We start from the raw sequence: 230,686 nt of genomic DNA on the forward strand, positions 1-230,686 counted from the left end.
TCACGTAAATGAACCGGGCGTTGAATGACCATGGCTTAGAAGTGGAAATTGACACCCATCAGCGCGGTACGACCGGCCGCAACGTGCGCGTAGTGGGTCTGGAACACCTGATCGAAATAACGCTTGTCGGTCAGGTTCTGCACGTTGAGCTGCAAGTCGACGTTCTTGGTCAGGCGATAGGTCGCCATCGCGTCATAGCGCCAGTAGGACGGGACTTCCACCGAGTTGGCTTCGTTGCCGAAACGTGAATCGACGAAGGTGGCTCCAGCGCCGAGGGTCAGTTTCGGCATCACGTCATAGGTCGACCACAGATTGAAACTGTTACGCGGGGTGCTTGGCATGTGATTGCCCTGGTCCGCCGCAAGGGTGGTTTTGACCAGTTCGCTTTCCATGTAGGTGTAGCCGCCGTAGACCTTCCACTTGCGGGTGATGTTGCCGGCGTAAGTGAACTCCAAACCATCGACGCGCTGTTCGCCATCCAGGACCTGGACGGTCGCGTTATCCGGGTCGTTGATGCGGGCGTTGGTTTTTTCGGTGCGGAACAGCGCAGCGGTTAACGACAGGTCATCGTTAAAGAAGTCCCACTTGGTGCCCACCTCATAGCTGCGGTTCTTTTCTGGCTCGAGATCGGCGTTGTTGGCGGCGATTTCCAGACCACCGTTACCGCTGGTTTCACCCGCCGGGTTGCTGGAGGTGGACCATGCCGCGTAAACGCTGCCGTTAGGCAGTGGCTTGAAAACCAGGCCAACCTGGTAGTTCAGCAGCCCGCTGGTTTTCTGCCGGGAAAAGGTGCCGGCAGACGTGGTGCGCCCGGCAGTCGCATACCCGCTGGACTCAACGTCGTAGTGGTCATAGCGCAGGCCTAGGTTGAGCGACCATTGTTCGTCGAACTTCAGGGTATCGAACACATACGCAGCGCTGGTTTTGGTGTCGGTATCGGTGAACGCCTGACTGTCCGTGATGGTCCCGTTCCACGCGTCACCGGGCGTCGGGTTGTACAGGCTGGTGCAATCGCCGGACGCCAGCAACGCCGATGAGCATGTCGATGCCATGGCGCCGCCGCTGGCGTTGAGCACGTTGTAGTTGCGGTTGTGGGTGTCCTGATAGCTGAACTCCAGCCCGGTCACCAGGCTGTGCTCAATGAAGCCACTGTTGAACCTGGCGCTCAGGTCCGTCTGGTTGACGAAGCCGCTGGAGGTCGAGTTACGGCTTTTGGCCGAGCGCGAAACGGTTCCGTTTGCCACGTTGCCACGGCTGTCGTCCGGATTAGTGACGATGTAGTCCAGGGTCGAGCGCGACATGCGGAAGCTGTTGGACACCGTCAGGCTGTCGTTCAGGTCGTGCTCGATCCTGATCGTACCGCTGTCGTTGGTGCTTTTGCGGTAATCGCGATCAGTCAGGCCATAGAAATTGTCCTTGCTGACGCTTGCGGGTTTGTCGACATTGTATTTGCTGCGGGCGGTACCGCTATTGGTCAACGGGATGCCGTAGTCCGGCATGTCATTGGTGTCCAGATGGTAGTAGTCGACCCTCACCCGGGTATCGGTGCCCAAGCCAAACGCGAAGGATGGCGCCACGCCCCAGCGGCTGACGTCCACAGCATCACGGCCAGCCACGTTGGCCTCGTGCTTCATCAGGTTCAGGCGGAACGCTGAGGTGTCGGTCATCTGCTGGTTGATGTCCAGCGTATAACGTTGGGTCTGGTCGGAGCCGAAGGTGTAGCCGCCGTTATAGGCGTCTCCCAAGTGGGCGCCCTTGGTGATCAGGTTCAAGCTGCCACCGGTAGAACCCGCTCCGGTGAACGCCGAGCCTGGACCCTTGCTCACTTCCACCGATTCGATGTTGAAGATTTCGCGGCTTTGCGCGGCGATGTCGCGCATACCGTCGATAAATACGTCGCTCTCGGCGTTGAAGCCGCGAATGATCGGCCGGTCGGCGGCGGGATTACCGCCCTCGCCTGCTCCAAAGGTGATGCCGGGCGTGGTGCGCAATGCATCGGCCAGACTGGTGGCCCCGGTGTCGCGGATGACTTGTTGCGGGATCACGGTGACGCTCTTCGGCGTCTCGCGCAATGGAGCGGTGTATTTCTTCGACGCGGAGTCGTCGGCCTTGTAAGCCGTGTCTGTCTGCTCGCCAGTGATAGTGGTGGCACCCAGAGCAACGGCCTTGTCCTCAGTACTCTCAGCCGCCTGAGCCATGTGGCCCACGGACATCGTAGCGATGGCCACGCCGACCGCTGAAGCCAGTGAACGCGACGAGTTGGCAGAAGATTTTAGTTGTTGGCACGACATGGTGAGTTCCTTCCCCAAGGAGTTAAGGCGAAGGAATATAGTGCAAACAGGTATTACTATCAATTGAGATAGATTATTATTCGCAATCTTTCTTCCTACAGGTTCTGCGGCATGCTCCTACATATTCCCGGCTTATTTTCTCGCGAAGAGGTGCTGCGCATCCGCAAGGCTCTGGAGCAGGCGGACTGGGCAGACGGTAAGGTCACTGCGGGCTACCAATCGGCCAAGGCCAAGCACAACTTGCAACTGCCCGAAGGCCACCCGTTGGCGATCGAGATCGGCTCCGCCCTGCTGGATCGACTGTGGGCCAATCCGCTGTTCATGTCGGCAGCCCTTCCGCGCAAGGTGTTTCCCCCGCTGCTTAACTGCTACACCGCCGGTGGCAGCTTTGATTTCCATATCGATAACGCTGTGCGTCAGGCCAAGGGCAGCCCGGAGCGGGTGCGTACCGACTTGTCGTCCACCCTATTTTTCAGCGACCCTGATGAGTACGACGGCGGCGAGCTGGAAATTCAGGACACCTACGGCACCCGCCAGATCAAACTGCCTGCTGGCGATCTGCTGCTCTACCCCAGTACCAGCCTGCACAAAGTCAATGCGGTGACTCGCGGCGCGCGTTACGCCTCGTTCTTCTGGACGCAAAGCCTGGTTCGTGAAGACAGCCAGCGTGCGCTGCTGTTTGAAATGGACAATGCAATCCAGCAACTGACCCAGGACGTGCCCGATCATCCTTCACTGATCCAGTTGACCGGCACTTACCACAACCTGCTGCGCCGTTGGGTCGAGGTGTGAAGCATGACCTTCTCCCTGCTACGTGAAGAAACTGTGGACGGCGACCAGCTCAGCGCGATGCTGGTGCAAAACCCCGTACGCGCCGCACAAGCGATCCTCAGCGCGGCGAAAGCCAACTTCGTCGACGCTCAGGCGTTGCTGGGACAGATTCTGCTCGACGGCAATGGTATCGAGCGCGACCCGGAGCTGGCGGTGACCTGGTTTCAGATTGCGGCCAGAAACGGCCATGTCATGGCGCAGAACATGTTGGGGCGCTGCCATGAACATGGCTGGGGCTGCTGCGCCAGCCCGCTTAAAGCAGCCGCGTACTATCAAGCGGCCGCTGACGCCGGGCTGGACTGGGGGCTATATAACCTGGGCAACCTATTGGCCACCGGGCGTGGCGTTACCCAGGATCAGCAACGCGCGCTGGCCTGTTACCGCCAGGCAGCCGAATGGGGTCACGCCAAATCCATGAACCTGGTAGGCCGCTATCTCGAAGAAGGCTGCGTCTGTCCCGTTGACCTGCCAGCCGCCCATGAGTGGTATCGGTGTTCGGCCGAAGGCGGCGACTTTCGCGGCCAGTTCAGCCATGCCGCGATCCTTGCGGACAATGGGAAAGTCGACGAAGCCTTGCATTGGCTAGGCATCGCCCTGGAGAACGGCAATCTGAATTTTCTGCGTGTGAGCAGCACGACGCTATCAGGCGCGGCACATTCGGAAATAAGAGCGTTGGCGGTCAAGTACCGCGAACGGATAACGGCACGTGAAAACTCGCTGAAAGTACATAATTAAATAACACACTTCGCTCCCTATAATTACACTTACTCGATAACTACTTACTTCCTACATTCCACGCCCCTTTTTCCATTTTGACACCCCTGCGTGCACGCTCTACTCTCTTCATCAGCAACTAATCAACCCACGAAAGTATTCACAGTGCTCTGTCGAGACTCTCTCTACGAGCCTCATGGATAAACATCAAAAGGAATTAACAGTATGAGCAATGAAGCCCTGTCTTTAAACGGTATAACCGACGATGAACTGGATAAGCTAGCCGATAATGCCGCGACGATACCCGCCGAATTTGTTGGTGCCTCGACCGGCGCCATGAAGGGCGTCAATCGTCCTCCTGGCATCGTCGTGACCAAAGAGCAGATTATCAGTCTACGGCATTACGAATTGCAGGCACTGGCGCTGCCAACGACACTGCAGGACGTAAAAAACTATTTGAAATATGACACCGGTGACGGTGCCGACAACGGACTAGAGCCAGAAGACTTCCAGAAGAGTTTCCTGCTTATCCACAAGCATGCGCAACGCTGGGACCCGCTACGGACGCAACTTAAACTCGTGGGCGGTGAGCTCCGGCTATTTGCCAAAGATATGCAAGTGTACGGCGATTCCATGGAGAAGGTTAACGACGACATCGAGCAGATGAAGGTACTGAAGGAGTACTCCATCGAAACCCTTGAAGATGTGAAAAAGCTCGAACTCGATCTGGGGGACAAATTTCCTGGCATCCTGCTCAATGAAGCGGACAAAAAAACCGCTTCGGACTTTTCCTTTTATCTGGGGCAAATCCTTGAAACGGTTGAGGCGCGCAAGAACGACGCCGAAGCGATTAAGAAACAACTGGACGATTTTAGCCGTGACTTGAGCATCTATGTGCTCCCCGAGATACAAAAAAAAGTACGTCTGATCGACACCAGCTCGCTCCCTGAATTGACCATGCAACTGACGGCCACCATTGAATTACGCGCCCAAGAAATTGACGAGCTCAATAAAGCCTATGGCGAAGGGGTCAAAAAGGCTATTACTACGGCGCTCGCCGGCGGTGGTTTGATCTTGGGTATCTATTTCGGAATCGAGGCGGACAATATACGTAAGCAGCGAAATGAGCTGATGAAAAAACAGGCACTCGATATTCAGGAGCTTCAGAAGAAGAACAACGTTCTCGGTTCATTAAGCCGTGTCAAATTCGACATGCAAGACTTACAAACCGTTGTATTGGACGCTGATGTCGCCACGCAAAATTTACGACACTCCTGGAACTCGGTTTATCAGTTTATCGAGCGTTCTCATTTACACACGCAAAAAATCGATAATGCGTTGAGTGTTCGCCGTTTCATGACCCGTTTCCAACAAGTTATTGAACCGTGGTCTGATATCGAAAAAGAAGCTTCATTTCTGTTGGAAATATTTAACGAAGCGGATGAAGAATACAAACGAATTTATGGAGAGCAATAAGATGACCACCACCAATAACGTCGTCACCCTCGGTGCCCATGCTAATTTTGCAGCGCCCGATATGCAGCAACTGACCGGCGCCGTGCGTGCAATCAGGGACTTGAGTGCCAACACCGACGTGCAGTTCATGAAGGTCAGCTACTTGCCAAACCTGCACGACAAGTTCAAGAGCCTGACCGGAGACATCTACGACAGTAATAGCCAGGTCCGCGAGTCTTCCCAGAAATTGATGCACCAGCTGATGGCCGCACTCAAGACCGTAAGACTCAATGAAACAGCGCCGGCCCCGTTAACCGACGAGCGTACGGCCGAAAGCATCGAGATGATCAGCGATACCCTTGATGTCGTGAAGTTAGAAGGTGGAAAACTGGAAGCCCGTCTAAGCGCAGTCAGTTGGCCGCTGGATCGTCAAAGTACTGACTCGTTTATCGCTGGCCTGACGGATGACATCACACGCATCACCCAGGACATTGATCAAGCCACCACCACGGTCGATAGGTTGAATGAGCAGCGTAAGGTGCTGACCGCGGGGATTGACGCGCTGGAAACCAAAGACATAACTGCATTCGGAAAAGATAGCATTCTGACTGCCGAGAAGGTGCTGGCTCTGGGGGTGACGCCGCCGGAAGTCGAACTCATCAAGCTAGCCTTGGAGCAGATGAAGAAACTGGTAGAAGAGATTGGAAAAGGTATCACTTTCTTCACTCTTGTCAAAGAACGCGATGCACTGGTAAGTAAAATCAACAGAACTCGCGACACCGACGCTCTAAAAAATAATGAAAAGCGACTCATGGAACAGCGCATCGAGTTTATCAACACGCTATACAGCATTGATGATCAACGAGTGCTATACGTTAATGAGGCCCGCAAGATCAATCTGTCGACCCAGCGATTCATTGACACCCAGAGTGCCCACTCCGCATCCACTGAAGAACGTGTGGCCGTGTTTATCGAAGGCGCTGTTGCTTTCAGTGACGATTTAAACGTGATCGATAAATCGCCAACGCAATAAGTACGGCACGCCAGCGTGTATGGCTGGGCCGGGCACTGCGGTGAACGGGCCCGGCCTTGTTGTCAAGAGTATTGAACTGAGGAGGGGAAGGGCATGACCGTTTTCTTGATCAACGAGAGAGATATTGCTGGCCTGAATAATTATATGTATTTCTTGAGCGAGCTCCCCGAATACATTGAGTCGTTTAAAATAAACTTCGACCTGGTGAGTCCGAAAGACTATGGCACGTACATCGAACCTGCGCTCGACCATATCGTTCCACAAGCCACAAAGCTATCGAACCTCTGGACCATCAACCGTAAACCTCTGCAACAGCTTCATGGGGAACTGGACGACTCACTCAAAGCACTGATTGCATTTTCCGAACGGGTGTCCGCGCATGTGGGGCGACTCAGCAGCACGGGCAAGAGAAGTTCTATCGGACAAGACGGAGATGAAAATCTGCTGATCGACTTATTCGGTCCGTTGAAAAAAGAGCCGACCAACAGCGTGAACGATATCCTCCGGCAGTGCGCAGAGGAAATAAATCACTATCAGCATATCTTTGTCGAGAAAGGTTCTATCGCTTCCGAACTGGAGCGTTCGGCCTACAGCATTATCCCTCGCATCATTGATTTCATGAACAATCATATCAACGCGCATGGACACTCTGCGTCCTACCCTCCCGATCGGTTGGAAACGGCGAAGAGCCGAGTACTGTTGACAAAAAAACAGTACGAGCAGTATACGTCCTCCGCGTGTAATATGAAGGTTTACTGTTTTCGCATCAACTACCTGATCGCGAGAGCGCAGAACAAATTACCCCTGTTAAACAAGCATTCCACTTGGTCAAACTTTGATCTTTCCATGAGACTGATGTCGGCATCGCTCATGGAGATATTGACATTATCCAAGAGCATGGGGCGTTTGTTAATCATAAATATCTAACATGCAATAGCACACTTAAACGCATAAAAAAACCCATGACACGTCATGGGTTTTTTATTCCAGGAACGTTTACACGTAATAAGATTTCAATGGTGGGAAGCCATTGAACTCAACTGCGCTGTAGCTGGTGGTGTACGCGCCGGTGGACAACCAGTACAAGCGGTCGCCGATGGCCAGGTTCAGTGGCAGGCCATACTTGTAGTTCTCGTACATGATGTCGGCGCTGTCGCAGGTTGGGCCCGCGATGACCACTTCTTCCATCTCGCCATTCTTCTCGGTCCAGATCGGAAACTTGATGGCTTCGTCCATGGTTTCGATCAAGCCAGAGAACTTGCCCACGTCCGTGTAAACCCATCGCTCTACGGCGGTACGCGATTTACGTGCAACCAATACTACTTCGCTGACCAGAATACCGGCGTTGGCAATCAACGAACGGCCTGGCTCCAGAATGATTTCCGGCAAATCGTCGCCGAAGTCTTCCTTGAGGAAGCGGATGATTTCTTCCGCGTAGGTTTCCAGGCTGTTGGTACGGGTAATGTAGTTGGCCGGGAAGCCGCCCCCCATATTGATCAGCTTGAGAATGATGCCGTCTTCTTCTTTCAATCGCTCGAAGATTACTTTGACCTTGGCGATGGCTGCGTCCCACACACTGATGTCACGCTGCTGCGAACCTACGTGGAACGAGATGCCGTAAGGCACCAGGCCCAGTTCACGTGCGAGGATCAGAAGGTCCATGGCCATATCGGTCTGGCAACCGAACTTGCGGGACAATGGCCAGTCAGCCGTGGTCGAGCCTTCAGTGAGAATACGCACATAGACTTTCGAACCCGGCGCGGCCTTGGCAATGTTGCGCAGGTCGGCTTCAGAGTCGGTGGCATACAGACGCACGCCCTTCTCGTAGAAGTAGCGAATGTCTTTGGATTTCTTGATGGTGTTGCCGTAGCTGATCAGGTCTGGACCAACGCCCTGATTCATGACCTTGTCCAGCTCGTAGATCGAAGCGATATCGAAGTTCGAACCCTTGCTTTTGAGCAGGTCGATGATTTCCACCGCAGGGTTGGCTTTGACAGCGTAATAGATCTTGGCGAAATCAAAGCCTGCGCGCAGGTCGTCGTAGGCCTTGCTGATCATTTGGGTATCAATGACCACGAACGGGGTTTCATGCTTGTCGGCGAACGCTTTCATTTTGTTGAAGGTTTCGCGCTCAAAATAGTCTTCGACCTGGATCGTCATGCTGGGAACTCCTACTGGCAAACTAAATTAATCAATGGGTGCAAATGAACGTCCTCCGTGTGTATCCCCACTTTGGTTCGCCTACTTCCCAAGGCATGTCCGCCGAAAGCAAAAAAGGTCAACCGGGCCCTGAGGGCGTCTGGGTGACCTTGCTGTCTCGTCGTCAGTACTTGAGCCGGATGGATCGTTTCCAGCATGGACGTTCGGCGCGAACTTTAGGACTTGAGGCGCTTGAGATCAACAAAAAATGTCGCGTTTTTGCACACGTCCGTCGCCAGACGAGGATCACTGACTTATGTAACGGACCGATGTGACAGCCTGATGTTCCCCGAGCCGGGATTTTGAGGGGAACCGAATCGCCCAAAGTCGCGGACCTGCGCGATCCGTTGTAGGAGCGCGCGTGCCCGCGATGGCATCAGATCAGACTGGCGCTGCCTGCTCAGCCAACTCTGCAGGCGAGGTGATGCTGGTTTTGCCGCCCTTCGAACGGCCCGAGCTCAGGTACTCGGCAATTGATTCCTGGGTGACTTCCCCGAGGAATACGCGCTCGGCGTCCATCACCGGCAACCATGACCGATTGAACTCGTACATGCGCGACAGCAGTATCCGCAGGTGTTCGTCGAACGCGGCGGTAGCATTGAATTCGCGCAGGTACTGTGCGCAAGTGCCTTGCTGACGGTGCAGGTCGCGTCGGCGGACATAGCCCAGGCCTTTGTTATCGGCATCGGTGACCACCACGTAGCGGCGGTCGAGTTCGTCCATCAACTCCAGCGCTTCGGCGACCGGGGTTTCCGGGCTGACGGACGGTGCGTTGTCGGCAGCATCTTCGGCGCGGACCAACAGCAGGCGTTTGAGCGTGCTGTCCTGCCCCACGAAGTTGCTGACGAAATCGTCTGCCGGGTGTGCCAGCAAGGTGTCTGGATGATCGAACTGAATCAGCTTGCCGCCACGGAAGATCGCGATCTTGTCGCCCAGCTTGATCGCTTCGTCGATGTCGTGGCTGACCATGATCACGGTCTTGTTCAGCGCCCGTTGCATCTCGAAGAACTCGTTCTGAATCATCTCGCGGTTGATCGGGTCGACCGCGCCGAAGGGTTCGTCCATCAGCAACAACGGGGCATCGGCCGCCAACGCACGAATCACGCCAATTCGCTGTTGCTGACCACCGGACAACTCACGCGGGTAGCGGCTCAGGTACTGCTTGGGCTCAAGCTTGATCATGCTCATCAACTCGCGGGCACGGTCGTGGCATTTCTGTTTGTCCCAGCCCAGCAAACGCGGAACGATGGTGATGTTTTCTTCGATGGTCATGTTCGGGAACAGACCAATCTGCTGAATCACGTAGCCGATATTGCGACGCAGGGTCACTGCATCCAAATCAGCGGTGTCTTCGCCGTTGATCAACACCTTGCCGGAAGTCGGCATGATCAGCCGGTTGATCATTTTCAGCGTGGTGCTCTTGCCGCACCCAGAAGGCCCGAGGAATACACAGATCTCGCCTTCGTTGACGGTCAGGCTCACGGAATCCACGGCGATGACGTCTTTACCGTTGGTGTGAAACGTCTTGGTCAGGTTCTGAAGTTCGATCATTTGCTTTGGATTCATCATTTCAATAGACCTTTTGGAGTCAGCGTGCGTTGCAACCATTGCAGAAGCAGGTCGGCGAAGATGGCCAGAAGACTGACCAGTACGGCGCCGACGATCAGCATCGACATATCGCTGCGGCTGATTGAAGCGAGAATAAGTACACCCAGGCCACCGGCACCGATGGTCGCGGCAATGGTCATGACGCCAATGTTCATCACCACGGCAGTACGCACTCCGGCGAGAATCACTGGCACGGCGATGGGCAACTCGACCATCCGCAGGCGCTGACCGAAGGTCATACCGATGCCTTTGGCCGCTTCACGAATGCCAGGGTCGACCCCTGTCAATGCCAGGTAGGTGTTACGCATGATCGGCAGCAGCGAGTACAGAAATACCGCGGTGATCGCCGGCATCGGCCCGAGGCCCTGGCCGAACTTCGAATAGAACGGCAGTAACAGACCGAACAAAGCAATCGAGGGCACGGTGAGCAGAACCGTGGCGCTGGCTTGCAGCGGACCGGCCAATGCCGGGAAGCGCGTCATTAATACGCCCAACGGGACGCCAACCACGATGGCCAGGGTCACGGCGATCCCGACCAGGGTGATGTGCTGCCAGGTCAGGTGCAGGACCAGCGGCCAGTCCAGATGGGAGAAGGTGCTGAAGATATTCATTGCTTCTCCTTATTGTCTTGAGGGACAGGGTGCAGTGGGTGCTCGCGCAGAAAGTCCGCAGCAACGATAGAGGGGCTGTCGTGATCGACATCGACCCGCGCATTGAGCGCGCGCATGGTGGTGTCATCCAGCAGTTCGGCCAGCGGCTTTAGCTGCGCAGCGAGGTCCGGATGAGCGTCCAGGTATTCCTGGCGAATCACCGGTGCGGCGGTGTAGTCCGGAAAGTAATGTTTGTCGTCTTCGAGTAGCTTGAGCTGGAACGCGTTCAGGCGCCCGTCCGTGGTGTAGACCAACCCGGCGAAAACCTGGCCGTTACGCAGCGCGGTGTAGACCAGCCCGGCATCCATCTGGCGGATGCTCTCGCGGTTCAGGTTCATGTCGTATTGCTTGACCATCCCAATCAAACCGTCGGAACGGTTGGCGAACTCGGTATCCAGCGCAACGATGTGTTTGTCTTTCACCTGGTCTTTCAGGACGCGGCTCAGGTCGCTGATGGTGTTGATCTGCGGGTACTGGTCAGCGACTTTTTTCGGCAACGCCAACGCGTAGGTGTTACTGAATTTCGACGGCGAGAGCCAGACCAGCCCCTTCTTCGCATCCAGCGTTTTGACCCGTTCAAAGGTCTGCGCGCTATCGAGTTTTTCGTCGACATGGTTGTAACTCACCAGGGATACCCCGGTGTACTCCCAGATCAAATCCAGTTGCCCGCTTTCTTGCGCACTACGTGCCAGAGTACTACCCAGGCCACCGGTCACGTTGACGTCGTAGCCCTTAGTGCGCAAATACTGAGCGGTGAGTTCCGCGAGGATCGTTTGCTCGGTAAACACTCGGGCACCGACGCGGATTACCGGCTTTTCAGCCGCTTGGGCAAATCCCGAGAGCAGCAAGGCAAAGCCTATAAATAAGCATGATCTTTTCATTGGAATTCCTTTCAATCAGCGGGTCAGACCGCGTTCCAGCCAGAGTCGGCTCGCCAGTGTCACCACGCCATCAAGCAGCAGTGCGAGCAAGGCGGTACACGCCGCGCCGAGCAATAGCTGCGGCTGATTGTTCAAGGCGATGCCGGGAAAAATCAGACTGCCCAGGCTGTTGGCGCCAATCAGAAAGGCCAGCGGGGCCGTCCCGACATTGATCGCCAAGGCCACCCGCACACCGCCGACAATAATCGGCACGGCATTCGGCAATTCGACACGCAGCAGCACCTGGGTGGGTGTCATACCGATGCCGACTGCGGCTTCCTTGAGTGAACCCTGAACATTTTTCAGGCCTTCATAGGTGTTGCGCACGATGGGCAACAATGAGGCGAGGAACAGGGCGAAGATGGCCGGTCCGCTGCCAATCCCGAGAATACCAAGGGCAATGGCCAGCACGGCGAGAGGTGGGACGGTGTTACCAATATTGAAAATCTGCATGAAGCGTTCGGCGCGGCCAACCATGTTCGGTCGGCTGAGGGCAATGCCAGCCGGGATTCCGACCAACAGGGCTGCCAACATTGAAAGCATCACCAGAATCAAATGGGCTTGCAGATAAAACAATAGATCGTCTTGGTACTGTAAGAGGGTACTGATGCCGATCCAGTGGATCAGCAGGGCCAGAAATGCGATGACAACCGCACCTCCCAATAGCCCCTTGCCATAGCGATTAGCCACAGGCGGACTCCTTATTTCAGTCGGCAAACGCGTTGCAAGGCCAGCCAATACTGGCAGCACACAAACGTTCGCGAAGAGCAGCGGGTGGGTCGCCGTTAAGGGGTTAACCTCGGCGAAAACACAAGCCATAAGCGCAGCTTCGTCAAGCTAACTTGCTGATTTTTCAACCCCTGACGTTGGCTGTAACAGGGGAGTGGACGTCTCCACGACCTGAAAGGTTCCCACGAAAGACACTATTTCGCCACCTTTGATCGACTGAGCGGTTCGGTTATTGCATCAATTTGGGCTATAATCGGCGCCCTTTTTTGAATCACCTGCCAGGCGATTTCCCATGAGCAACCAGGCCGCCGAAGTCGCGAAACGCCGCACTTTCGCCATTATTTCCCACCCGGATGCGGGTAAGACCACCATCACCGAAAAATTGCTGTTGATGGGTAAGGCCATTGCTATCGCCGGCACGGTGAAGTCACGTAAATCCGACCGCCATGCGACGTCCGACTGGATGGAGATGGAGAAACAGCGCGGGATTTCCATCACCACATCGGTCATGCAGTTCCCGTATCGCGATCACATGATCAACCTGCTCGACACCCCGGGCCACGAAGACTTCTCCGAAGACACCTACCGCACCCTGACAGCAGTGGACTCGGCATTGATGGTGCTCGATGGTGGTAAAGGCGTCGAACCACGGACCATCGCGTTGATGGATGTCTGCCGTTTGCGCGACACACCGATCATCAGCTTTATCAACAAGCTCGACCGCGACATCCGCGACCCTATCGAACTGCTCGACGAAATCGAAGCCGTCCTTAAGATCAAGGCTGCGCCGATCACCTGGCCCATAGGCTGCTACCGCGATTTCAAGGGCGTGTACCACCTGGCCGACGACTACATCATTGTCTACACCGCCGGTCACGGCCATGAGCGTACCGACGTCAAGATCATCGAAAAGCTCGATTCGGATGAAGCCCGCGCCCACTTGGGTGATGAGTACAAACGCTTCGTCGATCAGCTCGAGTTGGTGCAAGGCGCCTGCCACGAGTTCAACCAGCAAGAGTTCCTCGACGGCCAGTTGACCCCGGTGTTCTTCGGCACGGCACTGGGTAACTTCGGTGTCGATCACGTACTGGACGCTGTTGTGAACTGGGCACCTCAACCGTTGGCCCGGGTTGCCAATGAGCGCACGGTAGAACCGAACGAAGAAAAGTTCAGCGGTTTCGTGTTCAAGATTCAAGCGAACATGGACCCTAAACACCGTGACCGTATCGCCTTCATGCGTATCTGTTCGGGTCGCTATGACAAAGGTATGAAGATGCGCCACGTGCGTCTGGGTAAAGAAGTGCGGATCGGCGACGCGCTGACGTTCTTCTCCTCCGAGCGTGAGCAGTTGGAAGAAGCCTACGCTGGCGACATCATCGGCCTGCATAACCACGGCACGATCCAGATTGGTGACACCTTCACCGAAGGCGAGAACCTGGGCTTTACCGGTATCCCGCACTTCGCACCGGAACTGTTCCGCCGCGTGCGTCTGAAGGATCCACTCAAGTCCAAGCAGTTGCGTCAGGGCTTGCAGCAATTGGCCGAAGAAGGCGCCACGCAGGTGTTCTTCCCGACGCGCAGCAACGACATCATCCTCGGCGCCGTGGGCGTTCTGCAGTTCGATGTGGTTGCCAGCCGCCTGAAGGAAGAATACAAAGTCGAGTGCGCCTACGAGCCGATCACCGTGTGGTCAGCCCGCTGGATTGAATGCAGCGACAAGAAAAAGCTCGAGGAATTCCAGATCAAGGCCGTGGAAAACCTTGCAGTCGATGGCGGCGGTCACCTGACCTACCTGGCACCGACCCGGGTCAACCTGGCCCTGATGGAAGAGCGCTGGCCCGATGTGAAATTCCGCGCAACGCGTGAGCATCACTGACAGTCTTGTCGGCAGTCAGCTCAGGCACGAAGATGGCTCCAGCGGTCGCTATTGCAGCTGTCCCGCGCGCCCCAGCCAGCCCGGCGCAGCTTTTTGCAGCCACTCGCTGGCGACCGGATTGTGCCTGACGCGGCTGTCGAAAAAGGCCTGGCTGATCACCTGAATGGCGGCGACTTGTTTAGGGTCCGGAACAGGCTCGGCACCGACCGGGCTGTGACTGGAGCTTGCAGATCGGGCGCTTTTGCCCTTGGCATGACTTTTCCCGCCAGGGGTGTGCTCGTCGCCTGGCGGCTTGCTTATACCTTTTCTGTCAGGCGGAATAGGTACCAAATCAGAGCCGGACAAGGTTTTGTAAGTAGAGCGCGCCAGCTTCAGGCGATAGCTGCCAGCAACCGTCACCGACTCGCCGAGTAATTCCCTCTGTTGGTAAGAGCTGACCCAATTAAAGGGGTCTTCGTCGTCCGGGCTGGTTATCGTCAGTACCGGCGAAGTTATGCGAGCGAACACCTCAGGCCTGGCCCCGACGTCAACATAAGGACTGAGCAGCAGCAAGGCTTTGGGCTGAATATCAACGCCCGATGCGACTCCCGCTTCTCCCCCGCCAGCCACCGCAGCGGCGGTCTGCGCACCCAAGTCAAAACCGGCCACGACCACTTGGTTCCAGTCGATGGAAGCAAGTTGCGCATCACCTTTCGCTGCCCGTGCCCGTACTTCAGTCAGCACCTTTTGCAGGGTTGCCAGACGGTCGCGCAGGGCTGGACCGGAGTAGCGATCAGCCGCCAGCTCACGAAATACACCCGCTTGGGCCTGACTCGTGGAATAGAGTGCAGGGCCGTAGTATTGCCCCTGAATCGCCAACACCGCGTACCCGGCCTGCGCCCAGGCATTACGCCACTCTTCACCTGCCGTGGCGGACTCGCCGAGGCCCGGCAAGTAGATAATCAGCGGTAAACGCTCGTGGGTGTCGGGCGCCAACCAAGCAACATCGACCGATTGCCGCCCGAGCTGCCAGGTCTCATTCCAGTTGGAAATGTCGTTGCGGGCAGGTTGATAGGCCGTGGCCAGATCCTGATTAACCAATTCGGCGAATTTGATGTGCGGGTCAGCTGGGTCGCTGGCGCAGCCAGCTATCAGACCCAGGGTGCCTATCAGCACACTTACAGCAAGCCAGTGTCGCGGTTGAAGAATCATATGCCCCACAAAGTTCATCCCTATCAGTTGGCTCGGCCATAACGAGCAAGCCTAACCGTACCGGCCTCATGCAACGAGTGGGACACGGTAAATAATAGGTAAATCATCCCTACGCGGCGTAGTTCGCCAACTTCTTTTGGATGAAATCCAGAAAGCATTGAATGCGCAGCGCCAACTGCGAGTTCCGGTAGTACACCGCATGAATCGGTTGCCGATAACCGCTGTTGGCTTCCGGCAGAATCACCTGCAGGCGCTTAAGGCGGATGTCTTCGTGAGTCATGAAGTGCGACAGGCAGACAATGCCCTCCCCGGCCAACGCCAATTGACGCAAGGTCTCGCCACTGGAGGCGGACACCGCAGGCTGGATCTGCAATCGATCACCCTCAGCGTGACGCAACGGCCAATGGTTCAAGCTTTCTGTCTGGGTAAAGCCGAGCAAAGCATGGCTTGCCAGTGCCTCAACGGTGGTCGGCGTGCCATGTTTTTTGAGGTAAGCCGGGCTGGCGAGAATACTCAACGGACTACTGCCCAACGAGCGCGCATGCAGCGTCGAATCGGCGAGGACACCAATGCGAATCGCCACATCCGTGCTTTGCTCAAGCAAGTCGATGACCAGGTCGTTGCTGTTCAGTTCAAGCTGAATGTCCGGGTACAGCGTGCGGAACTCGGCGACGTAAGGCACCACCGCGTGCAGCATGAACGGCGACGCGGCGTTGATCCGTAAACGGCCGGAGGGCACGTGTTGGCGCAGGGACAAGCGTTCTTCAAGTTCATCCATTTGCGCCAGAATCTGCTTGGCTTTTTCGAGGAAAAACTTGCCCTCTTCCGTCAAGTCCATGCGTCGCGTGGTGCGATTGATAAGGGTGGTTTCCAGCTTCGCCTCAAGCCGCGACAATGTCCTGCTGATCGCCGAAGGGGTTTGCCCCATGTGTTCGGCAGCAGCGGAAATCGAGCCGCTTTCAATCACCGAAACGAATACCTGCAACTCATCTGATCTGGCTTTCACTTTTGTCTCCTGCTCAAAACCGGCTAAATATTAGCCTTGTTTTTCGCAAAAGACAGGCTGTTCATTCGCGACGCATGTCCCTGGTTGCGCCTACAGAATCAGATGCTGAATACGTCAGCCAGATGCCGCTCATAGCGCTTCACATCAGCCTCTATGGCCGGGACTTTCATCACGTCGACAGAGAGGAACGTCGGCAACGCTGTCAGGCCCAAAAACTCGTTGGCTTTATGGAACGGGAAGTACACCGCATCCACGCCTTCCCCTTCGAAGAAATCGCTCGGGTCATCGAATGCTTGCTGTGGCGCGTTCCAGGTGGCGGAAATCATGTACTGCTTACCCTGCAATAAACCACCGCTACCGTATTTCTGCGATGCATCGGAGCGGGTACGACCGTCGTTGGCGTACAGGCTGCCATGACCTTCGGTAAACACTTCATCGACGTACTTCTTCACAGTCCACGGCGCGCCCATCCACCAGCCTGGCATCTGGTAAATGATCACGTCGGCCCAGATAAATTTGGCCACTTCTTCAGCCACGTCATAACCGGCGTCGATTTGGGTTTCTTTGATATCAAAACCGGAGTGATCAAGGAACGCCACTGCCGCATTATGCAAGGTGGCGTTATACAAACCTTCGGAGTGCGCGAATTTTTTGCCGCCGTTCAATAACAGAATTTTTTTCATGAAAGGTCTCATCAGTATTCAATTGCAAGCCGCACTGCAGACGCGGCTGATTGAGGAGGTTAAAAAATTGACTGACGGCAGAGTACCGATAAGACCGCGAATGAATAAGCCGCAGCCGGGCAAAATACTTTTGACTCAAGCGCACGAATAGCACTTAGATTATTGCTGCTGGGTTTTGAGGCATCGCGTGCGGGCCCCGCGCTTCTGGATAGCTCAGTGTCGAGCACAGACAATTGCCCCTGACGTAACCGACCTATGGTGTCCGAGCGCGGACTGCACCGTCTGACAACCGCGCCCCCACCCTTGGAGTTGTCATGTCTACGCCGATTACCGTCCTTCGCAATACTCACCCACTGCCCCTGCTCGACGCCTGCAAATGGGAAAAACTCGAAGGTGACCCGCACACCGTCAACCTCAACGCCTACACCTCCGAGGATGGCAGCAAGATCATGGGCACCTGGATCTGCACCCCTGGCAAGTGGCGGGTGGATTATGTGAAGTGGGAATACTGCCATTTCCAGGAAGGCTACTGCATCATCACCCCTGACGGCATGGCGCCGATCCACCTGCGGGCGGGCGATATTTTTATTGTTGAGCCTGGAATGAAGGGGACGTGGGAAGTCGTTGAGACTGTGCGCAAGTATTTTGTTTTTGCTTGAGCTGTTGTTTATCGATCAGCGCCAGTCATGGTGAAAACATCAGCCGTGACCAAGTAGACCGGAGAGGTCCAGCGACGGCTGTACGTGGAACGCTGGCCGCGCCAGGCGCTCGGAAATGAGTGCCTGGCGCGATCCGCGAGTGCCCTCGGACGCTGCAGGCCCGGACTACTACCGACCACATCGGCTTTCAAGATGGACTTCGAGCTACACACCACTAGCTGCGCATTCGAATGCAGCCTCATAGTGCTTCGGTTTGATGCCCTGCCGCCCATCTCGAGTGATGCCTTTATGATCGGAGCGCCCCCTGTGAGCCTGCAATTACATCACTTTGAAAGTGCCCATGCCGTATAGCGTCTTGATGCTGGTGCATGTCACGGCGGAGGCGTTTTCCCAGGCATTGGATTGGTAGTCCATTGGCTGGGCCCGCGCCCGCGTTGCAATCGTTATGACCAGCCATCACCACGCAATAACATTACTTCATAGCACCTGACTTCATGGCGCCAGGAGCCATAGAGTCAGCAGCTTTAGTGCCTGGAGCCATGGCGCCTGGAGCCATGGTATCAGCCGCCATGGCGCCAGCAGCTTTGGTGCCTGCGGCCATAGAGCCATGAGCCATGGTATCAGCCGCCATAGAGCCATGAGCCATAGTGTCAGCAGCCATGGTGCCAGCAGCTTTAGTGCCAGCCGCCATAGAGCCAGGAGCCATAGTGTCAGCCGCAATGGCGCCAGTGGCCATCGAAGAGAACGCGAGTGCCACGGCAACGAGTTTAAGAATGTTCATGATGACTTCTCCAGAGCAATGAGGGGTAGTCCGCATGCCAGTGCGCTCGAGCACTGTACTTACGATCCGTAAGGTAGTTCGCCGTCGCTCGCCATCTGGTTACAGCGATCTGGAAATATTTTTTCGAACGTTTTTTCTGGCCTGCTCCGTCAACCCCGGCAAGAATGTTTGCGGTTTTGGCGTAATCAACGCTCACAGCAGTTTCGATCCCCGCTCGCTGCGAGATGGCCAGCGGAAGGCCGTGCTAAAAAATAATTCACCTATTGTGTAACCAGAGCGAGCGATGGACCGAACTACACATAACGAGTCGTTGCGCAGCCGCGAAATATATCTTCAAGCGCTGTTCCTCGCAGGACTGAGGGGTGATGAAACGGCCTACCGGACGTTTCTTTCTGAATTGAGCACGCATCTACGCGGCTTTCTCAGGGCCAGGCTTCAGCGCCAGCCGGGCGAAATCGAAGATTTGCTGCAAGAGGTATTGCTGGCCGTGCATAACGGACGCCAGACATACCGGGGCGAGCAGCCTTTGACCGCCTGGGTTTTCGCCATTGCGCGTTATAAACTCACGGATCTTTTCCGGGCACGTTCGCGTCACGACGTATTCAATGACTCCATCGACGATGCGATGGAGCTGCTTGCCGAGTCACATCTAGAGCCTGCGCAGGCTAGCCGCGACCTGGACAAACTGCTTGAGCAGTTACCCGACCGTCAGCGCCTACCCATCATGCACGTGAAACTCGAAGGTTGGTCGGTCGCAGAAACAGCTCAGATGACGGGATTGTCCGAGTCAGCGGTAAAGATTGGCGTACACCGCGGGCTCAAAGCCCTGGCGGCAAAGATCCGAGGCACACGATGAAAACTGATGATCTTGTTTCACTGCTCGCCGCTGGCGTCACACCAATAGACCGGTGGGCGCTTGCCAAGCGCTTCGGCATCGCAGTCCTGATTGGAGTGCTCGGTGCGGGCCTGCTACTGGTTTCGACCCTGGGTGTGCGCGCAGACCTCGCCCAAGTATCAGTAACCGCAACTTTCTGGGCAAAAACCGCCTTCCCGCTGAGTCTGGCGATCGGGGCGCTGTTGATGGTAACCCGCTTGGGCAGACCGGGCATGAGCAGCGGATACGGCGGGTTACTGGTCAGCGCTGCAGTCGCCGCGGTCTGGTTGAGCGGGGTTTATGTGCTGGCCGTCGCGACGCCCGGCACACGGGTCTCCATGCTGCTCGGCAAAACCTGGCGAGTGTGTGTGCTGAATATCATGCTGCTCTCGATCCCCGGATTCATCGCGGTGTTCTGGGCGCTGAGAGGCCTTGCACCGACCCGTTTGGCATTGACCGGTGCCTGTGGTGGCTTGCTCGCGGGATCGATGGCGACCCTCGTCTATTGCCTTCATTGTCCCGAGACGGGAGTGCCGTTCTGGGGTGTCTGGTACACGCTTGGCATGTTACTGCCAACAGTCATCGGCGCAGCATTGGGGCCACGCTGTCTGCGCTGGTAACCAACGCATTCACCGTGCGGGCTTATCCAGCACGTTAGATACATTCAGACGTTGACGAGTGCGGGAACGACCTCCGGACGCGTTCGAAAACGGTTGAACCAGAGGTAAACCACCGGTGTGGTGTACAACGTCAACAGTTGTGAGACCGCCAGACCGCCGACGATGGCGATACCCAGTGGCTGCCGTAATTCAGAACCGGCGCCATGACCGAACGCCAACGGCACTGCACCCAGCAATGCGGCCAGCGAGGTCATCAGGATCGGTCTTAGGCGTAGCAGACAACCCTCACGTACGGCCTCGCGAGGCGACAAGCCCTGCGCTTCTGCCGCCAGCGTAAAGTCGACGATCATGATCGCGTTCTTCTTGACGATGCCAATCAGCAGAATGATGCCAATCATCCCGAGCACCGACAGGTCTTGTCCGCACATAATCAACGCCAACAGCGCCCCGAAACCCGCCGATGGCAACGTGGAGATAATCGTCAGCGGATGGATCGCGCTTTCGTACAGGACGCCCAGCACGATATAAACGGTCAGGATCGCCGCAAGAATCAGCCATGGCTGGGACTTTAGTGAGTCTTGAAATGCCTGAGCGGTCCCCTGAAAACTACCCACAACACTGTCAGGCAACGCCACCGCCAGCGATGCTTGCCGAATCGCGGTAACGGCCTCGCTCAAGGCGTGTCCCGGTGCCAGGTCGAACGACAGCGTGATCGCCGGGAACACACCTTGATGGTTGATGATAATCGGCATCAGTTCGTTCTTGATGTCGGACAGCAGGTTCAACGGCACCAACGTGCCAGAACTCGAACGGACGTACAGATGACCCAGTGTCGCAATGGACAACTGCCAGCGCGGATCGATCTCCAGGATGACCTGATTCTGGTCCAGTTGCGTGAACATCGTCGCCACCTGACGCTGGCCGAAGGCGTCATACAACACGTCGTCGATGGCCTGTACCGAGACCCCCATCCGAGCCGCCGTTGCCCGATCGATCACTAGGGTTGCCTGTGTCGCCGCGTGCTGTTGATCGGAGGTGACATGTTGTAGCTGCGGCAAACCCTTGAGCGTTTCCAAAAGCACCCCGCTCCAATGATCCAGTTCAACACTGTCCGGGTCCTGAAGGGTGTATTGATACTGCGTCTTGCTGGCCCGCCCGCCGACTTGTATGTCCTGGTTGGCTTGCATGAACAGTTTGATCCCGGGGACTTTGTCGAGCTGCGGCTGTAACCGGGCGATCACCTGCTGGGCAGACGTGGTGCGATCGCTGAAGGGTTTGAGGTTGATCATCACCTTGCCCTGGCTGATCGTAGGGTTCGGTCCGATCCAGAAATAGACCTTGGCCACGGCAGGGTCCTGGCCGACGATATTCGCGAGAAGAGCAACCTGATCACGCATCGCCTTGGGCGAAATATCCGGTGCAGCTTCAGCCACGCCCTGAATCAAGCCATTGTCCTGTTGCGGGAAAAAGCCCTTGGGTATGTAGACATACAATGCCGCCGTCGCCACGAACGTCGCCATCGCGACCGCCAGGGTCAAGCGTTGATGGTCGAGCACCCAGTCAAGGCTGCGGCGATACCCATTCAGGATGCCGGTAAATGCGTTTTCACAGCCCTGCGAGAAGCGCCCTGGACGGGATTCCTCCTCGTGCTTGAGTAACCAGGCGCAGAGCATCGGGGTGATTGTCAGCGACACAATGCACGACATTAAAATGGCCACACTGACGGTCACCGCAAACTCACGCATGAGCCGCCCGACGATGCCGCCCATCAGCAGAATTGGCAAGAACACGGCAATCAGCGACACCGTCATCGAGACAATGGTGAACGCCACTTCACGCAGCCCATCCACCGCTGCCTGCATTCGGGACTTTCCCATCTCCAGATGGCGGACAATGTTTTCCATGACCACGATGGCATCGTCGACCACAAACCCCACGGCAATCGCCAGTCCCATGATCGACAGGTTATCGAGGCTGTAGCCGAGCAGGTACATCACCGCGAAAGTCGCCACCAACGACAACGGAATCGTCAGACTCGGAATCAGCGTTGCGGTCGCTTTGCGCAGAAAAACGAAAATGACCACGACAACCAGTGCAATAGAGAGCATCAGGGTGAACTGAACGTCGTTAACCGACGCTTCGATGGTCTGCGTACGGTCGCCCACCACTTGAACCTGAACATCGCGAGGCAATGAAGCGGTCAGCTCCGGCAGCCGTGATTTAATCGTCTTAATCGTCGACAGAACGTTGAAACCAGGCTGTTTATGGATGTCGACAATGATAGTCGGCTGTCCACCGATGGCCGCTGCTTGCCGGGTGTCTTCGGCACCATCGATGACCTTACCCAGGTCGCCCAGCTTGATGGGCACACCGCTTTTGTAGGCCACGACCTGATCACGATAGCCCTTGGGATCAAGCAATTGGTCAGTGGCGCCAAGGGTGATCGAACGGTACTGGCCATCAAGGCTGCCTTTGGGCTGGTCGAGGGTACTCAGGCCGATCACACTGCGCACATCTTCCAGTGTCAGACCGCGAGCGGCCAACGCGTCCGGGTCGATCTGGATACGCACGGCAGGTTTTTGTTCGCCATGAAAATCCACCATGCCGACCCCAGGCAGCTGCGACAGCTGCTGGGCCAGGTAGTTATCGGCATAGCGGTCCAGCTCGGGCAAGGTGCGGGTCGGTGAGGTAAGGGCCAACGACAACACCGTGAACTCCGCAGGGTTGACCTTGTTGAACGTCGGCGTGCTGGTCATGGTTTTTGGAAGCGTGGCACTGGCAGTATTGATCGCCGACTGCACGTCCTGGGCAGCACCATCAATATCGCGGGACAGGTCGAATTGCAGCACGACCTGGGTTTTGCCCGCCGCGCTGGTGGAGGTCATCGAAGTGACCTGTGGTATCGCCGAAAACGCTCTCTCCAGCGGGGTCGCCACCGACGTCGCCATGGTTTCGGCACTGGCCCCGGACAATTTCGCAGTGACTTGAATGGTCGGAAAATCCACGGTCGGCAGTGGGGCCACGGGCAACTGGAAGTACGCGAAGCTCCCCAGCAGCATCACCCCCACCGCCAACAGGCTCAGACCTACGCGACGCGGGATCAAGCTCGACAGTGCGTTCATCGAGGAACCTCTATAACGGCGGTCGATTGCGATTCAGCCAGTGTTTGTGCGGCGCTTGCTTCGGACTTGATCGCCGCGACCCGAATACCCGGTGCGATACGCGACTGCCCCTGCACGACGACGGTTTCACCGAGAGCCAGACCTTGGCGAATCCATTGTTGATCGGCCACTACCGACGAGGCATCCACCTGACGTGGCTCCACCCGTTGATCAGCATTGACGACGTACACGAACGAACCTTTCTGACCTTGCTGAACAGCGGTAGCTGGCACCACCGTGGCACCGCGCTGGGTGTGCAAGAGCAACCGCGCGCTGACCAATTGACCAGGCCACAATTGGCTTTGAGCATTGTCGAACTCGGCCTTGAGCTGGATCTGCCCACTGGCCGCCGACACCTGACTGTCGATGAAACTGAGATGACCGGTCGCGATCTGCTTTTTACCGTCCCGCGTTACAGCCACCACTTGCAATGCCTGTCGACCGTTCTCCTCGAGTATTTCGGGCAGGTCGTCCTGGGAGACAGAAAAGGCCACAGAAATCGGATTCATCTGGGTAATGGTGACCAGCCCGCTGGCCTCCGCGCCATGCGCAATTGAGCCAACGTCCAGCAAGCGTTGGCCGGTGCGCCCAGTCAGCGGCGCCATGACGTGGGTAAAGCTCAACTGCAGCCGGGCGTTATCGAGCACCGCCTGATCCGCTTGAACGGTGGCCTGCTGGGCCGCCAGTTGAGCGCGGAAGGTGTCCACATCCTGCGTAGGTCCCGCCTTGGCCTGCGCCAGCTTGATGGCCCGATCAAGATTGACACGCAGGTTCGCCAGTTGCGCCTGATCCTTGGCCACCAAGGCCACTGCCTGCGCTACCTGGGCCTGATAGACCCGGGGGTCGATCTGCGCCAGTTGACTGCCCTCGGTGACCATCTGGCCCTCGGCGAACAGCACCTTCTGCAACTCACCATCGACCCGAACCCGCACGTTTACGCTGTTGAGCGGTTGCACGTTACCGATTGCTTCGAGCCATATAGGCAGGTCCTGTTGCTGGACTTGCTGCATGAGTACAGGGACTGCGGAATCCTGTTGGCCAATCGGCGCGGCCTGGGTTCGCCCCGCCCACGCGAAACGAGCCAGTAAAATCACGACGATCATCACGATGATCAGCCCAGGAAAACGCCAACGTGTAGGCAAAGCGGATGGCATGAAGTTCATGGATGGTCGGCCTTAACGGTGGGTGAAGAAAACACTGAGGTTTTCGAATAGGCGGTAATGGTTGCGGGCGTGAAGTCCCCCCCCAACGCCCGAAACAGGCCGACTGCAGACTGCAAATGCTGCAAGCGGACCTGCAACAGACTGTCTTCGGCCTGGTATTGGGTGCGCTCGACAATGAGCAGTGTCTGGAAGTCGGTGGAGCCCAGCCGATAACGGACCTGAGCCAGCCTGGCGGCTTCACGCGCGGAAGTGACTGCGGCCTGATTAAGCCTGTAGGTCTGATCAAGCTGATGCGCGGCGCTGAGCTGCGTCTCCACATCTTGCAGAGCCTCAATCACTGACTCCCGGTAACTGGCGGTCAACTCCTGAGCATGGGCCTGATCGACATTCAATTGACCTGTGAGCCGGCCGCCCGCGAACACCGGCTGGGCCAGCGTGCCGATGGCACTCCAGATGCCGCCGCCCGCGAGAGTGTCGACACCCCCCATCAGATCCAGCGAAATATTGGGAAGAAACGCCGCCCGTGCGACACCTACATCGAAGTTGGCCGATTTCAACCGAGCCTCCGCTGCTTGCACGTCCGGGCGTTGCCGCAACAGGCCGATGGGCAATCCCATAGCCGGGTGCGGAATCGCAAGGTCTTGCAAGCCGGTTTGATTAACCTGGAAACCTTGCGGTGGGACACCCACCAATACCGCAAGCTGATACAACGCCTGATCGCGCTGCTGACGCAATGGCGGCATCGCAGCCTGAAACGTCTGCAAGGCATTGCGTTGCTGTTCTACCTCAAGGTTGGAAACCACGCCTTGGCTGGCCTGGACCTCAACCAGTTCAAGCACCTGCTGCGCATCGTCGGCGATCGATTGAGCAAGGCGCAGTCGATCATCCAGCGACAGCACCTGAAAATACGTGGTAGCTATGGTCGCGCCCAAGGTCATTCGAAGCGTCTGGGCGTCGAACACACTCGCATTCGCCAGCGCGGTGGAAGAATCAGCCGCCGCCCGCGATTTGCCCCAGAAATCAACCTCGTAGGTGGCATCGGCAAACACGCTGCGTTTTGCGGTGGTCCCGTAATTATCCTGGCGCTGAACATTACCGCCGAGGGACAGCAGCGGGTACTGCGCAGCCCCCGCTACCTGTGCAAGGCCCCGCGCTTCATCGATCCGGCTCATGGCGGCCTTGAGCGTATAGTTTTCGCTCAGCCCCTTGGCGATCAGCCCGTCGAGTTCCTGACTGTGAAACTCTTTCCACCACAGCCCACCTGACGCTGGCGCCTCAGCGCCCCCCTGCGCCCCCGTCCACGCAAGGGCGAGCGGCACGTCGGGCTGGCTGTAGGAAGGCACCAGAGAACATCCCCCGAGCATCAGCCATCCAGTGAACACCAGGGACCGGACTGCCCGTCCTGATCTGATCGTTCGCCCTGGAGATAAACGCTGCGTGAGCGCCGACGGTAGTGTTGCGGCTGGCATGTGCTGATTGTCTCCGTTAACCCTTGTGGCATAACCCACGAATGGCACGAAGATAGCGAACGACGACTGTCAGAGCGGTCCTCTGTACTTAAACAATTGTTTAAGTAGCCCATCCGCACAACATGACTTTGAGCGCGCAGGATGCTGAACCGGGTTGTCAGATCGATTTGATGGGGTGATTTGATGGGGTGACGTCATTCGACACGAAGGTGAATGGATCTTGCGCCATCAATACCCTCAGCCCGCTCGTTGAGACGTTCAACGAGCGGGCCGGTGGCTATCAGGCTTGCCGCTTTACTCAGCCTTGCGATACGACTCGATAATCGCCGAGAAATCCTTGCCACCTTCGCCACGCAGGCTCATCGCCTGATACAGCTGTTGAGCCACCGCGCCGAGAATCACCGGCTGATGGGCGACCCGCGCGGCTTCGGTCGCCAAGCCCAGGTCCTTGAGCATCAGCTCCGCCCCGAAGCCACCGGTATAACCGCGTGACGCTGGCGCGGTTTCGACGATACCCGGCCATGGGTTATAGACCTCGGAACTCCAGCAACGCCCAGTGGAACTGTTGATGATACCGGCCAGAACGCCAGTATCGATCCCCAGCGAATTGCCCAGAGCCATGGCTTCGGCCACGCCGATCATGGAAATCCCCAGCAGCATGTTGTTGCAGATCTTGGCGATCTGCCCGGTGCCGACGTCACCGCAGTGGACGATGTTCTTGCCCATCTGCGCCAATACCGGTTTCAGTACTTCGAAGTGCTCTGCGCTGGCGCCAACCATGAAGGTCAGGGTCCCGGCTTGCGCACCGCCGGTGCCACCTGAAACAGGGGCATCACCCAGCACCACGCCTTGTTTGGCCGCAGTCGCCGCGACATCACGGATCGTCTGTGGATCGATGGTGCTGCAATCCACTGCGGGCACCCCTCGGGCGATGCCGGCCAATACGCCATCTTCATTCAGGTACACGCTGCGCACATGCGCTGCAGCCGGCAGCATGGTGATGACCAGCTCACTGCCCTTCGCCGCGTCCTTGGGCGAGGCGCTGATGTGACCACCCAGTGCGGCGAGCTCGGCCAGCACTGTCTGGTTGAGGTCAAACAGGTTCAGCTGATGACCGGCCTTGATCAAATTGCGGGCCATGGGCGCGCCCATGTTGCCGAGGCCGATGAATGCAATTTTCATAATCGTTCTCCTGTCAGGCGACTTAGCGCAGGTTGATCGTGGTGTTCACGCCATCGTTCACGCTGTCGTCGTCGAACCAGCGGCTGGTGACGGTTTTAGTCTGCGTGTAGAACTGCACCACTTGCTTGCCGTACGGACCCAGATCACCGAGTTTCGAACCACGCGAGCCGGTGAAGCTGAAGGATGGGACAGGCACAGGGATCGGAATGTTGATACCCACTTGGCCAACATCAATCTCACTCTGGAATTTGCGCGCCGCTGCACCACTTTGGGTAAACAGGCCTGTGCCGTTGCCGTACGGGTTGGCGTTGACCAGGGCAATCGCCTGATCGAGGGTGTCGACTTCCAGCACGACCAGTACCGGGCCGAAGATTTCCTGGGTGTAGATCTGCATCTCAGTGGTCACACCCGAGAACAAGGTTGGGCCAATGAAGTTACCGTCTTCAAACCCGGGTACCGAGACATCACGGCCATCCAGTTCCAGCTTGGCGCCTTCGCGAACACCGCTTTCGATCAGGCCCAACACACGTTCCTTGGCCCGCTTGGAAATCACCGGACCGACATCAGTACCGGCTTCGCTACCGGCATTGACCTTGAGTTTCTGCGCCAGAACCTTGAGGTCTGGCAGCCATTGTTTTGCCGCGCCCACCAACACCACCACAGACGTCGCCATGCAGCGCTGACCGGCGGCACCGAAGCCGGCACCGACCAACGCATTCAGGGTCTGCTCGCGATTAGCATCGGGCAGCACCACGGCGTGGTTTTTCGCGCCCATCATTGATTGCACGCGTTTGCCGTGTTGACCAGCAAGGTTGTAAACGTGAGTACCCACTGCGGTCGAACCGACGAAGGACACGGCCTTGATGGCTTTGTGGGTGCAGATCCCGTCCACCACTTGCTTGCCGCCGTGGACCACGTTAAGCACACCGGCTGGTACGCCCGCCTCGACGGCCAGTTCCACCAACAGCATAGTCGACAGCGGGTCTTGTTCCGACGGTTTGAGGACGAAGGTGTTACCGCAGGCGATGGCCATCGGGAACATCCACAGTGGAATCATTGCCGGAAAGTTGAAAGGCGTGATCCCGGCGCAAACGCCGATCGGTTGACGCAGGGTGTAGGTATCAACACCGCCCGCGACGTTTTCAGCGAACTCGCCCATCTGCAAAGTACCGATGGAGCACGCGTGTTCGACCACTTCCAGACCACGGAAGATGTCGCCTTCCGCATCGGCGATGGTCTTGCCCTGTTCTGCACTCAACACCACAGCGATGCGTTTCGAATGTTCGCGGATCAACGCCTGGAGCTTGAGCATGATGCGCATCCGCGCACCAATGGGGGTCAAGCGCCAGGTCTTGAAGGCTTGCTCGGCGGCCGCAACCGCAGCATTCAATTCAGACTCGGTGGCGAAGGGAACTTGCGCCAGCACTTCCTGAGTTGCCGGGTTAACGATGTCGTGCCATTCGTTGGTCTGCGAATCGACCCATTCACCGCCAATCAGCAGTTTGACGCGAGCCACGGCGGTGTCGTTTTTATTGATGGAAGGATTGAGCGAAGCGTTCATTGGAGTTCTCCTGGATTCGAGCGGCCCGATGCGGGCGGCAAAAAAAGTCAAAGCAAACGGCGGCTATAAGGTTCTGCGCCGTGCCGGGTCAGGTTTCATCAGGGCGGTGCAGAACAATGCCACCACGCCCATGCCAATCAGATAAACGATAACGTAATGAGGGCTACCATCAGCGTAGGCCAACAATTTGGTGGCGATCATTGGCGCGAAACCGCCCCCCAGTACGCCAGCCAGTTGCACCGACACCGAGATGCCGCTGTAACGAATTTCTGCCGGGAATTGCCGGGCGAACAACAGCGATTCAGGCGCATACAGAATCGGAAACACCACCCCGACCGCCAGTACCATCGCCCACCAGACCAACAGTGGCTCGCGTGTTTCGAGCATGGCGAAGAACGGGTAGACGAATGCGCAAAGCAGTAATAGCCCGGCGAAGTACAAGCGACGTTGCCCGACCTTGTCGGACAGGTGCCCGCAGAGTGGCATGGTGATCAGTGATAGGGCCGCGCCAGCAGTGATGGCGTTGAGCACATCGCCACGCGGAATCTGCAACTGGTTGGCCGCGTAGGCCAGGGCGAACGTCACCGACATATAGAACCAGGCATTTTCTGCCGTTCGGGCGCCGATGATGGTCAGGGTTTCGCGCGGATGATTGCGCAGCACCTGAAACAGCGGGATCTTGACCGCGATATTCTGCTTTTTCATTTTTTCGAAGTCGGGTGATTCCGGAACTTTCAGACGAATCACCCAGCCGACGCCGAGCAGCACGATGCTGGCGATGAACGGCAGGCGCCAACCCCAGCTGAGCATGTCCGCTTCAGGCAATTTGGCAACCAGGCCCATGGCCAGCGATGCCAGCACCAGACCGGCACCCACACCGGTTTGCGGCAAGCTGCCGTAAAAGCCTTTCTTGCCTTCGGGCGCATGCTCAACGGCCATCAACACCGCCCCGCCCCACTCGCCGCCCACCGCCATGCCCTGGAGAAAGCGCATGAGCACCAGAATCAATGCGGCCCAGTAGCCGATCTGATCATAGGTGGGGATCAGGCCGATGATGATGGTCGGTATCCCCATCATCAGCAGCGTCAGTAACAGCATCGACTTACGCCCGATACGGTCGCCGAAGTGGCCGAAAATCACGCCGCCCAATGGCCGGCCGAGAAAGCCCACGGCATAGGTAGCGAAAGCTGCCAACACACCGCTGATAGGGTCCAGGGCGGGAAAGAAAATCTTGTTGAAGATGAGCGCGGCAGCCGTGCCATAGAGGAAAAAGTCGTACCACTCGATGGTCGTACCGGCCATGCTCGCCATACCGGCAAGCCGATAAGGTTTGGCCTTTTTCGCAGGGTTGGCACCGATTGCGCCAGCGTCCGCCGTTGTAGCGTTCTTCATAAACTCCTCCGCTTATTATTTTTGTGCAGGGTGTTATGGCAGGTGGGTGTTGCCTGGGATGTGGCTCGCGGCCTTGCGGGTCTTGCTCCTGAGCCGCTGATCAAGAAGTTGGTCATGGGCGTGTTTTGGAGTATAGATGTGCAAACTTCTAATAAGAACGCTCATAAAAGCCGGATCAATATGCAAAAAAACATCACGTCCTTGAACCTCCTCAATTGGGACGACCTGAAGTTTTTCCTTGAGGTCGCCCGCACCCGCAAAGCCAGCACTGCGGCCAAGCGCCTGGCGGTGGACTACACGACGGTGTCCCGACGGATCAATTCGCTGGAGGGATCGCTGGGGACATTACTGTTCGAGAAATCGCGCACTACCGGTTTTATCCTGACGCCCGAAGGCCAGCGCCTGCTCGGTTATGCCGAGTCGATCGAAAGCACGCTGCACCTGGCCTGCGAGCAGGTGTCAGGCTCGGGAGTGGCCCTGTCCGGCCATGTACGCATGGGTTGCACCGAAGGGTTTGGCAGCTTTTTCATCACGCCACAGCTGACGCACTTTCTCGACGCGTACCCGGCTATTTCGGTGGATATCCTGCCGCTGCCACACTTCATCAGCCTGTCCAAGCGCGAAGCCGACATCGTCATCGCCCTGGAGCGCCCCGAACATGGACCGTATGTCTGCTGCAAGCTGTGCGACTACAGCCTGCGCCTATATGCCACCCAGGAATACCTCGACCGCCATCCACCGATCCGGCGCAGCGCAGACCTGGCTGACCATCAGTTCATCAGTTACGTCGACGACCTGGCCTTCAGCTCGGAGCTGCTTTATCTAAGCAATTTACTCCCCGGCGCCAACGCGCATCTGCGCAGCACCAGCGTCATTGCCCAGTACGTAGCGGCGCTGCAAGGTCGGTCACTGGCGATCCTGCCGTGCTTCCTGGCAGCACAAGACCCGCGCCTGCTGCCCGTTCTGGAAAGCGAAGTGAAGATCACACGACAATTCTGGATGTACTGCCGCGAAGACCTGCGCAAGCTCAAGCGGATTACCCTGTTGTGGGATTACATCCGGGCGGTGACCGAGAAAAACAGCCAGCTTTTACTGGGTGAAACGAAGAAAATGCTGTTTGCAGACCAGCCGGGTGAACACTAACCCTGTGTAGGAGCGGGCTTGCCCGCGATAAGCCGGGCTCACGGCGGATCGCCGGCAAGCCCACTCCTACAGTTGATCTGTGTCTAGATAGTTTAGAAATCTCTGAACTATGGATTTGAGCTTTCCTATTCTTCCCACTCCCGCGCCACCCCTAAGATCCATTCCACCAAGGGACCGGATACCCAGAGATTCGGCCTAAAGATTACCCCTTCGCTACTGCCCATCGTTGCCGACCCGGCTTATGCCGTCGTCGCGCTGTGCCGTAGCCCGAGGAATCTTTGAGGTCATCAATGAAACTGGATATTTTCCGCACACTCTGGGGCTATACCGCGAGCAAAACCCAGGCGCTGGAAGAGCTGCTGGATGCTGGCTTCGACGGTATGGAAGCGCGTCTGCCGCTGGAAGCCAGCGAGCGTGCAGAGTTCTCGGCGTTTCTAAGAGCCAACCAACTCGGCTATATCAGCACCGTTTTCACCGCCTACAACGTCTTGCCCGAGCAGGCGGCACCAGTCACTGAACACTTGGTCGACCTGGACAAAAAACTCGCCTGGGCCGCCGAACTGTCGCCGCGCTTCGTCAATGTGCTCGCCGGCAATGACCGCTGGCAGTTGCCACAGCAGGTCGACTTTTTCGGTCGGGCGCTGGAACTGGCACGCAAACACGGTCAAGTGTGCAGCTTCGAAACCCATCGCTCGCGCTCGCTGTTCAATCCGTGGATTACCCTCGAACTGATCCGCCAACTGCCTGATCTGTTGTTCACCAGCGACATCAGCCATTGGATCGTCACCTGCGAGCGCCTGCTCAACGACCCCGAGGACGACCTCAGCGCGTTCGTTGATCGCGTGCATCACATTCAAGCCCGGGTCGGCTATGACCAGGGCCCACAGGTCCCGCACCCGGCCGCGCCGGAATACGCCAAGGAGCTGGCCTTCCATCAGCAGCATTGGGAAGCGATCTGGCACTCGCAAAAAAGACGCGGCTATCAGGTTAGCACTCTGACCCCGGAATTCGGCGCCGACGGTTACTTGCATCACCTGCCCTTCACCAACGTGCCCGTGGCCGATCTGTGGTCGCTGAACGTGTGGATGGGCCAGACCGAGCGCGAGCACTTCCAGCGTTTCACTCAATCGACTTGTCTTTGAAGGAGCGTTTTCGTTATGCCTGATCTCTCCCAAACCTCGGCACCCTCGGTCGCGGCCAACTTCAGCAGCATCCCCGTGGTGGACATTGCCGGGTTGTTCAGCACCGACGTCGCTCAGCGTCAGGCCGTCGCCGCAGCGCTAGGTGCTGCCGCCCGCGAGGTCGGTTTTCTGTACATCAAAAACCACGGCATCGACGCGCAGCTGATCACTGGCCTGTATCAAGCGGCCAAGGATTTTTTCGACCAGCCCTTCGACACCAAGATGCAGCACTACATTGGCACCTCAAAGACCCATAAAGGCTTCGTGCCCGAAGGTGAAGAGGTTTACGCCAAGGGCAAGCCCGACCATAAAGAAGCCTTCGACATCGGCTTCGAAGTACCCGCCGATGACCCGTTGGTGCTGGCCAATACGCCGCTGCTGGGGCCCAACGAGTGGCCGCTGCTGCCCGGTTTCAAAACGTCGGTGCAAGCCTATTACGCCGCAATTTTCGCCCTTGGCCGCAGGCTGTTCGGTGGCTTCGCCCTGGCATTGGGCCTGGAAGAAGACTACTTCGACGCGATGGTCACGCGTCCACCGTCCAAGCTGCGGCTGATCCATTACCCGTTCGACGACGCTGCGCAGGACGCGCCCGGTATTGGTGCACACACCGATTACGAGTGCTTCACAATATTGCTTGCCGACAAGCCGGGTCTGGAAGTCATGAACGATCTGGGCCTGTGGATCGATGCGCCGCCCATTGAGGGCGCCTTTGTGGTCAACATCGGCGACATGCTCGAGGTCATGACCGCTGGTACGTTCGTTGCTACGGCTCATCGGGTCAGAACGGTGAGTGAGGAGCGTTACTCCTTCCCGCTGTTCTACGCCTGCGACTTCCACACCCAGATCAAGCCGCTGCCCAGCTTCGCTCAGGCCGGCAAAGACTACGAGGAAATCGCCATCGGTGAACACATGTTCGGCCAGGCCCTGCAGACCTACCAATACCTGCGCAAACGGGTAGAAAACGGCGAGATAGCACTGCCGGAAAAAGCCCGCAAACCGTCGAGCTTCGGGCACCTGAAAAACCAGACCCCGGACGCTCCCTAAATGCAGTCCTGTCACGATCCCGTTAACCCATGTCGCCTTTTTTCTACTGTGGAGTCACCGACGATGCGCAACAAAAACAACACCGCTGTTCGCTTGACCGTACTTGCCGCCGCCGTGTTTGGCGCCACCCTGGCCCACGCCGCTACAACGGTGACGCCGGGGCAGTTCAAGGTGGGTATGGAGATTACTTACCCGCCGTTCGAGTCCTATGACAAAGACAAGAACGTGGTTGGCTCCGACCCCGAGCTGGCCAAACTGCTGGCCAGGCACATGGACCTCAAGACCGAATTCGTCGACACCAAGTTTCCGAGCCTGATCCTTGGCCTCAACTCCGGCCACTACGATGCGATCATCTCCGGGATGTACATCACCCCTGAGCGCCAAACCCAGGCCCAAACCATCCCCTACGCCAAAACCGGCGCTGCGATCATGGTGCTCAAGGACAGCCCGCTGAAACCGAAAACCCCGGAAGACCTGTGCGGCCTGAAAGTCGGCCTGGAAAAAGGCACGACCTGGGTGGCGCAGTTCAACAAGCTGTCCACTGACTACTGCGTGCCGAACAACAAAGGCGTCATCGCGGTCAGCGAATTTCCGTCAGCACCGGAAGTGACCCAGGCGCTGCTGTCCGGCAACGTCCAGACTCAGGTTGAAATCGATGGCGCGGCCGGCATGATCGCCGAGCGCACCAAAGGCCGTGTGGTGGTCAGCACCGAGCATTCCATCTATCAACAGACCCTGGGCATCTTCGTCAAAAAGGGTAACGAAGCGCTGTATCAGGCGTTGCTTAAAGCCTTCGACGACAGCAAGAAAAGCGGCGAATACGCGGCCCTGTTGAAGAAATACAACCTAGAAGAACCCACCCACTGATTTTTCCCTGTGTGACCTGCCGGCCCCCTGTGAGGCCGGCAGCTTGAGGTGTACATGCAATTTGAATGGTCGTACTTTTTTTCTCTGTTCTCCGTGTCGGATTTCTGGGAAGCCTGCATCACGGTGATCGAGCTCAGTGCCTTGGCCTGGTTCATCGGCATGCTGCTCGGTTTTCTGCTGGCCTCGGCCAAACTCTCGACCTCACGCTGGTTGAGTGTGCCCGCGTCGATTTATATCTGGTTCTTTCGCAGCATCCCGCTGCTGGTGTTGGTGGTGTTCGTCTACAACCTGCCCCAACTGTTTCCGTTCACCCGCGAAGTGCTGTCCAACCCCTTCTATTCCGGCTTGTTCGCCTTGGTGGTGACCGAGGCGGCGTACATGGCGGAGATTCATCGTGGCGGCCTGATTTCAGTCGCCAAAGGGCAGAAGGAAGCCGGTCGGGCACTGGGTATTGGTCTGATTGGCATGCAACGGCTGATCGTGATCCCACAAGCTTTTCGGATTTCCCTGCCAACCCTGATCAACGAATACATCACCGTGGTGAAACTGACGTCACTGGTCTCGGTCATCTCGCTGACCGAGCTGCTGACTGTCGGCCAGCGTCTCTACGCGCAGAACTTTCTGGTGATGGAAACCCTGTCAGCCGTGGCGGTGTACTACGTGTTGATCGTCAGCCTGTTCGGCTGGTTGCTGCAGCGGCTTGAGCAACACCTGGAATTGAACAACCGCACGCCACAAACCCTCGACGCGGCCGGCGTCGCTCAATTGCGCGCCAGCCTGATACCGACATCCAGCGTCGTCCGTCCGCAAAACGGCATCGGTGCCGCACCCGCGCTACAGCTGCATAACATCCACAAAAGTTATGGTCAGCATGACGTGCTCAAAGGCATCGATCTGGACGTGAACGCCGGCCAGGTGATTTCCATCATCGGCCCGTCCGGCTCGGGCAAGACCTCACTGATCCGCACCATCAACAGCCTGGAGAGCATTGATCAGGGCGAGATCATCCTGTTCGGCGAAAGCTTCATCCATGCCGGCGACAACCTTAACAGCGCCCAGATCCGTTACGGCGTGCAGCGCATCGGTATGGTTTTTCAGAGTTTCAACCTGTTCCCGCACCGCACCATCGTCGACAACATCACCCTCGCACCGTTCTACCACGGCCGCGAACAGCCACCGAGCGAACAGCGCGCCTATGCACTGCTGGACAAAGTCGGCCTGCTGGCCCACGCCCACAAATACCCGCATCAGCTGTCTGGCGGTCAACAACAGCGCGTCGCCATTGCTCGTGCCTTGGCGATGGACCCGCAGATCATGCTGTTCGACGAACCCACCTCCGCCCTTGATCCAGAGTTGGTGGGCGACGTGCTCAACGTCATCCGCGACCTGGCCAAAGAGGGCATGACCATGCTCATCGTCACCCACGAAATGGACTTTGCCCTGTCGATCTCCGACCGGATAATTTTTATGGAGGACGGGCTCATCCAGGTCGACGCCACGCCGCAAGTGATCAGGGCGCATGACGCGGGTGAGCGGGTCAGGCGGTTTATGGGGTTACATCCGCTATAACCCCAGCATCAAACCGCTCAGGCGCTTGACCTTGCGCCTGAGCGCCTCGTCGAAAATGCCCTGGCGCGGCTCGATCAGGCTGAACCAGTGCTTGGCCCGCGTGATGCCGGTGTAGATTAGCTCTTTGGTCAGTACCGGATTCAAGGACTCAGGCAGGATCAGCGCGGTGTGGGCGAACTCCGAGCCTTGAGATTTGTGTACGGTCATCGCGTACACGGTTTCAACATCGTTGAGCCGGCTGGGCAGCACGAAACGCACGCCGCCACTGCCGTCATTGCGCGGAAACGCGACGCGCAGCACCTGGCGTCCCGCCTCCTCGGTGCTGCGTTCAGGCAAGCGCAGGGCGATGCCGATGTCGCCGTTCATCAAGCCCAACCCGTAATCATTGCGCGTCATCAGTACCGGACGCCCCTCATACCAGTGCTGATCGCTTTCGATCAGGCCCGCGTTGAACAGCGCCTGAGTGATGCGTTGATTCAGCCCTTCAACACCCCACGGGCCTTTCCGCACCGCGCACAGCAACTGGAACGAATCGAACGCTTCCAGCACCGAACGCGCCCAGAGTGTCCAGCATGGATCTTCAAGCGCGGCCCCTGCGGCTGGCCGCTGATCGGCCAGCACACCCAGATAATGCCGATAACCTTGCGGGCCTTCGGTGCCCTGTCCCAACCCCTCCAGCAGCAAGCGCTCCAGCGAGCGGTCCTGCTCACCCTTGAGCGCCAGTGCGAACAAGTCATTGTGGCTGCGCGCGGCTAGCAATGCCCGTGCGTCTTCGGCCTGTTGTTGATTGACCAGCCGGGCCAACTGGCCGATACCGCTGCCCTGCACAAAACGCCGGGAATGGCGCAGCATCACCACTTGTTGGGCCAACGGGAATTGCGTGGCGTCACCTTGCTGCAGTCCGCTTTTGCCCAGGTCTTCGCCGCTGACCGCTTGCAGCCAGGCTTGGGTTTGCGGGCTGTAGAGGCCCGCCTCCGCATCGCGGCACAAATCACCCAACACGGCACCGGCTTCCACCGAGGCCAACTGGTCTTTGTCACCAAGCAAAATCAGGCGCGCATGGGCCGGCAACGCAGCCAGTAGATTGGCCATCATTTCCAGGTCGATCATGGAAGCCTCATCGACCACCAACACGTCCAGCGGTAGCGGATTACCCGCGTGATGGCGGAAATGACGAGTGCCCGGACGGCTGCCCAGCAGACGGTGCACGGTGGTCACGTCGCTGGGGATTTTTTGCCGCACGTTTTCAGCCACTTCAAGGGACTGGACTTGATGACTGATGGACTCGGTCAACCGCGCAGCCGCTTTACCGGTGGGTGCCGCCAGACGAATGCGCAACGGCTGGCCGCTCTCCACGGCAGGCGCCTGCAACAACGCCAACAGCCGCACCACAGTCGTGGTTTTACCGGTACCAGGGCCACCTGTGATGATGCTGAAGGCGCTGCGTGTCGCCAGCGCGCACGCCAGCTTTTGCCAGTCGATCAGCGCATCAGGAGCCGGATTGGCCTTGCCGAACAACGCATCGAGTCGTTGCGCCAGATCTGTGGGCGCGGCTTCCTGTTGCGCCAGACGCTGACGCAATGCAGCGGCGATACGTCTTTCGTAGCTCCAGTAACGACGCAAATACAGACGCCGACCCGACAGCACCAATGGCCTGTGCGCAGCGGCCTCGCTGTGATCATCGGCCTGCGCCACCAAGGCACTGCCAGCCAACGCCTGACACCAGGCGCCACCGTCCAGCGCCACCAGCAATTGCGAGGGCAACAGCATCGGACCTGACTGCAGATCGCCCTCAGGTGGCAACGACAGGGCGAAGTCCGGCTCCTTCAGTGTTTCATGCAGGTCCAGGCAGACGTGCCCATGACCCAGTTGATGGCTGGTCAAGGCCGCTGCCAGCAGCACCAGCGAATCCGCCTGCGGGTCCAGTTCACTGAGGAACGCGACAAAGGCCCGATCCAGCGCCCGCAGCCAGCCACGTTCGACCCAGCGTTCAAGCAACAGCAGCAGATCGTCGACACGACTCAGCGGCGTCAGCTCGGCCAGGCTTTGTGCATCCAGCGGTGTGGGCAACAGTTCAGCGAATGAACGACTCATGCGGGCTCTCCTGACAGCACATCTTCCTGGGGCAACGACTTGCCTTGAAACAGTCGATCCAGACGCTCGATCAGCTCACGCGGCGGACGGGTGAAGTAGGCGCCCTGACTCGGCGCACGGGTGCCGCGCAGGAACAGGTACAGCGCGCCGCCCATATGCCGGTCGTAATCGTAGTCAGGCAGACGCGCCTTGAGCTGGCGGTGCAGGGCCAACAGGTACAGCACGTATTGCAGGTCGTAACGGTTGTCCAGAATCGAGGCGGTCATCGCTTGCTCGGTGTAGGCCTCTTCATCAACGCCCAGCCAGTTGGACTTGTAGTCAGCCACGTAATAACGACCCTGGTGCTCGAACGTCAGGTCGATAAACCCTTTGAACATGCCGTTGAGCGATGCCGCTTCCGCCGGTGCTCGCGGCGCGCCGTCATGGGTGTAGCGCCGAACCAGCGCATCCATCCGTGCCACGTCGACCTTGTGACAGGCGAACCAGAACTCTATTTCGACCTGATACTGACCCAACTGCCCCAGCGACATAGGCTGGTCATTAGCCTCCAGACGCAACGGCACATTGAGCAAGTGCGTCATCCAGTCGGTGAGCGTCGGAATCCAGCCCTGCCAGCCACGCCGATTGCAGCGGCTGCCGATGGCTTTTTCCAGCTTGACCGGGTCGGCTGCCGCTGCGGCAAAACCTTCACGCCCGGCCCACTCCAGCAAGCCGTGCAGAAAGGTCCCGGGATTAGGTCCGCGCGGGAACCGATGGATGTCGCCACCACTGACCAGCACCTCGCGAGGTGCATCGGGATCGAGTCGTTCGTCGTCGAACAGTTTTTGCGCCTGCGGGCTGTCCGGGGATTCGTCGCTGCCTGCGGTGAGGGTGTCGCCAATACGCAAGGCGCTGTAAGACGCAATCCACCAGTTTTCGGCCGCGCGGCGTTTTGGCAGGCGTGGTTTAAGCAATACGGCTTCGTTGCGCGGCGGACTGAACGTGATGTTCGTCGGCGCAGGCATGGCTTCGACGCTGAGGGCCGTGCAGTGTTCTTTCAGTTGGTGCAGCCATTGGCTCAGCCCTGCGGATTCGGTCAACGGCGTCCCGCCACCCAGCAAATAACCCAGCGCAGAGCGGTGCAGCGTCGAGCTGTTAGCGTTGCCACGCTTGAGGTCCGCCACACCCAACCAGCAGACGAATTCTGCTCGTGTGAGGGCGACGTAGAGCAGGCGTAAATCTTCTGCGAGACGCTCGTTATCTGCTTGTTCGATCAAGGCCGCCGTGGGCTTCAGACTGATCTGTGCCCTTCCGTCCGCATCATGAAAGTGCAACGGCAAACGGCTGCCATCCACCGGTTTTGAGGAGCAGATGAACGGCAGGAACACCAACGGGTATTGCAGGCCTTTGGACTTGTGGATGGTCACCACTTTGACCAATTGCTCGTCGCTTTCCAGGCGCAGGATCTGTTCTTCACCGGCCTGACCGGACAACGCCAGATGCTCGCCTAGATGGCGAATCAGTGCTTGTTCGCCATCCAGTTCGGCAGCGGCTTGTTGCAGCAGTTCAGACAAGTGCAGCAAGTTGGTCAGCACGCGCTCGCCGTCGTTGCGGCTGATCAACGCCTGCGGCAATTGAAAGTCGTGCAACAAGCGTCTCAGCATCGGCAGCACACCTTGGCTGCGCCAGATCGCACGATAACCACGGAACTGCATGACGCGTGCTTCCCACGCCAATTCGTCCTGATTCAGACGCTCAAGCTCGGCCAGTGACAGGTTCAGAGTGATGCAGGCCAAGGCGGCGCGCAGGGTGCGTTCGGAGTCCGGTTCGGCGCAGGCTTTGAGCCAGCTCAGGACGTCGTGGGCTTCCTGGGCGGCGAACACCGAATCCTTGTCCGACAGATAAACACTGCGCACACCACGGGCCGACAGCTCTCCGCGCACGGCCTGCGCCTCTTTACCGTCGCGCACCAGGATCGCGATATCGGCGGGCAGTAAACCGCGCAGCGCTTTACCCGGCAGGCCGAACCCGGTGAGACCTTGCTGGCCTTCATTGAGCAGGCGCACGATTTCGCTGGCACAACTGGCGGCCAGCTGTTGTCGATAGGTCGCACCGGAGACCGGCTGATCACTTTCCAGCTGCCAGACATTCAGCGCGGCGGGGGCATGACCATTGACCTGAAACAGTTCTTTGCGCCCTTGGGATTTGGCAGGTCCGAACGGCACCTGATTGTCAGCGCCGTCACGGAACAGAAAGGCGCCACGCCCCTGCTCACGTTGCTCGGCGCGTTCGAATACATGATTGACGGCCTCGACCATGGCGTGGCTGGAGCGAAAGTTTTTATCCAGCGTGTGCCAGCGCCCAGTGGTGGCAGAGCGCGCGCGCAGGTAGGTGTAGATGTCAGCGCCACGGAACGCATAAATCGCCTGCTTGGGGTCGCCGATCAGGAACAGCCCGGTCTCGCGGCTGTTCTCTTCGAGTCGGTAGATGCGCTCGAAAATCCGGTACTGCACGGGGTCGGTGTCCTGGAACTCATCGATCAGCGCGACGGGGAACTGTTCACGAATCAAGGTCGCCAGACGCTCGCCCCCGGCGCTGCCCAATGCCGCATCGAGCCTGAGCAGCATGTCGTCGAAACCCATTTCCGCCCGCCGACGCTTCTCTTCTTCGAAGCGCGTGCCTACCCATTGCGCGGCGTGTTCAAGCACTGCAGCATCGGGCGTGGGTAGGGTGTCGAGACTGGCCTTGAGTTCAAGCATCGCTTCGAGCGCCGGGTGCGATGGTGCGTCGCCCTTCCACGCTTCGGCAAAACCATCTGGCGTAAGGCGAGTGAAGCCAGTGCCCAGATCGAGTTCTTCCTGATCCTCGTCAGCCGCCCATGCGGTGAGCTTTTCGAACCACGGTTTGAAATAGCGCTCCTGCATCTTGCGACCATCGACGGCCTTGCGTGTGACAGCGTCAATGCAGATCACCTGTAGCTCGGCGGCCCAATCGACCCAAGGGGCTTTCAGGGCCTGCAACGCTTCGCGACGTTGCTGCAATGTCGCCGCGATCAGCTCGGCAGGCTCTTGGGTTGTATTGCCTCTTTCGCCGTCGCCAGCGTTGCCGAACAGGGCTCGAACCCTCGGCAGCAATGCCGCAGGACTGCCCCAATGAGCGCGCACCCACTTCAGCGCATCACCGTTCATGGGATAGCAAAACCGGCGCCAGTAATCGCGCAGCACTTCACTGAGCAATTCGCTGTGATCGGTTTCCAGGGTCTGGGTGAACAGGCTACCACTGTCGAAGGCGTGCTCGCGCAACATGCGCTGACACCAACTATGGATAGTCGACACCGCAGCCTCATCCATCCACTGCGCTGCAATATCCAGGCGATTGGCGCACCCGGGCCATTGCTCAGCGCTGTACTGATCGCGTAACTCAGCGATCAGATCATCGGGTGCAGCCATCTCATCACGAAAGAACCGTGCAGCTTCCGCCAAGCGCGTGCGAATACGGTCGCGCAGTTCTTTGGTGGCGGCATCGGTGAAGGTCACCACCAGAATTTGCGGCGGCAGTAACTCGCGGCCGAAACCCGATTCGCCGCCATGGCCGAGGACCAGGCGCAGGTACAACGCAGAAATGGTGAAGGTCTTGCCGGTGCCGGCGCTGGCCTCGATCAACTGGCTTCCGTGAAGAGGGAAGCGCAGGGCCAGGGATGCCGTCTGTTGTTGGGTCGGCTGTTCTGTTTGATTGAGGTTCATGCGCTGGCCTCCGCAGTGGACAGGGATTGCCAGGAGGCTTCGAATAACGGTCGATACAGCGCGTCACACCAACCCACAAATTCTTCGCTGCCGATCAGTGCTGCAAAGTCCGGGAACTGACGGGCCAGCGCCGTGCTTTCGCGACGCTCACCATTGGTGGTCTGACCATCGCCTTCGTAAGCCTTACAGGCTGCTGCCTCTGCCTTCGCTTCGTCACTCTGACCGAGCCAGGCAAACGCGGTTTTTACGGCCACGGGCAGTGGTCGCTGCATACCGGTTTGCCAGGCCATCAACAGATGATTAAGCGCAGTCGCCGCAGCGTCTTTTTCCAGCGGGTCCAGCAACAGGGTTTCATCGCTGGCGACCAACGCCGTGCTCAGCGATAGACCACACGCGCAGGCCACCAGGTGAATAACCCAAGGCCGCGTCAATCGATGCCACTTGCGGGTTCTCTTCGAGCCAATGGCGTTCGGAATTGCGGTCACGGCCAACAACCCACCGCTGCTGTTTTTATGCAGCCCGCTGAGCCAGCCGTCCAGACTCACCTGCTGGTGAGCAAAGCTGACAGGCAATGCACTGTTCAGCGGTTCGGGCCACTGGCTCAGCAGGTCGTGATAACGCTGGAGCAGGTCAGGTAACGGCTCGATCAGCTCCTCTTGCAGACTCGCACCAAAACCGGCCATGGGCAGCAACCCACTGCCTTGCAGTCGTCGGGCTTGAGACAGCAAGGCGTCGTCGATCTGCTCGGGTCGAGCCAATGCTGCTTCAAGCAGGCTTTCACTCAGGCTGTATCGCTCAAGGGCATCGAGCACGAAGGGTTCTTCATCCGCGAGGGGCGCTTCGGCCACTTCGAAGAAAATCTTCAATCGCTGGCTGAAGAAGTGCCGGACGGGATTGCGCAAAAAATCTTGTAATTGCGCGAGGCTCAGCGGCTCCTCCTGCTGATGCTCCGACAGTGCTGGCGCTTCGACAGCCGGGATGTTCGACTCATGCAGCATCTGCCATTCGCGAGCAAAGCTAAAGAAACCGCTGCCGTCATGGAAATACTGCGCACTGAACGGCTGCAAGGGGTGTTCGAGGGTCAGCTTGTGGAGCAACTGTTCGCCGGGATTACGTTTCTCCGTGTCTTCTGGCTCTGCCGCGCCGACCGGCTTCCAACCGCTGGCGAGATGATCGCGAAGTTGACCAATCAGCACCGACGCCGGACGTTCGCTGTTGTCGCGGATGCTGCGCCCGACCCAACTGATGTATAGCTGATCGCGGGCAGAGAGCAGCGCTTCAAGCAGCAAGTAACGATCATCTTCACGCCGGGAGCGATCACCGGGACGGTAGTCGCTGCCCATCAAATCGAAGTCCAGCGGCGGTTGTGCCCGTGGGTAATCGCCATCGTTCATGCCCAACAGGCAGACCAGTTTGAAGGGGATTGCCCGCATGGGCATCAGGGTGCAAAAGTTAACCGAGCCTGCCAGAAATCGCTGAGACAGACGTCCTTGGTCAAGGCCGGCCAACCAGGCTTCGCGGACGACGGTCAGGGGAAGTTCGTCGAGCAAGCCAACCGCTTCACACGTTTCCAGCCAGGTTTCACGCAGTTGCTCAAGTTGGCCAAGCAGGTAGTCGTCATGCTCACTGTCGGCCGCGAAGAACACGTGCATCAGGGCTTGCAGGCGCGCGCCCCAAACGTGAGGCGGCGCCGGGAGCGAGAGCTCACTATGAGCGACCTGTAGGGCATCGATCAGTGAGACCAGTGGGCCAATCAGCGCGGCATCAAGCCCGCCAATCTCATCGTACGGTTCAATGCCGTAATAGGAGGCACCCGCCCCAACGGCGTAACCCAGCAGCATGCGACGCAGGCCGAAATGCCAGCTGTTCTGCTCCAGTTCATCAGGCAAACCCAGGCCCGCGCGCTGCTTGGCGTTCAAGCCCCAACGAACACCTGCACCTTCAATCCAGCGATGCAGCGTCGCAAGGTCCCGCTCTTCGACGCCAAACCTTGCACGCAGCGCCGGGACGTCCAGCAGGTCAAGGATTTCACTGACCGGGAATCGACTGTCCGGGATCTTCAGTAGATGTTCGACTGCAATCAACAACGGCTCACGGCCGCGCTGACCCTGGTCCGCCAGAGTGAACGGAATGAAACGTCGATCATCACGCTCGAGCTGGCCGAACACAGCACGGATGTGCGGGGCATAGCTATCGATGTCGGGGACCATGACGATCACATCGCGCGGGCGCAGATCAGGGTCAGCGCTGAAACGGGCGAGTAATTGATCATGAAGGATTTCCACTTCCCGCTGCGCGCTGTGCGCTACATGGAAACGGATCGAACGGTCTTTGCCAGGATCGACCGCTGTCCACAGATCGCGGGTCTCGCTGAGTGGGCGCAGTTCGAGAATGTCGTCCTGTAGCTGGTTCAATATCGTGTGAGGTTCGCTCTCACTGAACAGATCGATACGTCCGTCTCTGAACGCTGCCCGGTAGCTGTTGGGCTCGTCATAACTGTCCAGCAAATTGATGTAGTCACGACCTTGTTTGCCCCACGCGGCGAGCAGCGGATGTGCATGCTGGTGCAGCGCTTCGGGATCCAGCACAACGGGCATTCCGGCTTTACGCGCCTGACGCTTATATTGATGCCGTAACAGGTCTTTATCGGCGACGATGTCTGCCCAATGGTGCCGACACGGGTTGTGCACACAGAGCAGCACCTGACTGAATTTTGCCAGACCGGCCAAGGCTTCGAGCGCTTGTGCCGGTAGCGAAGAGATGCCAAACACAATGACCCGCGAAGGGAGGCCCGCAGGTGCCTCGGTCAGGCTATTGATACGCTCGATAAAACGCTGGTGAACGCCCGCGCGACTTTGCGCCATGTCTTCGACACCGACGTCCAGCAGTAGCGCACGCCATAACTCTGCCTGCCAGCAATTGGCCGGTGTCAGAGCTTTGCTCTCACCTCGGCCATTGCGCAATTGATGATGGCCGGCAGCCCAGTCTTCAAGCCAGTCAGCCCGGTATACCTGGTACTGGTCAAACAGGTCCGCGAGTCGCTCAGACAGCTGATAGCGCTTGCGTAGATCGGTGTCGTTAGTGAGGAAGCGTTGCAGAGGCTCGAAATGCGGCTGGTCAATCAACGCAGGAAGCAGGCGCATCAAACGCCAAGTAAGAGGGGCCTTGTCCAACAGCGAAGTCGCTGGAATTTCATCACGTCCCAACACCACTCGGTACAGCTGCCACATGAAACTACCGGGGAGTTGCACATCCACTGCGGCTGCAATTCCGCATCCACCCTGATCGTCGTCCTGAGAGTCCTCAGCCAACGCCAGTTTCAACCATTGAGCGATGCCGTTGCTTTGCACCAACGCAATCTCATTCTCCAGGGGCGCCAGCGGATAACGCCGCATCCAGGAAACGACAAGGCTGCGCAACTCATCCAGTCGGTTGCCATGAACCACCATGAATCCAGCAGTGAGCGTTGGTGTAACCGGCATAGCTGCTTCCTTGACTGATACCGTCATTGAGTTTCGCGCAGACGGCCCATGAATTGGATGAAAAGCTGATGGCAGAACCTTAAGGGCAAGCGAGCAGGATTGCCACCTGATCCAACTTTTTCTCGCACACAAACAAAACCCCTGTCTGCGTAAGCAGACAGGGGTTTCGGAATTTAATCTTGACGATGACCTACTCTCACATGGGGAAACCCCACACTACCATCGGCGATGCATCGTTTCACTGCTGAGTTCGGGATGGGATCAGGTGGTTCCAATGCTCTATGGTCGTCAAGAAATTCGGCTGCCGGATCGTCGTGCTTGCGCGCAACGGGCCAACTAATGGGGATGTGATAGATCTGTGGGTTGTTGCCAATTTTCGGTTTGTGTCGTCTTCACACACCGCAATCTGCTCTTTCGACGCAAATTGCTTGGGTGTTATATGGTCAAGCCTCACGGGCAATTAGTATTGGTTAGCTCAACGCCTCACAGCGCTTACACACCCAACCTATCAACGTCGTAGTCTTCGACGGCCCTTCAGGGGACTCAAGGTCCCAGTGAGATCTCATCTTGAGGCTAGTTTCCCGCTTAGATGCTTTCAGCGGTTATCTATTCCGAACGTAGCTACCCGGCAATGCCACTGGCGTGACAACCGGAACACCAGAGGTTCGTCCACTCCGGTCCTCTCGTACTAGGAGCAGCCCCTCTCAAATCTCAAACGTCCACGGCAGATAGGGACCGAACTGTCTCACGACGTTCTAAACCCAGCTCGCGTACCACTTTAAATGGCGAACAGCCATACCCTTGGGACCGGCTTCAGCCCCAGGATGTGATGAGCCGACATCGAGGTGCCAAACACCGCCGTCGATATGAACTCTTGGGCGGTATCAGCCTGTTATCCCCGGAGTACCTTTTATCCGTTGAGCGATGGCCCTTCCATACAGAACCACCGGATCACTAAGACCTACTTTCGTACCTGCTCGACGTGTCTGTCTCGCAGTCAAGCGCGCTTTTGCCTTTATACTCTACGACCGATTTCCGACCGGTCTGAGCGCACCTTCGTACTCCTCCGTTACTCTTTAGGAGGAGACCGCCCCAGTCAAACTACCCACCATACACTGTCCTCGATCCGGATAACGGACCTGAGTTAGAACCTCAAAGTTGCCAGGGTGGTATTTCAAGGTTGGCTCCACGCAGACTGGCGTCCACGCTTCAAAGCCTCCCACCTATCCTACACAAGCAAATTCAAAGTCCAGTGCAAAGCTATAGTAAAGGTTCACGGGGTCTTTCCGTCTAGCCGCGGATACACTGCATCTTCACAGCGATTTCAATTTCACTGAGTCTCGGGTGGAGACAGCGCCGCCATCGTTACGCCATTCGTGCAGGTCGGAACTTACCCGACAAGGAATTTCGCTACCTTAGGACCGTTATAGTTACGGCCGCCGTTTACCGGGGCTTCGATCAAGAGCTTCGCGTTAGCTAACCCCATCAATTAACCTTCCGGCACCGGGCAGGCGTCACACCCTATACGTCCACTTTCGTGTTTGCAGAGTGCTGTGTTTTTAATAAACAGTCGCAGCGGCCTGGTATCTTCGACCGGCATGGGCTTACGCAGTAAATGCTTCACCCTCACCGGCGCACCTTCTCCCGAAGTTACGGTGCCATTTTGCCTAGTTCCTTCACCCGAGTTCTCTCAAGCGCCTTGGTATTCTCTACCCAACCACCTGTGTCGGTTTGGGGTACGGTTCCTGGTTACCTGAAGCTTAGAAGCTTTTCTTGGAAGCATGGCATCAACCACTTCGTGTGCCTAAGCACACTCGTCATCAGCTCTCGGCCTTAAAATCCCGGATTTACCTAAGATCTCAGCCTACCACCTTAAACTTGGACAACCAACGCCAAGCTGGCCTAGCCTTCTCCGTCCCTCCATCGCAATAACCAGAAGTACAGGAATATTAACCTGTTTTCCATCGACTACGCTTTTCAGCCTCGCCTTAGGGACCGACTAACCCTGCGTCGATTAACGTTGCGCAGGAAACCTTGGTCTTTCGGCGTGGGTGTTTTTCACACCCATTATCGTTACTCATGTCAGCATTCGCACTTCTGATACCTCCAGCAAGCTTCTCAACTCACCTTCACAGGCTTACAGAACGCTCCTCTACCGCATCACCTAAGTGATACCCGTAGCTTCGGTGTATGGTTTGAGCCCCGTTACATCTTCCGCGCAGGCCGACTCGACTAGTGAGCTATTACGCTTTCTTTAAAGGGTGGCTGCTTCTAAGCCAACCTCCTAGCTGTCTAAGCCTTCCCACATCGTTTCCCACTTAACCATAACTTTGGGACCTTAGCTGACGGTCTGGGTTGTTTCCCTTTTCACGACGGACGTTAGCACCCGCCGTGTGTCTCCCATGCTCGGCACTTGTAGGTATTCGGAGTTTGCATCGGGTTGGTAAATCGGGATGATCCCCTAGCCGAAACAGTGCTCTACCCCCTACAGTGATACATGAGGCGCTACCTAAATAGCTTTCGAGGAGAACCAGCTATCTCCGAGCTTGATTAGCCTTTCACTCCGATCCACAGGTCATCCGCTAACTTTTCAACGGTAGTCGGTTCGGTCCTCCAGTTAGTGTTACCCAACCTTCAACCTGCCCATGGATAGATCGCCCGGTTTCGGGTCTATTCCCAGCGACTAGACGCCCTATTAAGACTCGCTTTCGCTACGCCTCCCCTATTCGGTTAAGCTCGCCACTGAAAATAAGTCGCTGACCCATTATACAAAAGGTACGCAGTCACCCAACAAAGTGGGCTCCCACTGCTTGTACGCATACGGTTTCAGGATCTATTTCACTCCCCTCTCCGGGGTTCTTTTCGCCTTTCCCTCACGGTACTAGTTCACTATCGGTCAGTCAGTAGTATTTAGCCTTGGAGGATGGTCCCCCCATATTCAGACAAAGTTTCTCGTGCTCCGTCCTACTCGATTTCACTGCAAAGAGATTTTCGCGTACAGGGCTATCACCCACTATGGCCGTCCTTTCCAGAACGTTCCGCTAATCTCAATACAGCTTAAGGGCTGGTCCCCGTTCGCTCGCCACTACTAAGGGAATCTCGGTTGATTTCTTTTCCTCAGGGTACTTAGATGTTTCAGTTCCCCTGGTTCGCTCCATACACCTATGTATTCAGTGTAAGGTAACGGTCTTATGACCGCTGGGTTCCCCCATTCAGACATCTCCGGATCAAAGTCTGTTTGCCGACTCCCCGAAGCTTTTCGCAGGCTACCACGTCTTTCATCGCCTCTGACTGCCAAGGCATCCACCGTATGCGCTTCTTCACTTGACCATATAACCCCAAGCAATCTGGTTATACTATGAAGACGACATTCGCCGAAAATTCGCAATTTAACTCACAAATTTTACCTTAGCCCGTAACACCACCAGTGAAAGTGCTGTCCGGTCTAACTTTCTATCACATACCCAAATTTTTAAAGAACGATCTAATCAAAGACTAGAAATCAACATTCACCATCGAACCGATGGAATGCTCATTTCTAAACTCTACAATACAGAAGCAGTAAGTGGTGGAGCCAAACGGGATCGAACCGTTGACCTCCTGCGTGCAAGGCAGGCGCTCTCCCAGCTGAGCTATGGCCCCGTATCTCTACAGGCGTTTCCCACACAAAATTGGTGGGTCTGGGCAGATTCGAACTGCCGACCTCACCCTTATCAGGGGTGCGCTCTAACCAACTGAGCTACAGACCCAATTTCGGGCTGCTTCTAAATCGTCTTTTTCAATGAATCAAGCAATTCGTGTGGGAACTTATGAAGAAGCTGATGTCTTCGATTAAGGAGGTGATCCAGCCGCAGGTTCCCCTACGGCTACCTTGTTACGACTTCACCCCAGTCATGAATCACACCGTGGTAACCGTCCTCCCGAAGGTTAGACTAGCTACTTCTGGTGCAACCCACTCCCATGGTGTGACGGGCGGTGTGTACAAGGCCCGGGAACGTATTCACCGCGACATTCTGATTCGCGATTACTAGCGATTCCGACTTCACGCAGTCGAGTTGCAGACTGCGATCCGGACTACGATCGGTTTTCTGGGATTAGCTCCACCTCGCGGCTTGGCGACCCTCTGTACCGACCATTGTAGCACGTGTGTAGCCCAGGCCGTAAGGGCCATGATGACTTGACGTCATCCCCACCTTCCTCCGGTTTGTCACCGGCAGTCTCCTTAGAGTGCCCGCCATTACGCGCTGGTAACTAAGGACAAGGGTTGCGCTCGTTACGGGACTTAACCCAACATCTCACGACACGAGCTGACGACAGCCATGCAGCACCTGTCTCAATGCTCCCGAAGGCACTCCGCTATCTCTAGCAGATTCATTGGATGTCAAGGCCTGGTAAGGTTCTTCGCGTTGCTTCGAATTAAACCACATGCTCCACCGCTTGTGCGGGCCCCCGTCAATTCATTTGAGTTTTAACCTTGCGGCCGTACTCCCCAGGCGGTCAACTTAATGCGTTAGCTGCGCCACTAAGAGCTCAAGGCTCCCAACGGCTAGTTGACATCGTTTACGGCGTGGACTACCAGGGTATCTAATCCTGTTTGCTCCCCACGCTTTCGCACCTCAGTGTCAGTATCAGTCCAGGTGGTCGCCTTCGCCACTGGTGTTCCTTCCTATATCTACGCATTTCACCGCTACACAGGAAATTCCACCACCCTCTACCATACTCTAGCTCGACAGTTTTGAATGCAGTTCCCAGGTTGAGCCCGGGGATTTCACATCCAACTTAACGAACCACCTACGCGCGCTTTACGCCCAGTAATTCCGATTAACGCTTGCACCCTCTGTATTACCGCGGCTGCTGGCACAGAGTTAGCCGGTGCTTATTCTGTCGGTAACGTCAAAACACTAACGTATTAGGTTAATGCCCTTCCTCCCAACTTAAAGTGCTTTACAATCCGAAGACCTTCTTCACACACGCGGCATGGCTGGATCAGGCTTTCGCCCATTGTCCAATATTCCCCACTGCTGCCTCCCGTAGGAGTCTGGACCGTGTCTCAGTTCCAGTGTGACTGATCATCCTCTCAGACCAGTTACGGATCGTAGCCTTGGTGAGCCATTACCTCACCAACTAGCTAATCCGACCTAGGCTCATCTGATAGCGCAAGGCCCGAAGGTCCCCTGCTTTCTCCCGTAGGACGTATGCGGTATTAGCGTCCGTTTCCGAACGTTATCCCCCACTACCAGGCAGATTCCTAGGTATTACTCACCCGTCCGCCGCTCGCCACCAGGTACAAGTACCCGTGCTGCCGCTCGACTTGCATGTGTTAGGCCTGCCGCCAGCGTTCAATCTGAGCCATGATCAAACTCTTCAGTTCAAACATCTTTGGGTTTTGACAAAACCCTAAACTTAGCTCAGCAATCGTTGATTACATCTTTGATTTCTCGCGGAGTAACTTGTGATGCTGATAATCAGTTGACTTCAGTCTTACAACACAAGCACCCACACGAATTGCTTGATTCAGTTGTTAAAGAGCGGGTGGTTGAGATCTTTCGTCTCAGCCGAGGCGCGCATTCTACAGCAGCCCTTGTTGCTGTCAAGCGGTTATTTTAACAAGTTTCAAAGTTTCCTTTGCAACTTCAACCACTTGCGCTTCGATCAACTTCACGTCTCTCGTTAGCGGGAGGCGAATTCTACAGCGTTACACGCTGCTGTCAACACCTCTTTTTTACCGCTTTCGATCCAGAAGATCAAAACCCCTTCCTCGCCGCTTACTCTGGATAACTCTTTGATTTACAGAGAGTTTTCCGCTTCATCTGCTCCGGAAGAGGTGCGAATTATAGACAGATTTGACGGGGCGTCAACACCTAATTTCACAAACCTGTCACATCGTTAAAACAGGGCTCTAAACGCAAGAGGCGGGCCTCACGGCCCGCCTCTTTCATCCCTTACAAACTAGGAAAGGCAAACTGCGAAGCCTCATGGCTGGCACGTTGCGGCCAACGCTGGGTGATGGCTTTGCGGCGGGTATAGAAGCGCACCCCATCCGGGCCATAAGCATGCAGGTCGCCAAACAGCGAACGCTTCCAGCCGCCGAAGCTGTGATAGGCCACCGGTACCGGCAGTGGCACGTTGACCCCGACCATACCGACTTCAATCTCGTCGCAGAACAAACGCGCGACTTCACCATCACGGGTAAAGATGCAGGTGCCATTGCCATACTCGTGATCGTTGATCAGTTGCATGGCCTGCTCCAGGCTATCGACCCGGACGATGCACAGCACCGGGCCAAAGATCTCTTCTTTATAGATACGCATCTCCGGCGTGACCCGATCAAACAGGCAGCCACCCAGGAAGAAGCCCTCTTCATTGCCTGCAACGCTCAGACCACGACCATCGATCACAAGCTCGGCACCCGAGTTCACGCCGTCTTCTATATAGCTACAGACCTTGTCGCGATGTTGTCCGGTCACCAACGGCCCCATATCCAGGCCACAGGTAGTCCCGGCACCGATTTTCAACGCCTTGATCTGCGGGACCAGTTTGGCCACCAACGCATCGGCGACCTGATCACCTACACAGACAGCAACCGATATCGCCATGCAACGCTCGCCACATGAACCGTACGCAGCGCCCATCAACGCGCTGACCGCATTGTCCAGATCTGCGTCGGGCATCAGCACCGCGTGATTCTTCGCGCCGCCCAATGCCTGGACTCGCTTCCCGCGAGAAGTAGCTTCTCTATAGATGTATTCAGCGATAGGCGTTGAACCGACAAAACTCAACGCTTTGACTTCAGGCGCTTCGATCAACGCATCAACCGCTGTTTTGTCACCGTGCACGACGTTAAGCACACCGTTTGGCAGACCCGCCTCATTCAGCAGTTGAGCAATCAACAACGTCGAACTTGGATCACGCTCAGAAGGCTTCAGGATGAAGCAGTTACCGCACACAATCGCCAGTGGGTACATCCACAGCGGGACCATGGCCGGGAAGTTAAACGGCGTAATACCTGCAACCACACCCAGCGGCTGAAAGTCGGACCATGCGTCAATGTTTGGCCCTACGTTGCGGCTGTACTCCCCCTTGAGGATCTCTGGCGCGGCACACGCGTATTCGACGTTCTCGATCCCGCGCTTCAACTCACCGGCGGCGTCTTCCAGGGTCTTGCCGTGCTCTTCACTGATCAACTGCGCGATACGCGATTCATTCTGTTCCAGTAATTGCTTGAAGCGGAACATCACTTGCGCGCGTTTGGCGGCGGGCGTATTGCGCCAGGCTGGAAATGCAGCCTTCGCAGCATCGATTGCTTGCTGAACAGTTTCGCGGCTGGCCAAGGGGACTTTATGAACGGCCTGACCGGTCGATGGATTGAACACATCGGCAGTACGGCCGGTATCGGTAACGAACTCGCCATTGATCAGGTGTTGGATGTTGCTCATGACAGGACTCCAAAAAATACGGTCAGGCGCGATCTCGGCCGCGCCTGTGGTTTAAACCCACAGCGAATCAGTCGATCTGATTCAGCACGTCGCCGACAGCATCGAACAAGCGATCCAAATCCTGCGGTTTGCTATTGAAGGTTGGCCCGAACTGCAGCGTGTCGCCGCCGAAACGCACGTAGAAGCCCGCTTTCCACAGTTTCATCCCCGCCTCGAAAGGACGCACGATGGCATCGCCATCACGGGGCGCGATCTGGATCGCACCGGCCAGACCGTAGTTACGGATGTCCACAACGTTTTTCGAGCCTTTGAGGCCGTGCAACGCGCTTTCGAAATGAGGTGAAATCTCGGCGACTTGCTGAACCAGATTCTCCCGCTGCAACAATTCCAGCGAGGCAAGACCCGCCGCACAGGCGACCGGGTGCGCGGAGTAGGTGTAGCCGTGTGGGAACTCGACCGCATACTCGGGCGTCGGCTGGTTCATGAACGTGTGATAAATCTCGCTACTGGCAATCACTGCGCCCATCGGGATCGCGCCGTTGGTGATTTGCTTGGCGATACACATCAGGTCAGGCGTCACACCGAAGCTGTCGGCGCCGAACATCGACCCGGTGCGACCGAAACCAGTGATGACTTCGTCGAAGATCAATAGGATGTTGTGCTGATCGCAGATTTCGCGCAGGCGCTTCAGATAACCTTTTGGTGGAACGATCACACCGGCAGAGCCCGCCATCGGCTCGACAATCACTGCCGCAATATTGGATGCATCGTGCAACTCGATCAGTTTGAGCATCTCATCGGCCAGCGCAATGCCGCCCAACTCAGGCTCGCCACGTGAATAGGCATTGCTGGCCAGCAAGGTATGAGGCAAATGATCGACGTCCATCAATTGGCCGAACATTTTACGGTTGCCGTTCACTCCGCCCAAGCTGGTGCCACCAATGTTGACCCCGTGATAACCACGGGCACGACCGATCATTTTGGTTTTGGTGGCCTGACCTTTCAGGCGCCAGTAGGCGCGCACCATTTTCACTGCGGTATCCGCGCACTCAGAACCCGAATCAGTGAAAAAGACGTGGTTCAGATTGCCAGGTGCCAGGTCGGTGATTTTCTCAGCCAGCTGGAAGGACAAGGGGTGGCCGTATTGGAACGCTGGCGAATAATCCAGAGTGCCCAACTGACGCGAGACCGCCTCCTGAATTTCCTTGCGCGAATGCCCGGCGCCGCACGTCCATAGCCCGGACAACGCGTCATAAATCTTGCGACCCTTATCGTCCGTCAGGTAGCTGCCTTGCGCCGCCACGATCAGCCGGGGATCGCGCTGAAAATTACGGTTTGCGGTGTATGGCATCCAATGAGCGTCGAGCTTCAATTGGCTGGCCAGAGAATTCTCGGCGGATTCAGGAAGAGTCATGGATGCAAATACCTCACGGGGCGATGGGGCAGCTTATTGAGCTGTGTGGTTGCAGCTAAGTTGCCACGGGGATAAAGTCTTAAAAACCCAACATTTATAATCTTCAGTTAGACAATCACTAAACTATGAGCATCCGTCGACCCGATCCACTGGCCCAAGTCAGCGACTTTGATATTCGTTTGCTGCGCATCTTTCGAAGCGTAGTCGAGTCAGGTGGCTTCTCGGCGGCCGAAAGCGCGCTGGGCATAGGCCGTTCGGCGATCAGCCAACAGATGAGCGATCTTGAACAACGACTCGGCTTGCGCCTGTGCCAGCGTGGACGCGCGGGGTTTTCCCTGACCGAAGAAGGTCGGGAGGTCTATCAATCGTCTTTGCAGCTATTAAGTGCCGTAGAAAGCTTTCGCACCGAGGTCAATGGCCTGCACCAGCATTTGCGCGGCGAACTGAACATCGGTCTGACCGACAACCTGGTCACCCTGCCGCACATGCGCATCACCCATGCCCTGGCCCAATTGAAGGAACGCGGCCCAGACGTACATATCCAGATCCGCATGATCGCGCCCCATGAAGTGGAACAGGGCGTGCTCGATGGGCGTTTGCACGTAGGAGTTGTTCCGCAGGCCAGTGCCCTGTCCGGGCTGGAATATCAGCCGCTGTACAGCGAACGCTCTCTGCTCTATTGCGCTGTCGGCCATCCGCTCTTCTATATGGATGACGCCGCGCTGAATGACGAACGATTGAATGCTCAGGACGCTATCGCTCCGACCTTTCGCTTGCCTGCGGACATTCAGGCGCATTACCAGGCACTCAATTGCACCGCCAGCGCCTCGGATCGTGAGGGCATGGCCTTTTTGATTCTCACCGGGCGCTATATCGGCTACCTGCCAGATCACTACGCCAGCCTGTGGGTTCAGCAAGGCCGACTGCGAGCGCTGAAACCGACGGCACGTTTTTATGACCTGAGTCTGGCTTCGGTCACTCGCAAGGGACGTCGCCCTCATCTGGTACTGGAAAGCTTCCTTGAAAGTCTGGCCGCCACCCGATGAGGCTTTTCAGGACTTTGCGCTGTGGATGCGCAACCAACTAAATAGTTAAAGAGACCACTCACGCAGGCCAATCTGAAGCCGAAATCGAAAGCTTGGAGCATTAATTTGCACGACTGGCTCTTGTCTGATCTTCGCGGGTGCGTTATCTGTTCTCAGCTTGCAGCCCATGACCCGTTCGGAACCGCCCATGACCTTTGAAGTCCCAGCCCATAGCGCCCAAGCCGTCGCTAAACCTGCCAGCCGCATTCGTCAGAAGAACGAAGAAGCAATCATCAAAGCCGCAGAGGACGAGTTCGCTCGTCACGGCTTCAAAGGCACCAGTATGAACACCATCGCGCAGAATGCAGGCTTGCCCAAAGCTAACCTGCACTACTACTTCACCAACAAGCTGGGGTTGTACATTGCGGTGTTGAGCAACATCCTCGACCTGTGGGACAGCACGTTCAACGCGTTGAGCGTCGACGACGATCCCGCTCAGGCACTGAGCCATTACATTCGAGCCAAGATGGAGTTTTCCCGACGCCAGCCACAAGCGTCACGGATCTTCGCCATGGAAATCATCAGCGGAGGCGAATGCCTGAATGAGCATTTCAGTCAGGACTACCGTGCCTGGTTTCAGGGCCGGGCAGCCGTGTTTCAAGCCTGGATCGATGCCGGAAAAATGGACCCCGTCGACCCTGTGCATCTGATCTTCCTGCTCTGGGGCAGCACGCAGCACTACGCTGACTTCGCCACGCAAATATGTCGGGTTACCGGTCGCACCCGTTTGACCAAGCAGGACATGGAAACCGCCAGCGACAATTTGATCCGCATCATCCTCAAAGGCTGTGGGCTGACGCCTCCGGCTGCTTGAGCGGTCCGTTACCGGAAACAGTGGTTCACGTCGTCGATAGCTGGAACATACGCATGCCTTTTACCCTTGCTGGCCCTTGCGAATACCGGGAAGAGATTCGCAAAAGCCGCTTTATTACCCTCGCCGCCCCCATCACCAGCGCTGCTCAGGCCCAAGCGTTCATTGAGCAGCACAGCGATCTGAATGCCACGCACAATTGCTGGGCCTGGAAACTGGCCGATCAATATCGTAGCAGCGACGATGGAGAACCCGGCGGGACCGCTGGCCGACCCATTCTGGCAGCGATCGAAGCGCAGGATTGCGATCAAGTCGTGGTGTTGGTCATCCGCTGGTACGGCGGCATCCAATTGGGCACTGGCGGCCTCGCTCGCGCGTACGGTGGTGGCGCCAATAAATGCCTGCACCAGGCCGAGCGCCTGCCCTTGATCCATCGGGTGCAATTGAGCTGTACGTGCAGCTTCAGCGAACTGGCGCTGGTCAAGGTGCGGCTGGCCGAACTGCATGGACTGCTGGAGCACGAAACATTCACCGCCAACGGCGTCGAATTGCAGATTGCCCTGGGCCCGGAGCACATCGACATTTTGCAGCGACAACTGGCAGATCTGAGTCGCGGACGAATTCTCTTGCAGCCGCTTGAGGAAGACTGAATCCGCGCGTGCGCACTCCCTGGTTAATTGCCCACATCTACTGTGCACCCGGCTGTGGATAAGCTGAGTACACACCCCTGCGGGCCTTGCTGCGTATGGCGTTGCGACGACTGGTTGTTTTTTGCTCAATCCACCCATTACTGGAATAAAACCTCCTTAAAACAGGGTGTTATCGTCACTTATCGCAGTTGGGCACTTCACGGTCACTCTTTATTCCCGCACTTTTCGCTTGCACACAATAACTGTGGAGCAACCTGTGGATAAGCCGTGCAAGCCTGTCTCTGGCGCAGACAGATCATGGCGCGCGCTCAGCTGGTCATTTTTTGTTCAACGACAGGAAGACAAACTCAACGCTATCGACGCTCGAATCGCCGAACTAAACGAGTTACGCCTTGAGTTGCAACAACGCTTGGGTCAACGTTGTCCATTAAGTCCTTGAGGCGACAATGTCCCTCTGGGCTATTTCTCCCCTGAACCACTATTTGTGAACAAGGAGCTCGATCCATGCCGAATACCAAAACTGCGTTAATCATTGGCGCCTCCCGTGGCTTAGGCCTGGGCCTGGTGCATCGCCTGTCGGAACAGGGCTGGCAAGTGACCGCCACAGTGCGTGACCTGCACAAAGCAGGTGGACCCCAGACGATCCCCGAGGTGCAGGTCGAGGTGCTGGATATCAATGAGCTGTCATCGTTGAATGTTTTCACCGAGAAGCTGAAAGGACAGGTTTTTGATCTGCTGTTCATCAATGCCGGCGTCAGCGGACCAAAACATCAGAGCGCTGCGCAAGCGACCGTCGACGAACTCGGCCAGTTGTTCATGACCAACGCCATTGCCCCCATTCGTCTGGCCGAACGAATGATCCAGCAGATTCGTCCCGACACCGGGGTCCTGGCGTTTATGAGTTCGGTGCTAGGCAGTGTGATGTGCCCTGAAGGCAACGACATGGCATTGTACAAAGCCAGCAAGGCCGCGCTGAACTCCATGACCAATTCCTTCGTTACACAATTGGCCGACCCGAAGCCGACAGTCCTGTCCCTGCATCCGGGCTGGGTGAAAACAGACATGGGCGGCGAAGGTGCTCATATCGATGTAGAAACCAGCACCCGTGGTTTGGTCGAACAGATTGATGCCTATACCGGCAAGGGTGGTCATTACTTCATCAACTACAAGGGTGAAACAATTCCCTGGTAATTAACTGGCCAGATGAACTTCAGCCTCGCCGCTGCTTCTATCTGAAGCGCGGCGACCCTGGATCTGTAGCGAGCGTGTAGTGCTGCTAGTGCTGTCGGGTTCAAAGCCCCAACAACGACAGCATGATAAAGGTTGCGAACAGCACGAAATGCGTCATGCCTTCGATGGCATTGGTTTCACCATCATTCAGGTTGATCGCGCTGACCAAAAGCGTGATGAAGATCATCACGCTCTGCACCGGGGTCATCGCCATCTGGAACGGCTGGCCGCTGTACAGCGCCATGGCCTCCATGACGGGTACGGTCAGGATCACCGTTGACAACGAGGCGCCCAACGCAATGTTTACGACGGACTGCATGCGGTTGGCCAACGCCGCGCGCAAGGCCGTGAGGATCTCGGGGGCAGCGGAAATAGCCGCCACCAGAATCGCCGTCATGACCGGCGGTGCACCTGTCCCTTCCAGACCGAGGTCGACGGTTTTCGACATCACTTCAGCCAGCGCACCGATTACCACTACGCCAAAAATCAGGGTGCCGATCGAGCGCACCAGATTGATCGATGGATCCTCTTCGGCAGGCGAATTCTTGCGCATTTTTTCGGGATAGCTGTAGCTGAAAAAATAACTGTGCGGCCCCACCTGCATGCGCAGAAACAGGGCGTACAGCAGCACCATCGCGCCAATCGTAAACGCCGAATAAATCTTCCAGTCACCTTCGGGAATGAACTCAGGCACCACCATGGAAACGCCCATCGCAGTGAGGATCATCACACTGTAAGTGCGCGCCGAATCATCGTTGTAGGACTGTTCGCCATGCTTGAGCCCGCCCATCAACGCCGCCAGCCCCAGAATGCCATTGATATCGAGCATCACCGCTGAATAGATCGTGTCGCGCACCAGTGTCGGTGAGGGCTCGTTGCTCATCATGATCGCCAGAATCACGACCTCGACCAAGACGGCCGACAGCGTCAGGATCATAGTGCCATAGGGATCGCCGAATTTATGCGCCAACAGTTCGGCATGGTGGGCCACGCGCATCGACGCGCAGACAATCGCCACCACCAGTGCAATCCCGCCCGCCAGCGCAACACCCTGACCGTGATTCAGCAACGCATGTTCGAAGGGGAACGCGATCAGCGCACCGAGAACAGCCAGCAGTAGAAACTTTTCATCTCTCAAATAAGTCAGCATTGGAATGCCTTGGGTCAAAAGTGTCTGGCCTGGGACTGACCGGTCTCATACAGGCGGGTCATTATCAGTAAATGTTTCACGGCTAACGGTAACAGCAAAGACGTTGCGCTGTGGCTTCAACCGGCCGATCAGCCACGCCACGTAAAGGAAGCGATCTCAAAGCGGACATCCGTCTGTAGAATGGCGACTATCTGCACCTGATGAGAAAAGCACATGTACGAATGGCTCAACGCATTGCCCAAGGCAGAACTGCACCTGCACCTGGAAGGCTCGCTGGAACCCGAATTGCTCTTTGCACTGGCTGATCGCAACAAGATCGCCTTGCCTTGGGCCGATGTCGAAACATTGCGCCGGGCCTATGCCTTCAACAATTTGCAGGAGTTTCTCGACCTGTATTACCGGGGTGCGGATGTACTGCGCACCGAGCAGGATTTTTACGACCTGACTTGGGCTTACCTGCAACGCTGCAAGGCGCAAAACGTCATTCACACCGAACCCTTCTTTGATCCGCAAACCCATACCGATCGGGGCATCCCCTTTGAAGTGGTGATCAACGGTATCGCCAGTGCATTGAAGGATGGCCAGGAAAAACTCGGTATCTCCAGCGGGTTGATTCTCAGCTTCCTGCGCCATTTGAGCGAAGAAGAAGCTGAAAAAACCCTCGATCAAGCGCTGCCATTTCGCGATGCATTTATTGCAGTGGGTCTCGACAGCTCAGAGATGGGCCATCCTCCGAGCAAGTTCCAGCGCGTGTTCGACCGCGCCCGTAACGAAGGCTTTTTGACAGTAGCCCATGCAGGCGAAGAAGGCCCACCCGAATACATTTGGCAAGCGCTGGACCTGTTGAAGATTCAGCGTATCGATCATGGTGTGCGCGCTATCGAAGATGAGCGGCTGATGCAGCGCATCATTGATGAACAGATCCCGCTGACGGTGTGTCCGCTGTCCAACACCAAGCTCTGCGTCTTCGACGACATGGCCCACCACAACATTCTCGACATGCTTGAGCGCGGTGTGAAAGTCACGGTCAATTCAGACGACCCTGCGTATTTCGGTGGTTATGTGACCGAGAATTTTTACGCGCTGCACAAGCATCTGGGGATGACTCAGGATCAGGCCCGACGCCTGGCGCAAAACAGCCTGGATGCACGGTTGGTCAAGCCTTGATGCAGCGGTAATCGTTCCCGCGCAATGAACGCGCGAGAACGATGGGGCCATCAGGCAGCCGAAGCTATTTTGCTGATCTCACGCTGACCGTTAGTCGAGACCTGCAAAGCGGTGGACTCATCGCTAGTGCGCAACCAGCCCAACTGTATGAACAATTGCAGTAACCCGGCACCCAATGCTCCGCCTAAATGCGGCTTGCGCTCGCTCCAGTCGGGGCAAGCGCAAACGGTCTTAAGCTTTCGATGGGCCAGCGCCGGAACATAGATGCCGCGCTCGGCAAATTGAGCGACACCTTTGCTGGTGACTTCGACGCGCTGCTCATGTTGTTCGATCCAGCCCGCACCCAACAGACGCTGATACAGTTCCGCAGCCAACTCGCCCCCAAGATGGTCGGAACAAATCCGGGCACGACGTAGCGGCGAAAGCGGTGTGGGTGGAACGGGTTGTGACACACTTCTGCTGATGTGATCGGTGCTGACCATCGATGCATTGGCCAGCGCCTCGACTGCAGTGCCAACTTCCGGTGCAGCCAGTCGGAAAAAACGCTTTCTGCCGCGAGCCTCCTGCTTCAATAGCCCGCCGGTAGTCAGTCGCGCCAGATGCGCACCTGCCGAAGAAGTGGATAGACCAGCCATCAAAGCCAGCTCGTCCGCGGGGCGGGCGGTACCATCCATCAACGCCCAAATCATTGCACTGCGCTTGGGGTCAGCCAGCAGCGCGGCAATCTGGCTAATGCAAGGTGCATATTCCATGTATTCACTCCCTGTTGAAACATTCGTCTATTGCACTGACATAGTGAACAGCAAATCGGGTCCAGCCAAGACGCTAAGCCGCCAAAACAAGGGCTGTATTTGACCTCGTACGCCCAGAACGTCATCTCGCAGCGCTTACATACCGCAACCGTTTCTGCCTCAGACGCCCCACTCACATCTGCATTGATAACGCCTCGCCTGGTAGCGTCCTGCACCTCGGACCTGGCTTGGCGACCTATGCGGACCTGGCCGCTGGCGCCAAGTATAAGCCCAGCGCCCTGTTACGAAATGGGATTAAAACCACGACAGAGGATTAGCTGACACCCTATAGGCAAAGTCAGACATCACCCAGGCCAACGAAAACCCGTCTCGATTTACCTGGCTGCCGTGAAAGCAGCGCTGGCCGGACACTCTCAGCCGACCTCAGAAAAATCTGGCGTGCATCACGAGGGAAATGCCTACGGAAAAAACACAAAAAACAGGCAAGAAAATACGACCTCAAAACAGCGATGTTTACGCTGAAAACACTTGATAATCTTTTTTTCTCCAGAGCGCCTGTGTGTCGACTGTCAGACGATTCCATTGCCGCTGTAAGCCACCGCAACATGAACCTGACGTCACTTGCTGTCAGGATGCCGTTGCGCCAACTCCGCACAGCGTGACCTGAGCATTTCGCACAATAAATTGACCGGCTTACTCAGTTGCGCCCGGTGCGCACAGAGCACATTGAGCGGGGCCAGTTCCCCCTGCAGTTCCGGGATCAATAGCTTCAGGCGTCCGGCATGCACATCGGCCGCAACATCCAGCCAGGATTTATAGGCAACGCCAACACCGGCCAATGCCCACCGGCGTACGACGTCAGCATCGTCGCTAAAACGATCCCCGTGCACGGTCAAACCCATTTCACGTTTGCCGTCATGGAAACGCCAATGGTCATGCACCCGATTGCCTAGCATGAACAGCAGGCAGTTGTGCTGTGCCAACTGTTCCACATGCTGGGGTTCACCATGACGGGCCAGATACGACGGGGCGGCGCATAACACGCGACGGTTACCCGGGACGATGGGTAACGCGATAAGGCTCGAATCTTCCGGCTCTCCATAACGCAGAGCAATGTCTACCGGCTGGCGAAATAGATCGGCAATCCTGTCGCCCAGCAGCAGGCGGACCGTGAGCAGCGGATGTTGACGCTGGAATTCGTCGAGCCAGGGCAATAACACGTTACGGCCAAAATCCGAGGGCGCCGACAGCAGCAGGACGCCACTGACTTGATCCTGGCTGCTGGCCAGAAAGCGCTGCCCCTCTTCCAGGCTACTCAGGGCCGCGCGGGCGTATTCGAGGAACCCCTCACCCTCGGCCGTCAGACGCAGGCTACGGGTCGAGCGTGCCAAAAGACGCGCGCCCAGTTGCTGCTCGATACGTTTGAGCGCAGCGCTGGCGACCGCCGCCGACATGTCCATGACCCGCGCAGCAGCGGACAGGCTGCCCAGATCGGTGGCCCGGACAAACAGTTGCAGATCATCAAAACGCAGCATCACTTGCTCGCATTATCAAAAATAAATTGAAAGAGCCTGCAGTTTTAGCGGGTTTTATCTTTAAGAGAAATAGCCAATCATCCCTCCATGCCATTTATTCAGGCTTACTTCTCAGGAGCGCCCCATGAAAGCCATCGCGTATTACCAGTCCCTGCCGATCAGCGACCCCCGGTCATTGCAGGACATCGAGCTGGCCGAGCCGGTTGCCGGTCCTCGGGACTTGCTGGTGGAGGTCAAAGCCATCTCCGTCAATCCGGTCGATACCAAGGTTCGTCAGAACGTTCAACCCGAAGGCGGCGACGCCAAGGTCCTGGGTTGGGACGTGGCCGGTATCGTCAAAGCGGTCGGCAGCGAAGTGACGCTATTTCAACCGGGCGACAAGGTGTTCTATGCAGGCTCCATCGCCCGCGCTGGTGCCAACAGCGAACGGCACGTGGTCGATGAGCGAATCGTCGGGCACATGCCAAAATCCTTGAGCTTCGCCCATGCCGCAGCCTTGCCGCTGACGGCAATCACTGCGTGGGAGCTGCTCTTCGAGCGCCTGCAAATTACTGAAGGCGCCACTGACACCGGACAGCGTCTGATGATCGTCGGTGCTGCCGGTGGCGTGGGTTCGATGCTCACCCAGTTGGCCCGGCAGCTCACAGGGTTGAACGTTATCGGCACCGCCTCACGACCTGAAACCGAGGCATGGGTTCGCCAGCTGGGCGCGCATCATGTGCTTGATCACAGCAAGCCGCTGAACGAAGAACTCACCCGCGCGGGTCTGCCACAGGTGACTCACGTGGCCAGCCTGACACAGACCGACCAGCATCTGGATCAACTGGTCGAAGCCCTGGCGCCGCAAGGTCGGCTGGCCTTGATCGACGACCCCAAGTCCCTCGACGTCAGCAAGCTGAAACGCAAGAGTCTGTCACTGCATTGGGAGTTCATGTACACCCGGTCGCTGTTCGAAACCGCCGACATGATCGAGCAGCACAAGCTGCTCAACCGCGTCGCGGAGCTGATTGATGCTGGCACCTTGAAAACCACTTTTGGTGAACACTTCGGCACCATCAACGCCGCCAACCTGCGTCGCGCTCATGCGTTTCTGGAAAGCGGCAAGGCCAAAGGCAAGATCGTTCTCGAAGGTTTTTGATCACTTAAGACCGTCAGTCTGAGGTTTGACTTGGATCATTATTTTCGCCTGATCCAGGTCTACAATTGCAGCCTTACCAACAGGAGGGAGTCAGCAATGAAAGTCCTGGTACGTGAATCAGCAAAATCCCAAGGCGGCCCGTGGCAGGTCCGGATGGATCAGCATGTCGTGAGTTTTCGTTCTGAAGCCGAAGCCCGCGCCTTCGTCAACACGCTTGAATCCCGGCTGCGGGCTCCGCACAAGTTACCTGAAAGTCGCCAGCAAGCCACCGGCTGAGCCAAGGCTGGCCTGCAACTCGGGCAGCCTCAGACCTGAGCCGTTTGAGCCACACTCGCATCACGCGTGCGCTGCAAACGGCGGGTCAATACTGCGGCACTCACCGCAAAAATCCCGCACAAACTAATCACCATTGCCATGGGAACTGCGCTGCCATCGTGCAACACGCCCACCAATGCGGATGCCCCTGCGGCGACACTGAATTGCAGGCACCCGAGTAACGCCGACGCACTCCCTGCCCTCGCCCACTGGCCGTTCATGGCACAGGCCGAAGCATTGGGGATGATGCAGCCCAGGCTGGCAATGCAGATAAACAACGGGATCAATAGCGGCCAAAGCGCCTGAGTGTGCAGTTCGGCAATGCCGAGCAAGACCAGCGCCGCTGCCAGATAAACCCAGACCGTGCGAGACAACAGAAGCGCGGGTCCGAGTTTGCCCAGCATGCGCGCATTGACCTGCGCCACCAGAATGAAACCCGCCGCGTTCGCACCGAACAGCCAGCCATAGTGCTCGGGCGGCACGCCATACAACTTGATGAATACGAATGGTGAGCCCGCGATGTAGGCGAACATACCGGCTATCGCGATGCCGCCGGTCAAGGCATGACCGAGAAATATCCGATCAGCCAACAACCGCCGATATTGCCCCAATGCACCGGCCAACGGATGGCGTGGATGGGTCGCTGGCATGCTTTCCGGCAAGCCCAGCGCAACCGCCAGCGAGCACACAGCACTGAATACCGTCAGCACCAGAAAGATCGACTGCCAGCCATACAGGTTGACCAACAGACCACCCAGCATGGGTGCGAGAATCGGCGCCAGGCCCATGATCAACATCAATTGCGAGAAGACTTTCGCCGACTGCACGGCGTCGCACTTATCACTCACAATGGCTCGCGACAACACCATCCCGGCGCATCCGCCCAACGCCTGAACGAAGCGCGCAGCAATCAGCCACTCAAGAGTGGGCGCAAAAGCGCACGCTAGCGATGCCAGGGTAAAGAGCCCGACCCCCACCAGCAACGGCACGCGCCGACCAAAGCGATCCGCGACCGGACCATAGGCCAACTGGCCGATGGACAAGCCCAGAAAATAAGACGCCAAGGTCAGTTGCACATGTTTTTCGTCGGTGCCAAAAGCCAAGGCAATCGCCGGAAAACCAGGCAGATAAAAATCAATGGCCAGCGGCCCAAAAGCGCTCAAAGCGCCAAGAATCAAGATTATTCTCAGGTTCATCGGGCATCCAAAACTGTGTCCAGCGCAATTAGCTAGTCTAACCGTCCTGAATCCTTAGAGCGCCTTGATGGGGAAATTACTTCAAAATTGTTCAGCGGGTCGTACCGTCGCAAAGCAGGAACACAATCACTCGGCGCATCGTTTAAATCTTCTGCACCGCATACCCTTCAGCACTGATCAGACTGATAATGACCTCGGCCGTGAGTGTGCTTTCAACCCGCACTTCGCCACTGGTCAAGTCGACCTGGACATCTGCTGCCGGGTCGCTGCTCTGCAGCGCTTGGGTGATTGCCCGAACACAGTGGCCACAGGTCATACCCTGAACATTGAATCGTTGCATATTGTTGCTCCTCGGTAAGGTTGCAGGCATGTTCAACCTTTCCATCATGGCAAGGTCAAGCCCCTGTTTTTTTCTGCCGGGCTGGTATTCGTCTCACGGCTCGGCCAAGCTGCGTCATAACCGTATTAAAAGCAGGAGTATCAGCAATGCGCTGGTCAGCATTGAGTCTAATGAGCATCCTCGGCCTATGGGCGACAGTACCCTTCGCCAACGCCGACTCGCAAGACTACGGCGTCCTGATTATTTCCCGGGAGCGGCTGGAGGTGAACACCTCATGCGAGATCGGTCTGTATCTCCAAGACCAATTGGTCGGGCGTTTATTTCAGGAGGAGTCGACGTCCTTCAACCTGGCGCCGGGTAAAACCACTGCACGTCTTCGCCTGTTACCTGGCAAGGCATCGGGATGCCTGCCAGGGATGGATGTCCCCCCGAGCATGGTCATTGACATAAAGGCCGGCGAAGTCAGCAAATACCGGATCGCCATGGGCCCCAATGGCATGTACCTGAAGCGGGCGGCTCTGGAATATTGATTGGGGCTTGACCTTACCCGTATGGCAAGGTTAATCCTTGAGGCATAGCTCTCAGGGAACTGACCCATGCCTATGTCCAATACGCTCGAATTACCCATAACCGGAATGACCTGCGCCAGTTGTGCCGGACGGGTCGAGCGCGCATTAAGCAAAGTTGCCGGCGTCAAAACTGTCAGCGTCAATCTCGCCAGCGAACGCGCGCACGTCGAATCGTCGGGGCCTATCGACCCGGCGGTACTGATTGCGGCCGTTACCCAGGCCGGTTACGGCGCAAGCCTGCTGGAAGACACTCGCGCCAACGCCGACAACCAACAACAACGACTGACCCGGGAGCGCTGGGCATTACTGTTGGCGATTGCCCTCGCGCTGCCGCTGGTTCTACCCATGCTGGTGGCGCCATTGGGTGTGCACTGGATGCTACCGGCCTGGGTGCAATTTGCCTTGGCAACGCCCGTGCAATTCATTCTCGGCGCGCGGTTTTACATCGCCGCCTGGAAAGCCATCAGGGCCGGTGCTGGCAACATGGATTTGCTGGTCGCGCTGGGCACCAGTGCCGGTTATGGACTGAGCCTTTATCAATGGGCGCACACCCCTCCGGGCAGCATGCCGCATCTGTATTTCGAAGCCTCGGCAGTGGTGATCGCACTGGTACTGCTGGGCAAATACCTGGAAAGCCGCGCCAAACGCCAGACCGCCAGCGCCATTCGCGCGCTGGAGGCACTGCGCCCCGAACGTGCTATCCAACTGATCGACGGACAAGAACGGGACGTGGCCATCAGCGCTTTGCGCCTCAACGATCTGGTGGTGGTCAAGCCCGGCGAACGCTTCCCGGTGGATGGCGAAGTCATTGATGGCCAGAGCCACGCCGACGAAGCCTTGATCAGTGGTGAGAGCCTGCCCGTGCCGAAGCAGCCAGGCGACAAGGTGACCGGTGGCGCGATTAATGGCGAAGGCCGCTTGCTGGTCAAGACCCGGGCGCTGGGCGCGGAAACCGTGTTAGCGCGGATCATTCGTCTGGTCGAGGATGCTCAGGCGAGCAAAGCCCCTATTCAGAAACTTGTGGATAAAGTCAGTCAGGTATTCGTCCCGACGGTGCTGGTGATCGCCGTCATCACCCTGATGGGATGGCTGTTGGCCGGAGCACCACTGGAAACAGCTCTGATCAATGCCGTGGCGGTGTTAGTGATTGCCTGCCCATGCGCGCTGGGGCTGGCAACGCCAACGGCGATCATGGCCGGCACCGGCGTGGCGGCGCGTTACGGCATTTTGATCAAGGACGCGGAAGCACTCGAGCGCGCCCACGAAGTCACGGCCATGGTCTTCGACAAGACCGGCACGCTGACCTCCGGTACACCACGCATCGCCCACTTGAGCGCTGTCGGTGGCAACGAAGACGCCCTGCTGCAATGGGCCGGCTCGCTGCAACAGGGCAGCGAGCACCCACTGGCCAAAGCCGTGCTGGATGCCTGCACGGCCCGCCATTTGAACATCGAGACAGTCACCGCCAGCCAGGCGCTGCCAGGGCGAGGCATTGCCGGGACCGTGCAAGGTCGGGATCTGGCGCTGGGTAATCGCCGCCTGCTGGAAGAAAGCGGCCTGACCATGGGAGCCCTGGCGCCATCCGCGCAATCATGGGAGGCAGAAGGTCGTACGTTGTCCTGGTTGATCGAGCGTGGTGCGCAGCCATCGGTACTGGGGTTGTTGGCCTTTGGAGACACGCTCAAGCCCGGCGCTCTGGAAGCGGTTCAACAACTCACTGCACGCCATATCAGCAGCCACTTGCTCACCGGCGACAACCGCGGCAGCGCCCGCGCGGTGGCCGAAGCATTGGGTATCAGCGATGTGCACGCAGAAGTCCTGCCCGCCGATAAAGCGGCGACCATTGTCGAGCTGAAAAAAACCGGGGTGGTGGCAATGGTTGGTGACGGCATCAACGACGCACCGGCATTGGCGGCGGCAGACATCGGCATCGCCATGGGCGGCGGAACCGATGTGGCCATGCATGCGGCCGGGATTACCCTGATGCGCGGCGACCCGCGCTTGATCCCGGCGGCGCTGGAGATCAGCCGCAAAACCTATGCGAAGATTCGCCAGAACCTGTTCTGGGCCTTCGTCTACAACCTGATCGGCATTCCACTGGCCGCATTCGGCTTCCTCAACCCCGTGTTGGCGGGCGCTGCGATGGCGCTGTCGAGCGTCAGTGTGGTGAGTAATGCGCTGCTGCTGAAAACCTGGAAACCGAAGGATATCGATTGAGGAGCCATGATGAACATCGGTCAAGCCGCCAAAAACAGTGGTCTGAGTGCCAAGATGATTCGTTATTACGAGTCCATTGGACTGCTCAAGGCCGCGCACCGCAGTGACAGCGGTTATCGACTGTATGGGTCGGAAGATCTGCATACGCTGGCCTTCATCAAGCGTTCGCGGGACCTGGGTTTCTCACTGGAAGAAGTGGCCAAACTGCTGACCCTGTGGCAAGACCGCCAGCGTGCCAGCAGCGACGTGAAAGCCCTGGCACGTCAACACATCACTGCGCTGGACCAGAAGATCAGCGAGCTGGCCAGCCTGCGCGATACCTTGCAAGAACTGGTCGAGCACTGCCAGGGCGACCATCGTCCGGACTGTCCGATTCTCAAGGACCTGGCATCGGGAGGGTGCTGCGACTGATCCTGGCCGCAGGGGTTTCGACTGCCCAATAAAAAATCCGGCCTGAGCCGGATTTTTTATTTAGCGGATCACTGCATCCAGGGTGGAGGCGGCTCTTCGGTTTTGCTCGGTGGCGCGTCATCTGCGGCGCGGACAGCCTGACGGTGATCCTCGTCCAGACGGGCCGCCTCGATTTCCCGCAGAACCCCACCGACATCGGCCAGGTCTTCAGGCTCATCGAACTCGCCGGTCAGCGGACTGCCCGGGTGCAAGATGCCAGCTTCATAAAGCGCCCACATCTCTTTCGCGTACCGGGTTGCCTTCAATTCCGGGGCAAAGCGTCCGAAATAAGAAGCCATGTTGCCGACATCGCGCTCCAACATGCTAAATGCATGGTTGTTGCCTGCGGCGTCGACAGCCTGCGGCAGATCGATAATTACCGGCCCGCCCGGGGTCAACAGCACGTTGAACTCGGACAAGTCACCGTGCACCAGACCGGTACACAGCATCAACACGATCTGCCTGATCAGGAACTCGTGATACTCCCGCGCCTGATCCGGTTCCATCACCACATCGTTCAAGCGAGGTGCCGCGTCGCCAAACTCGTCGGCGATCAGTTCCATCAACAGCACGCCTTCAAGGAAGTCGTACGGCTTGGGCACTCGCACACCCGCGCTGGCCAAACGAAACAGCGCGGCTACTTCAGCATTCTGCCAGGCATCTTCGGTCTCTTTACGACCGAACTTCGAGCCCTTGGCCATCGCTCGGGCCTGCCGGCTGTTGCGAACCTTACGACCCTCCTGATACTCCGCGGCCTGCCGGAAACTTCGTTTATTCGCCTCCTTGTAAACCTTGGCGCACCGCAGCTCGTTGCCACAGCGCACCACATAAACAGCTGCCTCTTTACCACTCATAAGTGGGCGCAGCACCTCGTCGACCAGACCGTCCTCGATCAGGGGTTCAATGCGTTTTGGAGTCTTCATCAGCTTTTATTGTGGGTCCTTCGTTGCCAAACACGCGATTGTTGCTCGTTATACGGCAATCCTCTCACAGCGAGTAGTAGATGCCGACCTTTGACCTTCAGAGATTTACGAAAGGCTTCAACTATTTAGCAGGTTCTTAGCAGCTTCCATGCCGGGCAGAGCATAACCGAGCCCAGTCAGATGGGACCACGCAAGCTGTAAGCAGTTTTATCCATTGGCGTTACAGATAACATAAATTCTCTAAGACGGGCCTGCAAAAAACACCAGACCGCAGGCATCAAGGCTTGAACAACTCACCCGGGGTGAAGCCAAACAAGCTTTTAAACGCGGCGATGAACGCCGAGGTCGAGTCATACCCACAGGACAGGGCCGTGTTTGTCACGCTTTCGCCCTCTTCCAGTGCGCTGAGCGAGGATAACAATCGCGCGCGCTGACGCCATCCACGAAAACTCAAGCCAGTTTCGCGCTGAAACAAACGCATCACCGTTTTTTCCGACATGCCCAGACGCTCGGCCCAGCCCTGCAGGGTGATCGACTGACTGGGGTTTTCGATCAATTCGTCGCACAGCCCAAGCAAACGCGGATGACGCGGTAGCGGCAGAGAGAACCCGACTTCCGGCAGATGGGCCAGTTGATCGAGCAGCACCTGCACCAGCCGCGCCTCACTGCTGTCACCCTGTGGATAACTTGGCGGCAGCAAACAAAACGTCTTGATCAGCTCGCGGGCCAACGGCGTGACTTCCAGAACGCGACAACGCTCCGGCGCCCAACGGCAATCGTCCTTGCGCACATACAGGCTACGCATCTCCGCACGCATCGACGTGGCCACGTCATGCTCGACCCCGGCCGGAATCCACACGCCCCACTGCGGCGGCGCGAAAAAACTGCCCTCGGCGGTATGCACACCCAATACACCGCTGATTGCATAAGAAAACTGCACCCAGTCATGACGATGAGGCGGCGTCCAGGAACCCGCACCCAGGCTTTCCGCCCGCGCATAGACCGGCCTCGGCAAAGCGCTGAGTAGAGGTATCTGACGCTCGTTACCCTGACGAAAGCCCATAGATTGTCCGTTAGTCGCTATCGATTGACCTTATGTCGCAAGACGGCATCATCGCGCGCAGGTTAACCTTCGGTCATCTTTTTTTACAAAACTCTTTTATAGCGCGTTCCCCTCTCAAGAACGTCTCCACAACATCAGGCCGATCTCTTTATGCATGCCTTCAAGCACCTCAAACGCGTTGTCACGGACTGGTTCCTTTGCGGCATGCTGATCGCGACGTTACTTGCGTATTTCTTCCCAGGCTTCGGCAGTGCCGGCGGCGGGATGCATGCCGAATATGTGATCAACATCGGGGTATTTCTGGTGTTCTTCCTGCACGGGGTGAACCTGTCCAGCGAACAAATCAGCCACGGCCTGAAAAACTGGAAACTGCACATTATGGTGCAGGGCTTCACGTTCGTGGTCTTCCCCCTGATCTGGCTGATCTGCAACCAACTGTTTGGCTCCCACATGCCAGCCCTGTTGATGCTCGGCTTCTTCTATCTGTGCGCCCTGCCCTCAACCATTTCCTCTTCAGTTGCCCTGACCGGCAGTGCCGGAGGCAACGTTCCCGCAGCCATTCTCAATGCCAGCATGTCCAGTGTGTTCGGGATTTTCATGACCCCTTGGCTGGTGAGCCTGGTGGTTGGCACGGGTGCTGGCGGGATTGATCTGGGTTCGACCCTGCTCGACTTGAGCGCAATGCTTCTGTTGCCACTGGTGCTGGGACAACTGGTGCGTCCGTTCCTCGGCACCTTTTTCGCCCGGCACAAGCGCTACACCAACATCGTCGACAAGGTCGTGATCCTGTTGCTGGTCTACGCCGCGTTTTGCAATTCGATGGTGTCCGGCATGTGGCAACAGCAAGGCGATACGGTGATTCTCAGCGCCTTTATTGGCAGTGGCGTCTTGCTGGCAGTCATTCTGTTCATGACCACGCGCACGACTCGCGCCCTGAACTTCAATCACGCCGATGAAGTGGCAGCGGTGTTTTGCGCGAGCAAAAAGTCCCTGGCCGCCGGCGCACCGATGGCGGCACTGATATTCGGCGCCAACCCTGGGCTGGGCCTGATCCTGTTGCCGATCATGATCTATCACCCGATGCAGCTGATAGTCTGTTCGGTGATCGCGGAAAACTACGCGAGTCGCAACCATAAACAGTTATCACAAGCCGCACGAGAAGAAGCCCGAGCGGCTTAAAACCTTTGTGCCACTCAGGTAAGCCACACACCGTGTCTCCAGCCGTTCGAAGCACTTGCTTCCGGCCGTCATCCCCTTGAAGCTACACGCCTTCAGGAGAGACCCATGAACCTCGACGAACTCACCCAACGCCTGCACCAGATCCGCGACCAGAATGACTGGCGCCCATTCCACAGCCCGAAAAACCTGGCCATGGCTGCCAGCGTGGAAATGGCCGAACTGGTCGAGATTTTCCAATGGCTCAGCGAAGACCAATCGCGGCAGTTGCCTGCTGAACAACTGGCGCATGCCGGGCAGGAAGTGGGCGATATCGTCTTGTATCTGCTGCTGATGTGCAGCGAGTTGGGGCTGGATATGGATCAAGTGGTGCGCAACAAACTGGCCGACAGCGAACGGCGTTTCAGCAAATGAGCGACCGTCATTTCGATCTGCTCGCGACCCGTTTCGCCGAAAAAATCTATGGCGGCGCCAAAGGTGCCATCCGCCTGGCCGTTTTGCAGGCTGACCTCATCGAGGTCCTGCCTGACCGGCCTCTGCGCGTCCTGGATATCGGTGCCGGGTTGGGCCATATGTCGTTGTGGCTGGCCGAACACGGGCATCAGGTAACGTTGGCCGAACCGGCCGAACCCATGCTCGACAGCGCACGCCAACGCTTTGCCGATGCAGGGCAAAGCGCGACCTTCATTCAGGCCTCCTGGCAACAATTGCTCGGCCAACTGACCGAACCTTATGATCTGGTGATCTGTCACGCCGTGCTGGAATGGCTCGCAGAACCCCACGCGATCCTGCCAGTCCTACACCAGTTGACCCGGAAAGACGGCTGGCTGTCGCTGGCGTTTTATAACCGCGACGCCTTGATTTATCGCAATCTGCTCAAAGGTCATTTCCGCAAAATGCGCAAAAATGACATGGCGGGAGAAAAGCAAAGCCTGACCCCGCAACAACCCCTTGATCCGCGCGAATTAGCAGCGCAACTTGAACCTCTGTGGCAGGTCGAAACCCAAAGTGGTGTACGGGTTTTCCACGACTATATGCCGCCTGAATTTCAGGCCAGGGTCCAACTCGCGGATTTGCTGGAAATGGAACTGGCCCACCGTCGCCACCCTGCCTTTGCCGGCTTGGGGCGCTATCTGCACTGGATGTGCAAGCCACGGTGAGTAGTTCATCGCCAAGAGGCTCATTGCGGAGACCATCATGAAGTGCAGCCTCGCTTTAATCCTCCTCTGCCTGGGGCTTAGCGCCTGTCAGAGCAGCAATCCCTATGTCGCCAGCGCCAACCCTATACCGCCGGCACCGGCGCAAGCGGCCCATACGCTGGACCTGAGCGCCTACCCGGCGGCACCCCGGGATTATGGGCGTTATCGCAATTGGGCCTGGGTCAACGACCAGCTCCCGACGGGCTCAGCATGGGCGGATTCGGCGCAGCTGGCTGAAGCTATCGGCAATGGCCTGGATCAGCGCGGCTTACGCCCGGCGATGAACAATCAACCGGCAGACGTGCGCGTAAGCGCCGATGTGCGCCTGGAAACACGTCTGCGGCAATACCGTGAAGACGCCTACAATCCTTACTACGGCGGTGGGATGGGTTATAGCCATTACGACGGCTATCACGGCGGCGGTTATGGCGCGTATGCAACAGTCCCAATCGTGCGTACGTATCAAGAGCAAGTGATCGTGGTGCGCATCAGCCTGTTCGACGGAAAAAGCGGTCAGCCTGTATGGAGTGCGAGCGCCGAAACGGCCAGTGGCGGCGACCAGTCTGCCCGTGGCAAGGCCTTGCGTCAGGCGGTGCAACAAGCCCTGAAGGCGTACCCTCCCTCATAATCTTTACCGGAGAACCATCATATTCCGCCGCCTGGCTGTACTGTCTCTCGCGTTGGTGCTCGGTGCCTGTGCAACCCCGGTCAACCGCGACTTCGATGCATCAAGGGACTTTGGCGCCTATCGAACCTGGGGCTGGAAAGAGCCAGGGGTTCAATACCGCCCCGATGATCCTCGGATAAAAAGCGACCTGACCGAACAACGCATTCGTCAGGCGGTGGCTGAGCAACTCGATCAACGCGGGCTGCGTATGGCGCAGGCGGGGGGCAAAGTTGATGTCCAAGTGCAAACCTACCTGATCGTCGAGAATCGTCAGCAGATGATCAACACCAACTATGGCGGTGGTCCATGGGGCAACGGCTGGGGCGGATGGGGAGGCATGAGCGAAACCCGTAGCGTCGACTACAAAGTCAGCACCCTGCAAATCGATTTTCTCGACGGCAAAGACGGCAAATTGGTGTGGCGCGGCAGCACCGAACAGGTCGTGGACACCGACACGAACAACCCGGCGGCTCGCGATACAGCAATCCGGCAGACCGTGGCCAAGGTGCTGGCGCAGTATCCACCGCGCTGAGCAGATTCTTCAGATCGACCCTGTGAGGTCGCCACGACGATGCGGATCAAGGACAGGGGATCGACTCAATCCACGACACTGAATTCAACCCGTGCCGTGTGCCCGCCTTCATCGAGGACGCTGAGTTGATAGCGTCCCAACCGGCTCAGGGTCGGGTTGAAGCTGCCTTGGTCAGCCGTGTCGGCCGTGGGCACACCATCAATAAACCACCAGCGCCGACCACTGCCACCCAACGCCGACAGGGTGAGACGCAGCGAGTTTTTACTGCCCGTCGGCAGGCGCAACTGATCCCCCTCTCGCACACCGACCACCGACAACGGTGCAGCCAGGCTTGAGGCTTGGGGTGGGCACTCGGGATCGCTCGGCGGCATCCGGGCGTCACGGCGCTCCAGGCGCGGCAGCCACGGTTCCAGCGGCGCAGGCCACAATGCTATGTCCCGAGGCTGTGCGTCGGGGCAATTGGCGGCGACCCGCAGGCCTTTGCCATTGACCCATATTTTCTCCAACAACCCCAGGCCGAGCGGTTGATCGGCGGCCTGCAAAGTCGGCGGCGTGGTGTTGTCCAGCGTCCAGGCGAAACGCTGACGTCGGCAGTTCGGATCGCTTTTACTCATGGGCTGGCCCAATGGCCAGCAGATCGCCGCGACACCCACGTTCATCGGCACCGGTTGCACGGGGGCGGTAATGCCGCGTTGACTGTCGCGGTTGATCAGCATGTCATGCACCTGGAGCATCAACGGTGCCGCCGACGCCAGGCCGAATTGCCCCGGTACCGGCGTGCCGTCCGGGCGACCGATCCAGATGCCGATCAGGAATCGGGGCCCCACTCCAATTGCCCACGCATCGCGAAAGCCATAACTGGTGCCGGTCTTCCAGGCCAGTACCGGGCGTTGGACCAAGTCGGCGTGGGGGTCGATGTCCGGCCGAGCCTGACCGCTGAGAATACGCCGCACGATCCACGCGGAACCGGGCGACAGCATCCTTCGTTCGCGCAATGTATCTTGCGGTTGCAGGCGCAGGTTGGCGCTTTTCCCGCCGCGAGCAAAGGCGCTGTAACCACTGACCAGGTCTTCCAAACGACTGCCCGCGCCCCCCAGAATCAAGGCCAGATTCGGCTCGGCCAACGGCGGCAGGGTCAGCGGCACACCGCCGTTGCGCAACTCGGCGGCAAAGCGTTTCGGGCCGTACGCTTCGAGCAATTGCACCGCTGGCAGGTTCAGCGACATCGCCAACGCGCTGCTGGCTGAAACCGCGCCACTGAAACCCGAGGAAAAATTGCCCGGACGATAATCGCCATAACGGCGCGGCACATCTTGCAGCAATGATTCGGAATGAATCAGCCCGGCGTCCAGTGTCATGCCATACAGAAAGGGCTTGAGGGTCGAGCCCGGGGAGCGCAGCGCGCTGATCATGTCGACGTGGCCGAAGCGCCGGGCATCATTGATGTCAGCCGAACCGAGGTAAGCGCGCACCGCCATGGTCTCTTCCTCGACCACCAGAATCGCCGCCGACGTGTGCTCCGGTAAGCGCGCACGCCAACCCAGCAGCAAGTCTTCGAGGCGACGCTGCAAGGTAGCGTCGATAGTGGTGCGAATCAGCGGCGGGCTGTCGGCGCGGTTCAAGCGCCGGGCGAGCAACGGCGCAAGGCTCGGTTCCTGACGCGGCGCCAGGAGCAGCGGTTCTTCCAGTGCCTCATCGACCGCTGATTGTGGCCAGACCTGAAACTCGGCCAGCCGCCTGAGCACTTTGTCACGCGCCGCCTGCGCTCGCCTGGGGTGGCGGTCAGGGCGCAAACGACTCGGCGCCTGAGGCAAGACCGCAAGCAACGCCGCATCGGCGCGGGTCAACTGCAAGGGTGACTTGCCCAAGTATGCCCAGCTGGCGGCCGCCACGCCCTGCAACGTCCCACCGAAAGGCGCCCGGTTAAGGTACAAGCCGAGAATCTGATCCTTGGACAAATGCCATTCCAGCTGTGCCGTGCGCCACAACTGGCGCAACTTGCCGGGCAGGGTTCGCGAATGCGGATCGAGCAGACGCGCCACTTGCATCGACAGCGTGCTGCCGCCCGACACCACCCGTGCGCCGCTGAGGTTCTGCCAGGTCGCCCGAAGCAACGCCAGCGGGTTCACCCCCGGATGTTGATAGAACCAGCGGTCCTCATACGTCAGTAAGGCATCGAGGTAATACGGCGACACCTGATCAGTCGTCACCGGGTAGCGCCACACGCCATTGGCATCGGCAAACCGCCACAGCGGCGTACCGTCCTCGGCCAGGACCACACGCGCCAGATCATCCTTGGGCAGCGGCAACGGCCAGAGATGGTCGGCCAGCCACAGCAAGGCGATCAGCAGCAACAGGCTGCCCATCGTCCAGCGCGCAAGTTTTCGGGGGTTCAAGCGCAAGAGCCTCTATTATCTCGGGAACTCGCAGAGCCGACCGATAGCCCAAGCGAACACAGGTGTTCTTTTATTAGCCTCATCAGGAATCAGACATGCAGGTAGAAAGCTTTTTCGAATGGCTCGGCCAGGCGCTGGGCGCCGTGATTCGATTTATCGTGAACGGATTGGATGGGCTATTCAATCTGCTGGCTCATGCCGGTGGCAATTTTGTCGAAGGCCTGTCCCGAACGCTGGGCATGGACACGTCGCTGATCAGCATCCTGGCGCTGATCATCGGCCTGATGCTGTTGTACTCCGCCATCCGCGCCTTCATGCGCGCCTCGATCGTGTTCGGCATCATTTATCTGATTCTGGGCCTGTGGTTGTTGAGCTGGATAATTCACTAGCAAACCCTGCCCTGCCGGATCGACGGTTACAGGCTCATTTCCCCTTCACCACCATCTGCGCCGGCGCGTCACCCAAGGCGTGCCAGTTAGGCCGGTACATGGATTCAACCTGCGGCGGCGGCACACGGTAGGTGCCCGGGGTCACCGCTCGCGCCAGGTACAGCAGGTGCGTGGTGTTGAAGGCATCCAGATTCAGCGCAGCCACATAACGGTCATCGCGGAACTCCTGATGCTTGAGCCCGGCGTTCTGCATCGACTCGCGCCACTCTTTGACCTCACTGCTGGCGTCTGCCAGGCTGGCCGCGCTTTGCGCCAGGTTCTGGTTCTCCAACTCCAGACCGGCCGGCAGCAAATCCACCACCAGTGCATCAGGCACCCGCTGCCTGGCCTTGACCTCGATATGGACCAGCACCAGCTCACCGCTTTTCAGCGCATCAAGGTTCAGCGCCTGACCCTTCATACCCAAGTACTCGCGGCGAATACTCAGGTTCTCACCCCCCGGTAACGGCGGCTGCTGTGGATAGCCGGAAATAGTCAGCTGTTGATACAGGGTCGTGCTGCCTGTGTTTTGCAACGACAACGGCGACGCCAGGGTTGCGCCTTCAAGCTTGAGGCCCGGCTGATGGTTGCTCAGTTCACGCGTTTGATTGCCGCTGCTCAGTTGCGCGGCCCAGTTGGCTTCCGGCTTGCCGAGCACACCACGCCCGGCGAGGAACAGCGAGTTGCGTTCCTGAGTCGACAACCATTGCGTGGCCGCCAGTTGATCCGAGAGCTCAAACAGCCGCTCTTCGCGTTTGTCTGCCGCCAGGTTGTTCTCTTCGAGCAGCGCAAAAATCAGCGCCTGATCGCGTAGCGGACTGCCATAGTCGGCGAGCCAGTCATTGGGTTTGCGGGTGGCCGCAAGACCGCCGATCAGCGCCTGTTCGGCACGCGGTTTATCACCCATTTTTTCCAGCGCTATCGACAGCTGCACCAGCGGCAAACCAGAGCGCGCATCGGTGCGCCTGTCGAACAGGCTGCGCAACGCGCCCAACGGCGCCTGTTGGCTGCGCGCCAGCACCAAGCCTGCATAGGCCTGCACGGCAAAGCGGGTGTGTTCGGCATTTTCGCTGTAGTTGACGTCGACCAGGTTGCGTTCTTGCAGGTAACGCAACAGCCGTTCATTGGCCTTTTTCAAGGCCTCAGGTGGTACGGCAAATCCTTGTTCGCGGGCCCGCAGGAGGAAATCGGTGACATACGCGGTCAGCCAGTATTCCTCTTCGCCATCGGCGCCCCACAAACCGAAGCTGCCGTTGTAGCGTTGCATGCCCAGCAGCCGCTCGATCCCCAGCTCGATCTTGCGCTTGCGATCAGCATCCGGCTCGCCTTCCAGCCCCAGGCGTTTTAGGCTCGCGGCATCCGCATACAGTGACGGGTACAGGCCGCTGGCGGTCTGCTCCAGACAACCATAAGGGTAGGCTTTCAGTGCGCGAATCTGCTCGCCAAGGTTCAACGGCGGACGACTCGACACCGATAGCAATGCTTCGCGACCCGCCGGCTCAAAGGCTTCAAGCGCACCCTCGGGCAGACTCCAGGCTTGATCCTTGAGCACCGCACGGTAGTGTTTGAGCAGCGCCGGATAGGCCGGGCGTACACCCAAGGTCCACTCGCGACTAAACGCCAGCAGGTTTTCTCCCGGCAAGTCCAGCCCTTGCACGACCACCTTGATTTTCCCTTGGCCAAAACCACCTTCGGCGCGTACCGGAATCTGTAGCGTGATGCGCTGGCCTTGAGCCAATTCAACGCTCTGACCGGCGCTGGCGTTGATCACGCTCAGTTGCCCTTCAGCACTGAGCTGGACAGTAAGTCTTTGTGCTTTGCCGGACAGGTTAGACAGGTCCAGTGCCAGTTGAGTCTGATCGCCTCCCGCAAGAAACCGTGGGGCTGAGAGTTCGGCAATCAGCGGTGCGGCGACCACGGTTTTAGCTTCAGCCATGCCGTAACGCTCGCCCGTCCAGGCCTGCGCCATGACCCGTAGCTCACCGTTGAAGTCGGGGATATCGACACTGATTTCGCCTTCGCCCTGCGCATTCAGGGTCACCGGCGCGCTTTGCAGCGCCACGATGGTCACGCTGGTTTCCGGACGCTTACCGCCCTTGGCCAACGCTGCATCGCCACCGAACGCCAGACTCGCCAAACGGCCCCGCCCGGCTTCGATCAGTTGCCCATAGATGTCCAGTTGATCAGCACCATACGCCTTGCGCCCGAACAGCTTGGCGAACGGGTCTGGCGTCGGGTATTCGGTGATATTAAGGATGCCCACGTCCACGGCCGACACCAGCACATGCACCTCTTTGGGCACGCTGCCGTCAGCGTTTTTTGCTTGCAGCTTGACGGTCAACGGTTGTTTGGGGCGCATTTTCTCGGGTGTCGAGACCGTCAGCGCCAGCTTGCGTTGTGATCGATCCAGCGGCAGATGAAGCACGCCCACCGCACGTTTCGGTGTGATATTGGCTTTGCGTTCGCCCGGTCGAACCACCAGCGCGCTGATGTACAGATCATGCCGCGTCCATTGTTTATCCAGCGCAATATCGAAGCGCTTGCCTTCAGCCGGCACGTCGATTTCCTGCCACCACAACGGCCCGTCGCTGGACTCGACCAACAAGTAACCCTTGCCTGCCGCCGGAGGTGTGACGGTGACGTTGACCGTATCGCCATCGGCGTAAGCCGGTTTGTCCAGCGCCAATTTGACCTGATCCGGACGCACCGCGCCGCCTTCGGCATTGTCCTGCCAGCGGTAGCCGGCCCAGAAGCGCAGGCTGCTGATCATCCCGGTTGCCGGGTCTTCGACCTCGACGCGGTATGGGCCCCACTCCACCGGGAAGCTGATTTTGGCAGTGTCGCCTTGTTTGATGCTCAGGGTTTCTTCGTCAAGGTTCAGGAACTTCTCGTTGTAACGAGAGCTCCAGCCATCGCTCTCCGAGTAGTTCCAGTAGTAGTCGCGGCGCTCACGCACCAGCCGCACCTTGAGGTTATCGGCTGCCAGTTTGTGGCCTTCGCTGTCAGCCACCAACAACTCGAATTCTGCCGGACCGTTGCCATCGGTCTGATCACCGTCGAACAAGGCGCGCAGCCCCGGCAGCCGATCCGCTGGCCATACCGGTTGCACCAAACGCCGGGTAATCGGGCGTCCGCCAGACTCTTGCAGGCTGGCTTGCAGTATCAGTTGCAGAGGCGATTTGGCCTGCGCCCATTTGCTCTCCACCTCAAGGCTCAGCTCGCCATTGGCGTCGAGGGTGCTTTCTTCCAGGTCGAGGTCCTGGCTCAGCTCCTCTTCGGTGATCGAGCCAAACTGGTAACCGGGCAAGGCTTTTACTGCATCACGCAACGGTCGGACATACAGCTGGCCCGTCAGGCGATTACCCGATGCTGGGGCGCCGTACAGGTAGCGGCCATTGATGTTGAAATCAGCGTTGTCGGCCGGGTTGAGCGCCGTGTCGCTGCCCTTGATTTCCAGCGCCAGACGCTCTGGCAGGAAATCCTCTACCTGGAATTCATACGCCTGCGGTTTGCCGTCGCCGAGGTCGAAGACCAGTTGCCAGCGCCCGGTCGGCGCTTCACCCGCGAGTTGCAACTGATATTGATAGAGCGATGTCGCATCAGCTTCCCAGACGAACTTGCGGCTGACCTGTTCATCCGGTCGACGCACTTCGACGCTAATCGGTTGCGGCTTCACGTCCTTGCCGTCACTGTCACGCAGCAGGCCGTTGAGCAACACGGTTTCGCCGGGGCGATACAGATCGCGCGGGCCGAAGACGAAGAATTGCAGAGGGTGGGCTTTAGGTCCCGTGATATCGAATTCGGCCAGGTCCAGCGCCGCGCTGTTCAGGCGCAGCAGGCTGGTCTGTTCACCTTGATGCGCCAGCAGCACTTCGGCCTTGGCTGGCAATGGCAATTGGGCGTGTCCGGCGTTATCGGTCTTGCCCTGGCCGACCACGCGACCATCGGCGTCATACAGTTCAAGCTCGATACCGCCCAGGGCCTTGCCACCCTCCAGCGCTTGGGTGAACACGTCCAGTCGATTCTGATAACGGTGCACCGACAGACCAATGTCGCTCAGGGTGAACAAGGTCGCCGGCTGGGAATAGTTGTAAGTGCCCGAAGCACGCATGACCGCCAGATAGACGCCAGGCTGTTGCAACGGCTTGAGGCCGGCAATCGGCAGCAACAGGGTTTCCCGTGTATTGCGCGCCGGGTTCAGGTCGAAGCGGCCGCCATAGACCAGATCGGCCATGGGTAACAGGTCTTTGGATTCATAACCCTGCAAGGTGCTGCTACGGCCCCATTGGCTGAGAAACGCAGGCAGGGATTCGGGCTTGATGCGGAAGAATTCAACATCGACCTTGGCGACGTTCAACGCGATCACCGGCAGACCTTCGGCCAACCGGGTCGGCAACAGACTGCCACGGCTGGCGAAACCGACGGTGGCTTGCAGATCACTGGTTTCCAGACGACTGATGTATTCCGCTGCCAGCTTGGCCTTGTTCACCCCGAGCAGACCGGCATCCAGGGTCAGGACCAATTTGCGCTGAGGCTCAAGATGGCGCAGACGCAGCTCCATCAAATTGTCGGAGAGTTCCCAAGCGCCGTCGACCTTGCCGGTTTTGGTGTCCACCAGGTGCAGCTTTTCAGCGAATTTCTGCTCCGGGTCCAGCGGTACGGAAAAGCTCACGGACAGGGTGCTGGCACCCTCGACCTGGATTTCCGAGACATCGACCACTGTCAGCTCACGGCCCGCATAGCGTTGGCTCAGGGCAGAAAGATCCAGTGCCGGTTTGGGCTTGCTCGACTCAACGACCGCTGCGGCCGGATTGGGTGCGGAGGCCGGCGCAGCCTTGTGTGAAGTGGACGAATCGCAGGCGCTTAGCAGCGTCAGCACACAGGCCAGAAACAATCCTTTGTCAAGCATGGGTCACTCATCGGCAGCGGTAGAGAGAGGGTGAACTATAGAGCAACCGCGACCTAACGGGCAGCGCAGTGGGCAGATAGACCGCCGGATTGAGACTTTGTTCTCATGGGGATTGCTACACTGCGCACCTTCCAGGGAGCTTTCATGTCGACACTGCTGAACGATTGGCGCGACCGCCCTACCCATCGCCGGGTCTGGGCGCTGGCAGGACCGATGATTCTGTCCAATATTTCCGTGCCATTGGTGGCATTGGTCGACAGTGCGGTGATCGGCCATCTGCCGCATGCCCATCAACTGGGCGCAGTCGCAGTGGGGGCCAGCCTGTACACCTTCCTCGCCTGGGCCATGGGTTTTCTACGCATGGGCACCACGGGGTTTGCCGCGCAGGCTGCCGGGCGCAGCGATGGAGCAGCGCTGCGGAAAATCCTGTTGCAAGGGTTGCTGCTGGCCGTACTGCTGGCGCTGGTGCTCGGCCTCTTCGCCTTACCGTTCAGCCAACTGGCACTGGGCCTGATGCAGCCCTCGGCCGATCTCAAGCAACTGACCCTGGATTTTTTCCACACCCGCCTGTTTGGCCTGCCTGCTGCACTGGCCAGTTACGCGCTGGTCGGCTGGTTTCTCGGCACCCAGAACGCCCGTGCCCCGCTGGCAATTCTATTGACCACCAACCTGGTGAACATCGCCCTCAATCTGTGGTTTGTGATTGGCCTGGAGTGGGGCGTGGTCGGTTCAGCGCGGGCCTCGGTGCTGGCTGAATGGACCGGCGCCCTTCTCGGCCTGGCGCTGACCCAACAAGCATTACGTGCCTACCCCGGCAAGGTCGCGTGGGCGGCACTCGCCTTGTGGCAGAGCTGGCGGCCACTGTTGGCGGTCAACCGTGACATCTTCATTCGCAGTCTGGCGCTGCAATCGGTCTTTTTTCTGATCACGGTGCAAGGTGCGCGATTGGGAGACGCCACGGTGGCCGCCAACGCGCTACTGCTTAACGGCCTGCTGCTCACCGCTCATGCACTGGACGGACTGGCCCACGCCGTGGAGGCCCTGTGCGGTCACGCCATTGGCGCCCATGACCGAGCCGCGTTGCGCCGTTCGCTGACGATTGCTGCCGGTTGGTCCCTGCTAGCCAGTGTCGCGTTCGCGGTAGTGTTCATGTTCGCAGGGCATCTGTTTATCCAGATGCAAACCGATATCCCGGCCGTGCGTGAGACCGCTTTTATCTACTTGCCTTATCTGGCTGCGCTGCCGCTGGTTGCGGTCTGGAGCTATCTGCTCGATGGCCTGTTCATCGGCGCGACCCGTGCGCGGGAGATGCGCAATGCCATGGTCCTCAGCGTGGTGCTCGTGGCGCCGCTGGCCTGGTTCGCCCAAGGCCTGGGCAATCATGGGCTGTGGCTGACGTTCATGGTGTTCATGCTGCTGCGCGGCGCGACGCTGGGCATACTTGCCTGGCGCCTGAACCGCAGCAATGGCTGGTTTGCCAACGCTGGACATTGACCCCTACTCATTGAGCTGACCGCGCGCGTAAAACTACGATCGTCCGCCCTCCCAATAATTACGCACGTTGTCGAAACGCACCTGCTGCCCCATGTCTGCCAGGTTCGAGGGCAACGAGGCCGTCGGAAACCTGGCCCTCAACCCGAGCCATTCATCAAGAATCTGTGGATCATTGAAGCCAAGGCGCAGGCCTTCCTGAAGATGGCGCAGGGTCTTGCGGTAGCTGTTGTCTGTCGCATGGCTCCAGAAATACGCATGGCGTTCCAGCAGGCACTGTTGCAGCTTTTTCTCTTGCTGGACGCTGAGTTGGGGTTCGGCCGTCAACGGCACAACGTCCAGCTTCGGATTGTTCAGGTACAGCCGGTCCTGATAGTCGTCGGCTTTGTCTGCCCAAGTGCCGCCGACCCAACTGATCGAGTCTATCGGCCCCAACCAGCGGCTCAACGCCTGCACGTCCATCGAGTCGAAAAAATAGGAGGCGGTCTGTGCGTTGTAATAAGTGATCAGGCTTTTGTAGTGATCGCTGAAACGAACAGTGAGCATGCGCCGCAAATGGGCCAACAATTCGTTCTTGGGCGCCGAGCAAAAAATAGTCAGACCTGGCCAGGCCGCCGTCTCACTCTCGCAGACAACGTTGAAGGGGTCGTCGGGACGCAGGGACACCAGCAGCGGGCCCTGTTTGCGGATCAGGTGCATCTCCGTGTCCGCAAACAGTTCGTAGCAGCGGGTGCGAGGGAAGCGCTTTTTAAGCTGACTGGCCAGGCCGGGCACGCTCGGCGTATCAAGCAATAGCCATTTATTGTCAGGCCTGTAAAACCCGTTGAAATCGGACTCTTTCATGGCGCTCCCTCCCCGTCGATTCGCGTCATCGCCCGACAGGCGCAAGGCGTCCTTTGGCAGTGGGCAAAACTTCCACCCGAAGGCAACTGACACAGCAGGACCAACGGATGACCGGCCTGCAACAGCTCCAGCAGTTCGTTGGCTCGCGCGTGCAGTTCGGCTTCATCGCGGAGCTTGTCCGCTGCAGACTGCGGCGCAGGGTCCGCGTTAAACATGATCTGCGCACTGCTCAGTTTCAAACCGTCATGCCTAAGGAGGACCGAGCTACTGCCAACGCTAAACAACAGTTCGCTGTCTTTTTCGAACGTCAGCGTGATCCCGCCAGACAATTCGATTTTTTGCCCTTCGCTGACAAACGTTCGCGGATCGAGGCGCATCCGCAGAACCTGCTCGTCCTGACGCGGTACCTCACTCGCGTCTGACCCGGCAAGGTCAGAAACAGACTCGGGATGGGCACTGTCTGCGCGGTCAAAGCCCTCCGCCCCCTGACGTTGCAAGTACGCGGTTACCTCTGGCTGATCGGGGTCGCCGTGGATAAAACTCACCATCACCTCCATGCCGACCCTCGGCTGGGCACTCTCATCATCGCCCTCGCCGACCAGCGCCGAAGACACCGGCACCCAACAGCTGGCGTATTGCGCGCCCTCGCCTTGAAGCCCCCAGTCGAACTGCACATTGATCCGGCCCATCGAGTCGCAGTACACCTGATCGAAAACAGGGCCCACCACCCGCGCGCGCTGCACACCCCGCATGGGCGGCCGAGCCGTTACGGGCGAAGGGCGGAAGCCAACCTCCCACGGCGTCGCCTGGAAATGATTGCTGTACGGCGAGTCGGAGCTGATGACGGCGGCCAACAGCTCATCGAGCTCCTGCGGCTGATAACCCCGGTGCTGAACCTCGGTCAGGAGCCAGAGATGATTCCACTCTTTTTGCGGATGCTCACTCAACGGCAATAGCAGTCCGGCCCCCAGATAAGGCGCCGTACTTTCGCCCTCGGCCTGCTCCAGAGCGCGGCGACTGTCCTGCCCACCGTCAGCGGTGCTGACGGAAAAGCGAGTAACTGCATGCTGTGCGGCAGGGACCTTGCGGGGCTTTATTTGCGCCGATTCCGTCTGGAAAGGACAGGTCGGCGCACGTCGAAAGCCACCCTGGCTATCCCCGAACACCAACATATGGCAGCGCCTTGAATGCTGAAAATGGTAATGAATGCCCTCTTCCTCACACAGGCGCTGAACGAATTGCAAATCCGACTCGTGGTGCTGCGCGCAATACATGCGTTCACGGTAGGTGCCGCTGAGTTCAAAGCGGTGCGCATCGGCGCGAATGCCATGCTCCTTGAGCACCCTGGCAATGATTTGCGGGGCCGACAGGCCTTGAAAGATCCGCTGGTTAGAACGCCCGGCAAGGCACGCGAGCCGAGGACCAAGGCTTAAACGATAGTGGCCGAGATGCGGCCCTCGACGGCTTTGGTCGGCGCCATGGATCTGCCCGTTGATCCCGGTTTTAGTGTCCACAAAGCTCAACCATGCCGACCGGTACATCAGGCTTTGCAGGTTCAGATCAGAGGACTCACTGACCACTTCCAGCTCAAACGCAAAAGGCTGGTTGATCGCTTCCGTGCCGGTAAACGACAGCACGTTGAGCCTGTGGGACAGGTTCGGGATATCCAGGCGAAAAAAAGGCTCGGTGACTGGATCCAACATCGGCGGCTCCTCTACGTGGGTACGACCGGGGATTCTCGCCGAGAGAACCTTCCGAGTAGAGGGCTGGAACGCAGAACAGGAAAGAGCCTACAAAAAAAAACGACAAGGCAGACAGATAGCCAGACAAACGAACGGGCCACATTCAGGGCCCGTTCGTGTACAGCTCAGCCGCCGGCGATCCGATCAGGAAGACAAGTACGACGACCGCGTCAGACCCAGACGCAGCGCGTCCAGGTACTGAGTACGTTCGCGCGGACTGATCTTGGCGCTGGCAACCTTGTCGCGGTAATGCGTCATCAGCTCGTCCGGAGACAAGTGCACGTAGCGGAGCATGTCCTCGATGGTGTCGTGAGTTTCGATGCCCCCGTGGTACACGCTGCCGTCCGGTTTCTGATAGATGTTTACCGAGTCGGTGTCACCGAACAAGTTGTGCATGTCACCGAGAATTTCCTGATAGGCGCCCACCAGGAAAATCCCCAGCAGATAATCTTCGCCTTCATTGAGGGCATGAACCGGCAAGCTGGTCTCGATGCTCTGCTCGTCGACGTACTGCTTGATCTTGCCGTCGGAGTCGCAGGTCAAATCCTGCAGGACCGCACGGCGATTCGGCTCTTCGTCGAGACGGTGCAGCGGCAAGATCGGCAGTACCTGGCCAATCGCCCAGGTGTCCGGCAGGCTCTGGAACACCGAGAAATTGCAGATGTACTTGTCGGCGAGCTTGTCATTGAGTTCGTCCAGCACCTGACGGTGCGAACGCTGGCGCGCCTTCAACGAGTTGTGCAGACGGCGGCAGACCGCGAAGTAGCACTGCTCGGCCAAGGCTTTCTGCGCCAGCGTGATCTTGCCATCCGCGTACTGCGTGGCAATGTCACTCATGTAGTGCGTGGCACGCCAGTAGGTTTCGGTGACCATCTCGATGTCGGTCGGCCCGAGCAGGTCTACCAGCCATTGCACGGTCTCCGGCAGGCTTTCCTTGTCAGCGATCTTCGGGATTTCGTCGTTGTGCCTTTCGACGTCAGTCACCTGCACCACCAACATCGCGTGATGCGCCGTCAGCGAGCGGCCGCTTTCGGAGAAAATGTTCGGATGCGGCAACTCCTGCTCGTCGCAGAAGTCCTTGAGCATGCCGACCACGACACCGGCGTAATCGTCCATGTCGTAGTTGATCGAGCTGGCATTGCGCGAGTGAGTACCGTCGTAGTCCACGCCCAAGCCACCGCCCACGTCGATATGGTCGACCGGCAAGCCCAGATTGCGCAGTTCGCCGTAGTAGCGGATCGCCTCTTTGAACCCGTGTTGATAGTCAGCCAAGTTGGCGATCTGCGACCCCATGTGGAAGTGCAACAGGCGCACGCCTTGATCAAGGCCCGCCGCGCGGAAACGCTCGACCACGGACAACAGCTGCGCTGCAGACAAACCAAACTTGGATTTCTCACCGCCGGTATCAGCCCATTTGCTTGATGCCAGCGATGACAGGCGCACACGCAGGCCAATCTGTGGCGCGACCTTGAGATCGGCAGCCTCGTCGATGACCAACGCCACTTCGGATTCTTTTTCGATCACGATGAAGACGTTGTGACCCAGCTTCTGCCCCATCAATGCCAGACGGATGAACTCGCGGTCCTTGTAGCCGTTGCAAACGATGGTCCCGCCTTTGGGCGCCAAGGCCAGCACGGCCATCAGCTCCGGCTTGGAACCCGCTTCCAGGCCGATGGAGACGTCCTGCGTGGCGATGATGCTTTCCACCACGGCTTCTTGCTGGTTGACCTTGATCGGGTACAGCGCAGTGTATTTGCTCTGGTAGCCCAGACGCTCGATGTTGGCGTCGAACGCACCAGTCAACTGACGAACGCGGTCTTGCAGGATGTCGGGGAAGCGCACCAGCAGCGGCAGGGAGAGACCACTTTTGCGCAGCTCGTCGACCTGTTCATACAGATCGATAGGCGCACTGCTCGGACCGTTGGGGCGAACTTCAACGCGGCCGGCGTCGTTGATTGCAAAATAACCGGCTCCCCAATGACGAATCCCATAAACACTGCGGCTGTCCGCAACTGTCCATTGGCTGCCATCGTCTTTGCGTGTGCGTCGTACGGACATCGAAGTCCCCTATAAAGAAGTCAAATAGCGTCAGCCGCAACAGGGCTGGCGCAGTGTAAAGAATGGAAGTGACGATTTGGCACTGTGTCGACAGGCGCCCGTCTGCGTTGAGAAGTAGACCCGGATCAAGGCACAGAGTTTAGACGTGGAGGCTTAACCGCCGGACTTCTTTGCTTTGAACCCAAGTTTCACCAGCTCCGCCAACAGCAGTTCGACATGATCGCCCTGAATCTCGATCACCCCGTCCTTGAGCGCACCGCCAGTTCCGCAACGCCGTTTGAGCGCAGTCGCCAGCTCTTTGAGCGGGTCTTCGGCCAACGGTACCCCCGTGACAGTGGTCACCGTTTTACCGCCACGACCTTTGCTTTCGCGGCGCACACGGGCGATGCCATCTCCATCGGGGATAACGGTTTGTTTGCAGACACAGGTATCCACGGGCTGACGACAGTCGGGGCAATGCCGTCCTGCGTCGGTGGAAAATACCAGACCGCCCAAGGCGGCGAAGGATGCGGCTTTTTTGGCCACCAGCAATCCTCTTGTTTGAGGACAAAGATGGGCCGGCTCCGGCGTAGCGGGTAACCGACCGCGAAGCCCCACTCAGGCAGGGGCAGCGCTACTGGGCCAATAATGGCTCAGCTTGAAAAGGTCGCGCAGTGTAACGGCAAAAAGTGCAGATGCTAAGGGCAAATATGCGCCAATTTCTTGAACATTTGCGCCTAAGACTCCGTCTGCCCCAAATAACGCTTCAGTGCCGCCAGAGAGTCCGGGCAGTAAGGCTTGTGCAGCGTTTCACTCAAGGCCTCGGCCACCGGAATGAAGCGTGCTTCCAGCACCTCTTCAGGCTGCAACGTCAGCGGCCCGTCCCAGACAGCGCTGAACACCGCGCACCACAGGCGATTGCCCGGTTGATCGAAGAAGAAATGTTCATGCGCGCTCAGCGATACACCACTGACGCCCAACTCTTCCTCGAGTTCGCGGGCCGCTGATTCGGCGTACGTTTCTTCGGCCAGCACCATGCCACCAGCGGCCACGTCCCAATAACCCGGATAAATAGCCTTGCTCAAGGTGCGCCGATGCACGCACAAGTCACCGGCAGAGTTGAACAGCAATATATAGGTGCCACGTCCAATCAGACCGCGCTCGCGTAGCTGAGCCCGCTCAATAGAACCCAGCTGTTTGTCCTGCTCATCGACCCAGGCAATCTGTTCGGCGTCGGAGGCGGCGCGGTGCGCGGCCTCCTGAGAGGAGAACGGCATCGATCAACCCTGCGAAAGCAGTTGGCGCAAGTCGATCACCGCAGCGTTGGCCCGGGAAATGTAGTTGGCCATGACCAGCGAGTGGTTAGCCAGCACGCCGAAGCCGCTGCCATTGAGAATCATTGGGCTCCAGACCGGTGCCTGCGAAGCTTCCAGCTCACGAATGATCTGGCGCACGCTGACCGTGGCGTTCTTTTTCGCCAACACATCGGCAAAGTCTACTTCGATAGCGCGAAGCAGGTGCGACAACGCCCACGCCTGACCCCGGGCTTCGTAGAACACGTCGTCAATCTGCAGCCACGGTGTCTCCACGATCTCTTCATCGACCTTCGGTACTTGGCCTGGGAGAACAGACTCGGTTTTCAAGCTGCTGTTTAGCTTCACCCGGCCGACGCTGGCCGACAGCCGCTGCGACAGCGAACCAAGACGGGTGGCGACGTCACCCAACCAGTTATTCAAGTTATCGGCGCGGGCATAAAATAGTGCACTTTTTTGGCTAGGATCGGACAAGCGCGCTTGATAGCGGCTCAACGAATTGATCCCCTCCCGGTACTCGGACTCACTCGACGGCAAGACCCAGCTTTTATTGTCGAAGTTGAAACGCGGCTCAGCTTTGGCCAAGTCGGCGTCTTCTGCCGATTGCGATTGCGAGCGGGCAAAGTCCTTACGCAAAGCACGGCTCAGGTCACGCACCTGCACCAGTACGCCATATTCCCAATGCGAGATGTTGTCCAGCCACACGCCCGGCGGGAAGCGGTCGTTGGAAATATAACCACCGCGCTTATCGAGCAGCGTCGATGCCACGGTCTTGAGCGTTTCGACCGTGGTGTAGCCGATGACCATCTGCTTGCCCTGGCTCTCAGCGGCCAACTGCGCGTTTTGCTGAACCGGAAACAGCGCCGGTTCCTGGCTCCAGTACCAGCCGATCACTAGCGTGACCAGCAAATACAGGCCGACCAGAACACCTAGGGCACGGCTAAAAAAAACACCACCCCAATAGCTTCGGGGGCGGGTTCCAACCGCTGAGTCATCGACACGGTCCTGTGCGCGGCCCGCGCGGTTCTTCCAGTCCAGCATGGCTATATCCTTTCAATCACGAAATTCAATGGTTCGACCACAACCTTACAGCAAGGTGCCTTGGGTGTGGGAGGGAGGTTGCGTGGAAATGGTTTGAGGGGGGTGGCCGGGGGCATTCGCTTCGTAGTCTAAAGGCTCTACAGGTTATTGTTCGCGATCCGATGCGGTTCCTTATAATAATCAATAAGTTTTTGTTGCTTGCCACCCAACGCGTTATGCCCCCACTTGCGTACGGGTTAACGAATTTCATTTGGAGCGTGAGTGATTTTTTTCCAAAAAAAGTGATTGAAGCGAAACCTTGCTCTTCGACGTCGTTGTAATAACCAACATTCAATATCACTACCGGAATCAAAATCCCGCAAAACCCTATCGAGCGCTGCACCGTAACATCTCCTGTTGACTCTGAAGGTTGGTTTCAATCCCTAGTCGATATTTACAATAATCAATAATCTGGCGCCTTTCAGAATCACTCAAGTACTGAAACCTTGGATAATCTCCAGATTTGGCAAATAGGTTAGTAAATTCAACTTTAAAGGTTGGCGACTTTTTAATAAAAAAATGCCATTGCACCGGACCATGCATTCCCGCAGACTTATAATACCCCACGGTTAGACAGAGGAGCATTGCCAGTGACGTAGTTATTGCAATCAGTTTCATAGGACAGAGGGCTCGCTCAGTCCAGTCGAACGTCTTAATTTTGCCACCAGCTCCATACCCGTATTACCAAGGCAATACTTGTCATCTCCTCTCCGACTCGGATACTCCCGGCGGTTTTTAGGTGATGCGGTGTTAATTTTTTTATGCATTATATTGAGCATACTTATATTGCTTATTTCAAAATAGGTAATCCATTATTTAAATGGTCAGATTTGGCTATACCCTTCCAACTGCCTATATACAATTGTCCGCCTTCACGATTACTACTGCTCTTGTTACCATTGTAACTCCATGACTGTCGGCCTACTTGGGCTTGTCTTGAACAAGAGAAATACTCGAGCGACCAGTGACAGGGGCCTTAGTCGGCTGCCACCTAAGATCCATTCGTATGGAGATACAGGGCAGCCGCAAAGCGTCCTACCGCCCTTCCTCAGAATTTCAAACCCGCTTTAGATGACAATCATAATATTTCGGCGTCAATTCTCCTATCAATAGCAATTAATTGACCTACGGCACGCCGAAAGACATACATTCGCTAGTTAGTTAGGCACCACGTGCAGGGAAATCTTTGCGCCCTCTGGCGGCGCGGGTATATGGGCTATTCCAATAACGTCGGTTCGTCGCTTACTCGTCTCACCTTCAACGGTGGCGATATAGCCCCGATTAATAAGCGGCTCCCCCGTTTGGCTATCGGTGACGCGAAATATCCGGCGATGATGCTTTTCCTGGGGCGGAGGGGCATCCATCAACTCCATCACCCGATGATCAAACAACTTCGCACCCACTGATTCGTCAATTTGCCCGCCATCAAAGTAATATGCCTCGTCCCTCACCAACAACCATTCGCCACTCTCGACCCGTTTCACCACCTCGCTGTCAAACGGGAGCATCAGAACGTTACGAAGCGGCGCCATCCCATCGATATCGGCCCCCCTTTCAAGATGCTGCTTGACGATATCCAGCGCTTCGTCAACCGGATAGGTATGTTTCACCTCCGACAATGACGGGTACAACGCGCTGATCAACTTCACTGCTGAGACCCTGCGTGCCATTCGTCATAGCCACTGGTTTTACCGATTTCGTGTCGACAAGCAATGAACTGATAGGCAAAGTGCACCGTTTCCAATTGAGTGAAATGGGCAGTACTCAAGTTCTGACAGTGGGGCATGGTCACATTGAAGGCGACGATGACCGCGCCTTCCAATTCAATAGTGTAAAAGTGTTCCTGGACACCGTTGCCAGCGGGGCGATACAAGTCTAATCGGCACGTTTTGATCGCTTCACCGTTGGCGGCTGCATTAAAGAGCAAAGGCGAGGACTTATCGACCGCCTTGGTGATGATCAGCGGCTTGTGCATACGACGACCGGTTACTCCGCCAGGAATAACGACTCCGTGGTCGTATGCCTGCACCAGAATCTGATCTTCATGGCCCAACTGCCATGCGTTACCAACCGAGTCCTTGCCGAGCGCACCGGCAGTGATAAGGCCTTGCTGGGTTCCGTGAATGGTCATGTAGGCGGGACTTGGCATTCGGATGCTCCATTTTTTTTCGAGAAAAAGTATTCGGATGACTGGCGGGGGGCGAGTACTCAGCGTGCAAGCACAGGGGGCTCGGTATCGATGGGCAGCCATGGTTTGGCAAGCGAGAGAGTGATCAGGTAGCGCTCTTCGCTGGGGCGTTTTTTGTCCTTGAAACGATTCATGATCAGCATTGCCTGATATTTGTCGCCAGCCTGCCAATAGGTTCTTCCGCCCTTGTTCACGTCTTGCAATTGGGCGCGCCATTCGGGTGTATCGGCGAAGGGTGGATCGTCTTTCGGCCAGATGACGACCCAGCCGCTTTGACGCCATTGATCCTGTAAGTCCAGCACGACCTTAAGGGCGTCATCGAGCAGCAGCGGTTCGATTTGCGGGGACATGCGAACATCGACAATCAAATTGTCATCAAATGAGACCGTGAAAAAACGAGCTTGAGACGTTGAGAACCCATACTGCGGGTCGATGAACCTTAATCGCGCATCGGACTTAGGGATGCCGAACCACACACGCCCAGGTATCAGTTGACTAAAGTTCGCCGTAGAGCGCTCTCGCAGGTCCTCGTAAGTGCCCCCCATCTCCAAGGCGATTTCCGGTTCGTCCGCTAACGCCTGAAAACCCCAGCGCATCAGCGCAACAGCCAAAAGGGCGAGCAGGACAATGCCCAGTCGCCGACGCCGGCCACCGACGCGTGATTGCAGTTTCATCGCACGCCCTCGCCAGCGGCGATCTCGTTGATCGACTGCTCCAGGGCACTGCGGTTGTCGTCGTGCAGCATCTCGTCGAAGCGCGCCGCCGCTCTGAGCACGAAGGCCATCCGCTGCTCAACGTCCGACAGGTCCGCCAACGGGTTGCTGCCGAAGCCGATAGTGCGGCCATCCTCGCCCCCCTGACATTGGCTGGCGAGGGTCAGCTCGATGGCTTGCAGGATTTCCAGAGCAGGTGTTGGCATTCGGATGCTCCATTATTGTTGCGAGAAAAAGTATTCGGGTGACTGGCGTGGGGCGAGTACTCAGCGTGCAAGCACGGGTGGCTCCGTATGGGTGGGTAGCCACGGTTTAGCTAGATCAAGGGTGATCAGGTAGCGCTCTTCGCTGGGGCGCTTTTTATCTTTGAAGCGATTCATCAACAACATGACCTGATATTTGTCGCCAGCCTGCCAATAGGTTGTTCCGCCCTTGTTCACGTCCCGCAATTGGGCGCGCCATTCGGGCGTATCGGCGAAGGGTGGATCGTCTTTCGGCCAGATGACGACCCAGCCGCTCTGGCGCCATTGATCCTGTAAGTCCAGCACGACCTTAAGGGCGTCATCGAGCAGCAGCGGTTCGATTTGGGGGGACATGCGAATGCCATCAATTCGCTCGTTTTCAAATCCAATAGTGAAGAAGCGAGCCAGCGGCGTGACGAACCCGTACTGCGGGTCGCTGAACCGCAATCGCGCATCGGACTTGGGCATGCCAAACCAAACCTCTCCAGGTATCGCCGGACTAATGGCCGCACTTGAACGCTTGCGCATGTCTTCCCAGGGTTCACCGATCACTAACGCGAGTTCCGGTTCATCCGCTAGCGCCTGAAAACCCCAGCGCAACAGCGCAACAGCAAAAAGGGCGAGCAGGACAATGCCCAGTCGCCGACGCCGGCCACCGACGCGTGATTGCAAGCTCATCGCACGCCCTCACCCGCAGCGATGTCCTTGATCGACTGTTCCAGCGCACCACGATTGTTGTCATTCAGCATCTCGTCGAAGCGCGCCGCCGCTCTGAGCACGAAGACCATCCGCTGTTCAACGTCAGACAGGTCCGCCAACGGGTTGCTGCCGAAGCCGATAGTGCGGCCATCCTCGACCCCCTGACATTGGCTGGCGAGAGTCAACTCGATAGCTTGGGCAACGCCAGAGGGGAAGCCGGTGACATAGGACGCGTGGTTACCGCGCAACAGAGCGATCAGTTGCCGATCCTCGTAGATTGATGGTTGCAGGATGTTCCGCTGCTCGTGAGCGGCAAATCGTTTCACGCTCTCGGCAATATCCCCAGCCTCTATTGCCTCAAAGGCTCGTAGAATTTCAGAATAAGACTTCCCAAAACGGAGTATTTCCTGCCCTACCGGCCACAGCACCGGGAATTTGGGATGACCATAAATGCTCGCGCGTGTTTTCAGGCACGTCTTCAATTCCGCGAACCCGCGTTTTTTATAAAACGCATGCAACGGAAAGATATCGAGGAACAACGTGGTGTTGCCCAGTGCCATCATTTCGTAGACGTGCTGGAACTGCTGCTGCATCAGGGATAACGATTCTCCCTCGAGGCGAATATCGGGGGATGGGACAGGGTTGCTGTCCTTCGCTTGCTGGTAATCGCGCAGCGTTTGCTTATCCATATCGCTGATGGTGTACACGCCCGGAATGCCAGAACTTGAGACCGAACTACCGGCCAGCAATCTCTGCCCTGCGTCGTACTCCGCCTGGACGCCGTCGACAGAGCCCGCCGCATGCAACAACCCGCAACCGACTTGCTTGGAAGCAAAGGCCGCCAGTCCGGCCCACTGGAAGCGCGGCTCGTGCAGCCACAGTCTGGCGTAGGCGGCGTTGATGGCGCGGTTTCGTTCGATGGGGTCGGCAATCAGGATGCCGCCGGGGGCCACAACCTCTTCGGCCTCCCGCTGAAAAACGCGCCAGACACCCTCACAGGTCAGAACCGGCACCTCAGTGACCCTGGTTTTGCATCCGTACAGTTCGACGACGTGACTCGCGCACTCAGCGATGGGCTTGGTGTTTTGATTCAAGACCTGTTTGTCGCATTCGTGATCTTTAAAGCACTGAGTCATTGAGGTGGCCCCTGATTGGATGTCGAAACCCTATCAGGCGCAGGCTTGCCCGAAGCCTTGAGCTAAAAATTCAGAATGTTCTTACAGCGATAGCTCACAAATCATTCAGAGCACCGAGCCAAAAAATCAGAACTTTCTTACCTATCTATCCCGGTGTTTTCGCCACCCTGTTGCGTCCGATTCTCAGCCGTTCGCAGGCTTGCCTGCTCACATCCTGTTTCGGATACAAAATCTGCAAAAAAACGCCAATTCAACTCCTGTAATTCTGTACTACCCACGCAAACGGATTGGTCATTAGAAGGCTCAATACTTTAGGGGCTAATTGACTTACGGCACGCTGGAAGATGACGAGAGGTGCTAGCATAGAGCCACCAGCCTACCTACGCTTGCACCCTCACTAGTAGCCAGGATATGACCGAGCCAGAAGATCCGAGTCGTGATCGTCTCAAGCATCATTTTGCCCAGCGGGTAATTCATCAGGCACGTCAAATTCTTGAGGTATGGCAACGCCTGCAGCAAAGTGAATGGTCAACTGCAGACATGGCGGAGCTCACCGATTCCAACTTGCGCCTGCTGCGTTTCGCCGAGCGCTTTGAACAGGCTGAGCACGCACAACTGGCACGCAGTATCAGCGTGGCACTCGATGCCGTCGAAGCCAATCGTGGACGCCTGAGCAGCAGCCTGATCACCGAACTCAACCGGTTGATGCAACGCTTGTCGCGCACGGGCCTGCGCCACGGTGACCACTTGGACCAAACGTCGTTGCCGCCCCTGCGTAAGCCAATCTACGTGATGCTTCAGGACCACGAGCGCGCAGAACGACTGGCCAAACAACTTGAGTTCTTCGGTCTGAGCGCCTTGTCGCTGGACAGTATTGCCGCGTTCCACGCCACCATGGCTGAGCGCTATCCGGCAGCGATCGTGATGGACGTCGACTTCTGCGGCCCCGGCGAAGGCCTGATCCTGGCGGCAAAGGTGCAGGACGGACTGGAGCACAAGCTGCCGCTGTTGTTTTTCAGCCATAACGAAACTGACACCCCGACCCGACTGGCCGCCGTACGCGCTGGCGGTCAGGAGTTTCTCACCGGCACGCTAGACGCATCGAGCCTTCTGGAAAAAATCGAAGTCCTCACCTGTGTGGCGCAATACGAGCCCTATAAAGTGCTGATCATCGATGACTCCCGCGCTCAGGCCACTCACACCGAGCGCCTGCTGAACAGTGCCGGAATCATCACCCGCACATTGATTGACCCGATCCAGGCCATGGCCGAACTCGCGGAGTTCCAACCTGACCTGATCATCCTCGACATGTACATGCCGGGCTGCACAGGTACCGAGCTGGCCAAGGTGATCCGCCATAACGACCGTTATGTCAGCGTACCGATCATCTACCTGTCGGCCGAAGACGATCTGGACAAGCAACTCGATGCCATGAGTGAAGGCGGCGATGACTTCCTGACCAAACCGATCAAGCCACGGCATTTGATCACCACCGTGCGCAACCGCGCGGCGCGAGCGCGCAACCTCAAAGCGCGGATGGTTCGCGACAGTCTGACCGGCCTGTATAACCACACACATATCCTGCAACTGCTTGAAGATTGCAGCTTCCGCGCACGCCGCGAAGGCAAGCCGCTGAGCTTTGCCATGCTCGACATCGATCACTTCAAGCGCGTCAACGACAGCCATGGTCACCCCATGGGCGACAGGGTGATCAAAAGCCTGGCGCTGTTCCTCAAACAACGCCTGCGCAAGACCGACTACATTGGCCGTTACGGTGGCGAAGAGTTTGCCATCGTGATGCCTGACACCGACCTGCACAACGCGCACCGAGTGCTGGACGAGATCCGCCAGCGCTTTGCTGAGATTCATTACCCGGCGCAACCGGTGAATTTGTCGTGCACCTTTAGTGCAGGTGTTGTGGAATTGTACGAAAGCGCCGACAGCCTGACGTTGTCGTCACTGGCAGATGATGCGCTGTACCACGCTAAAGATGCGGGACGTAATCAGGTGCACGCGGGCCGCCAGAGGCAAAGTGCCACTTTTATTCATGAATCGACCGATTCGGTCATAACACTGTAACCAAAACGCAATAACTTCAAGCGCTTACCCTTAGTCGTCGGGTCGAGACCACATGCGCCTGAAGCTGCTTACCAATCTCAATACGTTACTGCTGGTCACCGTTTGTGTCGCGTTAGGCATAACGCTTTGGTGGTCACAGCAGGCACTGGAACGCCCCTATCAACTGATGGAGCGCTACCTGAGCCTGTCTCAAGCGTTTCAAAACCAAGTCGCGCGCAGCATTGAGGATTACCTCTCCAGCGGCGATGCGCTGCGCCAAAGCGATGCCATTCAGGCCATCGACAAGCTCCAGCATGAGCTCGATGCGCTGCCGCCACAGATGGCCGACAGCCTGCGCCCGAGCCTCTCCCAACTGCGCGAGTTCAGCAGTAACGACCTGCTGGCCGCCGGTAAGCTGGCGGGTGATCCGCAAGGCCTGCTGTTACAGGCTGAACGCGAACTGGGCGCCGCGCTTGAACAGCTCACGCACTATGCTTCCAGCAACACCAACCCTGCGGCGCCCAGCTACCAAGGCCCGCTACTGAGCGCATCACAACACTTGGGACGCCTGAGTCTGGCCCGGGACAAACTGGTCAGCAGCGGCCGCAGTGAGCTGGCCGCCGATGTCGAACGTGAAGTCGCCGCCATCAGCACCCAGGCGCAAGCACTGGATGCCTTGCCATTGCTCGGCGTCACGGCCAGTGCCGAGTCGAGCACCGAAGACTTCTCCGCCATGATGGGCCTGGGCAATAGCGAGAAAGCCGTCGCCGAAGACAGCGGCGTGGGCTACAAACGTGAATTGAGCAGCCTGCTTAACCGTTACCCTGCCGAGCTGAACCGTACCCGGGATCAGATTCAGCGCCGCGCAGAACTCAGCGCCAGCGCTCAACTCAAAATCGACACGCTGCAAAAAGCAATCACTGGCCTGGAACCGGAGGTGCGCGGACAGCACGCACTTATCCAGGGCGATGTGCGGATGATGCAAGGCCTGATGATCGGCCTGATCCTGTTGATCGCGCTGTTGATCGACACGCTGCAACGTCGCCTTTCTCGCGTTCTGACCAATCTTGCGCCAGCGTTGTCGACCTGGGCCGAGGGGGATTTCGCCAAGGACATCCAGCTGGGCGCGACCAACCGCGAACTGCGCGACATCGAAGAATCGCTGAATCGCCTGCGGGCCTACCTCGTGGATCTGGTCGGCACTATCCGCTTGAACGCCGAGCAGGTTGAGGGCAGCAGTCATGCCTTGGCCGAACTCTGCACCGGCCTGCATGGCGGCGCAGAACGCCAGGCCAGTGATACCGCGTTGATTCGCGACTCGCTGGGCGAACTGGAAGCCACCATTCAACAGGTGGCCGGGGACGCCAGCCAAGCCGCAGAGGCCAGCCGCGATGCCGGTCGCGCCGTAGAACAGGGTCAACGGGTGATCGGCCTGAGCCTGACCGGGCTGCATGCCCTGGTGGGCGAAGTGCAACACAACGCTCAGGCCATCGAAATCCTGGCTGTGGAGTCGGCCACCATTGGCAGCGTGTTGACCGTGATCCGTTCTATCGCCGACCAGACCAACCTGCTGGCCCTCAACGCCGCCATCGAGGCCGCTCGCGCCGGGGAAATGGGTCGGGGGTTTGCGGTGGTCGCCGAGGAGGTACGCTCACTGGCCCAGCGCACCGCCGGGGCCACGGGCGAGATTCAAGTACTAATTGCCAGCTTGCAAAAAGCGGCAAGTGAGTCGGTAGAAGGCATGCGTGCTCAGGTCGAGCACGCCAAAGCCACCGCCAATCAGGCACAAGCCGCCGATGGCGCGCTGGATGAAATCGTCGGTGCGATCCAGACCATCGCCAACACCGCAGAACGCATCGCCGACGTTACCGCCCAACAAAGCGGTGCCGTCAGCGAAATTCGCGATCACAGCGAAGGCATCCACCAATTGGGCGGGGATAACCTCCTGCGCATCGGCGAAGGCCGCAGCCAAAGCCAGCACCTGCAACAACTTGGCGGGCGACTGAACACCGCCGTGCAAGCGTTCAGGGTGTAGATCCGCCTTTTGTAGGCGCAAGCGCCTACAAGGTCTGTGTCATGCAAGACAGGGAGCAGTCCGCTATCATGCGCGGACTTTCGACATGCGAGACCGCTATGCGCCGCCTGCTCTGCCTGATGTTATTGATCCTCGCCCTGCCCGCCTCGGGTGCCAGCCTCCTGGACAATCGCCCCAGCACCACACTAGGCACAGCATCGCTAAACAACAGCGCTGACTTCCTGCCGGTCCGCGAAGCATTTCGCCTGAGCCTGATCGAAACCACACCGCAATCGATCAAATTGCGTTTCGTCGCCAGCGAAGGCTATTACCTATACCGCCATCGCTTTCAGTTCCGCACCGAGCCTGCCGATATCGGCCTGGGCGCCGCGCAGCTGCCTCAGGGCGAGCAAAAACACGACGAGTACTTTGGCGACGTAGAGGTCTATCACGGCATTCTCGATGTCGACCTGCCACGCAAACCCGGCGACAACCGACCGTTCACCCTGGCCGTCACCTATCAAGGCTGTGCCGACAAGGGTCTGTGCTATCCGCCTGAAACCGAGCGCCTGGACATCGGCGACGTTGCGGCCGCAAGTACAGGCTTGTCTGCCACACCACCAACCAAGGGTACCTGGGGCTGGAAGGAACTGGCGCTGTTTTTCCTTGCGGGTATCGGCCTGACATTCACCCCGTGCGTACTGCCTATGCTACCGATCCTGTCCGGCGTGGTCCTACGCGGGCAGGTCGGCGGGTTGCGCGGTTTCAGCTTGTCGCTGGCGTATGTGCTCCCGATGGCCATCTGTTTTTCCCTGCTCGGGGCGTTGATGGGCATGTTCGGCGCAGAGCTGAACTTACAGGCGCGCCTGCAATCAGCCTGGGTGCTGGTACCTTTTTCGCTGTTCTTCATGATTTTCGCTGCGGCAATGTTTGGTCTGTTCGAACTGCGTCTGCCGCACTTCATCAGCTTTCACCTGCACCGGGTTGCGGGACGCACTGAAGGCGGCTCTTTATGGGGCGCGGCAGTCCTCGGCGTGGTCTCCAGCCTGCTGGTTTCGCCGTGTGTCTCGGCGCCCCTGGCAGGCGCGCTGCTTTATATCAGCGCCAGCGGTGATGCGCTGGGTGGAGCCTTGAAGCTGTTCGCGCTGGGACTCGGCATGGGCACGCCCTTGCTGCTGGTCGCCACGGGCGGCGCGGCATGGCTGCCTAAAAGCGGCGAGTGGCTGATCTCGGTAAAAAACATTATCGGCGTCCTGCTGCTGGCCGTGGCCATCGGCCTGCTCAGCCGGGTCATCCCAGGCGAGATCACCCTGCTCCTGCTGGGCTTGCTGGGGGCCGGCGTTGCCCTGTTTCTTGGCGCACTGGAGTTCACCTACAAGTCCGGTCCACAACGCCTTAATCAGTTGCTTGGCCTGTTTTTGCTGGTCTACGCAGTGGCCTGCTGGTACGGCGCACTGAGCGGCCAGACCGATCCTTTGCGTCCGCTGGGCCGACCACAAGCGGCATTGATGGCCAATGAAGCCGTGGCACCCACCAGCCCATGGCAGACCATCAGCACTGCGGCCGAACTGGACCGCGCCCTGAACGACGCAAAAAATGCCGGTCAACCGTTGCTGCTGGACTGGTACGCCGACTGGTGCATCAGCTGCAAAGTCATCGAACATGACGTGCTGCCCGATCCCCGCGTGACGAGCAAGCTGACCGGTTATAGCCTGATTCGTTTCGACATGACCGACAGCAGCGCCGAACAACGCGCCCTGCTCGACCGCTACAAGCTGTTCGGCCCGCCTGCGCTGCTGTTCTTCGGCAAAAAGGGCGCGGAGCTTGCGGATATTCGGGTGGTCGGCGAAATCAATGCGACAGCCTTCGCGGCACGCATCGCCAGGGCAAATGACCAAATTCAATAAACGAGTCACAAACTTCGCGCGAACATCGGTCATCGTGCTGGCTATTGCAGTTAACTGGACAGTCCGCAGGGGTTTACGGCATAGTCGCTGCGCATCGATGCTCGCATACACAAGAAGGAACAACAGATGGCGACCTTACTGGTTCTCCACGGACCTAACCTGAACCTGCTCGGCACACGCGAACCGGGCCTCTACGGCGCGGTGACCTTGGCGCAGATCAATCAGGATCTGGAAAAACAGGCCCGAGACCGTGGCCATCATCTGATGTACCTGCAAAGTAATGCCGAGTATGAACTGATCGATCGCATTCACGCCGCACGCGATGAAGGCGTGGACTTCATTGTGATCAATCCAGCAGCTTTTACGCACACCAGCGTCGCATTACGTGACGCGCTGCTGGCCGTGAGCATCCCATTCATCGAAGTGCATCTCTCTAACGTGCACAAACGCGAACCTTTCCGCCATCACTCTTACTTCTCGGATGTAGCGGTGGGAGTGATCTGCGGCCTTGGCGCCAGCGGTTACCGACTGGCCCTGGAGGCCGCCCTGGAACAGCTTGAACAACAAGCTATACGCCCCTGACCGACCCTTGGGAGTTGATGATTAATGGATATCCGTAAAGTTAAGAAACTGATCGAACTGCTGGAAGAATCCGGCATCGACGAGCTCGAGATCCGTGAAGGTGAAGAGTCCGTACGCATCAGCCGTCACAGCAAAACCCCTGCTCAGCAGTACTACGCACCTGCTCCAATGGCTGCGCCGGTTGCACCTGTTGCTGCCGCGCCCGTTGCCGTTGTTGCAGAAGCACCTGCCGCACCAAAACTCAACGGCACGATCGCTCGTTCGCCGATGGTCGGTACGTTCTACCGCACGCCTGCTCCGACTTCGCCAGCTTTTGTCGAAATCGGCCAGACCGTGAAGAAGGGCGACATCATTTGCATCGTTGAAGCGATGAAAATGATGAACCACATCGAAGCTGAAACCAGCGGTGTGATCGAATCCATCCTGGTAGAAAACGGTCAGCCGGTTGAGTACGACCAGCCGCTGTTCACCATCGTTTGAACCACGGAGAGCCTGCGATGTTGGAAAAAGTTCTGATCGCCAACCGCGGCGAAATCGCCCTGCGCATCTTGCGTGCCTGTAAAGAACTGGGCATCAAGACCGTCGCCGTACACTCAACGGCAGACCGCGAGTTGATGCACCTGGGCCTGGCAGACGAAACCGTCTGCATTGGTCCTGGACCTGCCAACCTGTCGTATCTGAACGTTCCAGCCATCATCTCGGCTGCCGAACTGACAGGCGCCACGGCGATTCACCCGGGTTACGGCTTCCTTGCGGAAAACGCCGACTTCGCCGAACAGGTGGAGAAATCCGGTTTCGCCTTTATTGGTCCTACCGCCGAAACCATCCGCCTGATGGGCGACAAGGTTTCTGCCAAGGACGCCATGAAGCGTGCTGGCGTGCCAACGGTTCCAGGTTCTGACGGCCCACTGCCCGAAGACGAAGAAACCGCGCTGCGCATCGGTCGCGAAGTCGGTTACCCCGTGATCATCAAAGCCGCTGGCGGCGGTGGTGGTCGTGGTATGCGCGAAGTGCACCGCGAAGAAGACCTGATCGAAGCGGCGAAGCAGACCCGTGCCGAAGCGGCAGCCTGGTTCAGCAACCCGATGGTCTATCTGGAAAAGTTCCTGACCAACCCACGTCACGTGGAAGTTCAGGTGCTGTCCGATGGCCAGGGTCACGCGATCCACTTGGGCGACCGTGATTGCTCGCTGCAACGTCGGCACCAGAAGGTGCTTGAAGAAGCACCGGCACCGGGCATCGACGAAAAGGCTCGCCAGGAAGTTCTAGCGCGTTGCGTCAAGGCCTGCATCGACATCGGTTACCGTGGTGCCGGCACGTTCGAGTTTCTTTACGAGGACGGCAACTTCTACTTCATCGAGATGAACACTCGGGTTCAAGTAGAGCATCCGGTATCGGAAATGGTCACCGGCATCGACATCGTCAAGGAGATGCTCAGCATCGCCGCCGGCAACAAACTCTCGTATACCCAGGATGACGTAGTCATTCGCGGGCATGCACTGGAGTGCCGGATCAATGCCGAAGACCCGAAAACGTTCATTCCGAGCCCTGGACTGGTCAAGCATTTCCATGCGCCGGGCGGTAATGGCGTACGGGTCGACTCCCACCTTTACAGTGGCTACAAAGTACCGCCGAACTACGACTCGTTGATCGGCAAGCTGATCACGTGGGGCGCAACCCGTGACGAAGCCATGGCGCGCATGCGCAATGCGCTGGACGAGATTGTGGTAGACGGGATCAAAACCAACATCCCGCTGCACCGTGACCTGGTTCGTGATGAAGGCTTCTGCAAAGGCGGAGTCAACATCCACTACCTGGAACACAAATTGGCTAACGAATAACGGTCTCCGTTACTCGAGCCACTCGCAGCACCTGAAAAAGACCCTCGCCTCGCGGCAAGGGTCTTTTTTTTGGCCCTAAATGCGCCTTTTACCCGGCATCTCGATACCGTGCAGGTTCACCCGCCGGTACAACGTCGCCCGCGATATCCCCAGTGATCGGGCGGCATCACCGGGTTTCCAGCGATGACGGATGAGCGCATCCAGTAATAGCTGACGTTGCGGACTGACGCGTTCTTCAACCGAATGAGTCAACGAACGCTCGGTGCCAGGTGCCCCACGGACATCTTCCGGCAGGTCACTCAACTGGACAGTCATGCCTGCGGACACCGCACAGGCGTAACGCAAGACATAGCGCAATTGGCGGATATTGCCCGGCCACGCGTAGCTGAGCAGGCATTCCAGTGCCGACGCACTCAAACCCGCCCGCCCGCCGCACAAACGCGCTTCTTCTTCGAACAGTCGATTGAGCAACACCAGGCGGTCGCTGCGCTCGCGTAAAGGCGGCAACTGGAATCGCGCACCGCTGAGACGAAAATATAAATCCTCACGAAAACTACCGTCCGCCACCATCGCCGCAAGATTGCGGTGTGTCGCACAGATCACTTGAATATCCACCGTTTGCCGCCGCGCACCGCCCAAGGGGGCGACCTCGCCTTCGGCCATGACCCGCAGCAGACGGGTCTGCAAACTCAAGGGCATGTCGCCGATCTCATCAAGGAACAACGTGCCACCGTCAGCCTGCTGCAACAGCCCGCGCATGCCCTTGCTCGACGCCCCCGTGAACGCACCGGCGACGTAGCCGAACAACTCGCTCTCGATCAGGCTTTCCGGAATAGCCGCACAGTTGAGGGCGACAAACGGCCCGCTGCGCCTGGCGCTGATGTCATGCAACTGCCGGGCAAACACCTCTTTGCCTGAGCCGGTCTCACCCTGAATCAGGACCGGCAAGTTGCAATCCTTGACCCGCACCGCCAACTGCAAGCTCTGGGCAATGCGCGGATCGAGTTGGGTGGCGGCGCTTTCCTCTGTCGGCACGGCTCGCATCGGGTGCTGCCTGCGGGGTGCGCTGAGTCGCACATGCAATTCGCCGTCATCGCCTCCCCAGCGCAGCAGTTGCGGCGTTTCATCCGTTACCGCCTGCAAGGCATCAGGGCCGAACACCTCGTTGATGTGCTCTGGCAAGCGACCAAAACGCTGACGCAAAGCCTGTCGCGCCATGCTGTTGAGGGCCAACAAGCGGCCGTCGTTATCCAGCGCCAACAGGTAATCGGGCTGACTGTCGACATACCCCGGCGCGCTGTGCGCACGTAACAACCAATGCCCCTGAGCGCTGTGCATGAAGAACGCGTTTTCTATAACGCGGGCACTCTGCACGACCATCTGCCGGATCAAATGCTGACTGCGCCGATCATCCGGCGATTGCAGCGCCGAAACGTCCAGCACGCCGAGCAGCTCACCTTGGGGATCGAACACCGGCGCCGCAGAACAGGTCAACCCGATGAAGGCCGCCCGAAAGTGATCACGTTTATGAACCGTCACCGGCGCCTTGCCCGTGAGCACGGCGGCAACCCCGCAGGTCCCTTCCTCGCCTTCCGACCAGCAGGTTCCCAGGTATAAACCGGCCTTGCGGCAATCGTTGCGGATGCCCGACTCGACCCGATAGTCGATGGTCTGGCCCTGCGCGTCGGTCAGCAGCACACAATAATCGGCTTCGCGAACCCGTCCGTGTAGCCTCGCGACTTCCTCGCCGGCAATTCGCAGGAACAGGTCAGCACGCTCGCGGCATTCCTTGAGGACAGTGTGAGAAAGGATGCGCGGACCTTGCTGCGAGGCAGGGTCCAAATGGTATTGGTCCATCGAGCGTCGCCAGGAATCGAGAATCAAGTCCGGGACGGGGGCTTGTGGCAGGCGACCGGCATGCCTCAGCACGCGGCTGACGCAGTCCACATGAGCTTTGGAGTGTGCGGCAAACATGGCCTGTCCACCTCTGGGCGTATTGTTGTTATGCGCGTTATTAAGCGCCGTTTGCCTACCCACGACAACCCTTCCTGCGAGCGAGCCGTCGTTGAGACGGAGCGTCTCAGCGTCTCGCTCAAACCCCCGGTCATCTGCAACCACGCGTCTCGCCCAGCCCCTCCGCCAGGCACTCGACGCTGTTGCACGAAGCGCTCTGCACCGGCCCTCTGCGGCCATATCAACCGGGTTGGCACCGGCCTTGCTCTGACACAGACAAACAATAATCAGAGGTGTGCCATGACTGAACCCGCGCTGACCGTGGGGATCATCGCCAACCCGGCGTCGGGTCGCGATGTGCGCCGCCTGACGGCCAATGCTGGCGTTTATTCGAGTACCGAGAAGGCCTCCGTGGTCCAGCGTCTGCTCGGCGCTTTCGGCGCCACCGGCATCCAGCACGTCTTGCTGGCGCCCGACATGACAGGCATCGCCGCCGCTGTGCTCAAAGCCAGCCAGGGACGTAACGCTCGTGAAAGCCACTGGCCACGCCTGACCTTTCTCGACATGCCCTTGCGCCAGACCGTCGAAGACACACGTCTGGCCGCACGAATGATGGCCGAACAAGGGGTCGCACTGATCGCAGTGTTGGGCGGCGACGGGACGCACAAGGCGGTTGCCGCCGAAGTCGGTGACATTCCCCTGCTGACACTCTCGACCGGGACTAACAACGCCTTCCCTGAACTGCGTGAAGCCACCAGTGCCGGGCTGGCCGGTGGGCTCTGCGCAAGCGGACGTATTCCTTCCGGGGTTGGCCTGCGGCGCAACAAGCGTTTGCTGGTTCGCGAGCACGCCCGGGGCATTTGTGAATGGGCGCTGGTCGATGTCGCCGTCTCGTCGCAACCTTTCATCGGAGCCCGTGCGATCTGCCGCGCCGAAGACCTGGCGGAAGTTTTCGTGACGTTTGCCGAGCCCCATGCCATTGGCCTTTCGGCACTCTGCGGGCTGTGGTGTCCAGTTTCGCGCCAATCACCGCTGGGCGCCTGGGTCCGCCTGAACCCCAACGCCGACGATGCCGTTCTGGTGCCGCTGGCGCCAGGTTTGCTCCAGGGCTGCGCCGTCAGTGCCTGCGGCTCGATGCAACCTGGGGTGGCTTATTCGCCGAGTCTGCTCAATGGCACCCTGGCCCTGGACGGCGAGCGTGAAATCGAGTTCAGCGCCAACGACCACCCCACCGTCACCCTCGACCCTTACGGCCCGATCAGCATTGATGTCGAAGCCGTTTTGGCCTACGCCGCGCTCCATCGCCTGCTGGCGATAGGTCGCGAGCACCCGCAACACCCCGCAAACCTTCCGTGTTGAGACAACCCAGGAGAACAACAAGATGTCCACTCACCTGTCCCATGAGCAACTGTTGCACGCCTACAAAGTGATGCGCACGATCCGCGTCTTCGAAGAGCGCCTGCACGTCGAATTCGCCACTGGCGAGATCCCTGGCTTCGTCCACCTGTATGCCGGCGAAGAAGCCTCGGCCGCTGGCGTCATGGCCCACCTTACCGACGATGACTGCATTGCTTCCACCCACCGCGGCCATGGCCATTGCATCGCCAAGGGGGTCGATGTGTACGGCATGATGGCCGAGATCTACGGCAAGAAAACCGGGGTCTGCGGCGGCAAGGGCGGTTCGATGCACATCGCCGACCTGGAGAAAGGCATGCTCGGCGCCAACGGCATCGTCGGCGCCGGCGCACCCTTGGCTGCCGGTGCCGCCCTGGCCGCCAAGCTCAAAGGCACGCAGGGTGTTGCGGTGGCCTTCTTTGGCGATGGCGGTTCAAACGAGGGGGCGGTTTTCGAAGCCATGAACCTCGCGTCGATCTGGAACCTGCCCTGCCTGTTCATCGCCGAAAACAACGGTTACGCCGAGGCCACGGCGTCTGTGTGGTCGGTCGCCAGTGACCATATCGCCGACCGCGCAGCCGGTTTCGGCATGCCCGGCGTGACGGTAGACGGCTTCGACTTCTTCGCGGTCCACGAAGCTGCGGGTGCCGCTGTCGCTCGCGCCCGAGCCGGCGAAGGGCCGTCGCTGATCGAGATGAAACTCACCCGCTACTACGGCCACTTCGAAGGTGATGCACAAACCTACCGCGCGCCCGACGAGATCAAGAACTTTCGCGACACCCGTGACTGTCTCATGCAGTTCCGCGAACGCAGCCTGAATGCCGGGCTGCTGAAAGTCGCTCAACTAGACCAGATCGATCTAGACGTCGAGCACCTGATCGAAGACGCCGTACGCCGGGCCAAATCCGACCCTAAACCCCAGGCAAGCGACCTGCTGACCGACGTGTACGTGTCCTATCCCTGAGCCGACCTCAAAACAAGAACAACAGGAGAATTATCATGGCGAGAAAAATAAGCTATCAGCAGGCGATCAACGAAGCGCTTGCCCAGGAAATGCGCCGCGACCCCACCGTATTCATCATGGGTGAAGACGTCGCTGGCGGCGCAGGCGCACCCGGCGAGCAGGATGCCTGGGGCGGCGTGCTCGGCGTCACCAAGGGTCTCTATCACCAGTTTCCTGGGCGGGTTCTGGATACGCCGCTATCCGAACTGGGGTATGTCGGTGCCGCCATAGGCGCCGCCACTCAAGGGGTTCGCCCCGTGTGCGAACTGATGTTCGTTGATTTCGCGGGCTGCTGTCTGGATCAGATCCTCAACCAGGCGGCTAAATTTCGCTACATGTTCGGTGGTAAGGCCGTCACCCCGGTGGTGATCCGCACCATGTATGGCGCCGGCTTGAGGGCCGCCGCCCAGCACTCGCAAATGCTCACCTCCCTGTGGACCCACATCCCCGGCCTGAAAGTGGTGTGCCCGTCCTCGCCCTATGACGCCAAGGGCTTGCTGATCCAGGCCATTCGCGACAACGACCCGGTGATTTTCTGCGAGCACAAAATGCTTTACAGCATGCAGGGTGAAGTCCCGGAAGAGCTGTATACCGTGCCGTTTGGCGAAGCCAATTTCTTGCGCGAGGGCGATGACGTAACCCTCGTGACCTACGGTCGCATGGTCCATTTGGCGCTGGAGGCAGCAAACAACCTCGCACGCCAGGGCATTGCCTGTGAAGTTCTGGACTTGCGTACCACCAGCCCGCTGGACCTAGACAGCATCCTCGAAAGTGTAGAAAAAACCGGGCGTCTGGTGGTGATCGACGAAGCCAACCCACGCTGTTCGATGGCCACCGACATCTCGGCACTGGTCGCTCAGAAAGCGTTTTTCGCCCTCAAAGCACCGATTGAAATGGTCACCGCGCCGCACACCCCTGTGCCTTTCTCCGACGCGCTGGAGGACCTGTACATCCCTACCGCGGCGAAAATCGAGGCGGCCGTGCATAAAATTTGCGAAGGGAGGAAGGTTGCATGAGCCAGATTCATACGCTAACCATGCCTAAATGGGGCCTGTCGATGACCGAAGGGCGCGTCGACACGTGGCTCAAGGAGGAAGGCGAGCGCATAGAGAAAGGCGATCAGGTGCTCGATGTCGAAACCGACAAAATTTCCAGCAGCGTCGAAACCCCTTTTTCTGGCGTGTTGCGGCGCCGGATAGCGCAACAGGATGAAACCCTGTCCGTGGGCGCCCTGCTCGCCATCGTTGTCGAGGGGGATGCCAGTGATGCAGAGGTCGACGCGGTGATCGAACGCTTCCAGGCCGAGTTCGTGCCCGGTGGCGATGCTGCAGAAGACAGCGGTCCAGCGCCGCAGAAAATCCAGCTCGAGGGCCGCACGCTACGCTTCTTCGACCGTGGCGAAGGCACCAGTCCGCTGGTGTTGATTCACGGTTTCGGCGGAGATTTAAACAACTGGCTGTTCAACCACGACGCACTGGCTGCCGGGCGCCGCGTTATCGCACTCGATCTGCCGGGGCATGGCGAGTCGGGCAAAACCCTGCAACGCGGCGACTTGGATGAACTGAGCCAGACCGTCCTGAGCTTGCTCGATCATCTGGACATAGAGTCCGCACACTTGGCCGGCCATTCGATGGGTGGCGCCGTCGCACTCAACGCCGCCCGCCTTGCACCGAATCGAGTCCGCTCACTGACCTTAATCGCCAGCGCTGGCTTGGGCTCGCAGATCAATGGCGAGTATTTGCAGGGCTTTATCGACGCCGCCAACCGCAACGCCTTGAAGCCACAACTGGTGCAGCTGTTTTCCGACCCGGCGCTGGTGAATCGGCAAATGCTTGAAGACATGCTCAAGTTCAAACGCCTGGAAGGGGTCGACGCAGCCCTGCGCCTGCTGACCACCCAATTGTTTGCTGGCGGACAGCAGCACAGCGACCTGCGGTCAGTCGTCGCGCAGCAGCCGAGCCTGGTGATTTGGGGCGCCAACGACGCCATCATCCCTGCCGCTCATGCTCAAGGGCTCAGTGCACAGGTCGAGGTGTTGGCGGGTCAAGGCCACATGGTGCAGATGGAAGCGGCGGAGCAGGTCAACCGCCTGATTCTCGGCTTCCTGCAGGGCCAATAAATCAGTGGCTCTGGCCTGCCCGACGCTCGCTGGAGCTTCCACACTGTTGTGAGGAGATAACACACGATGAGCACTGCATTGAAAAGCACCGCCAGCATGCGCGCAGCGGTCTGGCATGGACGCCACGATATCCGCGTAGAAGACGTGCCGCTGCCCTCCGACCCGCCTGCCGACTGGGTACAGATTCGCGTGGACTGGTGTGGCATCTGCGGTTCGGACCTGCATGAATACGTCGCCGGACCAGTGTTCATTCCGGTAGACGCTCCGCACCCGATGACCGGCATTCAGGGCCAATGCATTCTGGGCCATGAGTTCTGCGGCGAAATCACCAAGCTCGGCGCTAACGTCCAGGGTTTTGCCGTGGGCGACCTGATCACCGCTGACGCCTGCCAGCATTGCGGCACCTGTTATTACTGCACTCATGGTCTCTACAACATCTGTGAACGACTGGCGTTTACCGGTCTGATGAACAACGGCGCCTTCGCCGAATGGGTCAATGTGCCTGCCAACCTCCTGTACAAATTACCGGCAGGCTTCCCCAAAGAGGCCGGAGCGCTGATCGAGCCACTGGCGGTGGGCATGCACGCGGTCAAGAAGGCAGGCAGCCTGCACGGGCAAACCGTGGTGGTCGTGGGCGCTGGCACCATCGGCCTGTGCACCATCATGTGCGCCAAAGCGGCCGGTGCCGCACAGGTTATTGCCCTGGAAATGTCGTCGGCGCGCAAGGCCAAGGCACTCGAAGTCGGCGCCAACCGGGTCTTCGATCCTTCCGAGTGCGACGCGCTTGCCGAAATTCGCGCGGTCACCCATGGCTTGGGCGCCGATGTGAGCTTCGAATGCATCGGCAATAAACACACGGCCAAGCTCGCCATCGATGTGATCCGCAAAGCCGGCAAATGCGTGCTGGTGGGTATTTTCGAGGAGCCCAGCCAATTCAATTTCTTCGACTTGGTGTCCACCGAAAAACAGGTCATGGGCTCTTTGGCCTACAACGGCGAGTTCGCCGATGTGATCGCCCTTATCGCCGACGGCAGCCTGGACATCACGCCGCTGGTCACCGGACGGATTGGCCTGGAGGACATTGTCAGTCTCGGGTTTGAGGAACTGGTCAACAACAAGGAACACAACGTCAAAATCATTGTGTCGCCCAGCCCTATCTGATCTGTCATGTCAGAAAGAGCCTGTCTTGGGCTCTTCCCCTCAAAGCCGCCTAGCCGCGGCTTTGTTGTTTTTTGCCCTTCCCCTTCGCGCTCAAGTAAACTTGCGCGCTTCTCGCAGCCGCTGGCTGCACATCGTCATTTTTCAAAGGTGCCCGCCATGCCTTGGCTGCAAGTCCGTCTCGCCATCAGCCCAGAACAAGCCGAAACCTACGAAGACGCTTTTCTTGAAGTAGGCGCCGTGTCCGTAACCTTCATGGACGCCGAAGATCAGCCGATTTTCGAGCCGGAACTCAACACTACGCCGCTGTGGTCGCATACCCACTTGCTGGCGCTGTTCGAAGCCGACACCGATGCCGATCAGGTGCTGGCCCACCTGCAATTGCTCACCGGTGCAGAATTGCCGGAACACATGAGCGAAGTCATCGAAGACCAGGACTGGGAACGCAGCTGGATGGACAACTTCCATCCCATGCGTTTTGGTCAGCGCCTGTGGATCGTCCCGAGCTGGCACGCGGCACCCGAGCCGGATGCGGTCAACCTGCTGCTCGATCCGGGCCTGGCCTTCGGCACCGGCACGCACCCCACTACCGCGCTGTGCCTGGAATGGCTCGACGGTCAGGACCTGAAAGACTGCAGCGTGCTGGACTTCGGCTGCGGCTCGGGGATTCTGGCGATTGCGGCGTTGTTGCTGGGCGCCAAACAAGCCGTCGGCACCGACATTGACTACCAGGCGCTGGATGCCTCGCGCGACAACGCAGACCGCAACGCTATCGCCCCCGAGCGTTTCACCCTGTACCTGCCGGAAGACCTGCCGCAAGAAAAAGCCGACGTGTTGGTCGCCAATATCCTGGCCGGCCCGTTGGTGTCGTTGGCACCAACCCTGGCAAGTCTGGTCAAAACCGGTGGTCGCCTGGCGTTATCGGGCATCCTCGCTGAGCAAGGCGAAGAAGTGGCCGCGGCTTACGCCGACACGTTCGACCTGGACCCCATCGCCAATCGTGATGGCTGGGTCCGTATCACAGGTCGTCGCCGTTAACCGCTATTTGAAACCATGGACTAAGATGAGCGCCTGCCTAAACCGGATAGCCGCATGACCGACAGTTTCGTTACTCAGTGTCCGCACTGCCAGACCAGTTTCCGCGTCAGCCACGCCCAATTGAGCGTGGCCCGGGGCGTGGTCCGGTGCGGCTCCTGCCTGCAGGTCTTCAATGCGGCAAAACAACTGCTCGAACAACGGTCAGGCAAGTCGCCCGCAGAAACGCAAGCGCCTCTTCCCGCCGCTCCCATCATCCCGCCCGAGCCTGTGGTCGTACCGACTGAAGAACCAGTCAAGCCTGCCCCTCAGTGGAAGGCCAGCGCAATTGAGCTCGACAGCGTTGATCTGGACGACCTCGACTTGGACGAAGAGCTCGCCAGGCTTGAGCAACGGGAAATCCAGCTGCCTGAAACGTTCGGGCGCGAAGGCCACTCCAGGCATGACGACTCGGCACTGAGCGCACGTCGCGACAGCGCCAATATAGAAAACGAGCAGTGGGTCGACAGCCTGCTCAACGACGATGCACCAGAACACCTCCACGTTGAAGCCAGCGCCGCGCCCAAAACGAACGAAGCGTCCGAACCGACTTCACACCATCGTACCGAGCCTTCGTTGTCACTCGACAGCGCAGCACTGGACGACGAACCCGAGGCGCAGGGACCACGCCTGAGCGAAAGCCAGAGCCCTCCTCCGCCCAAAGAAAACCCCGGAAGTTGGTCGGCCATCGACGGCGACGAACCGGACACCCTCGACGAATCGCATGAGCGTCAGGAGCCAAGACTCAAACTCGGTCGCAGTGAACCCGGTTTGTACGATGAAGGGACGCGAGACAAGCCACTCCTCGATCTGACCGACGACCCACTGCAACTCGACTGGCAGAAACCCAAGCCGCGCTGGGGCCGACGCTTTTTCTGGGGATTGCTGATTGTGCTTGCGAGCGTCGCATTGGCCGGTCAATACATCTGGTATCACTTCGACGAGCTGGCGCGCCAGGATCAATACCGCCCATGGTTCCAGCAGATCTGTCCGCAGATCGGTTGCACCGTACCGTCAAAAGTTGATATCAAGCTGCTCAAGAGCAGCAATCTGGTGGTGCGCAGCCATCCCGAGTTCAAGGGCGCACTGGTGGTTGACGCAATCATCTATAACCGGGCGTCCTTTTCTCAGCCGTTTCCGCTGCTGGAGTTGCGATTCGCCGATCCCAATGGCCAGTTGATCGCCAGTCGTCGATTCAAACCCAGCGAATACCTGAGCGGCGAGATGGCCGGTAAAGCTGAAATGCCACCGCAAACGCCGATTCATATCGCACTGGACATCCTCGATCCAGGGACCAAAGCCGTGAATTACAGCTTGAGCTTCCGCTCACCCGAGTGAGCGCGCGCGGACCGGAGAGCCCAGCCTGCCAGCAGCGCTCCGGTAAAAAAGGCTGATAGCCTCAAGCTTGAGCATGAAGCGCTCACCCTTCCGGGATTGACGGCGTTTTTATGACGTCGTGGCAGAAAACCGAACCGTCAACGACAAGAAAATAACTGTTCAGATTTTATCCAATTCAGCCTTTATCCAGTCATCGAGAGCGGGTATCATGCCAACCCTTTTTCACACTCTGAGTTCGGTCTGAAAAGTCGCGCAAGCACTTAACGGACAGAACCCGAGCAGGCCCGTGTGGAACCGTTGCGTGCCAGGCCCGCAGTCGTTTCCACATGACATGCATTGATTCGGCCCCACAACAGGCACACCTATGTCGGCGGTACGTATCGGCCCCTATACATTGCAAAACGGCTTGATTCTCGCCCCGATGGCCGGGGTCACGGACCAGCCTTTTCGTCAGCTCTGCCGTCAACTCGGTGCGGGGCTGGTGGTTTCGGAAATGGTCACCAGTGACATGAGCCTGTGGAACAGTCGCAAATCGCGCCTGCGCATGATCCACGAAGGTGATCCCGAGCCACGCTCGGTACAGATCGCCGGCGGTGACCCGCAGATGCTGGCGGATGCAGCACGCGCCAATGTCGAAATGGGCGCACAGATTATTGATATCAACATGGGTTGTCCGGCAAAAAAAGTCTGCAACAAGGCTGCCGGCTCTGCGTTATTGAAAGACGAACACCTAGTGAGCGAGATCCTGCAGGCCGTAGTGGCTGCAGTCGATGTACCGGTCACCTTGAAGATTCGTACCGGCTGGGACCGGGCGAACAAAAATGGTCTGACCGTGGCGAAAATCGCCGAGCAGGCGGGAATAATGGCGCTGGCGGTACATGGCCGCACCCGGGCAGACCTGTACACCGGCGAAGCCGAATACGACACCATTGCCGAAATCAAACAGGCAGTGTCGATCCCGGTCTTCGCCAATGGCGATATCGATTCACCGGCAAAAGCCCGGTACGTGCTACAGGCGACCGGTGCAGACGGGTTGTTGATTGGTCGGGCCGCCCAAGGGCGCCCATGGATTTTTCGCGAGATAGAACACTACCTGCGCACCGGCGAGACATTACCGGCGCTGCAGTTGAGTGAGGTGGAACGCATCCTGCTTGAGCATCTGGCGGCGCTGCACACTTTCTATGGCGATGTGCTGGGCGTGCGTATTGCGCGCAAGCATGTCGGCTGGTATCTCGCAACCTTGCCGGGCGCCAGGGAGTTTCGCGCCCACTTCAATCGTTTGGAAGATACGGAAGCACAGTGCGCCAACGTTCGCGACTTTTTCAGCGAGCGTTACAAGAGCCCGGAAACAAGGGACGAAGAAGAGGTGGCCGCATGACGATGATGACCGAGACTTTAGTGAGTGGAACAACACCCGTGAGCGACAACGTCAATTTGAAACAGCACCTCAACACCCCGAGCGAAGAGGGTCAAACCCTGCGCGGGAGTGTCGAGAAAGCGCTGCACAATTATTTCGCCCACCTGGAAGGCGCTGCCGTCACGGATGTGTACAACCTCGTGCTGTCGGAAGTCGAGGCGCCATTGCTCGAATGCGTGATGAACTACGTCAAGGGTAACCAGACCAAAGCGTCCGAATTACTGGGCCTCAATCGCGGCACCCTGCGCAAGAAACTCAAGCAGTACGATCTGCTGTAAGCATTTAAAACAGAAGAGGCGACCCACCTCATTGGGTCGCCTTTTTTTGCTGACTCCTTTGCTTTAGATGGGAATTGAAATGACCGACCAGACTACCCGCCTGCCAATCCGCCGCGCGTTGATCAGCGTCTCCGACAAGACCGGGATTCTCGAATTCGCGCGCGGGCTTACCGCTCTGGGCGTCGAGATCCTCTCCACCGGCGGCACCTTCAAGCTGCTCAAGGACAATGGTATTGCTGCGGTAGAAGTCGCTGATTACACCGGCTTCGCAGAAATGATGGATGGCCGGGTCAAGACCCTGCACCCGAAAATCCACGGCGGCATCCTTGGCCGTCGCGGTATCGACGACGCCATCATGAGCGAGCACGGGATCAAGCCGATCGATCTGGTTGCGGTCAACCTTTACCCGTTCGAAGCGACCATCGCCAAGCCAGGTTGTGACCTGCCGACCGCTATCGAGAACATCGATATCGGCGGCCCGACCATGGTTCGCTCGGCAGCCAAAAACCACAAAGACGTGGCCATCGTGGTCAACGCCAGCGACTACAGCCACGTACTGGAAAGCCTCAAGGCCGGTGGCCTGACGTACGCCCAGCGTTTCGATCTGATGCTCAAGGCATTCGAGCATACTGCCGCCTACGACGGCATGATCGCCAACTACCTGGGCAGCATCGACCAGAGCGCCGAAACCCTCAGCACTGAAGGCCGTAGCGCCTTCCCGCGTACGTTCAACAGCCAGTTCATCAAGGCTCAAGAAATGCGCTATGGCGAGAACCCGCATCAGAGCGCGGCGTTCTACGTGGAAGCCCACCCTGCCGAAGTAAGCATCGCCACGGCGACCCAGTTGCAAGGCAAGGAACTGTCCTTCAACAACGTGGCCGACACCGATGCCGCGCTGGAATGCGTGAAAAGCTTCGTCAAGCCTGCCTGTGTCATCGTCAAACACGCCAACCCGTGCGGCGTCGCGGTCAGCCCGGACGACGAAGGCGGCATTCGCCAGGCGTATGAACTGGCCTATGCCACCGACACCGAATCGGCTTTCGGCGGCATCATCGCCTTCAACCGCGAGCTGGATGCTGAAACGGCCAAGGCCATTGTCGATCGTCAGTTCGTCGAAGTGATCATCGCGCCAAGCGTAACGGCCGAAGCAAAAGCCATTATTGCCACCAAGGCCAACGTTCGCCTGCTGACTACCGGGCAATGGGCTGCCGAGCGCATGCCCGCCTGGGACTTCAAACGCGTCAATGGCGGGTTGCTGGTGCAGAGCCGCGACATCGGCATGATCGGCAGCGACGACCTGAAAGTCGTGACCCAGCGCGCGCCGACCGAACAGGAAATCCACGACCTGATCTTCGCCTGGAAAGTCGCCAAATACGTGAAGTCCAACGCCATCGTCTACGCCAAGAATCGTCAGACCATCGGCGTCGGCGCTGGCCAGATGAGCCGCGTAAACTCTGCACGCATCGCCGCGATCAAAGCTGAACACGCTGGCCTGCAAGTACAGGGCGCGGTCATGGCATCGGATGCGTTTTTCCCGTTCCGTGACGGCATCGACAACGCAGCCAAGGCTGGGATCACTGCCGTCATCCAGCCAGGTGGCTCGATGCGCGACAACGAAGTGATCGCCGCAGCCGATGAAGCCGGGATTGCGATGGTGTTCACCGGCATGCGCCATTTCCGCCACTAACTTGGCAGCGGCCGCACTGAAGCAGGTATGTGCTTCAGTGCGACCTCCTACGGCGAAAAGCGCTTTAGGTTCTAAAACAGAATTCAGCGTCATCGAGGTTTTTGAAATGAATGTTTTGATCATTGGCAGCGGTGGCCGTGAACACGCCCTGGCGTGGAAAGTCGCACAGGACCCGCGTGTCGTGAAAGTTTTCGTGGCACCGGGCAATGCCGGGACCGCGACTGAAGCCAAGTGCGAAAACGTCGCCATCGACGTGCTGGCCCTTGAGCAGCTTGCAGATTTTGCACAAAAGAACGTGTCCCTGACCATCGTTGGCCCGGAAGTGCCACTGGTCGCGGGCGTCGTAGATCTGTTCCGTGCCCGTGGCCTGGACTGCTTCGGTCCGACCGCAGGTGCCGCGCAGCTGGAAGGTTCGAAAGCCTTCACCAAAGATTTCCTCGCCCGCCACAAGATCCCGACAGCGGATTATGAGACCTTCACCGAGGTCGAGCCTGCGTTGGCTTATCTGCAAAAAACCGGCGCACCGATCGTGATCAAGGCAGACGGCCTGGCGGCAGGCAAAGGCGTCATTGTTGCCATGACGCTGACTGAAGCCGAAGACGCTGTGCGCGACATGCTCGCTGGCAACGCGTTTGGCGAAGCCGGTTCGCGGGTAGTTATCGAAGAGTTCCTCGATGGCGAAGAGGCCAGCTTTATTGTGATGGTCGACGGCAAGAACGTATTGCCAATGGCCACCAGTCAGGATCACAAGCGCGTCGGCGACGGCGACAGCGGCCCGAATACCGGCGGCATGGGTGCTTACTCCCCGGCCCCGGTGGTGACTGCACAGGTCCACCAACGTGTCATGGACCTGGTCATATGGCCGACTGTCCGGGGCATGGCTGAGGAAGGCAACGTTTACACCGGTTTCCTCTATGCTGGGCTGATGATCGACAAAGCAGGCAATCCGAAGGTCATCGAATTCAATTGCCGCTTTGGCGATCCGGAAACCCAACCGGTGATGTTGCGCCTGCAATCGAGCCTGGTGCTACTGATCGAGGCCGCTCTGGCGCAAGCGCTGGACAAAGTTGAAGCTCAGTGGGACCCGCGTCCGAGTCTGGGCGTCGTGCTGGCCGCCGGCGGATACCCAGGCGATTACGCCAAAGATGCCGTGATAAAAGGTCTGGACGCTGCAGCGGGTTTGCCTGGCAAAGTATTCCACGCAGGTACAGCATTGAAGGATGGTCAAGTCGTGACGTCCGGCGGGCGTGTCCTGTGTGCCACCGCGCTAGGTGAAAGCGTAGCGAGCGCCCAGGAGCACGCTTACCGACTGGCGGCTGAAATTGATTGGGAAGGTTGTTTCTATCGCAACGACATTGGCTACCGTGCCATTGCTCGCGAGCGTGGTGAAGACCTGGAATAAGGCTAGACGGCCAGCCAGGCAGGCACCTATCAGCAGGTGCTTGCCTGTTTATTCCAGCCCCGCGCATAGTTATCTGGCATTCACCTACGAAGGGATTTCGCCGTGCGCTGGCTCAGGATCGCCATAGGTTTCACTGTCAGTCTGCTGACCCTGCTCTGCATGCCCCCGGCTTACGCCGAGCAAGGCGGTGGCTGGTCTACATTGCTTGATGAAAAGGCCGACCTGCAATTAAGCGATGTCCATTCGGCGCGCTACTCGAATCAATTCAGTCCAATCGAGCTCGATCAAGTCAGCGCAGGTGACCGCAACAGCGCAGTCTGGCTGCACTATCGCCTGCAACCCGACGATCACGAACAACTGCTGCGCATCTTCGCGCCCGACCTGGCTAGCCTGGACCTGTACGTGCTTGACGGCAACACACTGATCAGCCACTCACGTGCCGGTAATAACATACCGCGCGATAACAAATTGCCACCCTCCACCGACTTCCTCCTGCCACTGCCACAAAGCAATGTCCCACTGGACATCTACCTGCGCTCGGTGTCAGAACAGAAATTGCGCCCCAACATCACCCTGCAATCGGCGATAGCCAGCGCGGCAGACGAGCGGCAGCCGTTGTTGCTTGGCCTGTTCCTCGGCTGCCTGGCAATGTTGGTCCTGCAAAACATCACGCGCTTCGCCCACACTCGCGCACAAAGTAGCCTGTGGCTGGGGGCCTGTGAGGCGATGCTGGCCTTGAGTGCGCTGCTGCTCCTGAATCTGCTGGCACCCTGGCTGCCCAACAGGCACCTGGCGCAGACACCCGGTGCATACCTGGCATTGATCCTTGCGGCTCTGAGCGGCCTGATGTTCGCTTATCGATTTTTCGCGCCTCGGCGGTCCAGACGCCTGAACCGTTTTTTGCTGGCCGACATGCTGGTCATCGGGCTGTGTGGCCTATTGGTATTGTTCGTCGATGCCCTGCCCCTGAATATCATCACCTTTGGCGTGGTGGCGCTGGCGAGCCTGAGCATCCTGTTTGTTGCCTCCTGCCACTGGCACAAGGGTTACAGCCCTGCCCGGCTATTTGTCCTGGCGATGGTCGTGTTCAATCTGGGTTGCCTGGTGATTCTGCCAGCCTTGCTCCGTCTGACTCTGATCGCCCCGCAATGGCTGATCATTACCCTGCTGGGTGTGTTCTGTATCGCGGGGCTGCTGATGAGTATTGCCCTCAGCGAGCGTCATCGCAGCATCACCGAAGATAACTTCAGCGCCAGCCGCGATCTGGCCGCCAGCACCGCCGAAATCAATGCCAAGGCCGAGTTTCTGGCGAAGCTCAGCCACGAAATCCGCACCCCGATGAATGGCGTGCTGGGCATGACCGAGCTGCTGCTGGGCACGCCGCTTTCAGTCAAGCAGCGTGATTACGTACAGACCATCCACAGCGCCGGGAATGAGCTGCTGACGCTGATCAACGAGATTCTCGACATCACCAAGCTCGAGTCCGGACAAATCGAGCTCGATGATGTGCAGTTCGACCTCAACGCACTGCTCGAGGACTGCCTGAATATCTTCCGGGCCAAAGCCGAACAGCAGAACGTCGAACTGATCAGTTTTATTCAACCACAGGTCCCGCGCGTGATCAGCGGCGACCCTACGCGCCTCCGCCAAACGTTACTCAGCCTGCTGGAAAATGCCCTGAAGAAAACCGACCAGGGCGAGGTTCTGCTGGTGGTTGCACTGGATTCGCGCAGCGGCAAACCGCGCCTGCGGATTGCCGTGCAAGACAGCGGCGAGCCCTTGGCGGCCAAGGAGCGCGACGCGCTGCTGCACACCGAATTGCACAGCAAGAATTTCCTCTCCAGCACCAAGCTCGGCGGCAACCTGGGGCTGGCGATTGCCCGGCAATTGATCATGCTGATGCACGGTGAATTCGGCATCCAGAGCGGCACCAATCAGGGCAGTACGCTCTGGCTCACGTTGCCGCTGGACCCGGATCGACTGGAACAACCCACCACAGACCTCGATAGTTCGCTCAAGGGCGCCCGTGTGTTGGTGGTAGACGACAATGACACCTGCCGCAAAGTCCTGGTGCAGCAATGCAGCGCCTGGGGCTTGAATGTCAGTGCCGTGCCGTCGGGCAAGGAAGCGCTGGCACTGCTGCGGACCAAGGCGCATCTGCGTGATTATTTCGACGCTGTCCTGCTCGACCAGAACATGCCCGGCATGACCGGGATGCAACTGGCAGCCAAGATCAAGGAAGACCCAAGCCTGAACCACGACATCCTGTTGATCATGCTCACTGGCATCAGTAACGCGCCGAGCAAAATCATCGCACGCAACGCCGGCATCAAACGCATCCTGGCCAAACCGGTAGCGGGCTATACGCTCAAGACGACCCTGGCCGACGAACTCAACCAGCGCAATAAGGGCACGTCCCCGCTCAGTTTGCCGTCCGCTGCCAGCAAGCCCATCAGCGTCCCGAGCGATTTCCGCATCCTCGTTGCCGAAGACAACAGCATCTCGACCAAAGTGATTCGCGGCATGCTCGGCAAGCTCAACCTCCAACCGGACACCGCCAGCAACGGCGAAGAAGCACTGATCGCGATGAAAGCCCAACACTATGACCTGGTGTTGATGGACTGCGAGATGCCGATCCTTGACGGGTTTTCCGCCACCCAACAGCTGCGCGCTTGGGAAGTCGGTAATCAACGAATACGCACGCCGGTAGTCGCACTGACCGCGCATATCCTGACGGAGCATAAAGAGCGCGCCGTTCAAGCAGGCATGGACGGACACATGGCCAAACCCGTAGAGCTGTCGCAATTGCGCGAGCTGATTGAACACTGGGTCGCCAAACGCGAGCAACGTCAGGCTCAGACCCAAACCGGCTGATTTCACCCACGCGCAAATGAAACTGATATTCCTCCACAAGACGGCATGCGCCGCCTGATAGACTTCTTTTCGTCATTCACCTGTCGGGCGAGCTAAAACCATGCTCCACGTGTTGTTCAGCGTTTATTTGAAGATGTTGGTGCTCTATAGCCCGTTCTTCGTCCTGTCCTGCTTTATCAGCCTGACCCGTGGTTATTCCAGCAAGGAACGTCGTCGCCTGGCGTGGAAAGTCGCGCTGGCCACGCTCGTTTCAAGTGTTCTGCTGTACCTGTTCGGGCGGGCGATTTTTACCGTGTTCGGCATCACCGTGGATGCGTTCCGCATTGGCGCCGGCAGTGTGTTGTTCATCTCGGCATTGGGCATGGCTCAAGGTAAATCCGCAGTCCAGACCGACAACGTTCAGCAAGACGTGACCATCGTGCCGCTGACCATTCCCCTGACTGTTGGCCCCGGCACCATCGGCGCCTTGCTGGTCATGGGCGTCAGCCAGCCACACTGGGACGACAAGGTCACCGCGATCCTCAGCATTGCCCTTGCCAGCCTCACCGTCGGGATTGTGCTGTACCTCTCCAACCGCATTGAACGCATTCTCGGCGATCAAGGCCTGCAGATCGTCAGTCGGTTGATGGGCTTGTTCGTGTGCGCACTGGCGGCGCAAATAATCTTTACCGGGGTGAAGGGGTACCTGGTGCCGTAGTGAAGCCAGCCTGCCACCGCGCTAAAGTTCTATTTCAGTGATGTAGCGTTTGGCCTGGTCGCCCAACTCATTCCTCACGCGCCCCCTGTGTTCAACATAGGCAGTGCTGTTGAACGCAAAGCTGCCACCGTTGATTCGGACAGTCATCTCCGAGTTGATGTTCTTCCAAAAAAATGATCCCTCCACCACAACGCGAGAGGTCATATTCAGCCCACAGACCAGAACCTGTAACTCTCCCGAGGGCAGATTTTCACAGGGCACAACCTGAAAGCTTTCCGAGCGTCCGGTACTGAACCAACTGTCCAGAAACACCTTTGCATGCTCATTGGTTTTCATGGCATTGAACGAGGTCTGCGCAAGCTCGACAAGATGAGCTGACCCGACCTTGCTCATCGCGTCGAAGGTAACCCGGTCGAAATCCCGCGCGGACTCAATCTGTATCGGGTTTTCCACAATGAAACCCGTCAATGTGAACCCGAGCTTCAACAATCCGCGCTGATAACGATTCATCCAGCTTGTCCAGAGCTGTTGCCGGTCAAATTTCTCACTGGCATACAGCTCCGCGTACAACAGGCAATCCTTGATATCTTGCCGCTCCTGCTCCGACATCCCGGAATAAAATGATGTCAGGCTGCTGCCTATCAACGCAGCGCTAGCGTTCTTAGCCATCATTGTTCCGTGTCCTCAAGCCGCAGAATCATTGACGTCCTTCGGCCGCCAAGGGCCGTAATGAACGGCTCCCGAAACTGTGCGTAACGAATATCCAACAATTCGGCCGAGTAGGAGGCAACCGCGATGTTGCCCACGATTCGGTCAGGGTCGAATGTCAGGAGGAATGACTGTGGCTCAATGGGTTCTACGGTTTTAAACGAGATTAACACCGAGCTCATCGAAGGGGCGGCATGAACAAAGCTCAGCTGTAACACCACGCTGAACAATTGGGTGGCGGGTGGTATCTGAAGCACATGAGCTGAAATATCGCCGGAAAGACGCTCATTCACTTCTGCCTGCCACGGTTCAGATTGCAGAGTATTCTCTCCGAGAAGCAACTGTGCGGGAGGGTTCAGGACACGCTCGGGGCCGGGTACCAATACCCGTTTAGCATGAGCGATGAGTGACGCCGGTACACGGTCATCAAGTTCACGTTCGATCCACGACCACGGTTCAAACAGTTCATCTTTCTCTATTGGGTGACTGTCGTATTTACGGCCTGAAACTATCCAGCCGAACGTAGCCATTGCCGCGAAGTATGTTGTACGCCACGCCTCAAACTCAGCGAACTTCGAATACTTCTTCGATGCGGCCAGCTGAATATATAACTGAGCATCAAGCACGTCCTCTTTAAATGAATGACCGACGCCGTCATCAAAAAGAACGACACTTCCTGCGTTCACATAAGCATCCTGCATTCCATTGCGCATGGGCCTCTCCTTGATAACGTTACCTGCGCCAGAGAGCCGCAGTACCTGCGGCTCTCTGGGTTATTAAATACTGTATTCTGCAACGGCGTCTTTCGCGTTGCTCCCCAGTTTTGCAAGGATGTCGTCCCGCACGTTGGCGTAAACACCCTGATTCAACACCAGGTGCGACTCGGCGCGGGAAATACTCACCGACGTATTGTTCCAGTTCCAGAACAGGACGTTCGTGACATCCAGAGTGGACGAGAAGCTGACGGTCCCCACGGCCATTACCACTTCGCCATCGCTCGACTCGGTGCAAGAGACAATACTGAAGGTACCCCCTGCATGAGAGCGGCTTTTACCCTCAAACAACCTGAGTGGCTCTTTGCTGGCCTGAAGGGCATCAAGTGCCTGCTTCGCCACGCCCAGCAGCAATACCGAGGTCGGACCAGGAAGCGCCGCGGCGGCAACTGCGGAAGAGAGGATCTTGAGGCCAACCTGATCCATCGTGAACTGCTGTTCGACCGTCGTGTACCTGGCGTAATCCTTGCGCTTCGGGAGCCATCCAGATGCCCGGGACATCACCTCCATGAACTTCTCATACCAGCGTTGGCCTTCCATCTCGGGATGTGCACGATTGGCAACCAGCGTCGCGAACAGTACGGAGTTCTTGATATCGTCCTTATTCTGCTTCGACATACCCGCCACAAAGGAAACAATACTATTAGCGACGACTGCGGCGCCTTCCTTTTTCTCGTCGACTGTCAAGGATCGGAGCATTTTGCCCTGTACAGGATGATCGACTTCATCCGAAGACAGCGCTACTGCCGGAAATTCGCAACCCATAATATAAGCCCGGCACGCTTCAACACTCATTGTTGGTTCAACGTAATCATTCATGTGTAAATCCTTTTCTAATTCAGCGATCACCCTTCGTGGGCACCACTCAAACTAGCGCACATTGATGATCGCTTCTAGCCGCCTACCTGGAGCATTCTGCCGGGTATTATTCAAGTGCATACCGTCAAACATCCGGAATACTTAGCCCTGTACATTTTCAACAGCCATTCGTGGACTTTCGCCTTTATAACTTCGACGTAAGCCCACAGAACCAGAGACTTGTCTTACGAACTAAATACCCATATTGACGACGTTGACTCAACCGCTCGGCTTCACGCCATACCATCGCGGCGTATAGACCCAACTGCCGCCATCGGCACGGGGGAAGGTGCAGGTCGTCGACGAACCGATCAGGACCATGGTGCGCATGTCCACTTGGTCCGGGGTCAATTCGCCCAAGGTGATGACACGCAGTGTTTGCCCTGGACGGCCGATATCACGGCCCAGAGTGACAGGGGTTTCCGGGGTGCGATGTTGGCGGACGATTTCCAGCGCTCGCCCCAATTGCCAGGGGCGAGAGCGGGAAATGGGGTTGTAGAACGCCAGCGCCAGATCGGCCTGAGACGCCAGATCCAGACGTTTTTCAATCACGTCCCATGGCTTGAGGTTGTCCGACAGCGACATCACGCAGAAGTCATGGCCCAACGGTGCGCCCGCCTGGGCGGCAGTGGCCAGCGAGGCGGACACCCCAGGCAGTATTTCCAGTTCAACGGCGTGCCAATTGGCGTTGCTCGACTCATGCAGTGCTTCAAGTACGGCCGAGGCCATGGCGAACACGCCAGGATCACCCGACGACACCACGACCACCGAGCGTCCTTGTGCCGCGAGTTCGAAGGCGTGTCGGGCGCGCTGCATTTCTTCGCGATTATCGGTGCAGTGCAGCACTTGATCGGCATGGAACGGCCCGGCCATGCGCACGTAGGTTTCGTAACCCAGCACATCGTTGGCCCGCGCCAGTTCGGCTTTGACCGCTGGCACCATCAGTTCGGCAGCGCCAGGGCCAAGGCCGATAACCGCCAGACGCCCGCGTCCACGACCGATCTGCTGCACATCCAACGGCTGCGCGGCGACAGCAATGGCGATGCCACTGCCCACACTGATGGGGGGCAGTAGCTGTGGCACGGCCTGTTGCGCCAACTCGCTGACTTCAGCCTCCGCTGCTGTTGAAGCAAACCGCAGCGGCACGCCCAGCGCCCATGCTGCTTCACGTAGCGCAGGGTTGGCCATCTCACGGTCGGACGCCAGCAAGCAGGCCAGCGCCTGAACGGCAATCCCGGCGTTGTGCAAAGCGGCGCGCACAGCATTCACCAGATCCGGCACGGTCGCGCTGACAGCCACCAATACACTGCGCGGGTAGATCAGCAGCTCGTTGGCCGCCGGCTCGCGTTCGGCGCAACCGACATGAATCGCCAGCTGTGCGTGCTCATCTTCAGGCAACTGCGCTTGCGCGAGCCATGGCGCGGCACCTTCAATCCGAACGTGTTGCCCGGACAATAAGTCGGAGACAAATCGTTTGCCCAACTCCAGATCGCCTAGCGCGTAACCGCTCGGTGGATTGAGCAGACAGGTGCCGAAACGCAACTCGCCGCTGGTGGTGATCGCTGCAGCGATCCCCAGTCCTGCAGCAATCTCACGGGCCATGACGTTGACCCCGCCCAGCCCGCCCAACAATGGCACGACTGCACTGCCGTCCTCAGCCACGGCCAGCACGGGTGGCTCAACGCCTTTTTCCAGGAGCAGGGGCGCTAGCGTCCGGATCACGATGCCGGCAGCACACAAGGCAATGATCGGTGTGTCCTGCTGATAGAGCTGACGCAACGTGGCGCCAAACTCGGTGTACGTCAGATCGGCACCTTCAACCCGTGCCGCCAGACCATGGATCAAGGCATCCGGAAAAAGCTGTTGAATGCGGCGTGCCGTCGCCAGGCTGCCATTGCCCAGAATGACGATGGCGGGTGTTTTAACAATCATCAGCCTTGCCACCTTTCGCCCGGAACAATGATCAGGGAGAAATACGGTGAAGACATTGGCTCGACCTGGTCCAGCGCCACGATCTTCTGATTGGACATGGTTGCGCGCTCGACATACAACGCGCGGTCCGCCATGCCCAGCTCTTCCAGTACTTGCCGGACTTTGGGGAAGTTGCGCCCCAGCTTCATGATCACCGCCGCATCGGCATCGGCCAGACGACGTTTGAGCTCGTCGTGGGGCAATACACCAGACAGCACCGACAGGCTTTGATTGCGGTACACCAGCGGCGCGCCCAGCACCGAAGCACCACCGAGCATTGAGCAGACGCCCGGCACCACTTCGGCTTCATAACGCTCGGCGAGGCGGTCGTGCAGGTACATATACGAGCCGTAGAAGAACGGATCGCCTTCACAGATCACCGCAACATCGCGCCCCGCGTCCAGATGCGCGGCCAGTGCCTCACTGGCGTCATCGTAGAAATCGCTGATCACTTGCTCGTAGGACAACGGTGCAGGCAAGGCTTCGGTGGTCACCGGGTACACCAGCGGTAACAGGGTCTGCGCGTCTTGCAAATGGGCTTCGATGATGCCGAACGCGTTGCCTTTCTTGCCCTTGGCGACGAAGTACGCGACCACTGGCGACTCACGCAACAGGCGCAGGGCTTTGACAGTAATCAGCTCAGGATCGCCGGGGCCGACGCCCAAGCCAATCAAACGACCGGGTTGCTGCATCATTCGATCTCCGTCGCTAATGCATTGACCGCAGCCGCAGCCATGGCGCTGCCGCCACGACGACCCTGCATGATCACAAACGGCACACCCCGGCTGTTCGCCGCGAGCATTGCCTTGGACTCTGCAGCGCCAACAAAACCGACCGGGAAGCCGAGGATCAATGCCGGTTTAGGTGCACCGGCATCGAGCATTTCCAGCAGGTAGAACAACGCAGTTGGCGCATTGCCAATCACCACGACACTGCCTTCCAGGTACGGACGCCACAGTTCCAGCGCGGCGGCAGAGCGAGTATTGCCCAGCTCGCGGGCCAACGCCGGTACGCCTTCGTCTTTAAGGGTGCAAATCACCGGGTTGTTGGCAGGCAAGCGCGTGCGAGTCACGCCTTCGGACACCATGCGCGCATCGCACAGAATCGGCGCACCGGCGGCCAGCGCATTACGCCCGGCCGTGCCTGCACCGGGGGAGAAGCGCAGGTCTTCGATGACCTCGACCATGCCACACGCATGGATCACCCGCACCGCGAGTTTTTCCAGGTCGGCAGGGATCTGATCAAGCCGGGCCTCGGCGCGAATGATCGAGAAGGAGTTGCGATAGATCTCCTGACCGTCGCGGATGTAATCAATCATCGGTGCTGCTCCGTGAGTCGGCGGCTAACAGCGTGCCGACTGCTTCAATAGTGAGGTCACGCGCGCGCAAGCTACCGAAACCCGGTTGCTGCGCGTCGCGAAAATAGAGGTCGTAATGGCCGGCGGACACCGCCAACAAGGTCACCGGGGCGACATGGGCTGCCGCGCATGAACGCGAACAGCCCGTCAGGTGCGCCGCCTGTTTCAGGTCGAGATGTTCGAGTCGGGCGGCCAGCAGCAGTGCATCCGCCTTGGTGTCGGCCAATCCTTTGCCACAGCCCGCCGAGCCGGTGCAGGCGATCAAGTGGGCCAACGGTTGTTCGGGCGAGCAGATCAACCCGGCGGCCTGCAGGCCCGTCAGCACGTTCGCCGCGTGGTCACGGCGAACGTTAGGCAGTAACAGGCTCTGCCAGGGTGTCAGGCGCAACGTTCCGTCGCCCCATTCGGCCGCCAATTGCGCGACCGAGCGCAACATCGACGCGTCAAGTCGCCCCAGCGGCGCAGCACCACCGACGGCCACCAGACCGGCCACGTCCTGTGGATAAATACCAAGATGCCGATTCGCAGGGGACTGCAATTGGCCCCCTGTAGGAGCGAGCTTGCTCGCGAGGCGGTGTGTCAGGCAAACCGTGTCAAGCCATTCGCCAACACGTTGGCTCCTACAGAAATCAACAGTCATGCGCTTGGCCACCGCCTGAAGAAACACCTCGGTCGACATTTCAGCCAACAGATGGCGCATGCGCGTCTGCTCAGGTCGCGCCAGCTCAAGGAACGCGTCCAGCACCGCCACCACCAATTCATGAGCATGACTCAGCGGCACAGCGGCCAACGGCGCATCCTCGGCAGGGCAACCGGCCAGGCCGAACGCCATCAAGACGTCGTCGTCGATCATCCGTGCAGACAACCACATATCATGGGGATGCTCGAGCATCGCCAGTGCTTCGCCGCCATCCAGCGACAGGGCAAATTTAGGCGACAGGTCATGGAAACGAGGCTCGTTCTCCAGGGTGCCTAGAATCTGCGCGGCCAACGGCCGGCTGTCGAACAACTGCTGCGGGTCGATGCCTGCCGTCGGGCTGAGCATCAGGTTGCGCACATCGTCGCTTGCGGCAGTGGTCGGCCCCAGTCCTGCGTCCAATAGGATCGCGATCAAACCGTCCTGATCGGCACCGACCCCGCGAATCTGCAGGTTCGCGCGGTTCGTCGCCTCGATCACGCCCCCGGCATAACGCTGCGCCGCATCGGCCACCGCGCACGCCTGGGCGACCGTGATCGACCCGCCCGCCAGCTTGATCCGGCAAATGCCGCCGTCCAGCGCCGGGACGATGCGCAACAACCCCGGACAAGCCGAGGGGCGTAAAGAGATTGAGGTCGTGCGAGCAGGCATTGGCTCGTTCAATGGGTCACCCGGCAGAATTTGAAAAGGCGCTATAGCCCATTGGGCGCGGTATTATGCCTGCTTTGTCCGCAGGCATGAAAAGCCGGTCTGTCGGAAGTACGCATTAGTGGGCTGAGGAATGTACATGTCGCCGTGGCTGACAGTAGTGGGAATCGGTGAGGACGGCTTCAAAGGCTTGGGCAAGACGGCTCGCCGTGCACTGCTGCAAGCTGGGCAGGTGTTTGGGGGGCAGCGCCAGCTTGATCTGCTGCCCGCCTGCATTCGTGCCGAGCGCAGCCCGTGGCCCAGCCCGTTTTCCCTGAGTCCGGTGCTTGAGCAGCGCGGCACGCCGATTTGCGTGCTGGCCAGTGGCGACCCCATGTTGTTTGGCGTGGGCGCCAGCCTGGCACGACAGGTCAGTGTCGATGAAATGCGCGTGCTACCTGCGCCCTCGTCTTATTCGTTGGCCGCTGCGTGCTTGGGTTGGCCATTGCAGGATGTGGTCACCTTGTCGGTGGTCGCCCGACCGCTGGCGGCGTTGAACGCGCCGTTGCATAACGGTTTGCGCCTGTTGGTGCTGAGCAACGACGGCAGCACCCCCGCCGCCATCGCCGAGCTGTTGCGCGCCCGTGGCTTCGGCCCGAGCCGGATGACCGTGCTGGAGCATTTGGGCGGAGACGCTGAACGCCGGGTCGAAGGCATCGCCAGTGAGTGGGTAGACCTGCCGATTGCGGCGCTGAATCTGGTCGCCATCGAATGCCGTGCTGAACCCGGTGCGTCACGCCTGTCCCTGCTGGCCGGGCTGGCGGACAGTGCCTTTGAACATGACGGTCAACTGACCAAACGCGATGTACGCGCCATCACCCTCGCCCGCCTGGCCCCGGCACCCGGTGAACTGCTGTGGGACGTGGGCGCGGGTTGCGGCTCCATAGGCATCGAATGGATGCGCGCGCACCCAAGCTGCCGTGCTCTGGCGGTCGAAGCCGACGAGGGTCGCCAGTTACTGATCGAGCACAACCGCGACGCGTTGGGCGTGCCGGGCCTGCAATTGATTCGCGGTCGGGCACCTCAGGCGCTGCAAGGTCTGGAAGCGCCCGATGCGATTTTCATTGGCGGCGGCGTCACGCGTCCCGGCGTACTCGACACCTGCTGGCAACAGCTGCGCTCTGGCGGACGACTGGTGGCCAACGCCGTGACCCTGCAAAGCGAGACCGCGCTGATCAACTGGCGTGAACAGCACGGCGGTGAACTGACCCGCATCCATATCGCCCACGCCAAGCCACTGGGCGAATTCGATACCTGGCGCCAGGCCCTGCCCATCACCCTGCTTGAAGCGATCAAACCCTGATGCGCGCCGAAACCGCCGAACAGCCCGCTCCCTTGCGCAGTGGCTACACCACCGGTAGTTGCGCGACAGCCACCTGCCTGGCGGCGGCCCGTTTATTACTCGACGGCGAGGTGAGCGACGCAGTGGAAATCGTCTTGCCCAAAGGCAGGCAGGTGCAGATGCGCCTGGAGTTCTGCCGACCGTTTGCCGATGGCGCTGAAGCGGGCACGATCAAGGATGCCGGCGACGACCCGGATGTCACCCATGGCGCGCTGGTATTTTCACGGGTGCGACTGACGACCGAAACCGGCGTGCAATTCGTCGCGGGCCCCGGTGTGGGCACCGTTACCCGGCCCGGCCTGGTGTTGAATGTGGGTGAGCCCGCGATCAATCCGGTGCCGCGCAAGATGATCAGCGAACATTTGCTGCAGCTGGCTGATAAGACCGGGTACACCGGTGGTTTCGAAGTCACCCTGTGTGTCGAAGGCGGCGAAGCACTGGCGTTGAAAACCATGAACCCGCGCTTGGGCATTCTCGGTGGCCTGTCGATCCTCGGCACCAGCGGCATTGTCCGACCGTTTTCCTGCGCGGCGTATATCGCATCCATCCATCAAGGCATCGACGTCGCCAAAACCAATGGTTATCTGCACATCGCCGCCTGCACCGGCAACGCCAGCGAAGACACCATGCGCCGGGTCTACAACCTGCCGGAAATCGCCTTGATCGAGATGGGCGACTTTGTCGGCGCGGTGCTCAAGCATCTGCGCAAGGTGCCTGTGGATAAATTGAGCATTTGCGGCGGCTTCGGCAAAATCAGTAAGCTGGCGGCCGGCCACATGGACCTGCACAGCCGTCATTCCAGCATCGACCTGCCACAACTGGCCAAGTGGGCCGCGACCCTCGGTGCCGATGCGACGCTGCAACAGGCCATCCGCGAGGCCAACACCAGCCAGCAAGCGTTGGCGATGGCCAGCGCGGCCGGTATCGCCCTGGGCGATGAGGTATGCCGTCATGCCCGAGCGTTTGCCCGCAGTGTGGTGCCGGCACAGGTTCACGTGGAAGTGTTTGCCATCGACCGCCAAGGCGGGATCGTCGGTCAGGCAGGAGGCTGCGAATGAAGCGTCTGCTATTGCTCGGCGGCGTCACCGAGGCCCTTGCCATCGCGCGTCGACTGGGGCCGCAGCATATCTACAGCCTGGCGGGCGTGGGTCGGGTGCCGACTGATCTGGCGTGCAGGGTGCGGGTCGGTGGCTACGGCGGGGCTGATGGTCTGGCGCAGTTCATTCGCGCTGAACGCATCGATTTGCTGCTGGACGCGACGCATCCCTACGCGGCGCAAATCAGCCAAAATGCCGTGACCGCCGCGCACCTCAGCGGTGTCCCCTGCTGGGCATTGCGACGCCCGGCCTGGGCGGCACAACCTGACGATGACTGGCGCGAAGTCGGCGACTGGGCCGAACTGATCGCCGCTCTCGAACCCTTCACGCGGCCGCTATTCACCCTCGGTCGCGAACCCTTGCAGCACCTGCACGAAATCCCCGGCCACCAGTTCTGGACCTTGCGCGCCCTGGACGACTACCCAGGCAACGAACGCTGCGAAGTGATCGGCGCCCGCGGGCCCTTTGTGCTGGACGACGAACGCGCCTTGTTCGAACGTCGGCATATCGACGTCCTGATCAGCAAAAACAGCGGCAGCAGCGCCACAGAGCCGAAGCTGGAGGTGGCGCGGGAGCGAGGGGTGCCGGTGTTGATACTGCGCAGGCCGGAGTTGCCGGGGGTGGATCGGGAGTTTTTAGATGTCAGCCAATTGCTGTCAGCGTTGGATGAGCACCATTTTTTGTAAAGGCTAGAACGTATTTGAAGGTCGTTCCGACCTTATCGCAGCCTTCGGCAGCGCCTACAGTTTGAGAGGCGCCAAGGTTCTATTGCCTGCGATCGACCGCGAAGGGGTCGCAGGATCGATGTCAGTCACTGCGGCATCACACCACACTCGCTTCTTTTACTTATCCCGGCCATTCAGGCTAAATAGCGCCATTGATCGCTTACTGACACGGAAAGCACCTCCCATGTCCCAACGTCGGATGGCATTTGCCTGGATTGCCTGCTTTGCAGTGCTGTTCAACATGCTTGCCATGCCGCTTTCCGGGGCGGCGCCAAAGACGGCCAGCGAGCAAGTGTTGTGGGGCAGTTTCTGTACGGCCAGCGGCACTAAGCTGGTGGCGATTTCGTTGGGCAAGGCCGATCACAGCGCGCCGCACAACGATGATCACTCGACCATGCAGCATTGCTGGTGCTGCAGTGGGTCCGCGCCGCTGGTGGCGATCCCTGGCAGTTTTGCCACGTGGTACGCCACTCAGACTGAAACACGGCAAACCCTTTCGATTCAGTCCCCAGCCCCGCTGTCCCCACGCCAGCAATGGCCAAGCCTCAATCCGCGTGCTTCTCCGCTGGTCTGATCCGAGCCGTTGAATCAGCGCCATAGCCTCATGAGGCTGGGTGCATCGGAATCGATCCCGCTGGAGAATTACCATGATCAAGAAAATCCTTGTTGTGGCCGCACTGTTGCTGCCTGCCTGCTTTGCCAATGCCCACGAATACGCCGTCGGCGAATTGCACATCGCTCATCCGTGGTCCATGGAATTACCGCCCAACGCACCCACCGTGGCCGCGTATTTCGTCGTGCACAACAACGGTAAAACCCCCGATCGCTTGCTCAGTGTCGACACGCCCGTGGCCGGCAAAGCCGAGCTGCATGAACACCAGCATCAGAACGGTTTGATGAAGATGCAGCAGGTTCAGAGCGTCGACATCCCCGCTGGTGGCGAGGTGGCGTTTGCGCCCATGGGCTATCACGTCATGCTGCTCGGGCTTAAAGATAAGTCGACGCTCGTCGACGGCCAACGTTTCCCGCTGACGCTGCATTTCGAAAAAGCCGGTGACGTAACGGTCGAGGTTGCGGTGCAAAAGCACGCACCGGACGAGAATACCGACTCCATGCCCATGAATATGCACATGCAGTAACTGACTGACCTGCGTTGAACCACAGGCGCTCACCAGGCTCCAGGTCCTCCGTGCAGCCTCGCCCCAACGGGACGCGAGGCGCATGGCTGAGCCTGTTCGCCATGTTGATGATCTTTATCGGCCCGCTGATCTCCCAAGCGATGCCGATGGATCCGCACGCCGGTATGTCGATGCCGATGTCCGCGTCCATGGACATGACGGCAGACACCCCCGCCTGCCACAGCGCAGAACAGGCCACACCCTCGGTCGCGACCGATCACGTCATATGGGCCAAGTGCGGTTATTGCACACTGCTGTTCAGTTGCCCGGCACTGCCGCAAGCTCTGGCCTTTATCGCCGCTACCCCGCCAAAACCGACAGGCTTCTTTACCGCTGCAGCCCGCCAGGGTTATGCGCGGCAGACCACCTTCCCCAACGCCCGCACCCGCGCGCCACCCTCTTCAGTCCTGCTCTGACACCCTTATTGTTCACACCTGCATGCACCGCCTGAAGCGGTTGCAGGGTGTGACGATCCCGACTGATTGATGATGGAACGCTTATGTCCAGCTCCACTGCCAAGACTCGCCTGTGCACGATGCGAGTGGCTCCCCGCTTTACCCTGAACGAACCTCAACTGCGCATGAAGCACGCAGTCGCCGTACTGTGCGGTTGCATGCTCACACCTCTGGCGTTTGCACTGCCGACCCTTGATGAACCTCAGCAAGACGCCACCGAGATCAGCCCGACGGTGATCACGGCCATCGCCCCCAGCTCGCCGCTGACGATAGTGACCAACCCCAAAGATCCGCGGCAGCCGGTTCCGGCCAGCGACGGAGCGGATTACCTGAAAACCATTCCCGGTTTTACCGCCATTCGTGCGGGCGGGACCAATGGCGATCCGGTGCTGCGCGGGATGTTCGGCTCACGCCTGAACATCCTCACCAACGGCGGCATGATGCTGGGCGCCTGCCCAAACCGGATGGACGCGCCCACGTCGTATATTTCCCCGGAAACCTTTGACCGCCTGACCGTGATCAAGGGTCCGCAGACCGTGCTCTGGGGGCCAGGCGCTTCGGCGGGCACAGTGCTGTTCGAACGTGACCCCGAGAAATTCGGTGAGCTGGGCAGCCGGGTCAACGCCAGCGTACTGGCCGGTTCCAATGGCCGTTTCGACAAGCTGATAGACGCCGCAGCCGGCGGTGAATTGGGTTACGCGAGGGTGATCGGCAACCAGTCCCACTCCGACGATTACAAGGACGGCAATGGTGATACCGTGCCGTCGCGCTGGGACAAGTGGAACGGCGATGTCGCGCTGGGTTGGACACCGGACGCGGACACGCTGGTGGAGTTGACGGCGGGCAAAGGTGACGGTGAAGCCCGTTATGCTGGGCGCGGCATGGACGGTTCGCAGTTCAAGCGCGAGAGCCTGGGGCTGCGTTTCGAGAAGTCCAATATCGGCGATGTTCTGGACAAGGTTGAGGCGCAGGTCTACTACAACTACGCCGACCATGTGATGGACAACTATAGCCTGCGCACGCCGTCTGGCACCGGGATGATGGCCGGGCCAATGGCATCGAACGTGGATCGCCGAACCCTGGGCGCGCGAATCAAGGCCACGTGGCGCTGGGCCGACGTGCAGTTGATCAGTGGCATTGATGCGCAGACCAACGAGCACCGCCAGCGCAGCGCTATGGGTATCGACGTCTATAAGGAGCTGCCGTGGACCAAGGATGCAGACTTCCACAACTACGGGGTATTCAGCGAACTGACGTGGTACGTCGCGCAGGATAATCGACTGATCACAGGGGCGCGCCTGGACCGTGCCTCGGCCAAGGATTACCGGAAAAGCAGCGGTTCGGGAATGACGGCCAAGGCGAACCCCACGGCCAACGAAACCCGCGCCGACACCCTGCCCAGTGGCTTTGTGCGTTATGAGCACGACCTTGCCGCAGCGCCTGCCACGCTCTACGTCGGCCTGGGCCATGTGCAGCGCTTTCCGGACTATTGGGAATTGTTTTCCCCCTCCTCAGGCCCGGCCGGATCACTCAATGCCTTCGATGCGATCAAGCCGGAAAAAACCACGCAACTGGATTTCGGCGTGCAATACCAACATGACGACTTGCAGGCCTGGGCGTCGGGTTATGTCGGTCAGGTCCGTGATTACATTCTGTTCAACTACACCACCGGCATGATGGGCACGACCTCTCAGGCCGAGAACATCGACGCCAGGATCATGGGCGGCGAACTGGGCGCGGCGTACCAGCTGACTTCCAACTGGAAAACCGATGCGACCCTGGCCTACGCCTGGGGCAAGAACAGTAGCGACGGCACGGCCCTGCCGCAAATGCCGCCACTGGAGACCCGTCTGGGCCTCAGCTACAGCCGCGACGCCTGGAGTGCCGGAGCTTTGTGGCGAGTGGTCAGCGCGCAGACCCGGGTCGACCTGAACAAAGGCAACGTGGTCGGCAAAGACCTCGGTGACAGCTCAGGGTTTGGCGTGTTCTCGCTGAATGGCGCCTACCGGATCAACAAGCACCTGAAGGTCAGTGCCGGCGTCGACAACCTCCTGGACAAAGCTTATGCCGAGCACCTGAACCTGGCCGGCAACGCCGGTTTTGGCTTCCCTTCAGACAACCCGCAGTCGATCAACGAACCGGGCCGCACGCTGTGGACCAAAGTCGACATGAGCTTCTAGACCACTGCGCCTCCAGAGGAGCGGGCATGCCTGCTCCTTTGTTCCATCTGAACCGTGTTGTAAATGATGTCGCCGGGAGCGCTACACATGAATAAATCAAACGTCTCCTTCTACAACCTTGCATGGCGCTGGCATTTCTATGCCGGCCTGTTCGTCGCACCGTTCATGATTCTACTGTCCCTGACCGGGATGATTTATCTGTTCAAGCCTCAACTGGACACCGTGATGTACAGCGATCTGCTGTACGTGACGCCAGGCCAGCATCGACTCAGTGCCGATGTACTGCAACAATGGGTGCAAGTCGATTATCCGCAGGCGCATGTCAGCAAGTACCTGCCACCGTTGAACGCCCAAGGCAGCGCGCAATTCGTGATGCAGCAGGAAGGCCGCGAACTGAACGTGTTTATCGACCCGTATAGCGGGGATATTCTTGGCGAGCAGGATGCCAGGAATAACGTGCAGGCCATCGCCCGTGCTCTGCATGGCGAACTCATGATCGGCAAAGTCGGTGACCGGCTGATTGAACTGGCCGCGGGCTGGGGCATTCTGCTGGTGGTGTCGGGCCTGTACCTGTGGTGGCCAAGGGGCAAGTCCGGGTCAGGCGTGCTGTGGCCGCGGTTCAAGAGTCGCGGGCGCGTGCTGTGGCGAGACGTGCATGCGGTGACCGGTTTTTGGGGCTCCCTGTTGCTGCTGTTGATGCTGCTCAGCGGCATGACCTGGACCGGCTTTTGGGGCAAGCAATTCGCCGATGTCTGGAACACCTTCCCGGCGGCGATGTGGAACGATATCCCCAAGTCCGACAAACAGGCCGGTGAGCTCAATACCGCGACCCGCCAGACCGTTCCTTGGGCTCTGGAAAACACGCCAATGCCACGGTCCGCTGACCATGCCGAACACATGGCTCACGGCGGCGGCATGTCGGCACCCGCTGCGCCCACGCTGTCGCTGCAACAGGTCGTCGACATCGCTACCGAGCATCGCATAGAGCCGGGCTACAGCATCACACAACCCGCCACCGCCGATGGCGTGTTCACCGTCTCAGTGTTCGCCGACGACCCGCGCAACGATGCCACCCTGCACATTGATCAGTACACCGGCAAGGTGCTGGCCGATGTGGGCTGGAAGGACTACAGCACGGTTTCCCGCGCCACGGAAATGGGGGTAATGCTGCATGAAGGGAAGTTCTTTGGCTGGATCAACCAGCTCATCATTTTCCTGATTTGCCTGATGGTGCTGCTCAGCGCCATCAGCGGGCTGGTGATCTGGTGGCAGCGTCGTCCGCAAGGTGGCCTGGGTGTGCCGCCGCTGCGCCATGACCTGCCACGCTGGAAAACCGCGATTATCATCATGATTGGCGTGGGGGTGGCGTTTCCACTGGTGGGGGCTTCATTAGTGGGGGTGTGCCTATTCGATCGGATAGTCCTTTCGCGCTTTGCCAAATCCGTCGCTACGGCTTAGATTGCAGGTGTGGGCCCTGATACCTGGCGGGAGGGATTTTGATGAGTTCCTCCCCCGCCCGGTTTCAGGGCCCACTTTGCTATGGCAGGCAACACTTGTTGCAGGCTGCTCTCCCTTGGCATCAAGCCATCAGATCCCCTCCAGATCACGCACTGTTTGTACCCGCAACTGCGCACCAAGGGTTTTTCCCGGCACCATCCTGGTGCGCTCCTGCCATATTCAGCCGATATACCCCCCGCATATGCTCCATTTCCCGAGCTGGGCATAGCCTTTGCTAAGAAGCTTTCAGGTGTTCTGATTCGCCCTACTAAAAATTCCAAGTGAATGGAGATGGTCCTATGAAGCGTCGCAGTCTGATCAAAGCTTTCACCCTGTCCGCCTCGATTGCCGCAATGGGCATGACTTGGACTATTCAGGCAGCCGAAACGATCAAAGTCGGGATCCTGCATTCACTGTCCGGCACCATGGCGATCTCTGAGACCTCACTCAAAGACATGGCGTTGATGACCATCGACGAAATCAACGCCAAGGGTGGCGTCAATGGCAAAATGCTTGAGGCCGTGGTTGTCGACCCGGCCTCCAACTGGCCGCTGTTCGCTGAAAAGGGCCGTCAGTTGCTGACCCAGGACAAGGTCGCGGTGGTCTTCGGCTGCTGGACGTCGGTCTCGCGCAAATCGGTATTGCCGGTGTTCGAAGAACTCAACGGGCTGCTGTTCTACCCTGTGCAATACGAAGGCGAAGAAATGTCGCCTAACGTCTTCTACACCGGTGCAGCGCCTAACCAACAAGCCATTCCGGCCGTCGAATACCTGATGGGCGAAGAAGGCGGCAGCGCCAAGCGCTTCTTCCTGCTGGGCACTGACTACGTCTACCCACGCACCACCAACAAAATTCTGCGGTCGTTCCTCAAGTCCAAAGGCGTTGCCGACAAAGACATCGAAGAGGTTTACACCCCGTTCGGCCACAGCGATTACCAGACCATCGTGTCGAACATCAAAAAATTCTCTGCCGGTGGCAAGACCGCTGTGATCTCCACGGTCAACGGCGACTCCAACGTGCCGTTCTATAAAGAGCTGGCCAACCAAGGCCTGAAAGCCACCGACGTGCCGGTTGTTGCGTTCTCGGTCGGCGAAGAAGAACTGCGCGGTATCGACACCAAGCCGTTGGTGGGCAACCTCGCGGCCTGGAACTACTTCGAATCCGTACAGAACCCGGTCAACACCAAGTTTGTCGCTGACTGGAAAGCCTACGCCAAGAAGAAAAACCTGCCGGGCGCTGACAAAGCGGTGACCAACGACCCGATGGAAGCCACTTACGTCGGCATCCACATGTGGGCGCAAGCCGCCGAGAAAGCCAAATCGACCGACGTCGACAAGGTCCGCGAAGCGATGGCCGGCCAGACTTTCGCCGCACCGTCGGGCTTCACCCTGACCATGGACAAGACCAACCATCACCTGCACAAACCGGTAATGATCGGCGAAATCCAGGACGACGGTCAGTTCAACGTGGTCTGGCAGACCAAGGAACCGATCCGCGCGCAACCGTGGAGCCCGTACATCCCTGGCAACGACAAGAAGCCGGACTATGCAGTGAAGAGCAACTAAGTCGGTTTGATTCCTGATTCAGCTCGCCTTGCAGGAGCTGACTTGTCTGCGAAGGCCATGCGGCGCGGAGTGCCTGACCGACCGCGTTGTCTGGCCTTCGCGAACAAGTTCGCTCCTACAAAGTCCGTGGATGAACGTGAGACACCAATATGCCCACTGCCTTTTACCGCTTCATTCTCGCTGTGGCGCTGCTGCTGCCCTTTGCAGCCCATGCCAGTGATGCTGGCGACTTCGTTGCGGCCGATTCCGGGCAACAAGCCAAATTGCTTGAAGCGTGGGCCGCACAGCCCGATCCGGCACGTGTCGAGTTGATCAATAGCCTGCAACAAGGTCAGATTACCGTCGACGGTGAAACCAAAACCCTCCGTCTGAATAACCGACTGCGCGGGCTGGTCGACACCGCCCTCGCCAGTCACCAATTACTCGCCGCAGACGCCAAGCTGCGTCTGGGCGCCGCGCAACACCTGCAAAAAAGCGCGAAACCGGCGCAACTGAAATTCCTGGATCGGCAGCTTGCGAGCGAAACCAACGCCGACGTACACACCGCCTTGAGCCTGGCGCTGGCCAATCTGCAACTGGTCGATGGCGACCCGGCCGTACGCTTGGCAGCCGTCCGCTTACTGGGTGAAACCGGCGACCCATTGGCCCGCACACGCTTGGAAACCCTGCTCGACCCCGCCGTCGAAACCGATGCGGGTGTGCGCACGGCGGCCGAAACCAGCCTGGCGCAAGTCAAACGGAAACTGCTGATCGGCGAGATCCTCGGTCAGGCATTCAGCGGTCTGTCGCTGGGCTCGATTCTGTTGTTGGCCGCGCTGGGACTGGCGATCACCTTCGGCCTGCTGGGCGTGATCAACATGGCTCACGGCGAGATGCTGATGCTCGGGGCCTATTCCACTTATGTCGTGCAGCTGATGTTCCAGCGTTATGCGCCAGGAGCATTGGAGTTCTATCCAGTGGTCGCGCTGCCGGTGGCGTTCTTCGTCACGGCGGTTATCGGCATGGCGCTAGAGCGCACGGTGATTCGCCATCTGTATGGCCGACCTTTGGAAACCCTGCTCGCCACCTGGGGTATCAGCCTGATGCTGATCCAGATGGTTCGCCTGGTATTCGGCGCGCAGAACGTTGAAGTCGCCAACCCCGACTGGCTATCGGGCGGGATTCAAGTACTGCCCAACCTGGTGCTGCCCTACAACCGGATTGTGATCATCGCCTTCGCGCTGTTCGTGGTGGCCCTGACCTGGCTGCTGCTGAACAAGACCCGTCTGGGTCTGAACGTGCGCGCCGTCACTCAGAACCGCAACATGGCCGCCTGCTGCGGCGTGCCCACCGGGCGCATCGACATGATGGCCTTCGGTCTTGGTTCAGGCATCGCTGGCCTGGGTGGCGTGGCCTTGAGTCAGATCGGCAACGTCGGCCCGGACCTGGGCCAGAGCTACATCATCGACTCGTTCCTGGTCGTGGTGCTGGGTGGGGTCGGTCAATTGGCCGGTAGTGTGATGGCGGCCTTCGGGCTGGGCATCGCCAACAAAATCCTCGAACCGCAGATCGGCGCCGTACTCGGAAAGATCCTGATCCTGGCGCTGATCATTCTGTTTATCCAGAAACGTCCGCAAGGGCTCTTCGCACTCAAAGGACGGGTGATCGACTGATGAACCAGCCTCTTATGGTGACGGCCGCGCAAAAGGCCGGCCCGAAAATCACCCTGGCCCTCTGCGCAGTCGTGCTCGTGCTGCTGGTCGCACTGGCACTGTTGTCGTTACTGCCAGCCGATAACAGCCTGCATGTCTCGGCTTACACCCTGACGCTGGTGGGCAAAATTCTGTGCTACGCCATCGTTGCCCTCGCGCTGGACCTGGTCTGGGGTTACGCCGGGCTGCTGTCGCTGGGACACGGACTGTTCTTCGCCCTCGGCGGTTATGCCATGGGCATGTACCTGATGCGCGAAGCGGCAGGCGATGAGTTACCTGCATTCATGACCTTCTTGTCATGGACCGAACTGCCCTGGTACTGGACCGGGACCAATCACTTCCTCTGGGCCATGTGCCTGGTGGTCTTGGCCCCCGGCTTACTGGCGTTGATCTTTGGTTTCTTCGCCTTCCGCTCGCGGATCAAGGGCGTGTATTTCTCGATCATGACCCAGGCCCTAACCTTCGCCGGGATGCTCCTGTTCTTTCGCAACGAAACCGGCTTCGGCGGCAACAACGGCTTCACCAACTTCCGCAGCATTCTGGGCTTCAGCATCAGTTCGCAGGGCACCCGGGCAACCTTGTTTCTGGCCACCGTGGTCCTGCTGGTGGGCAGCCTGTTTGTCGGCTGGCGTCTGGCGCAAAGCAAATTCGGCCGGGTCTTGACCGCGCTGCGTGACGCCGAAAACCGCCTGATGTTCTGCGGCTACGACCCGCGCGGTTTCAAGCTGTTCGTCTGGGTCCTGAGCGCAGTACTGTGCGGCCTGGCCGGGGCGCTATATGTGCCGCAAGTCGGCATCATCAACCCCAGCGAAATGTCGCCGACCAACTCCATTGAAGCGGCCGTTTGGGTCGCCTTGGGCGGACGTGGCACGCTGATCGGCCCGCTGCTGGGCGCCGGACTGGTCAATGGCATGAAGAGCTGGTTTACCGTGGCCTTCCCCGAGTACTGGCTGTTCTTTCTCGGTGCGCTGTTTATTGGCGTGACGTTGTACCTGCCCAAAGGCGTGATTGGCCTGCTGAAGAAAAGGGGCGAGCAATGAAAACCACACCGACACCCGCCTTCATGCTCGAACCGATCCTCGATCCGAATTCAGACGCGGGCACCAGCCGGGATGCCATCGGCCTCGGCCAGCGTGCCGAAGAAGGCCTTAACACGCGACACGGCACGATCCTGACCCTGGAAGACATCAGCGTCAGCTTCGATGGCTTCAAGGCGTTGAACAATTTGAACCTGTACATCAGCGTCGGCGAGCTGCGCTGCATCATCGGTCCCAACGGCGCGGGCAAAACCACGCTGATGGACGTGATCACCGGCAAGACTCGCCCAAGCCACGGCAAGGCCTGGTTCGGCGAGACCCTGGACCTGACGCAGATGAGTGAAGTGCAGATTGCCCAATCGGGGATCGGCCGTAAATTCCAGAAACCAACGGTGTTCGAAGCCTTGAGCGTGTTCGAAAACCTGGAGCTGGCGCAGAAAACGGACAAATCCGTGTGGGCCAGCTTGCGTGCACGCCTGACCGGCGAGCAGCGCGACCGTATCCATGAAGTGCTGGAAACCATCCGCCTGACGTCTTCGATGCATCGTCCGGCGGGGCTGCTGTCCCACGGTCAGAAGCAGTTTCTGGAGATCGGCATGCTGCTGGTCCAGGACCCGCAATTGCTGTTGCTCGACGAACCCGTCGCAGGGATGACCGACGCCGAAACCGAGTTCACCGCCGAGCTGTTCAAAAGCCTGGCGGGCAAGCACTCATTGATGGTGGTGGAGCACGACATGGGCTTCGTCGGTTCGATAGCCGATCACGTCACCGTCCTGCATCAAGGCAGCGTACTGGCTGAAGGGTCGCTGGACGATGTGCAGACGAATGAACGGGTAATTGAAGTGTATTTAGGGCGATAACGCACATTCCTGCACATCTATTTGCTTGAGAACTTACCTATGCTGCAAGTCGACAAGCTCCACCAGTATTACGGCGGTAGCCATATCCTTCGCGGCCTGTCTTTCGACGTGAAAATCGGAGAAGTAACGTGCTTGCTCGGCCGTAACGGCGTGGGCAAGACCACGCTGCTCAAAGTCCTGATGGGGCTGCTGCCTTCCAAGGAAGGCGTGGTGCAATGGGAAGGCAAGGTCATCACCGGTTTTAAACCCCATCAACGGGTGCACGCGGGCATCGCTTACGTACCTCAGGGCAGGGAAATTTTCGGGCGTCTGACCGTAGAAGAAAACCTGCTCATGGGCCTGTCACGTTTCCCTGGCTCCGAGGCCAAGGAAGTCCCGGCATTTATCTACGAGCTGTTTCCGGTGCTCCTGCAAATGAAACAACGACGCGGCGGCGATCTGTCCGGCGGTCAGCAACAGCAACTGGCCATTGGCCGCGCGCTGGCCAGTCGCCCTCGCCTGCTGATCCTCGATGAGCCGACTGAAGGCATCCAGCCCTCGGTGATCAAAGAGATCGGCGCGGTGATCAAACAGCTCTCGGCACGTGGGGACATGGCGATTTTGTTGGTGGAGCAGTTCTATGACTTTGCTGCCGAGCTGGCCGATCAATACCTGGTGATGTCCCGTGGCGAAATCGTCCAGCAAGGCCGTGGCGAGGACATGGAAACGCAAGGGGTTCGTGGTCTGGTTACAATTTGATGCGCCAATCCGCTAAGGTGCGGTCTCCCTGCATACCTCATACACATAACGACGAATGAACCTTCCTGCCCACACCGCGCTGTTCACCCCCAGTTGGCATGCCGAGCTGGAGCTGGGCTATGGGCGTTTCGGTGACAGCACACGGCCCGTCATGCGTCGGCATCAAGGCCCGCTACGGGTGCAAAAACACCTGTATGCCGAAGGTCCGCAGGTCTGTCAGCACATCATTGTTCACCCTCCGGGCGGGATTGCCGGCGGGGATCGACTCGATATTTGCGCCACCGTCGGTAAAAACGCGTGGGCACAACTGACCAGCCCCGGCGCCGCCAAGTGGTACCGCGCCGCAAGCCCGGCATACCAGCAGCTGGAACTGCGCGTTGAAGCGGGCGCCACGCTGGAATGGCTGCCGCAGGAAACCATCGTCTTTAGCGCCGCCCAGGCCGAGTTGACCACGCATATTGAGCTGCAAGGCGATGCGCGGCTGTGCTACTGGGACATGGTTGCGCTGGGTCGCCCGGCCAGTGGCGAGCGTTTCGACCTGGGCCATTTTCAATCGCAGCTGGATATTCGCCGCGATGGCCAATGGCTGTGGCACGAACGCCAGCGAATCATAGGCGGCGATGGCCTGCTCGATTCGCCCATCGGCCTGGATGGCAAGCCGGTTTTTGCCACGCTGCTGATGACCGGCGAGGCCAGCAGTGAGTTGCTGGAAACCTGCCGCAACCTGCAAAACCCGGTACGCGGTAACCTGACCCAATTGCCCGGCCTGTTGGTCGCCCGCTGCCTGGCTGACGAAGCCCTGCACGCACGCGCCTGGCTGATCGAGTTATGGACGCTGCTGCGCCCGGCATTGCTCGGGCGCGAAGCGGTTGCACCTAGAATATGGAGCACCTGATGCAGGATCTTCACGCAATTTTAAAGCACGACCGCTTCGCGGCCGATTGCAGGCAAGCCAGCGCCTACAGGATCGCGGCGGCCTGACCCATTTGAAACGGATTAAACAATGGACCTGACACCACGCGAAAAAGACAAACTGCTGATATTCACCGCCGGTCTGGTTGCCGAACGGCGTTTGGCCAGAGGGGTAAAGCTCAATTACCCGGAAGCCATGGCCTACATCTCCGCCGCACTGCTGGAAGGCGCCCGTGATGGCAGAACCGTTGCCGAGCTGATGCATGTCGGCACCACCCTGCTCAGCCGCGAACAGGTGATGGAAGGTATCCCGGAAATGATCCCGGAGATCCAGGTCGAAGCGACCTTTCCTGACGGCACCAAGCTGGTCACCGTACACCAACCGATTGTCTGATTTTTGACCCTGCGAGCCCTGTAATGACATACCTCATTCGTGACGCAGTGGAAGCCGACCTTGCCGGCATCCGCGATATCTACAACGACGCCGTGCTCAACACCACGGCCATCTGGAACGAACAAGCAGTCGATCTCGCCAATCGCAAGGCCTGGTTCGACGCTCGCCAGACTCAGGGCTACCCTATTTTGGTGGTAGTCGATGCGGCTGACGAGGTACTGGGTTACTCCTCGTTCGGCGACTGGCGTCCGTTCGACGGCTTCCGGCATACCGTCGAGCATTCGGTTTACGTGCGCGCCGACCAACGTGGTAACGGCCTCGGCCCGCGACTGATGCAGGCACTGATCGAACGTGCAAAGGCCTGCGACAAACACATGATGGTCGCCGCTATCGAAAGCGGTAATACCGCCTCGGTGCACCTGCACGAGCGCCTGGGTTTCGCGGTCACAGGCCAGATGGCGCAGGTCGGGACCAAGTTCGGTCGCTGGCTGGACCTGACCTTTATGCAACTGAACCTGTCACCGGATGCCCCGGCTCCCGCACCCCATCAGGAGTAATACCGCCATGAACGCCGCCCAGTTACGACGCGTCACTGCCGAAAGCTTTGCCCACTATCGCCAAGGTCTGGTCGAGTTGCTGCTGGACGCCGTCAAGCAAGGCGCATCGGTGGGGTTCATGGCCAATCTCTCGGCCAGTGAGGCCTACACCTATTTCGACGGGGTGCGTGCAGCGCTGGAAAAAGGCAACTTACTGCTGTGGGCAGTCGTTCAGGAAGAGCAGGTGCTGGCCAGCGTGCAACTGTCGCTGTGCGAGAAACAGAACGGCCTGAATCGCGCCGAAGTACAAAAACTGCTGGTGCTCAGCGTCGCGCAACGGCGAGGGTTGGGCGGACAGTTGATGGGGGCAGTCGAGTTGGCGGCGCACCAACACAAGCGCGGTCTGCTGTACCTGGAAACCGAGTCCGGTTCGCCTGCTGAAAACTTCTATCGCTCGTTGGGCTACACCTGCGCCGGCAAGTTGCCCGATTACGCGTGCAACCCCGACGGTGAATACAAAGCGACAGCCATTTATTACAAAACTCTGGCGAGGAAGACCGAATGATCCCTGGCGAATACCAGATCCAGCCCGGCGATATCGAACTCAATGCCGGCCGTCGCACGATCAACCTGAACGTCGCCAACAGCGGTGACCGGCCCATTCAGGTGGGCTCGCACTATCACTTTTTCGAAACCAACGACGCCCTGACCTTCGACCGGATGGCCAGCCGTGGCATGCGCCTGAACATCCCCGCTGGCACCGCCGTGCGCTTCGAGCCCGGCCAGTCGCGGGATGTGGAGCTGGTCGACCTGGCCGGCCACCGCCGGGTGTTCGGCTTTGCCGGTCGGGTCATGGGTGAGTTGGATTGAAATGATTCATTTCGCCAGACCGATATTTTTCATCTGAACGGACGCCTTCGCGGACAAGCCCACTCCCACAATGGATTGCGTTTCACCTGTAGGAGCGGACTTGTCCGCGAAGAGGCCGGTACAGGCACCGAACGAACCAAGGGATCGCCATGAAGATTTCCAGACAAGCCTACGCCGACATGTTCGGCCCCACCGTTGGCGACCGCGTGCGGCTGGCCGATACCGAGCTGTGGATCGAAGTCGAGAAAGATTTCACCACCTATGGGGAGGAAGTGAAGTTTGGCGGAGGCAAAGTCATTCGTGACGGCATGGGCCAGGGCCAATTGCTGGCGGCCGAGGTCGTCGATACCTTGATTACCAACGCCCTGATCATCGACCACTGGGGCATCGTCAAAGCAGATGTTGGCCTGAAGAACGGACGCATTGCCGCCATCGGCAAAGCCGGCAATCCGGATATCCAGCCTGACGTCACCATCGCGGTCGGCGCCAGCACCGAAGTGATTGCTGGCGAAGGCATGATCCTGACTGCCGGTGGCGTCGACACCCATATCCACTTCATCTGCCCGCAGCAGATCGAAGAAGCCTTGATGAGCGGCGTGACCACCATGATTGGCGGCGGCACCGGCCCGGCCACGGGCACCAATGCGACCACGGTCACCCCGGGGCCGTGGCATCTGGCGCGCATGCTGCAAGCTGCCGATGCCTTCCCGATGAACATCGGTTTCACCGGCAAGGGCAATGTCAGCCTGCCCGAACCCCTGATCGAGCAAGTCAAGGCTGGGGCCATTGGCCTCAAGCTGCACGAAGACTGGGGCACCACGCCAGCCGCCATCGACAACTGCCTGAGCGTGGCCGATCAATACGATGTGCAGGTGGCGATCCACACCGACACGCTCAACGAATCCGGCTTTGTGGAAACCACGTTGGCCGCATTCAAGGGCCGCACCATTCACACCTATCACACCGAAGGCGCGGGTGGCGGGCATGCCCCGGACATCATCAAGGCCTGCGGCTTTGCGAATGTATTGCCCAGTTCGACCAACCCGACCCGTCCGTTCACCAAAAACACCATCGACGAACACCTGGACATGCTGATGGTTTGCCATCACCTGGACCCGAGTATTGCCGAAGACGTGGCGTTCGCCGAAAGCCGCATCCGCCGCGAAACCATCGCCGCGGAGGACATCCTGCACGACCTCGGCGCGTTCTCGATGATCAGCTCCGACGGCCAGGCCATGGGCCGCGTCGGCGAAGTGATCATGCGCACCTGGCAAACCGCCGACAAAATGAAGAAGCAGCGCGGCCCGCTGCCTGAAGACGGCCCCGGCAACGACAACTTCCGCGCCAAACGTTACATCGCCAAATACACCATCAACCCGGCGATTACCCACGGCATCAGCCATGAAGTGGGCTCGATCGAAGTGGGTAAATGGGCCGATCTGGTGCTGTGGCGTCCTGCGTTCTTCGGGGTAAAACCCAGCCTGATTCTGAAAGGTGGCGCCATCGCCGCCAGCCTGATGGGCGATGCCAACGCCTCGATTCCGACGCCGCAGCCCGTGCATTACCGACCTATGTTCGCCAGTTACGGTGGCTCGCTGCACGCCACCAGCCTGACCTTCATCAGCCAGGCGGCGCTTGATGCCGGGATCCCCGAATCACTGGGCCTGAAAAAGAAAATCAGCGTGGTAAAGGGCTGTCGCAACGTAAAAAAAACCGATCTTATCCACAATGACTACCTGCCAAAAATCGACGTCGATCCACAGACGTATCAGGTCAAGGCCGATGGCGTGTTGTTGTGGTGCGAACCCGCTGCAGTGTTGCCCATGGCACAACGGTACTTTCTATTCTGATGCCGTTGGTTTCGATGCGGCCTGTTTTGAAGCGTTAACAGGCCGCCCGGAACCTGGCAGTGCTTGAAACGAGACAAAGACGCTAAGATGCGCCACCTCATTTATAGCTGCCCAGCAAGGTAACCGGCCATGCGCCTCTCTGAATTCATCGTCCAACAGGTTGACCGTATAGTCGATGAGTGGGAAAAGTTCGCAAAAACCATAAAGCCTGCAGCCGACTCGATGAACCGAATCGAGCTACGTGACCACGCCAAAACGATTCTGCTGGCGGCCGCCCGGGACATGACCACCTCGCAGACTGCAAGCGAACAGGCGGCCAAAGCGAAAGGCGAAGGCCCGGAAAAATCCCCGACACTGGATCAGGCAGCCGCCAGCCATGGCGAGTTGCGTCATAACGTAGGCTTTGATTTAGTGCAGATGACGTCTGAATTTCGTCATTTGCGTGCCAGCGTGATTCGATTATGGGTCGCCAGTCTGGAGTCGCCAGATCTGACGTACTTTCAAGACATGATTCGCTTCAACGAAGCCATCGATGAAGCGCTGGCCGAGTCCACCGCGGCCTATGCCGAGCAAGTGACACGCTCACGGGATATCTTCCTGGCGATTCTGGGACATGATCTGCGCACGCCTTTGCAAGCGGTCAGCATGTCCACAGAACTGCTGGCGCGTAAGCTCGACCTCGATGAAAGCGCGCAGGCTTATGTGGCACGCATTAAAGGTGGCACCCGGCACATGGGGGCGATGGTTCGGGATTTACTCGAGTTCGTGCGCAGCCGTCTGGGTGCCAGCTTGCCGGTCGAGCGTAAGCCCATGGACATGGCCAGCGCCTGTCGCGAGGCCATCGCAGAAGCCTGCGCCGGTCAGCCGCACTGCGATCCAAGTCTTGTGGTCAGCGGTGATACCCACGGTGAATGGGATCGCGGGCGCATCGATCAATTGCTGCAAAACCTGATTGGCAATGCGCTACAGCACGGCTCCAACAACCGCAAAATCAGCCTGACCCTCACTGCCGATGAACACGACGTTACCCTGCTCATGCACAACTTCGGCGAGCCTATTGCGGAGGATGCGATCGCAACGATTTTCGACCCGCTGGTACGCAGCGCCAGCGAAGTCGTCGGCCAACCATCGACCAGCCTTGGGCTGGGGCTGTTTATCGTCAGGGAAGTGGTCAATGCCCATCAGGGCAGTATCAAGGTCACGTCGAACAGTGACGATGGCACGACGTTTACGGTGACTTTACCGAAGCATTGAGTGCCTGATTGAGCGCTTCGCCAACACGTTGGCTCCTACAGTGGGAACGTGAACTACTGTAGGAACATCCGGGCCGCACAGCCTCGTTGGCGAGAGTTCCAGACTACTCCAGCAAAAACCGCCCCAAGCGCTGCTTGAGCATGCGGTTCTCGGCCCGTAAAAGCTCGACTTCGTCCAACAGATCCAGCGCCACAGCCACCCCTTGCCATTCCAGATCCAAGTCACGCTGCAATTTCAGCGCTCGCTTGGCGACCGCCAGGGCGTGGGCGTCGAACAACCAGTCATCCGGCTTTTGCCCCTGAGGTTCGAGGATGCCGTGTTCGACGATTTCGATCACGTAGGCAGCCGGTATCTCGGTTACCTGACAGAATTCCTTCATATCCAGCTCTACGATCAGGGTGCTGCTCATGATCAGTTACTCCATTGGACCCGCGGATCAAAGGCGGCTTTTTCAGCCAGGCTTTGCCAAATCGCCTTGGTTTCTTCGTCAGAAAACGTGGGCATGACGACTTTAAGCTGGGCGTAGAGATCACCCCGCTGCCCCTTCTTGTCGACCAAACCATTGCCTTTGACGCGTAAGCGCTGACCGCTCTGGCTGTCCGGCCGGATGGTCAGGTGGATCTTGCCAGTCAGGGTCGGCACCGCGACTTTGGCACCCAGAGCAGCTTCCCATGGGGTCAACGGTACGGTGATGATCAGGTCATGACCTTCGACATCGAACAACGGATGAGGTGCCAGACGGATGATCAGGTACAGATCACCGTTGGCCGCACCGCCCACACCCGGCGCGCCCTGCCCTTTTAGGCGGATACGCTCACCGTCGGCGACACCGGCCGGGATTTTCACGTTCAGGGTCTTGGTGATGTCCGGCATACGCTGGCCGTCAGCGCTGTGTTGCGCGACCTTGAAGCTGACCTGTTTCGATTCGGTCGACAGGGTTTCTTCAAGGAAGATCGGAAGTTCCATCTCTACATCCTGTCCACGGCGACCGGCGCTGTGCGCACGGCCTTGCTGAGCCCGACCACCAAAGATCGAGCTGAAAAAGTCTGAAAAATCGCCCCCGGCTTCATCCCCGAAACCACCTTGAGGCGCACCACGACCCTGCCACCCAGGCGGCCCCTGGAATGGACGGCCCTGCTGGCCGTACTTGCGCAGGTCATCGTATTCGGCGCGTTTCTCCGCGCTTTTGAGGACTTCATAAGCCTCTGAAGCCTCTTTGAACTTGGCTTCTGCGCCCACTTCTTTGCTGACATCAGGGTGATACTTGCGCGCCATTTTGCGGTACGCGGTCTTGATCGCCTTGTCGTCCGCCGTCGGCTCTACGCCAAGAATCTTGTAGTAGTCTTTGAAGTCCATCTAACGGTCACCCTCCCCAAATTTATTCAGCTTAGCCCCGAAACGCCCATGCTCTGCGCATAGCATCCTCTCATTCGGCGCGTTTGGATCGATTAACGTTGCAAGCTTAGCGGCTGACGAGCGGACTCCCGTGATGAGTTCAGCTTATAAACCGCCCAGGCGCCAGGCAATACCCGCAAGATTGGGGGCAAGTGCGGCCAGTTCAAGCCTTGCGCACGGATCGATCCTCAAAATCAGCATTTAACTGCATCTAACCGACGTTTGCCCTACGCATCTGCGGTGCGCTGACATACACTGCGCGGCCGTTTTTTAACTGGAACATGGAACACATGAAAAACGAATCTCCAGCCCGTGCCTGCGGTATCGACTTCGGCACGTCCAACTCCACTGTCGGCTGGCTGCGCCCTGGCATGGAATCGCTTATCGCGCTGGAAGACAACAAAATTACATTGCCTTCGGTGGTGTTCTTCAACATGGAAGAACGCCGCCCGGTGTATGGCCGTCTGGCACTGCACGAGTACCTGGACGGCTATGAAGGCCGCCTGATGCGCTCGCTGAAAAGCCTGTTGGGCTCCAAACTGATCAAACACGACACCAGCGTTCTGGGCACGGCCATGCCGTTCAAGGACCTGTTGGGGTTGTTTATCGGTGAGCTGAAAAAACGCGCCGAGGTCACCGCCGACCGCGCGTTCGATGAAGTGGTACTGGGCCGCCCGGTGCATTTTGTCGATGACGACGCCGCCGCCGACCAGGAAGCCGAAGACACCCTGGTGGAAGTCGCCCACAAGATTGGCTTCAAGGAAGTCTCCTTCCAGTACGAACCCATCGCAGCGGCGTTCGACTACGAGTCGACCATCGAGCGCGAAGAATTGGTATTGATCGTCGACATTGGCGGTGGTACCTCGGACTTCTCGTTGGTACGCCTGTCGCCGGACCGGCGCTTCATCGCCGACCGTCACGACGACATTCTCGCCACCGGCGGCGTACACGTCGGCGGGACTGATTTCGACAAGCAACTGAGCCTGCAAGGCGTGATGCCGCTGTTCGGTTACGGCAGCCGGATGAAGAGTCAGGCCTACATGCCCACCAGCCACCACATGAACCTGGCGACCTGGCACACCATCAATGCCGTGTACTCGCAGAAATCCCAGCTAGCGTTAGGCAGCATGCGTTACGACATCGAGGACACCAGCGGCATCGACCGCCTGTTCAAGCTGATCGAGCAGCGCGCCGGGCATTGGCTGGCGATGGAAGTGGAAGAAACCAAGATCCAGCTGACCCACGAAGAAAGCCGCCATCTTGCGCTGGACCGGATTCAGCCTGGCTTGAGCGTGGAACTGAGCCGGGCGTTGTTCGAGTCAGCCATCGGCGCATTGCTGACGCGGGTGCGCAACAGCGTGTCGAAGCTGCTTAATGATGCGGGCGTGAGTGTCGATCAGGTTGATACGGTGTTCTTCACCGGCGGCTCGAGCGGCATTCCGGCGTTGCGCAACAGCGTCTCGGCCATGCTGCCCAACGCCCGCCATGTGGAAGGCAACATCTTCGGCAGCATCGGCAGCGGCTTGGCGATCGAAGCCAAGAAGCGCTACGGCTGATTCAGTCAGACAGTTGGCTCACACAGAAGATCGCATGCTTCTGTGGGAGTGAACTCATTCGCAAATGGCCCGAAACGGTCGATCTGATACCGCGCTAAACCAGCCCGACACCCCTCAACTCACTTTTCAAATACGCGTAATAAATCGGCCCGGCCACAACGCCGGGCAGGCCGAAGGCTGCTTCAAAGATCAGCATCGCCAGTAACAATTCCCACGATTTGGCACTGATCTGGCCGCCGACGATCCGCGCGTTGAGGAAGTACTCGAGCTTGTGGATCACGATCAGATAACCCAGTGCCGCTGCGGCCACCCAGATCGACAGCGACATACCGACAATGAAGATCAGCGTGTTGGACATCAGATTCCCCACCACCGGCAGCAGGCCAAGCAGGAAGGTGAGGATGATCAGCGTTTTGGTCAGCGGCAGGTGAACCCCGAACAACGGCATGACCACCGCCAGAAAGATCCCGGTAAACGCGGTGTTCAGCAGGGAAATCTTGATCTGCGCGAAAACGATATTACGAAAGGCCTGACTCAAAAAACTCAGACGATCGAACAGCGCCGCCGCCAGCGGTTTGCGCTTGTGAACGTCGCTCACCTGCTGCAAGGCGATGATCGCCCCCAACACCATACCGATCAGCAGCGTGACAAACATGTGCGCCGCGCCCTTGCCTAGCAGCTGTAACTCGCCCACATGCTTCGCCAGCCAGGCACCCAGCGACACACGGAACTCGGCGGCGCTGGCGGGCAGATAACTGTCGATGAACGGTGGCAGTTGCCCGCGAGCGCGGTCCACCAGAATCATGAATTTATCCAGCGATGCGCCAGGATTTTCTGCTTCGTGCAGCAAGAAACTGATCGCGCCTGCAAACAGCAAGGCCAGCACACTGACCACCAGCGTGCCCAGCAACGCCACCGCCAGCCAGCGCGCACGATCTCCTGCAATCAGACGCTGCAGCTTCGGTGTGAGCATGTTGACCAGCTCGTACACCAGCAACCCAGCCAATAGACTCGGTAGCAGTTTGAACGGCAAGACCAGTAACAAACCGCAAAAAATGATGATCCAACTGGCCAACAACACGTGACGCGGAGAAAACGTTGGCATGACAGCCCCAAAACGAACGGCTCGAAAAGGTGGGCAGTCTGCCAGCGTTCGGGGTCGAGGACCAGCGATCCGATAGCCGTGCCGATGATCAGCCGACCACGCCGGCGATGACGACCCGAATCAAGGCCGGCAATCGCAGGTTTAAATGCGCTGGACGTACCGCTGTGCCTGTCATGGCAGCCGGTTGTCGATTATTTTTTGAGACACTGGCTCATGAATGCTTTGCGCTCATCACCCTTCAGCGCTTTCGCCTGAGGATCGGCATTGCAGTCTTTCATTTTCTGTTGCTGAGGCGTGACCGCCTTGGCTGCCGGTGCGGGTGACGCCTTCAGGCAATTGCTCATGAACGCTTTGCGCTCATCGCCCTTTAGGGTTTTCGCCTGGGGGTCCGCATTGCACGCGGCCATCTTGTTCTGTTGTTCTGTGGCTGCGAATCCTTGGGCACACATCAACACACCCACGATCAGCAAAGGTATATGCAGCATCTTCATGGAGTTTTCTCCTGATTACCGCACCGGGCAGCACGGTTCGCGTTGAAGTGTAGCCAACGCTCCGCCATGTGTTACGGCATCTGTCTATCAGGCTTTTTTTGCCTGCCGCCGATACTGCTCGGGCGTACATCCGGCCAGACGCTGGAACATCGAGATAAACGCCGAGGCACTGCTGTAGCCCATATCGAAAGCGATTTCCTGCACAGAGCGACGTCCTTCCAGCGCCTCGATGGCCGCCAGAAATCGCATGCGCTGACGCCAGTCACCGAAGCTCATCCCCAGCTCGCGCAGGCACAAGCGCGCTAATGTCCGTTCACTGACATGCACCTCACGCGCCCACTCGACCAAGGGCCTATTATCCCCGGGATCGGCCTGCAAGGCCTGGAGCACGCTGTGCAGCCCTGGGCTTTGTGCATAAGGCAGATAACGCGTTTGCACCTGCGCCACGCGCAATTGATCGACCACCACTTGCGCCAACCGGATATCAGCTTCGCGCTCAGGGATTTTCACGTCCCGTTCCGCAAAGTCATTGAGGATCGCTTTGAGAATATCGCTGATCACCAGCGTGCACGGCTCGCTCGGTAAACTGGCGCAATGTTCGAGGGCGAGATAGACCGAGCGATAAACGATAGCCTGGCGGTTGTAGCAACTGTGTTCGGTAGTGGGGGGTATCCACACGGCATAGTGCGGTGGCGAGATAAAGCGCTGCCCGGCGATATCCAGTTCCATCACCCCATGGGCGACAAAGTTGAGCTGGCCCCAGGCGTGGCTGTGCGACGCACTGTGAGTGTCAGCGCCGAACTCGTCGTGACGCAGGTAAACCGGGGACGGCAGCCCGGAAAAGTCTGGAATGCTTAAAAGCTTGTTGTTCATGCTGTCTGTATTCAAGGGGATATTGTCTGAAACAGAGTATAGCCATCGATCCAGACAGGGGATAATCCAGCCTCATTTCTGTTGTGGTTGTCCTCATGCAATACCTGTATCCGTTATTGGCCATTTTGATCTGGGCCGGCAATACCGTCGTCAACAAATTGGCCGTGGGGGTGATCTTCCCCGCCGAGATCGGTTTCTATCGCTGGGTGCTGGCCGGGATCCTGTTCACGCCCTTCATGCTCAAACCAGTGCTGAGCAACTGGACGATGATAAAACCCAACCTGGGGAAAGTTTTCATCCTCGGCGTGCTCGGCATGGCGGTGTATCAAAGCCTGGCGTACTTCGCCGCGACCCTGACCTCGGCCACCAACATGGGGATCATTCTGTCGCTGATGCCGATGATGGCCCTGACGCTGTCGATCACCAGTCTCGGTAATCGCCTGACCGCAGGGGCGCTGGTGGGTGCGGTGCTGTCGTTTGGCGGGGTCTTGGTGGTGATTTCAGCGGGCAACCTGAGTACCTTGATCGAGCAGGGTGTGAACATGGGCGACGCAATGATGCTGGTCGCGACCCTGGCGTATGCGGTCTACAGCACGCTGCTCAAAAAGTGGCAATTGCGCATGCCGCCCCTGCAACTGCTGTACCTGCAAGTGTTGGTGGCGATTATTGTTCTGCTGCCGCTGTTTATACTGTCGCCCAAAGCAGGGCTGAGCCCGAGCAATATCCCTTTGATTTTGTATGCCTGCATTCCGACCTCGATGCTGGCCCCGCTGATGTGGATGCACGCCATCAGCCGTCTGGGCCCGAGTCGCACGACGTTATTTTTCAACCTGTTGCCGATCATCACCGCACTGATTGCCGCTGCAGTGCTGGGCGAACGTCTGGCCCTGTATCACTTGCTCGGTGGTGCGCTGACGCTGGGCGGCGTGGTGCTGGCGGAACGCTGGAAAACACCCTTGCGGGCCCCATCAGCAGCCTTATAGCCCTGCAGCTTTGAGACGCTCGGCATGCTCGGTGAACAACCGCACCGGATCAGCCCCCTTGCCCACCAGCCCGAGTGTCTGGTTAACGATGTCGAAATGGTCGAGCGGATAGTCATCGCCGATGACCGTCCCCAGGTGCGAACTGAAACGCCCGACCATACCGTCGCAATGCCCGCGTTCTCGGGTAAAGGTCCGGGCAAACAGGCGGCAGGTGACGTTGGTACCGTCCAGACGATTACGTCCGCGATCACTGCGCCCTGGCTGCAACGTGCCAGACCACGAGTAATAACGCACACCGTTGACCGACGCTTCGCCCTGCCCGCCCCACGTCTCGGGCAAGCCTTGCGGGCAGCGGCGGTTGAACAGCGACACGCCTTCGGTGGTCAGCGATTGGTGAGACGCATCGACATCGGTCGGCAACTTCGGCCCGCGATAGCCGGTCTCCAACAGGCGCATCAGCCCGGCCATCAGGCGCATGACGCCGTTGAGCAAGCGTCGTCGGACCGTGCCGGGAGGGAAGCTTCGTCCCAGGTAATCCGCCAGCTCCGAGCCATGGTTGGGGCCCGCGACCGAGGTCACGGACGCCACCAGATCCGGGCGTTTCGCTGCGGCGTAGCGACTGGTCAGTGCGCCCTGACTATGGCCAATCAGGTTGACCTTGGCCGCTCCCGTTTCGCGCAGTATTCGCTCGATCTGTTGCAGCAATTGTTCGCCGCACACTTCTGTGGAATTGACTGCAGACACCCTCACCGGGAAGACCTTGGCCCCACCCTGCCGCAACCTCGACACGATCCCGAACCAGTAGGGGTACACCACCACCCGGACAAACCCTAATAAACCCGGAACCATCACCAGCGGATAACGCGTCGCCAACTCTTGCGTCATAAACCCGGATCCTTTGCAGAGAGGACTTCAACCTTAACGGTACCTGCGCAATGCGGGCTCACTGTCTCGTGTCCAATTGAAACTGGCAATGGACCAATCACCCCCATCTCAATAAAACTTTCTCGTTGTTCATCACTCTCAACTACGTACCGATCACGCCGGAGTACCCATTTGAAGGTTTTAACGGGCAGCTCTCGAAAGCGAGACGGAAACCGGATTAGCCCTGGAGATTGATGATGAGCAACGAGCAGCAATTATCAGATGTGAGCAGCTTGCGCCAACGTGCGCGCGTGAATGTGGAAAACGGTGCCGTAACCGAGGGTTACAGCGCTGACCGTGAAACCGTATTGCGTTTGCTCAACGAGTCACTGGCCACAGAACTGGTGTGCATCCTGCGCTACAAGCGCCACTACTACATGGCCAAAGGCCTGAAAGCTAACGTCGCGGCCACCGAGTTCCTCGAGCACGCTCAGCAAGAGGCCGAGCATGCGGACCTGCTGGCGGAGCGGATCGTACAGTTGGGCGGCGAACCGGAATTCAATCCCGACACCCTGTCGAAAAACTCCCACGCACAGTACGTCGCCGGCAACACGCTTAAGGAAATGGTCTACGAGGACCTGGTCGCCGAGCGGATCGCCATCGACAGCTATCGCGAAATCATTCAATACATCGGCGAACAGGACCCGACCACCCGGCGTATTTTCGAAGTGATCCTTGCTCAGGAAGAAGAGCACGCCGATGACATGGCGGATATTTTGAAAGATTTGTAAGCGTCCCCCGGCTCCCACGGTAAATAGGTGATTTACTTCGTGGGAGCTGACTTGTCTGCGAATCGGCTGCGCAGCAGTCGCAAAATGGTTGAATTCACCACTTCAGGAAGGTCGTGCCGAGTCGAGCGCACCCCGGTTTCTTCGCAGACAAGTCAGCTCCCACGCCCTCTGGGCAGAATCGAGACTCAGTCTGCTGCGCGACAGCGCGGCGTCGGAGACCGGGCGGCATCCACCAGAGAATGCGATCTGTCTAATTCACTTCACCGTCTTCGGTGCCTTGCCCGCTTTCATCTGTTCCAGCAACGGTGCGCATTGATTCGGTTCGCCTCCGCTAGGCGCCACCAGGGCGAGCAAACCGGCAGCGGGTCCCATGACCGCCCCCAACAGCACCATCCCCGCCCCTCTTAATAGCAGCGGCCCGGTCTCAACACCGGCGTCAGGCTTGGCGAACGGCCCGCGGACATACAGGGGCGAACGCAACGAAAACACGCGCATGCCCTTGGATTCCGGATTGATCTTCAGATCCAGCTGCTCGCCGCTGAAGTTCGCCGTGCCATCGATGTAGACGATCGCGTTCTCGGTGTCGAACACGAACAACCGGGTTGTGGCGAGGCCGTTCTTGATCCCCAGATCAGCTGCGGCACAATTAATCTTCACTGTCTGGTCGCCAAACATCTTGCCGACCACATAGTTGCCGACGTTGAGCCCGGCGATCTCCATCAACCCACGGCTGATGGCGCCGTCGTTGACCAACATTTTCAGATCACCATTGGACGTTCCCAGCAACGCGGCTATCGAATTGCCGCGCCCGCTGATGTCTGCGTCACCATTCAGCTCGCCGAAGCTGGTTTTCATGGGCTCGAATGTCGGAAAAAGCTGCTTGAGTTTGAAGTTACGCGCGGTGAGCTTCGCCCGCCCTTGCAGCGGCGTGGCACGTCCGTCCAGACGAATGTCCGCGTCCAGCTTGCCGCCCGCCACGCCAAAGCGCAGGGGTTGCAGGCTCAACTGGCCGTCGTCGAGCACCACGTGGGTGTACAGGTCAGTGAACGGCAAGTCTGTGCTCTGGACAATTTTCTTACCGGTGAACTCGACGTCGGCATCCATATCGCGCCAGCGCTCGGTGCGGAACGCTTCAACGGGTAGCACCTTGCCTACAGGTTGCTTGCTGTCGCCCCCGCGCTTTTTCTGCGCGGCATTGGAGTCGGCACCAATCAATGGCGCCAGATCGGCCAGCAGTAACTGGTTGGACACAAGGGTCCCGGTCAGCTTCGGACGCGGCTGGCTGGCGGCATAACCGAGATCACCCTGGATATCGCTGTTGCCGATCTTGCCGTTGAAGCCCTCGTACCGAAACGACGCGCCCTCGGGCTCATGCAGTTTGGCAACCAGATGACCGTCGGTGGCATAGGCTGGCGAGTCCGGCAACGTGACACCGGTCAGCGGGTACAGGTTAGCCAGGCTGCTGCCCGCGAGCTTCAGGCGCAGGTCCAGCGCACCCAGGTTTTGCGGGTCGGTCAGGGTGCCGGCAACCGCAATATGGGTGTCGGCAATCTGCAGATCGGCTTGCAGCGGGAAAGGTTGTGTTGCGTCTTTGAGCGCCAGCAACCCACCGACTTTGCCGGTGCCACTGAGTTTCTGGCCGTGATACTGCCCTTTGACCGTCAGGCCAAAGGTGTAATCCTGCGGCACGACGCCCTGATCGTGGATTTTTTTCGCCTGGCCACTGCCGACGATATCGCTAAACGGGATGGGTTTGCCCAACAGATCAATGACCAGTTCGACTTGCGTTTTGAGGCGCTGGTCATTGAGACTGACCAGTCCTTTATCAAAGCCAATCGTACCGATGTCGATCACCCACTTCGAAGGCTCGGCGTTTGCGTCGACCTTGGGCAAGTCGAAGGTCCAGTTGGCGCGGCCATCGGCCAGGCGTTCCAGCTTCGCATCGGGCCCGGTTAAATCGATTCGCGGGATCACAACCTGTTGAAGCAACAACGGCAGGAGTGCCAAACGAAACTCAACACGCTTGAGGATGACCATCTGCGGACTTTTCGACCAGTCCGGATTGCCTAGCGTCAGGTCTTCAGCGACGAAATGCGGCCACGGCAACCAGGCGCGCCAACCGCCTTGGTCAGGTTCACGCTGCCATTGCACCGCGAGATTGCCATTGATTGCAAAGGGTCGATGCAGGGCCTCAGAGACTTTTTCGTTGAGGGTCGGTTTGATTCGGTTCCAATCGAACGTCGCAATCACAATGCCCAGAACGGCCAACAACACCAACAGCGTGGCACTAATACCGCTAAAAATTTTACTGCCGCGCGTCATTGCACGATTCTCCTGATAGCGGTAGCACGCCCACATATGTAGGGGCGCGCCTCCGAACGACTTTGCTGTTCGACTGGAAAAAGCCGCTCAGGTTTGGTCAACGTGGCAAATAAGCTGAATTCGATTCGATGACGTCAACGCCAGTCTGCTCACTCAGCCGAGCACTGAAGGCGGTTCTGATCGTTTAGCCGGCTCACTGTCAGCGGATTCCTGCTGTTGACTGATATTCACTTTTGCAGCGGTCGATTCGACGCATGCGAAGTTCATTTGATAGAGTGCCGAGCAGTCTCCTTTCAGATATCTGCTGCCCCATGCTGCTCCGCGCCGAACAGAAACAACAAACCCGTCACGCCTTGCTCGACGCCGCTCGCAGCTTGATGGAGAGCGGCCGAGGATTCGGCAGCCTGAGCCTGCGTGAAGTGGCCAAAGCAGCGGGCATCGTGCCGACCGGATTCTACCGGCATTTCGAGGACATGGATCAACTGGGCCTGACCTTGGTCTGCGAAGTGGGCGAAACCTTTCGCGAAACCATTCGGCTGGTGCGGCACAACACCTTCGTGGCGACCGGGATCATTGACGCGTCGGTGAAAATCTTTCTCGAGGTGGTTGCCGCCAACCGCTCACAGTTTCTGTTTCTGGCCCGCGAACAATATGGGGGCTCGCTTCAAGTGCGTCAGGCGCTGGGCGCCCTGCGTGAAGGCATCAGCGCTGACCTCGCCACTGACTTGGCGGGGATGCCAAAATTGCGACACCTCAACCCTGATGACCTGTCTGTCATGGCCGATCTGGTGGTGAAAAGCGTCTTCGCCATGCTCCCAGAGCTGATCGACCCACCCGCCGAGAACCTTGCCGAACACCTGACGCCTAGAGCTAAAATCACCCAGCAGTTGCGCTTCATCTTTATCGGCGCCAACCATTGGCAAGGGCTTGGCAGTACCGAGTGACCCGCAATAGCGCCCCAATCAGTGCTACGCACCAATAGGGTGCCCCTCTGCGTGCTATCTGCACGCAGATGCAGCACTCTCTGTCAGCAAACCCCCACACGATCACTGTTGGCAAGCACCTTGCTCTGCCTACTGCATCGCACTTAGCTGGAAGCACTCTGATGCTGGTGATTCATCGAAGAATCGATCCTCAAGCCACATGGGCTGACGAGCTGCATTTGAATTTCGAGGCGCGCAGTAAAAGCCGCCTGCGTTGCTTCAGTGCCGAGGGTGAAGACGTTGGGCTATTTCTCGAGCGCGGTCAGCCGCCCCTGCGCGACGGTGAGTGCCTGCAAGCCGAGGACGGGCGCATCGTTCGCGTGTGCGCCCGGCCTGAACGACTGCTGCACGTTACCTGTTCCAACGCTTATGAGCTGACCCGCGCCGCGTATCACCTAGGTAATCGACATGTCGCCCTGCAAGTAGGCGATGGCTGGTTGCGCCTGCTTGATGACTATGTACTCAAGGCCATGCTCGACCAGCTCGGCGCAACCACCGAATCCATTGAGGCCCCGTTCCAACCCGAGCATGGCGCTTATGGTGGCGGCCATCACCATTCGCGAGCGGGCGAAGAAGAGTTTAATTACCCGCCACGCATGCACCAATTTGGCGTGCGTACGTGAACAACGCCTGGGCGCTGCTGCGTCTGGCCAGTCCGCAGCTGCCGATTGGCGGTTACAGCTATTCGCAAGGTCTGGAAATGGCGGTCGAGCAAGCGTTGGTCGCCGACTCCGGCAGCGCTCGACGCTGGATAGGCGATCAACTGTTGCTCAATCTGGCGCGTTTCGAAGCGCCATTATTGCTGGCCCACTGCACCGCAGCGGCACAGGACGATTGGGGCCAATTATTCCAGCTGAGCCAGGAACACCGCGCCAGTCGGGAAACCCGCGAGTTCTATCAGGAAAGCCGGCAGATGGGCTATTCCCTGCAACAGCTGCTCAACGGTCTGCCTGAACTGGATCAACCGGCCCGGGCGTTCCTTGTGCAACTGCCAGAGGTGCACTTCGCATTAGGCTGGGCCTTGGCTGCCCGTGCCTGGCAAATCAGCCCGCAAGACGCCTTGGCCGCGTGGTTATGGAGCTGGCTGGAAAACCAACTGGCCGTGCTGATGAAAACCCTGCCGATGGGCCAGCAAGCTGCGCAACGCCTGACCAGCGAGCTGTTGCCCTTGCTGCAACAGGCCCAACAACAGGCCGCCACAACCGAGCCCCGACATTACGGCAGCGCCGCCTTCGGCCTCTCGCTGGCGAGCATGGCCCATGAACGTCAATACAGCCGACTGTTTCGGTCCTGATCTTTTTTTGTGAAGAGCCTTGTAGCGCTCAATGGAGAACATTATGAACAGCCAACCCCTGCGTGTCGGCATCGGTGGCCCGGTCGGTTCCGGCAAGACTGCCCTGACTCTGGCCCTGTGCCTGGCCCTGCGCGACCGTTACAACCTGGCCGTGGTCACCAACGATATCTACACCCGTGAAGACGCCGACTTTCTGGTACGCAATGAAGCCCTCGCGCCCGAGCGGATCATCGGCGTCGAAACAGGCGGCTGCCCACACACAGCCATTCGCGAAGATGCCTCGATCAATCTGGAAGCGGTGGATCAGTTGAACCGACGCTTTCCGGGACTGGACCTGATCATCGTCGAATCCGGTGGCGATAACCTGTCCGCCACCTTCAGCCCCGAGCTGTCGGACCTGACCCTCTATGTGATCGACGTCTCGGCCGGCGACAAACTGCCACGCAAGGGCGGCCCCGGTATCTGCAAGTCGGATTTACTGGTGATCAACAAGGTCGACCTCGCCCCGCTGGTAGGCGCATCGCTGGAAATAATGGACCGCGACACGAAAAAGATGCGCGGTGATAAACCCTTCGTCTTCAGCAACCAGAAAACCGGCTTGGGTCTTGAGCAGATCATTGCCTTCATCGAGCGCCAGGGCCTGTTGACTCAGGTGGCGTGATCTGACGCGCATGAGTTGGCACTTTCGCGAATCCCCCCACAGATCGCCTATTTTTTTGTGGGGGCGAATTTATTCGCGAATGGGTCAACACGGTGTGCCCAATACACCGTTGCGTTACCATGTCGCGCAAACGCCCTAGCCGTGACGCCAGCCGATGCCCGATGTTTCCAGCTCTGCCTCCAAGCCTGAATTGACCCCTGTATTCGCTGCCGTGCAGCTACATTTCCAGCAGGTAATCGTGCCGCTCTGGCTAGGTTCTGGCTGGAATGCGGCGCTGGCGCTGCCCTATGAGGCCGTGGACGCCGATCATCAGCCGTTGCCTCCCAAGCGCTATCGCGCCATGGCGTGTGCACGGCAGTTGTATCTGTTCTCCAGCCTGATCGATCAACCCTCGACGCCGGATGCACGTGTCCATGCCGCAGCGCTGTTCCGCTCTTTGCAGCAGCATTTCCATGATGCCGAATACGGTGGCTGGTTTTACAGCATCGATCCACAAGGTGGGCCTCTGGATCGGTGCAAAGACCTGTACACCCACGCGTTCATCATTTTCGCCTGCGCTCATTACTGGGCCAAAGTGCGCGATCCGCTGGTCGAATCGGTACTCAATGCTGCCCTGAACGTGGTGGCCGAGCGCTTCACCAATGGCGACGGGCTATACGAAGCCTGTCTCGGTCAGGATTGGTCGTTCCTCGACAGTGGTCCACTGCAGAACCCATTGATGCATCTGGCCGAGGCCTTCCTCGCCACGGTGTCAGTGCGCGAAGACCTGCCCACTCAAGCAGCATTGGCCGCGTTGGTCGCCGCGATGCAGCAGCGATTCATCGACCCGGTGCACGGCGTAATACTGGAAAAACCGACGGAGGCTGTGAATAACTGGTTCGAACCGGGGCATCAGTTCGAATGGTTTTTCTTGCTGGAGTCCTCACCACTGCTGCGCAACAGTCCCCTGCACGCATCGCTGAGCCGAGCGTTCGCATTTACCGAGCAACATGGCGTCGACCTGCAAACAGGTGCGGTCAAGGCAATGCTGGAAGTGAACGGCGCGGTGCGCGATGGCACCCAGCGAATCTGGGCGCAGGCCGAATACCTGCGGGCATTGACCTTGCGGCCTGACAGCGATGCATTACTGGCGCGCCAACTGGTGGCCCTGCAACAACGCTTTCTGCACCCGGCAGGCTGGCATGAATGCCTGGATGCCGATGGCAAGGTCAGCCGCAACGATATGCCGTCGACCACGCCCTATCACCTGGCGACCTGCTACAGCGGATTGGCTGAGTATTTCGGCCAACCCTGACACCGCCTTCGCGGGCAAAGAATCTGTAGATTCCGTCTTGACCCTCACCGCGCAAGCGCAAATTGTGGGTCAACCGGTTTGCCTGGGTTGAGCACGCCATAAACGATGTGCAGCCGCTGACTCAGCCCCGGCTGCGATCAATCGAAAAACCAGCCCAGGTCTGGCTCACCGGCATCAACTCAAGGCTGTTGATGTTGATGTGCGCAGGCGTGTTCAGCACCCAGAAGATGGTCTCGGCGATATCCTGTGGCTGAATCGGCTCGGCACCCGCGTACGTGGCGTCATAACGCGCCTTGTCACCGGCGAAACGCACCAGCGAGAACTCGCTTTCGCACAGGCCCGGCTCGATGTTGGTCACACGCACGCCAGTGCCTACCAGGTCGCAGCGCAGGTTCAACGAAAACTGTTTGACGAACGCTTTGGACGCGCCATACACGTGACTGCCCGGGTACGGATAATTGCCCGCGATGGAGCCCAGGTTGATGATCCCGGCCCCACGCCCGTGAGCGATCAACCGTGGCAGCAACAAACGGGTGCTGTACAGCAGGCCCTTGATGTTGGTGTCGACCATGGTGTCCCAGTCATCCAGATCGCATTTCGGCGCAGGGTCCACACCCAGTGCCAAACCGGCGTTATTGATCAGCGCGCGCAGGGTCGCGAACTCAGCCGGCAGGCCCTCGATAGCGCTCTCCATGGCCTTGCGGTCGCGTACGTCCAGCACCAGGCCATGGACTTTGGTCTGCTTGGACAACTCGGCGCACAGCGCGTCAAGGCGCTCCTCACGACGGCCCGTCAGCACCAGCGACCAGCCAGCGTCGGCAAATCGACGGGCGCACGCTTCGCCAAAGCCGGAAGTGGCACCGGTAATGAACACAGTGGAAGTCATGTCTTTCTCCTGATTTGGCTTGAACGTAGCGCAGCCATGATGACGGATAAGGGAAACAGGTCAGCAGAATGCCCGCCCAAGCGGGTTTCCAGCAACCCTTTGGGGATAAATCAGCCTTCTGCGCTGGCTGCGACTGTACAAAAAACACTCTATCGAGGCAAAGCCACGTTCCATATGGGCTGCACTGGGTTTTACCCACCTTATCCACAGCCAGACCCACAGTCTTTGGGGGCAAGTGCACATTCGCTCAAACCCGCCAATTCAGGGCCGGCGTGCGGATATCGGAAGTTTTTCACTTGACCCTGGGGTCCGCGCGTGTAGCAGGCAAAAATCAGCCGGCCAGGCCAAAACTGCAGGTGAAGGCCCCATGCCAGTAACTACGGCCCTTAGCCGAACCTTTCCAGTGCTTGCCCACAGACTTATCCACAGGTTGCACCGATAAATTAGCTGTATGAATAACCAGCTATAAAAACGTTGACAGAACGCACTGGAGCTCGCGTAAAAACCACTGATCAAAAAACAACCAACCTTCTACAGCCCGCGTACAACAAGGGCTTCAGCCAGCTACTCCCATGTTACCCACAGCCGCCTCCACAGCAATCTTGGACAAGTCAAAAGCGTGACAAAACAACTATTTGCAGCGGCTTTATGCCGCGCTTTCAGAGCTTGTGAAAATTGTTTTCCACAATTTGAAAAAAGCGCGCCCCGAGTGAATTCACCCGGGGCGCGCTTGGTATTTACAGCCTGTTTGAGTGCGGATCAGTGACCGCCGAGATAAGCGTTCCTGACCTCATCGTTGACCAACAACTCCTGCCCGGTACCTGTCAGGCGGATCTCACCGTTAACCATCACGTAAGCGCGATCAGAGAGCTTCAGCGCGTGGTTGGCGTTCTGTTCCACCAGGAAGATCGTCATTCCGCTGGAGGCCAGTTCACGCAGGGTCTGGAAGATCTGCTTGACCACGATCGGCGCCAGCCCCAGCGACGGCTCATCGAGCAGCAGCAGTTTGGGTCGGCTCATCAATGCGCGAGCGATGGCGAGCATTTGCTGCTCACCACCGGACATGGTCATGGCGCGCTGATTACGGCGCTCCTTGAGCCGTGGGAACAGGTCGAACATGTGTTGCATGTCTTGCGTGGCGAACTTGTCGCCAATCGGAATAGTGCCCATCAGCAGGTTCTCCTCGACTGACATGTCGGGAAACACCCGCCGCCCTTCTGGCGACTGCGCAATGCCATTGGAGGCGATGTAGTGCGAAGACTTCTGTGTGATGTCGACGCCGCGATAAATGATCTGCCCACTGGCGGCCCGTGGCTGGCCGAAGATCGACATCAACAGGGTCGACTTGCCGGCACCGTTGGAGCCGATCAGGCTGACGGTTTCACCTTCGTTGATGTGCAATGACACTTTTTTCAGGGCCTGGATCGGCCCGTAAAACACATCGATCTCTTTCAGTTCGAGGATCGGTTCGCTCATACCAACTCCTCTTCATCAGCGCCCAGGTACGCGGCAATCACTTTCGGGTCGTGGCGGATCTGATCGGGGCCACCTTCGGCGATCACGTTGCCATGGTCGAGGACCACGATGTAATCGGAAATACTCATGACCATGCCCATGTCGTGCTCGATCAACACCACTGTCAGGTCGTGTTCGTCGCGCAGCAACCGAATCATTTTGCTCAAGGCTTCGGTTTCCTGCGGGTTGAGGCCCGCAGCCGGTTCGTCCAGGCAAATGATCTGCGGCCGTGTGCACATGGCCCGGGCGATTTCCAGACGCCGTTGCTGGCCGTAGGACAGCTCGCCCGCAAGACGGTTGGCGCAGTCCACCAGGTCCACCACTTCCAGCCAGTAGAAAGCATGGTCCAGGGCATCGCTTTCAGCTTTGCGGTAGCCCTTGGTGTTGAGAATCCCGGCCACCATGCTGCGGTTGACCCACATGTGCTGAGCCACCAGCAGGTTTTCCAGTACCGACATTTCCTTGAACAAGCGGATGTTCTGGAATGTGCGTGCCAGACCGGCACGATTCACCAGGTGCGTGCCGCCGAACATTTTGTAGAACAGACGGCTGGCGAAGGCTTTTGGCGCGACGAAATCAGTGGCGCGAAAGGACTCACCCAGCAACTGGATGATATTGGTACGGGTGCCGCGGGCATTCAGCTCGATCCGACCGCCCGAGGCTTTGTAGAAACCGGTCAGGCAGTTGAACACCGTGGTTTTGCCGGCACCGTTAGGCCCGATCAAGGCGAAGATCGAGTTGCGCTTGACCTTCAGGCTGACGTCGCTGAGCGCCTTGATCCCACCAAAGTGCATCATCAGGTTCTCTACCGAAAGAATGACTTCATCGCTCATGGCGCCACTCCTTTACGCGGGGTAATACCGGTCCGGCTGATACGGATCAAGCCACGCGGTCTCCAGATCATCATCAACACCATCAGGATGCCGAACAACAACACACGGTATTCCGAGAAGCTGCGCAGCAGTTCCGGGGCGACGGTCAGAACGAATGCCGCAATCACCACACCGATGGTCGAGCCCATGCCCCCCAGCACCACAATGGCGAGGATCAGCGCCGACTCGAAGAAGGAGAACGACGTCGGGTTGACGAACCCCTGATAGCTGGCGAAAAACACACCCGCCAAACCGGCAGTGGACGCACCGATAGTGAACGCAGAGAGCTTCACCAGAACATGGTTCAGGCCCATGGAGCGGCAGGCGATTTCATCTTCACGCAGCGCTTCCCACGCACGACCGACCGGCATGCGAGTCAGGCGATGTTTGACGTAGAGCACCAGCAGGACCACCAGGAACAGCACGGTGTAAATGAACAGGAATTTCAGGTTCGGGTTGTATTCAGTCCCGAAGAACTGGTGGAAAGGTATCCCACCATCCTTGGCCACCCGCCCGAACTCCAGGCCGAGAAAGGTCGGCGATGGCACCGGCATGCCGTTCGGTCCGCCGGTAAAAGACAGCCAGTTGGTCAGCACCAGACGAATGATTTCACCGAAGCCCAGGGTCACGATGGCGAGATAGTCACCGTGCATTCGTAATACCGGGAAGCCAAGTATGCATCCGGCCAGCGCAGCCGTGATGGCCGCCAGCGGCAGGACCGTCCAGAACCCCAGCCCAAGGTAGTGATAACCCAGCGCCAGGCCATAGGCACCAATGGCATAGAACGCCACATAACCCAAGTCGAGCAGACCGGCCAGACCGACCACGATATTGAGGCCAAGGCCCAGCAATACGTAGATCAGGCCGAGAATCACCACTGTCAGCAGGTACTTGTTGGCGAAGATCGGGAAGATGATGGCAATCACGATCAGCAGCGGAATGACCCAGTACAGCTTTGACTTGTGGTCAGGTGCCCGCACATGCACGCCTGAGCCGGTGACTTCGAACCCTTGCAGTACTTTCAGGCCCTGTGCAGTTTGCAGAAACAGGCTCAAGAAAAAACGCCCGACCATGACAATCCCGACCATCCACGCCACACGGGTGGGTTGCAGGTTGTAGCTATAGCCATCGAGCACCACGCCGACAACCGGGCCGAACACAATCAGGGAGATCAGCCCGGCCAGAATGGCGTCAACCAGGCTTTTCTTGATATCGATAGGTTTATTATTGGCTGCAGACATACTTACACCTTCGCCACGAGTGGGCGACCCAACAGGCCTTGAGGACGGAAAATCAGGATCAGTACCAACAGCGAGAAGCTGAAGACGTCCTTATAGTCAGAGTTGATCAGTCCGGAAAACAGCGACTCGGAGATGCCCAGGATAATCCCGCCGAGCATGGCCCCAGGCAGCGAGCCAATCCCGCCCAACACCGCAGCGGTGAACGCTTTGATACCGATCACGAAGCCTGCGTAGAAGTCGAAGGTGCCGTAGTTCAAGGTGATCAGGACACCGGCCAGTGCAGCCATGGCTGCACCGATGATGAACACGTAGGAAATGACCCGATCCGTGTTGATCCCGAGGATCGAAGCCATTTTGCGGTCTTGTTGGGTCGCGCGACACATGCGGCCCAGCTTGGTGTACTTGATGATGTAGGTCAGCAGGGCCATCCCGGCAAACGCTGCAACCAGAATGAAGATTTTGGTGTAGGTGATCTGGACGAAACCTGTCCCGATATCCAGTTTCAACGCCCCGGCCAGCAACGTCGGCACACCTTGTTGCCGTGAACCCTGGCTGATCTGCGCATAGTTCTGCAGGATCAGTGAAACGCCGATGGCACTGATCAGCGGCGCCAGTCGGGTGGAGTTACGCAGCGGTTTGTAAGCGATACGCTCGATGACCCAGCCATACACACCGGTCACAAAGACGGTGAACAGCAACGTCCCGAAGATCAACAGCGGAAAGGATTGAATACCGAAGGAGGACAGCAGAGCCAGGCTGATCGCCGCGAGATACGCAGAGATCATATACACCTCGCCGTGGGCGAAGTTGATCATGCCGATGATGCCGTAGACCATTGTGTAGCCGATGGCGATCAGGCCGTAGACCGACCCGAGGGTCAGGCCATTGATAATTTGCTGCAGGAAAATACCGTCCATCATGCACTCTCACACGCTTGAGAGGCCACGTTGAATCCGGTTTCGATGAGCCCTTGTGAGGCGCATCTGGCCGGGTTCAAGTGGCTCCAGAAGAAATTAGAACCCATTACCAAAGCTGAGCCTGCTTCTGACGACTTATGTCGGGAGACGCAGGCTCTGCGATGCGTTTATCTCACTTCTGTTTTTCCAGCTGATGGTATTTGCCTTGTGCATCCCACTGGTAAACCACGTAATCGGAGACTTTCAAGTCGCCTTTACCGTCCCAGTTTTTCTTGCCCATTACGGTTTGCACCGTATTGGCTTTGAGCCACTCGGCGGCAGCCTCGCCTTTGTTGGACTTGGCACCATTGAACGCGGCAGCCAAGGCCTGCACAGACGCGTAGGCATACAGGGTGTAGCCTTCAGGCTCGTAACCGGAGGAGCGGAACTTCTCAACCACAACCTTGCTGTCTGGCAACATGCGAGGGTCGGCACCGAAGGTCATGTACACGCCGTCGACGTACTGAGCACCACCGGCGGTGGTCACCAGCTCGTCAGTCACGATGCCGTCATCGGACATGAACTTAACGTCTTTGAGGCCCTGTTCACGCAGTTGACGGACCAGTGGGCCGGCTTCCGGGTGCAGGCCACCGAAGTAAACGACATCGGCTTTTTCTGAACGGATCTTGGTGACCAGGGCGCTGAAATCTTTTTCGCCGCGGGTAAGACCTTCTTCAATAACCGGTTTAACACCACGCGCGGTCAACTGCTTCGACGTAGCGTCAGCCAGACCCTTGCCGTAAGTGTCTTTGTCGTTGATCACAGCAACGCGTTTGCCTTTGAGCACATCGACGATGTAATCGCCGGCGACGATGCCCTGCTGATCATCACGCCCACACATACGGAACATGGCTTTCAGGCCGCGCTCGGTGACGACGGGGTTGGTGGAACCCGGGGTCATCACGATGATGCCTGCGTCGGCATACACTTCTGAAGCAGGAATCGTCGACGATGAGCAGAAGTGCCCAACCACGCCCACCACTTTGTCCTGATCGGTCAGACGGTTGGCTACCGCGACCGCCTGTTTCGGTTCGCAGGCGTCATCGCCCTTGACCAATACGATTTTCTCGCCGTTTACACCACCGCTGGCATTGATCGCGTCCGCTGCAGCCTGGGCGCCTCTCATGTATTGCTCACCGAAGGACGCGTTCGCACCGGTCATCGGACCTGCTACGCCAATTTTGACATCTGCCTGAACAAACGAAGAAACACCCAATGCAGTAGCAACTGCGAGTGCCAGAAAACCTTTCCTGTAAAACGTCTGCGACATGTGATGGTGCTCCTGAGGTGTTTTAGTTAGCACAGCAACTTCAGCGGAAGCTTCGATTCAGCTACAAGCGCAGAGCAAGTGGCGTGCCATAGGTTTTTTATTCTGAAAAAAGTCGTTGTTTTGTTGTTATTCGACCGTTTTGTGCCCTTTTTCATTGGGCGTGCAACCGTCTAAACCGGAACAGGTACAACCCTCCTTATATAAAAGAGCAACCCTCCCCCTTAAAACTTGCAACCCATGCAGGCGACCCCGTGCAACCCGACTGTAACCGTACGCGTAACCGAAGTGCACATCCGCGGTGCGCGTCCGCTACGGGACGCACCATTAGAGGTTAGTTGGTGCGCGAAAAAGCGCCGCTCGTTGCCAGAAAATTCTCCTCAAATCACGATTCGCAGGCACTGGCCCGCGTGATACAGGGAAAAACCCGCCTCATAAAGGCGGCTGCGCAGCCCCACACCCGACAACGGCAGCATCGGCGCAAACGGAATCGGCAACACCTTGGTATCGCCATGGCACAGGTAATCGGCAAACGCCTTACCCACGACGCTGCCCGTGGTGTTGCCTCGACCGTTATAACCGGTGACGGCCACCAACCCCGGCGCAGGCTCAAAGAGCCGCAACAGGTGGTCAGGGGTAAACGCGATACAGCCCGTCCAGGTGAATTCCCAGTCCACCGGTTTGAGGTAGGGGAAATAATGCTGCTGGACGCGGTCTGCCCACGCTTTGAGGAACCAGGCCGGCTTCTGATTACCGTTGCCCAGGCTGCCTAACAACAGACGACCATCAGCGTCGCGACGAATGCTGCTGAGCACCTGGCGCGTGTCCCAGGAACCCTGCCCACCCGGCAAAATCCGCTGTGCAGCCTCTTCGGTCAGTGGCGCCGAGGCGACCTGATAGTAATAACCCGGGAAAAAGTTACGGCGCAGCTCCGTCCATTCGCCTTCGGTATACGCATTGGAAGCAATCACCACTTTCTCGGCCAGCACGGCACCGTGTTCGGTGATGACGCACCAACGCTCGCCCTGACGTTCCAGGCGGGTGACCGGGGAGTGATCGAATAGTTGACCGCCGAGGCTGCCCACGGCTTTTGCGAGCCCGCTGGTGAAGGCCATCGGGTTGAATGTGCCTGCACGGCGATCCAGCAGGGCTGCGGATATTTTCTGAGTGCCGGTGGCGTCCTGGCACGCCTTGCCGGTGAGTAACTCGACCGGCGCGCCCCGACGCTTCCATTGTTCCTCGCGACTGCGCAGATCGGCTTCGCCACGGGCGTTGTGCGCCATGTGCAGTGTACCTTCGCGGCGCAACTGGCAATCGATGTTGTATTTGTCGACCAGGCTGAACACCAACGACGGCGCGGCGCCGAGCATCTGATTCAACTGACTGCCGACTTTCTTTCCGAAGCCGGCTTCAATCTCGTCTGGAGGTATCCACAACCCGGCGTTGACCAGCCCTACATTGCGCCCAGAGCCCCCATGGCCGGTGCGGTGGGCCTCAAGCACGGCGACCCGTTTGCCTTGCTCCAACAAATGAATCGCTGCCGACAACCCGGTGATGCCCGCGCCAATCACGCACACATCGACCGTCAATTCGCCCTTGAGCGCCTCGGCCTCAGGCCGTTGTGGCGTCAGCTTTTCCCACAGACATTCTTCGCGTAGCGCCATCGCAAAAACCCCAAATCAAGTCAATCGCGGGCAAGTCCGCTCCTACAAGGACAACGCAGAACCTGTAGGAGCGGGCTTGCCCGCGACAAGGGACTGTCAGTCGAACGTAATGCCCTGCGCCAGCGGCAATTCAAGGGAGTAGTTCACGGTCGCCGTCTGGCGACGCATGTAACCGCGCCATGAATCCGAGCCCGACTCACGACCGCCACCGGTTTCTTTCTCACCGCCAAAAGCGCCGCCGATTTCCGCACCGCTTGGGCCGATGTTGACGTTGGCGATCCCGCAGTCGCTGCCCAACGCAGAAATAAACTGCTCTGCTTCGCGCACGTCCGTCGTGAAAATGCACGACGACAGGCCTTGCGGCACGGCGTTGTTCAGGCGCACGGCTTCAGCGAAATCGTCGTAACCCACCACGTATAAAATCGGGGCGAAGGTTTCGGTACAAACCACATCACTTTGCTCTGGCATTTCGACGATGGCCGGGGACACGTAGTAAGCATCGGGGAACTGCTCGACCAATTGACGCTTGCCGCCAAATACTCGACCGCCTTCGCTCAGGGCCTGTTCAAGGGCGTCCTGCATATTTTCGTAGCTGTTTTTGTCGATCAACGGACCGACCAGATTGCCTTCCAGCGGATGACCGATGCGTACTTTGGCGTAGGCGGTTTTCAGGCGGCTGACGATTTCGTCCTTGACCGATTCGTGGGCAATCAAGCGACGCAAACTGGTGCAGCGTTGGCCGGCCGTACCGACTGCGCTGAACAGAATCGCGCGCACGGCGAGATCAAGGTCGGCGCTTGGGCCGAGGATCATTGCGTTGTTGCCGCCCAGTTCAAGAATGCTGCGGGCAAAGCGTGCCGCGATTTTCGGCGCGACTTCGCGGCCCATGCGCGTGCTGCCAGTGGCACTGATCAGCGCCACGCGTGGGTCGTCGACCAGTGCTTCGCCGGCTTCACGCCCACCGATAACCACCTGGCTCAAGTAAGCAGGCGCATCAGGGAAATGTTTGAGCACGCCTTCGAACAGCGCCTGGCAGGCCAGTGCGGTCAGCGGGGTTTTTTCCGACGGTTTCCAGATCACGGCATTGCCGCAGACCAGCGCCAGTGCGGTGTTCCAGGCCCAGACCGCGACCGGGAAGTTGAACGCACTGATCACACCGACGACGCCCAGCGGGTGCCAGGTTTCGCGCATATGGTGACCTGGGCGCTCGGAAGCGATGGTCAGACCGTACAGCTGGCGCGACAGGCCGACAGCGAAATCGCAGATGTCGATCATTTCCTGCACTTCACCCAGACCTTCCTGAGTGATTTTGCCTGCTTCCCAAGACACCAACTGGCCCAACTCGGCCTTGTGCTTGCGCAGGGCATCACCAAACAAACGAATCAGCTCACCACGGCGAGGCGCCGGAACTTTACGCCAGGCTTCGAACGCGTGCTCGGCACGGGTGACGTGCTGCTCGACTTCCGCTCGCCCTTCCCAATGCACGGAAGCGATACGGCTGCCATCGACAGGCGTGTGCACGGCCTGATCGCCGTTCTGATACAGGGCGGGATCGACACCGAGGCGATTGAGCAAGTCGGTAAGCATGTTGTCTCCTTGATTCTGGACATGAAAAACGGAAATCGAAAGATAGGTGAAGCGTCAGGCTCTACTAATAGCTGGCCTGAGACGTGCGAACAAACGACCATTAGGCGAGATATCATTCCGTTTATTCATGCTGCCCCCTCCCGTCTGCACGTGGCAGCCTCGAAAAACATAAGGCCTGAGCATGCTCAACAAACGTTATCTGCCATCAATCACCGCGTTGCAATGCTTTGAGGCAGTGACCCGGCACTTGAGTTTTACCCGCGCGGCCGAAGAGCTGAACCTGACGCAAAGCGCCGTCAGCAAACAAGTCGCCCAGCTTGAAGAACTGGTGCAGCACTTGCTGTTTCGCCGCGTGCGCCGACGTCTGCAACTGACCCCGGCCGGCGCGCTGTACTTGGGCGAAGTGCGCAAAATCCTCACACAGGTGGAAATGTCGACCCACTACCTGCGGTCCTACGGTGGCGAAACCGAAGTGCTGCGCGTGTCCACGCCATCGACCTTCGGCGCCCGCTGGCTGGTGCCCAGGCTCAAGGGCTGGCGATTGCGCCATCCGCACATCCACCTGGACCTAATGGATGAACAGGAACCCGACGACCTGATTCAGGGCCGCTGTGACATGGCGTTTTATTTCGGCCAAGGCGCCCGTCCGGGTGCCGAGTCGGTAAAACTGTTCAGCGAAGAACTTATTCCGGTCTGCGCGCCCGGCAGCCTGCCGGACACACCATTTACCGACCCGACCCAGCTAAGCGATCTGGTGCTGCTGCAAAGCGCCTCACGCCCGCAAGCCTGGCATGACTGGTTCGACAGCCAGGGTTACCACACCGAACACAGCTACCACGGGCCGCGCTTCGAGACGTTCTACATGTGCATACGCGCCGCACAGGTCGGGTGCGGGGTCGCGCTGCTCCCGCGGTTTCTGGTCGAGGAGGAGCTGGCGAACGGTAAGCTGGTCATCCCCTGGCCCCATGCGCTGCCTAGCCGTGATGCTTATTACCTGGCCTACCCGGAGCACACGGCAGAAGTGCCGAAAATCCGGGATTTCGTGCGTTGGATGCTGGAACAGTTGGATAACCCGACAAGTTAGGGGCGACAATGCCGGCCCAGCAGCCCGCACGGACGTCAGCAGCGCCTTTACAGCGTTGCCTGAGCGTTGCGAGCCCAACCCCCCATCGGCCGCTCTGGAGAGCTGACAACATGAGTGAGAGCGCCTTCTCCGATCGCATCGTGCAGAACCTGCTCGACACCGACTTCTACAAGCTGACCATGATGCAAGCGGTGCTGCACAACTACCCAAACGTCGACGTAGAGTGGGAGTTTCGTTGCCGCAATGGCGAAGACCTGCGGCCTTATCTGGCCGAGATCCGTCATCAGATCGAGCTGCTCTGCGAGCTGTCCATGAGCGACGCTCAACTGGGTTTTCTTGAGCGCATCAGCTTTATGAAGCCTGATTTCCTGCGCTTCCTCGGTTTGTTCCGCTTCAACATGCGCTATGTGCAGACCAGCATCGAGAACGGTGAGCTGTGCATCCGCCTCCACGGGCCGTGGCTGCACGTGATTATGTTCGAAGTGCCGCTGCTGGCCATTGTCAGCGAAGTGCGCAACCGTCATCGCCACCCCGACACATTGCTCGTGCAGGCGCGTGATCAGCTGTATCGCAAATTCGACTGGCTATACGCCAACGCCACCGCCGATGAGCTGGCAGAACTGAAAGTTGCGGACTTCGGCACCCGTCGGCGCTTCTCCTACCGCGTGCAAGAGGAAGTGGTCAGCGTGCTCAAGCGCGACTTCCCCGGCCAGTTCGTCGGCACCAGCAACGTGCAACTGGCCCGCACGCTGGACCTCAAACCGCTCGGCACCATGGCCCACGAATGGATCATGGCCCACCAGCAACTCGGCCCGAGGCTGATCGACAGTCAAAGTGCCGCGCTCGACTGCTGGGTCCGTGAATACCGTGGCCTGCTAGGTATTGCCTTGACCGATTGCATCACCACCGACGCCTTCCTCAACGATTTCGATCTGTACTTCGCCAAACTGTTCGACGGGTTACGCCATGATTCCGGCGACCCGATCATGTGGGCCGAAAAATGCATTGATCATTACCAGAAGCTCGGCATCGACCCGATGAGCAAGACCCTGGTGTTCTCCGACGGCCTGAACCTGCCCAAGGCGCTGGATATATTCCGTACGCTACGAGGTCGAATCAACGTCAGCTTCGGCATCGGGACCAATCTCACCGCCGACATCCCCGGTGTAGAGCCCTTGAGCATTGTGCTTAAAATGACGGCTTGCGCGGGTCAGGCCGTGGCGAAAATTTCCGACGAACCCGGTAAGACGCAATGCAAGGACCCCAACTTTGTCGCCTACCTGCGGCATGTGTTCGAAGTGCCTGCGAGCCCGGTTTCCAACCCTTCCGTTTCTGCACAACCTGTTAAGGAGTGAATCATGCAAGCCGTACAGCTCCAGATCGCTGAACAGCTCAAGGTCCAGCCGCCTTTCGCCAACCAGAATGCACTTGAAGCCGAGGTCGCCCGACGGATCGCCTTTATCCAGCAATGCCTGCAGAACGCCAGGCTCAAGACCCTGGTACTGGGCATCAGTGGCGGTGTCGACTCGCTGACCGCCGGTTTGCTCGCGCAACGCGCCGTCGAGCAATTGCGTAAAAGCACCGGGGATGACAGTTATCGGTTCATCGCAGTCCGCCTGCCGTACCAGGTCCAGTTCGACGAGCACGAAGCCCAGGCGTGTCTGGAGTTCATTGCGCCGGACGAGTCGCACACAGTCAATATCGGTCCGTCCGTGCAAGCGCTGGCAGCGCAGATCAAGGCATTCGAAGGCCAACACGCCAGCGCGGTAGATTTTGTGATGGGCAACACCAAGGCGCGGATGCGCATGGTCGCGCAATACACCATCGCCGGCGCGCGCCAGGGGCTGGTGATCGGCACCGACCATGCGGCGGAAGCCGTGATGGGTTTTTTCACCAAGTTCGGCGACGGTGCCTGCGACCTGGCACCGCTCAGCGGGCTGGTGAAAAATCAGGTTCGGGCCATTGCCCGCAGTTTTGGCGCCCCGCAATCGCTGGTGGAAAAAGTCCCCACCGCTGACCTTGAAGACCTGGTACCCGGCAAACCGGATGAGGCGTCCCACGGCGTGACCTATGCCGAGATCGATGCGTTCCTGCATGGCGAGACGGTCCGCGAAGAAGCCTTCAAGATCATCCGCGACACCTACGCAAAAACGCAGCACAAGCGCGAACTGCCATTCGCGCCGTAAAACAACACAGAACCCACGTAGGAGCGGGCTTGCCCGCGATTGCGGTGTAACTGACACACCGTATCAAGCTGATCGCGGCGGGACGCGTAGTTGCAAGCCCGCGCCTACAGAGGGATGGCGTTTCAACAATAGAAAACGGAATGAACCTGCCGTTTTTTTTCGCTTGTCCGGCTGGCTGATCAACGCTTTCATAGGCACCTCTCATTCAGCCAGAGCCGCTGCCCATGTCCTCGTTCCAAGGCCTTTTCTCTCTCGTCGCCTCCGTCGTCGGCCAACCCGCTGCGCAGTGGCTTGAATCCCACGTCGAAGTACCGGAAGGGCTGCACGCCTTCAGCTGGAGCGACAGCGCGCTGCATCGCGCGTGGTTGGCTGAAGCGCTGAACCTGTGCCTACTCCACAAGCTGGTGGAGGCTGTGCCAGCAGGTCGCGTATACGTCGACGAACAAGCCGAAAATGGCCGCAAAGTGCTGTTCGACCACGGCGCGATTCGTACCGTGGACTGGTTCGATAACGGCGAACTGCCGCGCGGTCGCCTGGCGTTCACTCGCTTACTGGAGCCGTTGGGCTTTACTGACGTGCGCACGTATCCACTGACCAAACTGAACATGACTGGCTGGGCTTATCGCCAGCAAGATCTGCCGGAAGACATCGCCCAGTTCTTCGTTTCCGAACTGCATCCCGGTCGGTTCAGCGAAGCGTTTCAGGGGGCCGTCAGCCGCGTGGCCCGCTCCAGCCGCGATCCGCTGAACGCCGAGCACTTGAGCATCCTCAAACGCCTGCAACTGACCCGTCACTGCACCTTGGCCGAAGCGTATCGCTTGCTGCCGGGGCTATACGACGCATTCGAGCGCCAGCATGGCGTGGTGCAGCACGCGGATTATCAGCAAGTCCTGAGCGAGAGCGCGGAAATGGCCTGGATCGCCACCGAAGGCAATAGCTTCAATCACCTGACCGACCGGGTCACCGACCTTGAGGCTTTAGTGGCCGACCAGAACCGCAAGGATCGGCCTATGAAGGCCTGCATCGAAGTGTCCGCATCGGGCCGAGTGATGCAAACCGCCTACAAGGCCTGCACCGTGAGTCGCGCAATGGCGGACACCAATGGCCAGTTGCATGAGCATCAGGTGCCCGGCTCGTTTGTCGAATTTATCCAGCGCAAACTCGACCCCGTCGACGACAAGCTCGATCTGAACTTCGACAGCAGCAATGCGCAGGCCATCTTTAAGATGACGTCCTGAAGAAGAACACACTGCACCGAGCATAACACTGTAGGAAACTTCCCGATTTCTGTTAACCCATTGAGTTGGCGCGATGCGTTAGGCAACCTGTTGTCAGACGTTTCGCGCAAGGACTCAGTTGGATGCTCAGTGCCTACAGGGCTTATCACCTTCAACGCCTTTCGATGATTCAGCGTGCCTGGTTTCTTCCACTGTTCGCTGGTCTCGGCGTCATCAGCTGGATCGCAATCGCCACCTGCGAGTCCCCCGCCAACGACAGCGGTTACCGCAGCAGCACCCACTTTATGTTGATTGGCGAAATGCCCGCGAACACCGCCCTGCGGGGAACGGCCCAATACGATCCGATGCCGGGCCAGCGCGGCTGCCCTTATCACCACCCACAGTTACACCTGGACACTCGCCCAAGCGATTTACCGCAGACATTCAGCTTTGAAGTACCGCTGGCGTGGCACCTTCCAGACTGCACGCTGCAGTTAAGCGAAGTGGATTTCGTCACGGAGGGTTTTTATGGGGCCGGGTACGCGCAACGCAGCAGTACGACCAGCGGCGCAATCGCCGTGCGTGATGCGCTGCAAAAAGGTGTACCGGGGTTTCCCGAATCCGGGGAAAAGGAATATCGCGGGATATGCAGTTGGCAGACGTATACCCAGCCGGATGGGCAAAACCTGCAATCGCTCTTGACCTGCCATGCCGCGAATCGGCAGTGGACACTGATCGGCGATCAGCGCAGGCCGCGTCGCCCGGGAGGCGCCGTGAGCCGCAATGAACTGGCGGGTAAAACCATCCACATGACATTCAGGATGGCTGAAGCGTCATAGCCCGACGCGGGGCCGGGCCATGACACTGTGCGCAAGCGTTACTTCAGGACGATAGCGCCTTTCATCATGCTGATGTGGCCTGGGAACGTGCAGAAAAACGCATATTTTTCAGCGGCATTAAGCTTCGACACATCGAACGTCACCGAATCCTTTTCGCCAGCACCAATGACTTTGGTGTGCGCAATGACCCGGGCATCACCGTCTTTCAGGTAATTTTTGTCGATGCCTGCGCCGATACCGTCGGTAGCGACGGGTTGCGCGTCAGCTTCTTTGGCCAACACCCAGTTATGGCCCATGACAGTTTTTGCCAAGCTGCCGGAGTGGGTCAGATTAACAGTGAACGTTTTGCAGGTTTTGTCGACAGTGATTTCTTTAGTGCTGTAGGACATCTGGTCCGTGGAATCGATGTCGACCTTGCACTCTGCCGCCAACAGGTGGCCACTGACTAATGTCAGCAGGGATACAGCAACAAGTTTACGAAGCATGGTGAATCTCCAAGGCAGGGTAATTTTTTTGAAAAAACTGTCTGTTGGAAGACTGCCTGATCTGCGGTCAAGTTCCAATGACCTGCGTCAACGCAACGCATGTCACTGTCTACAGCTATCGACGTCATCGAAACAATCAACCAGCCAAGCGAGTAGCGACGCCCTAACATGGGGCCATCATCACTCACTGGAGCACACATCATGCACCTCAACAGCCTGTTTCGCAGCTTGTTTGCCGCTTATGCGTGCGGCGCCAGCGGTACCTATGAACACCATTACGAATAACCAGGACGCGACTGGCGCTTGGACTGAGGTGCCCGAGCCCTTACTCTGTGAGCATCGATGATCATGGAGCAGGCAATGTCTTTAACATCCGTATGTGTATTTTGCGGTGCCAGCGCCGGCACTAACCCGGTGTACCGCGAAGCTGCGATTGCGTTGGGCCGTACCTTGGCTGAACGCAAGTTGACCCTGATCTACGGCGGCGGTGCCGTTGGCCTGATGGGTATCGTGGCCGATGCCGCATTGGCGGCCGGCGGCGAAGTGGTCGGGATCATCCCCGAAAGCCTGCAAAATGCTGAAATCGGCCACAAAGGACTGACCCGACTGGAAGTCGTCGATGGCATGCATGCCCGCAAAGCGCGCATGGCGGAACTAAGCGATGCCTTTATCGCTCTACCGGGTGGTTTGGGGACGCTGGAAGAAATGTTCGAAGTCTGGACCTGGGGCCAGCTGGGCTATCACGCCAAACCGCTGGGTCTGATGGACGTGAACGGTTTCTACAGCAAACTGACCGACTTTCTCGACCACGTGGTCAGCGAAGGTTTTGTCCGCGAGCAGCACCGCGGCATGCTCCAGGTCAGCGAGTCGCCGGGCGAACTGCTGGACGCCCTGGATGCCTGGAAACCCCTGGCAGCACCCAAGTGGGCAGACCAAAAGCCGACCTGACCAGCCGGTCAAAAGTCTCGCAGAGACCGTTGAGCACACAACGCCGTGTGCCCGACCCGGTTCTCAGGCAGAATAGCGGCATTTCCCGCCTTATACAGAGGACCGCCCATGGCTAAACCTAACTATTCCTTCGCCAAACGTCAGAGAGATCTGGCAAAAGAGCAGAAGAAAGAGGAAAAGCTGCAGAAAAAGAATGCTGCCCTGACTGAAACCGGCGCAGAAGGCGAAACCGTTGAAGGCCAAGAGCCTGCCGACGACGCTGAGGCGACTCCAGAGCAAACGCCTGCCAGCTAAAACCGCGGGGCTTCGCCAATCGACGAAGCCCGTACGCCACGTCTGTCGTTAATGCGGCAGACCATGGCACCTCCCCCTTCAGAATGTATTAACCAAGGTCAATCGGCCTCGGCGCTGACCGGCATCACCGTCACCCGAACCTCCGGGTCATGACTGCCTCCCCCCAGAATCACCCCACGCAACGGCGATACATCGGAGAAATCCCGGCCCCAGGCCAGGCTGATGTGCTCCAACGCTGGCTGCACATTGTTGGTCGGATCAAAATCGACCCAACCCAACACCGGACAAAATACCGAAATCCAGGCATGCGACGCATCTGCGCCAATCATGCGTGGCTGGCCGGGCGGTGGCTGGGTGAGCAGATAACCGCTGACATAGCGTGCCGCAAGGCCGCGCGAACGCAGGCAGGCAAGCATCAAGTGGGCAAAGTCCTGACACACCCCGCGTCGATTTTCCAACACCTCGACCAGCGGCGTTGCCACCTGAGTGGCTTCACCGTCGAAGGTGAACTCACTGAAAATCTTCTCCATCAACGCCTGCACGCACAGCAATAACGGCTGATCGTGGGGAAAACAGCTTTCGGAGAAGTCGACGAAGGTTTGTTTCAAATGCACATACGGGGACTCGAAGCGGAACCGGCACGCTTCTAGAATCGCTGGTGACATCGGCCGCCCGCTGTAGGTCAACGCGCTGCGCGTGGCATCCCAATCGGCGGACAGGCTAAAGTCCAGCGACGGCCGGGCCAACACTTCGACCCGCAGTCGTGCGTTGACCCGCAACTCATCATGCGGTCGCTCGAATGCCAGACGCGTGAGCGGATTGCCAAATACATCCAGCTCATCCCGTCGGCTGGTGGGCGTCGGAGTGATCAGCAATTGCTGCTCGGTACAACGCTGCCAAGCGCAAGGCCGTGGCCACAAATGGGCCAATTGCTGCGCCAGGGACACCGGGCTGTCGTATTCATAATGAGTGTCGTGAAAAATCTGGTAATGGGCGCTCATCAGACGGACACCGTACGCTGGCTGACATCATCGACGTGGGCAAAATGGCGCAAGGCCAATCGGTCCGACACTTGGCCGCTGGCCTCGCCGATGCTCTGCAGCAAATCGGCCAGACCATCGAGTACAGCGCGCACGCTGCCCTGGCCGAACAGCGAGTTCTCCAGGCTGCCAAGGTCGAAGGCCGACAGGCGTCTGATCAATAACGGCAAGCTGGTATCGCGAGGCGCGCCGAAGTCTTCGTTCAAACGGACCAGCGAACTCGACACCAGCTTCAACTGGAACAACACCGCGTGCGGGTTTTGCTCATCGAGCAACAGCAAGTCGAGCACCGGAATCAATTGCGGCACTGCCAGGTAACGCGAGCGGTAGGTGATGCTGCTATTGCCCAGCTCCAACAGCCACTCCAGGCCCGCGTCATCGTTTACCGCAGCATCGCGCAGAAACGCCGCCAGGCTGGTACTGAGAAACCGTAGCCGCTCGATACGTCGACCGATCATCAAAAAGCGCCAGCCTTCATCGCGGGTCATGTCGTCCAGAGCAAAGCCGGACAAGGCTGCCAGTGACATCACCAGACGGTTGAGGAAGTCCAGCAGTTCACCAAAGTCGGGATCGTCTGTTTCCAGGCTCATGGTTTCGCGCTGCAGTTCAACCAGCGCTTGCCAGTTTTCTCGCGACAGCTTGCCGCGCACTTGCGATGCCGCCCATTGCAGGCGTTGCAGGTTGGCCCGCAGGCTGAAGACCCCGTCTTCGCCCAACAGCCCCGCGAGCAAACGCTCATGCAGTTCGCCCCCCTCTTCCTCGTCCGGCAGCAAGTGCAGGCTCTCGCCCAGCTTTACCGCCGCTTGCAGGGCCAAAGGGTCGTCGCCATCGACATAACGCGCCAACATGATGCGCAACAACCGAGCGCTGTCATCGCAACGCTCGCAGTAGCGGCCGAACCAGAACAAATTCTCCACCACCCGCGATGGCAGATAAGGATCACGTCGAATCAGGTCACGCACACCGAGGGCACGCTGACCTTTCCACGGTTCGACACCATAGACACGCTCACCCAAGACCCAGGTGTCCTTGCTCGCTCCGCCACGCTGCATCGACACCACGTCGGCATCGGCCTCGGCAGCCACCCGGGTCAATCCACCCGGCAGCACCCGATAACCGTCGGCGCAGGCGACGGCATACACCCGCATGCCAATCGCCCGAGGTTGCAACTGATCGCCATCGGTTTGCCACACAGGTGCGTGGGACAGTTGCGCCAGCTCCTGCGCAACATACGCGTAAGGCCGGGCCTGCATCCGCTCCGCCAATGCCTGACGCTGCTCGGCATTCAAATCGCGGCCGAACACCGGCGTGAAACTTTGTGACGGGAACGCTGGTTTGATCAGCAGTTCAGGAAGTTTTTCCAGCGCCTGGGCCAGCACCGGAGGTTCGCCGCACCACCATGTCGCCACGGACGGAAGGATCAATTCTTCACCAAACAGGTGCTGATTGATTTTCGGCAGAAAGCCCAGCAAGCCAGGTGATTCCAGAACGCCGCTGCCCAAGGCGTTGGCGACCAGTACCCGCCCTTGGCGCACCGCCTCCAACAAACCGGGAACGCCCAGCGCAGAGTCGGTACGCAACTCCAATGGATCGCAGAAGTCATCGTCGAGCCGACGCATGATCGCGTGAACCCGGCGCAGGCCACTGAGCGTTTTCAGGTAAACCGTGGCGTCGCGCACCGTCAGATCGCCGCCTTCGACCAGCGGATAACCCAGTTGGCGAGCGAGATAAAGGTGTTCGAAGTAGCTTTCGTTGAAGCGGCCGGGGGTCAACAGAACCACCAGTGGCGCTTCGTTGTCGCTGGGCGCCTGGCGCACCAGCGTCTCTTGCAAGGCGCGGAAAAAGCCCGACAGGTGCTGCACCTGCAAGTCGCGGTACATGTCCGGGAACGCGCGCGAGACGATTTGCCGGTTTTCCAGCGCAAAACCGGCCCCCGAGGGCGCCTGGGTACGGTCGGCGGTTACCCACCAGCGGCCGTCGGGAGTGCGCGCCAAATCCACAGCGTACATGTGCAGGAACGTGCCTTCGGGCGGTTTCACGCCCTGACACGGCCACAGAAAATTGTTATGCCCGAACACCAGTTCCGCCGGCAGCAAGCCGTCGGCGATCAACTGCTGAGGACCGTACAGGTCGGCCAGTACCGCATTGAGCAATCGCGCCCGCTGAGCGATGCCCGCAGCGACGTGCTGCCATTCCTGAGCCGGTATCAGGTGTGGCAGTAGATCGAGTTCCCAAGGCCGGTCTGCGCCTTTTGGATCGGCATAGACGTTGTAGGTCACCCCGTTTTCCTGAATCTGCCGAGTCAGCAACGCCTGACGCTGCATCAACTGCGCGGGCGTGCTGCGTTGCAGATGCTCATACAGGCGCTGCCAATGCGGACGAACAGCGCCACTGGCATCGAGCATCTCGTGATAAGTACCCGCAGTCAGCGGATAACGGTCAAGCAGGTCAGGCATGAAAGTCTCGGCAGACAACAAAAGACATCGAATGAGTACAGAAAAATGTCACGCGCTCAGGCAAACCCTGCGCGTGGCATCTCCCTCAATGGGCTTGCTAGTGGCGGCGCATATCCAGCGTCATCGGCAGTTCATCATTAATGCTCAACAACGGCACTTGCAGCTTGCCGGGGCTATGGCCAATACGGAAGAAACGCGACAGACGACGGCTTTCTGCCTCATTGGCATTCACCGGCAACGTCTCGTAATTGCGCCCCCCAGGATGCGCGACATGATACTCGCAACCCCCCAGCGAACGCTGCATCCACGTGTCGAGCAGGTCGAACACCAACGGCGCGTGCACCGGGATGGTCGGCTGCAAACAATTGGAGGGCTGCCACGCACGATAACGCACGCCCGCAACGAACTCGCCGACCCGTCCTGTCGGCTGCAGCGGCACCGCGATGCCATTGCAGGTCAGCATGTAACGCTGCGGCGGCAAGCCATTGACCTTGATCTGCAAGCGCTCCAGCGACGAGTCGACATAGCGCACCGCGCCTCCCGCAGCCCCTTCTTCACCCAGCACATGCCAGGGCTCCAGTGCCTGACGCACTTCCAGTTCGATGCCGCTGACCGCGTAATCGCCGACTTTCGGGAAACGGAACTCCAGATGCGCGGCAAACCATTCGGCACGCACTGGATAACCGGCGGCATTCAGCTCGACGATGACATCGGCAAAATCCTGTTCGATAAAGTGCGGCAGCATGAAGCGGTCGTGCAGCTCGGTGCCCCAACGCGCCAACTTGGCGGGCGCATACGGCTCACGCCAGAAACGCGCGACCAATGCACGCAGCAACAGCTGCTGGGCCAGGCTCATGCGGGCATGGGGAGGCATTTCAAAAGCGCGCAGCTCCAGCAGGCCCAAACGCCCCGTCGCACCATCAGGCGAGTAGAGTTTGTCGACACAGAACTCAGCGCGGTGCGTGTTGCCGGTGACATCGATCAACAGGTTTCGCAGCAACCGGTCCACCCGCCACGGCGCACATTCTTCGCCCGGTTCCGGCATTTGCGCGAAGGCAATCTCCAGTTCGTACAGCGAATCGTTGCGCGCCTCATCGACACGCGGCGCTTGTGAGGTCGGGCCGATAAACAAGCCGGAAAACAGATACGACAATGAGGGATGGTTGTGCCAATAGCTGAGCAAACTGCGCAGCAAATCCGGACGCCGTAGAAAGGGTGAGTCCGCAGGGGTCGCGCCGCCGAGGACGAAATGGTTGCCACCGCCGGTACCGGTGTGGCGACCATCGATCATGAATTTCTCGGTGGTCAGACGTGTCAGCCGCGCCTGTTCATAGAGAAATTCGGTGCGTTCAACCAACTCATCCCAACTGGCAGAGGGCTGCACATTGACTTCGATGACACCCGGATCAGGGGTGATCCGGAAATTCGACAACCGTGGATCGCTGGGCGGCTCATACCCTTCGAGCAATACCGGGCAGTGCAGTTCCTCGGCAGTGGCTTCGATGGCAGCGACCAGTTCGAGGTAGTCCTCGAGTTTCTCCAGCGGCGGCATGAACAGGTACAACCGCCCTTCTCGCGCTTCGGCGCACAACGCGGTACGCGTCAGCCAATCGGCCGACTCATCGATCTTGGGCTCGCGCTCGGCGCCTGGGTTTGCGTGCTCGGTCAAGCCGCGGAGCTGCGTCTGCAACTGCTCGCTGGCAGGCAGTTCAGCAAACGCCTGATTGTGGTCAGTCGGATGAATGAATGGGTATTCCGCCGCCTTGACCCACGGTTGCGACGCCAGCGGCAGTCGATAACCGAGTGCCGAATCCCCCGGCACCAGCCGGCAATGATTGTCGCGCAGAAACCAGCGACCGCTCTGCCACAGGTCGCCCGCCGCATTGCGCGCCAGGGGCAGAACTTGCCCGATGACCTTGTCCAGCCCTTGGGCGAACACTTTGCGCAGGCGATCACGCTCCAGCGGGTCAGCCAGACGCGAATCCTCGGCCCCGACGTTCAGCGGCAACGCACCTTCGCGCCACAGGTAATAGAAATTATCTTCATAGGCCGGGAATACAAAGCGCGCGGGCAGTTTCAGGCGCTCTGCAACGCTGGCAAGGAAACGTCCGGCCAACGTGCCATCGGCACCGTAGTCTTCGGTTTCATCTGCGACCAAGGCGTTGTTACGCCATACCGGCTGCCCATCGCGACGCCAGAAACAGTTCAGAGACCAGCGCGGCAATTGCTCGCCGGGGTACCACTTGCCCTGCCCAAAGTGCACGAGGCCCTTTGGCGCGTAATGCTTACGCATGCGCTGGAACAACTCGGCAGACAACCGACGTTTTTCTGGGCCGAGGGCGGCGGTGTTCCACTCATCGCCATCACGGTCATCAATCGATACAAACGTCGGTTCGCCGCCCATGGTCAGGCGCACGTCATCACGGGTCAGGTCACTGTCGATCTTGTGCCCAAGGGCCTGGATCGCCAGCCACTGTTCTTCGCTGTAGGGCTTGGTGACGCGGGGCGCTTCCCAGATGCGCTCGACCGACATTTCATGAGTGAACTCGGTTTCACAGGGCTCGACCAGGCCACTGATCGGCGCCGCAGAAGACGGTTCCGGGCTGCAAGCCAATGGAATATGGCCTTCGCCCGCGAACAGACCGGACGTTGCATCAAGTCCGACCCAGCCAGCACCGGGCAGATACACCTCGCACCACGCGTGCAAATCGGTGAAATCGACATCGGTGCCGGACGGCCCGTCGAGCGCTTCGACATCCGCCTTGAGCTGGATCAGGTAGCCCGACACGAAACGCGCAGCCATGCCCAAGTGACGCAGCAACTGCACCAGCAACCAGGCCGAATCGCGGCATGAGCCGGAAGCGTTTTCCAGGGTGAATTCCGGCGTCTGCACGCCAGGCTCCATACGAATCAGGTAATCGATGTCCTGGCTCAAGCGCTGGTTCAGCGCCACCAGAAAATCGATGGCAGGCAATGGCGTGCGATCGATGCTCGCCAGATAAGCCGAAAACTTCGGGGTCAGCGGCAATTTTTCAAGGTACGGCGCCAGCTCTCGCTGTTCATCGCTGGCGTAGGTAAAGGGGATTTTTTCCGCGTACGGCTCAAGAAAGAAGTCGAACGGGTTGAACACCGCCATCTCGGCGACCAGATCAACCTCTACGCGTAACTCGTTGGTCTTTTCGGGGAAGACCAGGCGGGCCAGATAGTTACCTTGAGGGTCCTGCTGCCAGTTGACGAAGTGCTGCTCAGGCTGGACTTTCAAGGCATAAGACAAAATGCGTGTACGGCTATGCGCCGCCGGACGGAGTCGAACGATCTGCGGACCCAACTCGACCGCGCGGTCGTAGCGGTAATGCGTGACATGGTGCAAGGCGATATGAATCGACACGGCGTGCCTCCTGCGAGCCTGGACGGTAATGGAACCGCGCAAGACTTATGCCATCCGGGCAAATACGGCGGTTCCTCGGTACAGCAGCAGCGTTGGGCACCATTAAAGCGCCATGTCTGACCTGCGGTGCAAGCGTTGCACACAAACAGTGCTTGCGCCCAAAAAACCTGCGCCCTGAACGGTTTCCTTCAGAAAGTCCCTCTGCGGCCCAGCGCCTGGTGAATCCCACACACACAATAACTATGTAAAGCAGGCTTCCTGGCGCTCCCGGCTTAGATGGTCCACCCATTGATCATGGGCGGGCACGAACAAGACTCCCCCAGCGAGGGCATAGATCGAGTCGTGGAAATGACATCTTTAGAGACAACCTCAATAGAAATGCTCAACGCCAACATTGAAACTTCATTAGCAGCACCGACCAAACACACACCTTTCACTCATTGGGGCCGCCCTGAATTGGGTGACTTCGCACTGTTGCTGGACGTGCTTACTGCGAAAAAAACTGCCAGCGATTTCAACTTCGAAATACCCCGTCTTCAACCCACTCCCGGCACGCCCTTTCACAAGGACTATGCCGCGGCAGTCGACACGTTGAATGCCTTCGCGGCCACCCGTACATTTATCGACGTCTGTGCGGCTCAAAAAATAGGGTCACTCACCGAGGTCAGTATTACCAGGACCCAGGGGCTGCGCGGATATGATGCTGAACGAACAGATCACGATCTGACCCTGATCATCAGGGCATCGGACGAACTCAGGGACGCCCTGAAAGCACTGTTTGATACCGCAGATCAACTGGGTGGAGCACTGTACGGCGACGGTACGGTACAACCCTTTCAACTGCTGAAACGCTATGGTTTGACGCCGCCAACAAATCAGGTCGAGAGTCGGGTTTGCATTGATGCGCTGCAAGCCACCCAAGAAGCAGTACTTCGAATCATCACCCGTGAAACGGTAGATATCGGCGAGAACATCGACGGCGCACTCGTCATCGAGACGCTCAAACACTTCATGTCAGGCAGTGCTGCGCCTTGGGTGGATCAACTCGGCGGGACCTTTCTGAGGTCGTCGCTGATCTCCGACATTCGCGCCTATCCAATGACCACGTTTGCAAAGATCGTGGAGTCTGCCGAAGGACAACGTCTTGCCCATAGCCTGCTAGTTGCCCTGGGCTGGTATGGAGCCCACGCACACCAGAGGACATCACCGGCCATCGTTGCGAAACTGGTACATCACGCGCTCGCGCGGGCGTTGGACCCTGCCTCAAACCTGCTGGGCTATGAATTTGAAAGCCCAGAAAACGCGGGGAAAAGTTACAGCGCCCTGCGTGACGACATTGAAAAGCACTACCAGCAGCACGGCATAGCGGCCTATGACAAAACGGCAGTGCTGGTCAGTTTCTTGCTGAGAGCGCATTACCCGGTCGACTTCCAGATTGAAGGTTCGCCCCCCGAACTCGGGTACCGATGGAGTTCGGCGTGGGTGCATTTTCAACACGGCATCAACCTTGCCCACGCCATTGAACCCGGCTCGGCGCTGACGATGAATTACCAGCAGCTCTCAACCTATGCATCGACCTTGCTCGGCACGGCGACACCCGAACAAGAGTTATTGATTTCGGCAACACTTACACCGCCAGCCTTGCAGTGGGCCACTGCGCACACAGTGATCCAGCCCACGGAAGACGGAGGCTATTCAACGGAACAGCGCAACACGGCAATGGCGCAGTTTACCGACCACGAAGAAACGCTAGAGAACGCCATACAACAGCTTAAACAACCTGCCCCCCAACGCCTGGACATGACACGAAAAACACTGGCCGAATGGAACTTGCCTCCAGAGACTGAATTCATCAGTTTTCCGGAGACAGACCTGGACATGACCCTACAGGCCAACAGACGCCGTTATTCAGTCGACTACAGAAACTTCTACCCTAACGGACCCGCGAGTTATTCGGCTCTGGACCTGCTGGCCTCTGGTCGATTAAAGGGGGATAACCCTGCGTGGATCCCGCCCTATCTCTATGAGCTTGGCGCCTTCCACCCGCAGTTTTTAAGATACAAAGGCCTTCCTGACATACCCACCGCATTCGAGGCCGACTTCGGGTCATGGCTGAAAAGCACAAAGGCTGCCTATGAACACATCATCATGGCGCTCATCAGCGATCTTCCCAAGCAAGAACGCGACGCCATTGAACAAGGCCATGTTCAGTTATATGGATTGCGTAAACCTACCGCCAACATTGCGCTGGACGATGATGATCGCAATTTCCTGCCACTGATGGCGCGGTATGGATTCATCATCCACGCCACCCATGAAGGCCGAGAAAACGTTCATGAAGTGTTGCCTTATGCAGGGTTTATCCGTCGCAGGGATGACCTCGCTCTTGCGCCGATATCCAATGCAATCAAGCTCCGCAACAGCGCCTTTATGCGTCGCGGGACGCTGCTGCCATTCGACCTGAACGCACACGCCACAGGGGCTGCGCCGCTGTTAAACACCACTTCTACCGCGGTTGTTCACTTTCTCCACGGGTATCTTCCTGCCCAGCACACAACAGCGCTGGCGGAGACCTGGCGACCGTTGCGAGCGGCGCAGATAGGCCGTGACGTGGCCCAAGGTTATCTTTTCGAAAGCGAAAGTAAACTGCGCGAAGCGGCCAGGGGAGTCACCCTGTTCGACGGCTCGGTCGATGCGGTGGCGTTTCTGAAAGACTACGTCATCCCTATATGGGGTCCACTGGAAGATCTTGTTTCGGGCATCAAGTCGGGCGACCTTCGCACTATCATCATGGCCACGATCGGACTTGCTTTTGATGTGCTTTCTCTAATAGCGCCGCTGGCAAAAGTCGGCAGCCTCACGTTTCGCTTCGTGCGCAATGCCGCGACATTTGGCCTCAGAGCCAACCTGCCCCGCCTGGCGCCTCTTGCCAGCAACTACCTTGTCACCGCAGTGACGGCAATTAACCCGTTAGACGGAGTTTTCACCCTGTTCAACTCCGGCACGCACGTCGTCCTGAAACTGAATCATGCAGGCACGCGCTTACTTCGGGTTGGCGTCAAACAGTTGAGGGATCGGCTGACGACAGTCCGTCATGGCAATAAGGGTTTACGTCTGGTCACCGACGAACAACAAGCCGTCTGGACATTATCAGACAGCCGCTATCGCGTGCGAAAGGTCAATCAGCATCAAAACGTGCTGACTTATCATGACCTTCGTTCATCGGCAAAAGGTTCGACACCTTATCTTGTCGACCCCATGACACGTCAGCCCTATGGCGCGCCATTGATGCGTATCAACGACCAAGGCAGCCTCAGTCGCCATGTGCCCACAGACATCGCACTCAATGATCAGAATGGCGGCTGGACGCTTTTGGACACGACACCGAACCTTACTAAACATTGGACGCGCTGGGGGGATGATCTCTTTCTGGAAGCCGGCGGCATTACGTATAAAAAGATAACCCGCGAGAACGGGCAGTCTGTATTGAAGCGGGCACGGGCTTTAAACAAAGCAGATGAATTGGACCCGCTCTTGAAAGTGCCTTGCCGACTTAAAAGATCACCGGACGACCTTATTAAGTGTGCCGCGAACAGGTTCATTAATGCAGGACACAGTAACGTTGACGCGGCCCGGACACAGGGGGTCGATGCCGTGCCCTGGTTTACAGATAGGCGCGTGACCGCCGACGATACGGGCACACTGGTACATCAACGCAGTGTCCATGAGATAAAAAACGGCCTGCTCATTAAAAAATCAGGAACCGCGTTACTTCTGCCTAAAAACTACAAACAGAAAATTACGGCAACCGTCACGGGGGGAAACGATATTTTCAAACAGATCGAGATCAAGGACGGTCTGGTGGAGGGTATAAAAGATACCCGTATCATTTCGGCTGTTGTCGCAAAACGAACAGTCGGCGGCGCGAGAGTCATCGTTACCCAGGCGGACGAGGGCATTTATTACTCTGGAAATTTTTTTGACGACCGGTCGCTGGCCTTAACCAGAATACAGGTGAACATTAATAACGTGGACTCGGCAACCCGCCTCAAAGATGAACACTATCTTATCTATATTTATAATGGCTCTTATGATGCGAACAGGTACATAAAAGAACTTAGCCCCGCCGTCATCGACGCCGACCTGAACGCGATCAGGCGGGACATCGTTGCGGGAAGGGAAACCTACATCAGCACATTTGTAGGGGGGCCTTTCGACATGGGTACTACGCCTCAGCAGGCGGCACTCTTTTGCAAATATACTCAAGACCGCGCTGTTGTGGCTGCTCGTGTTAACAGGCCCTCATGGACGTCGCTCGACCTGAACACTCCGCTGACAGCGAGAGCGGGGATTGCCACTGAACTGAACAGGCTGCACGTGTCAGAGACAACATTTACCGCAGACAACATTACACAGCGGGCAACGACACAACGCCTGACCCCTGAAAACAAAAACTTCGCGTACGTAAAAATCAAATCAAAAGATTCAGACAGCCAACCGACGAAAGTCTATTACAGCCTGTCAGGCTTAAAAAAGCCTCGTCTTGATTTTCCACTGACAAAACAGGTCGACAAAGGCGATGACTCCACGCTGAAAAACTGGAACATCACCAAGGCAGGCATCGCGGTGTCGCCGGACAAAACGCATTACATCAATGCTCAGCGAACTAAAAACCCGGTCGGCACGCGTAAAGCGGACCCTCACGAGGCCCTCTTCCTTCCCGACCTGACCGCTAACGCGTCAGGAAATCACAGGATGATGGACAGCGAGCACATGATATTGAACGCACTAAACGCCGATAAAATTGACTTTACCAAGGTGGAATCGATAGAGGTTTTTTCAACCTATCCGACCTGCCAGTCCTGCACTGCGGGGCTCATGGCACTTAAATCGAAAGTGCCTGATGGGGAGTTCACGGTGTTCGAAGGAGGCCGGCTACCTTGACCGAAGACGTTAAACACGCCTGACGGCCTGACCACAACGCTCGCCTGAGGCTGGCGTTGTGGTGCATGGGCTCGCTGCTTAGCGTGGAACCACTGGCTTGCGCACGGGCCGCTGGCTCTTGCCGCCCTTGGCGGCCTCAATGCGCTCTTTGGCCGCCTGCTTGTTGCGGGCAAACGCCGCTGCTTTAGCCTCTTCGCGCTTGTCCCACGGGTTGCCGCCATCGCTTGCACGAGGTGGAAGACCCGTGTGCTGGGTCTGAATCAGCGTGCTCTTCGTGGTCTTGGCAACCTTATGGCTGCCAGCCGGCGTCGAGTTCTTGCGACGGGCGCTTTCATAGCTATCCGTCGCGGGTTGATGCAGCGGGATAAGCTGATTCTTGCCCGGCCCGATCAGGTCGGAGCGGCCCATGCGTATGAGGGCTTCACGCAGCATCGGCCAGCCTTTCGGGTCGTGGTAGCGCAGGAATGCCTTGTGCAGCCGGCGTTGCTCTTCGCTTTTAACGATAGTGACCGAGTCGCTCTTGTAGGTCACTTTGCGCAACGGGTTCTTGCCCGAGTGATACATAGCGGTGGCGGTGGCCATCGGCGACGGGTAGAACGCCTGCACCTGATCGGCGCGGAAACCGTTGCCCTTGAGCCACAGCGCCAGGTTCATCATGTCTTCATCGGTGGTGCCTGGGTGGGCTGCGATGAAGTACGGGATCAGGTACTGCTCTTTACCGGCTTCTTTCGAATACTTCTCGAACATGCGCTTGAACTTGTCATAGCTGCCAATGCCCGGTTTCATCATCTGGTTGAGCGGACCTTCCTCGGTGTGTTCCGGGGCGATCTTCAGGTAACCACCGACGTGGTGAGTCACCAACTCTTTGACGTACTCCGGGGACTCGACAGCCAGGTCGTAGCGCAGGCCGGAGGCGATCAGGATCTTCTTCACGCCGGGCAATGCCCGGGCGCTGCGGTACAGCTGAATCAGCGCCGAGTGGTCGGTGTTCAGATTCGGGCAAATGCCAGGGAACACGCAGGACGGTTTACGGCAGGCGGATTCGATCTCGGTGCTCTTGCAGGCGATGCGATACATGTTCGCGGTCGGGCCGCCGAGGTCAGAGATCACGCCAGTAAAACCCGGAACCTTGTCACGAATTTCTTCGATCTCGCGAATGATCGACTCTTCGGAACGGTTCTGAATGATCCGCCCTTCGTGCTCGGTGATCGAGCAGAAGGTACAGCCGCCGAAGCAGCCACGCATAATGTTCACCGAGAAACGGATCATGTCGTAGGCCGGGATTTTCTCCTTGCCATACACCGGGTGCGGAACACGCGCATAGGGCATGCCAAACACGTAGTCCATTTCTTCGGTGGTCATCGGAATCGGTGGCGGGTTGAACCAGACGTCCACTTCGCCGTGCTTCTGTACCAGTGCGCGGGCGTTGCCCGGGTTGGTTTCCAGGTGCAACACGCGGTTGGCGTGGGCATAGAGCACGGCGTCAGCGCGGACTTTTTCCATGGACGGCAGACGAATGACTGTCTTATCGCGAGTCATCCGAGGGCTGGCCAACAACTGCACGACCTTGGCTTCCTGCGGATCGTCCACCGGACCTTTTTCCTGCTCGATGGCGCAGGCCTGGGTGTCCTGGGTGTTGACGTACGGGTTGATGATCTTGTCGACCTTGCCCGGACGGTCAATACGCGTGGAATCAACTTCGTACCAGCCTTGCGGCGTGTCGCGACGAATGAATGCGGTGCCGCGCACGTCGGTGATGTCTTCGATCTTGTGACCGTAGGACAGACGCTGGGCGACTTCGACAATGGCCCGCTCCGCGTTGCCGTACAGCAGGATATCGGCGCAGGCGTCTATGAGGATCGAGTTGCGAACCCGGTCCTGCCAGTAATCGTAGTGGGCAATGCGGCGCAACGAGGCTTCGATACCGCCCAATACAATCGGCACATGCTTGTAGGCTTCTTTGCAGCGCTGGCTGTACACCAGGCTAGCACGGTCTGGACGCTTACCGGCCATACCGCCAGGCGTATACGCGTCATCGGAGCGCACTTTTTTGTCGGCGGTGTAGCGGTTGATCATCGAGTCCATGTTGCCGGCAGCGACACCGAAGAACAGATTTGGCTCACCGAGCTTCATGAAGTCGTCTTTGGACTGCCAGTTCGGCTGGGCAATGATCCCGACGCGGAAGCCCTGGGACTCCAGCAGCCGGCCGATGATTGCCATGCCAAACGACGGATGGTCAACGTACGCATCCCCGGTAACGATGATGATGTCGCAGGAATCCCAACCCAGCTGATCCATTTCTTCCCGGCACATGGGCAGGAAAGGCGCTGGTCCGAAACATTCGGCCCAGTACTTGGGATAGTCAAATAACGGCTTGGCTGCTTGCATGACGATGACCGGCGTTGGTGTTCAGGGAGGCGATTTTTATCGACAAAATCGCGGTCGCGGAATATAGCACAAAAAATAACCAATTCCGACCGCAATGGTCGGAAAAGGGTGTGCAGGCTGAAATCCCCTGCAGGCGCTGACGTGCCTGCAAGGTCGCCAGCGAATCACTCGTCGTCGAAGTTGTAACTGCCCGGCGCGAGGTTCTCGAAACGGGTGTATTTGCCGATGAACGCCAGCCGCGTTGTACCGATGGGACCGTTACGCTGCTTGCCGATGATGATCTCGGCGATGCCTTTATGCTCGGTTTCCGGGTGGTACACCTCGTCCCGGTAAACGAACATGATGACGTCAGCATCCTGCTCGATCGCTCCGGATTCACGCAAGTCGGAGTTGATCGGGCGCTTGTTAGGGCGCTGCTCAAGGGAACGGTTGAGCTGGGACAAGGCGACCACTGGGCAGGCGAATTCTTTGGCCAGGGATTTCAACGAGCGAGAAATCTCGGAAATCTCGTTGGTACGGTTGTCACCACTGGAACCCGGGATCTGCATCAGTTGCAGGTAGTCGATCATGATCAGGCCGACTTCGCCGTGTTCACGCACCACGCGGCGAGTACGCGCGCGCATCTCTGAAGGGCTGATGCCAGCGGTGTCATCGATGAATAGTTTGCGGTCGTTGAGCAGATTGACCGCCGAGGTCAGGCGTGGCCAATCGTCATCTTCCAGCCGTCCGGCGCGGACTTTGGACTGATCGATGCGACCCAGCGACGACAGCATACGCATGATCAGCGATTCACCTGGCATCTCCAGCGAATAGACCAGAACTACCTTATCGCTGCGCAGAACCGCGTTCTCTACCAGGTTCATGGCGAACGTGGTTTTACCCATCGACGGACGACCCGCAACGATGATCAAGTCAGACGGTTGCAGGCCGCTGGTTTTCTCGTCGAGGTCGGTATAACCGGTAGACAGGCCAGTAATCGCGTTATCGGTGTTGAACAACGTGTCGATGCGGTCGATGGCTTTGGTCAGCAGGTCGTTGACGCTGACCGGGCCGCCACTTTTTGGACGCGCTTCGGCAATCTGGAAGATCTGCCGCTCGGCCTCGTCGAGAATCTCGGCGGCGCTGCGACCTTCAGGGTTGAACGCACTGTCGGCGATTTCGGCACTGATGCCGATCAACTGACGCAAGGTCGCCCGCTCACGCACGATCTGCGCGTAAGCCTTGATGTTGGCGACCGATGGAATGTTTTTCGCCAGCTCACTGAGGTAGCCCAGGCCGCCGACCTGCGAGGTCTGACCTTCCTTGTCCAGTTGCTCGGCAAGGGTGACGACGTCAATCGGGCTGTTTTGATCGGCCAGTTTGGCAATGGCGCGGAAAATCAGGCGGTGGTCATGTCGATAGAAATCGCCGTCCGATACTTGATCGAGCACGCGCTCCCAGGCGTTGTTGTCCAGCATCAGGCCACCGAGCACAGCCTGCTCGGCCTCGATGGAGTGCGGCGGCACCTTGAGGGCAGCGGTTTGCAGATCGTATTGCTCGGGCGCGGAAATATCGTTCATGGCCACACGGAATCAGGGGGAACAAAAAGACAAAAGGCACGACCTGTGAACAGGATCGTGCCCGATGTTAACCGTCTGACGAGCAAGTCGCCAGACGATTGAGTGTTGCTTTAAGCGGCTACAACAATAACGCGTACAGTGGCTTCTACGTCGCTGTGCAGGTGCACGGCTACGTCGAATTCGCCAACGTTACGGATAGTGCCGTTCGGCAGACGAACTTCGCTTTTTGCAACTTCAACGCCAGAGGCGGTCAGTGCATCAGCGATGTCGTGGGTGCCGATCGAACCGAACAGCTTGCCTTCGTCACCGGCGGTGGCAGTGATAGTCACTTCCAGCTCAGCCAGTTGGGCAGCACGAGTTTCAGCAGAAGCTTTTTTGTCTGCAGCCAGTTTTTCCAGGTCAGCACGACGCTCTTCGAACGCAGCCACGTTGGCAGCGGTCGCAGCGGTAGCTTTACCGTACGGCAGCAGGAAGTTACGACCGTAACCGGCCTTAACATTCACTTTGTCGCCCAGGTTGCCCAGGTTGGCGACTTTTTCCAGAAGGATCAGTTGCATGTGAAAATCCTCTTAACTTTTAACCTTCACCGTTCGCAGACCCGTTATCGACGTCTTTCGACGCGAAACGACCGCGAAAATCAATCAGGCTGTCGACGATGGCTAACACCACCAGCAACGGATAGATCAGCTGCATAAACAGCAACAGCGTTACGTACAACCCCACCAACCAGAACCTGCCAAGGTGCTTTTCAGCCACCAGGCCATGTATCAAGGCCAGCCCTGCAAACACCAGCGGTACGCTGCACAACGGTGTCAACATCGCCATCTGCGGACCGAAATTCGGCCCCAGAAGCATGCACACCAGCAGCACCAACGCCGGTACCCGCGGGAGTCTTATGCTACGAAATTCGCGGCCAAAACCACCCGGGTTGTACAACAACGCTTGCCAGTAACGCCCAAGAATCAGGCTCAACACACTGACGATCTGCAACAAAGCCGCTATAAGGCCATTAAGGACCGGTGCAATCAGTGCCCCTAGACGCGCTCGCTCTTCTACCGATAACTGCTGGTAGAGACCATCGAGGACTTGCGGCAGGAGTTTTTGCAACTCCAGCGCCATCGCGTCGATGGGTTCGCGGAAAACCGCTCCCAGGATTACTGCATACAACAGACCCAATGCCACGCTGACCAGCAGCACGCGGACCCAAGACTCGCTGGCACGTAACAACGCTGCCAACCCTAGCGAACCCAACAACACCATAAGCGTGCGGGGTTCACCGAAATACCACCAGACCAATGCCGGCAGCAGAGCCCAGGCGAGGATGCCAACGGCATCACTCAAACCGCGCCGCAGAAGCACAAGGCAACCCGCGGCAGCACTCAACCAGAACAACAGCGGCAACGCCGCACATCCGACCACTACGAGAGTGGCCTGCACGCGGCCGCGCATGATGAAATTAGCCATGGCGCGCATGCGTTCTATCCCTTACTACTTTGTCGACTGCCTGGTCTCAGCGGCCGTGGCTGTCGGTGTAGGCCAGCAGGGCCAGGAAGCGGGCACGCTTGATAGCGGTGGCCAGCTGACGCTGATAACGTGCTTTTGTACCAGTGATACGGCTTGGAACGATTTTGCCGGTCTCGGATACGTAGGCTTTCAGAGTGTTGAGATCTTTGTAATCGATCTCTTTCACGTCTTCAGCGGTGAAGCGGCAGAATTTACGACGACGGAAGAAACGTGCCATGTAATTGGCTCCTCAAAAGGTCCGTGGATTACTCGTCAGCGTTATCGCTGGCGTCGCTGTTGTCGCCGTCATCGCCATCGGCGCTGTCGGAGTGCTCAGGACGGTCACGACGCTCACGGCGCTCACTGCGGTTTTCTTCAGCCTTGAGCATCTCGGACTGGCCAGTAACGGCTTCGTCGCGACGGATGACCAGGTTACGGATCACGGCATCGTTGTAACGGAAGTTGTCTTCCAGTTCAGCCAAAGCTTTACCGGTGCATTCAACGTTCAGCATCACGTAGTGAGCCTTGTGAACATTGTTGATTGCATAGGCCAGTTGACGACGGCCCCAATCTTCCAGACGGTGGATTTTGCCGCCGTCTTCTTCGATCAGCTTGGTATAACGCTCAACCATGCCGCCGACTTGCTCGCTTTGATCCGGGTGGACCAAAAAGATGATTTCGTAATGACGCATGAATGCTCCTTACGGGTTGTAGCCTGCCGCTAACTAAAAAGCGGTCAGACAAGGAGTGAATGACACTGTTTGTCTTGCTCAGGGACAGGCACATGAGCGCCTGCCATGACAGCAAGGGGCGCAATTGTAGAGAAGGGCTTGGTGGGGCGCAAGGCAATTGGTGATTATTTGAGCAATGAGTACTACTCAATACTTGTAGGAGCGCGCTTGCCCGCGATAGCAACGACGCGGTCTGCCTGACACACAGCGTTATCGTTCCATCGCGGACAAGCGCGCCTACAAGGGTTACTTCTTCGCGGCTGCCTTGACGCTGCGCTGACGCAACGCTTCGAACAGACACACGCCCGTCGCCACAGAGACGTTCAGGCTGCTGACGCTGCCGGCCATCGGCAGGCGCACCAAGTAATCGCAATGATCGCGAGTCAAGCGACGCATGCCCTTGCCTTCGGCGCCCATGATCAGAATCGTCGGGCCGGTCAGGTCTTGCTGATACAGTTCAACCTCCGCCTCACCCGCCGTACCCACGACCCAAAGGCCGCGCTGCTGAAGCTTCTCAAGGGTGCGGGCCAGGTTGGTGACCGCCACCAACGGGATGACTTCCGCCGCGCCGCAGGCCACTTTCCGGACCGTCGGCGTCAATGTCGCCGACTTGTCCTTTGGCACCACAACCGCGAGCGCACCGGCCGCATCGGCAGTGCGCAGGCACGCGCCGAGGTTATGCGGATCGGTCACACCATCGAGCACGAGAATCAGTGGCGCGCCTTCGGTACGGTCGAGCAACTCATCAAGCATGGCTTCACCCCACACCTGACTCGGGCTGACCTCGGCAACCACACCTTGGTGCACGCCTTCGACCCAGACGTCCATTTCGCGACGCTCGGCCTGACCCACAGACACACGATTTTCGTTAGCCAGTTGGATCAACACCTGAACCCGCGGATCGTTGCGGTTTTCAGCCAGCCAGACTTGCTTGACGCGTTTCGGGTGGTGACGCAACAACGCTTCTACAGCATGCAAACCGTAGATTTTTTCCAACTGACTCATGACTTGGCCTTAGGTTTACGCACCCCACCGCTTTTCGCAGCAGGGGCCGAGCCCGCTTTTGGCGGGCCTTTACGGTGTTTGCTCGGTTTGGCTGGCTTGGCCGACGAATCGGAATCCACTTTACTGGACTTTCCCGACGCCGCCCTTCCACCACCTTTCGCTTCTGCCAGCAAGGCCTGCTTCAGCTCACGGCTTTTGCGCACTTCCGCGTTTTTCGCGACGGCATCGCTTGGGCGATAGGCTTCAGTCACTGGCGCAGCCTTGGTCGAAGCGCCACGGCGCCCCGCCTTGGCTGGCGCAGCTGCTTTTTCCGTCGCAGCCGGCTCAGCACCACGACGCTTGCGACCAATCGGCGCGCTGATGGTTTTTTCAGCCATCTCGAAGTCGATCTTGCGTTCGTCGAGATCGACGCGCATGACCCGCACTTCAACAGTGTCGCCCAAGCGGAAGCTGCGACCGGTGCGCTCGCCCGCCAAGCGGTGATGCACTGGATCGAAGTGGTAGTAATCGCCCGGCAAGGCAGTGACGTGCACCAAGCCTTCGACGTAGATGTCGGTCAGCTCAACGAATAGACCAAAACCGGTAACCGCCGTGATCACGCCTGGGAACGACTCGCCCACGCGGTCTTTCATGAACTCGCACTTGAGCCAGTTGACCACGTCACGCGTAGCTTCGTCGGCACGGCGTTCGCTCATGGAACACTGTTCGCCCAACTGCTCCAGAATCGCCTCATCGTATGGATAGATGCGCGCTTTCGGGATGGTCATGGCACCCGCACGACGAACGTGCGGGGTATCTTGCTTGGAATGGATCACGCTGCGGATAGCCCGGTGCGTGAGCAAATCCGGGTAGCGACGAATCGGCGAAGTGAAGTGCGTATACGCCTCGTAATTCAGGCCAAAGTGACCCTGGTTATCCGCGCTGTACACCGCCTGACTCAACGAACGCAGCATCACGGTCTGGATCAGATGGAAATCCGGACGGTCCTTGATGCTTGCCAGCAGCGCCTGGTAATCCTTCGGCGACGGACCGTCTTTGCCCTTGTGCAGCGACAGACCCAGCTCGCCGAGGAAGGCCCGGAGTTTTTCCAGACGCTCTGGCGGCGGACCATCGTGCACACGGTACAAGGCTGGAATTTCGTGCTTTTTCAGGAATTCAGCCGTGGCCACGTTGGCCGCCAGCATGCATTCCTCGATCAGCTTGTGCGCATCGTTGCGCGTGGTCGGCCGGATTTCGGCGATTTTGCGCTCAGTACCGAAGATGATCCGGGTTTCCTGAGTTTCAAAATCAATCGCGCCACGGGTATGACGAGCACCCAGCAGCACTTTGTACAGCGCATAAAGCTGCTTCAGGTGCGGCACGACGCCAGCGTATTCGCCACGCAATTCCTTGGCTTCAGCCGTTTTTGGCTGCTCCAGGATCGAGCTGACCTTGTTGTAGGTCAGGCGGGCATGGGAGTGAATGACTGCCTCGTAGAACTGGTAATCAGTCATCTCGCCGGTTTTGGACAGGGTCATTTCACAGACCATGGCCAAGCGATCGACGTGCGGATTCAGCGAGCACAAGCCGTTGGACAACTGCTCGGGCAACATCGGAATCACGCGCTCGGGGAAGTACACCGAGTTGCCACGCACTTGCGATTCAGCGTCCAGCGCCGAACCGATTTTGACGTAGCTCGATACGTCGGCGATGGCGACGTATAACTTCCAGCCACCGGAAAACAGACGCAGTTTGCCGGGCTTGGCTTCGCAGAAAACCGCATCGTCGAAGTCGCGAGCATCTTCGCCATCGATGGTCACGAACGGCAGATGACGCAGATCGACGCGGTGTTCCTTGTCTTTCTCTTCCACTTCCGGCTTGAGCTTGGCGGCTTCTTTGAGCACCGCTTCAGGCCAGACGTGCGGAATATCGTAGGTGCGCAGGGCAATGTCGATTTCCATGCCGGGCGCCATGTAATTGCCCACGACTTCGACCACATCGCCTTGCGGCTGGAAGCGCGGCGTCGGCCAGTGAGTAATCTTCACCTCGACGAACTGACCGATCTTGGCGCTGGAGTTGCGGCCAGGGGTAATCAGGACTTCCTGCTGGATCTTCGGATTGTCGGGCACGACAAAACCGATGCCGCTCTCTTCGAAGTAGCGACCCACGATGGTTTCGTGCGCACGGGAGATCACTTCGACGATCACGCCTTCGCGACGACCCCGACGATCAAGACCGGAAACCCGCGCCAAAGCACGATCGCCGTCGAACACCAGACGCATTTGCGCAGGGCTCATGAACAGGTCATCGGTGCCGTCATCAGGGATGAGGAAGCCGAAACCGTCACGGTGGCCGGTAATCCGCCCCAGGATCAGGTCGAGCTTGTCCACGGGGGCATAGGTGCCCCGGCGGGTGTATATCAACTGAGCATCGCGCTCCATTGCGCGCAAGCGGCGACGCAGGGCTTCGAACTGGTCTTCAGTTGTCAGACCAAACTCTTCCACCAATTGCTCGCGACTCGCCGGAGACCCTCGATCGGCAAGGTGCTGCAAAATCAGCTCACGGCTGGGGATAGGGTTTTCGTATTTTTCCGCTTCACGAGCGGCCTCGGGATCGAGGGACTGCCAATCGGCCATTAGAATGAGTTCACCTTATCTATATATATTTAGTTTGGCATATACCGGATTGAAACGCGAAGACACCATTTGCTATCTCCGTTCGCTATTTCAAAAATATTTTTCACAACGGGGGTTTACAGGTACTAAGCTCCTCCGTATGATGCGCCCCACAACGACGGCAAACGTTGTTGTAGTTGAAAGTAAACAATAGCTTAACAGCTGCTGCTGAACCCAACGAACTGCCCAGATGGTGAAATTGGTAGACACGCCAGCTTCAGGTGCTGGTGACCGCAAGGTCGTGGAAGTTCGAGTCTTCTTCTGGGCACCAATTCAAACAAAACCGAGCCCCGTGCTCGGTTTTGTGTTTTCTGCGTTTGAGATTCTAGATCAACCATCAGAAGCCGCCACCACAGGGTGCGCCTGGCGCACCCTCTTCCAACTCTGTAGCTCAGCGCCGTCAGGCGCGGAACTGACCCAGGCTTGCCTTCAATTGTGCAGCCAGACCATCAAGCACCTTACCGCTGGCCGTGGTTTCTACAACCGCCTGAGCCGCGCGCTGAGCCTGAGCATGAATAACTTCCACTCGGCCCCTCACCGCTTGCGCGCCCTGCGCCTGATGCGCCGCAGCCTCGGTTGCAAGACCTATGGCGGCATGAACCTGTTCTACCGATGCCTGCACCGTCAATTGCAGCTTGGCGCTGCTGCGCAACACCGCCAGCCCCTCGCTGGCCTGCCGACCTGCCAAGCCAATGGCTGCCACCGCTTCTTTGGCACCCTGCTGCAAGGCCCCGATATGCGCCTGGATATCACCTGTGGAGCTTTGAGTCTTGCTGGCCAGCGCACGCACTTCGTCTGCCACCACCGCAAAACCGCGACCCGTCTCACCCGCCCGCGCAGCCTCGATTGCCGCGTTAAGGGCCAGCAAGTTGGTTTGCTCGGCAATACCGTGAATAACCGTCAGCACCACTTCAATCTGCTCGCTTTGCTGGGCCAGACGCTCAATGACCTTGGCGCCGGTATCAACCTGCCCCGCCAACGCTTCGATCAAGTTACCCACCTGCGTTGACGTCCGCGTGTTTTCGTCGGTCGCGACTCGAATGTCGACAACCTGCTTCAAGGCCGCCTGCATTGCATTACTTTCTGCCTGAGCCTCATCCGCCATCTGCGAAAGGGCTTTGAGACTGGCGGCCACTTCATCTCGCTGCAATTCAGCCGCCTTGCCCGACCCGGCGTTACGCAGGCTCAAGGCGCCAATTTCCACCCCGGTACGCTGCGCCACATCCCCCGCCTCACGCACGATAGGCTGAAGCTTGTCGACAAAACGATTGACCGCTGACGCCATGTCACCGATTTCGTCGTTACTGTTGAGCTGTACGCGCTTGGTCAAGTCGCCTTCGCCAGCAGCCAGATCATCCAGCGCGGCAATCAGCAGGTGCAATTTGCTCACGACCCGGCGCCCGAGCACTACGGCCAGCAGCAGCAATACGCCGAGACCGACCAGTGCCAGTCCCAGACCGATCCTCCAGCGCAATGTCGCTGCCGCCTCCTGGACCGTGATGCTGGTGTTGGCGGCCATTGCCGAGGCAGCGGTTTGCGCCCCCTGCAAACGCGTACGTAACGCGGCGGAACTATCGGCCGCCGCCCCCACCAAACTGTCAGAGACCAACTGTTCGCCACCGACAATTAAAGCGGAGAAGCGCTTGTCCAGAGCCGCAAGGTCCTGCTCGACCGTTGCGGTAGAAACCCCCATCAGCACCTTGCCGATTTCGACGCCATTAGGACTGATCGCGGCCTCGACGTAATACACCGAAGGATCATTCCTGGCGGCGTTCAGGACTTTATCCATCGCCCGGTCACCCTCCCCTTTGGCGAGCAAGGCTTTGATCTGCGGGCTATCGCGATTCAGATAACGCGTCAGGTGCTCACCTTGAGCATCGTCATAGATGACAAACAGCACATTGGGATTGCGCTGAGCGCGGCGGGCAAACTCCGACAGAGTCGGCGTATCGTTATCCCACATGGCACGCGGAGCGACCGCCGCCAGCAACTGCGCCATATCATTGGCCGAGTCCTTGAGGTCTTTTTCGAGCGTGCCGCGCAGCTGCACCTGCTCATCCTTCAGACGCGATGACAAACCTGCACTCAGGCGTTGACGAGTGCTGGATGACAACGCATCCAGACTGGAAGTAACTTCCCGACTCGCTTGCTCCAGCTCCGCAGACAGGTGTTGCGAATCTACACCTAGTCGAGTGGCCAAATCTGCCTCAAGCGCCGTCACCGTGCTCCGGGTCAGAGCAACCGCGACCAACACCTGCACCAAAAGGGCGACACCCAGGGCAATGAACACAGGCCGCAACAAGCGGCTACGTAAAAGAGAAAGGACGGCGGACACGGGATTATTCCTCTACTACGGATGCCATTAAAATGATGGCACTCTTTGGAACGATAATTACAGCAAGCGCCGTGCCGCGCCAGCACTAACCGATAGACAGAAACGACAAAGGGCCACATAAGTGGCCCTTTGTCGCATTCCAGTAACTATTTCAACGATTTATCAAGCAAACGGATGACGCAGCACGATTGTCTCGTTGCGGTCCGGGCCAGTGGAAATGATATCGATCGGCGCGCCGACCAACTCTTCCACACGCTTGATATAAGCACGGGCGTTTGCGGGCAGTTCTTCCAGGGTTTTAGCGCCCAAGGTCGATTCGGTCCAGCCCGGCATTTCTTCGTAAACCGGCATCAGGCCGATGTAGCTGTCAGCATCGGTTGGAGCATCGATCACTGCACCATTTTCGTTCTTGTAACCGATGCAGATGTTGATGGTTTCCAGACCGTCGAGCACGTCGAGCTTGGTCAGGCACAGACCGGAGATGCTGTTGATCTCGATTGCGCGACGCAGGATGACGGCATCGAACCAGCCGCAACGGCGAGCGCGACCGGTGGTTGCACCGAACTCGTGACCGCGCTTGGCCAGGAACGCACCAACATCGTCGAACAGCTCAGTCGGGAAAGGACCCGAACCGACGCGAGTGGTGTAAGCCTTGGTGATGCCGAGGATGTAATCCAGGTACATCGGACCAAAACCAGAACCGGTCGCGATGCCACCCGCCGTGGTGTTAGAACTGGTCACGTACGGGTAAGTACCGTGATCGATGTCCAGCAGCGAACCCTGGGCACCTTCGAACATGATGTCTTTACCTTCGCGGCGCATTTCATGCAGCGCAGCAGTGACGTCGAGCATCATCGGCTTGAGCAGTTCAGCGTATTCCATGCACTCGTCGAGTGTTTTCTGGAAGTCGATGGCCGGCTCTTTGTAGTAATTGACCAGAACGAAGTTGTGGTAATCGAGCAGCTCACCCAGCTTGGCCGCGAAACGCTCGCGGTGGAACAGGTCGCCGATGCGCAGACCGCGACGTGCGACCTTGTCTTCGTAGGCCGGGCCGATACCACGACCGGTCGTACCGATCTTGAGCTCGCCACGAGCCTTCTCACGCGCCTGATCCAGCGCAACGTGATAGGACAGGATCAGCGGGCAGGAAGGGCTGATACGCAGACGCTCACGTACCGGAATACCTTTCTCTTCAAGCTTGATGATTTCTCGCATGAGTGCGTCAGGCGCAACCACCACACCGTTACCGATCAGGCACTGCACGCCTTCGCGCAGCACACCGGACGGAATCAGGTGCAATACGGTTTTTTCGCCATCGATGACCAGGGTGTGACCCGCGTTGTGGCCCCCTTGGTATCGAACTACAGCGGTAGCATGTTCGGTCAGCAGATCAACGATCTTGCCTTTGCCCTCATCACCCCATTGGGTGCCCAGGACTACGACATTCTTACCCATAACACTTGTCCTCATTCGCGCAAACTTGGTGCCGGCTGCGGCCGACAGGGAAACTCAAGAAGCCAGCGGCACTAACTGCCAAAGCCCATCATGCTGAATCAATTGCCGGTCACAATCGGCTTCACGCGCGGCAGACACCGACTGCCCAGGCAATGCCTGAACCACACGATGACCTTCGCTACGCAATTGGCAGACCTGCTGCCAGAGTGCCGCATCAGTACTGTCCGGCATCCAGATACCGCCAGACGGTAGCTCGATGTCCGCACGCCCCAGGGTGACCAGGGTTTTCAAATCCGTGGAGAAGCCCGTAGCCGGGCGCGCCCGACCAAAGTCCGCGCCGATGTCGTCATAGCGACCGCCCTGGGCGATCATCTGACCTACGCCCGGCACGAACACCGCAAACACGACGCCGGTGTGGTAGTGATAACCCCGTAACTCACCGAGATCGAAGTACAGCGGCAATTGCGGGAAGCGCGCGGAAAGGCGCTCGGCAATCGCCAGCAAATCATCCAGGGCAGCCAACACTGGAGCAGGCGCATGGGCCAGTCGATCACGAGCGGACGCAAGCACTTCACGACCACCACACAAATCGACCAGCGCGCGCAGCATCGCAGCCAGATCAGCTGGCAAATCAGCGGTGAGCGCGATGACTTCGTCTATCGCCTTGCGCTGCAAAGCGTCGAACAACAGCTGCTCGACCTCGCCAGACAAATCGGCGGCACGTGCCAGGCCACGGTAAATACCGACATGGCCCAAGTCCATATGCACATCAGGCACGTCGGCCAGCTGCAGCATAGTCAACATCAGGCTAATGACTTCGACATCACTGCTCGGGCTGGCATCGCCGTACAACTCGGCGCCCAACTGAATCGGGCTACGCGAGGACGACAAGGCTCGCGGCTGCGCATGCAACACGCTGCCGGCATAGCACAGACGGCTAGGCCCTTCGCGGCGCAAGGTGTGCGCATCGATACGCGCCACTTGCGGCGTGATATCGGCACGGAAACCCATTTGCCGGCCTGATTGCGGATCGATCACCTTGAAGGTACGCAGATCCAGGTCCTGACCCGCGCCCGTGAGCAACGACTCCAGGTATTCGATATGCGGGGTGACGACGAACTCATAGCCCCAGCTCTGGAACAGATCCAACACCTGACGGCGCGCCACTTCAATGCGCGCCGCTTCCGGCGGCAGTACTTCTTCGATGCCATCTGGTAGCAGCCAGCGGTCAACCGTTGCCATTACGCCAATCCCCTATGATCCGGGCGGCCAGCCCTGAGGGCGAGCCTTGAGTGAAGCAGAGTGCGGTCACATTCTGAGCGCTTTTACATGCAAGCCCAACAGAACGAGCGGTCCGAGACCCGCTTTACAAACCGCTCTCCTCGAAAAACCTTGCCCAGCGCTTTACCACGCCATGGCCAATCAATCGTGCAGACGCAAAAAAGCCGGGATTTTCCCGGCTGCCGCATCATACACACGTTTTCCTAAACGATCACCCCGCCAGGCGGTTTTGCCGCCCGGCGGGGTGAACCGGTTACGGCTTGGATTTTTCCAGATAACGGAAGAAATCGCTGCTTGGGTCCAGCACCATCACGTCGCTTTTGTTCGCGAAGCTTTCACGGTAGGCGCGCAGGCTACGATAGAACGCGTAGAACTCCTGATCCTGACCGTAGGCCTTGGCGTAGATCGCGGACGCCTGGGCATCGCCATCACCGCGAGCTTCTTCAGACTCACGATAGGCTTCTGCCAGAAGAACCCGACGCTGACGATCGGCATCGGCACGAATGCCTTCTGCCAACTCGTTACCTTTGGCCCGATGCTCACGCGCTTCACGCTCACGTTCGGTACTCATCCGCTCGAAAACGCTGCGGTTCACTTCTTTCGGCAGGTCAATACCTTTGACCCGGACATCAATAACTTCAATGCCCAGCTCTTTGCTTGCCATCGTGTTGAGCGAAGCGGTGATATCCGCCATCAACGCATCACGCTCACCCGACACCACTTCATGCAAGGTGCGCTTGCCGAACTGATCGCGCAGCCCGGATTCAAGACGGCGTGACAGACGCTCATCAGCGATCTGTTTGAGACCGGAAGTCGCAGTGTAGAAACGCTCAGCGTCCTTCACCCGCCACTTGGCATAGGCATCAACCATGACCGCTTTCTTTTCCAGCGTCAGAAAACGTTGCGTCGGTGCATCGAGGGTCATCAAGCGCCCGTCGAACTTGCGCACCTGATTGACGTACGGAACCTTCACATGCAGACCTGGCTGGACGTCCGCCTGGACGACACGGCCGAATTGCAGCAAGACCGCACGCTCAGTCTGAGCAACGATGTAGATGCTATTCCAGGCAACGACCGCCAGCACGACACAAACAATCAGGGCGATCAGCGATTTATTGCTCATCAGCGACTCTCCCTTGAACGCGCATCGTGCTGCTGTTGAGACTCGGTCGCAGCACGTGCGCCGATTTCATTGGCAGCGGCAGGTGCGCCGGTTGTCGGAGCAGTGGTGCTACGACCGCTTTCGATCATCTTGTCCAATGGCAGATAGAGCAGGTTGTTCTGCCCTTTGTTGCCACCGGTCACGAGAACCTTACTGGTGTTGCTGAATACTTCTTGCATGGTGTCCAGATATAGACGCTCACGCGTCACTTCTGGAGCCTTGCGGTACTCGACGACCAGCTTGGTAAAACGATCAGCTTCACCCTTGGCGCGGGACACGACTTCATCGCGATAGCCATTGGCATTTTCGACGATGCGCTGAGCCTGGCCACGCGCTTCGGGAATCACACCGTTAGCATAGGTTTCAGCCTGGTTACGCGAACGCTGTTCGTCTTCACGGGCGCGAATCACATCATCGAACGCCTCCTGAACTTCACGCGGCGCAGCAGCACTTTGTACGTTCACCTGAGTCACGGTGATGCCGGTGCGATACGTATCGAGGAAGCGCTGCAGACGCTCCTTGATCTCACTGGCCATCAGCTCACGACCTTCAGTCAGCACCTGGTCCATCGCAGTGGAACCCACTACGTGGCGCAAAGCGCTCTCAGTCGCATGCTGCAGACTGACTTCCGGCTGATCGACGTTCAGCACGAAATCTTTCAGGTTGGTAATTTTGTATTGCACGGTCAGCGGCACTTCGACGATGTTTTCGTCTTCGGTCAGCATCTGCCCTTGCTTGCTATAGGCACGCTCACGCGTGACGTTTTCCATATATTTACGATCGAATGGCGGGAAATAGATATTCAGACCCGCACCGACGGTTTCGTAGTACTTGCCGAAGCGCAGCACTACGGCCTGCTCCTGCTCATCCACGACATAGATGGCGCTATACAGCCAGACAGCCGCAATGACGACCAGACCAATGCCGAGCAGACCTAAACCGCCGCCCTTGCGTTGACCATCGTCCTCGCCGCCACCACGTTTTTTACCACCACCGAACAACCCGTTCAGGCTTTCCTGCAGCTTTCGGAAGGCCTCGTCGAGATCTGGTGGCCCCTTGCGGTCGCCGCCCTTGCGCTTACCACCCCAAGGATCCTGATTATTCGAGTTGCCACCCGGCTCATTCCAAGCCATAGCGCTCTCCATCTGATAAAGCAAAGACGCGCCCACGGCACGCCAACCAATGCTACAGAATGCCTGTGTCCGCGGCACAACCGCTTTCTCAGGCTTTTATTGCAAAGTGTGTTGCTCGATGAATTCCTGCGGCTGCATTCCTTCGCGACTCACCAGGCGATTGAACTCAACACGCGGCAAACGTACCGCCAACAGACTCCCGCCTTCCTCATCATGTTCTTCGCTTTGAACTGCGCCCAACTTGAAGAACTGAGCACGCAGTCGAGCAAAACGTTGAGGCAAGCGCAAGGTGCCAACGAATAAATCATCGCCCAACAGTTCAGCCACTGCTTGTTTAAGCAGATCCAGCCCTCGACCATCACGGGCAGACACCCAGACCCTCTGCGGCTTGCCATCGGCATCTCGCTGAATCTGGGGCTCGACCCCTTCAAGCAAATCGAGTTTGTTGTACACCTCAAGGATCGGCAAGCCATCCGCACCGATCTCGCCCAGCACCGCCATCACCTGTTCAATCTGCGCCATGCGCTCAGGCTCATGAGCGTCGATGACGTGCAAGAGCAAATCGGAGTTGCTCGATTCTTCGAGTGTGGAGCGAAACGCCTCGACCAGTTTGTGTGGCAGATGACGAATGAAACCGACCGTATCAGCTAGCACGATCGGCCCAAAGTCATCGAGTTCGAGGCGACGGAGGGTGGGATCGAGGGTCGCGAACAGTTGGTTTGCGGCAAAGACATTGGAGTCGGTCATCGCATTGAACAGCGTCGACTTGCCCGCGTTGGTATATCCCACCAGCGACACCGAAGGAATATCGGCGCGCTTGCGACCGCGACGGGCTTGGTCCCGCTGACTGCGGACCTTCTCCAGACGGCTCTTGAGCTGCCGCACACGCACACGCAACAAACGCCGGTCGGTTTCCAGTTGGGTTTCACCTGGACCGCGCATGCCGATGCCGCCGCCCTGTCGCTCCAGGTGGGTCCAGCCACGAACCAGACGAGTACTCATGTGATCAAGCTGGGCCAGCTCGACCTGCAATTTGCCTTCATGAGTGCGCGCTCGTTGCGCGAAGATATCCAGAATCAAACCTGTGCGATCAAGCACGCGACACTCGAAAACACGTTCGAGGTTGCGCTCCTGACTGGGCGTGAGGACGTGATTGAAAATCACGATATCTACGTGCTCGGCTTTGACCAGGTCGCGAAGTTCCTCGACCTTACCGCTGCCGATCAGGTATTTAGCTGTTGGCCGATGACGCGGCACGCTGACAAACGCGACGGTCTCGGCGCCAGCAGAAATCGCCAGCTCCTGAAACTCCTGCGGATCTTCACGCGCCTCAGGGTCCTGACCATCCAAGTGAACGAGAATGGCCCGTTCACCACCACCGTGGCGCTCAAAGAACAAAGCAGACTCCTATCAGGCGTTACCTGGCTCAGCGTCGCCCAGCTCCGTTTCGGCTGCGCTAGGCAGGCGAATTGGACGAACTGGCACAACGGTAGAGATAGCGTGTTTGTAAACCATTTGGCTGACGGTGTTTTTCAGCAAAATCACGAATTGGTCAAAGGACTCGATCGTGCCTTGCAGCTTGATACCGTTAACCAGATAAATCGAAACCCCAACCTTCTCTTTACGCAAAGTATTCAGGTAAGGGTCTTGTAGCGAATGCCCTTTTGACATGTGCCGCACTCCTTTAAGGATCAATAGAAAAAAATAGTAAGCAAATTGACTTAGGCCGCCCCCCCCCAAGGATAGACGGCAATTGCACGGTATCAGCTCAATATGGAGACCGATGCCATGTATTTCAAGGCACGTGGCAGATTGTCGCAAGCCAGACTGTCCAGCCACTGCAAATCTGCCCAACTACGCAACCAGGTAAACTGTCGCTTGGCCAACTGGCGCGTGGCAATAACGCCACGCTCCTGCATCTGGTCCCACGTCAGTTTGCCATCCAGATGATCCCAGACTTGGCGATAGCCCACGGCTCGCATCGACGACAACCCCGCATGCAGGTCACCTCGTGCTCGCAGAGCTAGGACCTCGTCAACAAACCCCTGTTCCAGCATATGTACAAATCGTTGCGCAATACGGTCATGCAGTACGTGGCGATCTGCCGGAGCGATGGCCAGGTTTGCGACAGTATAGGGCAATTGATGACGTCCCGAAGCGGCTGCGTCAGTACTTTGCGCAGTTTGTTGCTCGCGATGTGCGGTCATGCTCAATCCGCTCACCCGATAAACTTCCAGAGCTCGAATCAGCCGCTGTGGATCATTGGGATGAATTCGCGCCGCCGACACCGGATCAACCTGGGCCAATTGATCGTGCAAGCCCTGCCAGCCAAGCGCGGCGGCCTCGGCTTCTAGCTGCGCACGAACGCTCGCATCGGCGGGCGGCATATCCGCCAACCCCTCCTGCAATGCCTTGAAATACAACATGGTGCCGCCCACCAGCAGCGGAATATTGCCGCGCGCAGTGATGTCGGCCATCGCAGCCAATGCATCGGCACGAAATTCGGCAGCCGAATAGCTTTGCACGGGGTCAATAATGTCGATCAGGCGATGGGGGAACTCGGACAACAGCTCTTTGGACGGTTTGGCGGTGCCGATGTCCATGCCGCGATACACCAACGCCGAATCGACGCTGATCAGCTCGCAGGGCAGAACCTTGGTCAGCTCAATGGCCAGATCGGTCTTGCCTGCAGCGGTGGGGCCCATGAGGAAGATAGCCGGGGGCAAAGCACTCATCAGCGACCACGCTGGAAAAGTTTGTCCAGATCGTCCAGACCCATCTGGGTCCAGGTCGGTCGACCATGGTTGCATTGGCCACTGCGCTCTGTGTTTTCCATGTCGCGCAGCAACCCGTTCATCTCCGGCAGGGCCAGGCGCCGATTGGCGCGAATCGCGCCGTGACAGGCCATGGTCCCCAGCAGCTCGTTGAGGTGTGCCTGAATCCGGTCACTGGTGCCGTATTCCATCAGGTCAGCCAACACATCATGCACCAGCCGATTGGCTTCGGCTTGCTTGAGCAACGCCGGGATCTGCCGAATCGCCAGGGTTTCCGGGCCCAGCCGCTGTAGCTCGAAGCCCAGGCGCTGGAACCAGGTGACATGTTCTTCGGCGCAATCGGCCTCACGCTGACTGACTGCAATGGATTCCGGGACCAGCAATGGCTGGCCGCTCAGTCCTTCGCTGGCCATGGCGATTTTCAAGCGTTCGTACATGATGCGTTCGTGGGCGGCATGCATGTCCACCAGCACCAGACCGTGGGCATTTTCCGCGAGGATATAAATCCCCTTGAGCTGAGCCAGGGCATACCCCAGCGGCGGGATGTCGTCCTGAGAGCCAGGTAAAGGCGCCGCACCGCCTTCAGGCAGCGGCGCGAAGAACTCGCGATACGCGCTTTGCGCCTCGGCCGTCGGCAGTGGCGCGGAGGTGCGAGGCGAGTACTGGTATTGATACCCAGCGCCTGAACCTGAGCCCGCCGGCCGCACGTAAGGTTCGGCCTGTGGCTGTTCCAGCAGATTATTGGCCAGGCGCATTTCGCCTTGAGGGCCGAACTCACCCGCATCCGGGCCGCTCGGGCGGATCAGCGCCGTCGCTGGAGCGGTACCCGCCAGCTGATCTTCCGGGCGGACATCCCCTAGCGCACGGTGCAGCGTGCCATACAGGAAGTCATGCACCATGCGCCCGTCACGGAAGCGTACTTCGTGTTTGGTCGGGTGCACATTAACGTCGACCACCGCCGGATCGACTTCGAAAAACAGGACGAAGGTCGGGTGCCGACCATTGAACAGTACATCGCGGTACGCTTGGCGCACCGCATGGGCGACCAGTTTGTCGCGCACCGCACGGCCGTTCACGTAGAAATATTGCAAGTCTGCCTGACTACGGGAGAACGTCGGCAAACCGACCCAGCCCCATAAGTGCAGACCGTTGCGCTCAACCTCGATCGGCAGCGCCTGCTCCAGAAAGCCTGGACCGCAGATGGCTGCCACACGCCGGGCGCGAGCGTTGTCATCATTCGCTTCGTGCAGGCTGAGGATCGTCTTGCCGTTGTGCCGTAAATGAAACGCGACATCGAAACGCGCCAGCGCCATGCGTTTGATCACTTCTTGCAGGTGATCGAACTCGGTTTTTTCGGCTTTGAGGAATTTGCGCCGCGCCGGGGTATTGAAGAACAGATCGCGGACTTCGACTGAAGTGCCCACCGGGTGAGCGGCGGGCTGCACCCGCGAGGCCATGTCGCGGCCTTCGGTTTCGACCTGCCATGCTTGATCGGCATCACGGGTGCGCGAGGTCAGGGTCAAACGCGCCACCGAGCTGATCGACGCCAGCGCCTCACCCCGAAAGCCCAGGCTCATCACTCGTTCAAGGTCTTCCAGTTCGCGAATTTTACTGGTTGCGTGCCGTGCGAGCGCCAACGGCAAATCATCGGAGGAAATCCCGCCGCCGTCATCACGGACACGCAACAGCTTGATCCCGGCCTGTTCGACATCGATATCGATGCGCTTCGCCCCTGAATCCAGGCTGTTTTCCAGCAGCTCCTTGATCACCGATGCTGGCCGCTCGACCACCTCACCGGCCGCGATCTGGTTCGCCAGCCGCGGGCTAAGCAGCTCAATCCGCGCACTGCTATTGATCTCAACGCTGTCGATCACACTGTCCGCTGCCGACTCGCTCATGGCTGAGCTGCCAACGCATTACTCGGGATATCCAGCCGCTGCCCTACTCTGAGTTCATCGGAACTCAAGCTGTTGGCATGACGTAGTGTCGCCACGCTCACCTGGTAACGAACGGCGATCATGGCCAGTGTCTCACCCGAGCGAACCGTGTGGTCGCGCGGCCCCTGGACGATCTTGCCACTGTCCCGCAGCCAGGCGATATAGGTGCCCAGCGGTGGATTCTGTTGGAAGAACTGTTTCACACCCGAGCTGATCGAGCGCGCCAATGCCTGCTGATGAGATGAGCCTGCGAGTTTCGCCGCTTCCTCCGAGTTGGAGATGAAGCCGGTTTCTACCAGGATCGATGGGATATCCGGAGATTTGAGCACCATAAACCCGGCCTGCTCGACCCGGGATTTGTGCAGCGACGTAACCCGTCCAATATTGCTCAGGACTTTCTGCCCGACATTGAGACTGGAAGACAGTGAGGCGGTCATGGACAAGTCCAGCAGCACCCCGGCCAACATCTTGTCCTTGTCGTCGAGGCTTACGGCGCCAGCGCCACCAATCAAGTCGGAACGGTTTTCACTGTCGGCCAGCCAGCGCGCGGTTTCGGACGTAGCACCGCGCTCAGACAGGGCGAACACCGACGCACCGAACGCGGCCGAGGACGGCGCGGCGTCGGCGTGGATCGAAACGAACAGGTCGGCGCCCTTCTTGCGGGCGATCTCCGTGCGTTTGCGCAACGGAATGAAATAGTCACCAGTACGCGTCAGCTCCGCACGGTAGCCTTTCTCCGAGTTGATCTGGCGCTGCAGCTCCTTGGCAATAGACAGCACGATGTCTTTTTCTTTCTGACCTCGCGCACCACCCGCGCCAGGGTCTTCGCCACCATGGCCGGCGTCGATGGCAATCACAATATCGCGCTTGCCATTGGGGACAGGCACCAGCCTGATCTCGGGCTTGGCCGGGCTGATGGGCGCAGCGGGTGCGGTGTTGGCAGCTGTATCGGGCACCACCGGGGCCGCCTCGGCGTCCTGGTCGAACAAATCGACCACCAGACGGTTGCCATATTGCTGGTTGGGGGCAAGGATAAAGCTTTTCGGGTTTACCGCCTTTTTCAGGTCAATGACCACGCGCAAGTCGGTCGGTGTGCGCTGAGCCGAACGCATGCTGGTGATCGGGGTATTGGCCGTAGAAATCTTCAACGGCGCCGCCAGCGTCGCGCCGTTGATGTCGATAACCAGACGATCAGGTGATGTCAGGGTGAAAACACTGTGCTGGACCGGCCCGGACAAGTCGAAAACCAGCCGAGTGTTGTCCGGTGCACGCCATAAGCGAACACTTCGTACCTGTGTAGCGGCTAACGCGTCAACAGCCAGCGCCGTCAGCAGCAGACCTACAACAGTAACCAGCGCGCGCATGCGCATACCTAACCCCATCATTTATTTGAATTCCAAAGCCAAAGCGGCACACCAGGTTTCCCCACGCGAGCCTCTTGGGCTCAAAGTCAGTGATCGACCTTCCGCATGCGGCCTAATGGTAATGGTCAGGTCGGGCTTTGGCAAAAAGCCCGCACCACGTTGGGGCCACTCGATCAGACAAAGCGCACTCCCATCGAAGTAATCACGGATACCCATGTACTCTAGCTCCTCCGGATCGACCAGCCTGTACAGATCAAAGTGAAAGGCCCGAACCGGTCCGATTTCATAGGGTTCGACCAGGGTGAAGGTCGGGCTTTTGACGGCACCGACATGCCCAAAGCCCCGGATAATCCCGCGTGACAGGGTGGTTTTGCCCGCACCGAGGTCGCCTTCGAGAAAGATCACCCCAAGCCCTTCGGTAACCTGAGCGATACGTGAACCGAAGCTCATCATGGCGTCTTCATCGGCCAGGTGCAGCGTTAGTTCAGACACGGTGACTGTTCCTCCAATAACTGACGAATGGCTGGAATGACATCACTGGCCGCCAGCCCCCGGCCCGATTTCCCTGCACGCTCGCCAGCGCTGGCGTGTAACCAGACCGCCAGACACGCCGCTTCGAACGCCGGCAGTTTCTGCGCCATCAGCGCCCCGACCAGTCCAGCGAGCACATCGCCCAAACCAGCAGTGGCCATCGCCGGATGACCGTGATCACACAACGCCAGCCGCCCATCGACGCTGGCAATCAGGCTGCCCGCCCCTTTGAGGACGACAACCGTCTTGTATTTCTGTGCCAGCGCCTGCGCCGCAGCCGGACGATCCGCCTGAACCGCCTGAGTGCTGACCCCCAACAACCGCGCCGCTTCGCCTGGATGCGGGGTGATCACGCTATCGGGCGGCAGGGTCACAACGCCAACGGCCAACAGATTCAGCGCATCGGCGTCCCACACTTGCGGACGCTGGGCATTGGCCGCCGCTGACAACAGGCTGCGCCCCCAACTGGCCTGACCCAAACCAGGCCCCACCACCAGCACGGCAGCCGGCTCGATCAAGGCGCGCAATTGATTGGCCGAGCTGATGCCCGCGCTCATGACTTCCGGGGCTCGCGTCAGCGCGGCCGGCACATGTTCACGGCGGGTCGCGAGCGTCACCATGCCCGCACCACTGCGCAAGGCGCTTTCTGCCGACAACAGGGCCGCACCACCAAACCCGTGATCACCGCCAATCACCAACACGCGACCGAACAGCCCTTTGTTCGCCGAGGCAGATCGAGCGGCCAGACGCGGCAAATTAAACGTATCCAGGCGTTTAGCACTGACGGGCGTTTGCGCCACGATCAGCGGATCGGCCTGCAGGTCATCGAATACCAACTCGCCAACCCGGTCCACGGCATCGCCGGTGAGCAACCCCAGCTTCAGACCGATAAAGGTCACCGTGAGCTGAGCCCGAACCGCAACGCCAAGGGTTTTACCGGTGTCGGCACACACCCCGGAAGGAATATCGACCGCCACGACAGGCAGACCGCTGGCATTGATCGTATTGATCGCGCTGCGGTAAGGCTCTCGCACCTCACCGCTCAGGCCCGTACCAAGCAGCGCATCGAGGACAATGCCGCTCAGCACCCGCTCGGTGGACCAGCGCACGATGCTGACGCCCGCCTTCACCGCCTCGGCGTGTGCCTGCAAGGCGTCGCCAGACAATTGTGCAGGATCACCCACCGCCAGCACCACGACCTGCCAGCCCGCTCGCCGGGCCTGCGCCGCGACCAGATATCCGTCACCGGCGTTATTCCCACGCCCTGCCAGCACGGTCAATTCACGTGCCTCTGGCCAATGGCGACGCAATGCTCGCCACGTCGCATGGGCCGCACGCTGCATCAATTCAATGCCAGGCGTGCCGGCCGCAATCAGGCGGGCGTCGAGGTCTCGCACGTGGGCTGCGCAGTACAATGCGTCGGGTTTAGTTGGCAACATGCGTCATAGGCTCCGATGTCTGGCAGAATTATACGCACCTCCGCTCCGGTTTCCTCTTCACATGCCCGCTATTATTGCCAATCCGCCAATTACCGCCGACCTGGCCACCCTGGCCCAATCGATCAAGACCTGGGGACGCGAGTTGGGCTTCCAGCAAGTCGGGATCGCCGGCCTGGATCTGGCTGAGCATGAACAGCACCTGCAACGCTGGCTCGATGCGGGTTACCACGGCGAGATGGACTATATGGCCGCCCACGGGAGCAAACGTTCGCACCCGGAAGAGCTGGTGCCGGGGACGCTGCGCGTGGTGTCGCTACGCATGGACTATCTGCCGGGCGACACTGAAATGGCGCAACGTCTGGCCCAGCCGGAAAAAGCCTACGTCTCGCGCTACGCCCTGGGCCGCGACTATCACAAGCTGATCCGCAAACGCGTCCAGCAACTGGCCGAACGCATCCAGCACGCCATCGGTCCGTTTGGTTATCGGGCGTTCGTCGACAGTGCACCGGTACTGGAAAAAGCCATCGCCGAACAAGCCGGGCTGGGCTGGATCGGCAAAAACACCCTGATACTCAATCGCAAGGCCGGCAGCTATTTTTTCCTCAGTGAGTTGTTCGTCGACCTGCCGCTGCCCGTCGACCCGCCGCACACCAGCGAACATTGCGGGCGCTGCACGGCCTGCCTGGATATATGCCCTACTGCAGCGTTCGTCGGCCCTTACGTGCTGGACGCCCGACGCTGCATTTCCTACCTGACCATCGAGCTCAAAACGGCGATCCCTGAAGAGCTGCGCCCGCTGATTGGGAATCGTGTGTTCGGTTGCGATGACTGCCAGATCGTCTGCCCCTGGAACCGCTTCGCCCGCCCCACCAGCCAGGGTGATTTTCAGCCACGGCACAATCTGGACAACGCAGGGCTGGCCGAGTTGTTCCTGTGGGATGAAACAACCTTCCTCAGCAACACCGAAGGCTCGCCCCTGCGCCGCGCCGGTTATGAGCGCTGGTTGCGCAATCTGGCAGTTGGGCTGGGCAATGCACCATCGACCATTCCCGTGCTGGAAGCGCTGGAAGCTCGACGCGACTACCCGTCGGAGCTGGTGCGTGAGCATGTGGAGTGGGCGTTGAGGCAACATGGGCGATGAAACGGTGCAGGTCCGGCTTTTACGGCTCGTCGTTGTAAATAAACTTGGGCATTTCCCAACGGAAACGGATCGCCAGCAGCCGCAACAAAAAACCGCCAAACAAGGTGATCAGAATTGCCTGCTCATTGGGTAACTCCAGGTATTGGCAGATCAGATAACACCAGGCCGCCACGAATGACACGCTGGCGTAAAGCTCGCGACGGAAAATCAACGGGATGTCGTTGCAGAAGATATCTCGCAAGATGCCGCCAAATACCCCGGTAATCACCCCGCAGACTGACGCGACCAGCATGCCATGCCCGGTCTCCAGCGCTGTCATGCAGCCGATCAGCGTGAACGCCACCAACCCCACCGCATCCAGTACCAGAAACAACGAACGCAAATGGCGCATCAACGGCGCAATGAAGACGGTCACCAACGCCGCGACGCTGGTCAGAACCAGGTATTCAGGGTGTTTGACCCAGGTCAGCGGATAATGACCCAGCAACACATCACGGACCGAGCCGCCGCCCAGTGCAGTGACGCAGGCAATCAGCACCACGCCAAACCAGTCCATCCCTCGCCGTCCGGCTGACAGCGCCCCCGTCATGGCCTCCGCAGTGATGGCGATTAGATAAAGCATCAGCAACATGGCGGAGTCCCCGCGATAAAGCCGCGCAGTCTAACCAGTCAGACGAGGCACCAAAAGAGGGCGCGGCGAAATTTATCGCCACGTCTCAGCTTTCATATAACGTTGCTGACCTGTTACACCTTAATGAAGTGCTCACGGTAGTGACGCAATTCGCCGATCGATTCGCGAATATCGTCCATCGCCAGATGGGAGCCGCCCTTCTCGAACTTCTTCAAGTTTGGCGCCCAGCGGGCTGCCAGCTCTTTAAGCGTGGAAACATCGAGGTTGCGGTAATGAAAGTAGTGCTCAAGCGTTGGCATGTGCCGATACAGAAAGCGACGATCCTGACAAATGCTGTTACCGCAGATCGGCGAGCTGCGTTCCGGCACCCATTGCTGGATAAAGGCCAGGGTCTGCGCTTCGGCTTCAGCGGTACTGATGCGGCTGTCACGGACCCGTTGAGTCAAGCCAGAGCCACCGTGTTGACGGGTGTTCCACTCATCCATGCGGGCCAGCGTCTCGTCACTTTGATGCACGGCAATCACCGGCCCTTCAGCCAGCGTGTTCAGTTCGCTGTCGGTGATGATGGTCGCCATCTCGATAATGACGTCGGTGTCCGGGTCCAGACCGGTCATCTCCAGGTCGATCCAAATCAGGTTCTGCTTACTAAATTTTTCTTGCGTGGGCATGTCGCGACTCCTCAACTTAGGCGCGCAGTTTAGCCTAGCGGGACATGCTAGACTTGCGGCGTTTTACCTAATCAGCTGCTTTATCGACTCGGAACACCCATGGCCAAACGCCAACTCAATCGTCGCCAAAACTGGCGCATCGAAAAGATTCAGGGCGAGCGCGCCTCCCGCGCCGCCAAACGTGAATCGCAGACCCTTGAAACACTTGAGGGCGGCGATCTCGGCCCTGAGCAAATAGGGCTTGTGATCGCTCACTTTGGTGTGCAGGTCGAAGTAGAGGCACAGGAAGGCGAGCAAACCGGTCAAGTGTTCCGTTGCCACTTGCGCGCCAACCTGCCGGCGCTGGTCACCGGCGACCGGGTTGTCTGGCGTGCCGGCAATCAGGGTATCGGCGTCATCGTCGCGCAACTGCCCCGCACAACCGAGCTTTGCCGCCCGGACAGCCGTGGTCAGCTCAAGCCGGTTGCCGCCAACGTCGATCTAATCGTGATCGTCTTCGCGCCGATGCCGGAGCCGCACGCCAACCTGATCGACCGTTATCTGGTTGCCGCCGAACACGCGGGGATTCGTCCTCTGCTGCTGTTGAACAAGGCTGACCTGATCGACGACCAAAACGCTCCAGCGCTCAATGCGTTGCTGGCAGTTTATCGGCAGTTGGGCTACCCACTACTGGAAGTGTCCGCCCATCAAGGCGACGGCATGCAGCAGCTGCAAACCCAGCTGGACGGGCATATCAGCGTGTTTGTCGGTCAGTCCGGTGTCGGTAAATCGTCGCTGGTCAACAGCTTGCTCCCGGAAGTCGAAGCCCGTGTCGGCCCGCTTTCCGAACTGTCGGGTCAGGGCACTCACACCACGACCACCGCGCGCCTGTTCCACTTTCCACGCGGCGGCGACTTGATCGACTCCCCGGGAATTCGCGAGTTCGGCCTGGGCCATGTCAGCCGCGCCGATGTCGAAGCTGGCTTCATCGAATTCAATGATTTGATCGGAACCTGCCGTTTCCGCGACTGCAAACATGATCGCGAACCGGGCTGTGCCCTGCTCAAGGCCCTTGAAGAAGGCCGCGTTCAGCAACAACGGATGAACAGCTACCGCTCGATCATCGCCAGCCTGCCTGAAAACAGTTACTAAGCTTTCCTGCACGCAGTAAAAAGCCGCGATCATCGCGGCTTTTTTGCACCTGTTGACCCACCCTACTTCTTGGTCTCATCCATCTTCAACACGCCATCTTCAAAGATGTTGAGCTTGTCTCGCAGTTCATGGGGCTGCAGGGGTGCTTGCGAGGCCGGATCTACTGAAGTACCAGGGGTGACAGCCGGAGCAGCGGCACCGGGTGCTGGCGTCCCGGACTCAGGCGTTTGCGGTGCTGACTGGGTACCCTCGATACGCTGCTGGGCTTTCTTGGTCAGCACAATGATGTCGATACGACGGTTCACCGGGTTCTGCGGGTTTTCATGATCGTATAAGGATGACGACGCGTACCCGACGACGCGCGCCACTTGCGATTCAGGATAACCACCCGCGACCAACGCCCGACGCGCAGCGTTGGCTCGGTTCGACGACAACTCCCAGTTGCCGAACTCTTTGGTCCCGGCATAAGGCGTAGCGTCCGTATGACCGCTGATGCTGATTTTGTTCGGCACAGTTCGGATGGTGTCTGCCATGGCCAGCAGGATATCTTCGAAATACGGCTTCAAACGAGCGCTGCCAATGTCGAACATCGGCCGATTTGCAGCGTCCATGATCTGTATGCGCAAACCGTCCTGGGTGATTTCGAACAATATCTGGTCCTTGAACTTCTTCAGTTCCGGATTTTCCTCGACCTTGTTCTGCAGCTCTTGCAGCAGCATATCCAGACGCTCCTGCTCGACTTGCTCTGCAACGGCGTCGACCTTTTCGCTCTCGATCTTGATTTTGTCTTGCTGCGGCACGGTCTCGACTTCGGGATTCAAGGTTTTGTCGGGCGCAAGCGTTGGCGACCCCCCCAGGTCAATGATGAACGGCGTGCCGCTTTCACTGAAACCGATCGGATCCTTGAAGTACCCGGAAATGGCAAGTTTCTGTTCCGGAGTGGCCGAGGACATCAGCCACAACACCAGAAAGAACGCCATCATCGCCGTCGCAAAGTCGGCAAAAGCGATTTTCCAGGCGCCGCCGTGGTGCCCGGCGGCATAGCGCTTGATGCGCTTGACGATTATCGGCTGATTATTTTCCATGACTCAGCGACCGCGAACCGCTTGCTCCAGCTCACTGAAGCTGGGGCGATGCGCTGGATACAGAACCTTGCGACCGAACTCCACAGCCAGTGATGGCGGCATGCCCGAGGCCGAGGCAACCAGCGACGCCTTGATGGCTTCAAAAACGTTCAACTCTTCCTTGGCGTCATGGGCCAGAGACGTGGCCAACGGGCCGAAGAAACCGTACGCAGCGAGAATACCGAAGAAGGTACCCACCAGTGCGGCACCCACGTGCATGCCGATCGCAGCCTGGTCACCCTCACCCAGCGAAGCCATGGTCACCACGATGCCAAGCACCGCCGCGACGATACCGAAACCGGGCATCGCATCGGCAATCCCGGTGACCGCGTGGGAAGGATGGTCCAGCTCTTCCTTCATGCTTTGTAATTCCATGTCGAACAAGCCTTCAAGCTCGTGCGGCGCCATGTTCCCTGACGACATGATCCGCAGGTAATCGCAGATATAAGCGATCATGCGCTCGTCTTTGAGCACGCCGGGGTACTTGGCGAAAATCGGGCTGGCCGCGGCATCTTCGATATCCCCTTCAATCGCCATCATGCCTTCGCGGCGGCTCTTGTTGAGAATCTCGTAGATCAGGCTGAGAACTTCCAGATAAAACGCGTGATTGAAGCGCGTGCTGAACATCTTCAGCGACTTCTTGATCACGAGGAGGGTCGTGTAACCGGGGTTGGCCTGGAGGAACGCACCCAATGCCGCGCCACCGATAATCATGACCTCGAAAGGCTGGATCAACGCGGCAATCTTGCCGTGAGAAAGGACGTATCCGCCGAGCACACTAGCGAAAACGACAATGATGCCGATAATTTTAGCCATAGATAAAGAGTTCTTACTGAGTCGGGTTCGAGGTCATGAGCGGAAGTTCTTGAAACTCTTCTTCTACTTATCGGCATAAGTGCGCCAGACTATAGTCAGTTAAGGCGAAAAGCCAGTTCGGCCCGCATAGCGAGGAGTCTGGCGTCGATCGGTCCTTGAACCCGGCATACGACATTATCCTGACCTCTTAGCCGTACAGGCCCCTGCATGCCCCCAGAAACCTCAGCACAGCTTCCCGTTCCACGCAGCCTCGACGCTTGGCTCAAGCAACTGGAGAGCATCCGCTTGCCTGTGCCCATCGCCAGCCACGAACGCGTGCTCGGTGCGCTGGCTGATAGCCGCCGCTCGTTGCGCGAGATTGCCGAGCTGATGCAGGAAAGTCCGTCGCTGGTGCTCAGCGTATTGCGCGAAGCCAATCATCACAGTACTGGCTTGTCGGAACCGGCGGAAAGTCTTGAAGTTGCCATCAACCGCCTGGGCTTGAAACGTACCGAAGAATTGCTCCAGCGCCTGCCCGCGCGGGCCCCGCAGGACATACCACCAGCCCTGCGCCAGTTACAGCTGATCAGCCAGCACGCGACGCAGCAGGCCAACGGGCTGTTCGCCGGTCGCCTGGCTCGACTCTGGCAAGACATTCACTGGGGCAGTTTGCTGTTCTTGTCGCCGCTGTGGCCAATGGCGGTCGCCCATCCCACACTGCTTGAGGAATGGGAGCTGAGGGTGATTCACAAGGGCGAGTCGGCGCTGATCGTTGAAACCCAATTGTTCGGCGTCAGCCTGCTCAAACTGTGCCTGACAGTGGCTGAAGCCTGGCGCCTGCCCATGTGGGTCACGCAGGGTTATCGGCTGCTGATCAGTGAACGCCGATTGCTGGTCAAAGCGATACGTATTTCCCGCGACCATCTCCACCCGTTACGCCAGCGGCAACTGCTGGACGAGGACCCTGCCCTGCAACGCTGGCTCAACCATCCGGCCAATACCATCCTGCTGGCCAACGGCATCGCGCTGTCGGCGCAACAGGCCTGGGATACCCCGCACAGCCTGCGCTGGCAGTTGCTCACCAGCCTGTACCTGCAACAACCCCTGAGTGAAGTGCAACAGCAACTGCACCAACAGGCGGTGCAAAGCGCTCGCCAACATTGGGCGCGCGGGCTTTGGCACCCTGCAGAAGCGTTGATCTGGCCGTGGGAAACACGGCGGATGCACCGTGGCCTGCTGCCTGCGCCGCCACCGTCGGCCGAGGCACTGCTGGCCTGGCGCAAATGCTGCACCGAGCTGTTGGTCGAGCCCAGCGGCTTCAACAACGCAATGCACCTGACTACTTCCGCCCGCGATGCGTTAGTGGCCTGCGGCATGCAGCGCGTCATGCTATTGATGACGGACCGCAACATGACCACCCTGCGCGTTCATCAAATTGCAGGGCTGGACAAAAGCGCGGCCAACCTCACGCTGCAAATCAGTGAAAGCACCGTCTTGCAACGCTTGCTCGCGCAACCGACCCAATTGCGCTTGAATCCAGCCAACAACGCGCAGTTTTCGGCGCTGTTGCCCGGACAGCTGAAAGGGCTGTTTACCGGCGAGCATCTGTTGCTACGCTCACTCAGCAGCAACGGTAAGGTGGTCATGCTGGTGTTTGCCGATCAAGGCGGCGGACCACTCTCGGAAATCAGCGTGCAGGCCTTTGGTAAAACCGCGCAATGTATCGAGCGCGCCTTAAGCAGCTTTAGCGCCCGCAAAGCCTGACGCGTAAGCTACAATTTGCCTCTTTTTTCTGATCTGGAGAACTAAATGCCGGACTTCTCTAGCTTGCCGCTGGTCATCGAGCCCAGCGACCTGCTGGCCCGCCTTGACGCGCCAGAACTGATTCTTGTCGATCTGACCAGTAGCGCGAGCTACAGCGCCGGACACATTCCCGGCGCACGCTTCGTCGATCCGAAACGCACACAAATGGGCCACCCACCCGCGCCGGGCCTTTTGCCGTCGCAGGCCCAGCTTGAAGTCCTGTTCGGTGAGCTGGGGCATAATCCTAAAGCGGTTTACGTGGTCTATGACGACGAAGGCGGCGGTTGGGCCGGACGCTTTATCTGGTTGCTAGACGTGATTGGTCACTCACGCTATCACTACCTCGACGGCGGCCTGCATGCCTGGCGAGCTGAAGCGCGGCCACTCTCGAGTGAGGTTCCACCGAGCGTTGGAGGTCCCGTGCCATTGACCCTGCACAGCGAACCGACCGCGACCCGCGAATACCTGCAATGTCGTCTGGGCGCTGCCGATCTGGCAATTTGGGACGCACGCGGACCGACCGAATACTCAGGCGAAAAAGTCCTCGCAGCCAAGGGTGGGCATATCCCCGGCGCGGTCAATTTCGAATGGACCGCTGGCATGGACCCGGCACGCGACTTACGCATCCGCAAGGACATGCCGCAGATTCTTGAAAGCCTGGGCATCACGAAGGACAAGGAAGTGATCACCCATTGCCAGACCCACCATCGCTCCGGCTTCACCTATCTGGTGGCCAAGGCGCTGGGTTATCCGCGCGTCAAAGGTTACGCCGGCTCGTGGGGCGAATGGGGTAACCACCCAGATACGCCTGTCGAAAAATGAGGCGATCCATCAGCCCGGGTCACCGCTGACCAGGGCCCGTATTGCAACCTCTTTTAACTGCAACTTTTTATAGATGCTTCGCTTTAGGAATTTTGATGAAACAGCGTTTGTTTATCCTCAGCCAGTACCTGATGCCACACCATTTGTTGTCTCGTCTGGCGGGCTGCGTTGCCGAGTGCAAGGTGCGCTGGTTCAAAAATGCCTTCACCGCCTGGTTCGCCCGGCGCTATCAGGTGGACATGACGCAAGCCTTGGTCGAAGACCTGACCGCTTATGAGCATTTCAACGCTTTCTTCACCCGCGCCCTGAAGCCTGGCGCACGACCGCTGGATGAAACGCCTGGCGCGATCCTCAGCCCTGCCGACGGCGCAGTCAGCCAATTGGGCCCAATCGATCATGGTCGAATTTTCCAGGCCAAGGGTCACAGCTTCAGCGTGCTGGAACTGCTGGGCGGTGATGCAAACCTGTCCGCACCGTTCATGGGTGGTGAATTCGCGACGATCTACTTGTCGCCAAAAGACTACCATCGGGTCCACATGCCGCTGGCCGGGACTTTGCGTGAAATGGTCTACGTGCCAGGACGCATTTTCTCGGTCAACCAGACCACAGCCGAAAACGTCCCTGAGCTGTTCGCCCGTAACGAACGCGTAGTTTGCCTGTTCGATACTGAGCGTGGCCCAATGGCCGTGGTGTTAGTGGGCGCGATGATCGTCGCCTCGATTGAAACAGTCTGGGCCGGTTTGGTTACACCGCCCAAACGCGAGCTGAAAACCGTACGCTATGACGAAGCTGCTCGCGCGCCGATTCATCTGGAGAAAGGCGCTGAGCTTGGACGCTTCAAACTGGGCTCCACCGCCATCGTGCTGTTCGGGCCAAATCAAGTAAAGTGGGCCGAACAGCTTGCCGCAGGCACTCCGGTGCAGATGGGGCAAGCCATAGGCCTGGCTGCCCAGGCGTGACGTCAAGTCACGCCGCTCAATACCCTCAATCCGATAGACTGACGGGCGAGTATTGCCGCCCGTCGGCGGCACTCGATCATCAAAGGCTGCGACTGCACGCCTATGCTGCTAAAGTCGAATCTGGCAATGTTCAGATGAGCAGCCGCTCGAGCCATTGTGCTGTTGGAGTTTGTCGGGCAAATGAGTAATTCAAGTCTGGAGTTGTTGCTGCGTGTACCCACGCCAACGCAGTCGAGCCTGTCGTTCTGCGATGCCACTCCGCGCGACCTGAAACGCTGGATCTCAAGCCTGCCCAAAGCCAATCTCGGTGAAACCGCCCGCCTGCTCTACCAAAGTATGGGCGAGCTCAGCCAGTTACTGACGCCCAGCGACAACCGCCTGCAATTGCTCGAACTCCTGCGCCCCGAGGTTTATTACGTCTGCAAGAACCTTGAGCGGCACTTCCTCAGTCAGGCGATTGTGCTCGACGAACGCCCGCGTAAAGTTGCGAACCTCTGCCAGGCCCTGCAAAACCACTTGGCCATTGGCTACAAACAGATCATCGCGCGCGTCTCGCCGAACCTGACTAAAGATAGAGCTTCGCTGCTGACCACCGCCATGCAGCGCGCTATGCACTGCCTCAATGGCTCTTTGATTCGCGCCAGTCAACTGTATTGCCCCGTACCAGAGGGCCTGTGGCTTGAGCTGCATCAGATTTATCTGATTGCGCGTCAGCATCAGTTAAATAACATCGCCGTGCCCGACAGCCTGGCGAGCCATACCCAGACGCTGAGCATCGAGCAAACGTATGGGGTGGCTTTGCTCTTGGGTTGTTCGCGCTGTAACCAGATGCGTCAGCTCAATATCGGCCGCTTGGCCGAAGTCCTCGGGTCCTGGAGTGCATTGATCAAGCTGCAATCGCCAGCGGAAGACTCCAGCCTGTTCGCTGTAGCACAGACCGTCGATGCGCCACCGCGTTACAAGTCACTGTTCCTTGATGAGCAACTGCCCGGTCTGCTGGGCATCAATCCACTGCCACTGGCGGCAGCCATCAAGGACTACCTGGACTTGCCCGAGGAGAAACGCGGGCAATCGCCGCTGCTAGTACCCCACGGCTTCACTCTGGATCTGTTGCAACACCTGGCGGCGGCCTGGGGCGACGTCTCCGAACGGACGTTTCAGCGCACGGCCGGCCAAGGCACCCTGACCTTGTGCCTTGGGATGAACGCCCTGCACTATTACCTGGGCGGACAGAAGTCGTTCAGCGAGATGCTCAAACTGCCCGCCGTCAGTCAGACTGCACAGTTCACGACGCAGTTCGCCAAAATCGCCTCCACCGATGCGTGGGCCACCACCTTCGACAGTGAGCGTGACGGCACATCGGACAGCATGCTGCCGTACGAGGAGATTCAGTATCAGCAGGCCGAAGTGGACGGTGGCGACCCGGTGTCCAACGCCCAGCAGACGTTCCCGACCCACGCCCTGAACGTTATCAACCACAGTCCGGGCGGCTACTGCCTGGCGTGGCCCAAAGACGTTCCGCCTCAGTTACAGGCAGGGGAAATGGTCGGCATTCAAGACGGTGCCGGTCAGGGCTGGAGTATCGCGGTCGTGCGCTGGATTCGTCAGGTTCGCGGTGGCGGCACGCAAATGGGTATTGAACTGGTTGCACCCTATGCTCAGCCATGCGGCCTGCAACTGGTACGCGTCAGCGAGCCAAGCAGCCAATACCTGCGGGCACTGCTGCTGCCTGAAGTGCGCGCAATCGACCAGCCAGCGACGTTATTGGCGCCGCGCCTGCCCTTTCAGGAAGGCAACAAGGTAAGGATCAACACCAACGGCGAAGAGCGTCGGGCCGGCCTGGGCAAGCGTCGTACCGGCACCGGCAGCTTCAATCAGTTCGAATACCAGACGATTGAGGCGCCACGCAAGAAAGGCATCGCCGGCGGCGCCGAAGATGCGACGTCCGGACAAGAGTTCGACTCGTTGTGGACGTCTTTGTAACAGGCGGCGCACCTGGTAGCACTTGGTAGGCAAGCCTGCTCCCCCAGTCAGACTGAGGGAGCAAAAACCTTATAAGCCCCGCCCATCCCGATCACGAAAACCGAGCAGGTATAGAATCCCGTCCAGCCCCAGCGTCGAGATCGCCTGTTTGGCCGACTGTTTGACCAGCGGTTTGGCTCGGAAAGCGACGCCAAGACCGGCAATCGCTAACATCGGCAAATCATTGGCCCCGTCACCGACGGCAATCGTCTGCTCAAGGCTCAGGCCTTCTTTGTGCGCCAACTCACGCAGCAGGTCGGCTTTGCGTCGAGCATCGACGATCGGCTCGATGGCCACGCCGGTAACCTTGCCATCGACCACTTCCAATTCATTGGCGAACACGTAGTCGATGCCCAACTTGGCTTGCAGCTGTTTGGCGAAATAAGTGAAACCACCCGACAGAATCGCAGTCTTGTAGCCCAATCTCTTGAGCTCGGCGAACAGGGTTTCAGCGCCCTCGGTCAGACGCAACGAAGCCCCTATTTCATCCAGCACACTGACGTCCAGGCCTTTAAGCAGCGCCAGTCGCTCTTTGAAACTGGCGCGAAAATCCAGTTCGCCACGCATGGCCCGCTCAGTAATTTCCGACACCCGCTCGCCGACACCGGCCGCCTTGGCCAGCTCGTCGATAACTTCAGCCTCGATCAGCGTCGAGTCCATGTCAAATACCGCCAGACGGCGGTTGCGCCGAAACAGCGAGTCCTGCTGGAACGCGATATCAACATTGAGTTCTTGCGCCACGCTGAGGAACTCGGCCTGCATCGCACCTGGATCGGCCGGCTCGCCGCGCACGGAAAACTCGATGCAACCCTTGCCTTTATCGGCTGGCGTATCGAGCGGCATGCGTCCCGACAGGCGATCAATCTGATCGATGTTCAGGCCATACTTGGCGGTAATGGAACTGACACGCTGCAATTGCTCGGCCGTGACCTTACGGGTGAGCAACGTCACGATATGCCGCGCCTTGCCCTGCCCGTTGACCCAGTGCGCGTAGTCCTCTTCGGAAACTGCCGTGAAGCGCACCTGCTGATCAAGCTTGTAAGCCGTGAACAGGATGTCTTTAAGCACCGAGGAGCCTTGTTCGGTTCCCGGAATCTCAACCAGGATGCCGAACGACAACGTGTCGTGGATCACCGCCTGACCAATATCGAGAATATTCACCCCACCCTGGGCAAGCACCCCGGTAATGGCCGCAGTGAGACCCGGACGGTCTTCACCAGTGATGTTTATCAGGACGATTTCGCGCAAGGCGCACCCCCGCAGTGGAAAAAAACCGCATTCTAACCACTTTCAGTGACCATCGGGCACAGCGAGCGCTTTGCCGCTCAAGGGTCGGTCGCTATACTGCCCGGCAACTTCACCAAAAGAACCGTGCTCAGTGAACCGGCCCACGCCAGTTAAAACCGATAATTTTTTCCTGCTGATCTTTCGGGCATTGCGCCATAGG

The 230,686-nt window shown here is 58.5% G+C and carries 185 protein-coding genes, 3 tRNA genes, 3 rRNA genes and 3 pseudogenes (1 of these 194 cut by a window edge); 95 read left to right on the forward strand and 99 right to left on the reverse strand.

Annotated elements, in window-relative coordinates; genetic code table 11:
* Positions 1–35: 35 nt before the first annotated feature.
* Complete coding sequence (locus ACVBEG_RS20950; RefSeq protein ID WP_322278173.1) at positions 36–2,291, reverse strand: TonB-dependent receptor; 2,256 nt, start codon at positions 2,289–2,291, stop codon at positions 36–38.
* Positions 2,292–2,402: 111 nt separating this feature from the next.
* Between ACVBEG_RS20950 and ACVBEG_RS20955 the strand changes: the two genes are divergently transcribed.
* From ACVBEG_RS20955 to ACVBEG_RS20975, 5 genes are all read left to right on the forward strand, one after another.
* Positions 2,403–3,083: a Fe2+-dependent dioxygenase gene (locus ACVBEG_RS20955; RefSeq protein ID WP_322278171.1), complete on the forward strand. Its 681-nt coding sequence runs from the start codon at positions 2,403–2,405 to the stop codon at positions 3,081–3,083.
* Between the two features lie 3 nt (positions 3,084–3,086).
* Entirely contained in the window at positions 3,087–3,857 is a 771-nt protein-coding gene (locus ACVBEG_RS20960) for a tetratricopeptide repeat protein (RefSeq protein ID WP_447108276.1), read from the forward strand.
* Between the two features lie 204 nt (positions 3,858–4,061).
* Complete coding sequence (locus tag ACVBEG_RS20965; RefSeq protein WP_447108277.1) at positions 4,062–5,312, forward strand: alpha-xenorhabdolysin family binary toxin subunit A; 1,251 nt, start codon at positions 4,062–4,064, stop codon at positions 5,310–5,312.
* A 1-nt stretch (position 5,313) separates the two neighbouring features.
* Positions 5,314–6,324: an alpha-xenorhabdolysin family binary toxin subunit B gene (locus ACVBEG_RS20970; protein WP_447108278.1), complete on the forward strand. Its 1,011-nt coding sequence runs from the start codon at positions 5,314–5,316 to the stop codon at positions 6,322–6,324.
* Positions 6,325–6,417: 93 nt separating this feature from the next.
* Complete coding sequence (locus tag ACVBEG_RS20975; protein ID WP_322278162.1) at positions 6,418–7,251, forward strand: hypothetical protein; 834 nt, start codon at positions 6,418–6,420, stop codon at positions 7,249–7,251.
* Positions 7,252–7,320: 69 nt separating this feature from the next.
* On the opposite strand, the gene ACVBEG_RS20980 is transcribed toward ACVBEG_RS20975, so the two are convergent.
* The 5 genes from ACVBEG_RS20980 to ACVBEG_RS21000 all read right to left on the reverse strand — a co-directional run bounded on the left by ACVBEG_RS20980 (position 7,321) and on the right by ACVBEG_RS21000 (position 12,391).
* A complete protein-coding gene (locus tag ACVBEG_RS20980; RefSeq protein WP_322278159.1) occupies positions 7,321–8,484 on the reverse strand; it encodes a type III PLP-dependent enzyme in 1,164 nt (387 codons plus the stop codon).
* A 420-nt stretch (positions 8,485–8,904) separates the two neighbouring features.
* The gene (locus ACVBEG_RS20985) at positions 8,905–10,074 is read right to left on the reverse strand and encodes an osmoprotectant ABC transporter ATP-binding protein OsmV (protein ID WP_322278495.1); all 1,170 of its coding nucleotides are present in this window, start codon (positions 10,072–10,074) and stop codon (positions 8,905–8,907) included.
* 14 nt (positions 10,075–10,088) lie between these two features.
* The gene (locus ACVBEG_RS20990) at positions 10,089–10,742 is read right to left on the reverse strand and encodes an ABC transporter permease (protein ID WP_322278157.1); all 654 of its coding nucleotides are present in this window, start codon (positions 10,740–10,742) and stop codon (positions 10,089–10,091) included.
* Positions 10,739–11,662 (reverse strand): glycine betaine ABC transporter substrate-binding protein, encoded by a 924-nt coding sequence (locus ACVBEG_RS20995; RefSeq protein WP_322278155.1) that lies wholly within the window; start codon positions 11,660–11,662, stop codon positions 10,739–10,741. Before ACVBEG_RS20995 ends, ACVBEG_RS20990 begins: the two co-directional genes overlap by 4 nt.
* A 15-nt stretch (positions 11,663–11,677) precedes the next feature.
* On the reverse strand, positions 11,678–12,391 hold the full coding sequence (locus ACVBEG_RS21000; protein ID WP_323567047.1) for an ABC transporter permease: 714 nt from the start codon (positions 12,389–12,391) through the stop codon (positions 11,678–11,680).
* A 331-nt stretch (positions 12,392–12,722) separates the two neighbouring features.
* On the opposite strand from ACVBEG_RS21000, the gene ACVBEG_RS21005 reads away from it, so the two are divergent.
* Positions 12,723–14,306: a peptide chain release factor 3 gene (locus tag ACVBEG_RS21005; RefSeq protein WP_322278150.1), complete on the forward strand. Its 1,584-nt coding sequence runs from the start codon at positions 12,723–12,725 to the stop codon at positions 14,304–14,306.
* Positions 14,307–14,354: 48 nt separating this feature from the next.
* On the opposite strand, the gene ACVBEG_RS21010 is transcribed toward ACVBEG_RS21005, so the two are convergent.
* From ACVBEG_RS21010 to ACVBEG_RS21020, 3 genes are all read right to left on the reverse strand, one after another.
* Positions 14,355–15,497, reverse strand: a complete 1,143-nt coding sequence (locus ACVBEG_RS21010; protein ID WP_447108279.1) for an alpha/beta hydrolase — start codon at positions 15,495–15,497, stop codon at positions 14,355–14,357.
* Positions 15,498–15,606: 109 nt separating this feature from the next.
* The gene (locus tag ACVBEG_RS21015; RefSeq protein ID WP_322278146.1) at positions 15,607–16,503 is read right to left on the reverse strand and encodes a LysR family transcriptional regulator; all 897 of its coding nucleotides are present in this window, start codon (positions 16,501–16,503) and stop codon (positions 15,607–15,609) included.
* 98 nt (positions 16,504–16,601) lie between these two features.
* Positions 16,602–17,186, reverse strand: coding sequence for an NAD(P)H-dependent oxidoreductase (locus tag ACVBEG_RS21020; RefSeq protein WP_322278144.1), 585 nt, complete (start codon positions 17,184–17,186; stop codon positions 16,602–16,604).
* Between the two features lie 314 nt (positions 17,187–17,500).
* Here ACVBEG_RS21020 and ACVBEG_RS21025 point away from each other — a divergent pair, with 314 nt between their 5' ends.
* On the forward strand, positions 17,501–17,845 hold the full coding sequence (locus ACVBEG_RS21025; protein WP_322278142.1) for a cupin domain-containing protein: 345 nt from the start codon (positions 17,501–17,503) through the stop codon (positions 17,843–17,845).
* A 472-nt stretch (positions 17,846–18,317) separates the two neighbouring features.
* Here ACVBEG_RS21025 and ACVBEG_RS21030 read toward each other — a convergent pair whose 3' ends face one another.
* Positions 18,318–18,626, reverse strand: a complete 309-nt coding sequence (locus ACVBEG_RS21030; protein ID WP_447108280.1) for a hypothetical protein — start codon at positions 18,624–18,626, stop codon at positions 18,318–18,320.
* Between the two features lie 283 nt (positions 18,627–18,909).
* Between ACVBEG_RS21030 and ACVBEG_RS21035 the strand changes: the two genes are divergently transcribed.
* Both ACVBEG_RS21035 and ACVBEG_RS21040 read left to right on the forward strand, forming a co-directional pair.
* Positions 18,910–19,482 (forward strand): sigma-70 family RNA polymerase sigma factor, encoded by a 573-nt coding sequence (locus ACVBEG_RS21035; protein ID WP_322278138.1) that lies wholly within the window; start codon positions 18,910–18,912, stop codon positions 19,480–19,482.
* Entirely contained in the window at positions 19,479–20,120 is a 642-nt protein-coding gene (locus tag ACVBEG_RS21040) for a DUF1109 domain-containing protein (RefSeq protein ID WP_322278136.1), read from the forward strand. Before ACVBEG_RS21035 ends, ACVBEG_RS21040 begins: the two co-directional genes overlap by 4 nt.
* Positions 20,121–20,164: 44 nt before the next feature.
* Here ACVBEG_RS21040 and ACVBEG_RS21045 read toward each other — a convergent pair whose 3' ends face one another.
* From ACVBEG_RS21045 to ACVBEG_RS21070, 6 genes are all read right to left on the reverse strand, one after another.
* Positions 20,165–23,242: an efflux RND transporter permease subunit gene (locus tag ACVBEG_RS21045; RefSeq protein WP_323566255.1), complete on the reverse strand. Its 3,078-nt coding sequence runs from the start codon at positions 23,240–23,242 to the stop codon at positions 20,165–20,167.
* A complete protein-coding gene (locus ACVBEG_RS21050; RefSeq protein WP_323566256.1) occupies positions 23,239–24,444 on the reverse strand; it encodes an efflux RND transporter periplasmic adaptor subunit in 1,206 nt (401 codons plus the stop codon). The genes ACVBEG_RS21045 and ACVBEG_RS21050 overlap by 4 nt, the downstream gene beginning before the upstream one ends.
* A complete protein-coding gene (locus tag ACVBEG_RS21055; RefSeq protein WP_323566257.1) occupies positions 24,441–25,808 on the reverse strand; it encodes an efflux transporter outer membrane subunit in 1,368 nt (455 codons plus the stop codon). Before ACVBEG_RS21055 ends, ACVBEG_RS21050 begins: the two co-directional genes overlap by 4 nt.
* A gap of 399 nt (positions 25,809–26,207) precedes the next feature.
* Positions 26,208–27,095: a 3-hydroxyisobutyrate dehydrogenase gene (gene mmsB, locus ACVBEG_RS21060; RefSeq protein WP_322278127.1), complete on the reverse strand. Its 888-nt coding sequence runs from the start codon at positions 27,093–27,095 to the stop codon at positions 26,208–26,210.
* A gap of 22 nt (positions 27,096–27,117) precedes the next feature.
* A complete protein-coding gene (locus ACVBEG_RS21065; RefSeq protein ID WP_323566259.1) occupies positions 27,118–28,656 on the reverse strand; it encodes a CoA-acylating methylmalonate-semialdehyde dehydrogenase in 1,539 nt (512 codons plus the stop codon).
* Positions 28,657–28,719: 63 nt separating this feature from the next.
* A complete protein-coding gene (locus tag ACVBEG_RS21070) occupies positions 28,720–30,048 on the reverse strand; it encodes an MFS transporter (RefSeq protein WP_323566260.1) in 1,329 nt (442 codons plus the stop codon).
* A 180-nt stretch (positions 30,049–30,228) separates the two neighbouring features.
* Here ACVBEG_RS21070 and ACVBEG_RS21075 point away from each other — a divergent pair, with 180 nt between their 5' ends.
* The 5 genes from ACVBEG_RS21075 (at position 30,229) to ACVBEG_RS21095 (ending at position 35,852) form a co-directional block, all read left to right on the forward strand.
* Positions 30,229–31,191, forward strand: a complete 963-nt coding sequence (locus tag ACVBEG_RS21075; RefSeq protein ID WP_322278494.1) for a LysR family transcriptional regulator — start codon at positions 30,229–30,231, stop codon at positions 31,189–31,191.
* A gap of 290 nt (positions 31,192–31,481) precedes the next feature.
* Complete coding sequence (locus ACVBEG_RS21080; RefSeq protein WP_322278121.1) at positions 31,482–32,333, forward strand: sugar phosphate isomerase/epimerase family protein; 852 nt, start codon at positions 31,482–31,484, stop codon at positions 32,331–32,333.
* A gap of 15 nt (positions 32,334–32,348) precedes the next feature.
* Positions 32,349–33,416 (forward strand): isopenicillin N synthase family dioxygenase, encoded by a 1,068-nt coding sequence (locus ACVBEG_RS21085; protein ID WP_322278119.1) that lies wholly within the window; start codon positions 32,349–32,351, stop codon positions 33,414–33,416.
* Positions 33,417–33,479: 63 nt separating this feature from the next.
* The gene (locus ACVBEG_RS21090; protein ID WP_322278116.1) at positions 33,480–34,283 is read left to right on the forward strand and encodes an ABC transporter substrate-binding protein; all 804 of its coding nucleotides are present in this window, start codon (positions 33,480–33,482) and stop codon (positions 34,281–34,283) included.
* 54 nt (positions 34,284–34,337) lie between these two features.
* The gene (locus tag ACVBEG_RS21095; RefSeq protein WP_322278113.1) at positions 34,338–35,852 is read left to right on the forward strand and encodes an amino acid ABC transporter permease/ATP-binding protein; all 1,515 of its coding nucleotides are present in this window, start codon (positions 34,338–34,340) and stop codon (positions 35,850–35,852) included.
* Here the strand turns inward: ACVBEG_RS21095 and recD are convergent.
* The 10 genes from recD to ACVBEG_RS21145 form a co-directional block, all read right to left on the reverse strand.
* Positions 35,847–37,946 carry an exodeoxyribonuclease V subunit alpha gene (recD, locus tag ACVBEG_RS21100; protein ID WP_447108281.1) on the reverse strand — a complete coding sequence of 700 codons (2,100 nt, stop codon included), beginning with the start codon at positions 37,944–37,946 and terminating at the stop codon, positions 35,847–35,849. The genes ACVBEG_RS21095 and recD overlap by 6 nt on opposite strands.
* The gene (gene recB, locus ACVBEG_RS21105) at positions 37,943–41,668 is read right to left on the reverse strand and encodes an exodeoxyribonuclease V subunit beta (protein WP_447108282.1); all 3,726 of its coding nucleotides are present in this window, start codon (positions 41,666–41,668) and stop codon (positions 37,943–37,945) included. Before recB ends, recD begins: the two co-directional genes overlap by 4 nt.
* Positions 41,665–45,150, reverse strand: coding sequence for an exodeoxyribonuclease V subunit gamma (gene recC, locus ACVBEG_RS21110; RefSeq protein ID WP_447108283.1), 3,486 nt, complete (start codon positions 45,148–45,150; stop codon positions 41,665–41,667). Before recC ends, recB begins: the two co-directional genes overlap by 4 nt.
* Positions 45,151–45,327: 177 nt before the next feature.
* A 5S ribosomal RNA gene (rrf, locus tag ACVBEG_RS21115) occupies positions 45,328–45,443 on the reverse strand.
* A gap of 146 nt (positions 45,444–45,589) precedes the next feature.
* A 23S ribosomal RNA gene (locus tag ACVBEG_RS21120) occupies positions 45,590–48,480 on the reverse strand.
* Positions 48,481–48,716: 236 nt separating this feature from the next.
* Positions 48,717–48,792: transfer RNA gene (locus tag ACVBEG_RS21125), tRNA-Ala, on the reverse strand.
* A gap of 30 nt (positions 48,793–48,822) precedes the next feature.
* Positions 48,823–48,899: transfer RNA gene (locus tag ACVBEG_RS21130), tRNA-Ile, on the reverse strand.
* A gap of 83 nt (positions 48,900–48,982) precedes the next feature.
* Positions 48,983–50,521, reverse strand: a 16S ribosomal RNA gene (locus ACVBEG_RS21135).
* Together the 16S, 23S and 5S rRNA genes with 2 tRNA genes alongside form the textbook arrangement of a ribosomal RNA operon.
* A gap of 571 nt (positions 50,522–51,092) precedes the next feature.
* Positions 51,093–52,586: a CoA-acylating methylmalonate-semialdehyde dehydrogenase gene (locus ACVBEG_RS21140; protein ID WP_323565890.1), complete on the reverse strand. Its 1,494-nt coding sequence runs from the start codon at positions 52,584–52,586 to the stop codon at positions 51,093–51,095.
* A gap of 67 nt (positions 52,587–52,653) precedes the next feature.
* Positions 52,654–54,000, reverse strand: coding sequence for an aspartate aminotransferase family protein (locus tag ACVBEG_RS21145; protein ID WP_322278101.1), 1,347 nt, complete (start codon positions 53,998–54,000; stop codon positions 52,654–52,656).
* A 125-nt stretch (positions 54,001–54,125) separates the two neighbouring features.
* Between ACVBEG_RS21145 and ACVBEG_RS21150 the strand changes: the two genes are divergently transcribed.
* The 5 genes and pseudogenes from ACVBEG_RS21150 (at position 54,126) to ACVBEG_RS21170 (ending at position 57,737) form a co-directional block, all read left to right on the forward strand.
* Positions 54,126–55,046, forward strand: a complete 921-nt coding sequence (locus tag ACVBEG_RS21150) for a LysR family transcriptional regulator (RefSeq protein WP_219062570.1) — start codon at positions 54,126–54,128, stop codon at positions 55,044–55,046.
* Positions 55,047–55,233: 187 nt separating this feature from the next.
* On the forward strand, positions 55,234–55,899 hold the full coding sequence (locus ACVBEG_RS21155; RefSeq protein ID WP_322278099.1) for a TetR/AcrR family transcriptional regulator: 666 nt from the start codon (positions 55,234–55,236) through the stop codon (positions 55,897–55,899).
* A gap of 53 nt (positions 55,900–55,952) precedes the next feature.
* Positions 55,953–56,546, forward strand: coding sequence for an IMPACT family protein (locus tag ACVBEG_RS21160; protein ID WP_322278096.1), 594 nt, complete (start codon positions 55,953–55,955; stop codon positions 56,544–56,546).
* 328 nt (positions 56,547–56,874) lie between these two features.
* A pseudogene (locus tag ACVBEG_RS21165) lies at positions 56,875–56,985 on the forward strand (MerR family transcriptional regulator); the annotation flags it as partial.
* A 65-nt stretch (positions 56,986–57,050) separates the two neighbouring features.
* The gene (locus ACVBEG_RS21170; RefSeq protein WP_322278094.1) at positions 57,051–57,737 is read left to right on the forward strand and encodes an SDR family oxidoreductase; all 687 of its coding nucleotides are present in this window, start codon (positions 57,051–57,053) and stop codon (positions 57,735–57,737) included.
* Positions 57,738–57,837: 100 nt separating this feature from the next.
* Here the strand turns inward: ACVBEG_RS21170 and ACVBEG_RS21175 are convergent, their stop codons facing one another.
* Positions 57,838–58,926 (reverse strand): calcium:proton antiporter, encoded by a 1,089-nt coding sequence (locus ACVBEG_RS21175; protein WP_322278092.1) that lies wholly within the window; start codon positions 58,924–58,926, stop codon positions 57,838–57,840.
* 213 nt (positions 58,927–59,139) lie between these two features.
* Here ACVBEG_RS21175 and ACVBEG_RS21180 point away from each other — a divergent pair, with 213 nt between their 5' ends.
* Entirely contained in the window at positions 59,140–60,093 is a 954-nt protein-coding gene (locus ACVBEG_RS21180) for an adenosine deaminase (RefSeq protein WP_322278090.1), read from the forward strand.
* A 50-nt stretch (positions 60,094–60,143) separates the two neighbouring features.
* On the opposite strand, the gene ACVBEG_RS21185 is transcribed toward ACVBEG_RS21180, so the two are convergent.
* Together ACVBEG_RS21185 and ACVBEG_RS21190 are read right to left on the reverse strand one after the other, a co-directional pair.
* Positions 60,144–60,845: an ArsR/SmtB family transcription factor gene (locus ACVBEG_RS21185; protein ID WP_322278088.1), complete on the reverse strand. Its 702-nt coding sequence runs from the start codon at positions 60,843–60,845 to the stop codon at positions 60,144–60,146.
* A gap of 617 nt (positions 60,846–61,462) precedes the next feature.
* Entirely contained in the window at positions 61,463–62,380 is a 918-nt protein-coding gene (locus ACVBEG_RS21190) for a LysR family transcriptional regulator (RefSeq protein WP_443696309.1), read from the reverse strand.
* Between the two features lie 124 nt (positions 62,381–62,504).
* Between ACVBEG_RS21190 and ACVBEG_RS21195 the strand changes: the two genes are divergently transcribed.
* Together ACVBEG_RS21195 and ACVBEG_RS21200 are read left to right on the forward strand one after the other, a co-directional pair.
* Complete coding sequence (locus tag ACVBEG_RS21195) at positions 62,505–63,518, forward strand: zinc-binding alcohol dehydrogenase family protein (RefSeq protein WP_323565888.1); 1,014 nt, start codon at positions 62,505–62,507, stop codon at positions 63,516–63,518.
* Between the two features lie 96 nt (positions 63,519–63,614).
* Positions 63,615–63,794, forward strand: coding sequence for a hypothetical protein (locus ACVBEG_RS21200; protein WP_219062561.1), 180 nt, complete (start codon positions 63,615–63,617; stop codon positions 63,792–63,794).
* Positions 63,795–63,823: 29 nt separating this feature from the next.
* Here ACVBEG_RS21200 and ACVBEG_RS21205 read toward each other — a convergent pair whose 3' ends face one another.
* Together ACVBEG_RS21205 and ACVBEG_RS21210 are read right to left on the reverse strand one after the other, a co-directional pair.
* The gene (locus tag ACVBEG_RS21205; RefSeq protein WP_330200621.1) at positions 63,824–65,029 is read right to left on the reverse strand and encodes a multidrug effflux MFS transporter; all 1,206 of its coding nucleotides are present in this window, start codon (positions 65,027–65,029) and stop codon (positions 63,824–63,826) included.
* A gap of 142 nt (positions 65,030–65,171) precedes the next feature.
* Positions 65,172–65,369, reverse strand: coding sequence for a heavy-metal-associated domain-containing protein (locus tag ACVBEG_RS21210; RefSeq protein WP_322278080.1), 198 nt, complete (start codon positions 65,367–65,369; stop codon positions 65,172–65,174).
* Positions 65,370–65,515: 146 nt separating this feature from the next.
* Between ACVBEG_RS21210 and ACVBEG_RS21215 the strand changes: the two genes are divergently transcribed.
* The 3 genes from ACVBEG_RS21215 to cueR all read left to right on the forward strand — a co-directional run bounded on the left by ACVBEG_RS21215 (position 65,516) and on the right by cueR (position 68,566).
* Entirely contained in the window at positions 65,516–65,899 is a 384-nt protein-coding gene (locus tag ACVBEG_RS21215; RefSeq protein ID WP_447108284.1) for a hypothetical protein, read from the forward strand.
* 66 nt (positions 65,900–65,965) lie between these two features.
* A complete protein-coding gene (locus tag ACVBEG_RS21220) occupies positions 65,966–68,155 on the forward strand; it encodes a heavy metal translocating P-type ATPase (RefSeq protein ID WP_322278076.1) in 2,190 nt (729 codons plus the stop codon).
* Between the two features lie 9 nt (positions 68,156–68,164).
* Positions 68,165–68,566 carry a Cu(I)-responsive transcriptional regulator gene (gene cueR, locus ACVBEG_RS21225; protein WP_322278073.1) on the forward strand — a complete coding sequence of 134 codons (402 nt, stop codon included), beginning with the start codon at positions 68,165–68,167 and terminating at the stop codon, positions 68,564–68,566.
* A 68-nt stretch (positions 68,567–68,634) separates the two neighbouring features.
* Here cueR and ACVBEG_RS21230 read toward each other — a convergent pair whose 3' ends face one another.
* Both ACVBEG_RS21230 and ACVBEG_RS21235 read right to left on the reverse strand, forming a co-directional pair.
* Positions 68,635–69,528: a PA4780 family RIO1-like protein kinase gene (locus tag ACVBEG_RS21230; protein WP_322278070.1), complete on the reverse strand. Its 894-nt coding sequence runs from the start codon at positions 69,526–69,528 to the stop codon at positions 68,635–68,637.
* Positions 69,529–69,805: 277 nt separating this feature from the next.
* On the reverse strand, positions 69,806–70,612 hold the full coding sequence (locus ACVBEG_RS21235) for an AraC family transcriptional regulator (protein WP_407074675.1): 807 nt from the start codon (positions 70,610–70,612) through the stop codon (positions 69,806–69,808).
* Between the two features lie 129 nt (positions 70,613–70,741).
* Here ACVBEG_RS21235 and ACVBEG_RS21240 point away from each other — a divergent pair, with 129 nt between their 5' ends.
* From ACVBEG_RS21240 to ACVBEG_RS21260, 5 genes are all read left to right on the forward strand, one after another.
* Positions 70,742–71,770, forward strand: a complete 1,029-nt coding sequence (locus ACVBEG_RS21240; protein WP_322278066.1) for a bile acid:sodium symporter family protein — start codon at positions 70,742–70,744, stop codon at positions 71,768–71,770.
* Positions 71,771–71,875: 105 nt separating this feature from the next.
* Positions 71,876–72,181 (forward strand): nucleotide pyrophosphohydrolase, encoded by a 306-nt coding sequence (locus tag ACVBEG_RS21245; RefSeq protein ID WP_219062549.1) that lies wholly within the window; start codon positions 71,876–71,878, stop codon positions 72,179–72,181.
* Positions 72,178–72,927: a methyltransferase domain-containing protein gene (locus ACVBEG_RS21250; protein ID WP_322278064.1), complete on the forward strand. Its 750-nt coding sequence runs from the start codon at positions 72,178–72,180 to the stop codon at positions 72,925–72,927. Before ACVBEG_RS21245 ends, ACVBEG_RS21250 begins: the two co-directional genes overlap by 4 nt.
* 37 nt (positions 72,928–72,964) lie before the next feature.
* Complete coding sequence (locus ACVBEG_RS21255) at positions 72,965–73,594, forward strand: DUF4136 domain-containing protein (protein WP_447108285.1); 630 nt, start codon at positions 72,965–72,967, stop codon at positions 73,592–73,594.
* 19 nt (positions 73,595–73,613) lie between these two features.
* The gene (locus ACVBEG_RS21260) at positions 73,614–74,165 is read left to right on the forward strand and encodes a DUF4136 domain-containing protein (RefSeq protein ID WP_322278059.1); all 552 of its coding nucleotides are present in this window, start codon (positions 73,614–73,616) and stop codon (positions 74,163–74,165) included.
* A gap of 65 nt (positions 74,166–74,230) precedes the next feature.
* Here ACVBEG_RS21260 and pbpC read toward each other — a convergent pair whose 3' ends face one another.
* Entirely contained in the window at positions 74,231–76,561 is a 2,331-nt protein-coding gene (gene pbpC / locus ACVBEG_RS21265; protein ID WP_447108286.1) for a peptidoglycan glycosyltransferase PbpC, read from the reverse strand.
* 95 nt (positions 76,562–76,656) lie between these two features.
* Between pbpC and ACVBEG_RS21270 the strand changes: the two genes are divergently transcribed.
* Entirely contained in the window at positions 76,657–76,950 is a 294-nt protein-coding gene (locus ACVBEG_RS21270; RefSeq protein WP_322177669.1) for a hypothetical protein, read from the forward strand.
* Between the two features lie 34 nt (positions 76,951–76,984).
* Here ACVBEG_RS21270 and ACVBEG_RS21275 read toward each other — a convergent pair whose 3' ends face one another.
* Positions 76,985–81,898 (reverse strand): alpha-2-macroglobulin family protein, encoded by a 4,914-nt coding sequence (locus ACVBEG_RS21275; protein WP_447108287.1) that lies wholly within the window; start codon positions 81,896–81,898, stop codon positions 76,985–76,987.
* Between the two features lie 144 nt (positions 81,899–82,042).
* Here ACVBEG_RS21275 and ACVBEG_RS21280 point away from each other — a divergent pair, with 144 nt between their 5' ends.
* Positions 82,043–83,392: an MATE family efflux transporter gene (locus ACVBEG_RS21280; protein WP_322177667.1), complete on the forward strand. Its 1,350-nt coding sequence runs from the start codon at positions 82,043–82,045 to the stop codon at positions 83,390–83,392.
* Positions 83,393–83,425: 33 nt separating this feature from the next.
* Here the strand turns inward: ACVBEG_RS21280 and ACVBEG_RS21285 are convergent, their stop codons facing one another.
* The 12 genes and pseudogenes from ACVBEG_RS21285 to ACVBEG_RS21340 form a co-directional block, all read right to left on the reverse strand.
* Positions 83,426–84,232: a DUF4123 domain-containing protein gene (locus tag ACVBEG_RS21285; RefSeq protein WP_322278049.1), complete on the reverse strand. Its 807-nt coding sequence runs from the start codon at positions 84,230–84,232 to the stop codon at positions 83,426–83,428.
* The gene (vgrG, locus tag ACVBEG_RS21290) at positions 84,229–85,935 is read right to left on the reverse strand and encodes a type VI secretion system tip protein VgrG (protein WP_323565883.1); all 1,707 of its coding nucleotides are present in this window, start codon (positions 85,933–85,935) and stop codon (positions 84,229–84,231) included. The genes ACVBEG_RS21285 and vgrG overlap by 4 nt, the downstream gene beginning before the upstream one ends.
* Positions 85,936–86,118: 183 nt before the next feature.
* Positions 86,119–88,032: an arginine decarboxylase gene (gene speA, locus ACVBEG_RS21295; protein ID WP_322177664.1), complete on the reverse strand. Its 1,914-nt coding sequence runs from the start codon at positions 88,030–88,032 to the stop codon at positions 86,119–86,121.
* A 153-nt stretch (positions 88,033–88,185) separates the two neighbouring features.
* Complete coding sequence (locus ACVBEG_RS21300) at positions 88,186–88,557, reverse strand: translation initiation factor Sui1 (RefSeq protein ID WP_322177663.1); 372 nt, start codon at positions 88,555–88,557, stop codon at positions 88,186–88,188.
* A gap of 191 nt (positions 88,558–88,748) precedes the next feature.
* On the reverse strand, positions 88,749–89,288 hold the full coding sequence (locus tag ACVBEG_RS21305) for an NUDIX hydrolase (protein ID WP_322177662.1): 540 nt from the start codon (positions 89,286–89,288) through the stop codon (positions 88,749–88,751).
* A 3-nt stretch (positions 89,289–89,291) separates the two neighbouring features.
* Positions 89,292–90,365: a DUF2333 family protein gene (locus ACVBEG_RS21310; protein WP_322177661.1), complete on the reverse strand. Its 1,074-nt coding sequence runs from the start codon at positions 90,363–90,365 to the stop codon at positions 89,292–89,294.
* A gap of 1,196 nt (positions 90,366–91,561) precedes the next feature.
* The gene (locus ACVBEG_RS21315; protein WP_323565882.1) at positions 91,562–92,053 is read right to left on the reverse strand and encodes a hypothetical protein; all 492 of its coding nucleotides are present in this window, start codon (positions 92,051–92,053) and stop codon (positions 91,562–91,564) included.
* Complete coding sequence (locus ACVBEG_RS21320; protein ID WP_443698387.1) at positions 92,050–92,553, reverse strand: Hcp family type VI secretion system effector; 504 nt, start codon at positions 92,551–92,553, stop codon at positions 92,050–92,052. Before ACVBEG_RS21320 ends, ACVBEG_RS21315 begins: the two co-directional genes overlap by 4 nt.
* A gap of 59 nt (positions 92,554–92,612) precedes the next feature.
* Entirely contained in the window at positions 92,613–93,266 is a 654-nt protein-coding gene (locus ACVBEG_RS21325; RefSeq protein ID WP_330200615.1) for a hypothetical protein, read from the reverse strand.
* A pseudogene (locus ACVBEG_RS21330) lies at positions 93,263–93,490 on the reverse strand (DUF2515 family protein); the annotation flags it as partial. The gene ACVBEG_RS21325 and the pseudogene ACVBEG_RS21330, both read right to left, overlap by 4 nt.
* Positions 93,491–93,571: 81 nt before the next feature.
* Complete coding sequence (locus ACVBEG_RS21335; RefSeq protein WP_322177657.1) at positions 93,572–94,225, reverse strand: hypothetical protein; 654 nt, start codon at positions 94,223–94,225, stop codon at positions 93,572–93,574.
* Positions 94,222–95,382: a DUF2515 family protein gene (locus ACVBEG_RS21340; protein ID WP_322177656.1), complete on the reverse strand. Its 1,161-nt coding sequence runs from the start codon at positions 95,380–95,382 to the stop codon at positions 94,222–94,224. The genes ACVBEG_RS21335 and ACVBEG_RS21340 overlap by 4 nt, the downstream gene beginning before the upstream one ends.
* 411 nt (positions 95,383–95,793) lie before the next feature.
* Here ACVBEG_RS21340 and ACVBEG_RS21345 point away from each other — a divergent pair, with 411 nt between their 5' ends.
* The 6 genes and pseudogenes from ACVBEG_RS21345 (at position 95,794) to accC (ending at position 103,784) form a co-directional block, all read left to right on the forward strand.
* The gene (locus ACVBEG_RS21345) at positions 95,794–97,461 is read left to right on the forward strand and encodes a diguanylate cyclase (protein WP_447108288.1); all 1,668 of its coding nucleotides are present in this window, start codon (positions 95,794–95,796) and stop codon (positions 97,459–97,461) included.
* A gap of 1,498 nt (positions 97,462–98,959) precedes the next feature.
* Positions 98,960–99,475 (forward strand): annotated as a pseudogene (locus ACVBEG_RS21350) (methyl-accepting chemotaxis protein); the annotation flags it as partial.
* Between the two features lie 98 nt (positions 99,476–99,573).
* Complete coding sequence (locus tag ACVBEG_RS21355) at positions 99,574–101,361, forward strand: protein-disulfide reductase DsbD (RefSeq protein WP_322177653.1); 1,788 nt, start codon at positions 99,574–99,576, stop codon at positions 101,359–101,361.
* A 126-nt stretch (positions 101,362–101,487) separates the two neighbouring features.
* Positions 101,488–101,943 (forward strand): type II 3-dehydroquinate dehydratase, encoded by a 456-nt coding sequence (gene aroQ, locus ACVBEG_RS21360; protein WP_322177652.1) that lies wholly within the window; start codon positions 101,488–101,490, stop codon positions 101,941–101,943.
* 24 nt (positions 101,944–101,967) lie between these two features.
* Positions 101,968–102,423, forward strand: a complete 456-nt coding sequence (gene accB, locus ACVBEG_RS21365; RefSeq protein WP_219062523.1) for an acetyl-CoA carboxylase biotin carboxyl carrier protein — start codon at positions 101,968–101,970, stop codon at positions 102,421–102,423.
* Positions 102,424–102,440: 17 nt separating this feature from the next.
* Positions 102,441–103,784: an acetyl-CoA carboxylase biotin carboxylase subunit gene (gene accC / locus ACVBEG_RS21370; protein WP_322177651.1), complete on the forward strand. Its 1,344-nt coding sequence runs from the start codon at positions 102,441–102,443 to the stop codon at positions 103,782–103,784.
* A gap of 75 nt (positions 103,785–103,859) precedes the next feature.
* Here accC and ACVBEG_RS21375 read toward each other — a convergent pair whose 3' ends face one another.
* Positions 103,860–105,758: a sigma-54-dependent Fis family transcriptional regulator gene (locus tag ACVBEG_RS21375; protein ID WP_322278033.1), complete on the reverse strand. Its 1,899-nt coding sequence runs from the start codon at positions 105,756–105,758 to the stop codon at positions 103,860–103,862.
* A 279-nt stretch (positions 105,759–106,037) separates the two neighbouring features.
* Between ACVBEG_RS21375 and ACVBEG_RS21380 the strand changes: the two genes are divergently transcribed.
* The 13 genes from ACVBEG_RS21380 (at position 106,038) to ACVBEG_RS21440 (ending at position 122,179) form a co-directional block, all read left to right on the forward strand.
* A complete protein-coding gene (locus ACVBEG_RS21380) occupies positions 106,038–107,096 on the forward strand; it encodes an ATP-NAD kinase family protein (protein WP_322177649.1) in 1,059 nt (352 codons plus the stop codon).
* Positions 107,097–107,118: 22 nt separating this feature from the next.
* Positions 107,119–108,096 carry a thiamine pyrophosphate-dependent dehydrogenase E1 component subunit alpha gene (locus tag ACVBEG_RS21385; RefSeq protein ID WP_322177648.1) on the forward strand — a complete coding sequence of 326 codons (978 nt, stop codon included), beginning with the start codon at positions 107,119–107,121 and terminating at the stop codon, positions 108,094–108,096.
* A gap of 35 nt (positions 108,097–108,131) precedes the next feature.
* Positions 108,132–109,151, forward strand: coding sequence for an alpha-ketoacid dehydrogenase subunit beta (locus tag ACVBEG_RS21390; RefSeq protein ID WP_219062518.1), 1,020 nt, complete (start codon positions 108,132–108,134; stop codon positions 109,149–109,151).
* Complete coding sequence (locus tag ACVBEG_RS21395; RefSeq protein WP_330200610.1) at positions 109,148–110,254, forward strand: acetoin dehydrogenase dihydrolipoyllysine-residue acetyltransferase subunit; 1,107 nt, start codon at positions 109,148–109,150, stop codon at positions 110,252–110,254. The genes ACVBEG_RS21390 and ACVBEG_RS21395 overlap by 4 nt, the downstream gene beginning before the upstream one ends.
* Before the next feature lie 96 nt (positions 110,255–110,350).
* Positions 110,351–111,415: a 2,3-butanediol dehydrogenase gene (locus ACVBEG_RS21400; protein WP_447108485.1), complete on the forward strand. Its 1,065-nt coding sequence runs from the start codon at positions 110,351–110,353 to the stop codon at positions 111,413–111,415.
* A gap of 156 nt (positions 111,416–111,571) precedes the next feature.
* Positions 111,572–112,450 carry a 50S ribosomal protein L11 methyltransferase gene (gene prmA, locus ACVBEG_RS21405; protein WP_322177646.1) on the forward strand — a complete coding sequence of 293 codons (879 nt, stop codon included), beginning with the start codon at positions 111,572–111,574 and terminating at the stop codon, positions 112,448–112,450.
* Positions 112,451–112,504: 54 nt separating this feature from the next.
* Entirely contained in the window at positions 112,505–113,824 is a 1,320-nt protein-coding gene (locus ACVBEG_RS21410; RefSeq protein WP_447108289.1) for a DUF3426 domain-containing protein, read from the forward strand.
* Positions 113,825–114,188: 364 nt separating this feature from the next.
* Positions 114,189–115,202: a tRNA dihydrouridine synthase DusB gene (gene dusB, locus ACVBEG_RS21415; RefSeq protein WP_322177644.1), complete on the forward strand. Its 1,014-nt coding sequence runs from the start codon at positions 114,189–114,191 to the stop codon at positions 115,200–115,202.
* Positions 115,199–115,519 carry a DNA-binding transcriptional regulator Fis gene (fis, locus tag ACVBEG_RS21420; protein WP_007907419.1) on the forward strand — a complete coding sequence of 107 codons (321 nt, stop codon included), beginning with the start codon at positions 115,199–115,201 and terminating at the stop codon, positions 115,517–115,519. The genes dusB and fis overlap by 4 nt, the downstream gene beginning before the upstream one ends.
* Before the next feature lie 79 nt (positions 115,520–115,598).
* Entirely contained in the window at positions 115,599–117,206 is a 1,608-nt protein-coding gene (gene purH, locus ACVBEG_RS21425) for a bifunctional phosphoribosylaminoimidazolecarboxamide formyltransferase/IMP cyclohydrolase (protein WP_322177643.1), read from the forward strand.
* Positions 117,207–117,312: 106 nt separating this feature from the next.
* The gene (gene purD, locus ACVBEG_RS21430; protein ID WP_322177642.1) at positions 117,313–118,608 is read left to right on the forward strand and encodes a phosphoribosylamine--glycine ligase; all 1,296 of its coding nucleotides are present in this window, start codon (positions 117,313–117,315) and stop codon (positions 118,606–118,608) included.
* A 102-nt stretch (positions 118,609–118,710) separates the two neighbouring features.
* The gene (locus tag ACVBEG_RS21435; protein ID WP_323565879.1) at positions 118,711–121,482 is read left to right on the forward strand and encodes a hybrid sensor histidine kinase/response regulator; all 2,772 of its coding nucleotides are present in this window, start codon (positions 118,711–118,713) and stop codon (positions 121,480–121,482) included.
* 100 nt (positions 121,483–121,582) lie between these two features.
* Positions 121,583–122,179, forward strand: coding sequence for a MarC family protein (locus ACVBEG_RS21440; protein ID WP_322177640.1), 597 nt, complete (start codon positions 121,583–121,585; stop codon positions 122,177–122,179).
* Between the two features lie 21 nt (positions 122,180–122,200).
* Here the strand turns inward: ACVBEG_RS21440 and ACVBEG_RS21445 are convergent, their stop codons facing one another.
* From ACVBEG_RS21445 to cobG, 7 genes are all read right to left on the reverse strand, one after another.
* Positions 122,201–122,848 (reverse strand): hypothetical protein, encoded by a 648-nt coding sequence (locus tag ACVBEG_RS21445; RefSeq protein ID WP_322177639.1) that lies wholly within the window; start codon positions 122,846–122,848, stop codon positions 122,201–122,203.
* A complete protein-coding gene (locus tag ACVBEG_RS21450; protein ID WP_322177638.1) occupies positions 122,848–123,600 on the reverse strand; it encodes a hypothetical protein in 753 nt (250 codons plus the stop codon). The genes ACVBEG_RS21445 and ACVBEG_RS21450 overlap by 1 nt, the downstream gene beginning before the upstream one ends.
* Before the next feature lie 63 nt (positions 123,601–123,663).
* The gene (locus ACVBEG_RS21455) at positions 123,664–124,479 is read right to left on the reverse strand and encodes a hypothetical protein (RefSeq protein ID WP_322177637.1); all 816 of its coding nucleotides are present in this window, start codon (positions 124,477–124,479) and stop codon (positions 123,664–123,666) included.
* 258 nt (positions 124,480–124,737) lie between these two features.
* Positions 124,738–126,450 carry a precorrin-3B C(17)-methyltransferase gene (gene cobJ / locus ACVBEG_RS21460; RefSeq protein WP_447108290.1) on the reverse strand — a complete coding sequence of 571 codons (1,713 nt, stop codon included), beginning with the start codon at positions 126,448–126,450 and terminating at the stop codon, positions 124,738–124,740.
* Positions 126,450–127,181 (reverse strand): precorrin-2 C(20)-methyltransferase, encoded by a 732-nt coding sequence (locus ACVBEG_RS21465; protein ID WP_322183008.1) that lies wholly within the window; start codon positions 127,179–127,181, stop codon positions 126,450–126,452. Before ACVBEG_RS21465 ends, cobJ begins: the two co-directional genes overlap by 1 nt.
* Positions 127,181–127,807: a precorrin-8X methylmutase gene (locus ACVBEG_RS21470; protein WP_447108291.1), complete on the reverse strand. Its 627-nt coding sequence runs from the start codon at positions 127,805–127,807 to the stop codon at positions 127,181–127,183. The genes ACVBEG_RS21465 and ACVBEG_RS21470 overlap by 1 nt, the downstream gene beginning before the upstream one ends.
* Positions 127,800–129,206, reverse strand: a complete 1,407-nt coding sequence (cobG, locus tag ACVBEG_RS21475; protein WP_447108292.1) for a precorrin-3B synthase — start codon at positions 129,204–129,206, stop codon at positions 127,800–127,802. The genes ACVBEG_RS21470 and cobG overlap by 8 nt, the downstream gene beginning before the upstream one ends.
* A 124-nt stretch (positions 129,207–129,330) precedes the next feature.
* Between cobG and cbiE the strand changes: the two genes are divergently transcribed.
* The 20 genes from cbiE to ACVBEG_RS21575 all read left to right on the forward strand — a co-directional run bounded on the left by cbiE (position 129,331) and on the right by ACVBEG_RS21575 (position 149,411).
* Complete coding sequence (cbiE, locus tag ACVBEG_RS21480) at positions 129,331–130,533, forward strand: precorrin-6y C5,15-methyltransferase (decarboxylating) subunit CbiE (protein ID WP_447108293.1); 1,203 nt, start codon at positions 129,331–129,333, stop codon at positions 130,531–130,533.
* On the forward strand, positions 130,533–131,630 hold the full coding sequence (locus ACVBEG_RS21485) for a cobalt-precorrin-5B (C(1))-methyltransferase (protein ID WP_322177632.1): 1,098 nt from the start codon (positions 130,533–130,535) through the stop codon (positions 131,628–131,630). Before cbiE ends, ACVBEG_RS21485 begins: the two co-directional genes overlap by 1 nt.
* Complete coding sequence (locus ACVBEG_RS21490; RefSeq protein ID WP_322177631.1) at positions 131,627–132,355, forward strand: cobalt-precorrin-6A reductase; 729 nt, start codon at positions 131,627–131,629, stop codon at positions 132,353–132,355. Before ACVBEG_RS21485 ends, ACVBEG_RS21490 begins: the two co-directional genes overlap by 4 nt.
* A gap of 223 nt (positions 132,356–132,578) precedes the next feature.
* Entirely contained in the window at positions 132,579–132,968 is a 390-nt protein-coding gene (locus ACVBEG_RS21495; RefSeq protein WP_447108294.1) for a DUF2946 domain-containing protein, read from the forward strand.
* A 73-nt stretch (positions 132,969–133,041) separates the two neighbouring features.
* Positions 133,042–133,533, forward strand: coding sequence for a copper chaperone PCu(A)C (locus ACVBEG_RS21500; protein WP_322278011.1), 492 nt, complete (start codon positions 133,042–133,044; stop codon positions 133,531–133,533).
* A 50-nt stretch (positions 133,534–133,583) separates the two neighbouring features.
* Positions 133,584–133,988, forward strand: coding sequence for a DUF2946 domain-containing protein (locus ACVBEG_RS21505; protein WP_330200602.1), 405 nt, complete (start codon positions 133,584–133,586; stop codon positions 133,986–133,988).
* An 83-nt stretch (positions 133,989–134,071) separates the two neighbouring features.
* Positions 134,072–136,207: a TonB-dependent copper receptor gene (locus ACVBEG_RS21510; protein ID WP_447108295.1), complete on the forward strand. Its 2,136-nt coding sequence runs from the start codon at positions 134,072–134,074 to the stop codon at positions 136,205–136,207.
* 87 nt (positions 136,208–136,294) lie between these two features.
* On the forward strand, positions 136,295–137,665 hold the full coding sequence (locus ACVBEG_RS21515) for a PepSY-associated TM helix domain-containing protein (RefSeq protein WP_447108296.1): 1,371 nt from the start codon (positions 136,295–136,297) through the stop codon (positions 137,663–137,665).
* A 338-nt stretch (positions 137,666–138,003) separates the two neighbouring features.
* Positions 138,004–139,269 (forward strand): urea ABC transporter substrate-binding protein, encoded by a 1,266-nt coding sequence (urtA, locus tag ACVBEG_RS21520; protein WP_322177626.1) that lies wholly within the window; start codon positions 138,004–138,006, stop codon positions 139,267–139,269.
* Positions 139,270–139,418: 149 nt separating this feature from the next.
* Positions 139,419–140,921, forward strand: coding sequence for an urea ABC transporter permease subunit UrtB (gene urtB, locus ACVBEG_RS21525; protein ID WP_322177625.1), 1,503 nt, complete (start codon positions 139,419–139,421; stop codon positions 140,919–140,921).
* Positions 140,921–142,000: an urea ABC transporter permease subunit UrtC gene (gene urtC / locus ACVBEG_RS21530; RefSeq protein WP_447108297.1), complete on the forward strand. Its 1,080-nt coding sequence runs from the start codon at positions 140,921–140,923 to the stop codon at positions 141,998–142,000. The genes urtB and urtC overlap by 1 nt, the downstream gene beginning before the upstream one ends.
* Positions 141,997–142,857, forward strand: a complete 861-nt coding sequence (gene urtD, locus ACVBEG_RS21535) for an urea ABC transporter ATP-binding protein UrtD (RefSeq protein WP_322177623.1) — start codon at positions 141,997–141,999, stop codon at positions 142,855–142,857. Before urtC ends, urtD begins: the two co-directional genes overlap by 4 nt.
* Positions 142,858–142,896: 39 nt before the next feature.
* Positions 142,897–143,595, forward strand: coding sequence for an urea ABC transporter ATP-binding subunit UrtE (gene urtE / locus ACVBEG_RS21540; RefSeq protein WP_322177622.1), 699 nt, complete (start codon positions 142,897–142,899; stop codon positions 143,593–143,595).
* Between the two features lie 55 nt (positions 143,596–143,650).
* Positions 143,651–144,490, forward strand: coding sequence for an urease accessory protein UreD (locus ACVBEG_RS21545; RefSeq protein WP_322177621.1), 840 nt, complete (start codon positions 143,651–143,653; stop codon positions 144,488–144,490).
* 108 nt (positions 144,491–144,598) lie between these two features.
* Entirely contained in the window at positions 144,599–144,901 is a 303-nt protein-coding gene (gene ureA, locus ACVBEG_RS21550) for an urease subunit gamma (RefSeq protein WP_322177620.1), read from the forward strand.
* A 23-nt stretch (positions 144,902–144,924) separates the two neighbouring features.
* On the forward strand, positions 144,925–145,458 hold the full coding sequence (locus ACVBEG_RS21555) for a GNAT family N-acetyltransferase (RefSeq protein WP_322177619.1): 534 nt from the start codon (positions 144,925–144,927) through the stop codon (positions 145,456–145,458).
* Between the two features lie 7 nt (positions 145,459–145,465).
* Positions 145,466–146,002 (forward strand): GNAT family N-acetyltransferase, encoded by a 537-nt coding sequence (locus ACVBEG_RS21560; RefSeq protein WP_322177618.1) that lies wholly within the window; start codon positions 145,466–145,468, stop codon positions 146,000–146,002.
* Positions 145,999–146,307, forward strand: a complete 309-nt coding sequence (locus ACVBEG_RS21565) for an urease subunit beta (protein ID WP_322177617.1) — start codon at positions 145,999–146,001, stop codon at positions 146,305–146,307. Before ACVBEG_RS21560 ends, ACVBEG_RS21565 begins: the two co-directional genes overlap by 4 nt.
* A 149-nt stretch (positions 146,308–146,456) precedes the next feature.
* Positions 146,457–148,157, forward strand: a complete 1,701-nt coding sequence (gene ureC / locus ACVBEG_RS21570; protein ID WP_447108298.1) for an urease subunit alpha — start codon at positions 146,457–146,459, stop codon at positions 148,155–148,157.
* A 129-nt stretch (positions 148,158–148,286) separates the two neighbouring features.
* Positions 148,287–149,411, forward strand: coding sequence for a sensor histidine kinase (locus ACVBEG_RS21575; protein WP_330200597.1), 1,125 nt, complete (start codon positions 148,287–148,289; stop codon positions 149,409–149,411).
* Positions 149,412–149,514: 103 nt separating this feature from the next.
* Here the strand turns inward: ACVBEG_RS21575 and ACVBEG_RS21580 are convergent, their stop codons facing one another.
* The gene (locus ACVBEG_RS21580; RefSeq protein ID WP_322177614.1) at positions 149,515–149,820 is read right to left on the reverse strand and encodes a chaperone modulator CbpM; all 306 of its coding nucleotides are present in this window, start codon (positions 149,818–149,820) and stop codon (positions 149,515–149,517) included.
* Between the two features lie 2 nt (positions 149,821–149,822).
* Positions 149,823–150,767, reverse strand: coding sequence for a curved DNA-binding protein (gene cbpA, locus ACVBEG_RS21585; RefSeq protein ID WP_322277991.1), 945 nt, complete (start codon positions 150,765–150,767; stop codon positions 149,823–149,825).
* A 329-nt stretch (positions 150,768–151,096) separates the two neighbouring features.
* On the opposite strand from cbpA, the gene ACVBEG_RS21590 reads away from it, so the two are divergent.
* Complete coding sequence (locus tag ACVBEG_RS21590; RefSeq protein WP_322177612.1) at positions 151,097–152,362, forward strand: Hsp70 family protein; 1,266 nt, start codon at positions 151,097–151,099, stop codon at positions 152,360–152,362.
* 94 nt (positions 152,363–152,456) lie between these two features.
* Here the strand turns inward: ACVBEG_RS21590 and ACVBEG_RS21595 are convergent, their stop codons facing one another.
* The 3 genes from ACVBEG_RS21595 to ACVBEG_RS21605 form a co-directional block, all read right to left on the reverse strand.
* Positions 152,457–153,467, reverse strand: a complete 1,011-nt coding sequence (locus ACVBEG_RS21595; RefSeq protein WP_322177611.1) for an AI-2E family transporter — start codon at positions 153,465–153,467, stop codon at positions 152,457–152,459.
* A 191-nt stretch (positions 153,468–153,658) separates the two neighbouring features.
* On the reverse strand, positions 153,659–153,958 hold the full coding sequence (locus ACVBEG_RS21600) for a PsiF family protein (RefSeq protein WP_322177610.1): 300 nt from the start codon (positions 153,956–153,958) through the stop codon (positions 153,659–153,661).
* An 87-nt stretch (positions 153,959–154,045) separates the two neighbouring features.
* Positions 154,046–154,831, reverse strand: coding sequence for an AraC family transcriptional regulator (locus ACVBEG_RS21605; protein WP_322277989.1), 786 nt, complete (start codon positions 154,829–154,831; stop codon positions 154,046–154,048).
* Between the two features lie 95 nt (positions 154,832–154,926).
* Between ACVBEG_RS21605 and ACVBEG_RS21610 the strand changes: the two genes are divergently transcribed.
* On the forward strand, positions 154,927–155,814 hold the full coding sequence (locus tag ACVBEG_RS21610) for a DMT family transporter (RefSeq protein WP_322177608.1): 888 nt from the start codon (positions 154,927–154,929) through the stop codon (positions 155,812–155,814).
* On the opposite strand, the gene ACVBEG_RS21615 is transcribed toward ACVBEG_RS21610, so the two are convergent.
* Positions 155,809–156,699, reverse strand: a complete 891-nt coding sequence (locus ACVBEG_RS21615) for an esterase/lipase family protein (RefSeq protein WP_447108299.1) — start codon at positions 156,697–156,699, stop codon at positions 155,809–155,811. The two genes, ACVBEG_RS21610 and ACVBEG_RS21615, sit on opposite strands and share 6 nt — an antisense overlap.
* Before the next feature lie 236 nt (positions 156,700–156,935).
* Here ACVBEG_RS21615 and ACVBEG_RS21620 point away from each other — a divergent pair, with 236 nt between their 5' ends.
* The gene (locus tag ACVBEG_RS21620; protein WP_374028650.1) at positions 156,936–157,469 is read left to right on the forward strand and encodes a ferritin-like domain-containing protein; all 534 of its coding nucleotides are present in this window, start codon (positions 156,936–156,938) and stop codon (positions 157,467–157,469) included.
* A 255-nt stretch (positions 157,470–157,724) separates the two neighbouring features.
* Here the strand turns inward: ACVBEG_RS21620 and ACVBEG_RS21625 are convergent, their stop codons facing one another.
* Positions 157,725–159,791: an AsmA family protein gene (locus ACVBEG_RS21625; RefSeq protein WP_447108300.1), complete on the reverse strand. Its 2,067-nt coding sequence runs from the start codon at positions 159,789–159,791 to the stop codon at positions 157,725–157,727.
* Positions 159,792–160,102: 311 nt separating this feature from the next.
* Here ACVBEG_RS21625 and ACVBEG_RS21630 point away from each other — a divergent pair, with 311 nt between their 5' ends.
* The 5 genes from ACVBEG_RS21630 (at position 160,103) to ACVBEG_RS21650 (ending at position 164,023) form a co-directional block, all read left to right on the forward strand.
* The gene (locus ACVBEG_RS21630; RefSeq protein WP_322177605.1) at positions 160,103–160,735 is read left to right on the forward strand and encodes a TetR family transcriptional regulator; all 633 of its coding nucleotides are present in this window, start codon (positions 160,103–160,105) and stop codon (positions 160,733–160,735) included.
* A 161-nt stretch (positions 160,736–160,896) separates the two neighbouring features.
* Entirely contained in the window at positions 160,897–161,397 is a 501-nt protein-coding gene (gene ureE, locus ACVBEG_RS21635) for an urease accessory protein UreE (protein ID WP_322177604.1), read from the forward strand.
* Entirely contained in the window at positions 161,394–162,068 is a 675-nt protein-coding gene (locus ACVBEG_RS21640; RefSeq protein ID WP_322177603.1) for an urease accessory protein UreF, read from the forward strand. The genes ureE and ACVBEG_RS21640 overlap by 4 nt, the downstream gene beginning before the upstream one ends.
* Before the next feature lie 43 nt (positions 162,069–162,111).
* A complete protein-coding gene (gene ureG / locus ACVBEG_RS21645; RefSeq protein WP_322177602.1) occupies positions 162,112–162,729 on the forward strand; it encodes an urease accessory protein UreG in 618 nt (205 codons plus the stop codon).
* Between the two features lie 154 nt (positions 162,730–162,883).
* Positions 162,884–164,023, forward strand: a complete 1,140-nt coding sequence (locus ACVBEG_RS21650) for an AGE family epimerase/isomerase (RefSeq protein WP_322177601.1) — start codon at positions 162,884–162,886, stop codon at positions 164,021–164,023.
* Between the two features lie 121 nt (positions 164,024–164,144).
* Here ACVBEG_RS21650 and ACVBEG_RS21655 read toward each other — a convergent pair whose 3' ends face one another.
* The 8 genes from ACVBEG_RS21655 to amaB all read right to left on the reverse strand — a co-directional run bounded on the left by ACVBEG_RS21655 (position 164,145) and on the right by amaB (position 174,011).
* Entirely contained in the window at positions 164,145–164,909 is a 765-nt protein-coding gene (locus tag ACVBEG_RS21655; protein WP_322177600.1) for an SDR family oxidoreductase, read from the reverse strand.
* A gap of 759 nt (positions 164,910–165,668) precedes the next feature.
* Positions 165,669–166,385 (reverse strand): ABC transporter ATP-binding protein, encoded by a 717-nt coding sequence (locus tag ACVBEG_RS21660; RefSeq protein WP_322177599.1) that lies wholly within the window; start codon positions 166,383–166,385, stop codon positions 165,669–165,671.
* Positions 166,382–167,257 carry an ABC transporter ATP-binding protein gene (locus tag ACVBEG_RS21665; protein ID WP_322277981.1) on the reverse strand — a complete coding sequence of 292 codons (876 nt, stop codon included), beginning with the start codon at positions 167,255–167,257 and terminating at the stop codon, positions 166,382–166,384. Before ACVBEG_RS21665 ends, ACVBEG_RS21660 begins: the two co-directional genes overlap by 4 nt.
* Positions 167,254–168,537, reverse strand: a complete 1,284-nt coding sequence (gene livM / locus ACVBEG_RS21670) for a high-affinity branched-chain amino acid ABC transporter permease LivM (RefSeq protein WP_322177597.1) — start codon at positions 168,535–168,537, stop codon at positions 167,254–167,256. Before livM ends, ACVBEG_RS21665 begins: the two co-directional genes overlap by 4 nt.
* Before the next feature lie 2 nt (positions 168,538–168,539).
* Positions 168,540–169,454, reverse strand: coding sequence for an ABC transporter permease subunit (locus ACVBEG_RS21675; RefSeq protein ID WP_219062578.1), 915 nt, complete (start codon positions 169,452–169,454; stop codon positions 168,540–168,542).
* Positions 169,455–169,626: 172 nt separating this feature from the next.
* Positions 169,627–170,763, reverse strand: coding sequence for a branched-chain amino acid ABC transporter substrate-binding protein (locus tag ACVBEG_RS21680; RefSeq protein ID WP_322177596.1), 1,137 nt, complete (start codon positions 170,761–170,763; stop codon positions 169,627–169,629).
* Positions 170,764–171,140: 377 nt separating this feature from the next.
* Positions 171,141–172,424 carry an L-pipecolate oxidase gene (amaA, locus tag ACVBEG_RS21685; RefSeq protein WP_322177595.1) on the reverse strand — a complete coding sequence of 428 codons (1,284 nt, stop codon included), beginning with the start codon at positions 172,422–172,424 and terminating at the stop codon, positions 171,141–171,143.
* 96 nt (positions 172,425–172,520) lie between these two features.
* The gene (amaB, locus tag ACVBEG_RS21690; RefSeq protein ID WP_322277974.1) at positions 172,521–174,011 is read right to left on the reverse strand and encodes an L-piperidine-6-carboxylate dehydrogenase; all 1,491 of its coding nucleotides are present in this window, start codon (positions 174,009–174,011) and stop codon (positions 172,521–172,523) included.
* A 181-nt stretch (positions 174,012–174,192) separates the two neighbouring features.
* Here amaB and ACVBEG_RS21695 point away from each other — a divergent pair, with 181 nt between their 5' ends.
* From ACVBEG_RS21695 to ACVBEG_RS21715, 5 genes are all read left to right on the forward strand, one after another.
* Positions 174,193–175,095, forward strand: a complete 903-nt coding sequence (locus ACVBEG_RS21695) for a LysR family transcriptional regulator (RefSeq protein WP_323565832.1) — start codon at positions 174,193–174,195, stop codon at positions 175,093–175,095.
* Between the two features lie 110 nt (positions 175,096–175,205).
* Positions 175,206–176,450 (forward strand): nicotinate phosphoribosyltransferase, encoded by a 1,245-nt coding sequence (pncB, locus tag ACVBEG_RS21700; RefSeq protein WP_322177592.1) that lies wholly within the window; start codon positions 175,206–175,208, stop codon positions 176,448–176,450.
* Positions 176,451–176,453: 3 nt separating this feature from the next.
* Positions 176,454–177,281, forward strand: a complete 828-nt coding sequence (nadE, locus tag ACVBEG_RS21705) for an ammonia-dependent NAD(+) synthetase (RefSeq protein ID WP_322177591.1) — start codon at positions 176,454–176,456, stop codon at positions 177,279–177,281.
* Between the two features lie 224 nt (positions 177,282–177,505).
* Complete coding sequence (locus ACVBEG_RS21710) at positions 177,506–178,519, forward strand: 2-oxoadipate dioxygenase/decarboxylase family protein (RefSeq protein WP_322177590.1); 1,014 nt, start codon at positions 177,506–177,508, stop codon at positions 178,517–178,519.
* A gap of 122 nt (positions 178,520–178,641) precedes the next feature.
* Positions 178,642–179,337: a hypothetical protein gene (locus tag ACVBEG_RS21715; protein WP_322277970.1), complete on the forward strand. Its 696-nt coding sequence runs from the start codon at positions 178,642–178,644 to the stop codon at positions 179,335–179,337.
* 38 nt (positions 179,338–179,375) lie between these two features.
* On the opposite strand, the gene azu is transcribed toward ACVBEG_RS21715, so the two are convergent.
* Positions 179,376–179,822 carry an azurin gene (azu, locus tag ACVBEG_RS21720; protein WP_322177588.1) on the reverse strand — a complete coding sequence of 149 codons (447 nt, stop codon included), beginning with the start codon at positions 179,820–179,822 and terminating at the stop codon, positions 179,376–179,378.
* Positions 179,823–180,182: 360 nt separating this feature from the next.
* On the opposite strand from azu, the gene ACVBEG_RS21725 reads away from it, so the two are divergent.
* Positions 180,183–180,770: an LOG family protein gene (locus ACVBEG_RS21725; RefSeq protein WP_447108301.1), complete on the forward strand. Its 588-nt coding sequence runs from the start codon at positions 180,183–180,185 to the stop codon at positions 180,768–180,770.
* A 108-nt stretch (positions 180,771–180,878) separates the two neighbouring features.
* On the forward strand, positions 180,879–181,064 hold the full coding sequence (locus tag ACVBEG_RS21730) for a hypothetical protein (RefSeq protein ID WP_219062446.1): 186 nt from the start codon (positions 180,879–180,881) through the stop codon (positions 181,062–181,064).
* Between the two features lie 98 nt (positions 181,065–181,162).
* On the opposite strand, the gene ACVBEG_RS21735 is transcribed toward ACVBEG_RS21730, so the two are convergent.
* The 3 genes from ACVBEG_RS21735 to ACVBEG_RS21745 all read right to left on the reverse strand — a co-directional run bounded on the left by ACVBEG_RS21735 (position 181,163) and on the right by ACVBEG_RS21745 (position 187,948).
* A complete protein-coding gene (locus ACVBEG_RS21735; RefSeq protein WP_322177586.1) occupies positions 181,163–182,065 on the reverse strand; it encodes a transglutaminase family protein in 903 nt (300 codons plus the stop codon).
* Positions 182,065–184,560 carry a circularly permuted type 2 ATP-grasp protein gene (locus ACVBEG_RS21740; RefSeq protein WP_323569180.1) on the reverse strand — a complete coding sequence of 832 codons (2,496 nt, stop codon included), beginning with the start codon at positions 184,558–184,560 and terminating at the stop codon, positions 182,065–182,067. Before ACVBEG_RS21740 ends, ACVBEG_RS21735 begins: the two co-directional genes overlap by 1 nt.
* Before the next feature lie 97 nt (positions 184,561–184,657).
* Entirely contained in the window at positions 184,658–187,948 is a 3,291-nt protein-coding gene (locus ACVBEG_RS21745; protein ID WP_322177584.1) for a transglutaminase family protein, read from the reverse strand.
* A gap of 348 nt (positions 187,949–188,296) precedes the next feature.
* Here ACVBEG_RS21745 and ACVBEG_RS21750 point away from each other — a divergent pair, with 348 nt between their 5' ends.
* Positions 188,297–192,892: a hypothetical protein gene (locus ACVBEG_RS21750; protein ID WP_447108302.1), complete on the forward strand. Its 4,596-nt coding sequence runs from the start codon at positions 188,297–188,299 to the stop codon at positions 192,890–192,892.
* Between the two features lie 78 nt (positions 192,893–192,970).
* Here the strand turns inward: ACVBEG_RS21750 and ACVBEG_RS21755 are convergent, their stop codons facing one another.
* The 8 genes from ACVBEG_RS21755 to rnr form a co-directional block, all read right to left on the reverse strand.
* Complete coding sequence (locus ACVBEG_RS21755; protein WP_322177582.1) at positions 192,971–195,280, reverse strand: YgiQ family radical SAM protein; 2,310 nt, start codon at positions 195,278–195,280, stop codon at positions 192,971–192,973.
* A 164-nt stretch (positions 195,281–195,444) separates the two neighbouring features.
* Positions 195,445–196,839: a replicative DNA helicase gene (gene dnaB, locus ACVBEG_RS21760; RefSeq protein ID WP_219062439.1), complete on the reverse strand. Its 1,395-nt coding sequence runs from the start codon at positions 196,837–196,839 to the stop codon at positions 195,445–195,447.
* A gap of 110 nt (positions 196,840–196,949) precedes the next feature.
* Positions 196,950–197,396 carry a 50S ribosomal protein L9 gene (rplI, locus tag ACVBEG_RS21765; RefSeq protein ID WP_322177581.1) on the reverse strand — a complete coding sequence of 149 codons (447 nt, stop codon included), beginning with the start codon at positions 197,394–197,396 and terminating at the stop codon, positions 196,950–196,952.
* 19 nt (positions 197,397–197,415) lie between these two features.
* On the reverse strand, positions 197,416–198,312 hold the full coding sequence (locus ACVBEG_RS21770; protein ID WP_219062437.1) for a hypothetical protein: 897 nt from the start codon (positions 198,310–198,312) through the stop codon (positions 197,416–197,418).
* A gap of 37 nt (positions 198,313–198,349) precedes the next feature.
* Entirely contained in the window at positions 198,350–198,580 is a 231-nt protein-coding gene (gene rpsR, locus ACVBEG_RS21775; RefSeq protein WP_002551829.1) for a 30S ribosomal protein S18, read from the reverse strand.
* Between the two features lie 28 nt (positions 198,581–198,608).
* Entirely contained in the window at positions 198,609–199,034 is a 426-nt protein-coding gene (gene rpsF, locus ACVBEG_RS21780; protein ID WP_020293663.1) for a 30S ribosomal protein S6, read from the reverse strand.
* A gap of 285 nt (positions 199,035–199,319) precedes the next feature.
* On the reverse strand, positions 199,320–200,078 hold the full coding sequence (rlmB, locus tag ACVBEG_RS21785) for a 23S rRNA (guanosine(2251)-2'-O)-methyltransferase RlmB (RefSeq protein ID WP_322177580.1): 759 nt from the start codon (positions 200,076–200,078) through the stop codon (positions 199,320–199,322).
* Positions 200,075–202,693, reverse strand: coding sequence for a ribonuclease R (gene rnr / locus ACVBEG_RS21790; RefSeq protein WP_447108303.1), 2,619 nt, complete (start codon positions 202,691–202,693; stop codon positions 200,075–200,077). The genes rlmB and rnr overlap by 4 nt, the downstream gene beginning before the upstream one ends.
* Positions 202,694–202,916: 223 nt before the next feature.
* On the opposite strand from rnr, the gene ACVBEG_RS21795 reads away from it, so the two are divergent.
* A tRNA-Leu gene (locus ACVBEG_RS21795) sits at positions 202,917–203,003 on the forward strand.
* Between the two features lie 129 nt (positions 203,004–203,132).
* Here ACVBEG_RS21795 and ACVBEG_RS21800 read toward each other — a convergent pair.
* The 12 genes from ACVBEG_RS21800 to ACVBEG_RS21855 all read right to left on the reverse strand — a co-directional run bounded on the left by ACVBEG_RS21800 (position 203,133) and on the right by ACVBEG_RS21855 (position 218,143).
* A complete protein-coding gene (locus ACVBEG_RS21800; RefSeq protein ID WP_322177578.1) occupies positions 203,133–205,067 on the reverse strand; it encodes a methyl-accepting chemotaxis protein in 1,935 nt (644 codons plus the stop codon).
* 162 nt (positions 205,068–205,229) lie between these two features.
* The gene (locus tag ACVBEG_RS21805) at positions 205,230–206,522 is read right to left on the reverse strand and encodes an adenylosuccinate synthase (protein WP_219062433.1); all 1,293 of its coding nucleotides are present in this window, start codon (positions 206,520–206,522) and stop codon (positions 205,230–205,232) included.
* A 54-nt stretch (positions 206,523–206,576) separates the two neighbouring features.
* Positions 206,577–207,764 (reverse strand): ATP phosphoribosyltransferase regulatory subunit, encoded by a 1,188-nt coding sequence (locus tag ACVBEG_RS21810; protein WP_322177577.1) that lies wholly within the window; start codon positions 207,762–207,764, stop codon positions 206,577–206,579.
* A 292-nt stretch (positions 207,765–208,056) separates the two neighbouring features.
* On the reverse strand, positions 208,057–208,926 hold the full coding sequence (gene hflC / locus ACVBEG_RS21815; protein ID WP_322177576.1) for a protease modulator HflC: 870 nt from the start codon (positions 208,924–208,926) through the stop codon (positions 208,057–208,059).
* On the reverse strand, positions 208,926–210,098 hold the full coding sequence (gene hflK, locus ACVBEG_RS21820) for an FtsH protease activity modulator HflK (RefSeq protein ID WP_322177575.1): 1,173 nt from the start codon (positions 210,096–210,098) through the stop codon (positions 208,926–208,928). The genes hflC and hflK overlap by 1 nt, the downstream gene beginning before the upstream one ends.
* 96 nt (positions 210,099–210,194) lie before the next feature.
* Positions 210,195–211,496 (reverse strand): ribosome rescue GTPase HflX, encoded by a 1,302-nt coding sequence (gene hflX, locus ACVBEG_RS21825; protein ID WP_322177574.1) that lies wholly within the window; start codon positions 211,494–211,496, stop codon positions 210,195–210,197.
* Between the two features lie 12 nt (positions 211,497–211,508).
* A complete protein-coding gene (gene hfq / locus ACVBEG_RS21830) occupies positions 211,509–211,769 on the reverse strand; it encodes an RNA chaperone Hfq (protein WP_219062428.1) in 261 nt (86 codons plus the stop codon).
* 92 nt (positions 211,770–211,861) lie between these two features.
* Positions 211,862–212,833 carry a tRNA (adenosine(37)-N6)-dimethylallyltransferase MiaA gene (gene miaA, locus ACVBEG_RS21835; RefSeq protein ID WP_322177573.1) on the reverse strand — a complete coding sequence of 324 codons (972 nt, stop codon included), beginning with the start codon at positions 212,831–212,833 and terminating at the stop codon, positions 211,862–211,864.
* Complete coding sequence (gene mutL / locus ACVBEG_RS21840; protein ID WP_447108304.1) at positions 212,833–214,770, reverse strand: DNA mismatch repair endonuclease MutL; 1,938 nt, start codon at positions 214,768–214,770, stop codon at positions 212,833–212,835. The genes miaA and mutL overlap by 1 nt, the downstream gene beginning before the upstream one ends.
* Entirely contained in the window at positions 214,767–216,179 is a 1,413-nt protein-coding gene (locus ACVBEG_RS21845) for an N-acetylmuramoyl-L-alanine amidase (RefSeq protein WP_407074643.1), read from the reverse strand. Before ACVBEG_RS21845 ends, mutL begins: the two co-directional genes overlap by 4 nt.
* A 15-nt stretch (positions 216,180–216,194) precedes the next feature.
* Positions 216,195–216,665, reverse strand: a complete 471-nt coding sequence (gene tsaE / locus ACVBEG_RS21850) for a tRNA (adenosine(37)-N6)-threonylcarbamoyltransferase complex ATPase subunit type 1 TsaE (protein WP_443691362.1) — start codon at positions 216,663–216,665, stop codon at positions 216,195–216,197.
* Complete coding sequence (locus ACVBEG_RS21855) at positions 216,653–218,143, reverse strand: NAD(P)H-hydrate dehydratase (protein WP_322277960.1); 1,491 nt, start codon at positions 218,141–218,143, stop codon at positions 216,653–216,655. The genes tsaE and ACVBEG_RS21855 overlap by 13 nt, the downstream gene beginning before the upstream one ends.
* 61 nt (positions 218,144–218,204) lie before the next feature.
* On the opposite strand from ACVBEG_RS21855, the gene queG reads away from it, so the two are divergent.
* Positions 218,205–219,284 carry a tRNA epoxyqueuosine(34) reductase QueG gene (queG, locus tag ACVBEG_RS21860; protein ID WP_447108305.1) on the forward strand — a complete coding sequence of 360 codons (1,080 nt, stop codon included), beginning with the start codon at positions 218,205–218,207 and terminating at the stop codon, positions 219,282–219,284.
* A gap of 19 nt (positions 219,285–219,303) precedes the next feature.
* On the opposite strand, the gene ACVBEG_RS21865 is transcribed toward queG, so the two are convergent.
* Positions 219,304–219,915 (reverse strand): trimeric intracellular cation channel family protein, encoded by a 612-nt coding sequence (locus tag ACVBEG_RS21865; RefSeq protein ID WP_322177569.1) that lies wholly within the window; start codon positions 219,913–219,915, stop codon positions 219,304–219,306.
* 113 nt (positions 219,916–220,028) lie between these two features.
* Positions 220,029–220,583, reverse strand: a complete 555-nt coding sequence (gene orn / locus ACVBEG_RS21870) for an oligoribonuclease (protein ID WP_322177568.1) — start codon at positions 220,581–220,583, stop codon at positions 220,029–220,031.
* A gap of 99 nt (positions 220,584–220,682) precedes the next feature.
* Between orn and rsgA the strand changes: the two genes are divergently transcribed.
* Entirely contained in the window at positions 220,683–221,714 is a 1,032-nt protein-coding gene (rsgA, locus tag ACVBEG_RS21875; RefSeq protein WP_219062421.1) for a small ribosomal subunit biogenesis GTPase RsgA, read from the forward strand.
* A 62-nt stretch (positions 221,715–221,776) separates the two neighbouring features.
* On the opposite strand, the gene motB is transcribed toward rsgA, so the two are convergent.
* Positions 221,777–222,799: a flagellar motor protein MotB gene (gene motB, locus ACVBEG_RS21880; RefSeq protein ID WP_322177566.1), complete on the reverse strand. Its 1,023-nt coding sequence runs from the start codon at positions 222,797–222,799 to the stop codon at positions 221,777–221,779.
* Positions 222,800–222,802: 3 nt separating this feature from the next.
* Positions 222,803–223,654, reverse strand: coding sequence for a flagellar motor stator protein MotA (gene motA / locus ACVBEG_RS21885; protein WP_322177565.1), 852 nt, complete (start codon positions 223,652–223,654; stop codon positions 222,803–222,805).
* 207 nt (positions 223,655–223,861) lie between these two features.
* On the opposite strand from motA, the gene ACVBEG_RS21890 reads away from it, so the two are divergent.
* The 4 genes from ACVBEG_RS21890 to ACVBEG_RS21905 all read left to right on the forward strand — a co-directional run bounded on the left by ACVBEG_RS21890 (position 223,862) and on the right by ACVBEG_RS21905 (position 229,200).
* Positions 223,862–225,397: an HDOD domain-containing protein gene (locus tag ACVBEG_RS21890; RefSeq protein ID WP_322177564.1), complete on the forward strand. Its 1,536-nt coding sequence runs from the start codon at positions 223,862–223,864 to the stop codon at positions 225,395–225,397.
* 45 nt (positions 225,398–225,442) lie between these two features.
* Positions 225,443–226,258 (forward strand): thiosulfate sulfurtransferase, encoded by an 816-nt coding sequence (gene rhdA, locus ACVBEG_RS21895; protein ID WP_322277956.1) that lies wholly within the window; start codon positions 225,443–225,445, stop codon positions 226,256–226,258.
* An 89-nt stretch (positions 226,259–226,347) separates the two neighbouring features.
* Positions 226,348–227,217, forward strand: a complete 870-nt coding sequence (asd, locus tag ACVBEG_RS21900) for an archaetidylserine decarboxylase (RefSeq protein ID WP_322182998.1) — start codon at positions 226,348–226,350, stop codon at positions 227,215–227,217.
* A 180-nt stretch (positions 227,218–227,397) separates the two neighbouring features.
* Positions 227,398–229,200, forward strand: coding sequence for a molecular chaperone (locus ACVBEG_RS21905; RefSeq protein ID WP_322277955.1), 1,803 nt, complete (start codon positions 227,398–227,400; stop codon positions 229,198–229,200).
* A gap of 69 nt (positions 229,201–229,269) precedes the next feature.
* On the opposite strand, the gene serB is transcribed toward ACVBEG_RS21905, so the two are convergent.
* Positions 229,270–230,487 carry a phosphoserine phosphatase SerB gene (gene serB, locus ACVBEG_RS21910; RefSeq protein ID WP_322177562.1) on the reverse strand — a complete coding sequence of 406 codons (1,218 nt, stop codon included), beginning with the start codon at positions 230,485–230,487 and terminating at the stop codon, positions 229,270–229,272.
* Between the two features lie 130 nt (positions 230,488–230,617).
* On the opposite strand from serB, the gene ACVBEG_RS21915 reads away from it, so the two are divergent.
* A protein-coding gene (locus ACVBEG_RS21915) for a histidine kinase (RefSeq protein WP_322177561.1) crosses the window boundary here: on the forward strand, positions 230,618–230,686 show its start. 1,482 nt of this gene lie beyond the right edge of the window; the window shows 69 of its 1,551 coding nt (coding positions 1–69); its start codon is at positions 230,618–230,620; its stop codon lies beyond the right edge, outside the window.

The sequence above is a fragment of the Pseudomonas sp. GG8 genome, assembly GCF_052976945.1.

Bases quoted from the DNA above. Each gene is read 5' to 3' on its own strand.
- ACVBEG_RS21065 (WP_323566259.1), bottom strand. From the start codon at position 28,656: ATGAACGCTTCGCTCAATCCTTCCATCAATAAAAACGACACCGCCGTG.
- ACVBEG_RS21375 (WP_322278033.1), bottom strand. From the start codon at position 105,758: ATGTTTGCCGCACACTCCAAAGCTCATGTGGACTGCGTCAGCCGCGTG.
- ACVBEG_RS21205 (WP_330200621.1), bottom strand. From the start codon at position 65,029: ATGAACCTGAGAATAATCTTGATTCTTGGCGCTTTGAGCGCTTTTGGG.
- ACVBEG_RS21560 (WP_322177618.1), top strand. From the start codon at position 145,466: ATGAACGCCGCCCAGTTACGACGCGTCACTGCCGAAAGCTTTGCCCAC.
- ACVBEG_RS21750 (WP_447108302.1), top strand. From the start codon at position 188,297: ATGACATCTTTAGAGACAACCTCAATAGAAATGCTCAACGCCAACATT.
- ACVBEG_RS21040 (WP_322278136.1), top strand. From the start codon at position 19,479: ATGAAAACTGATGATCTTGTTTCACTGCTCGCCGCTGGCGTCACACCA.
- queG (WP_447108305.1), top strand. From the start codon at position 218,205: ATGCCCGCTATTATTGCCAATCCGCCAATTACCGCCGACCTGGCCACC.
- ACVBEG_RS21190 (WP_443696309.1), bottom strand. From the start codon at position 62,380: ATGCTGCGTTTTGATGATCTGCAACTGTTTGTCCGGGCCACCGATCTG.
- urtC (WP_447108297.1), top strand. From the start codon at position 140,921: ATGAACCAGCCTCTTATGGTGACGGCCGCGCAAAAGGCCGGCCCGAAA.
- hflK (WP_322177575.1), bottom strand. From the start codon at position 210,098: ATGGCTTGGAATGAGCCGGGTGGCAACTCGAATAATCAGGATCCTTGG.
- ACVBEG_RS21730 (WP_219062446.1), top strand. From the start codon at position 180,879: ATGGCTAAACCTAACTATTCCTTCGCCAAACGTCAGAGAGATCTGGCA.
- ACVBEG_RS21515 (WP_447108296.1), top strand. From the start codon at position 136,295: ATGAATAAATCAAACGTCTCCTTCTACAACCTTGCATGGCGCTGGCAT.
- ACVBEG_RS21600 (WP_322177610.1), bottom strand. From the start codon at position 153,958: ATGAAGATGCTGCATATACCTTTGCTGATCGTGGGTGTGTTGATGTGT.
- amaA (WP_322177595.1), bottom strand. From the start codon at position 172,424: ATGGCGCTACGCGAAGAATGTCTGTGGGAAAAGCTGACGCCACAACGG.
- ACVBEG_RS21270 (WP_322177669.1), top strand. From the start codon at position 76,657: ATGCAGGTAGAAAGCTTTTTCGAATGGCTCGGCCAGGCGCTGGGCGCC.
- accB (WP_219062523.1), top strand. From the start codon at position 101,968: ATGGATATCCGTAAAGTTAAGAAACTGATCGAACTGCTGGAAGAATCC.
- ACVBEG_RS21200 (WP_219062561.1), top strand. From the start codon at position 63,615: ATGAAAGTCCTGGTACGTGAATCAGCAAAATCCCAAGGCGGCCCGTGG.
- ACVBEG_RS21500 (WP_322278011.1), top strand. From the start codon at position 133,042: ATGATCAAGAAAATCCTTGTTGTGGCCGCACTGTTGCTGCCTGCCTGC.
- ACVBEG_RS21240 (WP_322278066.1), top strand. From the start codon at position 70,742: ATGCATGCCTTCAAGCACCTCAAACGCGTTGTCACGGACTGGTTCCTT.
- ACVBEG_RS21275 (WP_447108287.1), bottom strand. From the start codon at position 81,898: ATGCTTGACAAAGGATTGTTTCTGGCCTGTGTGCTGACGCTGCTAAGC.
- ACVBEG_RS20970 (WP_447108278.1), top strand. From the start codon at position 5,314: ATGACCACCACCAATAACGTCGTCACCCTCGGTGCCCATGCTAATTTT.
- ACVBEG_RS21155 (WP_322278099.1), top strand. From the start codon at position 55,234: ATGACCTTTGAAGTCCCAGCCCATAGCGCCCAAGCCGTCGCTAAACCT.
- ACVBEG_RS21630 (WP_322177605.1), top strand. From the start codon at position 160,103: ATGCTGCTCCGCGCCGAACAGAAACAACAAACCCGTCACGCCTTGCTC.
- ACVBEG_RS21490 (WP_322177631.1), top strand. From the start codon at position 131,627: ATGAAGCGTCTGCTATTGCTCGGCGGCGTCACCGAGGCCCTTGCCATC.
- ACVBEG_RS21470 (WP_447108291.1), bottom strand. From the start codon at position 127,807: ATGATTGATTACATCCGCGACGGTCAGGAGATCTATCGCAACTCCTTC.
- ACVBEG_RS21045 (WP_323566255.1), bottom strand. From the start codon at position 23,242: ATGAACGCACTGTCGAGCTTGATCCCGCGTCGCGTAGGTCTGAGCCTG.
- ACVBEG_RS21890 (WP_322177564.1), top strand. From the start codon at position 223,862: ATGCCCCCAGAAACCTCAGCACAGCTTCCCGTTCCACGCAGCCTCGAC.
- cbpA (WP_322277991.1), bottom strand. From the start codon at position 150,767: ATGGACTTCAAAGACTACTACAAGATTCTTGGCGTAGAGCCGACGGCG.
- vgrG (WP_323565883.1), bottom strand. From the start codon at position 85,935: ATGTTGGATCCAGTCACCGAGCCTTTTTTTCGCCTGGATATCCCGAAC.
- ACVBEG_RS21580 (WP_322177614.1), bottom strand. From the start codon at position 149,820: ATGAGCAGCACCCTGATCGTAGAGCTGGATATGAAGGAATTCTGTCAG.
- ACVBEG_RS21245 (WP_219062549.1), top strand. From the start codon at position 71,876: ATGAACCTCGACGAACTCACCCAACGCCTGCACCAGATCCGCGACCAG.
- ACVBEG_RS21680 (WP_322177596.1), bottom strand. From the start codon at position 170,763: ATGTCGCAGACGTTTTACAGGAAAGGTTTTCTGGCACTCGCAGTTGCT.
- ACVBEG_RS21340 (WP_322177656.1), bottom strand. From the start codon at position 95,382: ATGACTCAGTGCTTTAAAGATCACGAATGCGACAAACAGGTCTTGAAT.
- ACVBEG_RS21320 (WP_443698387.1), bottom strand. From the start codon at position 92,553: ATGCCAAGTCCCGCCTACATGACCATTCACGGAACCCAGCAAGGCCTT.
- ACVBEG_RS21185 (WP_322278088.1), bottom strand. From the start codon at position 60,845: ATGGAATATGCACCTTGCATTAGCCAGATTGCCGCGCTGCTGGCTGAC.
- ACVBEG_RS20975 (WP_322278162.1), top strand. From the start codon at position 6,418: ATGACCGTTTTCTTGATCAACGAGAGAGATATTGCTGGCCTGAATAAT.
- ACVBEG_RS21590 (WP_322177612.1), top strand. From the start codon at position 151,097: ATGAAAAACGAATCTCCAGCCCGTGCCTGCGGTATCGACTTCGGCACG.
- mmsB (WP_322278127.1), bottom strand. From the start codon at position 27,095: ATGAAAATTGCATTCATCGGCCTCGGCAACATGGGCGCGCCCATGGCC.
- recC (WP_447108283.1), bottom strand. From the start codon at position 45,150: ATGCCGGTTACACCAACGCTCACTGCTGGATTCATGGTGGTTCATGGC.
- ACVBEG_RS21455 (WP_322177637.1), bottom strand. From the start codon at position 124,479: ATGAATGATTACGTTGAACCAACAATGAGTGTTGAAGCGTGCCGGGCT.
- ACVBEG_RS21085 (WP_322278119.1), top strand. From the start codon at position 32,349: ATGCCTGATCTCTCCCAAACCTCGGCACCCTCGGTCGCGGCCAACTTC.
- recD (WP_447108281.1), bottom strand. From the start codon at position 37,946: ATGAGTCGTTCATTCGCTGAACTGTTGCCCACACCGCTGGATGCACAA.
- ACVBEG_RS21305 (WP_322177662.1), bottom strand. From the start codon at position 89,288: ATGCCGTTCTCCTCTCAGGAGGCCGCGCACCGCGCCGCCTCCGACGCC.
- accC (WP_322177651.1), top strand. From the start codon at position 102,441: ATGTTGGAAAAAGTTCTGATCGCCAACCGCGGCGAAATCGCCCTGCGC.
- prmA (WP_322177646.1), top strand. From the start codon at position 111,572: ATGCCTTGGCTGCAAGTCCGTCTCGCCATCAGCCCAGAACAAGCCGAA.
- ACVBEG_RS21255 (WP_447108285.1), top strand. From the start codon at position 72,965: ATGAAGTGCAGCCTCGCTTTAATCCTCCTCTGCCTGGGGCTTAGCGCC.
- speA (WP_322177664.1), bottom strand. From the start codon at position 88,032: ATGTCCGTACGACGCACACGCAAAGACGATGGCAGCCAATGGACAGTT.
- aroQ (WP_322177652.1), top strand. From the start codon at position 101,488: ATGGCGACCTTACTGGTTCTCCACGGACCTAACCTGAACCTGCTCGGC.
- miaA (WP_322177573.1), bottom strand. From the start codon at position 212,833: ATGAGTGCTTTGCCCCCGGCTATCTTCCTCATGGGCCCCACCGCTGCA.
- ACVBEG_RS21005 (WP_322278150.1), top strand. From the start codon at position 12,723: ATGAGCAACCAGGCCGCCGAAGTCGCGAAACGCCGCACTTTCGCCATT.
- ureC (WP_447108298.1), top strand. From the start codon at position 146,457: ATGAAGATTTCCAGACAAGCCTACGCCGACATGTTCGGCCCCACCGTT.
- ACVBEG_RS20955 (WP_322278171.1), top strand. From the start codon at position 2,403: ATGCTCCTACATATTCCCGGCTTATTTTCTCGCGAAGAGGTGCTGCGC.
- ACVBEG_RS21250 (WP_322278064.1), top strand. From the start codon at position 72,178: ATGAGCGACCGTCATTTCGATCTGCTCGCGACCCGTTTCGCCGAAAAA.
- urtD (WP_322177623.1), top strand. From the start codon at position 141,997: ATGAAAACCACACCGACACCCGCCTTCATGCTCGAACCGATCCTCGAT.
- azu (WP_322177588.1), bottom strand. From the start codon at position 179,822: ATGCTTCGTAAACTTGTTGCTGTATCCCTGCTGACATTAGTCAGTGGC.
- ACVBEG_RS21625 (WP_447108300.1), bottom strand. From the start codon at position 159,791: ATGACGCGCGGCAGTAAAATTTTTAGCGGTATTAGTGCCACGCTGTTG.
- urtB (WP_322177625.1), top strand. From the start codon at position 139,419: ATGCCCACTGCCTTTTACCGCTTCATTCTCGCTGTGGCGCTGCTGCTG.
- motB (WP_322177566.1), bottom strand. From the start codon at position 222,799: ATGGAAAATAATCAGCCGATAATCGTCAAGCGCATCAAGCGCTATGCC.
- dnaB (WP_219062439.1), bottom strand. From the start codon at position 196,839: ATGAACGATATTTCCGCGCCCGAGCAATACGATCTGCAAACCGCTGCC.
- ACVBEG_RS21695 (WP_323565832.1), top strand. From the start codon at position 174,193: ATGCTCAACAAACGTTATCTGCCATCAATCACCGCGTTGCAATGCTTT.
- ACVBEG_RS21675 (WP_219062578.1), bottom strand. From the start codon at position 169,454: ATGGACGGTATTTTCCTGCAGCAAATTATCAATGGCCTGACCCTCGGG.
- ACVBEG_RS21210 (WP_322278080.1), bottom strand. From the start codon at position 65,369: ATGCAACGATTCAATGTTCAGGGTATGACCTGTGGCCACTGTGTTCGG.
- ACVBEG_RS21565 (WP_322177617.1), top strand. From the start codon at position 145,999: ATGATCCCTGGCGAATACCAGATCCAGCCCGGCGATATCGAACTCAAT.
- urtA (WP_322177626.1), top strand. From the start codon at position 138,004: ATGAAGCGTCGCAGTCTGATCAAAGCTTTCACCCTGTCCGCCTCGATT.
- ACVBEG_RS21450 (WP_322177638.1), bottom strand. From the start codon at position 123,600: ATGCGCAATGGAATGCAGGATGCTTATGTGAACGCAGGAAGTGTCGTT.
- ACVBEG_RS21865 (WP_322177569.1), bottom strand. From the start codon at position 219,915: ATGTTGCTGATGCTTTATCTAATCGCCATCACTGCGGAGGCCATGACG.
- ACVBEG_RS21595 (WP_322177611.1), bottom strand. From the start codon at position 153,467: ATGCCAACGTTTTCTCCGCGTCACGTGTTGTTGGCCAGTTGGATCATC.
- ACVBEG_RS20980 (WP_322278159.1), bottom strand. From the start codon at position 8,484: ATGACGATCCAGGTCGAAGACTATTTTGAGCGCGAAACCTTCAACAAA.
- ACVBEG_RS21175 (WP_322278092.1), bottom strand. From the start codon at position 58,926: ATGCTGACTTATTTGAGAGATGAAAAGTTTCTACTGCTGGCTGTTCTC.
- ACVBEG_RS21050 (WP_323566256.1), bottom strand. From the start codon at position 24,444: ATGAACTTCATGCCATCCGCTTTGCCTACACGTTGGCGTTTTCCTGGG.
- ACVBEG_RS21710 (WP_322177590.1), top strand. From the start codon at position 177,506: ATGTCCTCGTTCCAAGGCCTTTTCTCTCTCGTCGCCTCCGTCGTCGGC.
- ACVBEG_RS21325 (WP_330200615.1), bottom strand. From the start codon at position 93,266: ATGAAACTGCAATCACGCGTCGGTGGCCGGCGTCGGCGACTGGGCATT.
- recB (WP_447108282.1), bottom strand. From the start codon at position 41,668: ATGAACCTCAATCAAACAGAACAGCCGACCCAACAACAGACGGCATCC.
- ACVBEG_RS21810 (WP_322177577.1), bottom strand. From the start codon at position 207,764: ATGGCAACGGTTGACCGCTGGCTGCTACCAGATGGCATCGAAGAAGTA.
- ACVBEG_RS21230 (WP_322278070.1), bottom strand. From the start codon at position 69,528: ATGAAGACTCCAAAACGCATTGAACCCCTGATCGAGGACGGTCTGGTC.
- ACVBEG_RS21030 (WP_447108280.1), bottom strand. From the start codon at position 18,626: ATGAACATTCTTAAACTCGTTGCCGTGGCACTCGCGTTCTCTTCGATG.
- ACVBEG_RS21555 (WP_322177619.1), top strand. From the start codon at position 144,925: ATGACATACCTCATTCGTGACGCAGTGGAAGCCGACCTTGCCGGCATC.
- ACVBEG_RS21310 (WP_322177661.1), bottom strand. From the start codon at position 90,365: ATGCTGGACTGGAAGAACCGCGCGGGCCGCGCACAGGACCGTGTCGAT.
- ACVBEG_RS20990 (WP_322278157.1), bottom strand. From the start codon at position 10,742: ATGAATATCTTCAGCACCTTCTCCCATCTGGACTGGCCGCTGGTCCTG.
- cobJ (WP_447108290.1), bottom strand. From the start codon at position 126,450: ATGATTGTTAAAACACCCGCCATCGTCATTCTGGGCAATGGCAGCCTG.
- ACVBEG_RS21080 (WP_322278121.1), top strand. From the start codon at position 31,482: ATGAAACTGGATATTTTCCGCACACTCTGGGGCTATACCGCGAGCAAA.
- mutL (WP_447108304.1), bottom strand. From the start codon at position 214,770: ATGAGCGAGTCGGCAGCGGACAGTGTGATCGACAGCGTTGAGATCAAT.
- cueR (WP_322278073.1), top strand. From the start codon at position 68,165: ATGAACATCGGTCAAGCCGCCAAAAACAGTGGTCTGAGTGCCAAGATG.
- ACVBEG_RS21655 (WP_322177600.1), bottom strand. From the start codon at position 164,909: ATGACTTCCACTGTGTTCATTACCGGTGCCACTTCCGGCTTTGGCGAA.
- fis (WP_007907419.1), top strand. From the start codon at position 115,199: ATGACGATGATGACCGAGACTTTAGTGAGTGGAACAACACCCGTGAGC.
- ACVBEG_RS21095 (WP_322278113.1), top strand. From the start codon at position 34,338: ATGCAATTTGAATGGTCGTACTTTTTTTCTCTGTTCTCCGTGTCGGAT.
- purD (WP_322177642.1), top strand. From the start codon at position 117,313: ATGAATGTTTTGATCATTGGCAGCGGTGGCCGTGAACACGCCCTGGCG.
- ACVBEG_RS21390 (WP_219062518.1), top strand. From the start codon at position 108,132: ATGGCGAGAAAAATAAGCTATCAGCAGGCGATCAACGAAGCGCTTGCC.
- ACVBEG_RS21725 (WP_447108301.1), top strand. From the start codon at position 180,183: ATGTCTTTAACATCCGTATGTGTATTTTGCGGTGCCAGCGCCGGCACT.
- ACVBEG_RS21545 (WP_322177621.1), top strand. From the start codon at position 143,651: ATGAACCTTCCTGCCCACACCGCGCTGTTCACCCCCAGTTGGCATGCC.
- motA (WP_322177565.1), bottom strand. From the start codon at position 223,654: ATGGCTAAAATTATCGGCATCATTGTCGTTTTCGCTAGTGTGCTCGGC.
- rlmB (WP_322177580.1), bottom strand. From the start codon at position 200,078: ATGAGTCAGTTGGAAAAAATCTACGGTTTGCATGCTGTAGAAGCGTTG.
- nadE (WP_322177591.1), top strand. From the start codon at position 176,454: ATGCAAGCCGTACAGCTCCAGATCGCTGAACAGCTCAAGGTCCAGCCG.
- ACVBEG_RS21215 (WP_447108284.1), top strand. From the start codon at position 65,516: ATGCGCTGGTCAGCATTGAGTCTAATGAGCATCCTCGGCCTATGGGCG.
- pncB (WP_322177592.1), top strand. From the start codon at position 175,206: ATGAGTGAGAGCGCCTTCTCCGATCGCATCGTGCAGAACCTGCTCGAC.
- ACVBEG_RS21610 (WP_322177608.1), top strand. From the start codon at position 154,927: ATGCAATACCTGTATCCGTTATTGGCCATTTTGATCTGGGCCGGCAAT.
- ACVBEG_RS21715 (WP_322277970.1), top strand. From the start codon at position 178,642: ATGCTCAGTGCCTACAGGGCTTATCACCTTCAACGCCTTTCGATGATT.
- rhdA (WP_322277956.1), top strand. From the start codon at position 225,443: ATGCCGGACTTCTCTAGCTTGCCGCTGGTCATCGAGCCCAGCGACCTG.
- urtE (WP_322177622.1), top strand. From the start codon at position 142,897: ATGCTGCAAGTCGACAAGCTCCACCAGTATTACGGCGGTAGCCATATC.
- ACVBEG_RS21285 (WP_322278049.1), bottom strand. From the start codon at position 84,232: ATGAAAGAGTCCGATTTCAACGGGTTTTACAGGCCTGACAATAAATGG.
- ACVBEG_RS21025 (WP_322278142.1), top strand. From the start codon at position 17,501: ATGTCTACGCCGATTACCGTCCTTCGCAATACTCACCCACTGCCCCTG.
- orn (WP_322177568.1), bottom strand. From the start codon at position 220,583: ATGCCCACGCAAGAAAAATTTAGTAAGCAGAACCTGATTTGGATCGAC.
- ACVBEG_RS21345 (WP_447108288.1), top strand. From the start codon at position 95,794: ATGACCGAGCCAGAAGATCCGAGTCGTGATCGTCTCAAGCATCATTTT.
- cbiE (WP_447108293.1), top strand. From the start codon at position 129,331: ATGTCGCCGTGGCTGACAGTAGTGGGAATCGGTGAGGACGGCTTCAAA.
- ACVBEG_RS21220 (WP_322278076.1), top strand. From the start codon at position 65,966: ATGCCTATGTCCAATACGCTCGAATTACCCATAACCGGAATGACCTGC.
- ACVBEG_RS21140 (WP_323565890.1), bottom strand. From the start codon at position 52,586: ATGAGCAACATCCAACACCTGATCAATGGCGAGTTCGTTACCGATACC.
- ACVBEG_RS21605 (WP_322277989.1), bottom strand. From the start codon at position 154,831: ATGAACAACAAGCTTTTAAGCATTCCAGACTTTTCCGGGCTGCCGTCC.
- ACVBEG_RS21660 (WP_322177599.1), bottom strand. From the start codon at position 166,385: ATGAGCGAACCGATCCTCGAACTGAAAGAGATCGATGTGTTTTACGGG.
- ACVBEG_RS21170 (WP_322278094.1), top strand. From the start codon at position 57,051: ATGCCGAATACCAAAACTGCGTTAATCATTGGCGCCTCCCGTGGCTTA.
- ACVBEG_RS20950 (WP_322278173.1), bottom strand. From the start codon at position 2,291: ATGTCGTGCCAACAACTAAAATCTTCTGCCAACTCGTCGCGTTCACTG.
- ACVBEG_RS21615 (WP_447108299.1), bottom strand. From the start codon at position 156,699: ATGACGCAAGAGTTGGCGACGCGTTATCCGCTGGTGATGGTTCCGGGT.
- hfq (WP_219062428.1), bottom strand. From the start codon at position 211,769: ATGTCAAAAGGGCATTCGCTACAAGACCCTTACCTGAATACTTTGCGT.
- ACVBEG_RS21735 (WP_322177586.1), bottom strand. From the start codon at position 182,065: ATGAGCGCCCATTACCAGATTTTTCACGACACTCATTATGAATACGAC.
- ACVBEG_RS21070 (WP_323566260.1), bottom strand. From the start codon at position 30,048: ATGAAGAACGCTACAACGGCGGACGCTGGCGCAATCGGTGCCAACCCT.
- rpsF (WP_020293663.1), bottom strand. From the start codon at position 199,034: ATGCGTCATTACGAAATCATCTTTTTGGTCCACCCGGATCAAAGCGAG.
- ACVBEG_RS20965 (WP_447108277.1), top strand. From the start codon at position 4,062: ATGAGCAATGAAGCCCTGTCTTTAAACGGTATAACCGACGATGAACTG.
- ACVBEG_RS21485 (WP_322177632.1), top strand. From the start codon at position 130,533: ATGCGCGCCGAAACCGCCGAACAGCCCGCTCCCTTGCGCAGTGGCTAC.
- ACVBEG_RS21335 (WP_322177657.1), bottom strand. From the start codon at position 94,225: ATGAGCTTGCAATCACGCGTCGGTGGCCGGCGTCGGCGACTGGGCATT.
- ACVBEG_RS20995 (WP_322278155.1), bottom strand. From the start codon at position 11,662: ATGAAAAGATCATGCTTATTTATAGGCTTTGCCTTGCTGCTCTCGGGA.
- ACVBEG_RS21160 (WP_322278096.1), top strand. From the start codon at position 55,953: ATGCCTTTTACCCTTGCTGGCCCTTGCGAATACCGGGAAGAGATTCGC.
- ureE (WP_322177604.1), top strand. From the start codon at position 160,897: ATGCTGGTGATTCATCGAAGAATCGATCCTCAAGCCACATGGGCTGAC.
- ACVBEG_RS21805 (WP_219062433.1), bottom strand. From the start codon at position 206,522: ATGGGTAAGAATGTCGTAGTCCTGGGCACCCAATGGGGTGATGAGGGC.
- rsgA (WP_219062421.1), top strand. From the start codon at position 220,683: ATGGCCAAACGCCAACTCAATCGTCGCCAAAACTGGCGCATCGAAAAG.
- ACVBEG_RS21090 (WP_322278116.1), top strand. From the start codon at position 33,480: ATGCGCAACAAAAACAACACCGCTGTTCGCTTGACCGTACTTGCCGCC.
- ACVBEG_RS21075 (WP_322278494.1), top strand. From the start codon at position 30,229: ATGCAAAAAAACATCACGTCCTTGAACCTCCTCAATTGGGACGACCTG.
- ureA (WP_322177620.1), top strand. From the start codon at position 144,599: ATGGACCTGACACCACGCGAAAAAGACAAACTGCTGATATTCACCGCC.
- rplI (WP_322177581.1), bottom strand. From the start codon at position 197,396: ATGCAACTGATCCTTCTGGAAAAAGTCGCCAACCTGGGCAACCTGGGC.
- ACVBEG_RS21510 (WP_447108295.1), top strand. From the start codon at position 134,072: ATGTCCAGCTCCACTGCCAAGACTCGCCTGTGCACGATGCGAGTGGCT.
- ureG (WP_322177602.1), top strand. From the start codon at position 162,112: ATGAACAGCCAACCCCTGCGTGTCGGCATCGGTGGCCCGGTCGGTTCC.
- ACVBEG_RS21280 (WP_322177667.1), top strand. From the start codon at position 82,043: ATGTCGACACTGCTGAACGATTGGCGCGACCGCCCTACCCATCGCCGG.
- ACVBEG_RS21495 (WP_447108294.1), top strand. From the start codon at position 132,579: ATGTCCCAACGTCGGATGGCATTTGCCTGGATTGCCTGCTTTGCAGTG.
- ACVBEG_RS21145 (WP_322278101.1), bottom strand. From the start codon at position 54,000: ATGACTCTTCCTGAATCCGCCGAGAATTCTCTGGCCAGCCAATTGAAG.
- ACVBEG_RS20960 (WP_447108276.1), top strand. From the start codon at position 3,087: ATGACCTTCTCCCTGCTACGTGAAGAAACTGTGGACGGCGACCAGCTC.
- ACVBEG_RS21195 (WP_323565888.1), top strand. From the start codon at position 62,505: ATGAAAGCCATCGCGTATTACCAGTCCCTGCCGATCAGCGACCCCCGG.
- ACVBEG_RS21650 (WP_322177601.1), top strand. From the start codon at position 162,884: ATGCCCGATGTTTCCAGCTCTGCCTCCAAGCCTGAATTGACCCCTGTA.
- ACVBEG_RS21905 (WP_322277955.1), top strand. From the start codon at position 227,398: ATGAGTAATTCAAGTCTGGAGTTGTTGCTGCGTGTACCCACGCCAACG.
- ACVBEG_RS21150 (WP_219062570.1), top strand. From the start codon at position 54,126: ATGAGCATCCGTCGACCCGATCCACTGGCCCAAGTCAGCGACTTTGAT.
- ACVBEG_RS21445 (WP_322177639.1), bottom strand. From the start codon at position 122,848: ATGGCTAAGAACGCTAGCGCTGCGTTGATAGGCAGCAGCCTGACATCA.
- ACVBEG_RS21620 (WP_374028650.1), top strand. From the start codon at position 156,936: ATGAGCAACGAGCAGCAATTATCAGATGTGAGCAGCTTGCGCCAACGT.
- ACVBEG_RS21845 (WP_407074643.1), bottom strand. From the start codon at position 216,179: ATGCGCATGCGCGCGCTGGTTACTGTTGTAGGTCTGCTGCTGACGGCG.
- ACVBEG_RS21010 (WP_447108279.1), bottom strand. From the start codon at position 15,497: ATGATTCTTCAACCGCGACACTGGCTTGCTGTAAGTGTGCTGATAGGC.
- ACVBEG_RS21755 (WP_322177582.1), bottom strand. From the start codon at position 195,280: ATGCAAGCAGCCAAGCCGTTATTTGACTATCCCAAGTACTGGGCCGAA.
- amaB (WP_322277974.1), bottom strand. From the start codon at position 174,011: ATGCTTACCGACTTGCTCAATCGCCTCGGTGTCGATCCCGCCCTGTAT.
- ACVBEG_RS21020 (WP_322278144.1), bottom strand. From the start codon at position 17,186: ATGAAAAAAATTCTGTTATTGAACGGCGGCAAAAAATTCGCGCACTCC.
- ACVBEG_RS21575 (WP_330200597.1), top strand. From the start codon at position 148,287: ATGCGCCTCTCTGAATTCATCGTCCAACAGGTTGACCGTATAGTCGAT.
- ACVBEG_RS21355 (WP_322177653.1), top strand. From the start codon at position 99,574: ATGCGCCGCCTGCTCTGCCTGATGTTATTGATCCTCGCCCTGCCCGCC.
- ACVBEG_RS21770 (WP_219062437.1), bottom strand. From the start codon at position 198,312: ATGCGCGCCATGGCTAATTTCATCATGCGCGGCCGCGTGCAGGCCACT.
- ACVBEG_RS21465 (WP_322183008.1), bottom strand. From the start codon at position 127,181: ATGCAGCAACCCGGTCGTTTGATTGGCTTGGGCGTCGGCCCCGGCGAT.
- rpsR (WP_002551829.1), bottom strand. From the start codon at position 198,580: ATGGCACGTTTCTTCCGTCGTCGTAAATTCTGCCGCTTCACCGCTGAA.
- ACVBEG_RS21855 (WP_322277960.1), bottom strand. From the start codon at position 218,143: ATGTTGCCAACTAAACCCGACGCATTGTACTGCGCAGCCCACGTGCGA.
- ACVBEG_RS21740 (WP_323569180.1), bottom strand. From the start codon at position 184,560: ATGCCTGACCTGCTTGACCGTTATCCGCTGACTGCGGGTACTTATCAC.
- rnr (WP_447108303.1), bottom strand. From the start codon at position 202,693: ATGGCCGATTGGCAGTCCCTCGATCCCGAGGCCGCTCGTGAAGCGGAA.
- ACVBEG_RS21385 (WP_322177648.1), top strand. From the start codon at position 107,119: ATGTCCACTCACCTGTCCCATGAGCAACTGTTGCACGCCTACAAAGTG.
- purH (WP_322177643.1), top strand. From the start codon at position 115,599: ATGACCGACCAGACTACCCGCCTGCCAATCCGCCGCGCGTTGATCAGC.
- livM (WP_322177597.1), bottom strand. From the start codon at position 168,537: ATGTCTGCAGCCAATAATAAACCTATCGATATCAAGAAAAGCCTGGTT.
- ACVBEG_RS21400 (WP_447108485.1), top strand. From the start codon at position 110,351: ATGCGCGCAGCGGTCTGGCATGGACGCCACGATATCCGCGTAGAAGAC.
- ACVBEG_RS21395 (WP_330200610.1), top strand. From the start codon at position 109,148: ATGAGCCAGATTCATACGCTAACCATGCCTAAATGGGGCCTGTCGATG.
- ACVBEG_RS21055 (WP_323566257.1), bottom strand. From the start codon at position 25,808: ATGCTCGGGGGATGTTCTCTGGTGCCTTCCTACAGCCAGCCCGACGTG.
- ACVBEG_RS21440 (WP_322177640.1), top strand. From the start codon at position 121,583: ATGCTCCACGTGTTGTTCAGCGTTTATTTGAAGATGTTGGTGCTCTAT.
- ACVBEG_RS21180 (WP_322278090.1), top strand. From the start codon at position 59,140: ATGTACGAATGGCTCAACGCATTGCCCAAGGCAGAACTGCACCTGCAC.
- ACVBEG_RS20985 (WP_322278495.1), bottom strand. From the start codon at position 10,074: ATGATCGAACTTCAGAACCTGACCAAGACGTTTCACACCAACGGTAAA.
- ACVBEG_RS21035 (WP_322278138.1), top strand. From the start codon at position 18,910: ATGGACCGAACTACACATAACGAGTCGTTGCGCAGCCGCGAAATATAT.
- ACVBEG_RS21410 (WP_447108289.1), top strand. From the start codon at position 112,505: ATGACCGACAGTTTCGTTACTCAGTGTCCGCACTGCCAGACCAGTTTC.
- ACVBEG_RS21665 (WP_322277981.1), bottom strand. From the start codon at position 167,257: ATGAGCGATGAAGTCATTCTTTCGGTAGAGAACCTGATGATGCACTTT.
- dusB (WP_322177644.1), top strand. From the start codon at position 114,189: ATGTCGGCGGTACGTATCGGCCCCTATACATTGCAAAACGGCTTGATT.
- ACVBEG_RS21380 (WP_322177649.1), top strand. From the start codon at position 106,038: ATGACTGAACCCGCGCTGACCGTGGGGATCATCGCCAACCCGGCGTCG.
- hflC (WP_322177576.1), bottom strand. From the start codon at position 208,926: ATGAGCAATAAATCGCTGATCGCCCTGATTGTTTGTGTCGTGCTGGCG.